This is a genomic window from Pseudomonas putida (genome assembly GCF_025905425.1).
Taxonomy (GTDB): domain Bacteria; phylum Pseudomonadota; class Gammaproteobacteria; order Pseudomonadales; family Pseudomonadaceae; genus Aquipseudomonas; species Aquipseudomonas putida_AF.
Genome location: NZ_CP109603.1, coordinates 755,047 through 985,732, shown reverse-complemented (window position 1 = coordinate 985,732; position 230,686 = coordinate 755,047). Strand labels below are relative to the sequence as shown.

Genomic DNA, 230,686 nt, shown 5'->3' with positions numbered 1-230,686 from the left:
AAGCGTTGTTCGACGAGAACGGCGTGGTTCGCGGCATCGTCACCGGCGACCTGGGTGTCGACCGCGAAGGCAACCCGAAAGACGGCCTGTACACCCCAGGCATGGAACTGCGCGCCAAGTACACCCTGTTCGCCGAGGGTTGCCGTGGCCATATCGGCAAGCAGTTGATCAAGCGCTTCAACCTCGACAGCGAGTCCGATGTCCAGCACTACGGCATCGGCCTCAAGGAAATCTGGGAAATCGACCCAAGCAAGCACCAGCAGGGCCTGGTGGTGCACACCGCCGGTTGGCCGCTGGACGTGGTGAGTACCGAGAACACCGGTGGTTCGTTCCTGTACCACCTGGAAAATAACCAGGTGGTGGTGGGTCTGATCGTCGATCTTTCCTACAGCAATGCCTACCTGTCGCCGTTCGATGAGTTCCAGCGCCTGAAGCACCACCCCGTGATCAGCCAGTACCTTGAAGGCGGCAAGCGCATCAGCTACGGCGCCCGCGCCTTGGCCAAAGGCGGTATCAACTCACTGCCGAAGATGGTCTTCAACGGCGGTGCGCTGATCGGGTGCGATTTGGGCACCATGAACGTGGCCAAGATCAAAGGCAGCCACACGGCGATGAAATCCGGCATGCTTGCCGCTGAAGCCGTAGCAGACGCCTTGATCGCCGGTAGCGAGGGCGGCGACCAGCTCAATGGCTACGTCACCGCGTTCAAGGCCAGCTGGCTTCACGAAGAATTGTTCGCCAGCCGTAACTTTGGCCCGGCCATGCACAAGTTCGGCCCATTGCTCGGTGCGGCATTCAACTATGTCGACCAAAACTGGTTCGCCGGCAAGCTGCCGTTCACCCTGCACGATACCAAGCCGGACTACGCCTGCCTCAAGCTCGCGGCGGAGTCGAAAAAGATCGACTACCCGAAACCAGACGGCAAGCTCAGCTTCGACAAGCTCAGCTCGGTATTCCTCTCCAGCACCAACCATGAAGAGGAGCAACCTTGCCACCTGAAGCTGACCGACCCGAACATCCCGATCGCCAGCAACCTGCCGCTGTACGACGAGCCGGCCCAGCGTTACTGCCCAGCAGGTGTGTATGAAGTAGTCAGCAACGAAGACGGCAGCAAACGCTTCCAGATCAACGCGCAGAACTGCGTGCACTGCAAGACCTGCGACATCAAGGACCCCGCCCAGAACATCACCTGGGTCACCCCTGAAGGCGCCGGCGGGCCGAACTACCCGAACATGTAAGGCCCCCTGCCCTTGCGGCAACAAAAAGCCCCCGCCTCGTGAGAGCCGGGGGCTTTTTATTGCCTACCCGCATCAGGCAGTGCGTACCTCTTCGAACAGTTCAGGGTGGCGGTCCAGCAGTTTGAACAGCTTGACCAGCGCCACCGGCGGTCTCGTTTTACCGTTTTCGTAGCGGGAGAACGCATTGACGCCACCCCCGAAGATCTCCCCTGCCTCGCGCTGGTCGAGATCGAATTTCTTGCGCACTGAGACGATGAAACCAGGGTCGACCGCCGCAGCGTTGACCTGGCGATTGAACGCCGACATCAGGTCACTGATGCGCATGGCTTCATCATGGCTCAGCACCGCCTCTCCACAGGCAGAACAGTAGTCGCCACTGACATTCGGGATGAGGGTCGCCTCACCCTTGTATCGATAGGGCATGTCCTGAGTGTCGGGCGCTAGCTCCGCACCGCCGCAGATTGGGCATCTCATGGTTACATCTCCTTGAAAGACACGATGAGAACGTCGTCCACCACAGACAGTTTAAGGTACACGTATCCCTTGACCGTAAGCGGACGATAAACATCCTGCCAAACGCGATGATCAACATAGCTGGTCATGCTTTTGTAAAAGTCTCTGCGCTCCAAGCCATTGATGACATCGAGCATGTCCGGGTATTCCATCCCTAATGCCTGGGCGCCTCGCAATGAGGCTGTTGTCGGGCTGATACGTCCAGCACCGACCAGTGCCCTTATCAACTCCAGTGGGCAATGAGGCGTTCTCTTTTCCATGAGAAATTAACCTTCCAGGTTAAATTTTGCTAATAGGTTATTCCAATAGCCCCCACCCGGAAGTCTGCCTCACCACCTGCCAGCCGCTACTGGCTCATTTGTCACCGCACATGATCGGCATCGGCTCCGCCGCAAACGCCAAGGGCTCGCGACGCCCGAAGTACAGGGCAGTGAGCAGCCCCACCACGCCCATGATCAGACAAAAACCGACACACACCCACGGGCTCCAGGGCATCAAGGCGATCAGCGCCAGCGGCGTGGTGCTGGCCCACAGGGCATAGGCGACGTTATAGGTGAAGGAAATGCCCGACACCCGGATCTGCGCAGGGAACAGCCCGACCATCACCGACGGCACCACGCCCACCACGCCACAGCTCAACCCTGCCACTGCATAAGCCAGCCAGGTTGCGCCCCACTGCCCCACCAGGCTTGCATACAACACGCCGATGCCCACCGGCAGCAGTAGGCTATAGATCATCAGCGCACGCCAGGCGCCCAAGCGATCAACCAGCAGGCCAGCCAGCACGCAGCCGATATTCAAGAAAACGATGCCTGCACTGCTCAAGGCGAAGGTGTGCCCGGCCGTCATGCCAAAGCGCTGCTGCATCACCGTCGGGGTAATCACCACCAGTACCACCACGGCCGACGTCAACACACAGGTCAACAGCGCAGCCGGGATCAGCGCCCGGCGATGTTCGCCCAGCACACGCCGCAGCGGAAACGCCACCGGCGGCTCCCGGCGCTCGCGCAGGGCCAGAAACACCGGCGTCTCGCTAAGCCAACGGCGCAGCCACACACCAATCACACCAAACACCCCACCGAGCAGGAAAGGGTAACGCCAGGCATGGTCGAGAATTTCCTCGGGTGTGAACACCTGCGCCAGCAGCGTGGCCGTCAGCGCGCCCAGCAGGTAGCCGAAGGTTAGCCCGGCCTGCAGGAAGCCCAGGGCATAGCCACGCCGACCCGGTGGCGCGTGCTCGGCAACGAACGTCCAGGCGCTCGGCACTTCGCCCCCTACCGCTGCCCCCTGCAGAATGCGCAGCGCCAGCAGGATCAGTGGCGCGGCATAGCCGATGTCGGCATACGTCGGCATCACGCCGATCAGCAGGCACGGCAGGGCCATCATCAGGATGCTCAGGCTGAATACCCGTTTGCGCCCCAGATGATCGGCAAAATGCGCCATCAGGATGCCGCCCAGCGGCCGCGCCAGGTAGCCCGTGACGAAGATCCCGAAGCTTTGCAGCAGACGCAGCCATTCGGGCATCTCTGGCGGGAAGAACAACTTGCTCAGGGTCAGGGCGAAGAACACGAAGATGATGAAATCGTAGATTTCCAGCGCGCCACCCAGTGCCGCCAGCCCCAGGGTCCGGTGGTCGCCACGGCTGAAACGGGGCGGGCGAACGGTATCGATGGCAGTCATGGCAGGGTCCGCAGATCGGCAAAGGGCAAGAGGATAGCAAATCCCTGCCTTGCCCTGCCTGTATCGGCGCTAGCGGCTGAAGACCGTGTGGGCGAAGTTCGCCCGTGGGCGTGGGCGCGGCGAGCTGGCTGGTGCCGCCACAGGCAGGGGCAGTTTGCTCACCAGCAGCGGCGCGTCGATGATCGCCATGAACGACTCAAGCGCCTCGTTATCCGGTGCCTGCGGCAGGCTCACGCTGACGGCCTGGCGCTCGGTCTGCGGCACCGCGGGCACTTTCAACTGCTGGGAGTGATAAAGCAAGGCATGCTGGATCTGCGTACTGACCCGGCAGAAGCGTGCCAGGTCGACGCCGACGTGGCTGGCCAGTTCAATGTTGCCCAGCAGCAGATGAAAGGGCTGCAAGGCACAGTGCACCAGGCGCTGCAGTTCCTCGAAGCTGTCCACGGGCGCAATCCGGTAATAGCCCAGGCCATTGAGCAGTTTTTCCAGCTGCAAGCGCTGGCACGGATGCTCGTCGGCGATGAGGATGCGCAGGGTCTTGTTTGCCATTATCGGACCTGGGCAGTTAGGTAATAAGGGACACTCCCTGACCATACTGCGCCAGTAACGGCAATCGCCAAAGCTATGCCTGGCTGGGGTCTCTCTTGATAGTTGTCGGGAAAGCCGCATAAATCAAGTCGCGGGCTGACGGAATTTTCATCTGTCTTTTAGTCGGGCTTTCAAGATTCCCACTCGCGCATGCGCACACGGCAGTGCTTCATGGCATTGACGATGTGTTTTTCCACCACGCTGCGGGACACCCCCAGGCGCTCGGCGATCTGCTGATGCGACAGGCCATCGAGCTTGCGCAGCAGGAAGCAATCTCGACAGACCTTGCCCAGTTCATCCAGGGCGCGCTGCATCAGCGCCAGACGCTGGTCAAGCTGGATGTCGAGGCTGGGCGCAGGGCTATGCCAGCGCTCGTCGCTGTCCAGCACTTCCAATGGCTCGGCCTGGCGCACCTGATGGCGCCGGTGACGATCGACCACCAGATTAAGCGCGGTGCGGTAAAGGAAGGCACGCGGATGCTCGATCCGCTGCGCATCGGTACGCTCCAGCACCCGCAGATAAGCATCGTGCGCAACGTCTTCGGCTGCCTGACGACTGCCCAGGCGCGCGGAAAGAAAGCCCACCAGTTCGCGATAGTAATGTTCCACGACGTTACCTGAGAGGGCCCTGCAGCTTTTGTCTGGAAGCCTTTCGCAAAGCTGCGCAGGACCGAAGTGATGTCAACGTGCGATCTTACAAATTATAATTATTCTCAGCAACACGACATCCTCCAGCCCTGTACGCTAAATCCGTCTCGCTAGCCTTCGTCTATCTGGGACCTCAGTACGCGCCGCTTTTCGGCGCGTGGCCTTCACTCCTGGCTGGAAGTCTGCATGCGACGTTTACCCCACAACCGCCGTCGGATACTGCTCGGTGGCCTTGCCCTGAGCCTGGGCAGTTTGCTGGCCTGGAAGACCTTGCCCTTCGGCGCGCAGCCGATCAGCACGGTCGCCGTCACCCGAGCCGATATCGAAAGCAGCGTCACCGCCCTGGGCACGCTGCAACCGCGGCGTTACGTCGACGTGGGCGCCCAAGCCTCTGGACAGATCCACAAGCTGCACGTTGAAACCGGCGACCAGGTGCGCAAGGGCCAGTTGCTGGTCGAGATCGACCCGTCCACCCAGCAAGCCAGGCTCGATGCCGGGCGCTATTCGATTGACAACCTCAAGGCCCAGTTGGCCGAGCAGCGCGCACAGTTTCAATTGGCCCAACAGCAGCTCAAGCGCCAGCGCGACCTGGCCGCCGCCGGCGCGACCCGTGACGAAGACGTGCAGACGGCCGATGCCCAGCTCAAGGTGACCCAGGCCCGTATCGACATGTTCCAGGCGCAGATCCGTCAGGCCCAGGCCAACCTGCGCAGCGACGAGGCAGAACTGGGCTACACGCGCATCTATGCGCCCATGGACGGCACCGTGGTGGCGGTCGATGCCCGAGAAGGCCAGACCCTTAACGCCCAACAGCAGACCCCCTTGATCCTGCGCATCGCCAGGCTCTCGCCCATGACCGTCTGGGCCCAGGTGTCGGAAGCTGACATCGGCAAGGTCAAACCCGGCATGACCGCCTACTTCACCACCTTGGCCGGCGGCAAGCGCCGCTGGACCAGTACGGTCCGGCAGATTTTGCCGATCCCGCCCAAGCCGCTGGACCAGAGCAGCCAAGGGGGCGGAAGCCCGACCAGCGCCACCAATGGCACCACCGGCAGCCAAGTGGTGCAGTACACCGTGCTGCTGGATGTCGACAACCCGGATGGCGCCCTGATGGCCGAGATGACCACACAGGTGTTCTTTGTCGCAGGCCAGGCCAGCCAGGTGCTGACCGTGCCGCTTGCCGCGCTGGACGACAGCGATGGCTTGCGCCTCGCCCGGGTACTCAACAGCAAAGGCGAAGTGGAACAGCGCCAAGTCCAGACCGGCCTGAGCGACCGGCTGCGGGTGCAGGTACTTGACGGCCTCAGCGAAGGCGAGCGCCTGGTGATCGGCGCCCCCAGCGTCAGCGGAGGTTGAATGACTACGCCCCTGATCGAACTGATCGACATCCGTAAATCCTACGGCGGCGTCGATACCCCCAAGGTCGACATCCTCCAGGGCATCAGCCTGAGCATCCACCCCGGCGAGTTCGTCGCCATTGTCGGCGCATCCGGTTCAGGCAAATCGACGCTGATGAACATCCTCGGCTGCCTCGACCGGCCCACCGCCGGGCACTACCGTTTTGCAGGCAAGGACGTCGCCGAACTGGGCAGCGACGAGCTGGCCTGGTTACGCCGCGAAGCCTTTGGCTTCGTATTCCAGGGCTACCACCTGATTCCCTCGGGCTCGGCCCAGGAGAACGTCGAGATGCCGGCCATTTATGCCGGCATCGACGCCAGCGAGCGCCACGCGCGCGCTACCGCCCTGCTCACCCGCCTGGGCCTGGCGAGCCGCACGGGCAACCGCCCGCATCAGCTGTCCGGCGGCCAGCAACAGCGCGTATCGATTGCGCGGGCGTTGATGAACGGTGGCCACATCATCCTCGCCGACGAACCTACCGGCGCGCTCGACAGCCACAGCGGCACCGAAGTCATGGCGCTGCTCGACGAACTGGCCAGCCAAGGCCATGTGATCATCCTGATCACCCACGACCGCGAAGTGGCGGCGCGGGCGCAGCGGGTCATTGAAATCCGCGATGGCCTGATCATCAGCGATTCGGCCGCCGAGCAGCCTCCGCCCCATACAAACCAAGGGCTACAGGCCGACGACCTGCGCCAGCGCCTGGACCGTGGCGCAACCCTGCGCGGGGCCTGGAAAGGTGAACTGTTCGAGGCCCTGCAGGCCGCCTGGCGGGTGATGTGGGTCAACCGCTTTCGCACCGCCCTGACCTTGCTCGGCATCGTCATCGGGGTGGCCTCAGTGGTAGTCATGCTCGCCGTCGGCGAAGGCAGCAAGCGCCAGGTCATGGCGCAAATGGCGGCGTTTGGCTCGAACGTCCTCTACCTCAATGGCAAACCGGCAACCCTGGGTGAACAGGCCGGCACCATCACCCTCGACGACGTCGCGGCCATCGGTGAACTGCCCCAGGTCAAGCACGTCATGCCAGTAATCGGCGACAAGCTGATGGTGCGCCACGGCAACAACAGCCAACAGTTCTATGTCGGCGGCAACAACATCTGGTTCCCGGAGATCTTCAACTGGCCGGCGGTCGAGGGCGCCTTCTACAGCGAGGCCGACGAAGCCAGTGCCGCACCCGTGGCGGTGATCGGCCAGAAGGTGCGGGAGAAGATGCTCGACCCCGGGCGTGACCCGCTGGGGCAATACATCCTGATCGGCAATGTACCCTTCCAGGTCGTTGGCATTCTCGCGGGCAAAGGCGCCAGTTCCGGCGACCAGGACAGCGACGGACGCATCGCGGTGCCCTACTCCGCCGCGGCTATCCGCCTGTTCGGCCAGCGCGACCCAGACTACATCGCCGTCGCCGCCCACGACTCGACCCGGGTCAACGAAGCCGAAGTGGCCATCGATCACTTGTTGCGCCAGCGCCACCAGGGCCGCCAGGATTTCGAGCTGACCAACGACGCCGCACTGATCCAGGCCGAAGCCCGCACGCAGAACAGCCTGTCACTGATGCTGGGCGCGATCGCTGCGATTTCGTTGTTGGTGGGCGGCATCGGGGTGATGAACATCATGCTCATGACCGTGCGCGAGCGCACCCGTGAAATTGGCATCCGCATGGCCACCGGCGCACGCCAGCGCGACATCCTGCGGCAGTTTCTCAGCGAGGCCGTGATGCTATCGATGGTCGGCGGCGTGGCCGGCATCGTCCTGGCCCTGGCCATCGGCGGCGCCCTGATGCTGGCCGAGGTTGCCGTGGCCTTCGCCCTGCCTGCCATATTCGGCGCGTTCGCCTGCGCTGTCGTTACCGGCATCGTGTTCGGCTTCATGCCGGCCCGCAAAGCCGCCCAACTCGACCCGGTCAAAGCCCTTACCAGCGAATAATCCATGACCTTGCCCAGCCGTATCAGCCTGTTGACCTTGTGCCTGAGCCTTGCCGCTTGCAGCACGCCGCCCACGCCCGAAAGCGGGATTGGCGCACCGCACGCCTGGCAAGGCGAGGTCGAACCGTCATCGACCCCGCTGCCTTCAACCCAGTGGTGGCGTGCCTTCGCCAGCAACGAACTGGACCGCCTGGTCGAGCGCGCCCGGCTCAACGCCTATGACCTGGCGGCCGCCACGGCGCGGGTGCGCCAAGCCCAAGCCCAGGCGGTCATTGCAGGTGCGCCGTTGCTCCCCGAACTGAACCTGGGCCTGGATGGCAGTCGCCAGCGCCTGTTGCATGGCCAAGGCAACGACCAGCTGGACGTCAGCAGCAGCGAGCGCACCAGCACCTCGTTCGACCTGAAGCTCAGCGCCGCCTACGAGATCGATTTCTGGGGCGGCCTGCGTGCAACCCGGGCCAGCGCGTTGAGCAGCCTCGACGCCAGCCGCTTCGATCGGCAGACGGTCGAACTGACCTTGGTCAGCGCCGTGGCCGACAGCTACCTGCAAGGCCTGGCCCTTGCAGAACAGGTACACATCGCCAAGCTCAACCTGCGCAATGCACGGGATGTGCTGGGCCTGGTCGAAGCCCGCCAGCGCACCGGCTCGGCCACTCGCCTGGAACTGGCCCAGCAACGCAGCCTGGTGGCCGCCCAGGAGCGGCAGGTGCCATTGCTCGAACAGAAGTGGCAGGACAGCCGGGTGACCCTGGCCACCCTGCTTGGCGACCCGGTCCAGGCCCTGCCACCCAGCCGTGAAGCGTTCGATGCGCTGCAGTGGCCGTCGATTGGCAGCGGCGTCCCTAGCGAACTGCTGGCCCGTCGCCCGGACATCGCCGCTGCCGAAGCGCGACTGGCTGCGGCCAGCGCCAACGTGCAGGTGGCCAGGGCCGCGATGCTGCCAAAGCTGACCCTGGGGGCCAACCTGGGCAGTGGCGCCAATACCTTTGCCCATGTGCTCGACAGCTCTTTTTACACCCTCAGCGCCGGGCTGGTCGCGCCGATCTTCAACAACGGCCGGTTGCGGGCGTCACGCGACCTGGCAGAAGCCGAGCAAACCGAGTTGCTGGAAACTTACCGGGGCAGCATCCTGGCCGGTTTCGCCGATGTCGAGAAAGCGCTCAACGCCATTCACGGCGTGGACCGCCAGCGCCAATGGCAGGACGAGGAGGTGCAACAGGCGCGCCTGGCCTTCGACCTGGCCCAGCAGCGCTATGGTGCAGGCGCCGAGACCCTGCTCAGCGCCCTGGAGACCCAGCGCACCCTGTACCTGGCCCAGGACCAGCAGGCGCAACTGCGCCTGGCACGGCTGCAAGGGAGTGTGGCGCTGTACAAAGCGTTGGGGGGTGGGTGGAAGGTTGAGCAGTGAACACAGGCCGCCAGCAAGTTGCGCTCCCACAGGGGGCCGCAACTCGCTTGCGATCTTTGTGCGTGCGGCTAGGCAACGCGCTTACCAACTTCGTTAACTACGCGACCGCTGCGCCACCTTGAGATTACGCGCATACCACGGCCGCTGCGGCACCTTCGGCCGCAACTTGCCGAACAGCTCTTCATCACTGTAGATGATGCGCAAGGCCAGCTTCATCGTCTCTGGGTCCATCTCGACGCTGCGCCCAGGCCGCAAGCCCGGCACCGTCGAGCAACCATGCGTGTCAGGCCCCAGCCAAGGGTCCGCCACCTCGACCCAGCGCCCAGGCGCAAACCAGGGCACGCCATTGATTTCAAGGCGCCGCACCTGGCCGGGGTGAACCCGCTCATGGGCCCGAAACCAGTCCTCGATGCGGTCGTCGATCCAGCCATGGAACTGCCAGAACACCGGGTTCACATGGGATGAAAACGGGTCGCCAAGAAAGTCATTCTGGGCGGCAAACCAGCGCAAGGCGAAATCATCGGGCGTGCGCGCCGTCGGCACCGGCATGCCGTTGACCGGGTCACGCGGCACCGAGGCCCAGCGCATGTGCAGCCAGTCATGCAGGCCCAGTTCCACCTCCGAACCGAACTGGCCCAGGGTCAGCGTGCTCAGGTAGTCCGGGTCGCTGTAACGCGACTCCCAGACCTGGAAGTTGCCATGGTAGGTATTCGGGTTCTTGATGTCGCGCACCCACTGGGTGTATTCCTCGTCGCCGCTCGCCAGCCAGGTGGGCGGCAAGGCATTGCCGTCATGGTTGTCGAAATAGCGGGCGAAACCCGCACGGTCGCGCTCAAGCTCCGGCTGTGGCTGCGGAAACCGCGTCCATGAAGGCAGGTCCTGCAATGCCCGGGCGCTGCCAAGCATGTGCCGGTGCATGAAAAAGAAGTCCTCGCCCGAACCGTTGCGGTCCTTGTGCCGACCACGCGCATCACGCTCCCGATCACGCGGCCCCGGCTGCCAGCCCAGGCCGCGCAGGGCGCCCTGCTTGTCCTTGTCCAGCTTGTGCCATTTGTCACGCGAGGCATGCCACAGCTGGTGAAACAGCCGGTGCTCCGGGGTAATCAGCCAGGCCAGCAGTTGCGGGCTCAACGGCGTGCGCTCGCGCGCCTCGGGGAAAGTGTGCTTGAGCGCCAGAAAGTGATTGTCTTGCACCGGCAACGACAACGCTCGGTCCAGTTGCGCAATACGCCCATTGAGGGTCGCCGGCCCAGCATTGCCGAAGCGGCCCCAGACCTCGTCGATGACGATATGGCATTCGTAGCGGGCCTGCGTTTCACCCAGCCGGGTCGAGAACAAGCGCCAGCGCAAGGTGCCCGGCTTGTCCGCCAGCAGGTCGCCCACCACACGGTAGCGCGGCGGCTCATCGCTGCGCAGGCGCTCGGGGGTATCCAGGTAGCCGCGTAACGCTCGCCCACTGGGTGCAACATCCAGGAACAACTCCAGCTCACCTGCAGGCAACCCTGCAAGGCCCGCGTCCTTGCCGTGCAGGGTCCAGCGCCAGATACCGCGCAAGGTGTCGCCCAACTGCTGCACGTGCGTATCGGCCAGTTCGACGACAGCCTCGCCGGAGGTTTCCGGGAACTCCTCGGCGGCCCGCTGGCGCTGTACATACAACGCACCGGGCACCACCACGCCCGTCAATGCCACACCGGCGATGAACCCACGTCGAGAAATCGTCATTGCAACTACCTGTGCATTCATTGCGGCCATGGAGCACGGCCCGTTCAAGGCTAGAACGTTGCACACAGCGCGAAATTTACCGCTGCTGGCGCAAGCAAGCCGCCACGGCTGGCTAAATTTCGCCAATGCGCGCTCGTTCACTCCAGGTAGCGGCGGCCTCTGTGCCCATCCCTCGACGGTGAACCTACTGAGACCAAGATGACGACTCCACGCTGGAAAAAAGCCCTGTTTATCAGCCTGGCCGCGGCCGTAACCGCAGGTGCCGGGCTTGCTGTCTGGCACTACTTCACTACGCCGGCCGGCTACTCCAGAGAGGTGGTGCGCCAGGCCAACGACCTGCAGGAACGCATCATCTCGTTCGACAGCCATGTCACCCTGCCGCTGACCTTCGGCACAGAAGGCAGCGAAGCCGACCAGGATGGCAATGGCCGTTTCGACCTGGCCAAGGCCGCCCGTGGGCGGCTGTCCGGCGCCGCACTGACGATCTTCGCCTGGCCCGAATCCTGGACCGGCGACGATGGCCCGCACCGGCCGACCGCAGGCTTCGTCGAAGCCGCACGCCACACCCAGGAAGTGCGCTACAACGCCATCGATGCCATGGTCCGCGACTTCCCCGAGCAGGTCGGTATCGCCTACACCCCACAAGACATGCGGCGCCTGCAGGGCGAAGGCAAGTTCGCGGTGTTTCTCAGCATGCTCAATGCCTATGCCCTGGGCGACGATATCGATCAGCTGGACCGCTGGGCCGCACGTGGCGTGCGGATGTTCGGTTTCAGTTACGTGGGCAACAACAGCTGGGCGGACTCTTCGCGCCCACTGCCGTTCTTCAATGACACCGTCGATGCCCTGGATGGCCTTTCGCCGGTCGGCAAACGCGCCGTACAGCGGCTCAATGACCTGGGCGTGATCATTGATGTGTCGCAGATGTCGAGCAAGGCACTGACCCAGGCGGTCAGCCTTAGCCGCGCCCCCGTGGTGGCTTCGCACTCCGCGCCACGGGCCATGGTCGACATCGCCCGCAACCTTTCCGACAAGGAAATGCAACTGATCAAGGACAGCGGCGGCGTGATTCAGTTGGTGGCCTTCTCCACCTACCTCAAGCCACTGAGCCCGCAAACCCAGGACAAACTCAACGCCCTGCGCGCCCGCTACGACCTGCCGCCGTTGGCCAACCTCAACTACGCGCTGATGCCCGGTGACCCGGTCATCGCAGGCTGGCCCGAGCAGAAGGTAGGCCAGTATGCCAACGCGCTGTACGGGATCCTCGACGAAGAGCCGCCGGCCACGCTCAAGGATTTCGGCGACGCCATCGACTATACGGTGCGCAAGGTCGGCATCGACCATGTGGGGCTGAGTTCGGACTTCAATGAAGGTGGCGGCATCGACGGTTGGCACGACGCCAGCGAGGCGCGCAACGTGACCGCCGAACTGATCACCCGTGGCTATTCCGAGGCCGATATCGCCAAGCTCTGGGGCGGCAACTTCCTGCGGGTGTGGGAGCAGGTGCAGAACGCCGCGCAGCCCGCCAGCACCTCGTCCCGATAACCCTGCGAGCGCCTTCATGAACGATCGCCGTACCTTCCTCAAGCAGGCTGGCCTTCTGGCCGCTGCCCTGCCCCTGGCCAGCCAGCTGTTACCGGCCGCACAGGCCGCACCCTCGCCCCCCACAGGCGGCGATGCCTGGGCCGCCTTTCGCGGCCTGTTCGACCTGGACCCGGCCTATGCACACTTCGCCAACTTCCTGATCACGTCACACCCAAAACCGGTGCGCGAGGCCATCGAGGCCCTGCGCGCGCGTTTCGACCGCCACCCGGCACGCATGGTCGACTGGGACAGCCAATCGGAGTGGAAGCACGAAGCCGCAGTGCGCGAGTGGGCCGGCCGCTACCTTGACGTGAACCCTCGACAGATCGCCCTGACCGGCAGCACCACGGAAGGCCTGGGCCTGATTTATGGCGGCCTGAAACTTGCGCCGGGGCAGGAAATACTTACCACCGTGCACGAGCATTCGGCGGCGCGCCATACCCTGAGTTTCCGCACAGCACGCGAGGGGACGCCGGTGCGCCGATTGCGCCTGTTCGAAGAACCCTCACAGGTCAGCACCGACCAGGTACTCGGCACCCTGGCCGCCGCCATCAGCGCCAAGACGCGGGTGCTGGGCATGACCTGGGTCCATTCCGGCAGCGGCGTGAAGTTGCCGGTGGGCGAGATCGGCGCACTGGTGCGCGAGGTCAACCGCCAGCGCGACGAGAACGACCACATCATCTACGTGATCGACGGCGTACATGGTTTCGGCGTCGAGGACATGCGCTTTGCCGACCTGAACTGCGACTACTTCATCGCCGGCACCCACAAGTGGATGTTCGGGCCACGCGGCACCGGGATCATCTGCGCGGCGTCCACCGAGCTCAAGCACCTGAACCCGACCATCGCCACGTTTTCCGAGAATGAAGACTTCGCCACCGTCATGACCCCAGGTGGCTACCATGCCTTCGAGCACCGCTGGGCGCTGGGCAAGGCATTCGAACTGCACCTGCAGCAGGGCAAGGCGAATATCCAGGCGCGTATTCATGGGCTCAACGACTACCTCAAGCAGCGCCTTGAGGCGCTTGAAGCTGTCGAGCTGGTGACGCCGCGTAGTGCCCAGTATTCGGCTGGCTTTACCTTCTTCAGGGTCAAGGGCCAGGATGCGGATGAAGTGGCCGGGTATCTCAACAGCCAGCGGATTGTCGTCGATGCCGTGTCGCGTGATGTTGGGCCGGTGGTGCGTACCGCGCCTGGGCTGTTGAACACCGAGGCCGAAATTGACCGGTTGGTCGATGTGCTGGGGCGGCGGGTAAATTGAACTTGAAGAATGCTGGGGGCGCTTTGCGGCCCCAGCGATCCCAAAGTCAGCTCACCCTCCAACCTTCTTCAGCCAGCCCCCCACATCCTGATATATCTCCCCCACCTGCCCCACGATCCCGGACATGCGCAAGAAGTCATGGGTCAGCCCCTCGACCCGCGCAAACGTCACCTCGGTCCCACCGGCCACCAGCCAGTCACGGTAGGCAAGCCCTTCGTCATGCAACGGGTCGTACTCAGCCACGAACAGGTAAGCCGGCGCCAACGGCTCGCGCACCGTCGACAGCAAGGGCGATACACGCCAGTCCAGCCGCTGCTCCGGCTGCGGTGCATAGTGCTGGTAGAACCACTCCAGCGTAGGCGTCTCCAGCAGGTACCCTTCGGCATGTTCGCGGTGGGAATCGCGCTGGCAGGAGATATCGGTCACTGGGTAGAACAGCAACTGCGCCAGCGGCTTGAACGCCAACGCCTCGGGCTGTTCGACGGCAGTGATGGCCAATACCGCAGCCAGGCTGGCACCGACGCTGTCCCCAGCCACCACCACCCGGCGGTTATCCAGGCCCAGCGCCACAGCCTGCTCGGCCAGCCAGTTGGCGGCATCCAGCACATCGTGCAGTGCTACCGGGAACTGCTGCTCCGGTGCCAGCCGGTAGTCCGGCGCCAGTACCGCAAACTCACCCATGGCCGCCAGGCGGCGGCACACCGAATCATGCGAGTCGAGGCTGCCCACCACATAACCACCACCGTGCAGGTAGAAGATCACCGGCGCCAAGGCATCGCCCACGTCGCCGGTGCGGTATAGCCGAGCCGGCAGGCTGGCGCCGTCGCGCGCCGGTATCTGCAGCTCGCTCACCGTCACGCTGCCGGGCGGGCTTGGGTCGAGCACTTGCGAGCTGCCCTCGAACTCCGCCCGGGCTTGGGCCACATCCATCGCGTGCATGGGCAGGCTTCTGCCCGTCAACCGGCCAAATTCGACCAACTCCAGAAATCCCGCCAGATCAGGGTGCAATGCCATGTTGGATCCTTGCTTAAACAATGTGTCTGCTGTCCCTACGGGACGTAGAAGACCCACCAAAAATTAGCCACAGGCACGGCTAAATCGATGGCGGACACACTCGTTAACCCTGCACAACGAAATCCCGCCAGAGGCTAACCGTGGACCTTCAGAGCATCCTCAGCAAACTGTTCGCCAACGCCCATGCCGTGGGCATCGAAGGCGTATTCCAGTTCATCTTCGGCCAGGACCGGGCCTTTTGGTCGGAAGTGCGCGACACCAGCCGCACGGGTGTGGGCCGGCACAGCAGCCCGGATGTCACCATCGAAGTGGCCGAGCGCGATTTTCTCGGCATCATGGGCGGCACGGCCAACGTCGAGGAGCTGTTCGCCAGCGCCCGCCTGAAAATCACCGGCAACATGGGCCTGGCTACCTTGCTGCCGCAGATCATCAACAACGCCCGCAAAGGCGCCGCGGCGACCAAGGTAGCGATGAACCAGCGCTACCCAACGCCGGCACGCCTCAGCGAGCGGGTCTCGGCCGCGCTGCCAGTGCAGCGTGAGGTGCTGCGTATTGCCCGGGCAGACATGCCCCTGCATCGGTTTCAAAGCGACTACCTGGCCCACGGCATACCGGTGGTGCTCAGCGATGCCCTGCAGGACTGGCCTCTGTTCACCATGGGCCGCGAAGCGTCGCTTGAGCATTTCGCCGAACTGCAGGGCATTACCCGGCACGGTGACTACGTCAAGAAAACCTTCTCCACCGACCGCGACTTCCGCTCGACCTCCATGGCCGATTTCATTGCCTCGCTGGACACACCGGCCAAGCCTGGCGAAACGCCGGCCTACATGGGCAACAACATCGTCCCGGAAAAACTCCTGACGCTGATCCGTTTTCCCGATTACTTCGAGCGCCAGCGCTTCATCTCGCCACGCATCTGGATCGGGCCCAAGGGCACCCTGACGCCACTGCACCGCGATGACACCGACAACCTGTTCGCCCAGGTCTGGGGGCAAAAATCGTTCACCCTGGCCGCACCCCACCACCGGGCGGCACTGGGCACTTGGTCGACCAGCCCCAAAGGCGGCCTGGACGGCTGCGACTTCAACCCCGATGCCCCGGACTACCAGCGTTTCCCTGCCGCGCGCGAGGTGCCCTTGCTGCGCGTGGTGTTGCAGGCCGGTGACCTGCTGTTTTTGCCCGAAGGCTGGTTCCACCAGGTAGAGTCGGTGTCCACTTCGTTGTCGGTGAACTTCTGGGTGAACTCTGGGCGCGGCTGGTAACCGCCCTTACGGGCTAATTTGCGGTGGGGTTGGCTCGTTTTTAGAGAAACCCGCTTGCAAGAGGACTCCCGCATGTCCCACCCCGCCAGCCTGGCCCAGGCGCTGCAGCAAGGCTTGCGCCGGCTGATCAAGGGCCGCTCGCCGAGCACCAGCGCCTATCGCGTGTTCGACCTGGTGCTTGCCCGGCGCATCAGCCTCAGCCCGTCGCTGACGCGCCTGGTTTTCACCGGCCCCGAGGTCGCCGAGATGGCCACCCTGGCCCCCGATCAGCGCGTGAAGCTGTTCTTCCCTGCCCCCGATGGCTCGCTGCCCAGCCTGCCGAACGCCCGGCACTGGAAGGCCGCGCACAGCGCCCTGCCACCGGCCCAACGCCCACCTATGCGTACCTACACCATTCGTGACTTGCGCCGGGAAGCCCTGGAGGTCGATGTCGATTTCGTGCTGCATGGCGTCAACGGGCCGGCTTCGGCCTGGGCCACCCACGCCCAGGTGGGCGACGGCCTGCAGATGGTCGCCCCCAACCTGGCCTATGCCGGCGACCCGGGCGGCTATGAATGGAAGCCACCGCAGGGGGTACGCGAGGTGTTGCTGATCGGGGATGAAACGGCCCTGCCGGCCATTGCCGGCATCCTCGAACAATTGGCCGACGTACAGCCCGAGCTCGCCGTGCAGGCCTTTATCGAAGTGCCCCTGGAGGCCGACTGCCTGGCGTTGCGCCATAGCGCCGCCACCCACGTGCACTGGCTGCCCCGCGAGCTGCTGCACTGCGAGCATGGCCAGGCCATGCAGCATGCCGTACGCGAACTGGCCAGCCTGCCGAACGGCAGCGCCGCACCCCGCCTGAAGCTGGAAGAGGTAGACATCGACACACGCATCTTGTGGGAACAGGCCAGCACCTCCAACAGTGCATTTCATGCCTGGGTGGCGGGGGAGTCGGCGACGGTGATGGATATCCGCCGGTACCTGATCAAGGAGCGTGGCTTGCCGCGAGACTGCCTGACGTTGATGGGGTATTGGCGGGCCGGACGCACGTTTGACTGATTCGGCAAAAGCTCTGCGGGAGCAACTGTCTGGTTCGAAATTTTAAGGACGGCACGATCCCTGTTGTGGGAGCGGGCTTGCCCCGCGAACACCGGCGAAGCCGGTGCCAAGCACCGCGTGGCCCCATTCGCGGGAAAAGTCGGACCGCCGCAGATTGGGCCGCAGAGCGGCCCGGCAATGATCAGACAGCTGCTCTCAGCGCCTCGGCAAAACGCTGTGCCACGTCATCGATCTGCTCGCCACTGATGATCAACGGTGGCAGGAAGCGCACCACCGCACCATGGCGCCCACCCAGTTCCAGAATCAGGCCGCGCTTGAGGCATTCACGCTGCACCTTTGGCGCCAACTCACGGTTGGCCGCCGGGTGCCCCAGGGCATCGCGCTGGCCCTGCGGGTCGACCAACTCCACCCCAAGCATCAGCCCACGGCCACGGATATCACCCAGTTGCGGATAATCGCGCTGCAGGTGCAGCAAATGCTGACGCAGGCGCTGACCCATGGCCTCGGCATGCTCGGCCAGGCGATGTTCGACCAGGTAATTAATCACTGCGGAACCTGCGGCCATGGCCATCTGGTTGCCACGGAAGGTGCCGGCATGGGCGCCCGGCTTCCAGGTGTCCAGCCAGTCGCGGTACACCACCACCGCCAGCGGCAGGCTGCCGCCAATCGCCTTGGACAAGGTCACCACGTCCGGCACGATACCGGCATGCTCGAAAGCGAACATCCGCCCCGTGCGGGCAAAGCCGCTCTGGATTTCGTCGACGATCAGCGCCACGCCGGCTTGCTCGGTGATCCGCCGCACGCCCTTGAGCCACTCGATATCGGCCGGGATTACCCCGCCCTCGCCCTGCACCACTTCAAGAATCACTGCAGCCGGCAGCGGCACACCGCTTTCAGGGTCGAGCAGCAGGTTCTCCAGGTAATGCAGGTTGGCCTTGACCCCGGCTTCGCCACCCAGGCCGAACGGGCAACGGTAGTCGTACGGGTACGGCATGAACTGCACACCGTTACCCAGCAAGGCCCCCAGCGGCTGCTTCGGCCCGTGGCTGCCCATCAGGCTCAGCGCACCTTGGCTCATGCCATGGTAGGCGCCCTGGAAGGCCAGCACGGTGCTGCGCCCAGTGGCACCGCGCACCAGCTTCAGCGCCGCCTCAACGGCATCAGTCCCGGTCGGACCGCAGAATTGCACCTTGGCTTCACGGCGCAGCGCCTCGGGCAGCACGCCGAACAGGTCCTGCACAAAGCGGTCTTTGACCGGCGTGGTCAGATCCAGGGTGTGCAACGGCAGCTCGTCGGCCAGTACACGCTGGATCGCCTCGATCACCACCGGGTGGTTATGGCCCAGGGCCAAGGTGCCGGCACCGGCCAGGCAGTCGATGAACTGACGGCCTTCGACATCTTCAACATGAATGCCGCGGGCGCGCTTGAGCGCCAGCGGGATGCGCCGCGGGTAGCTGCGGGCGTTGGATTCTTGCTGCTGCTGGCGTTGCAGCAACGGCGAATCGGTGAACTCGTACAGGGGTTGCGGCGCACTGGCCGGCAAGACCTGGGCAAGGCTGGAAGCGGTCGACATGGGTAGATCCTCGCAAGCAAGCGAAAGTGCCCCGCCACGCCCCTGTAAGCAGATGTGTGCGGGTAGTTGTCGCTTGGAGAACGCTTCAGCGGTAGGAGGATTTAGCGGTTGTTGTGGGATTTTTGCAGCCTGGGCAGGCCCATAGACCGGCCCAGGCCAAGAAGATCAACGCCCCGAGCGCGCTGGCACCTGCAACAGCACCCGCAACCCATCGCTGCGGCTGTCGAAGCGCAGGCTGCCGGCACAGCGCTGGACAATCGCCTGGACGATCGCCAGCCCCAGCCCACACCCGCCACTCTGGCCATTGCGCCAGAAGCGCTCGGTCAGGTGCTGCAAGTCGTCTTCGGCAATGCCCGGCCCGTGGTCGCGCACCATGAACCCCACCTGGCCGTCAGCCATCTGCACCTCAAGCTCCACCGCGCTTTCGCCACCGTGGCGCAGGGCGTTGTCCAGCAGGTTGCGCAAGGCCGCAACTGCCAGCGGCGCCGGCATGCCCAGGTAGATTTGCGTGGCCTCCTCGGGCAATCGCAGGACGATGCGCCGATTGTCGCCACCGCCTGCATCCTGCACCGCCTGGCGGGCGACCTGCTCGGCGCTGCACTGCACGCCATCCTCGAACGACAGGCTGCCCTCGACACGTGCCAGCATCAGCAGTTGCTCAAGCGTGCGGTGCATGCGGTCAGTACCCTGCTCGGCATGCTCCAGCGCCTGTTCACGCACCGCGCCATCGGTCATGCGCGCGACCTGCAAGTGGGTCTTGATCGCCGTCAGCGGGCTGCGCAGCTCATGGGCAGCGTCATCGGTCAGGCGCCGCTCGCGCTCAAGGGTCTGGGCGATGCGCAGGAACAACTGGTTCTGGGTTTCCAGCAGCGGTTGCAGTTCGCTGGGCATGCCCGCCACTTGCAAGGGTTCGACGCTGTCGGCGCGCCTTCGCCGCAAGGCATCGCGCATCCGGTTGAGCGGCTCCAGGCCCTTGCCCAGGCCGATCCACAACAGGCCGAGGCTGCCGAGCAACGCCATCAGCACCGGCGCCGAGGCCGCCAGTAGAATCGACTGGTTGAGTGCCTCGCGCTCCATGTGGCGGTCAGCGGTGGTGATGCGCACATCGCCGTGGTTGTAGGTAAACGTGCGCCACAGCGCGCCGTCGATGGTCTGGTCACGGAAGCCGCTGCGCTGATCGTCCATGGCGCCATCATGCTTGTGGTTGCTGGCCAGGATTTCACCGCGCAACGAGCTCACCTGGCAGGCCATGCCATCCGGCACGCTGAACTGGTCGGCGGAAAAATGCGCATCTTCGCCCTTGGCCGCCAGCGGCTGCGGCAACTGGTCGATCAGCCCGGCCACCATGCGCGCCGAGGCCACCAGGCGCTGGTCGAGGGAAAACATCATCTGCTGGCGCAGGTCGCGCAGCATCCATGCAGCTGCCAGCACCCAGATGATCACGAAGGCGCTGCCCAGGATCAGGCTCAGGCGTACCCGCAGGCTCATGGTGCGACCTCTTCCGGTGCCTGCGCAGGGCCAAGCCGGTAACCCAGGCCGCGCACGGTCTCGACAATGCTGTTACCCAGCTTGCGGCGCAGGTGGTGGATATGCACGTTAAGGGCGTTGCTCTCGACCTCGTCGCTGAAACCGTACACGCAATCCTTCAACTGCTCGCTGGACAGCACCCGCCCTGGATTCTGCAGCAAGGCCTGGAGCAGTGCCTGCTCACGCCGGGAAAGGTCGACCGACCGGCCGGCCAGGGTTGCTTCGCAGCTGCTGGGGTCATAACGCAAAGGGCCATGCTCGATGGCATTTACCGCCCGCCCGGCCACCCGGCGCAGCAAGGTGTGCAGGCGCGCGGCCAGCTCGCGCAGGTCGAACGGCTTGAGCAGGTAATCGTCGGCACCGGCTTGCAGGCCATCGACCCGGTCGGTGACCGCATCGCGGGCGGTGAGCACCAGCACGGGCAGGGCCTCGCCCTGCTGGCGCAGGCGCCGCAGCAGCTTGAGGCCGTCCTCGTCGGGCAGGCCGAGGTCCAGAATCATCACATCGAACTGCGCAGCCTGGAGCATCGCCCGCGCACCCGCGGCTTTGGCTACCCGGTCCACGGTCAGGCCCTGGGCGGTGAGGCCGGCGCAGATGCCGCTGGCGATCAGGTCATCGTCCTCGCAGAGCAGAACATGCATGGTGGGGGCTCCGGGTTGGGTGAGGCAGATACTGCACCACGGGTGGATTAAGTGGAGATTATGAACCCGGCGCGGGCGTTTTGGGGGAAGTAAGACCGGGTTAACCTTGGGTTAATCGACCCAGGCCAGCATGGCCAACTTCAACGTACTGCCAAGGCGAAGACATGCGCGCCCTCTTACTCTTCCTGACATTCCTGCTGGCCGGCCCCCTGCAAGCCAACCCATTCGAGGTCAAATCCGACTTCCTGCCGGTCGACCAGGCCTTTGTGCTGAGTCACGACCGCCAGCCCGACGGCCAGATGCGCCTGTTCTTCCAGATCAAGCAAGGCTACTACCTGTACCAGAAGCGCCTGAAGTTCGACGGCCTGAGCGCCGAGCAGCAGCCACAACTGCCGCCTGCGCTCAATCACCATGACGAATTCTTCGGCGACAGCGCGGTGTACCGCGACCAGCTCGAACTGCTGATCCCCGCCAGCGCGCAAGGCCAGCTGCGCCTTGGGTGGCAAGGCTGTGCCGACGCTGGCCTGTGCTACCCGCCGCAGACCACTGCCATCGACCTGGGCGGCAGCGTGGCGCCCGCCGCCGATCAGGCCAGCGACCAAGCCCTGGCCAGCGACCTGCAACAGGGCAACCTGGCATGGGGCCTGCTGGCCTTCTTCGGCCTTGGCCTGCTGCTGGCCTTTACCCCCTGCTCGCTGCCGATGCTGCCGATCCTCGCCGGGCTGGTGCTGGGCAATGGCGCCAGCGCCCGGCGCGGCTGGCTGCTGGCCGGTGTCTACGTGCTGAGCATGGCGTTGGTGTATGCCGCCCTGGGGGTGGTCGCCGCGCTGCTCGGCGCCAGCCTGCAGGCCTGGTTGCAGCAACCCTGGCTGCTGGGCAGCCTGGCGGCACTGTTCGTGTTGCTGGCCCTGCCAATGTTCGGCGCCTTCGAGCTGCAATTGCCAGCCGCCCTGCGCGACCGCCTCGACCGCGCGGGGCAAGGCACCCGTGGCGGTAATCTGTACGGTGCGGCGTTGCTCGGCGCACTCTCCGGCTTGCTGCTCGGCCCGTGCATGACCGCACCGCTGGCCGGCGCGCTGCTGTACATCGCCCAGAGCGGCGACGTGCTGCAAGGCGCGCTGGTGTTGTTCAGCCTGGGCCTGGGCATGGGCGTGCCACTGCTGTTGCTGGTGACCTTGGGCAATCGCTACCTGCCACGCCCAGGCGCGTGGATGAACTTGGTCAAAGGTGTATTCGGCTTCGTGTTCCTGGCCATGGCTCTGTACACCGTGCGCAGCTTGCTGCCAGAGGCCCTGCTACTGGCCCTGAGCGGCGCCTGGCTGATCGCCCTGGCCTGGGCCGCGTGGCCGGCCCTGCACCGTATGCCTGCGCTTCGCGCGGTGCCGTTGCTGGGCGCACTCTGGGGCGGGCTGCTGCTGGTCGGTGCGGCGGCTGGGGGCGATGACCTTTGGCAACCCCTGCGACCGTTCGCCGGGGGCACTGCCCCTGCGGCCGCGCAACACGCAGAGGATGCATTCGTCACCGTCAGCCGCCCCGAAGACCTGCAACGCGAGCTGGACGCGGCCAAGGCCCGTGGCCAGTGGGTGATGGTCGACTACTATGCCGACTGGTGCGTGTCGTGCAAGGTCATGGAAAAAACCGTCTTCACCCGCGCCGACGTGCAAGCCAGCCTGGCCGGCGTGCACCTGCTGCGCCTGGACGTCACCGCCGACACTCCGGCGAGCAAGGCATTGTTGCAACGCTACCAGGTACCCGGCCCGCCCAGCATCCTCTGGGTCGGCCCGGAAGGCGACGAACGCCGCGCGCGGCGCATCACCGGTGAAGTGGATGCCGCCGCGTTCCTGCAACACTGGACCCAGACCAGGAGCCAAGGCTGATGCTGACCGTAACCCTCGGGCCATTGACCATGGCCCTCAACCACCTGCTGATGCTCACCGCCCTGGTGATCGCAAGCGTGGTCGGCTGGTGGGTCGCCCGACGCGGCGGCGAAAGCCCGGAGTCGGCACTGTTCAACCTGTTTCTGATCGGTGTTCTGTGCGCGCGCCTGGGCTTCGTCGTGGCTTACTGGCCGATGTACCGGGACGACTGGGGGCAGGTCATCGACATCCGCGACGGGGGCTTCCTGTTCTGGTCTGGCCTTGCCGGTATCGTGCTTGCGGCGCTCTGGCAAGGCTGGCGTCAACCTGGCCTGCGCCGCCCGCTGGGCTGGGCATTGTTCAGCGGCGCGCTGTTCTGGGGCCTGAGTAGCCTGGGCAGCCATTTGTACAGCAAAGGCACCGAACTGCCTGAACTGAGCCTGCGCAACGCCGGCGGGCAACCCGTGGCGCTGCACAGCTACCGTGGCAAGCCACTGGTCATCAACATCTGGGCCACCTGGTGCCCGCCTTGCCGGCGCGAAATGCCGGTGCTGCAACAGGCCCAGGGCGACTATCCCCACGTGACCTTCATCTTCGTCAACCAGGGTGAGACGCCCGAGAATGTCAGCACCTTCCTCGCCACCACCGGCTTGAGCCTGACCCACGTGCTGTTCGACGGCGCCGGCCAACTGGCCCAGCGCGTCGGCTCGATGGCGCTGCCCACCACGCTGTTCTACGACAGTGACGGGCGGCTGATCGGCAGCCACCTTGGCGAGCTGTCCCGGGCAAGCCTGCGCCATGCCTTGGAACCTTTCGACCGGGCCATCGCGCCCACCCCTGCCGCACAAGGAAACTGACATGCGATTGACTGCACTACTGCCCCTGTCCCTAGCCCTGCTGGCCACCTCGCACCTGCACGCCGAAGAAGCCCTGCCCAAGGCGATCCAGCAACTGCAAGCCAAGGGCGCCGTGATCAAGGGCAGCTTCGACGCCCCCGATGGCCTGCGCGGCTACGCCGCCGAATACCAGAACAACGGCATCGCCCTGTACCTGACGCCTGATGGCAAGCATGTGCTGGTCGGTAGCCTGTTCGATGAACAAGGCCAAGACCTCAGCGCCGCACCGCTGGAAAAACTGGTGTACGGGCCGATGAGCAAAGAAATCTGGGCGAAGATGGAGAAAACGTCCTGGATCGCCGATGGCAAGGCTGATGCGCCGCGCAAGGTGTACCTGTTCAGCGACCCCAACTGCCCGTACTGCAATATGTTCTGGGAGCAGGCACGGCCATGGGTGGCGTCGGGCAAGGTGCAGTTGCGCCACATCATGGTTGGCATCATTCGCGAGGACAGCCCCGCCAAGTCGGCGGCATTGCTGGCCGCAAAAGACCCGGCCAAGGCATTGGCAGAGCACGAGAAGGCCGGCAAGGCCAGTACGCTCAAGCCGCTGGAGAAGGTGCCAGAAGCCGTGCAGCAGAAGCTGGCGGCGAACATGGCGTTGATGGAAGAAATGGGGCTGCAGGCGACCCCGGCGATTTTCTACCAGGATGAGCAGGGTAACTTGCAGAGCCAGCAAGGGGCGCCGCGGCCGGAGCTGCTTGGGAAGATTCTCGGCAAACGCTAGCGCATGTCTTGAGTTTTGCAGTGAGGCGGAAATCGAGCGCCGCCCACGCGGCGCTTCGCGGGGCAAGCCCGCTCCCACATTTGTTTCGGGCCAGTTTCGCCTGTGCCTTCCGCGCGCGCACCCTTGGCGCATGGCTGGAAATAGAAGAAGAGCAAATGCTTACCCTTCGATATCCAATGGGACAAACAGGGGGCGCGCGCCAATGACTCAGGAGTGATTGGCCCGAAACAAATGTGGGAGCGGGCTTGCCCCGCGAAGCGCCGCGTGGGCGGCGCTCGATTTCCGCCGCCCTGCAAAACTCAAGGCGAAACCCTAACCCTACAGCCCCTCGAGCTCCGCCATCAGGTCACTAAGCCGGTCGACCTTGTCGTCATCCAGCACACTCCCCTGCAACCCCTCCACATACACCGCCAGCTCCTCCACCGTGCTGCACTCGAACATCGCCCGCAGCGGTACATTCAACTGCAACTGCTTCTGCACCCGCGAAGCGATCTGCGTGGCCAGCAGCGAATGCCCGCCCAGCTCGAAGAAGTTGTCGTGTACCCCTACCCGTTCGGCCTTGAGCACATCGGCCCAGATACCGGCCAACACCGTTTCCAGCTCGTTGCGCGGCGCCTGGTAGGCTTGGCTGTGCTGCCCGCCGATATCGATGGCCGGCAGTGCCTTGCGGTCGAGCTTGCCGTTGGCGTTGTGCGGCAGACTGTCGAACCAGCCCCAGCGCAGGGGCACCATGTACTCGGGCAATGCCGCGCGCAGACGCTGCTTGATCTGTTCTAGCAACGCCGCATCAGGGGTGACGCCCTGGTGGGCCACCAGGTAGCCGACCAGATGTTTGCCGTTGACGCCTTCCTGCACGCCAACTGCAGCATCACGGATCTCGGCTTGTTCGTGCAGACGCGCTTCGATCTCGCCCAATTCGATGCGATAACCGCGGATCTTCACCTGGTGATCGATCCGGCCCACATACTCCAACACACCGTCCGGACGCTGGCGCGCCAGGTCGCCGGTGCGGTACAGGCGCTCGCCCGGCGCGCCATGGGGATGCGGGATGAAGGCCATGGCGGTACGCACCGGGTCGCCGACATAGCCACGGCCCACGCCGGTACCGGCAACACACAGCTCGCCAACCGCGCCCAAGGGCACCAACGCCTGGTCCTCGCCGAACAGATACAGGCGGTTGTTGTCGGTCGGGGTACCAATCGGCAGGTAACTGCCGCGAGTGGACTCGACATCGACACGGAAGAACGCCACGTCGTCCGAGCACTCCGCCGGGCCGTAGGCATTGACCAGGCCGATATCGGGGTAACGCTGCAGCCATTGCGAGGCCAGCTCCGGTGGCATGGCCTCACCGGTCGGCAGCATCCAGCGCAGGCCGTCGAGGGCCTGGTGATCGTTGGCCAGCATGCCCTGGATCAGCGACGGTACGCTTTCCAGCACGGTGATGCCGGTGGCCTGGACATGTGCCAGCAGGCCCTGCGGATCATGGGCGATGGCATTGGGCACGATCTCCAGCCTGGCGCCGAACAACGGTGCGGCCAGGAACTGCCAGACCGAAATGTCAAAGCTCTGCGAAGCGGTCTGGGCGATCACGTCCTGTTCGCTCAGGGCCAGGTAAGGCACCTTGCTGAGCTGGTTGTTGAGCATGCCGCGCTGCTCGACCATCACCCCTTTGGGCAACCCGGTGGAGCCTGAGGTGTAGATGACGTAGGCGAGGTTATCCGGCCCGCTGTGGATACCGGGGTTGTGGCTGGCGACGTTGCTTGCCTGGATGTCTTCCCACACCAGCAACTTTGGCCGCGCCACACCACCCAGTTCGTCGAACAACTGCCGGCCCTGCTCGGCACAGGCCGCGCTGCACACCAGCACCGGTGTGCGGCTGAGCGCGACGATGCGCTGCAGGCGCGCGGTCGGCAGGCCAGGGTCCAGCGGCAGGTAACCGGCACCTGCCTTGAAGCTGCCGACGATCATGCCCAGCAGCGGCAAGCCGCGTTCGGCCAACAGCGCAACCGGCTGATCGACTGTCACGCCAGCGCCGATCAAGGCATGGCCCAGGCGGTTGGCCGCAAGGTTCAGGCCCGCGTAGTCAAAAGACGCCTCAAGGCAACGTGCCACGGTGCGCTGCGGGTGCGCAGTGACCTGCGCCTCGAACTGCTCGACATAGCTCTGCTCCAGCGCGTAGGCGTGCTCGGTGCGGTTGCAGTCTTCAAGCAGGAAGCGTTGTTCTTCGGCACCCAGCAGCGGCAGGTTGCTCACCTCCCCTTCGAAGCCCTGCACCAACGCCAACAGCAGGCGCTTGAACTCGGCCAGCAGACGTTCGACGGTCGAAAAGTCGAAGTAGCGCTGGTCGAACGACAGGTGCAGGCCCAGGTCATCACCGGGGTAGCACACCGCCGTCAACGGGAAGTTGGTGTGGGTACGGCCCGAGTCGGAGCTGGCGTTGAGGTGCTGCGCATGGTCGAGCACCGCAGTTTCCACCGGCGCGTTCTCGAACACGAACAGGCTGTTGAACAGCGGCTGGCCCTTGGGCAGTTCGCTGCATTCCTGAATCGCCACCAGCGGCAGGTACTCGTACTCGCGCACTTCCATGTTGTGCTCAAGCAGGCCTTGCAGCCACTGGCGCACGCTGCAGCGCTCGCCTGCCGTTGGCAACTGCACACGCAAGGCGATGCTGTTGATGAACAGGCCGACGGTGCGCTGCATCTGCGGCATGCTCACCGGGCGCCCGGCCACGGTGACGCCGAAGGCCACGTCGCGCTCGCCGCTGTAGCGCGCCAGCACCAGGGCCCAGGCCGCCTGGGCGAAGGTGTTGATGGTCAGCTGATGGGCCTGGGCCAGTTCACGCAAACGCACACCGTCACTGATGTCCAGGCGGGTATAGCAGTCGCCGACGATCATGCCGTCACCGGCGTGGTCGTGGCGCAACGGGCGGTCACTGGGGACCGCCGTGGCCCGTTCGAAGCCGGCCAGGTTGGCCTGCCACCACTGGCGCGCTTCGTTCAGGTCCTGGCGTTGCAGCCAGCCGATGTAGTCACGGTAGCGCGGCGGTACCGGTAACTGGGTCGGGCGGCCTTCACCCAGGGCCTGGTAGACCTCGAAGAAGTCGTTCATCAGCAACGAGCGGCACCAGGCATCGATGAGGATGTGGTGGTTGCTCATCATGAACCAGTAGCGCTCATCGGCGACCCGCACCAGGCGCAGGTGGAACGGCGCTTCTCGCAGCAGTTCGAAACCGGCCTCACGCTCTTGCTTGTGCAAGGCTTGCAGGCGCGCTTCCTGGGCGCTGTCGTCGAGGCCGCGCCAGTCTTGGTAATCCACTGCCGTCTTGCCCGGCTTGTGGATAATCTGCAGCATCGCCTCGCCGGCGTTCCAGCTGAACGACGCCCGCAGTGCCTCATGACGCGCCACCACCGCCTGCCAGGCCTGGGCGAAGCGTTCGGGGTCGAGCGCGCTGTTGATGCGGTAGCGGTCCTGCATGTAGTAGATGCCGGTGCCGGGCTCCAGCAGGGTGTGCAGCAGCATGCCTTCCTGCATCGGTGTCAGCGGGTAGACATCGTCGATCTCGGCGGCGGCGACCGGCAAGCTGTCGATCTGCTCCTGGGTCAGGTGCGCCAACGGGAAGTCCGATGGCGTGAAGCTGCCGTTGCCGTCGGCCAGGCAATGGCCGACCAGTGCCAACAGCTCCTGGCGGTAGCCTTCGGCCAGGGTGGCGATGGTCTGCTCGTCGTAGCGTTCGGCGCTGTAGGTCCAGCGCAACTGCAGGGCGCCGGCATAGACCTGGCCATCGACACTCAACCAGTTGGGCAGCGGCGCCTCCAGGTCATGGGCCAGGCCCACCGGTGCGTCCAGCGGCTGGAACAGCGCATCGGCGTCAAACTGCTGGTCGAACTGCCCCAGGTAGTTGAAGGTGATCCGTGCCTGCGGCAGTGCGGCCATGCGCTCACGCCCGGCCTCGTCGGCCAGGTAGCGCAGCACGCCATAGCCCTGGCCTTTGTGCGGCACTTGGCGCAGTTGCTCCTTGACCCGTTTGATCGAGCTGGCGCGAGCGGCATCGTCATCACCCAGCACCGGGCAAAGGCTCAGCGGGTAGGCGTTGGTGAACCAGCCGACGCTGCGGGTCAGGTCCATGTCCTCGAACAGCCCGTCGCGGCCATGGCCTTCGAGCTGTACCAGCACCTCGCCGTCACCACTCCACCGGCACAAGGTTCGGGCCAGGGCCGTCAACAGCAGGTCGTTGACCTGAGTGTGGTAGGCCGCCGGCGCCTGTTGCAGCAACTGTCGGGTCTGCTCGGCATCCAGGCCGATGGCCAGGGTACGGGCGTGGCGGTGCAGGTTGCCGCCCTGCGGGTGATCACACGGCAGTTCGTGGCGCACCGTGCCGAGCTGGCCGTGCCACCAGTCCAGCTCATCGCGCAGCGAATCGCTACCAGCATAGCTGGCCAGGCGTGCGGCCCAATCGCCCAAGGTGTGGGTCTTGGCCGCCAGCGACTGGCCACGGTACAGCGCCTGCAAGTCTTCAAGCAGCACGCGCCAGGACACACCATCGACCACCAGGTGATGGATCGCCAGCAGCAAGCGTTGGCGGCCCTGCCCGTCCGTCACCAGCAAGGCGCGCAACAGTGGGCCTTGTGCCAGGTCGAGGCTGCGCTGCAAGTCGGTGTACAACGCCTGGCACTCGCCGAAATCGGCGACCGTGGCCGCCCACAGCAACGACGGAGCGACAGGCTGGGCGTACTCGGCCTGCCAGCGGCCATTGGCCTGGCTGAAGCGCAGGCGCAGGGTGTCGTGATGCTGCACCAGCGCGGCCAGGGCCTGCTCCAGGGCGGCGCCATCCAGAGGCTGACGCGCCTCCAGCAACACCGCCTGGTTCCAGTGCTGGGGCTGGGCCACTTCGCTGTCGAAGAACCAGTGCTGGATCGGCGTCAGCCCGGTTTGCCCCTGGCGCAGGCCCTGCTCGATGCTGCTTGGCGCGGCGCTCAGGCTGACCACGCTGGCCAGGGTCTGGATGGTCTGGTGCTGGAACAGGTCACGCGGGGTGAACTGCAGGCCCAGCTGACGGGCACGGCTGACCACCTGGATCGACAGAATCGAGTCGCCACCCAGCTCGAAGAAGTTGTCCTGCACGCCGACACGGGCAACGTTGAGCACATCGCGCCAGATGTTCGCCAGCTGCGCCTCCACTTCGCTGCCTGGGGCCTGGTAACGCTGCTGCGCCTGTTCCAGGTCCGGCAGCGGCAGCGCCTTGCGGTCGAGCTTGCCGTTACCCATCAGCGGCAGGCTGTCGAGCAACACCAGGTGCGCAGGCACCATGTAGTCCGGCAACTGCTGACGGGCATCGGCCTTGACCGCTTCGCGCAGCGCGGCCTGGGCCTCGCTGCCAGCGCCGGCCTGCTTGCACACCAGGTAACCCACCAGTTGCTTGCCGCCCGGCAAGTCGAGGGCCAGGACCACCGCCTCATCGACATCGGCATGCGCCTGCAGGCGGCTTTCAATTTCGCCCAACTCGATGCGGAAACCGCGAATTTTCACCTGCTGGTCGGCACGGCCGACATACTCCACCAACCCATCGACGCCCAGACGCACCAGATCGCCGGTGCGGTACAGGCGCCCACCCTCGGTGCTGAACGGGTCGGCCACGAAGCGCTCGGCGCTCAGCCCCGGGCGGTCGTGATAACCCTGGGCCAGGCCGGCACCACCGATGTACAGCTCGCCGATACCACCTTGTGGCAGCAAGGCCAGGTCCTCATCGAGGATGTAGGCACTGCGCGTGCCGATCACACGGCCAATCGGCACGCTGCCCATGTCAGCCGACAGCGTTTGTGGGGCCAGGCAAGCCAGCGGCATGACCACGGTTTCGGTCGGGCCGTAGGCGTTGAAGAACTGCTGCGGCGCGAACGCCTGGCGAATGCGCTGCAGGTGCTCGCCGGTCAGCGCCTCGCCGCCGGTGATCACCAGGCGCACCGGCAACTGCTCGCCCTGCCCGGCCAGGTACTGGGCCAACTGGCTGCCGTAGCTTGGGGTAAAGCCAAGGATGCTCACCTGCTGCTCACGCACCAGCTGGCAAATCTCTTCAGCGCCCCACTGGCCCTGAGCCCGTATCACCACACGGGCACCACACAGCAGTGGGGTCAGCAGGCGTTCGCTGGCAGCGTCGAAGTTGATCGAGTAGAAGTGCAGTTCGCAGTCATCGCTGCGCATGCCGAAGGCCTCGATCACGGCCTGGCAGTGCATGGCGATTTCACCGTGGCTGACCACCACGCCCTTGGGCTTGCCGGTAGAGCCTGAGGTGTAGATCAGGTAGGCCTGATGCTGCGGCAGGTTGAGGTTGTCCAGCGCGGCATCGCTGAAGGCCGACAAGCTTGCAGCATCGTCTTCCAGGCTCCAGCACGCCACCCCGTCGGGCAGCTCGCCCAGGCTTTCGAGCAGTGCGCGTTGGCTGAGCAGCAGGCCGATACGGCTGTCTTCGATCATGTAGCGCAAACGGTCGAGGGGGTACTCGGGGTCGAGCGGCACATAGGCACCGCCCGCCTTGAGGATGGCCAGCAGGCCGATGACCATTTCCAGCGAGCGCTCCAGGGCCAGGCCGACGCGCACCTGCGGGCCGACCCCGCGCTCGCGCAGGGCGCGGGCCAGGCGGTTGGCCCGCAGGTCCAGCTCGGCGTAGCTCAGGTGCTGGCCAGCGAAGGTCAGCGCAGGGGCGTGCGGTGTGCGCGCAGCCTGGGCGGCGAACAGGCCGTGCAAGGTCTGGTCGAGGGCGAAACCCTGCTCGCCCTGCAACTGGCCCACCAGCACCTGCTGCTCGCCCGCGCTCAGCATCGGCAGCTCGCACAGGCGCTGTTGCGGGTCGTCCAACAGGCCGACCAGCAACTGTTGCCAGTGTTCGGCCATGCGCGCAATGCGCGGCGCGTCGAACAGGTCGAGGCTGTAGGTCAGGCAGCAGCCCAGGCGGCCATCAAGGTCGGTGACTTCAAGGTACAGGTCGAACTTGGTGGCACTGGCGTCGTTGACCAGGTAATCGACCTGCATACCGGCCAGCTCGCGGCTTTGCTGGAACGCCCAGCGCTGCACGTTGCACATCACCTGGAACAACGGGTTGTAGGCACTGCTGCGCGGTGGTTGCAGGGCTTCGACCAACTGGTCGAAAGGCAGGTCCTGGTGCGACTGGCCTTCGATGGCGGCCTGGCGCATCTGCTCCAGCAGCGTGGCGGCGGTCATCTGGCCATCCAGTTCGCAACGCAGCACCTGGGTGTTGAGGAAGGCGCCGATCAGCCCCTCGCTCTCCGGGCGGATACGGTTGGCCACCGGCGCGCCGATGCGCAGATCACGCTGGCCGCTGTAGCGGTGCAACAAAGCCGCCAGGGTGGCCGTCATGGTCATGAACAGGGTCAGCCCGCGCTGGCTGTTGAAGGCGTGCACGCGGGCCACCAGCGCTGGGTCGAGCTCGAAGCGGTACAACTCGCCACAATGGCTCTGCACCGCTGGGCGCGGGCGATCGGACGGCAATGCCAATACCGGGTGCTCATCGCCCAAGCGGGCTTTCCAGTAGGCCAACTGCCGAGCGCCTTCGCCGCTTTCCAGCCATTGCCGCTGCCACACGCTGTAGTCCAGGTATTGCACCGGCAGCGGCGTCAGTGGCGACTCGCGATCATCGACAAAGGCTTCGTACAGCTCGCCCAGCTCGCGGGCGAAGATGTCCATGGCCCAGCCTTCGGTGACGATGTGATGCAAGGTCAGGACGAAGTAATGCTCACGCTCCTCGGCCTTGACCAGGCAGGCGCGCAGCAGCGGGCCGCGCTCCAGGTCGAACGGCTGGTGTGCCTGGTCGTCGGCCAGCTGTTGCAGGCGTTGCTGGCGGGCCTCGGCGGGCAAGGCGCTGAAGTCCTGCCAGTCGAGCTGCAGGCCACTGTCTTCGGCCACGCACTGGTACGCCACGCCGTCGATGCTGGGGAAGGTGGTGCGCAGGGTTTCGTGACGCACGATCAGTGCCTGCAACGCGCGTTCGAACGCGTCCACGTGCAGCGCGCCACGCAGGCGGGCCATGCCGCCGACGTTGTAGGCGGGGCTGTCTGGCTCCATCTGCCAAAGGAACCACATGCGCTGTTGCGAGTACGACAACGGCACCGCCTGGCGGCGGTCGACGCGGGCGATCTCGCCTTGCAGGTTATGCTCGCCGGCAGCCCGGATGCGCGCGATCTCGATGCAGAAAGCACCCAGCTCACTGGCCTCGAACAGCACTTTGAGCGGCAGCTCGACATCGCACGCCTGACGGGTTCGCGAGACGATCTGGGTGGCGAGCAGCGAGTGGCCGCCCAGGGCGAAGAAGTCGTCCTGCAGGCCTACACGCGGCAGGTTCAGCACTTCGCGCCAGATAGCGGCGACCTGTTGCTGCAACGCACTTTGCGGCTCGACATGCTCGCGCTGTTGCCACACCGGGGCGGGCAGCGCCTTGCGATCGACCTTGCCGCTTGGGCCCAATGGCAAGTGTGCCAGCGGGATCAGTTGCGCCGGCACCATGTACGCCGGCAGTTGCTCGGCCAAGGCGGCCAGCAGTACAGCCGGTTCAGCCGCACCGCTGTAGTAGCCGACCAGTTGCGCACCCACGGCGTCCTTATGGATCAGCACCAGTGCCTGCTCGACACCTGGCAGCGCCAACAGGCAGGCCTGGACTTCCTCGGGCTCGACGCGGAAACCGCGCACCTTCACTTGCTGATCGAGACGCCCAAGGTATTCCAATGCCTGCAGTTGGACTTGCCAGCGGGCCCGGTCACCACTGCGGTACAGACGCTGGCCGTCGCCATCGGCCTGGGGCACGAAGCGCTCGGCGGTCAGGCCGGGGCGGCCCAGGTAACCGCGGGCCAGGCCTGCGCCGCCCAGGTACAGCTCACCCGGCACGCCGGGGGCGGTCAGTTCCAGTTCAGCGTCCAGCACACGGCACAGCACGTTGCCCAATGGGCGGCCGATAGGCGAACGCTCGCCGTCCTCGGCCTGGCAGTGCCAGTGGGTGACGTTGATCGCGGTTTCGGTCGGGCCATAACGGTTATGCAGTTGCACCTGCGGCAGCAATTGCAGCACCCGGTCTCGCAGGCTGGCCGACAACGCCTCGCCCCCGGAGAACAGCCAACGCAGGCTGGTGCATGCCGCTGCCTGCGGCTCCTGCACGAACACCTGCAACAGCGGCGGCACGAAGTGCAACGTGGTCACGCCATGCTGCTGCACCAGTGCAGCTATGCGCTGTGGGTCGCGGTGTTCGCCAGGGCCTGCCAGCACCAGTTTGCAGCCGGTGATCAGTGGCCAGAAGCATTCCCACACCGAGACGTCGAAGCTGATCGGCGCTTTTTGCATCAGCACGTCGCTGTCGTTCAGCGCGTAGGTGGCCTGCATCCATTGCAGGCGTTCGGCCAGGGCCGCATGGGTATTGCCCACGCCCTTGGGCTGGCCGGTGGAGCCCGAGGTGTAGATCACGTAGGCCACGTTGTCGCCGTGCAGGTGCAGGCCGGGGGCATGGCTGGGCCAGCTGTCCAGGTGCAACTGGTCCAGGGCGATGGCGCTGACGCCTTCGACCTGCGGTAGCTTGCCCAGCAGGCCGCTGTGGCTCAACAGCAGGCTGGCGTTACAGTCGCCGAGCATGTAGGCCAGGCGCTCGGCCGGGTAGTCCACGTCCAGCGGCACGTAAGCGCCGCCGGCCTTGAGGATGGCCAGCAGGCCGACCAGCAGCTGCGGCGAACGCTCGACGGCGATGGCCACGCAGGTGTCGGGGCCGACGCCTTTGTCACGCAGGTAATGGGCCAGGCGGTTGGCCTGCTGGTGCAACTCGGCATAGTCGAGGCTGCCGCCCTGCCAGGCCAGCGCCGTGCGCTGCGGGGTCAGCCGGGCCTGTTCGTTGAGCTGCTCGACCAACAGACGCTGAGGCGCCGCAGCCGCTGCCTGGCCCCAGCCGAGCAGCTGTGCGCGGTGGTGTTCATCGAGCAACTGCACCTCGCCCAGCGCTAGCTGCGGCTGGGCGCACACCTGCTCCAGCAACGCCAACAGGTGGGCGGCGAGGCGTTTTACGGTGCTGGCCTCGAACAGTTCGGCGGCATAGTCGAAGGCCAAAGTCAGGCGGCCTTGATGGTCCTCTTCGCTGTGCAGTTGCAGGTCGAACTTGGCTTCGCGGCTGTGCCAGGGCAATTCTTCGGCAAGCAGGCCAGGCAAGCGCCGCAGCGCCGAAAGGTCGCGCTGCTGGTGGTTGAACATGACCTGGAACAGGCCCTGCTCGCGGGCTTCGGGCAAGGCTTCGAGCAGTTGTTCGAACGGCAGGTCCTGATTGGCCTGGGCCTCCAGGGTGGCCTGACGGGCCTGGGCCAGCAGTTGCTCGAAGGGCAAGCGGCCATGCAATTGCGCACGCAGCACCTGGCTGTTGATGAAGAAACCGACCAGGCCTTGGGTTTCGAGGCGCGGGCGGTTGGCATTGGGCACGCCGACGCGGATGTCTGCCTGGCCAGTGTAGCGGTGCAGCACGCTTTGCCAGCCAGCCAACAGCACCATGAACAGGCTCGCCTGCTGCTCGCGGGCAAGGCCCTTGAGCGCTTCGGTCAGTTTGGCCGGCACCTTCAGGTGGTAGCGCGCCGCGCGTTTGTCACGCTGGCTGGCGCGGGGCTGGTCGGTGCACAGGTCAAGCACTGGCAGTTCATCACCCAGCTTGGCTTTCCAGTAGTGCAACTGGCGCTCGGCCTCGCCGTCGGCCAGCCATTGCCGTTGCCAGGTGCCGTAGTCGGCATAACCCAGTGGCAGCGGCGCCAGGTTGGCCGTTTGGCCCTGGCAGTGCGCGGCGTACAGTTTGGCGAACTCGTCGAGCAAGATGTTCAGCGACCAGCCATCGGCGACGATGTGGTGCAGCGTCACCCACAGTTGGTGGTCTTCATCGTCCAGGCGCGCCAGGGTCACGCGCAGCAGTGGGCCTTGGCTGAGGTCGAACGGCTGCTGGGCCTCTTCCTCGCGGCACGCTGCAATCCGTTCGGCGGGCTGGCCGTCGAGGTCCAGGCGACGCAGGCTGAACGGCTGTTGCGGGTGAATCCGCTGCAGGGCTTGGCCATCCGTTTCGCTGAACACCGTGCGCAGCGATTCATGGCGTGCCACCAGGGCCTGGAAGGCAGCCTCCAGCGCGGCAACGTCCAGTTCACCGCGCAGGTGCAGGCCGGCCGGAATGTTGTAGGCCGCCGATTGCGGTTCCAGTTGCCAGAGCAGCCACAGGCGGTTCTGTGCCAGCGATTGCGGCACCGATTGATCGCGGCCCAGGGTGGCGATGGCATGGGCTTGGGCCCCGCCTTCAGCGAGGATCGCAGCGACCGCAGCGCTGTACTCGCCCAGCAGCGGGGCTTCGAACAAGCTACGCAGGCTCAGGTTGATACCCAGCTCATCCGCCAGGCGCGCCGTGGCCTGGGTGGCTGCGATGGAGTTGCCGCCCAGTAGCAGGAAGTGGTCGTCCGCCGCCACGGCTTCAACCTTGAGCACGTCCCGCCACACCGCAGCGATACGGGCCTGCAGATCATCGACCACAGCGCCGCCTGCGTGTTGCTCGCGGGCCTCGGGGAAGCGCGCGTAACAGTCGAGGCTGCCATCGTCCATGCGCTGGCGGCAGGCCGAGCGTTGCAGCTTGCCGCTGGAGGTCTTGGGCAGTGCGCCCGGGTTAAGCAGCAGGACCACGGCCGGCGCCTGGCGGCAGGCATCGGCAATGACCTGACGCAGGGTCTTGATCAGTGCCTGAGGGTCGACAGCTTTTTGCACGTTGCGGCTGATCTCCACCGCCACGCCGATGCCCTCCTCGCCCTGGTGGTCCACGGCAAATACCGCCACGCGGCCTTTGCGCAGCACATCGACTTCACGCTCCAGGGTCTTCTCAAGGTCTTGCGGGTAGAGGTTCTGGCCACGGACGATGAGCATGTCTTTCAAACGCCCAGTGACGAACACTTCACCCTCGCGCATGAAACCCAGGTCGCCGGTACGCAACCAGGTCTGGCCATCCCGCTCGACGAAGGTGCGGGCGCTGGCCTCGGGGTTGCGCCAGTAGCCCAGGGCGATGCTCGGGCCACCCGCCCAAATCTCACCGACCTGGTTGTCGCCCAGTTGTTCAAGGCGCTGGGGCTCGACAATGCGAACCGCATGCCCTGGCTGCGGGTAGCCACAGCTCATCAGCACGCTGCCGCTGCCGTTTTCGGCGCGGTTGGCAGCGAAGGCTTCGGCGTCCAGCGACAGGGCGCCGATGCCCTGGCCACGGCGGCTGCCGCTGACGAACAGGGTCGCCTCGGCCAGGCCATAGCTGGCGAAGAAGCTCTGCGGGTCGAAGCCACAGGCCTGGAACTTGTCGGCGAAGGTTGCCAGGCTGTCCTGGCGGATCGGTTCGGAGCCGGAATAGGCCACGCGCCAGCGGCTCAGGTCGAGCCCGGCGAGGGACGCCTCGCTGACCCGCTCGCTGCACAGACGGTAGGCGAAGTCGGGGCCACCGCTGATGGTGCCGCCGTACTCGCTGATGGCCTGCAACCAGCGCAGGGGCCGGGCGAGGAAGTAACCTGGCGACATCAGCACGCACGGCACGCCGCTGAAGATCGGCTGCAGCAAGCCGCCGATCAGGCCCATGTCGTGGTACAGCGGCAGCCAGCTGACGATGACATCGTCGGGGTTCACAGCAATGCCGAAGCCGTGACGGATCAACTGCTCGTTGGCCACCAGGTTGCCGTGGCTGACCTGCACGCCCTTGGGCAATGCGGTGGAGCCAGAGGTGTACTGGAGGAAGGCAATGTCGTCGCCGGCCAGGGTAGGTTCGCGCCAGGCATCGGCCAGGGCCGACTCAAGGCCATCCACGGCCAGCAGCTCGGGGGCGTTAGCTGCCGTCAGCGCGTCCAGGCCCTGCAGGCTGTCGTGCAGCGCCGCTACCGTCAGCAGCAGGCGCGGTTCGGCGTCGTCGATGATCGACAGCAGGCGCTCCTGGTGATGGTGACGGGTGGATTCCGGTGGGTACGCCGGCACGGCGATAACGCCGGCGTAGAGGCAACCAAAGAACGCCGCGACATAGTCCGGCCCGCTGGGGAACAGCAGCACCGCACGGTCGCCGAACTCGGCGCGGGCCTGCAAGGCGGCGGCGATGGTGCGCGCGCGCCTGTCCAGGTCCCGATAGCTGAGCACGGCCTGCTCACCGGGAGCGTCGGCCAGAAAGCGCAGGGCTATCTTGTCCGGGGTCTGCGCGGCGCGTTGCGCCAGGGCCTGGACCAGCGAGAGCGGGAGTTCGAAGGCGTCCGTCATGGGGTGTTCCTGCCAGTGTCTGGTGAAGTCGGGCCGGCTGCGCCGCGCACGTCGGCGGGCAGCACTCGGCGGCCGGATGTACACAGGGGAACGGATGGGCGGGGCAAGAAATTAAACGGATAACGCGGTAGCAGGCAGGGCAAAAGGTGAACTGTTTCACGCGAGCTGCTTAGAACCGAAACTTACAGATACTAATTACGTTTCGTATTTGACAATCATTATCATTCTGAATAGCTTGTCGCACGTCTCAGGAAGCTTCCCAACCTTGGGTGCCTCCCTTCCTCTCTGTGACAAGGTGATTTCCATGGCGGAACAACTATCCACAAGTAAGTGCGATTCACCATTACTCCAGGCCTTCGTCGACAATCGCAGCATTCTGGTCAAGATTGCTGCGCGCATCACCGGTTGCCGCTCACGCGCGGAAGACGTGGTGCAGGATGCATTCTTCCGGCTCAGTGCCGCCCCGCAGATCACCTCGTCATTCAAGGCGCAGCTGAGCTACCTGTTCCAGATCGTGCGCAACCTGGCCATCGACCACTACCGCAAGCAGGCGATGGAGCTGAAGTACTCCGGCAGCGAGGAGGAAGGCCTGAATGTGGTCATCCAGAACGCCTCGCCCGAAGCCACGCACATCAACCTGGCCGCCCTCGATGACATCGCCGAAGCATTGAACGAGCTGCCACAGCGCACCCGTTATGCGTTCGAGATGTACCGTTTGCATGGCGTGCCGCAAAAGGACATCGCCAAAGAACTGGGCGTATCGCCGACCTTGGTCAACTTCATGATCCGCGATGCCCTGGTGCACTGCCGCAAGACGGCCAATCGCCAGGCTTGAATGTTTGAATTAGCTGGGGGCGCGATGCGCCCCCAACACCCTCAGGCCAACGTGCACCGATCGAAAAACCGCTCCCGCCCCAGAATCATCAGCGCCGCGCGCTTGTGCGGGAAATCGAACTCTTTTTCGCAATGGAAGCACTGGTCGTGCATGTAGCCGATCATCTTGCCGTTGTCCGCACGCGGCTCGGCCACCACCCGCTGGGTGCGCGGGTCATCGAGGAACAGGTAGTGCACCAGCGCCGATAGCCAGCTGGCCACCTTGTGCGGCCCACGGTGCGCCTCCTCCCCCACCAGCATGTGAATGCCCCGGTCGTAATCATCGGCCGCATAAAACGGCGCAATACGGTCCTCTTTCGCCCAGTACGCCTCGAAGTAGGCAAACGGCTCGTCGTCGAAACAGCCAATCAGCGTGAGGGTATGCGGGTCGGCTTCGAGCTTTGCCAGGTATTCGCGGTGCTGCTGCAACGCGCCGCTCTCCTGCCAGAACGCATCGACTCGCGGGTTGTTCTGCCAGCGGTTGAAACGTTCCAGGTCCTGGTCAATCTCCAGAGTGCGCAGCGAAACCCAGCTACCCAGGCGCGCATCGAAGCGCCGATACACTTCGCCACGGGGCTTGGGCGCCCGGCGCGGGTGGCGCTTGCCGTTGCTGATCTGCATCTGTTGCGGGTACACCCCGGTGACCGACTCGCCGAGCCAAGGCTGGGGCAACTGCCAGAACAGCGCACGTTCGCACAGGTACACGCCAGGCTGCTCGCCTTGCAGCAACAGGCCACTGACCAGGGCTTGCGCCGGCACCTCGGGCAGGTGCCAGGCCAGGCGCTGGCAGGCGACATCACGCGAAAGCAGCCAGTAACAGGCGGCCCACAACGCCAGGTAAGGGCGCTCTGGGCAAAGGCTTTGCACCTGCACCTCCAGGGTCGCGCCCTGGGCCAGGCGCAGCTGGATCAGTGGGCGCCCTTCAAGGGTCAGGCTCAGCCAGCTGTCGCCCTCATCGGCGCTGAGGTTGCGCCAGCGTGGCGGTGACAGTGGCTGCGAAGCGGCATCGAACGGCATGGTCTTGGCTCACGAAAATGAAGAGAAGGCTCACCCCTGAAACGTTGCCGCGACCCCGGAATTTAGTCGCGCGGCACCTGCACCGTGATCCGGTAAGGCTGGAAGATACGCGTCAGCTCGCCGTTCTCGCGCAGGGCACGCAACAGGGCCGCGAACGATTGCTCGCCAATGGGCGCACCGGGGCGCAGCAAGGCGTAGTGGTGATAGACCTGGTCGATTCGCTGCGAGGCGACCAACTGCGCCTGGCTGTCCGGGTTGCGGTCCAGAAAGTCGCTCAGGTAGGAGCGCGTGACCAGGGCGATGTCGGCGCGGTCTGCCTGCACCATCAGCAGGTTGCTGTCGTGGGAGTAGGTCAGCGTCGCATTGAAGGCCTTGCGCAGGTAGTCCGGGTCGGAGTTGAAACGGGCGAAGGCGTAGTGGTAGCCGTTGAACAGCGCCAGTCGCTTGCCGCGCAGGTCATCGAAGTAGTGCGGGTCACGGCCATTGGCCTTGCTGGCAACGAACACCTCGGCGTCTTCCAGGCCCATGTCCACCGTCTGATGGGCAATCTGCTGCCAGCCCCACTGCGGGTTCTCGAAGATCGCCATGTCGGTGCGACCCTGCTGAAAATCACCAAAGCGCCGCTGAATCGACGTGGGTACCAGGACAAAGTGGTAGCCCTGCTGGAAGCGGTTCAGGGCTTGGACCAGTTGCGGCAACAGGCCGGTGTCGGCCCCCTGTTCAGGGCGCACGGTGTAGGGTGGGAAATGCGCGGCACCGATCTTCACTTCGATCGCGTCGGCAGCCCAGCCCGGTATCGCCAGCCACAGCGCGGCCAGCATCAGCAAAGTGGGCAAGGCCTTTAAGCCGGGCGCTGGAGTCAAGACAGACACTCATCACGGTTCGTACCTGGTTGCGCCTAAGCTAGGCGTTTTCCTGGCAGGGCACAACTGCTGGTCGCTGGTCTTTACGCCAAAGCAGGCGGCAAAATGCCAGGGGGTGCCGTAAGGCCAGACTTTGGCTACGCTCTAGCAGGATCTGCAAGGGAGCCTGGTATGGGCCATTGGTTGGTGATCGACCTGGAAGCCACCACCGACGATGGTGGATGGCCGGTCACAGAGATGGAAATCATTGAAATCGGCGCAAGCCTGGTGACCCGCGAAGGCCGCGAAGTCGACCACTTCCAGCGCTTCGTACGGCCCCGGCGGCGGCCACAGCTGACGCCGTTCTGCCGTGAACTGACGCACATCAGCCAGGCCAGCGTTGACAGCGCCGCCGCCTTCCCTGAGGTGTGGGCACGGTTCGAACGCTGGCTGGGGCACCACCGCGGGCAGTTGCAGGCGTGGGTCAGCTGGGGGGACTACGACCGTCAGCAACTGGTGCAGGAATGGCAGCAGCACGGGCTCGACAGCCTGCTGCGCAACGTGCCGCACATCAACCTCAAGCAGCGCTTCGCCAAAGCCCGCCACCTGCAGCGGCCGACCGGCCTCAATGGCGCCTTGCAGCTGGCCGGCATGCACTTTTGCGGGCAGCAGCACAGGGCCCTGGAAGATGCGCGCAACACGGCCCGGTTGTTGCCCTTGAGCCTGCCAGCCAACGGCACCTGAAAGCAGATGACGACGGGGATGGCCTTGGGCATACTGGCCAGCCCTTTTTCATCCCCCTCTTTTCAGGAGTCGCCCATGTTCCAGGTCAACGAGTACTTCAACGGCACCGTCAAGTCGATCGCTTTCGCGGGCGAAGAAGGTCCGGCCACCGTGGGTGTGATGGCACCGGGCGAATACGAGTTCGGCACGGCCAAGCGCGAAATCATGCATGTGGTTTCCGGTGCCCTGACCGTCAAGCTGCCAGGTAGCGACAACTGGGAAACCTTCAAGGCCGGCGACAAGTTCAATGTGGCCGCTGACAGCAAGTTCCAGCTGAAGGTAGCGGTGGACACTGCTTATCTGTGCGAGTACCGCGACTAAGCGCTGGGCTGCACCGGCCTCTTCGCGGGCTTGCCCCGCGAAGAGGCCAGCACTATTTCGACAAGAACCCCGCCACTTTCTCAGCCGCCGCCTGCAAATGCTGCGCATGGCTGAACCCCGAAGCCTTCAACGGCTTCAAGTCATGATCCCCCGTCACTAGCCAGCTCACCTCGATCGCCGGTGACAGCGCATACCCCGCCACGGCCTCACGATTACCCAGCGCATCACGCTCGCCTTGCACAATCAGCGTCGGCGTCTTGAGCCCCGCCAGGTGCTCGACCCTGGGCTTTTCCGGCTTGCCCACCGCATAGAACGGATACCCCAGGCACACCAGTGCATCAGCGCCCAGCTCGTCCGCCACCAGGCTGGCCATGCGCCCGCCCATGGACTTGCCGCCAATGGCCAACGTCCCCGTGACCAATGGTCGCACCTGCCGGTACACCTCGCGCCAGCAATCCAGTAGCACCTTCTGCGGATTGGGCGGCCGCTTGCCGCCGTTTACCCTGCGCTCGGCCATGTACGGGAACTCGAAGCGAATCACCCCTACCCCAAGCGCCGCAAGCCTTTGCGCCATCTCGTTCATGAACTCGCTGTCCATCGGCGCACCGGCGCCATGGGCCAGGATCAAGCAGCCGTTGGCGCCGCCATCGCCTTGAATTTGCGCAAGATCGCAGCGCAAGCCTGGGACATTTCCGACCTTCGCCCATTGATCCCCGTCAATACCGGCACTTTGCCCATTAATCATGCTTGCCTCGCTATATAGCCTGCCAATAACCGTGGATGGGAACCCATACATGAACACAACCAGCAGTACCGCCTACAACTACAAGGTGGTCCGCCAATTCGCCATCATGACGGTGGTGTGGGGAATCGTCGGGATGGGGCTCGGCGTCTTCATCGCCGCCCAGCTCGCCTGGCCGTCCCTCAACTTCGACCTCCCCTGGACCAGCTTCGGCCGCCTGCGCCCCCTGCATACCAATGCGGTGATCTTCGCGTTCGGCGGCTGTGCGCTGTTCGCCACCTCGTATTATTCGGTGCAACGTACCTGCCAGACCACCCTGTTCTCACCCAAACTGGCCGCGTTCACCTTCTGGGGCTGGCAACTGGTGATTCTGCTCGCGGCCATCAGCCTGCCGCTGGGCTACACCAGCTCCAAGGAATACGCCGAGCTGGAATGGCCGATCGACATCCTGATCACCATTGTCTGGGTCTGCTACGCCATCGTGTTCTTCGGCACACTGATGAAGCGCAACACCAAGCATATCTACGTGGGTAACTGGTTCTTCGGGGCCTTCATCCTGACCGTGGCCATGCTGCACATCATCAACAACCTGGAGCTGCCGGTCAGCCTGACCAAGTCGTACTCGGTCTATGCGGGCGCCACCGATGCCATGGTCCAGTGGTGGTATGGCCACAACGCGGTGGGCTTCTTCCTGACCGCAGGCTTCCTGGGGATGATGTACTACTACGTGCCCAAGCAGGCCGAGCGGCCGGTGTATTCCTATCGCCTGTCGATCGTTCACTTCTGGGCGCTGATCACCCTGTACATCTGGGCCGGCCCGCACCACCTGCACTACACCGCGCTGCCTGACTGGGCGCAGTCGCTGGGCATGGTGATGTCGCTGATCCTGCTGGCACCGAGCTGGGGCGGCATGATCAACGGCATGATGACCCTCTCCGGCGCCTGGCATAAGTTGCGCAGCGACCCGATCCTGCGCTTCCTCGTGGTGTCGCTGGCGTTCTACGGCATGTCCACCTTCGAAGGCCCGATGATGGCCATCAAGACGGTCAACGCCCTGTCGCACTACACCGACTGGACCATCGGCCACGTCCACGCCGGCGCCCTTGGCTGGGTGGCGATGATCTCGATCGGCGCGCTGTACCACACCATCCCGCAAGTGTTCGGCAAAGCGCGCATGTACAGCATCGGCCTGATCAACGCGCACTTCTGGCTGGCGACCATCGGCACCGTGCTGTACATCGCCTCGATGTGGGTCAACGGCATCGCCCAGGGCCTGATGTGGCGCGCGATCAACAGCGACGGCACGCTCACCTACTCGTTCGTCGAAACCCTGGTGGCCAGCCACCCTGGCTTCGTCGTGCGCTTCGTCGGTGGTGCGATCTTCCTCAGCGGCATGTTCCTGATGGCCTGGAACACCTGGCGGACCGTGCGCTCGCCAGCCCTTGATGCCGCCCCTGTGAACGCCCAGCTGGCGTGAGGAGACCTGCCTGATGAAACATGAAGTCATCGAGAAAAACATCGGCCTGATGGCCCTGCTGATGGTGTTTGCCGTGAGCATCGGCGGCCTGACCCAGATCGTCCCGCTGTTCTTCCAGGACGTCACCAACAAGCCGGTCGAAGGCATGAAGCCCTACACCGCGCTGCAACTGGAAGGCCGTGATATCTACATCCGCGAAGGCTGCGTAGGCTGCCACTCGCAGATGATCCGCCCGTTCCGTGCCGAGACCGAACGCTACGGCCACTACTCGGTGGCCGGCGAGAGCGTGTGGGACCACCCGTTCCTGTGGGGCTCCAAACGCACCGGCCCGGACCTGGCCCGTGTCGGTGGCCGCTACTCCGACGACTGGCACCGCGCGCACCTGTACAACCCGCGCAACGTGGTGCCCGAGTCGAAGATGCCGTCCTACCCGTGGCTGGTCGCCGAACAGGTCGACAACAGCCACACCGAAACCAAGATGCGCACCCTGCGTACCCTCGGCGTGCCGTACACCGACGAGGACATTGCCGGTGCCCGCGACGCCGTCAAGGGCAAGACCGAGATGGACGCGCTGGTCGCCTACCTGCAGGTGCTCGGCACCGCGATCAAAAACAAGAGGTGAGTGCGATGGAAATAGACATCGGCATGATCCGCGGCCTGGGCACCCTGGTGGTGATGATCGCCTTCATCGGCCTCTCGCTCTGGGTATTCAACCGCCGCCGCGACCGTGATTTCGCCGAAGCGCGCCTGCTGCCCTTCGTCGACGACCGCCTGCCCGCTGCCGGGCAGGAACCTGCTGCCAAGAGGAGTTCCGGGCAATGACCACCTTCTGGAGTACGTACATCAGCGTACTGACCATCGGCAGTTTGATCGGCCTTACCTGGCTGCTGCTGTCGACCCGCAAGGGCCAGAGTACCGACACCACCGACCAGACCATGGGCCACAGCTTCGATGGCATCGAGGAATACGACAACCCACTGCCCAAGTGGTGGTTCTGGTTGTTCGTCGGCACCTTGGTGTTCTCGGTGGGCTACTTGATCCTGTATCCGGGCCTGGGCAACTGGAAAGGCATCCTGCCGGGCTACGACAACGGCTGGACCGGGGTCAACGAATGGCAGAAGGAAATGGACAAGGCCGACGCCAAGTTCGGCCCGATCTTCGCCAAGTACGCGGCCATGCCTGTAGAAGAAGTGGCCAAGGACCCGCAAGCACTGAAGATGGGCAGCCGCCTGTTCGCCTCCAACTGCTCGGTGTGCCACGGCTCGGACGCCAAAGGCGCCTATGGCTTCCCCAACCTGACCGACAAGGACTGGCGTTGGGGTGGCGAGCCGGAGACCATCAAGGCCTCGATCATGAACGGTCGTCACGGCGTGATGCCGGCCTGGGCCGAGGTGATCGGTGAGCAAGGCGTGGCCGATGTGGCGGCGTTCGTGCTGACCAACCTGGATGGCCGCAGCCTGCCGGAAGGGGTCAAGGCGGACGCTGCCAAGGGCAAGGAAATCTTCGCCGGCAACTGCGTGGCCTGCCACGGGCCTGAAGCCAAGGGCACCCCGGCCATGGGCGCGCCTGACCTGACCCACCCGCAGGCGTTCATCTACGGTTCGAGCTTTGCCCAGCTGCAGCAGACCATTCGTTATGGTCGCCAGGGCCAGATGCCGGCGCAGGCCGAGATCCAGGGCAATGACAAGGTGCACCTGCTGGCGGCTTATGTGTATAGCCTGTCGCACAGTGAGGCCTCTGACGCAGTGACTGCCAAGTAATACCCCCGGGGCCGCTTTGCGGCCCATTCGCGGGCAAGCCCGCTCCCACAGGCTCTGCGCTGCCTTTGAATTCGGCGCTGCCCTGTGGGAGCGGGCTTGCCCGCGAAAGGGCTGCAAAGCAGCCCCCGCGCCCTCCCCCGCCATACCCCTCCCCTTGCACCCCCCCCTAACCGAACTAAGCTTGTTGCCTCAGTGGGCTTCGCTGCCAATTCAGCGAAGCAGACGCGGCGCATAGCCTGGCGCCGTCCGACAAAAAAAGCCTGACCGATCGATCAGAAAAATATGAAAAATGGTACACATTACAAATATTTATTTGTGTACAATCGTTCAGACCCACCACCGCTGGACACAGGTGAACGGGCTTGGACACGGGTCGGCGTACCAAAGTTGCGTTGCGGTAACCCGAGGGGTTATCGATACTGGCGCCGATTTTTCGACCAACAAGAACATCAAAACCGTGGAACCTTAGAATGAGCACAGCAATCAGTCCGACTGCTTATAACTATAAGGTCGTCCGCCAGTTCGCCATCATGACGGTGGTCTGGGGGATCCTTGGCATGGGCCTCGGCGTTTTCATCGCCTCGCAACTGGTATGGCCGCAACTGAACCTGGACCTGCCCTGGACCAGTTTCGGCCGCCTGCGCCCGTTGCACACCAACCTGGTGATCTTCGCCTTTGGCGGCTGTGCGTTGTTCGGCACCAGCTACTACGTGGTGCAGCGCACCTGCCAGACCCGGCTGATCTCCGACAGCATGGCGGCCTTCACCTTCTGGGGTTGGCAAGCGGTGATCGTCGGCGCCCTGATCACCCTGCCGATGGGCTACACCACCACCAAGGAATACGCCGAGCTGGAATGGCCGCTGGCGATCCTCCTGGCCATCGTCTGGGTGACCTACGGGCTGGTGTTCTTCGGCACCATCGTCAAGCGCAAGACCAAGCACATCTACGTCGGCAACTGGTTCTACGGCGCCTTCATCGTGGTCACCGCGATGCTGCACATCGTCAACCACATCTCGCTGCCGGTCAGCCTGTTCAAGTCGTACTCGGCCTACGCCGGTGCCACTGACGCGATGATCCAGTGGTGGTACGGCCACAACGCGGTGGGCTTCTTCCTCACCACCGGCTTTTTGGGGATGATGTACTACTTCGTGCCCAAGCAGGCCGAGCGGCCGATCTACTCGTATCGCTTGTCGATCGTGCACTTCTGGGCGCTGATCACCCTGTACATCTGGGCCGGCCCGCACCACCTGCACTACACCGCACTGCCCGACTGGGCGCAGTCGCTGGGCATGGTGATGTCGATTATCCTCCTGGCGCCAAGCTGGGGCGGCATGATCAACGGCATGATGACCCTGTCCGGTGCCTGGCATAAATTGCGCACCGACCCGATCCTGCGCTTCCTTGTGGTGTCGCTGGCGTTCTACGGCATGTCCACCTTCGAAGGCCCGATGATGGCCATCAAGACCGTGAACTCGCTGTCGCACTACACCGACTGGACCATCGGCCACGTCCACGCCGGCGCCCTGGGCTGGGTGGCGATGATCTCGATTGGTGCGGTGTACCACATGATTCCCAAGCTGTATGGCCGGGCGCAGATGCACAGTGTCGGCCTGATCAACGCGCACTTCTGGCTGGCGACCATTGGCACCGTGCTGTACATCGCCTCGATGTGGGTCAACGGCATTACCCAGGGCCTGATGTGGCGCGCCATCAACGATGACGGCACCCTCACCTACTCCTTCGTCGAAGCCTTGCAAGCCAGCCACCCGGGCTTCATCGTCCGTGCGCTGGGCGGTGCGTTCTTCGCCTCCGGCATGTTGCTGATGGCCTACAACGTGTTCCGCACCGTGCGTGCCGCCAACCCGGTACAGGCCGAGGAAGCCGCCAAGATCGTCGTCGTGGGAGCGCACTGATGAAGCATGAAGCCGTCGAGAAGAACATAGGCCTGCTGGCCTTCTTCATGGTCATCGCCGTCAGCATCGGTGGCCTGACCCAGATCGTCCCGCTGTTTTTCCAGGACGTCACCAACAAACCCGTTGAAGGCATGAAGCCGCGCACCGCGCTGGAACTTGAAGGCCGCGACATCTACATCCGCGAAGGTTGCGTGGGCTGCCATTCGCAGATGATCCGCCCGTTCCGTGCCGAGACCGAGCGCTACGGCCACTACTCGGTCGCCGGTGAAAGCGTGTGGGACCACCCGTTCCTGTGGGGCTCCAAACGCACCGGGCCGGACCTGGCCCGCGTGGGTGGCCGCTACTCCGATGACTGGCACCGTGCGCACCTGTACAACCCGCGCAACGTGGTACCCGAATCGAAGATGCCGTCCTACCCGTGGCTGGTCGAGAACAAGCTCGACGGCAAGGACACCGCGAAGAAGATGGAAGTCCTGCGGACCCTCGGCACACCGTACACCGATGCCGACATCGCCGGCGCGCGTGACGCGGTCAAGGGCAAGACCGAGATGGACGCCATCGTCGCGTACCTGCAGGGTCTTGGCACCATCATCAAAAGCAAACGGTGACGCTGATGGATATCGGGATGATTCGCGGCCTGGGCACCGTCGTGGTGATGGTGGCCTTCGTGGGCCTGGCGCTGTGGGTGTTCAACCCACGGCGCAAGCAGGAGTTCGACGAGGCGACCCGGTTGCCCTTCGCGGATGATCCCGAAGCCACCCGACACGTCGAGCAAGCGCAAGCAAAAGCTTCTGGGAGCAAAAAACAATGACAACCTTCTGGAGTCTGTACGTCACCGTTCTGACCCTGGGCACCATCTTCGCACTGACCTGGCTGCTGCTGTCGACCCGCAAGGGCCAGCGTGAAGAGGTCACCGACGAGACCGTCGGGCATGCCTTCGATGGCATCGAAGAATATGACAACCCACTGCCGAAATGGTGGTTCTGGCTGTTCGTCGGCACCATCATCTTCGCCCTGGGCTACCTGGTGCTGTACCCCGGCCTGGGTAACTGGAAAGGCATCCTGCCGGGCTATTCGTACCTGGATACCGACAAGCAGGCCGAGTTTGCCGACGGCCAGCCGGGCTGGACCGGCGTGCACGAGTGGGAGAAAGAAATGGCCAAGGCCGATGCCCGCTTCGGGCCGATCTTCGCCAAGTTCGCGGCCATGCCCATCGAGGCAGTCGCCCAAGACCCGCAGGCATTGAAGATGGGCGCACGGCTGTTCGCCTCCAACTGCTCGGTGTGCCACGGCTCCGACGCCAAGGGCGCCTACGGCTTCCCCAACCTGACTGACAGCGACTGGCGTTGGGGCGGCGAGCCGGAAACCATCAAGACCACCATCATGGGCGGGCGCCACGGCGTGATGCCGGCCTGGTCCGAGGTGATCGGTGAACAGGGCGTTGCCGATGTCGCGGCCTTTGTGGTCAGCAAGCTCGATGGCCGCACCCTGCCGGAAGGCGTCAAGGCCGATGCCGAGAACGGGCAGAAGATCTTCGCCGCCAACTGTGTGGCCTGCCACGGGCCGGAGGGTAAAGGGACCCCAGCCATGGGCGCGCCAAACCTGACCCATCCGCAGGCGTTCATCTACGGTTCGAGCTTTGCCCAGTTGCAGCAGACCATCCGTTATGGCCGCCAAGGGCAGATGCCGGCGCAGGAACAACTGCAGGGTAATGACAAGGTGCATTTGCTGGCGGCGTATGTGTATAGCCTGTCGCATCAGCAGGAGCCCGCTAAGGCCGAGTAAGCAAGTTCGGCCTCTTCGCGGGGCAAGCCCGCTCCCACAGATAACCCACCCCTAGGTTACCTGTGGGAGCGGGCTTGCCCCGCGAAGAGGCCCGCCAATTCAGCACAAGATGACCTGGATCAATTGACACCCGCCATATCACGATTCACACCACGAACCCAACGCGACTAAAGGTCGCAGTGCAACCCTTGAGCGCCATCACAGGCGTATCATGGGTCGCAGAGCGCTAGCAGATTGCGCGAGACTGCGGCCGGCACGCACTGGCCGCGGCATTTCTCCACTGCCGTGGGACTTGATGATGAGCAAGCAAATTCCGGTACATGACGTCACCCCGCCTGCCAACAAAGGGAAGGATTCCGTCGACCTCTACGCCTCCCGCGAGAAAATCTACACCCGCGCCTTCACAGGCATCTTCCGCCGCCTGCGCATGGTCGGCGGTGCGGTACTGTTCCTGCTGTACTTCGGCACCGTGTGGCTGAACTGGGGCGGTCACCAGGCCGTGTGGTGGAACCTGCCCGAGCGCAAGTTCTACATCTTCGGCGCCACCATCTGGCCCCAGGACTTCATCCTCCTGTCAGGCATTCTCATCGTCGCCGCCTTCGGCCTGTTCTTCGTCACCGTCTATGCCGGCCGGGTGTGGTGCGGCTACACCTGCCCGCAAAGCGTGTGGACGTGGATTTACATGTGGTGCGAAAAAGTCACCGAGGGTGACCGCAACCAGCGCATGAAGCTGGACAAGGCGCCCATGAGCGGCAACAAGTTTTTGCGCAAGTTCGCCAAGCACAGCCTGTGGCTGCTGATCGGCTTCGTCACCGGCATGACCTTCGTCGGCTACTTCTCGCCGATCCGGGAGCTGGCCATCGAATTCTTCACCGGCCAAGCCGATGGCTGGGCCTACTTCTGGGTCGGCTTCTTCACCCTCGCCACCTACGGCAACGCCGGCTGGCTGCGCGAGCAGGTGTGCGTGTACATGTGCCCCTATGCCCGCTTCCAGAGCGTGATGTTCGACAAGGACACGCTAATCGTCTCCTACGACCCGCGCCGTGGCGAAACCCGTGGGCCGCGTAAAAAAGACATCGACTACAAGGCTCAGGGCCTGGGCGACTGCATCGACTGCACCATGTGCGTGCAGGTCTGCCCCACCGGCATCGACATCCGCGACGGCCTGCAGATCGAATGCATCGGCTGCGCCGCCTGCATCGACGCCTGCGACACCATCATGGACAAGATGAACTACCCCAAGGGGTTGATCAGCTACACCACCGAGCACAACCTGTCCGGGCAGAAAACCCACATGCTGCGGCCCCGGCTGATCGGCTACGCACTGGTGCTGCTGGTAATGATAGGCGCCCTGGCCACCGCCTTCGCTACCCGCTCGCTGGTCGGTTTCGACGTCAGCAAAGACCGCGTGCTGTACCGCGAAAACGCCCAGGGCCGGATCGAGAACGTCTACAGCCTCAAGGTCATGAACAAGGACCAGCGCGACCACGTCTACGTGCTCGACGCGGCCGGCCTGCCAGACCTCAAGCTCGAAGGCCAACGCGAAATCCGCGTGGCAGCCGGCGATATCGTCAGCCTGCCTGTGCAACTGTCGATAGCCCCCGAGAAACTGCCATCGACCACCAACGAAATCACCTTCATCCTCAAGAGCGCCGATGACAGCGACGCCCAGGTTGAAGCCAAGAGCCGCTTCATCGGCCCACAGATCCGCTGAGAGAGACTATCGACAATGCCTGCCGCCACCGCCGCCAGCCCTTGGTACAAACACCTCTGGCCCTGGATCATCATCGGCATCCTCACCACCTCGGTGTGCCTGAGCCTGACCATGGTCAGCATTGCCGTGCGCAACCCAGACAACCTGGTCAACGACAACTACTACGAGGCTGGCAAGGGCATCAACCGCTCGCTGGACCGTGAGCTGCTGGCGCAGACTTTGAACCTCAAGGCCAGCGTGCACCTCGACGAGCTCACCGGCGAAGTCGACCTGCGCCTGACCGGCAACAGCGACCCGCAGACGCTTGAGCTGAACCTGATCTCGCCCACCCAGCCAGACAAGGACCGCAAGGTGCTGCTGAGCCGCGCCGAGGCCGGGCGCTATGTCGGGCAATTGGACGACAAGGTCGAAGGGCGGCGTTTCGTCGAGTTGCTGGGCAGCCAGCAAGGGCAGGTGTGGCGGTTGTTCGAGGAAGAGAAGGTGGAGCATGGTGTGACCCTGCAGCTGGGCGATGAAGCGTTGCTAGGCGCAGAACACAAATAGTCGCGACACCACTACCCCTGTGGGGCGGGCTTGCCCGCGAATGCGCCAGACCTGAAAACCGTAATGCCTGACCTATCGCATTCGCGGGCAAGCCCGCTCCCACAGGGTTCGATGCAAACCAGCTGATTTGTGTAAGGCAACAGCCCAATGACCCAACCCACCCCCTGCTACCACTGCGCCCTGCCCGTCCCCGCCGGCAACCGCTTCACCGCCGTGGTCCTCGGCGAGCCCCGGCAGTTCTGTTGCCCGGGTTGCCAGGCGGTGGCCGAGTCGATCGTCGCCGGGGGCCTGGAGCACTACTACCAGCACCGCAGTGATACCAGCGCCAACCCCGAAGCCCTGCCCAGGCAACTGCAGGATGAGCTGGCGCTCTACGACCGCAGCGACGTGCAAGCCACCTTCGTCCGCCACGAAGGCCAATTGGCCGAAGCCACCCTGCTGGTCGAGGGCATCAGTTGCGCCGCCTGCGGCTGGCTGATCGAAAAGCACCTGCGCAACCTGCCCGGGGTCGCCGAAGCCCGCCTGAACCTGTCCAATCATCGCTTGCTGCTGACCTGGGACGACAACCAGCTAGCGCTCTCGCGCCTGCTCGCCGAACTGCGCCAGATCGGCTACGCCGCCCACCCCTACCAACCCGACCAGGCCGCCGAACAGCTGGCCCGGGAGAACCGCAGTGCCTTGCGGCGCCTGGGTGTCGCCGGGTTGCTGTGGTTCCAGGCGATGATGGCGACCATGGCCACCTGGCCAGAATTCAACATCGACCTCTCGCCCGAGCTGCACACCATCCTGCGCTGGGTGGCGCTGTTTCTCACCATCCCGATCGTGTTCTACAGCTGCGCGCCATTCTTCAAAGGCGCGGCGCGCGACCTGCGCACCCGTCACCTGACCATGGACGTCTCGGTCTCGCTGGCGATCGCCCTGGCGTTCGGTGCCGGGATCTGGACCGCGATCAGCGGCAGCGGCGAGCTGTACTTCGATACTGTGGGCATGTTCGCCCTGTTTCTGCTGACCGGCCGCTACCTCGAACGACGCGCCCGCGAGCGCACCGCGGCGGCCACCGCGCAACTGGTCAACCTGCTGCCCGCTTCGTGCCTGCGCCTGGACGTGATCGGCCGCGCCGAGCGCATCCTGCTCAGCGAACTGCAGCGCGGCGACACGGTGCAAGTGCTGCCCGGCGCGGTAATCCCTGCCGATGGGCGCATCGTCGAAGGCCGCTCCAGCGTCGACGAATCACTGCTGACCGGCGAATACCTGCCGCAACCGCGCCGCGTCGGTGATCGGGTCACCGGTGGCACCCTGAACGTCGAAAGCACCTTGAACGTGCACGTCGAAGCCCTCGGCCATGATTCGAAGCTGTCGGCCATCGTCCGCCTGCTGGAACGTGCGCAGACCGAAAAACCGCGCCTGGCCGAAATCGCCGACCGCGCCTCGCAGTGGTTTTTACTGTTCACCTTGGTAGCCGCCGTCGCCATCGGCCTGTGGTGGTGGCACCTGGCCCCGGACCGCGCCTTCTGGATCGTCCTGGCCATGCTGGTGGCAACCTGCCCCTGCGCACTGTCGCTGGCCACCCCTACCGCCCTCACCGCCGCCACCGGCACCCTGCACAAACTCGGCCTGCTGGTGACCCGCGGCCATGTGCTAGAAGGCCTCAACCAGATCGACACCGTCATCTTCGACAAGACCGGCACGCTCACCGAAGGCCGCCTGACCCTGCGCAGCATCCGCCCGCTGGGTGCCTCGGCCGCCGACCGTTGCCTGGCCCTTGCTGCGGCGCTGGAGAATCGCTCCGAACACCCGATCGCACGCGCGTTCGGCCGCACCGCCGCGCCTGCGGACGATGTGCAGACGGTGCCCGGCCTGGGCCTGGAGGGGCAGGTTGACGGCCAGCGCCTGCGCATCGGCCAGGCCACGTTTGTGTGCGCCTTGAGTGGCGCCGAAATCCCCGCCGTGCCAGAGCCGCGCGGCCAATGGCTGCTGCTGGGTGATCGCCAGGGGCCGCTGGCGTGGTTCGGCCTTGATGACCGCCTACGCGATGACGCCCCGGCCCTGCTTGCCGCCTGCAAGGCGCGGGGCTGGCGGACGCTGCTGCTGTCCGGTGACAGCTCGCCGATGGTTGCCGAGGTGGCGGCGCAACTGGGCATCGACCAGGCCATCGGCGGCTTGCGCCCCGACGACAAACTAGACCGACTCAAAGCACTGCAGGCGGCGGGCCGCAAGGTGCTGATGCTGGGCGACGGGGTCAACGACGTGCCGGTGCTGGCGGCCGCCGACATCAGCATCGCCATGGGCAGCGCCACCGACCTGGCCAAGACCAGCGCCGATGCCGTGCTGCTGTCCAACCGCCTGCAAGCACTGGTGCAGGCCTTCGACCTGGCCCGTCGCACGCGCCGCAACATCCTCGAGAACCTGCTGTGGGCGACCCTGTATAATGGCCTCATGTTGCCGTTTGCCGCGCTCGGCTGGATCACCCCCGTGTGGGCCGCCATCGGCATGTCGGTGAGTTCGCTGATCGTGGTCCTCAACGCCCTGCGCCTGACCCGGCTGCCAGGCGCACCAGCCACCGGCAGCCACCCGCAACCCGCCACCGCCTGATCAGGAGCCGCCCATGCCTGCCCTTTATGTCATGATCCCGGCCGCCCTGCTGCTTGTCGGCGTCGCCGTTTACATCTTCTTCTGGGCGGTGGACAGCGGCCAATACGACGACCTCGAAGGCCCCGCCCACAGCATCCTGTTCGACGACCAGGACCCACGCCACCAAGCCGCGGTCAAACCGGACGACGGCAAGGCCGAAGACGACAAGGAACCCCCACCCCGTGCCTGACCTGCTTCCCCTGCTCGGCTCGGCGCTGATCCTCGGCCTGCTCGGTGGCGGCCACTGCCTGGGTATGTGCGGCGGCCTGATGGGCGCGCTGACCCTGGCCATCCCGCCTGAGCAACGCGGCCGGCGCGTGCGGCTGCTATTGGCCTACAACGTCGGGCGCATTCTCAGCTATGCCTGCGCCGGCCTGCTGGTAGGCCTGGCGGGCTGGGCCGTGGCCAGCAGCCCGGCGGCCTTGGCGCTACGGGTGGTGGCCGCCTTGCTATTGATCGCCATGGGGCTGTACCTGGCGGGATGGTGGAGTGGGTTGACCCGTATCGAGGCCCTGGGTCGAGGGTTGTGGCGGCATATCCAGCCAGTGGCCTCGCGCCTGCTGCCGGTATCCAGCCTGCCGCGCGCCTTGTTGCTGGGCGCCTTGTGGGGCTGGCTGCCGTGCGGGCTGGTGTACAGCACATTGCTGTGGGCTGCGAGCCAGGGGAATGCGGGGTATAGCGCGGCGCTGATGCTGGCATTCGGGCTGGGTACCTGGCCGGTTTTGCTGGCCACGGGCTTGGCAGCGGAGCGCGTCAGCAGCCTGTTGCGCCGGCGCAGCGTGCGCATGGCGGGCGGCTTGCTGGTCATCCTGTTTGGCCTGTGGACGTTGCCCGGGCCGCACCAGCATTGGCTGATGGGCCACTGAAGCGGGCTGCAGTGCAGCCCTAATGGCTCTTGATACAAATCAACACAGATTCCTACAGACCGCCATAGACTCCGGACACTGCTCGCTCTATCCGGGGACCGCCCACATGCTCGACGACCTACGTTGGGATACCGACCTGATCCGCCGCTACGACCTGGCCGGACCACGCTACACCTCCTACCCGACCGCCGTGCAACTGCACAGCGAAGTAGGCTCGTTCGACCTGCTCCACGCCCTGCGTGAGAGCCGCCGGGCGGTGCGCCCGCTGTCGCTGTACGTACACGTGCCGTTCTGCGCCAACATCTGCTACTACTGCGCCTGCAACAAAGTCATCACCAAGGACCGCGGCCGCGCCGCGCCCTACCTGCAACGCCTGGAGCAGGAAATCCAGCTGATCGCCTGCCATCTGGACCCTAAACAACGGGTCGAGCAACTGCACTTTGGCGGTGGCACGCCCACCTTCCTCAGCCCCGTGGAACTGCGCCAGCTGATGGCCACCCTGCGCCAGCACTTCAACCTGCTGGACGACGACTCCGGTGACTACGGCATCGAAATCGACCCACGCGAAGCCGACTGGTCGACCATGGGCCTGCTGCGCGAGCTGGGCTTCAACCGTGTCAGCCTGGGCGTGCAGGACCTCGACCCGGCCGTGCAGCGTGCGGTCAACCGCCTGCAGAGCCTGGAACAGACCCGCACCCTGATCGAAGCCGCGCGCACCCTGCAGTTTCGCTCGATCAACCTGGACTTGATCTACGGCCTGCCCAAGCAGACGCCAGAAGGCTTCGCCCGCACCGTCGATGAGGTCATCCGCCTGCAGCCCGATCGCCTGTCGGTGTTCAACTATGCCCACTTGCCGGAGCGTTTCATGCCCCAGCGCCGCATCGACAGCAACGACCTGCCGTCCCCGGCGGCAAAGCTTGAGATGCTGCATGCCACCATCGACCAACTCACCGCCGCCGGCTACCGCTACATCGGCATGGACCACTTTGCCCTGCCCGACGATGAGCTGGCCATGGCCCAGGAAGAAGGCACCCTGCAGCGCAACTTCCAGGGCTACACCACCCACGGCCACTGCGACCTGATCGGCCTGGGGGTGTCTGCCATCAGCCAGATCGGCGACCTCTACTGCCAGAACAGCAGCGACCTCAACACCTACCAGGACAGCCTCTCCAACGCCCAGCTGGCCACCCAGCGCGGCCTGCTGTGCAACCACGACGACCGCCTGCGCCGGGCTGTGATCCAGCAGTTGATCTGCCATTTCGAACTGGACTTCGAACCGATCGAACAGGCCTTCACCATCGATTTTCGCAGCTACTTCAACGACCTCTGGCCAGAACTGCTGACCTTGCAGCGTGATGGCCTGATCAGCCTGGACGACAAGGGCATCCGCATCCTGCCTGCCGGCCGCCTGTTGGCGCGCTCGGTATGCATGGTGTTCGACGCCTACCTGGCGATGCAAAACCGCCAGCGCTTCTCACGGGTCATCTGAACAGCGAGTCGTTCAACCGCATGGACAAGTAGGCTTGTGCGGCACACTATGGGTACACGAAAGGCCTCGGCGCGCACCCGCCGAGGCTTCGCCAGCACGCACCACAATAGCGCACGCTGGCCTACAACCTACGCCGTGAGTTACCCTTACGTCTTATGTGTGCTTTCCCACAAGGATCGATTGAAAATGTCCGAGCCAGTTAAACTGCGCCCACATACCCAGGCCCATTGCAAGGATTGCAGCCTGGCCCCCCTGTGCCTGCCTCTTTCGCTGAACCTGGAAGACATGGAAGCACTGGATGAAATCGTCAAACGTGGCCGGCCGCTGAAGAAAGGCGAGTTCCTGTTCCGCCAGGGTGACAATTTCGGCTCGGTCTATGCAGTACGTTCCGGCGCCCTCAAAACCTTCAGCCTCAGCGACAGCGGCGAAGAGCAGATCACCGGTTTCCACCTGCCCAGCGAACTGGTCGGCCTGTCCGGTATGGACACCGAAGCCTACCCGGTGTCGGCCCAGGCCCAGGAAACCACCTCGGTGTGTGAAATCCCCTTCGAACGCCTCGACGAGCTCTCGGTACAACTGCCGCAGTTGCGCCGTCAACTGATGCGTGTGATGAGCCGCGAGATCCGCGACGACCAGCAGATGATGCTGCTGCTGTCGAAGAAAACCGCCGACGAACGCATTGCCACCTTCCTGGTCAACCTGTCCGCACGCTTCCGCGCCCGCGGCTATTCGGCCAATCAGTTCCGCCTGAGCATGTCGCGCAACGAAATCGGCAATTACCTGGGCTTGGCGGTGGAAACCGTGTCGCGGGTGTTCACCCGCTTCCAGCAAAACGGCCTGATCCGCGCTGAAGGCAAGGAAGTGCATATCCTCGACCCGATTCAGCTGTGCGCGCTGGCCGGCGGTGCAATAGAGGCCTGAGCCTTTGTTAACGGGTATACTGGCGCATACGTTTTCCCAGGATACCCGCAACAATGCATAGCGCAGCCTTCGACCTCAAAGCCCTGATCCGCCCGGTAGTGGACTTCCCCAAACCGGGCGTGATTTTTCGCGACATCACCCCGCTGTTCCAATCCCCGCGCGGGCTGCGCTATGTCGCCGACCAGTTCATCGAGCGTTACGTGGAGGCTGAGTTCAGTCACATTGGCGCCATGGATGCGCGCGGCTTCCTGATCGGCTCGATCATCGCCCACCAGTTGAACAAGCCGCTGATCCTGTTCCGCAAACAGGGGAAGCTGCCGGCTGACGTGCTGAGTGAGGGTTATCAGACCGAGTACGGCGAGGCCTTCCTCGAAGTGCATGCCGACAGCCTGTGCGAAGGCGATTCTGTGTTGATTTTCGATGACCTGATTGCCACTGGCGGCACCTTGCTGGCGGCAGCCAACCTGGTGCGTCGTACCGGGGCTCAGGTATTTGAAGCGGCAGCGATCATTGACCTGCCGGAGCTGGACGGTTCGCGCCGGCTGCAGGCGGCGGGGGTGCCGACCTTTTGCCTGACCGAGTTTTCGCTTAGCGAAAATTGAGTTACATACCGGGGCTGCTTTGCAGCCCATTCGCGGGGCAAGCCCGCTCCCACAGGTTTTGTGCAGGCCTTACAGGCACCGCAGCACCTGTGGGAGCGGGCTTGCCCCGCGAATGGGTCGCAAAGCGGCCCCAATATCTGAAATCAAAGCGAAATCGGCCGGCGCCCGGCAAAGGCATGGACCAGTGTCCCGCCATCCACCAACTCCAGTTCGCCACCCAGCGGCACACCATGGGCAATGCGCGACGCCACCAAACCTTTCTCGTGCAGCAACTGCGCGATGTAATGCGCCGTCGCCTCCCCTTCCACCGTCGGGTTGGTCGCCAGGATCACCTCGGTAAAGGTCCCCTGCTCTTCGATCCGCGCCATCAACTGCGGTACGCCAATCGCCTCAGGCCCCAGCCCGTCGAGCGGCGACAGATGCCCCTTGAGCACAAAGTAGCGGCCGCGATAACCGGTCTGTTCCACCGCATACACATCCACCGGCCCCTCCACCACACACAACTGCGTGTCGTCACGGCGCGTATCAGCGCATTGCGGGCACAGCTCCTGCTCGGTCAAGGTGCGGCACTGGCGGCAATGACCAACCCCTTCCATCGCCTGGGTCAGCGCCTGAGCCAGACGCAGGCCGCCGCTGCGGTCACGTTCGAGCAGCTGCAGGGCCATGCGCTGGGCGGTTTTCTGGCCGACACCCGGCAGGGTGCGCAAAGCATCGATCAGTTGGCGGATCAGGGGGCTGAAGCTCATGTAGGCAGGCCTGCAAGTCGGGGGATCAGAATGAACAAGGGAGCAACGGCCCCAAGGCCGTTGCTCCCCATTTGACGCGAAAGGTGAATCAGAACGGCATTTTGAAGCCTGGCGGCAGCTGCATGCCGGCGGTCATGCCGCCCATTTTTTCCTGGCTGCTCTGCTCGACTTTACGGACCGCATCGTTCAGTGCTGCAGCGATCAGGTCTTCGAGCACTTCCTTGTCGTCTTCATCGGTCGACATCAGGCTTTGATCGATGCTGACGCGCTTCACGTCGTGACGGCCAGTCATCACCACACTCACCAGGCCACCACCGGATTGGCCGGTCACTTCTGCGTTGGCCAGTTCTTCCTGCATCTTGGCCATCTTTTCCTGCATCTGCTGGGCCTGCTTCATCAGGCCAGCCATGCCACCTTTCATCATGGGGGTATACCTCGATTGGGTCATGTGATGCGGCCCGGCGCCGGGCCGGCCGCATGGTTATCCGTTACTGGCCCTGATTGGCCAGGGCCTCTACAGGCTCGATTGTATCCTGTCGCACCTTGGCACCGAACTGCTTGATCATCTGCTGGATCAACGGATCCTGCTCAATCGAAACAACCGCGTCTTGCTGGCGCTCGGCACGCTTGCGCGAGGCCGCCTGGGCCGGCGTTTCCTGTTCAGGGCGAATCAGCTCGATACTCAGGTTAAGGGTGCGCCCCAGGTGCTGATTGAGCGCGTCGTTCAAACGCCGCTGCTGGGTGGCGTTGAACAGCGCGCCTTGGCCAGGGTCCAGGTGCAGCAGCCAGTCGTCGCCGTCGGCGGCAATCAACGTACAGTTTGCCGCGATGTTGCCTGTCATACCGGAGACAGGCAACTGTGGGAATAATTCCAGCCATTGCAGGGCCAGGCCGGTGGCCGGCTGGGCGGCCGGCAGCGGTTCGACGGCCGGTTTGGGCTGCTCTTCCTGGACGTGCTCAGCCAGTTCATCGAGGTAACTGAAACCGACCGGGTCGCTGTCACCCACGTAGTAATCTTCGTCCGCCGGCGGTTCGTCGTCGCGGTCCATACCCGCTGCCGCATAAGCGGACGGGTCGAATGGCGGCTCGTCGTACGCTGGCTGACTGTGCTGCGGCTCGGCAACGGCTGGCTGGGGCGCAGCCACCGGCTCGGGCGTGGCGGCCACCGGCACGGGCGGCGCTACGGGCTCTTCCCAGGGCAGGTCGATGACTTCTTCAACAGGCTCTGGCGCCGGTGCAGCGGTTTCTGCTGGCGCCTCAGCGACGGGTTCTGGCAGGGAAGCGGCAGGCGCCTGCTCGACAGCAGGCGCAGCCGGGGCCGGGGCCTCTACCGCTGGCGCGACAGCCGGCTCGACACGCTCGACCACTGGCGGTTGGGTAGCCACCACCGCAGCTGCCACCGGGTTTGCAGAATCAGCTGTGGCCTGGCTGATCCCCACCGGCTTTAGCACCGGTTTCGGTGCATCGTCGGTGTCGGCCGGGCGGAACGCCAGCATCCGCAGCAGGACCATCTCGAAGCCGCCACGCGGGTCTGGCGCCAGAGGCAGGTCGCGACGGCCGATCAGGCCCATCTGGTAATAGAACTGCACATCCTCGGCCGGTAACGCCGAGGCCAGCGCCAACACCCGGTCGCGGTCGCCCTGGCCGTTGTCCACCGCCTCCGGCAGTGCCTGGGCAATGGCGACACGGTGCAGCACATTGAGCATTTCGGCCAGCACGCCACTCCAGTCCGGCCCTTGCTCGGCAAGGTTGCGCACGGCCTCCAGCAGTGCCCGGGCATCGCCTTCGAGCAGTGCCTGCAGCACACCGTAGACCTGGCCATGATCAAGGCTGCCGAGCATGGCACGCACATCGGCAGCCAGTACCTTGCCCTCACCGAAAGCGATGGCCTGGTCAGTCAGGCTCATGGCATCGCGCATCGAGCCGTCAGCAGCTCGGCCCAGCAACCACAGGGCATCTGGCTCGAACGGCACGCTTTCGGCGGTCAGCACATGGCTGAGGTGCTCGACCACCCGCTCCGGGGTCATGTTTTTCAGCGAGAACTGCAGGCAGCGCGACAGGATGGTCGCCGGCAGCTTCTGCGGGTCGGTGGTGGCAAGGATGAACTTGACGTAGGGTGGCGGCTCTTCCAGCGTCTTGAGCAAGGCGTTGAACGAGTGCGTCGAGAGCATGTGCACTTCGTCGATCAGGTAGACCTTGAAGCGCCCACGGCTCGGGGCATATTGCACGTTATCGAGCAGCTCGCGGGTGTCTTCGACCTTGGTGCGGCTGGCGGCGTCGATCTCGATCAGGTCGACGAAACGGCCCTCGTCGATCTCCCGGCACACCGAACAGGTGCCGCAAGGCGTCGAGGTGATGCCGGTTTCGCAGTTCAGGCATTTGGCGATGATGCGGGCAATGGTAGTCTTGCCCACGCCGCGGGTACCGGTAAACAGGTAGGCATGGTGCAGACGCTGGTTGTCCAAGGCATTGATCAAGGCCTTGAGCACATGGGCCTGGCCGACCATTTCGCGGAACGAGCGCGGACGCCATTTTCGTGCAAGAACCTGATAACTCATCGAAAAACCATCGTAGCCTGATCGAGCGGAAGATCGCTAATGCTAGCGGAGCGGGGCCGAAATTGCACCCTGCGCGACTGGTCTAAGCTATGAAACTGGCGCGCTATCCAGGGAGGATGTGCCTTGCGAAGACTGTTGCCCTTGCTAATGCTGTGGACCACCCACAGCCTGGCCGACCCACCCGTGCTGCGTTTTTCCGTCGCCGAGAGCTGGAGCATGCCGCTGATGCGCGTCGAAGGCGAGCAACCGGTGGAAGGTTTGCTGTTCGACCTGATGCAGGCCATTGCCCGGGAAGTGGGTATGCGCCCGGAGTATCACGTACTGGCACGCCTGCGCCTGCAGGAAGCCATGGAAAACGGCGATATCGATGTGCGCTGCTATGTCAGCCCCCAGTGGTTTCATGATCGGCCGGGCAATTTTGTCTGGAGCATCCCTTTGATTCACCAGCGCGACGTGTTGGTTGGCGGCGCTGACGCAAGCAACCCTACCCGCCCAGAGCAACTGGCGCCACAAGCCATCGGCACCGTACTGGGTTATGCCTATGGCACCTTGCAACCCCTATTCGAACAGGGCCGACTGCACCGCGAAGACAGCCGCAGCCAACTGCTGGCCCTGCAGAAGCTGCACGCGGGGCGGTATCTGCATGCGGTGAGCAACGAGCTGTCGCTGCAGTGGTTCAACCAAGGCTTGCCGGCGGGGCAGCAGTTGCAAACGCTGGCAGTGCTGGAGGAGCAGGACCTGGGGTGCATGGTGCGCAGTGACCCAGGGGTGCCGACGCAGGGGGTGCTCAGGGCGCTGGTGCGCATGAAACAGTCTGGGGAGATCGAGCGGATTAGCCAGCGGTATGGGGGTGCGGGGTATGCTGGGGATGCCGCAGCGGCAAGGCCGTGATGATGCAATTGCGGCCTTGCGTCGCGAAAAGGCGCGCACAGCCCCCTGCGCGACGACCTTCGATCAGCGCCGGCGCTCAACAGCCAACGTCACGGCATCCGCCTGGCCCCAGGCGATTTGCATGGCGCGCAGGCCATGCTCCAGTAGCTGTCGCGTTTCTTCGTCCTGGATGCGTTCAAGCGCTCGACGGCTGTCGCTGTAGGCGAACATCAGGTAATGGGAGACATTCATCAGCGCGAACTCTATCGGCACGATGCCTTCGCTGATGGCGCGGGAAAGGGATTTGCCGGGGGGCAGGTCGAAGGTATGGGGTGGGTCGGGGACGATTTTTTTCATGCAGGCTCCATGTGACATGAGCTGCACCCTTTTGCTTCCACGCATTAGGGTGACAACTGTACGCGGGGTGGAAGACCAGGCACATGGAAAACCCGGCAGATACAAGTACCTCCCGCGCACAGCTGTCATAACAGACAACTGCTCCAAGTCGTTCCCGGGCTTCCACACCCGATCGCTGAACTGACAGCGACCGTAAAAGCCTATTGGGTGGGGTTTCCAAGGACAATCAGACGGGAGTCGACGGGATGCGTAGGATATTTCTAAGAGCCTTACAGATGCAGCAGGAAATCGGCTATACGAGAGTAGGATCCTTCCTTAGTTGGCAATTGGACTACAAAATCTGGTGTATAGCGCGATTCCGATCTCTCGCCTGATGGCGCACAATTATCGCCACCCCTCAAAAAGACACCTCCCGATGCTCCAAGATGATCGAGACAATCTGGAACTCGACAAACTACAGATCGAGAATCGCAAGCTAGCTGCAGAAGCACTCAAATTCATGGCTGAAGAGCGCAAGCTTAGACAAGAGGCGTTCTGGCACCCCTTCGCAACTGGCTCGGTCATTTTGACTGCCATTGCGGGTATCATGGCGCTGCTGGTTAAACTCTGAGCACTCCCGTTTTCGGCAAGAGGAAAGATCATGCCCCGTTCCACTCAAGATAGGGTTGAGCAATCCCATCGCGAAGTAGAGGCCCTGGCCGAAGACATGCGCAAGGCCAGAGCCTTTTCTCCTTGGTCAGCGCTTTTGCCGTTCAGCCTAGGTGCGGGCTTTGCTTTGGCATTACTTCTCGCCGGCCTCTTGATCTTGCGACTGCTGTAATCCCGAGCGCTGCCTTCACACTGCCGCAATCAAATCGGCACTCAAGAACAACCCAACCCCAAACACCGAGTGCATAACCAGACTCTTCAGGCAATTACGCCCAGGCGTCGGCGTCCTGGAGGCAAAGAACCCCGCCCCCATCATCGGCTGCATGAAGCACAGCGGCGCCACCACCGTAGCCATACCCCAAATCAGCGCAGGCCACAGCGTCGGCGCACTCAGCCAGCCCTCCCCGACCATCCCCACCAGCATCACCGCAAACAGCACGCCAATCCCATAGTGGATAACCCACCCCCAAGCCATCTCGTTCGCGACCGGTTCGGCCTTGGCGATAGCTTCGTGCTGCGCCTGCCCCCTCATCAAGTGACCCGCCCAGCGCCCTACCATGGCGAAATTCAAAGTAGGGATGCCCATGCGCCGCAGCAACATCCCCCACAGGTCCATGACCACGGTGGCTCCGACCCCGATCAGCAAAGCGGCTTTTAGCATGGCAAGCGTCATTGATTCACCCCTCGAAGATTTGACGTTCAGCAACATGCCGCGCAGCATAGAAGTTGAAGTCAACTTCAAGTCAAGGGCCACCATGGACATTGCCGATGTCGCCAAACGCACAGGCGTACCCGCGTCAACACTGCGCTATTACGAAAAGAAAGGCTTGCTCAAGTCCCTCGTAGCGCCCGGCCAGCGGCGACAATTTGCCGCCGACGTGGCGGACCGCCTGGCCCTGATTGCCCTAGGGCAGGCCGCAGGGTTCTCCCTGGATGAAGTGGGCGCGATGCTGGTGGACCTTCAGGTCGATCGGCAAATGCTGATTGCCAAAGCGGACGAAATCGATGCACGGATCAAGCGCTTGCAGGCAATGAGCAAAGGCCTGCGGCATGCGGCGCAGTGCCCAGAGGACGATCATCTGGCCTGTCCGAAATTTCAGCGTATGTTGAAGCTTTCAGCAGCAGGGGTGCTGGGAGAAACGCCCTTACGCCAGAGCAGGCTTGTAAAAACGCGAAGCAAGCCATCGACCCGTACTCAGCCCAACGACCACAAGCGCAACGCCTTCAATGCTGAGCATCATCGCGTTGATACCTAGCTGCGTGATCAATTGGCTGGCGACATAGGGAAACCCGAACACGCCGATGAAATACGACAGGCTGAAAAGCAGCAACGCTTGCGCCGTAAGCCCTGCCGGCGCCTCGTTGGCAGCGAGCCCGTTGATCACCGAGTAATTCAAGCCATACCCCACGCCCAGTAGCATGGCCATGGCCAAATAGCTCTCAGCGCTGTGCACCCACTGATCAAACCCCAGTACGGCGGTGGCCATGATCAAAGTCAAAACCCAGGAGGTCGCTAGCGGCTGTTGCTTCACAACCCAGCCGGCCAGCAAGAGCCTGCAGGCAATCGCAGCGCCCATGAAGCCAATGAAGAAGAGTGAATAATCAAGCCCGAGGCGGTCGGCATAGCTGGTCTGGAAACTGCCCATGGTGCCGAAAATCGCCCCACCCAGCCCTACCATCAGGATCGACAAACCTGAACGCGAACGCATCACTTTGAGCGCGGACGCCAAATCGATCTGCACCTTCTCAGCCGGCCGCTGCCCATGAGCGGTCGAACCGAGCCAAGCGAAGTACAACCCCGCCACCCCGGCAGCACACGCCGCTACCCAAAAAGCGAACTGAGTCGGCAAAGCCACAAGGGCAGCGAACTTACCCAGCAATGGCCCGGTACCTATGCCTGTCAACATGCTGCCGGAGAGCAATGCAAAACAGTGGGTGCGCCGTGATGGCTCGACCATTTGCGCAACCATGATCGGCCCTATCGTGTAGAAGAGCCCCCAGCCGATCCCGAGCATCAGGCCACACGCCAATAAGGCGACGCCCAGACCGGGCACCAAGGCAAAGCCTACTGACGCCACGACCAGGCAGAGCGCCCCAACCGCGATAGCGCGAGCAGCGCCAACGCGCTGCAACAGATGCCCCGAACCCACCACAGACAGCAGCGTACTCAGCATTGCGACTGCAAACACCTGCCCTGCATCGCTCGCCGCCCCACCCAACGCCTTTACCAGCATAGAAAGCAAAAACGTCGAGCCGTAGCTGATCGACAGCAGGAAACAGGCAATGCAGAACACGGCAAATTGCCGAGACCGAGGCGTGGGTACAGACGACATGTAAGCAGTCCTTGCTGAAAGGGTCTGTTTTCTATCACGACAAGGCACTGGCAAAGGCAAGCATTTGCTGACGTTGAGATCGCCACTTCAGTACCTAAACGACCGCCCTCCGTCCACGCCACTCATCACGGCTCAGTTCCCAGGTCTCTTTAGCCACGGCACCACAGACGAAATGCCCCGCTTCAGTGCCAACCAGGCGCATGCCTTCGTGCACGGAAACACTGCGCGATCTGTCGTTGCTCGCCGCCTTGGGCACCTGCATGACACAACGCCCAAGCGTCTCGAACCAGTAGTCGTTGATCACCACACAGGCCTCGCGGATGTAGCCGTTTTTCTGCCATGCGGTGGCAAGCCAGAAGCCTCGGTTGTTACCCGGCTGGTCATAGAGGCTGATGCTGCCGATGATCTGCGCCGGCGCCGTCTTCAGGCGGATCATCCAGTGCCATTCACACCCAGCGTTCATGGCGGGTAATGCGATGTCTCGGACATAGACGAGCGCGCCGTCTTCGGGATAGGGCCATGGCACGCGGCTGTCCAGGTAGCGGACAATGTCCCAGTGCGGGAACAGTTGCTGAATAGCGGGGGCATCGCCCAACTGCAGCGGCGTGAGTATCAGGCGCGAGGTTTCGAGGGTAGGAAGGCTGTCCATTGCGCAGCGTCCGTTCTGGAGGCGATATGGCCTTCTGGCATTCTCACAGAGCAGGGGTTGGAACGTCGAGACGTCATGTGCTTTGACCATAAGACAGCCATTGTCATGCTAACCGTTGCTCGAAAGTGCTACGCACGTATTGTGAGAATGCATCCTGAAGCGCTTTTCGTGCTTCGTGTGTCGGCTGACTTCGCTCATTAAGCAGAGGTAAATATTGCTTTATTGCAGCGTCTTCAGCTGCCGGGAGCAAGGGGCTTGGCAGGCGCTGGAAAAACAGGTCAAGCCGTGCTTGCGGGAAAAACTCAGAAAGGTAGCACTGAAACGCTTGAAGCTTAAAGTCGTTTGGAGAATGTGGCTGAAAAGGATTGGAGTACTCCCTCATACGGCGAGACAGTGCATTAGTCCTCCCAAGGTAAATCTTGAATTTCATCCCATCAAGGCTCATAAGGAAGAAGTAAAGCCCTTCCCCATGCATTGCATACTGCGTGCCGGTGGTACGAGCACCCTGAAGCTGGAGGTGCACATTCTCCTCGACAAGCTCGAATGACGATGTGATTGAACAAAGATCAAGCTCAGTGGCCAGATACCGACTCAGACCAGTCGGGAATGGGATGTCAGACATAAATCCAAATGACCTCACGTGGGGCGGTAACGTTTTCTCAGGCTTGATTTATAACATCTCCGTCCGCCCGCCTAATACAGAGTGTGTGTATGTCCAATACTCAATTGTGCGTGCTTCATGCACCACAAGCGAAGTGGCTGGAAACCCGCTCAAAGCGCCCTTGAAATTGTGTCATTAAATACCTTTACCTACCTTATGTGACACAGCAGTATGTGACACACCCAAACTATCACAGAGCAACCTACTATGTTCATCCGTGCTTATCTTCGGGCATCGACGCGACACGGGCAAAGCAATCGTTGATCGACTTCGCCGCTGCGCAAGGCCATAAGATCGCAGCCTTCTACATCGAGAACGCCAGTGGCGCCAAACTTGAACGCCCCCAGTTGTTCCGTCTTCTGGACGACAGCCACGAGGGTGACGTGCTGTTGATCGAAGGGGTAGATCGGTTATCCAGGCTCAGCCAAGATGATTGGGCACTGTTGAAAGCCAGGATCGCGGCAAAGAAGGTGACTGTAGTATCCCTTGACCTAAGCACCAGCCAGGCAGCCTTGAAATCCGCCGAGGGAATGGACGATTTTACCAAAGGGATGATTGCAGCTGTGAATGGCATGTTGCTCGACATCTTGGCCGTAGTAGCACGCAAAGATTACGAAGACCGTCGCCGTCGTCAGGCCCAGGGCATCGCTACAGCCAAGGCAGACGGTGCATACAAAGGCCGCCCAGCTAACCTCGACCTGCACAAGCGGGTTAGCGAACTGCTAGCAGATGGAAAAAGTATCCGTAAGGTGGCCGAACTGTTGAAGTGCATTACCACGACGCTGCAGAAGGTTAGACAGTTGAACGCGCTTGAGGCGGCTCATGAAGCGTTCCGGAAGGAATACGCAGTCCTAGATGAGAAGATTGAGCAATCCAACATGCCTAACGGCCCTGACCTCACAGAAGCGGATTACCTGCCCTGGATGGACAAGAAGGAGGCCCTGGAGAAGGCCGGACAGCTACCCCAGGAGTAAGGGGCCAGAATCAAAAACCACTGGAGCAAGGCGCTCCAAGCCCCTACGCTGCGGTATCTGCCCTAGAGTGAGGGGACCATGGAAGATCGGGACGCAGCAATAGCAAACACGTTGGAGTTGCTCCATATGAACCAGACCGCCTTGAGGGCAGCGATAGAGGAAGTCAGTACATGGATCAGGCAGCGAGGCTCCGTGAACAGCCACGACAGCACAATAGCCTGCCCCCAGGCCCTCGACACTAACGCGGATGCCATTACGTCTGCGATAGAGCGCCTTCGCAGCTAACCCCGCCACGGCGGGGGTTTTCTTCGCCTCTGATATTTCATTTTTTCAGGTCAGGCCCCGTCCTTGGCATAGGAATGGCTCTTAACCTCGACCGCCTGTTGCAAGGTTTTTACCGATTTCCCGCTCCCGCCTTGATAGTTTGGCCCACCTGTTCGGATGCCACTTTTGCCAGAGCAATGTGTCCAGAAATAAATTTCACGTTTTCCGGCTTTGCAAAATACCACGCTAGGCTTAGTGAATCCCTGGTATCGGAAGCTCCCCCTTATGGCCAGCGGCGCTTTCTGAGTACGGAGCTGCGGTCATCCCAAATCCAATCTACGAACTCTCCCATCAAGGGCACTGGCGGGCTGGAGAAGCCATTATGGTAAAATGCTGTTTGGCTAATGCCGCTAAGCAAATCCCGGATCGGCGCAAGGATTTTGATTAGGCGGAAAATTGCAAAACGAGCGGCTTGCTTGTGTAGCCCAGGGAGAGCCAAAGCTTTCTCCAGGGTTAGCGGCTCCTTACTCAGCCCCATCATATCTATGTGGGTTTTATCAGAGATTGCTGCCGAAACAAAATTAGCCTCGCGTAAAATCTTGTCTGTGCACCGAGTTGTAACATCAGCCTCGACGACTCTTGACAAAATGTCATCCCAGAACTCCAGAGGATCAAGATTGCTTGTCGGAGCACTCAACGAATCAAGGTTATGATATCGACTCATTAGGGCAAAGTCGTTAAGCGAGCGCAGCACATCTTGGTCAATCGCATCAAACTCCGCATATGGCTTTATGTGAATCCCTCGCTTAGCCGAAATACCAACGCAAGTAACGTGCAGATCCAGGATGTTATGACCATAAGACTTAAGAATCTTCGTCATTGGTGCTTTCATGTTGTGCTCAAGCATGTGATCAATTATCACAACTGCTTTCATCAGTCGCTCCAAACCGATTGACAAATTAAAAAGCGCCGTATAAAAAGCCCCCCCTTATGGTGCACGTCGGCTTTTCGGAGTTCAGTTAAACCTGTAGCAAGACAGGAGCTAATTAAATAACCCTCCTGAGCCAACAAGGAATAAGTATTAACTCTATTCATAATCTCCGCCGCTCCTTGCGTGTAAATGAATTATCGACTAGCTTCGTTATCGGGTAGACGACTATACCCCATACAGCTTGATCGGGAGTGTACCTCGGGCGAACAGTCTCAGCACATCACTAACTCCCTTAACCCTGTACAGCCACCGACATAAGGGAATCACCGACATGGACGACAAGGCCGCAGCCACTGCTGATGCCCTTGAGCTGCTGATAAATCAAACCGCTTTGATAGCTGCTATCGAGGAGCTTAGCACCTGGGTCCGTCAGCGCGACTCAGTGAACGTCCACGATAGCGCGATGACCTGTCTACAAGCACTCGATACAAATGCCAGCCGCATTGCCTATGGCATTGAACGTCTTCGGGCTAGCTGCGACGGCGAAAACTGAATATTACGACATAAGTTTTCTTACAAATTTGCCTCCCCTGCCAAGGTGCATCAGGGAAACTTACACATAATCGCCCAACCAAGGAAAGTTAAGATGCCAAGGAAAAAACCCGATCAGGAAAAGAAAACCCCAAGGGATCACTGGATTATTGGACACTCATCAGAACTCGTATCAGAGCTTACTGTAACTTACGACCCCATTACTGGAACACCAAGCATCAAGGAACTTGATCCAGCTTCACTTCGAAGCCAGATATCTCACCCCCGCGACAATGGCAAAGACAAAGTAATTTCGTCAATGCCAGTTGACGGATTTGATTCTTTAGGTGAGGACTTCCTTGCAAGGATGCAGCGCCAGTTTGACTACATCATAGCAGTTGACACAAACACCAACCAGGAGCGCATTAACGGACTTAAGGTAAGCACGTGCCTCATCTGCTGCATAGTTGAACCACTTTCGCAACTCAAAGACCCAATAAGGTATCAGCACTTGGCGGCATATCTCATCCTTGACCAAGAGGACGAAGGTAATGCCGAACGAATTGGCTGGCACTTAGTAGCAACTGTACACTTGAATACGCCATATCTCAAAGGCAAGCGTATTGGCATTGTGACTGACAGCGAATTGGGTGAGCACATTGACATCAACTCAAGAACGAAACCTTATTATCGAGACCATTTCTTACCTGCAAACATGTCACTCGTTTACGCCAGGGACAAGGGCGACAATTTTACAAATAAAATGATCCAGATGAACGACACCAATGGCAGGCATTTCATGAAGTTTGTAAAGGACAAAGGTTTGTCAAATTTGCCGCTTGGCGAAGGGTTACAGATGGGGACTGCGCGATGCCATTACGTACATCAATCTGCGAAGAAGAATGACCGCATACACACCTGACTGCTCCCTCAACAGCACCTGATTTTCGGGGGGGGTGAGCGAGCCAGGCATCGACCCTCCTCCGGGCAGATCCCGTAGGCCGAACCTACGTACAATCCAAAAACGAAAAGCCCCGCAGACCTTGATCTGCGGGGTTTCACGTATAACGGCAGAGATAGGTAGTTTTAACCAATCAGCTCAGCCATTCCAATTATGAGCTACAGGCTGCACATTGAATGCCGCTCTTTGAGGCTTTATGGGGAACTCAGCGTTGCACCCAGTACAGCGGAACTTACCTCGGGCAGTCCGGTTGTCTTGTAGCGGGTGGATTTCCTTTTTGTTGAAGCAGCTTGGGCAGGCGTAATGGGGCGTTTCGTCATTCGAAATAAACACAACTGCACCGCCTGCTGTTTGAGTAAGCTTGTAGGCGGCTGCTCGCTGCTGCCATGAGTCAGCAGCATCAAGCTTCTTCTTCAAGCCATCCCGTTCTAGCTGGAGCCTATGGAGGTCTTCCCGCAGATTGAACATCCCATCTTGCACGTCCCCCAGTTTTTCAAGGACTTCACCTATCTTCGCTTTAGCCTCAGCATCCACCTTGCCATCAAACGCAGCCTTGGCGAGTTGCTTGGTTAGGTTGACCGCCTGTACCACACCGTTGAGTGCTGCAACATCCATGCTACTGCCCTGTAGTGAATTGGAAATCTAACATTAGAGCAACCGAGCGGACGCGACCAGTGCCGAGGCGACACGGGCAGGAGCCTAGATTGGAAAATTAGAGTGGGCTAGAATCCTCAGCACGGTGCACAACTTAGGTGTACTACGGCACTGGTCCACTTCGAGATTTCTGAGCGAGAAAGCCTTGAGAATTCAAGGACTTGCGTAATGGAGGCAGCCCCACCAGCCACACCCCGGCACTCGATGTTCCCGCTATGGCTGCTCCCTTCCGGGCCTGACCAGGTTAACGGGTAATCAATGCGGGGGGACCGATGGGGCCACCACTGACGCAACTCGCTAAGCAGCGAGCCGCGCCATTGTACCGGTCTGAGGCGAAGTTACAACCTCTGATGGGAGAAAAAGTCATCATTTCTCAATGACTTGATCGAAAGGCTGGTCAGACGGCGATGCCCTGCTCGCCCAGGAAGACGATGAACGCATCTTCGTCCAGCACCTTCACACCCAGTTCACTGGCCCTGGCCAGCTTGGAGCCCGCGCCGGGGCCTGCGACCACGCAGTGGGTCTTGCCGGAAACGGAACCTGCCACCTTGGCGCCGAGGCTTTCCAGTTTTTCTTTGGCAATGTCGCGGCTCATGCGCTCCAGGGTGCCGGTCAATACCCAGGTCTGCCCTGCCAACGGCAGGCCTTCGGCGACTTTTTTCTCGCTGTTCCAGTGCATGCCAAACGCCAGCAACTGGGCTTCGATGTCCCGCGCCAGCTTCTGGTTCGCTTCGTCCTTGAAGAACTCGCGCACCGCCTCGGCCTGCTTGGTGGCCAGGGCCTGACGCAAGTCGATACCATCGGCGGCGATGATCTTGTCCAGGCTGTCGAGCTTGGCCACCAGCTTTTCAGCGCCAGTCGGGCCGACCGAGGGGATATCGAGCTTGGCGATCATCCCGGCCAGGGTGGTGCTGGCGGCGAACTCGGCGGCCAGGTCGCCTTCGTCCTGCAATTGCATGCCACAGGCGAGCAACTGCTCGATGACTTTGCGGTTGTGCTCGTCTTCGAAGAAGTTGTGGATTTCGTAAGCCACTTCAAGCCCGATGTCCGGCAAGTAGGTCAGCACCTGCGGCAACGCCTGCTGCACCCGCGCCAGGCTGCCCAGCGAGCGCGCCAGGACCTTGGCGGTCTCTTCACCCACATCCGGGATGCCCAGGGCGTAGATGAAACGTGCCAGGCTCGGGCGCTTGCTGGCTTCGATGGCATCCAGCAGCTTCTTGCTGGACACCTCGGCGAACCCTTCCAGGCCAACGATCTGGTCGAACTCCAGTTTGTACAGGTCTGCTGGCGAGCCGATCAACCCTTCGTCCACCAACTGCTCGACGCTCTTTTCGCCCAGGCCGTCGATATCCATCGCGCGGCGCGAAACGTAGTGGATGATCGCTTGCTTGAGCTGGGCACCACAGGCCAGACGACCGACGCAACGGTACACCGCACCTTCGCTGGTGGTTTCCTTGCCCTTGCTGCGCTTGACCAGCTGGGTGCGCTCGACGTGCGAGCCACACACCGGGCACGCGCTCGGCACTTCAACCGGGCGGGCATCTTCGGGGCGTCGCTCGAGCACCACTTGCATGACCTGCGGGATCACGTCGCCAGCACGGCGGATGATGACCGTGTCGCCAATACGCAGGCCCAGACGGGCGATCTCGTCCATGTTGTGCAGTGTGGCGTTGGACACGGTCACGCCGGCCACCTTGACCGGTTTCAGCCGCGCCACAGGCGTCACCGCCCCGGTACGACCCACCTGGAATTCGACATCCAGTACTTCGGTCAGCTCTTCCATGGCCGGGAACTTGTGGGCAATCGCCCAGCGCGGCTCGCGGGCGCGGAAGCCCAGTTCACGCTGGGACGCCAGGCTGTTGACCTTGAACACCACGCCGTCGATCTCGTACGGCAGGCTGTTACGGCGCTCACCGATGTCGCGGTAGTAAGCCAGGCATTCTTCGATGCCTGCGGCATGCCGGAGCTCACGGCTGATCGGCAGGCCCCAGGCCTTGAGCTGCTCGAGGACGCCAATGTGGCTGTCGCCGATGCTTTCGGACACCTGGCCTACGCCGTAGCAGCAGAATTCCAGCGGGCGACTGGCGGTGATTTTCGAATCCAGTTGGCGCAGGCTGCCGGCTGCGGCGTTGCGCGGGTTGGCAAAAGTCTTGCCCCCGGCTTCTGCCTGGGCGGCATTGAGCCGGTCGAAACCGGCCTTGCTCATGTACACCTCGCCGCGCACTTCCAGCACCGCCGGCCAGCCTTCGCCCTGCAGCTTGAGCGGAATGTTGCGCACAGTGCGCACGTTGGCACTGATGTCTTCGCCGGTGGTGCCATCGCCGCGGGTGGCACCCTGCACCAACTGGCCGTCGCGGTACAGCAGGCTCACCGCCAGGCCATCGAGCTTGGGTTCGCAGCTGTAATCGACCGCACCCGGCTGATCGAGGCCGTCGACCACGCGGCGGCCGAATTCATGCAGGTCGGTTTCTTCGAAAGCATTGCCCAGGCTGAGCATGGGCACTTCGTGACGCACCTGGCTGAACGCGGCCAGGGCCTGGCCGCCGACGCGCTGGGTCGGCGAGTCAGGCGTCACCAAGTGCGGGTGTTCGGCTTCCAACGCCTTGAGCTCGTTGAACAAGCGATCGTATTCGGCATCGGGCACGCTAGGCTCATCGAGCACGTAGTAGCGGTAGTTGTGCTGGTCGAGCTCGGCGCGCAGGGCGTGGATTCGGGATTCGGCGGTCATTCGTTTGTCTTCTCTTGCAAAGCAAAAGAGCAGCCTGGGGGACGTTGTCTGGGGTTCTGGATCTTTAGTTGCTGATCCGGCCCTTTCGCGGGCAAGCCCACCCCCACAGGTACTCCACGGCGCTCAAAGGCAGTGGGGTAACTGTGGGGGCGGGCTTGCCCGCGAAAGGGCCGGGACCAACAACATCAAATCCCGAACCGACCAGCACGCCCCGCAGGCTGCTCTTTCGTCTGGATCTATCAGCGCTTCTGGGTCAGCGCACGGCGCTCGAACTCGACGATGCGCTGGCGATAATGCTCGATGGTCTGGGCGGTCAGCACGCTGCGCTGGTCGTCCTTGAGTTCGCCATTGAGTTCATGGGCCAACTTGCGCGCCGCTGCAACCATCACGTCGAAGGCCTGTTTAGGGTGACGCGGGCCCGGCAGCCCCAGGAAGAAGCTCACCGCACGGGTGCTGAAGTGGTCGATGTCGTCCAGGTCGAAAATACCGGGCTTCACGGCGTTGGCCATGGAGAACAGCACTTCGCCGTGGCCCGCCATGCTCTCGTGGCGGTGGAAGATGTCCATCTCGCCAAAACGCAGGCCGCTCTCGAGAATGTTCTGCAGCAGTGCCGGCCCCTTGAAACCACCCTCGTCGCGGGAGATGACGCTGATCACCAGCACTTCTTCAGCGGGGGGCAATTCCTTGACCGTGTTGTTGCTGGACGCCGTACCGCTGTTGCGGTTGTTGTCGGCAGCAAAATCATCATCGGCATCGGCAAACAGATCGGGCTCGCGCGCCTCGGCCACCAGGTTCAGGTCACCCTGCGGCACTTCTGCGGCACGCTTGCCACGCTTGCTGGCCTTGACCGGCTTTGGCTCGCGCTCGCGATCACGCGACGACGCGCTGAGCGAGGGCAGGTCGCTCTCGTCCAGTTCTGGTTCCTTGTGGTTATCCAGCACCCGCGATGGGCCGAGCACTTCGGCACCGCCCTCTTCCTCGGGGGTATTGGAATAACTGCGATCCAGACGGAATTTCAACTTGCCTTTCCCGCCGCGCATGCGGCGCCAGCCGTCGAAAAGAATACCGGCAATGACAATGATGCCGATGAGGATCAGCCACTCGCGCAGACCGATTTCCATGTAATCCCGTGCCTCTATAAAAATATGCTTGAAAACAAAGGGTTCAAAGCCCTTTAACACGTGGCGCCAACTCTATGTTCTGACAGGCGTTTTACCCACGCAAAAAACGAGTGACATTAAGCTAGCACGACCAAAGACAACTTTACACCGTCTGTCGCACATGGCGGGGCCATTTCGCTACAGAATGTGCCCTATCTTCGCGTATCAGGCGTCGACCATAGCCATCGCCTCCTCCACATCCACTGCAACAAGGCGTGAGCATCCTGGCTCATGCATCGTCACCCCCATCAATTGATCTGCCATCTCCATGGCAATCTTGTTATGGGTGATGTAGATGAACTGCACACTTTCACTCATTTCTTTCACCAGCCGGGCGTATCGCCCGACGTTGGCATCGTCCAGCGGCGCATCGACCTCGTCGAGCATGCAGAACGGTGCGGGGTTCAACTTGAAGATGGCGAACACCAGCGCCAGGGCGGTCAGTGCCTTCTCGCCACCGGACAGCAGATGGATGGTGCTGTTCTTCTTGCCCGGTGGTCGCGCCATGATCGTTACCCCTGTATCGAGTAGATCTTCGCCCGTCAGTTCCAGATAAGCGCTGCCACCACCGAAAACTTTTGGAAAAAGTGCCTGTAATCCGGCATTTATCTGATCAAAGGTATCCCTGAAGCGATTGCGGGTTTCCTTGTCGATCTTGCGGATGACGTTTTCCAGGGTCTCCAGCGCTTCGACCAGGTCGGCGTTCTGGGCGTCCAGGTAGCGTTTGCGCTCAGACTGCTGCTCGTATTCTTCGATAGCAGCCAGGTTGATCGCGCCCAAACGCTGGATACGCGCCTCGGTCTGCTCCAGCGCCTGCTCGGTACTCTGTTCGGTGTCGTCGGCTTCGAGGGTGGCAAGCACGCCTTGCAGGTCGTAGCCATCGGCCAGCAACTGCTCTTGAAGGGTCTTGCGCCGCACATCCAGGCCCTGGCATTCCAAGCGCAGTTGCTCCAGCTGGCCACGCAGCAACTGAGCTTGCTGCTCAGCCTGGGTGCGGCGCTTTTCGGCGTCGCGCAGCGCACGGTCGGCTTCGTCCATGTGCAGGCGCGCCTGGCGCATTTCTTCGTCGACGCTCATGCGCCGCTCCAGCAATTCTTCAAGCTTGAGGCGCAGCTCTTCGAGGGGCGCTGCGCCTTCCTCCAGGTTCAGGCTCAGCTGTTCCTGGCGCTCGGTCAGACGTGCCGCCTGTTGCTCCAGGCGTTCCAGGGCCTGACGGGTGGAATCGTGTTGGGCGCGCAGCGAGCCCAGGCGCACAGCCAACTGGTGGGCATGGTCCTTGTGCTGGCGGGCCTCCTGGCGAATGCGGTCGAGGCCTTCGCGCAGGGTATCGCGACGGGCCATCAACTGCTCACGCTGCTCGGTGTCCTGGGCCATCAGGTCCAGGGCCTCTTGCAGCACCAGGCGCGCCTCACCCAGTTGCTCGTGCTCCAGAGCACGCTGCTCCTGCAACTCGGTCAGCTCTTCCTGCAGACGGCGGCGACGCAATTCGACTTGCTCGGCGCGGGCGCGGCTTGCCGACAGGCTGGCCTTGAGCTCGCCATGTTGGCGCCCCTCTTCCTGGGTACGCCGGCGCAACTGCTCGCGCTGTTCTTCCAGGCCCAGCTGCTGTTCGCGCAAACCTTGAAGCTGTTGCTCAAGGTGCTCCAGGGCGGCTTCCTGCTCCAGCTGTTGCTGGCCCAGGCGCTCGATCTCCTGGCCACGGGCCAACACGCCGCCTTCGGCCTCGCCGCCTCGGCTGACCCGCAAAAAATGCCGGCCAACCCAATAACCGTCCCGGCTGACCAGGCTCTGCCCTTCGCCCAGGCTCGCACGCAGCACCAGCGCCTGGGCCAGGTCATCGACCGGTTTCACCTGCCCCAACCAGGGCGTCAGGTCGGTGCGCCCTTCGACTTTGTCCAGCAGGCTGCCCGCCAGCCGCGCGCCCTCGCCGCTTGCCAGCAGCAAACGCAACTCGCCTTGTTCCAGATCGGCAAAATCGAGGCTGCTGAAATCATCGACCAGTACGGCTTGCAGATCAGCGCCCAGCACCGTCTCCACTGCCAGCTCCCAGCCCGGCTCGACCCAAAGCCCTTCAGCCAGGCGCGGTCGCTGTGCCAGGCCTTGCCCATGCAACCAGTCTGCGGCACCTACGCCCGGCTCCAGCGCGGCCTGCTGCAAGGCCTCAAGCGAGGCCAGCCGCCCGCCCAGACGCTGCAGGTCGCCCTGTGCCTGCTGTTGCGCCTGAGTGGCCTGTTGCAATTGCTCGCGGGTGCCGTCGAGCCGCTCGACCACTTGCTCTTCGGACAGCTGCAACTCTTCCAGCAGCATTTCGCTGCTGGCCAACTGCTCGGCCAGCTCAAGCATGGCGGCGTCCTGCGGCTCGGCAGCCAACAGGTCGCGCTCTTCACCCAGCTTGCGCTGACGCTCCGACAACCGCTCCAGGCTGGCTTCCAGCTGTTGCAGCCGCGCCTGTTGCACTTCAGCCTGACGACGAGGTTCGGCGGACCGGGTGTTGAAGCTGTCCCACTGCTCTTGCCAGCCGTGCATGCCTAGCTCGGCTTCTTCAAGGGTGGCAGCGGCCTCTTCAGCAGCCGCCAGGGTCATTTCCTGTTCAGGCTCCAGCATCACCAGCTCTTCGCCGAGGGTCGCCAGCAAGGTGCGGTCATGGCCCAGGTGCGATTCGGTCTCCAGGCGCGTGCGCTCGGCTTCCTTGAAATCGTCCTGCAATTGGCGCAGGCGCTGCTGGCCGTGCTGGATACTCTGCTCGACCCGGGCGATATCGCCTGCCACCGTATAGAACCGGCCCTGCACCTGGTTGAAGCGTTCGGACAATTCGTGGTGGCCATCGCGCAGGCGCTCGATGCTTGCATCGGCATTACGCTGCTCAGCCACCAAGGCTTCGTGGGACACGTCCTGATCACCGATCACCGCTTCGCGCTGACGTACGCGTTCGTCCAGGTCACGCCAGCGCAAGGCCGACAAGCGGGCTTTCAGCTGACGCTCCTGGGCCTTGTACTCGCGGTACTTCTCGGCTGCCTGGGCCTGACGGTGCAGGCGTTCGAGCTGGCGCTCCAGTTCGTCACGCAGGTCGGTCAGGCGGGCCAGGTTTTCCTGGGTGCGGCGGATACGGTTCTCGGTCTCGCGGCGGCGCTCCTTGTACTTGGAGATGCCCGCTGCCTCTTCGATGAAGTTGCGCAGCTCTTCGGGCTTGGCTTCGATCAGCTTGGAGATCATGCCCTGCTCGATGATCGAGTAGCTGCGCGGCCCGAGGCCGGTACCGAGGAAGATATCGGTGATATCGCGGCGGCGGCACTTGGTGCCATTGAGGTAATAGCTGTTCTGCGCGTCGCGGGTCACCTTGCGGCGAATGGAAATCTCAGCGTAGGCCGCGTACTCACCAACCAGGGTGTTGTCGCTGTTGTCGAACACCAGCTCGATGCTGGCCTGGCTGACCGGTTTGCGACTGGTGGAGCCGTTGAAGATGACGTCGGTCATCGACTCGCCGCGCAGGTTTTTTGCCGAACTCTCGCCCATCACCCAGCGCACCGCGTCGATGATGTTGGACTTGCCGCAACCATTGGGGCCTACCACGGCTGCCATGTTGCTGGGGAAGTTGACCGTGGTTGGGTCGACGAACGACTTGAACCCGGCCAGGCGAATGCATTTGAGGCGCATCGTCAGGCCCGGGCCAACGCCGCCAGCACCAGCTCGCAGCTGCGCTGGCAGTAGGCGGTGAGTACCTCGCGAATGCGCGGCAGGTCGCGCGCGACCACCGCTTCGAGCAGGCGGGCGAACAGCTCCAGGTAGTCGTCGGTACTGGCCTGGCGCTGATCCAGGGCCAGGTAGTAGGCGCGGCTCATGGCCGGCTGCAGGTTTTCGACGGTTTCCTGCAGGTAAGGGTTGTCGGCGAACGGGTAAGCCGCACGCATGACGGCGAAGCTTTCGGCGACGAAGGCCTTGATGTCTTGCTGGTCACGGGCCTGCTGCAAGCGCTGCTGGATCTCCAGGAACGGGCGCAGGTCGGCCTCCAGGCGCCATTTTTGTGCAACGGCGTTGCCCAGCAGGATGTAGAACTCGCCCATCAGGTCGCACAGGCTGCGCACGCTGCGCTCATCCAGCCTGGTCACATGGGCGCCACGACGCGGCAAGATGGCGACCAGATGCCGACGTTCGAGGATCAGCAGCGCTTCACGCACCGAACCGCGGCTGACATTCAGCGCCTGGGTGACCTTTTGCTCCTGGATGCGCTCGCCGGGCTCCAGCTCGCCGCGAATGATGCGTTCGGCCAGGTAGTCGGCAATCTGCTCTGAGAGGCTGTCCGGGGCCTTGAACGTCATGGTTTTCCTTCAAAATCATTGAACTGTGCACAAGGGGCGGATTGTAGCGTACTTGACCTGCACTCGCGCAGAGGGGCCTTGCGCTTTATTTGGCTTGCCAGGCAGCCACCTGCACGGCGCGATCTATGCTTGTGATATGGGCAATGTGTTCTGCCGGGTGTAGACATAGGCATTTTCCTGACCTTTGAGTCAGAAAAATATTGACCAGCTCGTCAGGTCTGCTTATTGTCCGCCCAACAACAATAAAACCATTGCGAGGCCATCCCCGTGATCCAGTTTCTCGTCAACCAGGAGCTGCGTAATGAGCATGCCCTGGACCCGAACATGACGGTGCTGCAATACCTGCGCGAGCACCTGGGCAAACCCGGCACCAAGGAAGGCTGCGCCAGCGGCGACTGCGGTGCGTGCACTGTGGTGGTCGGCGAACTGACCCAGGACGACCAGGGCAACGACACCCTGCGCTACCGTAGCCTCAATTCTTGCCTGACCTTCGTTTCGTCACTGCACGGCAAGCAGTTGATCAGCGTCGAAGGCCTCAAGCACCAAGGTGAACTGCACAGCGTGCAAAAAGCCATGGCCGACTGCCATGGCTCGCAATGCGGCTTCTGCACCCCAGGCTTCGTCATGTCGCTGTTCGCCCTGCAGAAAAACAGCCAAGGCGCCGACGTGCACCAGGCTCAAGAAGCCTTGGCCGGCAACCTGTGCCGCTGCACCGGCTACCGGCCGATCCTCGATGCCGCCGAGCAAAGCTGCCGCCAGCCTTGCCGCGACCAGTTCGACGCCCAGCAAGCGCAGACCATCAGCCGCCTCAAGGCCATTGCACCAACCCAAACCGGCGAGCTCAACAGTGGCGACAAGCGCTGCCTGGTGCCGCTGACCGTGGCCGACCTGGCCGATCTGTACAGTTCGCACCCCGAAGCACGCCTGCTGGCCGGTGGTACCGACCTGGCGCTGGAAGTCACCCAGTTCCACAAGACCCTGCCGGTGATGATCTATGTCGGCCATGTGGCCGAACTCAAGCGCATCGACACGACCGACAGGCATCTGGAAATCGGCGCGGCCACCTCGCTCACCGACTGCTATGAGGCGCTCAACGCCGAGTACCCTGATTTCGGCGACCTGCTGCACCGCTTCGCCTCGCTGCAGATCCGCAACCAGGGCACCCTGGGCGGCAATATCGGCAACGCCTCGCCGATTGGCGACTCGCCGCCCCTGCTGATTGCGCTCGATGCCCAGGTGGTCCTGCGCCAAGGCGAACGCCAGCGCACCCTGGCGCTGGAGGATTACTTCATCGATTACCGCATCACCGCGCGCCAGGACAGTGAGTTCATCGAGAAGATCATCGTGCCGCGCGCCAGCAATGACTGGGCCTTCCGCGCCTACAAAGTGTCCAAACGCCTGGACGACGACATCTCTGCCGTGTGCGCAGCCTTCAACCTGAGCATCGACAACGGCGTGGTCAGCGGCGTGCGTATCGCCTTCGGCGGCATGGCTGCGATTCCGAAACGCGCCCGCGCTTGCGAAGCGGCCCTGCGCGGCAAACCGTGGAACCAGGCCAACATCGAGCGCGCCTGCCAAGCCCTGGCCGAGGACTTCACCCCGCTCAGCGATTTCCGCGCCAGCAAGGAATACCGCCTGCTGACTGCGCAAAATCTGCTGCGCAAGTACTTCATCGAACAGCAAACGCCGTACATCGAAACCCGGGTGACCGCTTATGTCTAACCATCACGTAGCCAAGAGCCAGGCCGAGATGGCCGAACTGTTCAGCCAGGACCTGACCACCGGGGTCGGCCGCAGCGTCAAGCACGACAGCGCCGACAAGCACGTGGCCGGCGAAGCGGTGTACATCGATGACCGCCTCGAATTCCCCAACCAGTTGCACGTCTATGCGCGCACCGCCGACCGTGCCCACGCACGCATCCTGCGCATCGACACCACGCCATGCTATGCCTTCGAAGGCGTACGCATCGCCATCACCCACGAAGACATCCCCGGCCTCAAGGACATCGGCCCGGTGGTGGCCGGCGACCCGCTGCTGGCCATCGACAAGGTCGAGTTCTTCGGCCAGCCGGTGCTCGCCGTCGCTGCCCGCGACCTGGAAACCGCCCGCCGCGCCGCCATGGCGGCCATCGTCGAGTATGAGGACCTGGAGCCGGTACTGGATGTGGTCGAAGCGTTTCGCAAGAAGCACTTCGTGCTGGACAGCCACACCCACCAGCGTGGCGACGCCGCCACGGCCCTGGCCAGCGCCCCGCACCGCCTGCAAGGCACCTTGCACATCGGTGGCCAGGAGCACTTCTACCTGGAAACGCAGATTTCCTCGGTAATGCCCACCGAAGACGGCGGCATGATCGTCTACTGCTCCACGCAAAACCCCACCGAGGTGCAGAAGCTGGTGGCCGAAGTGCTGGACGTGCCGATGAACAAAATCGTCCTCGACATGCGCCGCATGGGCGGCGGTTTCGGCGGCAAGGAAACCCAGGCCGCAAGCCCCGCGTGCCTGTGCGCAGTGATTGCGCGCCTGACCGGCCAGCCGACCAAGATGCGCCTGCCGCGCGTCGAAGACATGACCATGACTGGCAAGCGCCACCCGTTCTATGTCGAGTACGACGTCGGTTTCGATGACAACGGCCGCCTGCACGGCATCAACTTCGACCTGGCTGGCAACTGCGGCTATTCACCCGACCTGTCCGGCTCGATCGTCGACCGGGCCATGTTCCACTCCGACAACGCCTATTACCTGGGCGATGCCACCGTGCATGGCCACCGCTGCAAGACCAACACCGCTTCCAACACGGCTTACCGTGGCTTCGGCGGCCCGCAAGGCATGGTCGCCATCGAGCAGGTAATGGACCATATCGCCCGCCACCTGGGCCGCGACCCGCTGGCCGTGCGCAAAGCCAACTATTACGGCAAGACCGAGCGCAACGTCACCCACTACTACCAGACCGTCGAGCACAACATGCTCGACGAGATGACCGCCGACCTTGAAGCCAGCAGCGACTACGCCGAACGCCGCGAGTCGATTCGCCGCTTCAACGCCAACAGCCCGATCCTCAAGAAGGGCCTTGCGCTGACCCCGGTCAAATTCGGCATTTCGTTCACCGCCACCTTCCTCAACCAGGCCGGTGCGCTGATCCACATCTACACCGACGGCAGTATCCACCTGAACCACGGCGGCACCGAGATGGGCCAGGGCCTGAACACCAAGGTCGCCCAGGTGGTCGCGCAGATCTTCCAGGTCGATTTCGACCGCATCCAGATCACCGCCACCAACACCGACAAGGTGCCCAACACCTCGCCTACCGCTGCTTCCAGCGGCGCCGACCTGAACGGCAAGGCGGCGCAGAACGCCGCCGAGATCCTCAAGAAGCGCCTGACCGAATTCGCCGCGCGGCACTACCAGGTGACCGAGGAAGACGTCGAGTTCCGCAACGGCCATGTGCGCATGCGCGACCAGATCGTCAGCTTCGAGCAACTGGTGCAGCAGGCCTACTTCGCTCAAGTGTCGCTGTCGAGCACCGGCTTCTACCGCACCCCGAAGATTTTCTACGACCGCAGCCAGGCCCGTGGCCGGCCGTTCTACTACTTCGCCTTCGGCGCAGCCTGCGTGGAAGTGATCGTCGATACCCTGACCGGCGAGTACAAGATGCTGCGCGCCGACATCCTGCATGACGTGGGCGACTCGCTGAACCCGGCCATCGACATCGGCCAGGTCGAAGGTGGCTTCATCCAGGGCATGGGCTGGCTGACCACCGAGGAACTGGTGTGGAACGCCAAGGGCAAACTGATGACCAACGGCCCGGCCAGCTACAAGATTCCGGCGGTGGCCGACATGCCGCTGGACATGCGCGTGAAGCTGGTGGAAAACCGCAAGAACCCGGAGGACACGGTGTTCCATTCCAAGGCCGTGGGCGAGCCGCCATTCATGCTCGGCATCGCCGCCTGGTGTGCGATCAAGGACGCCGTGGCGAGCCTGGCCGACTACCGCGTGCAACCGAACATCGATGCACCGGCGACCCCAGAGCGGGTGTTGTGGGGGTGTGAGCAGATGCGCAAGGAAGTGGCTGCAGCGCAGCCTGCCGAACAAGAACTGGAAACCGTGACTCACTGACATCGTGTAACCCTGTGGGAGCGGGCTTGCCCCGCGAATACGATGGTGTGGCCACTGCCGCATTCGCGGGGCAAGCCCGCTCCCACAAGGACAATGTCAGCCTTCAAGAGAGGTTGAATCATGCACCAATGGATCAACGCCCTCGCCGACCACCAGTCCCGTGGCGAACCCTGCGTACTGGTCACCATCATCGAGGAACGCGGCTCCACCCCGCGCAATGCCGGCTCGAAAATGGTCGTCAGCGCCTCGGCACTGTTCGACACCATCGGCGGCGGCCACCTGGAATACAAGGCCTTGCACATCGCCCGGCAGATGCTCGAAGAACAGCGCACCACCCCGCACCTGGAGCGCTTCAGCCTCGGCGCCAGCCTCGGCCAGTGCTGCGGCGGCGTGACCGTGCTGCTGTTCGAACCGATGGCTGCGGTGCAGGCGCAAATCGCGGTGTTCGGTGCAGGCCATGTCGGGCGTGCTCTGGTACCCTTGCTCGCGGCGCTGCCCTGCCGGGTGCGCTGGATCGATTCGCGCGAACAGGAATTCCCCGAGCTCATCCCCCCAGGGGTGACCAAGGTGGTCAACGAGGAGCCGGTCGATGAAGTGGCCGAGCTGCCAGCCGGTTGCTACTGCATCGTCATGACCCACAACCACCAGCTCGACCTGGAACTGACCGCAGCCATTCTCAAGCGCAATGATTTCACCTGGTTCGGCCTGATCGGCTCGAAGACCAAGCGGGCCAAGTTCGAGCACCGCCTGCGCGAGCGCGGCTTTGATGATGCCGTGATGGCGCGCATGCGCTGCCCGATGGGCATTGCCGAGGTCAAGGGCAAGCTGCCGATCGAGATCGCCGTGTCCATCGCCGGGGAAATCATTGCCACCTACAACGCCTGCTTCGGCCAGCACGACGCTGCCGCCAACGCTGGCCCCATTGCCCAGTTGCTGCCGCCCTCCCGGCGCAGCCAAGCCATTTGACGAGCGCTTTATGACCGCAACCCGCAAAGCCTACCGTGCCGCCATCCTGCACAGCATCGCCGACCCGGCCGAGGTCGGCCTGGAGGCCTCCCATGAATACTACGAAGACGGCCTGCTGGTGGTCGACGATGGCCGCATCAGCGCCATCGGCCACGCCAGCGAGCTGCTGCCGACCCTGGAGGTCGGTATCGATGTGGTGCATTACCAGGATGCCCTGATCACCCCAGGCTTCATCGACACCCACATCCACTTCCCGCAGACCGGCATGATCGGCTCCTACGGCGAACAGCTGCTGGACTGGCTCAACACCTACACCTTCCCGTGCGAGAAACAGTTCGCCGACAAGGGCCATGCCGACCAGGTCGCGAAAATCTTCCTCAAGGAACTGCTGCGCAACGGCACCACCACCGCCCTGGTGTTCGGCAGCGTGCACCCGGAATCGGTCAACGCCCTGTTCGAAGAGGCCGAGCGCCTCGACCTGCGGATGATCGCCGGCAAGGTGATGATGGACCGCAATGCCCCTGATTACCTGACGGACACGGCCGAGTCCGGTTACGCCGAAAGCAAGGCACTGATCGAGCGCTGGCACGGCAAGGGCCGCCTGCATTACGCGGTCACCCCACGCTTCGCGCCGACCAGCACCCCGGAGCAACTGACACTGGCCGGCCAGTTGCTCAAGGAGCACCCAGGCGTGTACCTGCACACGCACCTGTCGGAGAACCTCAAGGAAATCGACTGGGTCAAGTCGCTGTTCCCGGAGCAGAAGGGTTACCTGGACGTTTACGACCACTTCGAGCTGCTTGGCGAGCGCTCGGTGTTCGCCCACGGCGTGCACCTGTGCGACGAGGAATGCCAGCGCCTGGCCGAAACCGGCTCGGCCGTGGCCTTCTGCCCGACTTCCAACCTGTTCCTGGGCAGCGGCCTGTTCAACCTGCCCCAGGCCGAGCGCTTCAAGGTCAATGTGGGCCTGGGCACCGACGTGGGCGCCGGTACCAGCTTCTCGCTGCTCAACACCCTCAACGAGGCGTACAAGGTCATGCAGCTGCAGGGCGCACGTCTGCACCCGTACAAGTCGCTGTACCTGGCCACCCTCGGCGGCGCCCGCGCGCTGCGCCTGGACGACCGCATCGGCAGCCTGCGCGCCGGTAACGATGCCGACTTCGTGGTGCTCGACTACAAGGCCACGCCGCTATTGGACTACCGTATCCAGCAGTCCAACAGCATTGAAGAGACCCTGTTCGTGCTCACTACCCTGGGCGATGATCGCACCGTGCGTGCAACCTACGCCGCCGGGCGTTGCGTGCACCAGCGCTAAGGCTCTTTCGCCAGGCCCCGGTACAACGCGCCGCCGATCGCAGCCCCGATCAGCGGCGCCAGCCAGAACAGCCACAGCTGCTGCAGGGCCCAGCCACCGACGAACAGTGCCGGCCCCGTGCTACGCGCGGGGTTGACCGAAGTATTGGTCACCGGGATCGAGATCAGGTGGATCAGGGTCAGGGCCAGGCCGATGGCAATCGGCGCGAAGCCTGCTGGCGCACGGGCATCGGTAGCCCCCATGATCACCACCAGGAACATGGCCGTCATCACCACCTCACTGACAAACCCCGCCCCCAGCGAATAACCGCCGGGCGAGTGGTCGGCGTAGCCGTTAGACGCCAACCCCGACGACAGCTCGAAACCGGCCTTGCCACTGGCGATGAGGTAGATCACCGCAGCCGCGAGGATGGCGCCGATCACCTGGGCGATGACATAGGGCAGCAGCTCTTTGGCCGGAAAGCGCCCACCCACCACCAGCCCGAACGAAACGGCAGGGTTGAGATGACAGCCAGAGATATGACCGATGGCGAACGCCATGGTCAGCACAGTGAGACCGAACGCGAAGGCGACACCGAGAACGCCGATGCCGAGCGGGGAACTGGCTGCGAGTACCGCACTGCCACAGCCGCCGAGGACCAGCCAAAAGGTGCCGATCAGTTCGGCCCCCATGCGTTTACCGAGGGACATGCTCATGAATCCTTTCCTCAAGAAGTTGAACGCAACGAATGCGCAAGCCCAACTGCTTGATGAAGGTTTGCTCACAAGAATTTAGCAGACGTTTAGCCAATGGCCAGTAATAACCAAAGGGCCGCTTCGCACCCCATCGCAAGCAAGCCAGCGCCCACAGGTATGCACTGCCCTTGAGGCTGGCGTCATTCTGTGGGCGCTGGCTTGCCTGCGATGGGGCGCGAAGCGGCCCCTTGTTCATGCAAGCAAACGATCAACCCTTGGCCGAAACCTTGGGCTTTTTCAACAGATGCGAAAACACCGCATGCAGATCGTCCGAGGCACTTTCCTCGTCCAGGTTCAGCTTGCTGTCGATGTGATCCATGTGATGCATCATCAGGCTCACCGCAAGCTCAGCGTCACGCGCTTCGATGGCATCGATCAGTTGCATGTGCTCGTCATACGAACAATGCGAGCGGTTGCCGCTTTCGTACTGGGCGATGATCAGCGAAGTCTGCGACACCAGGCTGCGCTGGAAGCTGACCAGCGGCGCATTACCTGCTGCTTCGGCCAGCTTGAGGTGGAATTCGCCGGAAAGGCGGATGCCCGCACCACGATCGCCACGGGAGAAGCTGTCACGCTCCTCGCGCACCATCTGGCGCAGCTCGTTGAGCTGCTCGAGGGTGGCGTGCTGCACGGCCAGTTCGGTGATGGCGCGTTCGACCATGCGCCGCGAGAAGAACACCTGGCGTGCCTCTTCTACCGTCGGGCTGGCCACCACCGCACCGCGGTTGGGCCGCAGCAGCACCACGCTTTCGTGGGCCAGGCGCGACAGGGCGCGGCGGATGATGGTGCGGCTGACGCCAAAGATCTCGCCCAGCGCTTCCTCGCTCAACTTGGTGCCCGGAGCCAGACGCTGTTCGAGGATCGCCTCGAAAATATGTGCGTAGACGATGTCGTCCTGGGTACCGCTGCGCCCGGCCTTGCCAGTGCGCACAGGTTTTTTCAGAGGTTGCAGCTGTTCGTTCATGGGCACTCGAGCACGTGGATCCACCAGTCGGACCTTGACTGTAACGCGTGTCAGAGGGTGGCTGGCAAGTCCTGAAAAAGGGATGAAGGACCAAAGTATGGCGCCATTGTACACAGGCTGAGCCGTTTCTGCAGGTGGCCTTTTACCTATATAGCCGTTGTACGACGCATTGCGCACACAAAATATAAAACATTATTTGCATTCTTTGTACACAAAAGCATAATCCACCGTGCAACTTCCTGACCCATAAGTCAACAAAACGGTCAGACGTCTGCCTTCCCTCGCGGAGCCGCCAAGTGCATGCGCAGGACAATGGCTCCAAAACAACAAGAAAGACTTGAGGAGTACCCGCTGTGGAAAGCCGCAAATCCGAAGCCCCTACGCTGGATCTCGCCCCACCGCTCGAAACGAGCTGGCTGGAACGGATTTTCAAACTCAAGCAACATGGCAGCACCGTCAAAACCGAAATGATCGCCGGGGTGACCACCTTCATCACCATGGCCTACATCATCTTCGTCAACCCCAACATCATGGCCGACGCCGGCATCGATCACGGCGCGGCATTCGTCGCCACCTGCATCGCCGCCGCGCTGGGCTGCCTGCTGATGGGGCTGTACGCCAACTGGCCGGTGGGCCTGGCGCCGGGCATGGGGCTTAACGCCTTCTTCACCTACACCGTGGTCGGCACCATGGGCTACAACTGGGAAACGGCACTGGGCGCAGTGTTCGTCTCGGGTGTGCTGTTCATGTTCCTGACCTTGTCAAAAGTGCGCGAATGGCTGCTCAACAGCATCCCAGTGAGCCTGCGCCATGCGATGGGGGCCGGCGTCGGATTGTTTCTCGGGCTGATCGGCCTCAAGACTGCTGGCATCATCGTCGACAGCCCGGCCACGCTGATCAAGCTGGGCTCGCTGCATGAACCCGGCCCACTGCTGGCGGCAGTGTGCTTCCTGTCGATTGCCATCCTCAGCTACAAACGGGTATTCGGCGCGATCCTGATCAGCATCATCGGCGTCACCCTGGCCGGTTGGGGCCTGGGCCTGGTGAAATTTGGCGGGGTGATGTCGATGCCGCCAAGCCTGGCGCCCACCTGGATGGCCATGGATGTGGCCGGCGTGTTCAACGTCAGCATGATCAGCGTGGTGCTGGCATTCCTGTTCGTGCACATGTTCGACACTGCTGGCACGCTGATGGGCGTGGCGCAGCGGGCCAACCTGGTGGCAGCGGATGGCCGCATCGAAAACCTGTCGCGGGCATTGAAGGCCGACAGTGCTTCAAGCGTGTTCGGTGCCGTGGTAGGTGTGCCGCCAGTGACCAGCTATGTGGAAAGTGCTGCGGGGGTTGCGGCGGGTGGGCGTACGGGCCTGACTGCAGTCGTGGTCGGCCTGCTATTCGTCGCTGCGATGTTCTTCGCCCCGCTGGCGGGGATGATTCCTGCCTATGCCACCGCCGGTGCGCTGATCTACGTGGCGATGCTGATGATGGGCAGCATGGCGCACATCCACTGGGACGAAGCCACCGACAGCATTCCGGCCATCGTCACAGTCATCATGATGCCGCTGACCTTCTCGGTGGCGGACGGTATTGCGCTGGGCTTCATCACCTATGTAGCGCTGAAGGCGGGTACCGGCAAGTACAAAGAGATCTCGGCCAGCCTGTGGGTGCTGTGCGCGATTTTCATTGCCAAGTTTGTGTTCCTCTGACCTCCACTCGGTCGACAAAGGGCGCTTCGGCGCCCTTCGTTCATCGCTCATTCTCTGCAAATACGCCCCTGTGAGAGCGGCCTTGCCGGGGTGTTCCCACAGCACCGGACTGGTAATTGTACTAGCTGTGAAGTCCTTCGGAACTTGATACAAACGGCACAGGCGTCATTTCCAGAAGATACCCAATGAACATCATCACTCTGCGCATATGCGCTTACACCCCTTATGGCCACTCAGAGGCAGGCAAAAGCCCGATTGGTTTCAATGGCGAGTTCCGGGATCCGGTTTCCGGGTCTTACCCTCTCGGTAAAGGCCACAGGGTATTCCGCCCCATGCTGATGAGGTTCTTGAGCCCTGACAGTTACAGCCCATTTAGAGAAGGTGGCGTGAATGCTTATGCCTATTGCCTGGGAGACCCAATAAACCTCACCGACCCCGAAGGAAGGAGCCCTTTTTTAAAAGGCGTGTCTAAAACGATGAAGAATATATTCATCACAGGCGATATTCCGGTTGAACAGTTCTCCCCTACACGCAAACAGCTACACGAGCAGGTCGACACGTCTTCCCGATGGGGGCAAGCCACAGCGTCCATCAACAAGGCATTGGGTAGCAACGGGGATAGCAGCATTCCTAGCTGGAAAGCGGACAGCTATATCCAGCGATCACAGAATGCCTCAGCCAGTTTGAACGCAAACAAGAAAAGCAGTTTGAGCGAGCCGACGCTGTTCTTCGGTTCGAGTTTCGAGTGGGGCCAAGTGGCAGTAGATGCCTGGCAACGCGGTAACATTGAACAGGTGGGGGCTGCAGTGGTGGGGCTCACCTTCAACTCTGCAGGTGGGATCATGGTAGGTGCTGCAGTTCACTCAGACTACAAAACAGGCCGGATACTGTCCGCGCCAACAAATCAACGAACCGCCATTCGCCAATAAAAAAAGCCCGCCAGTGTGAGAGCGGGCCAAAGGACCTACGAAGATTCTTCTAGCGACCAACTAGCTTCCGCGATAGGTCGAATAGCTATACGGCGAGATCAGCAGGGGCACGTGGTAGTGATCTTGCTGCTCGTCGATGCCAAAGCGCAGCACGACAACATCCAAAAACGCCTGGGCCGGCAGTTGCACACCGCGAGCGCGGTAGTAATCGCCAGCGCTGAACTGCAACTGATAAACGCCAGTACGGTAATCGTCACCCTGCAACAACGGCGCATCGACGCGGCCATCGCTGTTGGTCAGGGCGGTGTTCACCAGCTCCAGCTGCTGGCCTTCGACACGGTACAGCTCGACCTTGATCGAGCTGCCCGGGCAGCCATGCGCGGCATCCAGTACGTGTGTGGTCAAACGTCCCATTGCTTGTCGCCTCTTGTTCAATCTGTGGGCAAAAAATACACGGCCATCATCACGCCAACCGGCCTGCGATGTGCGGGAATGACGTTATTAAGACATTCCATCGCTAAATTGTACACAATTTTTTGAACCCGTCTGTCGCGCCCTTGGCAAAGCCCCTATCCGTCGCAAATACAGGCACCATGCCGACGTCGACGTCATTAGCTGACCAAGCAGGCAGGTTTATTGCAAGGGATTCTCAAGCGACAAAAGGGAAGAAATGCGGAAAAACAGGCTTACAAAAGATTTCAGAAGTTGTATACAATCAGCCCATCCGGTGGTGCGACATACCGACGCGGTCCGCCCACCCCCGCACTAACGCACAAGAAGGAAGACTGCAGTGAGCGCTGACTATCCTCGCGACCTGATCGGTTACGGCAACAACCCACCTCACCCGCAATGGCCGGGCAACGCCCGCATTGCGCTGTCTTTCGTCCTCAATTACGAAGAAGGTGGCGAGCGCAACATCCTGCACGGTGACAAAGAGTCCGAAGCCTTCCTGTCCGAGATGGTCGCCGCCCAGCCGTTGCAGGGCCAGCGCAACATGAGCATGGAGTCGCTGTACGAGTACGGCAGCCGTGCCGGCGTGTGGCGCCTGCTCAAGCTGTTCAAGGACAGCGGCGTACCGCTGACCGTGTTCGCCGTGGCCATGGCCGCCCAGCGCCACCCCGACGTGATCCGCGCCATGGCCGAAGCCGGCCACGAGATCTGCAGCCACGGCTACCGCTGGATCGACTACCAGAACATGGACGAGGCGCAAGAGCGCGAGCACATGCTCGAAGCCATCCGCATCCTCACCGAACTGACCGGCGAGCGCCCGGTGGGCTGGTACACCGGCCGCACCGGCCCGAACACCCGCCGCCTGGTGATGGAGGAAGGTGGCTTCCTCTATGACAGCGACACCTACGACGACGACCTGCCCTACTGGGAGCCGAACAACCCGACCGGCAAGCCGCACCTGGTGATCCCCTACACCCTGGACACCAACGACATGCGCTTCACTCAGGTACAGGGCTTCAACTGCGGCGAGCAGTTCTTCCAGTACCTTAAAGACGCCTTCGATGTGCTGTACGAAGAAGGCGCCGAAGCACCGAAGATGCTTTCCATCGGCCTGCACTGCCGCCTGGTCGGCCGCCCAGCGCGCCTGGCCGCGCTCAAGCGTTTCGTCGACTACGCCAAAAGCCATGACCAGGTCTGGTTCGCCCGTCGCGCGGACATCGCCCGCCACTGGCACACCACCCACCCGTACAAGAAAGAGAACGCCTGATGACCGCCTTCAAGACCCTCAAGCCATCGACCCTGGGCCGTGACGCGTTCGTCGCCACCTTCGCCGACATCTACGAGCACTCGCCGTGGGTCGCTGAAAAAGCTTATGACCTGGGCAACCTGAGCGAACTGGACGAAATCGAGGCACTGCACCAGCGCATGAGCGACATCCTGCTCAGCGCCAACCACGCCGACCAACTGGCCCTGATCAACGCTCACCCGGACCTGGCCGGCAAAGCCGCCATCCAGGGCGAGCTGACCGAATCGAGCACCAACGAGCAGGCCGGCGCCGGTATCCACCAGTGCACCGCCGAAGAGTTCGCCCGTTTCACCGAGCTCAACGACGCCTACAAGGCCAAGTTCCAGTTCCCCTTCATCATGGCCGTGAAGGGCAGCAACCGGCACCAGATCCTCGCCGCTTTCGAAAAACGCATCCACAACGACAGCGATGCCGAATTCAAGGAAGCCTTGGCGCAGATCAACCTGATCGCCCTGTTCCGCCTGCTGCAGCTGTAAAACGCCGCAGCAACGTTAGAGCCTTATCCAGAATAACGAACTTAGAAGAGATAACCGCATGCGCACCCTGATGATCGAGCCCCTGACCAAAGAAGCCTTCGCCCCGTTCGGTGACGTGATCGAAACCGATGGCAGTGACCACTTCATGATCAACAACGGCTCGACCATGCGCTTTCACAAGCTCGCCACGGTCGAAACCGCCGAGCCTGAAGACAAGGCGATCATCAGCATCTTCCGCGCCGACGCGCTGGACATGCCGCTGACCGTACGCATGCTGGAACGCCATCCGCTGGGCAGCCAGGCTTTCATCCCGCTGCTCGGCAACCCCTTTCTGATCGTGGTCGCGCCCGTTGGCGATGCACCTGTATCAGGTTTGGTCCGCGCCTTCCGCAGTAACGGCAGGCAGGGCATCAATTACCATCGCGGCGTCTGGCACCACCCGGTGCTGACGATCGAAAAGCGGGATGATTTCCTGGTGGTTGATCGCAGTGGTTCTGGCAACAACTGCGATGAGCATTACTTCACCGAGGAACAGATGCTGATCCTCAATCCCCACCAATAAGAAAAGGTCGATCATCGTAAGGTGATCGGCAGAGGTACATACTGTGGAAGCACACCTTCACGAATGGCTGAACCTGAGCATTCGCTGGGTTCACATGATCACCGGTGTCGCCTGGATCGGTGCATCGTTTTACTTCGTCTGGCTGGAAAACAACCTGAACCGGAGCAATCCGCGTGACGGGCTGTCGGGTGACCTTTGGGCCATCCACGGCGGTGGTATCTACCACCTTGAAAAGTACAAGCTGGCACCCCCGAAAATGCCCGAGAACCTGCACTGGTTCAAATGGGAAGCCTACTTCACCTGGATGTCCGGTATCGCCCTGCTGTGCGTGGTGTTCTACTGGAACCCGACCCTGTACCTGCTGGCCCCTGGCAGCACCCTGAGCGGTGCCGAGGGCGTGGCCATTGGTATCGGTTCGCTGGTGGCCGGCTGGTTCATCTACGACCTGCTCTGCGACTCGCCGCTGGGCAAGCGCCCGATGCTGCTGGGCGGCGTGCTGTTCGTGCTGATCATCGCTGCCTGCTGGGGCTTCAGCCTGGTATTCAGCGGCCGTGGCGCGTATCTGCACACCGGCGCGATCATCGGCACCATCATGGTCGGTAACGTGTTCCGCATCATCATGCCTGCCCAGCGCCAGCTGGTAGCCGCGATCGAAGCCAACACTACCCCCGACCCGCGCCTGCCGGCCAAGGGCCTGCTGCGTTCGCGTCACAACAACTACTTCACCCTGCCGGTGCTGTTCATCATGATCAGCAACCACTTCCCGAGCACCTACGGCAGCCAGTACAACTGGCTGATCCTGGCCGGCATTGCAGTGGCTGCGGTATTGATCCGTCACTACTTCAACACCCGCCATGACAGCGCCAAGTACGCCTGGACCCTGCCCGTCGGCGCCCTGGCGATGATCTGCCTGGCCTACGTCACCGGCCCGAAGCCGATGGCCGTCAGCCCTGAGCAAGCTGCTGCGAAAGTCGAGTACCAGCCGCTGCCCGCCACCGCCGTCGGCGGCAAGACCGCTGCCGAACTGCGCGCCGAGGAAGCCACCAAGGCCGCCGAAGCCCCCGCCGCGGCACCAGCGCAAGCCACTGCCCAGGCAGGCGGCGACAGCTTCGACAAGATCCACAATGTCATCCAGGAACGCTGCACCGTGTGCCACTCGTCCAAACCGACCAGCCCACTGTTCAGCGCCGCCCCTGCCGGTGTGATGTTCGATACCCCGCAGCAGATCCAGGCCCAGGCCGCGCGCATTCAGGCGCAAGCGGTTGCCAGCCAGATCATGCCGCTGGGCAACATCACCCAGATGACCACCGAAGAGCGCAAGCTCGTCGGTGACTGGATCGCCAAAGGCGCCCCGGTCAACTGATGCACCGGGCACACTCCGCTCCCTGTGGGAGCGGGTTTACCCGCGAAGAGGCCGGCATGTCCGGCCTCTGCTTCAAGGCAATACGCAACTAGCAAGCATCGAGCGCCCAGGCCTGCAGCCTGGCGCTTGGATCCGAGAATAAAAACAAAACTCGAGGTGCTGCATGTCCGAGTCACGCATGGCGTACATCCCTGTTGCGCCGCCGCGAGAGCCTCTGCCCCTGTTCCAACTGATCCTGGTTGGCCTGCAACACGTTCTGCTGATGTACGGAGGCGCGATTGCCGTGCCTTTGATCATTGGCCAAGCCGCCGGATTGTCCCGTGAAGAAGTCGCTTTCCTGATCAACGCCGACCTGCTGGTCGCGGGCGTCGCCACCATCATCCAGTCGTTCGGTATCGGCCCGGTAGGGATTCGCATGCCAGTGATGATGGGCGCCAGTTTCGCGGCCGTCGGCAGCATGGTGGCCATGGCCGGCATGCCCGGCGTCGGCTTGCAGGGGATTTTCGGAGCGACCATCGCCGCCGGGTTCTTCGGCATGCTGATCGCGCCGTTCATGTCCAAGGTCGTCCGCTTCTTCCCACCGCTGGTCACCGGTACCGTCATTACCTCGATCGGCCTGTCGCTGTTCCCGGTGGCAGTCAACTGGGCCGGTGGCGGCCATGAGGCAGAAGCCTTCGGCTCGCCCATCTACCTGATGGTCGCAGGCCTGGTACTGGCCGTGATCCTGCTCATCAACCGCTTCATGCGTGGCTTCTGGGTCAACGTGTCGGTGCTGGTGGGCATGGGCCTGGGTTACATCCTGGCCGGCTCCATCGGCATGGTCGACCTGACGGGCCTGAAAGACGCACCGTGGCTGCAAGTGGTCACCCCACTGCACTTCGGCATGCCGACCTTCAGCCTGGCACCGATCCTGTCGATGTGCCTGGTGGTGGTGATCATCTTCGTCGAGTCCACGGGCATGTTCCTGGCCCTGGGCAAGGTAACCGATCGTGAAGTCACCCCAGGCATGCTCCGCCGTGGCCTGCTGTGCGACGCCGGTGCGTCGTTCATCGCCGGGTTCTTCAACACCTTCACCCACTCCTCGTTCGCGCAGAACATCGGCCTGGTGCAGATGACCGGGGTACGCTGCCGCTTCGTCACCATCGTGGCTGGCGCGCTGTTGATCCTGCTCAGCCTGCTGCCCAAGGCGGCCTTCCTGATCGCCTCGATCCCGCCTGCGGTACTGGGCGGCGCGTCCATTGCCATGTTCGGCATGGTCACCGCCACCGGGATCAAGATCCTTCAGGAAGCGGACATCGGCGACCGTCGCAACCAGTTGCTGGTTGCGGTGAGCGTCGGCTTTGGGTTGATCCCAGTGGTGCGCCCGGAGTTCTTCGCACAGATGCCGCAGTGGATGGAACCGATCACCCACAGTGGCATCGCCATGGCCACGGTCAGCGCCCTGGTGTTGAACGTGCTGTTCAACATCTTAGGTGGTGCCGACCGCGCGGCGCATAACGACGCCTGTCACCAGCACTGAGCCAGACGGGGCGGCGCAATGGCCGCCCCTCACTCACACCCGCAGTAACCGCTATACCGTCGGCCCGCCGGAATGGGCCGCTCGGGGCGCCCCTGCGCGCTAAAAAAACCGCCAACAAAAACAATAAGTCCGGGAATCACGACATGAAGCGCATCACCACGTCCCTGTTGTTGGGCAGCAGCCTGCTGGCCACCCTCCCCTCGCATGCAGGCGAATGGCTGCAATGGCACGGCGAAAGCCTGAGCTACCTGTACGGCAAGGACTTCAAGGTCAACCCTGATATCCAGCAGACCATCACGTTCGAGCACGCCAACAAATGGAAGTACGGCGACACCTTCATGTTCGTCGACAAGATTTTCTACAACGGCAAGGCCGACCGCAGCAAAGGCGTGACCACCTACTACGGTGAGTTCAGCCCACGCCTGTCGCTTGGCAAGATGACCGGCCACAAGTTCGAGTTCGGCCCGATCAAGGACGTGCTCATCGCCATGACCTACGAGCGAGGCGAAGGCGACAACGAGGCCTACCTGATCGGCCCAGGCTTTGACCTGGCCGTCCCCGGCTTCAACTATTTCACCCTGAACTTCTACCTGCGCAACACCGAGGGCAGCCGCCCTGGGGACAATGTCTGGCAGATTACCCCGGCCTGGTCGTACACCATTCCCGTGGGCAGGTCCGACATCCTCATCGATGGCTACATGGACTGGGTAGTGGACAACGACCAGACCCGCCGTGGCACCTACCACGCCAACCTGCAGTTCAACCCACAGGTCAAATACGACCTGGGCAAAGCCCTGAACCTGGGCGCCAAGCAGTTGTACGTGGGGTTTGAATACAGCTACTGGAAGGACAAGTACGGCATCGACAGCCGCGGCAATGTGGACAGCAACCAGAGCGTCGCAAGCGCCCTGGTCAAAGTCCACTTCTAATAACCTGACCAAACGCACAAGTTTGTTTCACCACGCTCCAGGACGGAGCACTTGAGGACCGGCGCGCAAGCCAGTAATCTGCGCGCCCCCTCGATCAGGGCAGAACGGATTCTGCCTGCGTTTACTGACCGCTCAGTCAATGAATACGGGCGGTTGGCCAACGTGTTGCCAGCCTGAAAGACCCTTTTCATCCGTTCAGAACGAAGTCGAGCAGGAAGGTTGTGCCAACCCGGAAAAGTTGGCGCAACTCTTGCCAAACAGCTGTGGCCTATCGAAAAAAGCTGACTCAAAAGACAAAAACAGCGCCACCACCGAGCGCTGACAACAGATCAATCAAGGGAGCGACAATGCGTACCATCAACAGCCTGATCCTCGCGGGCGGCCTGCTGGCCTGCGGCACCACCTTCGGCGGCGACCTGCTGCAGTGGCAGAACAACAGCCTCACCTACCTGTGGGGCAAGAACTTCAAGGTCAACCCCGAAATCCAGCAAACCGTCACCTTCGAGCATGCCGATGGTTGGAAGTACGGCGACAACTTCATTTTCGTCGACAAGATCTTCTACCAGGGCAAGAAAGACTCGGGTAACGGCCCGAACACCTACTACGGTGAAATCAGCCCACGCCTGTCGTTTGGCAAGATCTTCGACCAGAAGCTGGCGTTCGGCCCGGTCAAGGATGTGCTGCTGGCGATGACCTACGAGTTCGGCGAGGGTGATACCGAGTCCTACCTGATCGGCCCTGGCTTCGACCTCGACATCCCAGGCTTCGACTACTTCCAGCTGAACTTCTACCAGCGCACCACCGACGGCAGCCGCGCCGGTGACAACGTCTGGCAGATTACCCCGGTATGGTCCTACACCATTCCGGTGGGCTCGTCCGACATTCTTATCGACGGTTTCATGGACTGGGTGGTGGACAACGACGAGAACCGTCGCGGCACCTATCAGGCCAACCTGCACTTCAACCCGCAGGTCAAATACGACCTGGGCAAGGCGTTGCACCTGGGTGAGAAGCAGTTGTATGTAGGTTTTGAATACGACTACTGGAAGAACAAGTACGGCATCAAAGATTCCGACGCGTTCACCACTGATCAGAACACTGCAAGCTTCCTGGTAAAAGTGCACTTCTAACCCGCTGAAACGTGACAGCGTTACCAAAAGGCGACGCTGTTACGCGCCAAGCTGTAAGAAACTTCTTACATTCTTTTAAGAGAAGGCTTACTTAGCAAAGAACTTGCCTTGAAGGTCAAAACAACCATAACCGGCAATACCATGCCGACTATCACCAATGCCATCTCCACCTGATGGTGCTCAAGCATCCGCATGATATCCACCACCAGCATTACCACACTGATGGTCAACGCCACGCCAAACATGGCACACCCCTTGTAGAGGGCCTGCACGTCTACCCCACGCAGCAGGAAACAAAAGCCCAGGCTTACCCAGGCCATCGCCGTGATCAGGTACAGCGCCAAGTGATAGGCGTCGTAGGTCAGTACATTGCCAAACATGTGCACACCTCCTCATCGAGTTTGTAAGCGACAAGGTCCGACTATAAATCCGGCTTTCAATGAACGCACCGCAAAATTTTGACATTTTTTTTGCAACCGCTGTTCTAGCCTGACTTTCTTCGCACAACTAAAAAAGAAAACAGGCCTGATTGATGCGCACTACCCTCGCCGCCCCTTGGCGCTACCTGGTACTACTTTGTTCACTCTGGTTCGGCATTTTCCTGCTGACGCGGTTTGTATTGCTGGTCACCCACCTGGACGAAGTCAGTGGCAATTACTTCTCATTATTCTTAGACGGCGCAATTTACGACCTGAGTTTCCTCGTCTACGCAGCCCTGCCACTGGGTCTGTACCTCGCGCTTTGCCCAACCTCCTTGTGGCGTACACGCGCCCACCGCGGGCTGCTGGCCGGGCTCTTGGTAGTCAGCTTGTTCGTGATGCTGTTCGTCGCAGTGTCGGAATGGCTGTTCTGGGACGAATTCGGCGTACGCTTCAACTTCATCGCCGTCGACTACCTGGTTTACTCCAAGGAAGTACTGGACAACATCCGCGAATCCTACCCATTGCCCACGCTGCTCAGCGCTATCGCGTTGTTTGCGGTGATACTCGCGGTGCTGCTGCGCAAACCGCTGGCCAAGGCCCTGTCAGGCCCCGGCGTAAACCTGCGTCAACGCCTGTTGGGTATTGCCTTGCTGGCGGCCCTGGGAGGCTTGAACGTGCTGGTGATCGACCAGCAGTTTCCGCGTGGCCAGGGCGGCAACGCCTACCAGCGCGAGCTGGCCAGCAATGGGCCGTACCAGTTCTTCGCGGCCTTCCGTAACAATGAACTGGACTACACGCAGTTCTATGCCAGCCTCGACGCCACTGACGTGGGCGCGCACATGCATCAGGAACTGGCCGAACCCAACGCCCGCTTCCAGGGCCAGGAGCCTCAGGACATTCGCCGCCACATCAGCGCCGATGGCCCGCAGCGCACCCCGAACATCATCCTGGTAACCATTGAAAGCTTCAGCGCGAAATACATGGGCAGCAACGGCGACGCGCGCAACCTCACGCCAAACCTCGACGCTTTGCGCCGTGAGAGCCTGTACTTCAACAATTTCTACGCCACCGGCACCCGCACCGACCGCGGCCTGGAAGCCATCACCCTGTCGATCCCGCCAACCCCAGGGCGCTCGATCGTCAAACGCATCGGCCGCGAAAGCGGCTATGCCAGCCTCGGCCAGCAGTTGACGGCCAGGGGTTACGACGCCGTGTTCGTCTACGGCGGGCGCGGCTACTTCGACAACATGAACGCGTTCTTCAGCGGTAATGGTTACCGCATCGTTGACCAAAGCAGCATCGATGAAAGCGAAATCAGCTTCAAGAACGCCTGGGGCATGGCCGATGAAGACCTGTATCGGCAAACCCTCAAGCTGGCCGATGCCGACCATGCCAAGCAACAGCCGTTCTTCCTGCAGCTGATGACCACGTCCAACCACCGCCCTTACACCTACCCGGAAGGCCGAATCGACATCCCCTCAGGTGAAGGCCGTGAAGGTGCGGTGAAATACACCGACCACGCCATCGCGCAATTTTTGCGCGAGGCAAAGGGCAAGCCGTGGTTCGACAACACCCTCTTCATCTTCGTCGCTGACCACACTGCTGGCAGCGCAGGTGTCGAAGACCTGCCGGTGAGCAACTACCAGATCCCGCTGTGGATCTACGCACCGAAGCTCATCGAACCCCGTGAGGACGCCAAGCTGGCCAGCCAGATCGACCTGGCGCCAACCCTGCTCGGCCTGCTCAACATCGACTACACCTCGACGTTCTTCGGCCGCGACCTGCTCAAGGACGATGCCCTGCCACCGCGTGTACTGATTGGCAACTACCAGCACCTGGGCCTGTTCGACGGCAACAACCTGGCTATCCTCAGCCCACGCGGTGGCATGCGCGTGCATGAAGATGCCCTGGGCAACAGTCGCGAAACCACGGTTGGCAACGACAACCTGCTAATACGTCGGGCCATTGCCTATTACCAGAGCGCCGCCTACGGCTTCAACCAGGGCCTGCTTGCCTGGAAACCAGAGGACAGCGGCGTGGCCGTCAGCCCCTGATCGCCCGCCACAACTTCGAAAAAGCGCTGACCACCGCCAGCACCACGGCCCCGGCCACTACACCGGCCAGGCCGTTGAGCAGGGCCACGGTCAGCCCACCACCGCGCCCCTCGCTGAAGGCCTCGATGGCATGATGCAGGGGCGCGATGCCATGCACCAGAATCCCGCCGCCGACCAAGAACATTGCTGCAGTGCCGATCACCGACAGGCTCTTCATCATGTAAGGCGCGGCGCGCAAAATGCCGTTACCCACCGCCTGAGACAGCTTCGATGCCTTCTGGGTCATCCACAGGCCCAGGTCATCGAGCTTAACGATGCCGCCCACCAGCCCATACACGCCAACCGTCATGACGATGGCGATGCCCGACAGCACGATGATCTGTTGGGGCAGAGGAGAATCCGCCACAATCCCCAGGGTGATGGCAATGATCTCGGCCGACAAGATGAAGTCGGTGCGCACCGCGCCCTTGATCTTGGCCTTCTCGAAGGCCACCAGGTCGACAGTGGCGTCAGCCACGGCTTCCTTGCGGGCCTGGTGTTGCGCGTCGTCCTCTTCCTTGCTGTGCAAAAACTTGTGCGCCAGCTTCTCGAAGCCTTCGAAGCACAGGTAGGCGCCACCGATCATCAGCAGGGGCGTAACCGCCCACGGAATGAACGCACTGATCAGCAGCGCCGCCGGCACCAGGATCGCCTTGTTGACGAACGAGCCCTTGGCCACCGCCCAAACCACCGGGATTTCACGCTCGGCGCGCACGCCGGTCACCTGCTGGGCGTTGAGCGCCAAGTCGTCACCCAGCACACCCGCAGTCTTCTTCGCCGCGACTTTGGTCATGAGCGAGACGTCGTCGAGCAGCGTGGCGATGTCGTCGATCAGTACCAGTAGACTGCTTCCTGCCATGTGCCTGTTTCCCGTGAAATGAATGTGCCGGAGTCTAGCCGAAAGTCGCTGCCTTGAGCGCCCGTCAGACGCGGTGCTAACATGCGCGATCCCTCTTAGAGGCGGCCAGACACGAGGAAGATCCCCGACAATGAGCACCATTCGCGAGCGCAACAAGGAACTGATCCTGCGCGCAGCCAGCGAGGAATTCGCCGACAAGGGCTTCGCCGCCACCAAGACCAGCGATATCGCGGCCAAGGCCGGCCTGCCCAAGCCAAACGTGTACTACTACTTCAAATCCAAGGACAACCTCTACCGCGAGGTCCTGGAGAGCATCATCGCGCCGATCATGCAGGCCTCGACGCCGTTCAATGCCGACGGTGACCCGAAGGAAGTGCTGAGTGCGTACATCCGCTCGAAAATTCGCATTTCCCGCGACCTGCCGCATGCCTCCAAGGTGTTCGCCAGCGAGATCATGCACGGCGCGCCGCATTTGTCGCCCAACCAGGTCGAGCAGCTCAACGAGCAGGCGCGGCACAACATCGAGTGCATCCAGGGCTGGATCGAGCGTGGGCAGATTGCCAATGTGGACGCGCATCACCTGATGTTCAGCATCTGGGCGGCGACCCAGACCTATGCCGATTTCGATTGGCAGATTTCAGCGGTGACGGGCAAGGCCAAGTTGGCCGAGAGTGATTATGATGCGGCGGCCGAGACCATCATTCGGCTGGTGCTCAAGGGTTGTGAGCCTGAGGCGGCCTGACAGGGCCCATTCGCGGGCAAGCCCGCTCCCACAGGTTCACCGCAGTTTCCAGCATTGCGGTGACCTGTGGGAGCGGGCTTGCCCGCGAATAGGCCAGTACAGCCAATAGAGGTTTAGGCAGCCACCCCTGCATCCGCCTTCAACCCCACCTCCTCGATCGCACTGATCGCACACTGCTCGTCGATATCCGACGTATCCCCGCTGATCCCCACCGCACCCAGCACCTTGCCGTCCTGATCACGAATCAGCACGCCCCCCGGCGCCGGCACCACCGGCCGCTCCCCCAGCCCATTCAACGCGGCAAAAAACGCCGGCCGCTGCTGCGCATCCAGCGCCAGCAGGCGCGAGCCCTTGCCCAGGGCAATCGCACCCCAGGCCTTACCCGTGGCCACTTCCGGGCGAATCAGGCTGGCGCCATCCTCGCGCTGCAGCGCCAGCACGTGCCCGCCAGCATCCAGCACCGCCACGGTCAAAGGCGCCGCATTGATCTTGCGGCCTGCGGCCAGCGCGGCATTGACCAGGCTTACCGCGACTTTCAGGTTCAGAACGTTCATGAAAAGGTCCTCTTCTTGTTGTGAGAAGCCCTAAGGGCAGTTGAAAACCGATAGCGCAAATAGAACACAACGAAGGATATTTTTGTATACAATATTTTAAATCGATCGTACTCGATCCGACGGAACGCGGTTTTCATGGGCTCTCCGACGAAAGCCATTCTCCCCGATGAAAATCCATTGACCTAAGCAGGCAGGCGTGAATACACTCTGCCGCACAGCAAGTTGTATACAATTACAAAATCGATGAGGCACAACCCATGAGCAAAATGAGAGCAATCGATGCAGCCGTTCTGGTCATGCGCCGTGAAGGTGTAGATACCGCGTTCGGCATCCCAGGGGCTGCCATCAACCCGCTGTACTCAGCCCTGAAGAAAGTCGGTGGCATCGATCACGTCCTCGCTCGTCACGTCGAAGGTGCCTCGCACATGGCCGAGGGCTACACCCGTGCCAACCCAGGCAATATCGGCGTGTGCATCGGCACTTCCGGCCCTGCCGGCACCGACATGGTCACTGGCCTGTACAGTGCGTCGGCCGACTCCATCCCTATTCTCTGCATCACCGGCCAAGCCCCGCGTGCACGCCTGCACAAGGAAGACTTCCAGGCCGTCGACATCACCAGCATCGTCAAGCCGGTGACCAAGTGGGCGACCACCGTGCTGGAGCCAGGCCAGGTGCCTTACGCGTTCCAGAAAGCCTTCTATGAAATGCGCACCGGCCGCCCAGGCCCTGTACTGATCGACCTGCCGTTCGACGTGCAGATGGCCGAGATCGAATTCGACATCGACGCCTACGAGCCGCTGGCCATCAACAAGCCATCCGCCACCCGCGTACAGGCCGAAAAAGCCCTGGCCCTGCTCAATGACGCCGAGCGCCCACTGCTGGTTGCCGGTGGCGGCATCATCAACGCCGATGCCAGCGACAAGCTGGTCGAATTCGCCGAACTGACCGGCGTACCGGTGATCCCGACCCTGATGGGCTGGGGCACCATCCCGGACGACCACGCACTGATGGTCGGCATGGTCGGCCTGCAGACGTCGCACCGCTACGGTAACGCCACCCTGCTCAAATCCGACCTGGTATTCGGTATCGGCAACCGCTGGGCCAACCGCCACACCGGCTCCGTCGACGTCTACACCGAAGGCCGCAAGTTCGTGCACGTGGACATCGAACCGACCCAGATCGGCCGCGTATTCACCCCGGACCTGGGCATCGTTTCGGACGCCGGCAAGGCGCTGGACGTGTTCCTCGAAGTAGCCCGCGAGTGGAAAGCCGCTGGCAAGCTCAAGGACCGCAGCGCCTGGCTGGAAGACTGCCAGCAGCGCAAAGCCAGCCTGCAGCGCAAGACCCACTTCGACAACGTGCCGGTCAAACCCCAGCGCGTGTACGAAGAGATGAACCAGGTGTTCGGCAAGGACACCACCTACGTCAGCACCATCGGCCTGTCGCAGATCGCCGGCGCGCAGTTCCTGCACGTGTACAAGCCACGCCACTGGATCAACTGCGGCCAGGCCGGCCCGCTGGGCTGGACCATCCCTGCCGCCCTGGGTGTGGTCAAGGCCGACCCATCGCGCAAGGTCGTCGCCCTGTCGGGTGACTACGACTTCCAGTTCATGATCGAAGAGCTGGCAGTCGGTGCGCAGTTCAACCTGCCGTATGTCCACGTGCTGGTGAACAACGCCTACCTCGGCCTGATCCGCCAGGCGCAGCGTGGCTTCGACATGGATTACTGTGTACAACTGGCATTCGAGAACATCAACTCGACCGACGCCGCCAGCTACGGTGTGGATCACGTCGCCGTGGTCGAAGGCCTGGGCTGCAAGGCTATCCGCGTATTCGAGCCAGGCGAGATCGCCCCTGCCCTGCTCAAGGCGCAGAAGATGGCCGAAGAGTTCCGCGTGCCGGTGGTGGTCGAGGTGATCCTCGAGCGCGTCACCAACATTTCCATGGGTACCGAGATCAACGCCGTCAACGAGTTCGAAGACCTGGCGCTGGTCGGCAACGACGCGCCAACCGCGATCTCGATGCTCGACTGATTGCCTGACGCCCCCGTGCACCGAGCCCAAGTGGCGCCGGGGGCTTTAATCTGCAAGGAGACAACCATGCCTCGCTTCGCTGCCAACCTGTCCATGCTGTTCACCGAACAGGACTTCCTGGCCCGCTTCAAGGCCGCCGCCGATGCTGGTTTCAGCGGTGTCGAATACCTCTTCCCGTACGATTTCAGCGCCGCCGAAATCAAGCAGCAGCTCGACGCTCACGGCCTGACCCAGGTGCTGTTCAACCTGCCGGCAGGCGATTGGGCGAAAGGCGAGCGTGGCATCACCTGCCACCCCGACCGCATTGAAGAGTTCCGCGCCGGTGTCGACAAGGCCATCGAATACGCCAAGGTTCTGGGCAACACCCAGGTCAACGCCCTGGCCGGCATTCGTCCACAAGGCCTGCAGTGCGCCGACGTACGCAAGACCTTCGTCGACAACCTGAAGTTTGCCGCCGAAAAATTGAAAGCCGCCGGGATCCGCCTGGTCATGGAAATGATCAACACCCGCGACATCCCAGGCTTCTACCTGAACACCACGCAACAAGCCCTGGAAATCCAGGCCGAAGTCGGCAGCGACAACCTGTTCCTGCAATACGACATCTACCACATGCAGATCATGGAAGGTGACCTGGCTCGCACGATGGAAGCCAACCTGAAGCTGATCAACCACATTCAACTGGCCGACAACCCAGGCCGCAACGAGCCAGGCACCGGCGAGATCAACTACCGCTTCCTGTTCGAGCACCTGGACCGCATCGGCTACCAGGGCTGGGTGGGCGCGGAGTACAAGCCACTGACCACGACCGAAGCCGGCCTGGGCTGGCTGAAGACCCATGTGGGAGCGGGCTTGCCCCGCGAAAGCGCCCGCAAGGACACCACCACGGCCTGATCAACCGCATTCGCGGGGCAAGCCCGCTCCCACGGGGTTCAGGGCTACCCCGAGAATCTGAATATACAAATACAAGAGGCACATTCTCATGGCTAAAATCGGCTTTATCGGCACCGGCATCATGGGCAAGCCCATGGCCCAGAACCTGCAAAAAGCAGGTCACAGCCTGTTCGTTTCCACCCACCACGACGCCGCCCCGGCCGACCTGATCGCCGCTGGCGCGGTGGCCCTGGCCAACCCGAAAGAAGTGGCCCAGGAAGCTGAATTCATCATCGTCATGGTCCCCGACACCCCGCAGGTAGAAGCTGTCCTGTTCGGTGAAAACGGCGTGGCCGAAGGCGTCGGCCCGAACAAGATCGTGATCGACATGAGCTCGATCTCGCCTACCGCCACCAAAGCCTTCGCCGAGAAAATCAAGGCCACCGGCGCCGCCTACCTGGACGCCCCGGTGTCCGGCGGTGAAGTCGGTGCCAAGGCCGCGACCCTGAGCATCATGATCGGCGGCTGCCCAAAAGCCTTCGAGCGCGCCCTGCCGCTGTTCGAAGCCATGGGCAAGAACATCACCCGCGTGGGTGGCAACGGCGACGGCCAGACCGCCAAAGTGGCCAACCAGATCATTGTCGCCCTGAACATCCAGGCCGTTGCCGAAGCGCTGCTGTTCGCCGCCAAGAACGGCGCCGATCCTGCCAAGGTGCGTGAAGCACTGATGGGCGGCTTCGCCTCGTCGAAAATCCTCGAAGTGCACGCCGAGCGCATGATCAAAGGCACCTTCGACCCAGGCTTCCGCATCAACCTGCACCAGAAGGACCTGAACCTGGCCCTGCAAGGCGCCAAGGAACTGGGCATCAACCTGCCCAACACCTCCAACGCCCAGCAAGTGTTCAACACCTGCCAGGCACTGGGCGGCGGCAACTGGGACCACTCGGCGCTGATCAAAGGCCTGGAGCACATGGCCAACTTCTCGATCCGCGACGACAAGTAAGCATCCATTGGCCCCTTCGCGGGCAAGCCCGCTCCCACAGGTTCTCTACAAGGCCTGAGGGCCATGACAACCCTGTGGGAGCGGGCTTGCCCGCGAAGAAGCCAACACCGAGCAACACCCGCCCCTGGTTCGGCCTGCACGGAGGCAGTTCCAGGGGCGTTTTCGATTTTGCAGAACAACAATAATTGGGAGCCTGCCATGTCGGTCGATCCGCAAAAAATTCTTCGCGAGCTGTTCGACACAGCCATCGCCGCCGCCCACCCGCGCCAAGTCCTCGAACCCTACCTGCCCGCCGACCGCAGCGGCCGGGTCATCGTCATCGGCGCCGGCAAGGCCGCAGCCGCCATGGCCGAAGTGGTCGAGAAAAGCTGGCAGGGCGAAGTCTCCGGCCTCGTCGTCACCCGCTATGGCCACGGCGCCAACTGCCAGAAGATCGAAGTGGTCGAAGCCGCCCACCCGGTCCCCGATGCCGCCGGCCTGGCCGTGGCCAAACGCGTGCTGGAGCTGGTCAGTAATCTGAACGAAGACGACCGCGTCATCTTCCTGCTGTCTGGCGGTGGTTCGGCCCTGCTGGCGCTGCCCGCCGAGGGCCTGACCCTGGCTGACAAGCAACACATCAACAAAGCACTGCTCAAGTCCGGCGCCACCATCGGCGAGATGAACTGCGTGCGCAAGCACCTCTCGGCGATCAAGGGCGGCCGCCTGGCCAAAGCCTGCTGGCCGGCCACGGTCTACACCTATGCGATTTCCGATGTACCCGGCGACCTGGCCACGGTCATCGCCTCCGGCCCTACCGTCGCCGACCCGAGCACCAGCGCCGACGCCCTGGCCATCCTCAAGCGCTACAACATCGAGGCACCCAAGGCGGTCATCGACTGGCTCAACAACCCAGCGTCAGAAACCGTCAAGGCCGATGACCCGGCCCTGGCCCGCAGCCATTTCCAACTGATCGCCAAGCCCCAGCAGTCGCTGGAAGCCGCTGCGGTCAAAGCCCGCCAGGCCGGTTTCAGCCCGCTGATTCTCGGCGACCTGGAAGGCGAGTCGCGCGAAGTGGCCAAGGTGCATGCTGGCATTGCCCGGCAGATCGTCCAGCACGGCCAACCGCTGAAGGCGCCCTGTGTGATCCTGTCCGGTGGCGAAACCACCGTCACCGTGCGCGGCAATGGCCGTGGCGGGCGCAACGCCGAGTTCCTCCTCAGCCTCACCGAAAACCTCAAAGGCCTGCCGGGCGTTTACGCGCTGGCCGGTGACACCGACGGCATCGATGGCTCGGAAGAAAACGCCGGCGCCTTCATGACCCCGAGCAGCTATGCCCGCGCCGAAGCCCTGGGCCTGTCGGCCAGCGATGAACTGGACAACAACAACGGCTACGGCTACTTCGCCGCGCTTGATGCGTTGATCGTCACCGAGCCGACACGTACCAACGTCAACGACTTCCGCGCCATTCTGATCCTCGAGACTCCGCAATCATGACGCCTGATAAAAAAGTCAAAATCCTCGCCACCCTCGGCCCTGCAACCAAGGGTATTGACGACATCCGCCAGCTGGTCGAAGCCGGGGTGAACATCTTCCGCCTCAACTTCAGCCACGGCGAGCACGCCGACCACGCCCTGCGCTACCAGTGGATCCGCGAAGTCGAGCAGCAGCTGAACTACCCGCTGGGCATCCTCATGGACCTGCAAGGGCCTAAGCTGCGCGTTGGCCGCCTGGCCGAAGGCAAGGTGCAACTGCAGCGCGGCCAGTCACTGCGCCTGGACCTGGACACGACGCCGGGCAACAGCGAGCGGGTCAACCTGCCCCACCCGGAAATCATCGCCGCGCTGGAACCGGGCATGGACCTGCTGGTGGACGACGGCCGCCTGCGCCTGCGGGTGACCGCCAAGCACGCCGACGCCATCGACACCACCGTGCTGAACGGCGGCGAATTGTCCGACCGCAAGGGGGTGAACGTGCCCCAAGCGGTGCTGGACCTCTCCCCGCTCACCGAGAAAGACCGCCGCGACCTGACTTTTGGCCTTGAGCTTGGTGTGGACTGGGTGGCCCTGTCGTTCGTCCAGCGCCCAGAAGACATTACCGAAGCACGCCAGTTGATCGGTGACCGCGCCTACCTGATGGCCAAGATCGAGAAGCCCTCCGCCGTCGAACAGCTGCAAGCGATCGCCGAGCTCTCCGATGCAATCATGGTGGCCCGTGGCGACCTGGGCGTGGAAGTGCCGGCCGAAAGCGTGCCGCAGATCCAGAAGCGCATCATTGGCACCTGCCGCCAGCTGGGCAAACCGGTGGTGGTGGCCACGCAGATGCTCGAATCGATGCGTTTCTCGCCCGCCCCGACCCGCGCCGAAGTCACCGACGTGGCCAACGCCGTGGCCGAAGGCGCCGATGCGGTGATGCTGTCGGCCGAGACCGCGTCGGGCGACTACCCGCTGGAAGCCGTGCAGATGATGAGCAAGATCATTCGCCAGGTGGAAAACGGCCCGGATTACCAAGCCCAGCTCGACGTGGGCCGGCCAAAAGCCGAAGCCACTGTGTCGGACGCCATCAGCTGCGCGATCCGCCGTATCAGCGGCATCCTGCCGGTGGCGGTGCTGGTCAACTATAGCGAGTCGGGCGCCTCGACCCTGCGCGCCGCCCGCGAGCGACCACGGGCGCCGATCCTCAACCTGACGCCAAACCTGAACACTGCGCGCCGCCTCAGCGTGGCCTGGGGTGTGCACTCGGTGGTCAACGACCGCCTGCGCCAGGTTGACGAAATTTGCTCGACTGCGCTGGAGATTGCCCAGGCACAAGGCATGGCCAGCCGCGGCGACACGCTGTTGATTACTGCCGGTGTGCCTTTCGGCAAGCCGGGTTCGACTAATACGCTGCGGATCGAGACCTTGGTCTAACGCCGGGGCCCTTTCGCGGGGCAAGCCCGCTCCCACAGGTGCATCTGGAAATTGAATGCCATGCAGTACCTGTGGGAGCGGGCTTGCCCCGCGAATGGAGGGCAACGCCCTCCCCGAAAACCGATACAACAACCCTGCGGAAAACCCGAGGCCCAAAGAGGCCCACCGCTCAACCCTCAACCTTACCGACTGCCCCATGTACACCAAAAATTTCGTCAACCCGTGCCCTGACTGGGCCACGGCGCTGCTCAACGGCTTCAGCCAGGTGCTGCTGCTGCGCAACCCCCTGTGCGGCCTGTGCTGCCTGCTGGCCATCCTGCTGACCGCCCCTACACTGGTCGGCGGCGCACTGCTCGGCGCCCTCGCCGGCCTGCTCACCGCGCAACGTCGCGGCTATGACCGCGCTGACCGCCAGGCTGGGCTGTACTGCTACAACGGTGTGCTGATCGGCATCCTGATCAGTGCGGTACTGCCTTGGTCGGCGATCATGCCGCCGCTGATCATCGCTGCGGGCGGGTTGTCGAGCATCATTACCCACCAATGGCGCAAGCGTGGCGGCAAGCTGCTGATCGCCTACACCGCGCCATTCGTACTGCTGGGCTGGGGCGCCCTGCTACTGGCCGAACCCTCGGCCGCACCTCATGTGGATGCCGACCCGCTGTATGCACTGCTGCGTGGCGTGGGCCAGATCTTCCTGCTCGACAAACCAATGGCTGGCCTGCTGATCGTAATCGGGATGTACCTTGCCAACCCCTACGCGGCAACCTGGGCGGTGATCGGTTCTACCATCGGCGGTGGTGTGGCCTTGCTGACCGATCAGGCACAGGCTGCCTGGATGGGTTTGTACGGTTTCAATGCTGCATTGGCGGCACTGGCGTTCAGCAGGCAGGGCGAACGCCCGTGGGTGACACTGCTGGCGATTGCACTGGCCCTGTTACTGCAAACCCTGTTCAAATTGCTGCCCGTTGCCGGGCTAACCGCCCCCTTTGTCACCGCTTGCTGGCTTATGCACCTGGGCAACTACCTGGCTGAGCTCAATCAACGGCGTAACACAACGCGCTTGCACGGCTGAAATGCAGCCCCTAGGCTCACCCCATCGCACTTTCTAGCGCCTTGTGGAACGAGCCAATGAATAACCCTGTGAGCCTGCGTGAGCGGCTCTACGTCATCGTCTTCCAGACCGACACCGTGGCCGGAAGACGCTTTGACAAGACCCTTCTACTGATTATCCTCGCCAGCTTGGTCACGGTGATCCTCGACAGCATCGATGAGGTCCACCAGGGCTACGCCGGCCTGCTGGCTGCCATCGAATGGGGTTTCACCGCAGTTTTCCTTGTCGAGTACCTGACCCGCCTGTATTGCTCGCCCAAACCCCTGCGCTATGCCTTCAGCTTCTACGGCCTGGTCGACCTGCTGGCGATCGTCCCCGGGGTCATCGCCATCTACTACAGCGACGCGCAATACCTGCTGATCATCCGGGTCATCCGCATGCTGCGGATCTTCCGCGTGCTCAAGCTTGGCCAATACCTCAAGCAGGCCAATTACCTGATGGCCGCGCTGCGCGGCAGCAAGCAGAAGATCATCGTGTTTCTGGTCACTGTGTCCACCCTGGTGACCGTGTTCGGCACCTTGATGTACGTGATCGAAGGGCCGGAGCACGGCTTTACCAGCATTCCCAAGGGCATTTACTGGGCGATTGTCACCCTGACGACCGTGGGGTTCGGCGACATCGTGCCGAAGACGCCGCTGGGGCAGGTGCTGTCATCGCTGGTGATGATCACCGGTTATTCGATCATTGCCGTGCCTACCGGCATCTTTACCGCCGAGCTGGCCAATGCCATGCGCGGGGAACAGTTGCAGCATGACTGCCCAACCTGCCGCAAGAGCAGCCACGAACATGATGCGTCATTCTGTTCGCGCTGCGGCAATGGGCTATTTCCCAAGCAGTAATGCTGCCTGTACCGGCCTCTTCGCGGGCAAGCCCGCTCCCACTTGGACGGCATGATGTTCAGGCCTGCGCTGATCTTGCGGGAGCGGGCTTGCCCGCGAAGAGGCCGGTACAGGCAGCGGCATAACCAAAGTGTTTTTTGTTCTTTAACCCCTGCAAAGCCACCCGCTATAGTCGCTGGCTATCTGCCCATAACTTCTCAAGAACAAGGAAGCAACGTGAAAAAACTCTTCACCGCCTCGCTGCTCGCCGCAGGCCTGGCCCTCGGTAACCTCGCCCAGGCCGCCCCGACCCTGCTCAACGTCTCCTACGACGTGATGCGCGACTTCTACAAGGACTACAACCCAGCCTTCCAGAAGCACTGGGAAGCCGAGCACAACGAGAAGGTCAATGTGCAGATGTCCTTCGGTGGTTCGAGCAAGCAAGCGCGCGCGGTGATTGATGGCCTGCCGGCCGATGTCATCACCATGAACATGGCCACCGACATCAACGCCCTGGTCGACCACGGCAAGCTGGTGCCGGACAACTGGGTCACGCGCCTGCCGAACAACAGCGCACCGTTCACTTCGGCCACCGTGTTCATCGTGCGCAAGGGCAACCCCAAGGCACTCAAAGACTGGCCTGACCTGCTCAAGGACGGCGTGCAAGTGATCGTACCCAACCCCAAGACCTCGGGTAACGGCCGCTACACCTACCTGTCGGCGTGGGGCTATGTGCTCAAACAAGGCGGTGACGAGAGCAAGGCCCGAGATTTCGTCGGCAAGCTGTTCAAGCAGGCGCCGGTGCTCGACACCGGTGGCCGCGCCGCCACCACTACCTTCATGACCAACCAGATCGGCGACGTGCTGGTGACCTTCGAAAACGAAGCCGAAATGATCGCCCGCGAGTTCGGCCGCGATCAGTTCGAAGTGGTCTACCCGAGTGTGTCCGCCGAAGCCGAGCCACCGGTGAGTGTGGTCGACAAGGTAGTCGCGAAAAAAGGTACCCAGGCCGCGGCCGAGGAATACTTGAAGTACCTGTGGTCGCCAGCGGCACAGGAAATCGCGGCGAACAACTACCTGCGCCCGCGTGATGCAGCGGTGTTGGCCAAGTACACCGACCGCTTCCCGAAAGTGGACTTCCTGTCGGTGGAAAAAACCTTTGGTGACTGGCGCACCGTGCAGAAAACCCACTTCAACGACGGTGGCGTGTTCGACCAGATCTACACCAACCAGTAATTGATGCAGGCAGTACCGGCCTCTTGAGCGGGCTTGCCCCGCGAAAGGGCCGGTACAGGCAGACTCAGGCCTGCCCGAACACCAAGGCCTTCAAGCCCCCAGCCGGGTCGGCATCAGGAAACTCCGGCGGGTTCTCCAACCGCTCGACAAAGGCCAACGCCGGCGCCTGCTCGGCCATGCCTTCGATCAGAAACTCCGGCCCGATCCCCGGGTCGTTGACACACGCCAACACCGTCCCGCCTTCGCTCAACAACTCAGGCAAACGCCGCAAAATCTTCGCGTAATCCTGAGTCAACACGAAGCTCCCCTTCTGGAAGGTCGGCGGGTCGATGATGATCAGGTCATAGGGCCCGTACTTGCGCACCTTGCCCCAGGACTTGAACAGCTCATGCCCCAGGTACGCCACCCGCGATGCATCGTGGCCATTGAGCCGGTGGTTGTCACGCCCACGGGACAACGCCGACTTGGCCATGTCCAGGTTCACCACCTGCTCGGCGCCACCCGCGATGGCCGCCACCGAAAAACCGCAGGTATAGGCAAACAGGTTGAGCACCCGCTTGCCCGCCGCCTGTTCACGAACCCAACGCCGGCCATAGCGCATGTCCAGGAACAGGCCGGTGTTTTGCCGCACGCCCAGGTCCAGCAAGTAGGTCAGGCCGTCCTCGATCACCTCTCGCTGCTGGCATGGCTCGCCCCATAGCCATTGGCCAGGGCTGTCCGGCAGGTAGCGGTGCTGAATGAGGATGGCCTGTCCGGTCCATTGCGGGCGCTGGGCGAGATTACCCAGCATGGCTTCCAGCTCGGCCAGTTGGCCTTCAGCGGGTTCGCGGAACAGCGCCACCGACAGCACGCCTTGCAGCCAGTCCACCGTCACCTGTTCCAGGCCCGGCCAGCAGCGGCCGCGGCCGTGGAACAGGCGGCGGGTTTCCTGGGGGGCGGGGTCGAGGGCAGTAAGCAGATGCTGTTCGAGGGTCTGGATCGGTGAAGTCATGGCGGGTCGCAAGCACGTAAAAGGGGACATTCTACCCTTTGGCCGCGACGGGTGCCGAACGGAACCACCACCCTTGCTGCATCCCGGCCGCTGCAAGCAGAATCAGCGCCACGCCCAACCATTGCAAGGGGGCCAGCCGGTGCCCGAACGCCACCCAGTCAACCAGGATCGCGGCAATCGGGTAAACAAACGACAGCGCACCGGTCAGTGCCGTGGGCAGGCGTTGGATAGCGCTGTACAGCAAGACATACATCACACCGGTGTGAACGATGCCCAGGGTCAACAGGCTGGCCAGTGCCGACGTTTCGCCAGGCAACCCGCCCAGTGTGGCCCACGGCGCCAGCAACAGAACACCGGTGGTGACCTGGATCAACGCAATCAGGTGCGGCGGTGTGCCTTTCAAGCGTTTGATGATCAGCGCAGCGATTGCATACAAAAATGCCGCGCCCAGCGCCAGGGCAATGCCCAGCAGATAATCCTCGCCGCTGCCCTGCCCCGCACCGTGGGCACTGACAATAGCCAGCATGCCCAGGAAGGCAACACTCAACCAGGTGACTTTGGGCAGTGTGATCTTCTCGCCCAGAAACACTGCCGCCAGCCCCACCAGCATGAACGGCTGCACGTTGTACACCGCAGTGCCAATGGCAATCGAAGCGCGCGAGTAGGAGGCGAACAGCAAGACCCAGTTGCCAACGATGGCCACCCCGCTGGCAATCGCCAGCAGAAACGCCGTACGGCTGATCACCCCAGGCTTGAGAAAGCCCAAGGCCGCGCAGATCACCAGCAACGTGCCGGCACCGAACACGCAGCGCCAGAACACCACTTCGAGTACCGGCTGGCCCGACACCAATACAAACCAGCCGATGGTCCCGGAAATCAGCATGGCGGCAACCATTTCCAGCGAGCCACGGCGCAATGAACTGTCCATCTCACACCTCCCGTTGTCGATGGCAACAGTATGCAAAGGAAGGCAGGGGGCCTTCCAGCGGATATCAAAGGCACATCGGCCAACTTGCCTTTACTATCAAGGCTAATTATTGGAATGGCCTGACGAGGTGAAACATGACCGATGCTATCGACCAACTCCTGATCAACGCGTTGATGGACGATTCACGCCGTTCGCTAAAAGCCCTGGCACAGATCAGCGGGCTGTCCGCGCCAAGCGTCAGCGAGCGTTTGCGCCGCCTTGAAGAGCGCGGCGTATTACGTGGTTATACGGTGGATGTCGACCCACGCAGTTTTGGTTACCAGTTGCAGGCGATCGTGCGTATTCGCCCGCTGCCGGGGCAGTTGCAGGAAGTGGAGCGGCAGATCATTGCGATCCCTGAGTTTACCGAATGCGACAAGGTCACCGGCGAGGACTGTTTCATTGCCCGTCTGCATGTGCGCACGATGGAACAGCTCGACACCCTGCTCGACCGGATCAATGTACTGGCCGAGACCAACACTGCAATCATCAAGAAGAGCCCGGTGAAGCGACGCCTGCCGCCGATGGCGTGAGCGTTGCGCGAAAAGGCCGGTACCGTCAGCGCAACATCCTGGTCAAGCGCTCCCCACTGCCACAGGCCAAGGTAAAGCCTAAAGCCCCATGCCCCAGGTTCAGCCACAGGTTCCGGTAAGCCGTAGCCCCAATAATAGGCACCCCGGTAGGCGTCGCCGGGCGCATCCCCGCCCACTCCACCGCCTGCCCGTAGTCCGCCGCATTGGGCAACGTATCACGGGCCAGCCGACGCATGCTGTCGAGCCGGTGCGCATCCACCGATTCGTCGTAGCCGACGATATCCACCATCGCCGCAACCCGCAGTTGGCGGCCCAGGCGCGCATAGACGATCTTGCGTTCGTAATCGGTAACGCTGACCTCCGGTGCCCGATGCTCCTGGGTGATCGGCGCCGTCAGGCTGTAGCCCTTCAGCGGATAAACCGGCAATTTCAAACCCGGTAGCGCCAACCCCGTACTGCGATGCCCCGCGCACAGCACCAGGCGCTGCACATCGACCTGCTCGCGCCCCAGCTGCAGTGCAACCACCTGATCCTGCTGCGCGAGCAAACGCGTCACCGGCCTGCCGAGCAAAAACCGGCACTGCCCCGATGCGCGCAAGCGCTCGGCCAGGCGTTCACAAAAACGATGACAGTCAGCGACTTCCTCATCAGGAGTTAGCACACCCCCCACGAACGGTGCCTCGGCCAATGCTGGCTCCAGGGCCCGGAGTTCGGCAGCATCGAGCACCCGTTGACTGTGCTCATCAAGCAGGCGCCCGCGCCCCTGGGTGAACGCCCGCTCACTGCGATAGGCCACCAGCTTGCCGTTACGCCGCCAGGCAAAATCCGTCAGCCCATCCTCCTCACGCCAGCGCGTCAACGCGGCTTGGCTTTCCAGCGCCAACGCGAGTAGCTGTGCACCATTGCGAGCATTGACACTGCTGCGGCAGGCCATCATGAACGCCAGCAACCAACGCCACTGCGCCGGGTCCACGCGCAACCGCAAACGCAGCGGCGAGTCCCCCTGCAGCATCCAGCCCAACGCCTGCCAGGGCACACCGGCATCGGCCAGTGGCGCCACATAGCGGTATGACAGCTGCCCACCATTGGCAAAACTGGTGGCAGACGCCAGGCTGTCCCGCGCCTCGATCAGCTCTACCGATAGCCCTTCACGCACCAGCGCATAGGCCGTCGCTAGGCCAATCACACCGCCCCCAATGACCGTCACCTTGTGCTTCATGCATGGCCCCTGTTTCGGCTTCCCTGCCAAGACAGTAGCAGCGGATCAGGTCGGGCAGCTATGGGCACCATCGTTGAGGCCCTGCCGCACATTACGGCTGAGCAGGCTGGCCTTGCCGTCGTGCCAGGTCAGGGTGAGTACGTACAAGGTGTCGAAATCGTCGCCGTTCCAGTCCTCGGTGATCACCCGCTCCTCACCCAGGGCCTTGCCGGCCACGGTATTGATGAGCTCTGGGAGGTAACCATGGGACCAAGCTGTGTACACCGTCGCGTTGCGGTACTTGTCGCTCAACAGCTCTTCGGCCAGCTCATCGGTGTCGTTGGCACCGTAGTCGATGTTCACCGGCAGGCCCAGGCGGATGGCACTGGGGGTGATGGTCATCAACGGGCGGATGTAGCTGTAACTCTCGTCCTTGCTGCCTTCCTCGACATGCCGTGATGGGTTGGCGGCGAACACATAGTCGGCATTGCCAAAGCGCTCCGGCAGCAGCGTGGCCAGGTCCAGCGCACGATTGAGGCCTTGGCAGTTGAGTTGCCCCAGCCCTTCTCCAGGCTTCTCGGCGTGGCGCAGGAAGACCAGGGTCTGGGTGCCATCGACCGGCTGCGCACGGCTTTCGACAGCATCCAGCGCCAGCGGTATGGCGACGGCCGTGACCACCAGGCTTAGCAGCAAGTGGCGACGACGGCGGAGAAAGGTTGGCAACTTCATCAAGGCAGGCTCTTGTGGCAGAGAAAATCGGGTTGACCCGCCACGTTGCCCTGCGCCGCAGCCGCAAGGCGTCCTTGTAGTGAGTGCCATCCTTGGCAACGAGTGAGGGTCAGAGTGCGGTCAACCCGTTTGGTTCCTCCCTGAGCGTGATTGCCGTTCCCTAGGCAAGGCCAACATTAGAGGACGTGTGTTGCTGAATTATTTCCTGACCAAGCAAATACACGCGTAAGCAGCCAGCTAAAGAAGCATCGAGAAACCCCTGAGCAAGCTGACTGGCCTGGTTACGGTAACTCTCAAGCTGTGTGGGACTATTGCTGACATCGTGGAAAGGCGCCAGGTCTTCGTCTTTTGGTTCCCTGTCATGCTTGACCTTGAAGGCCTGAATGAATTCGATCTTCTGCCTCTTGTACAGCGAGTAGGCGATGATACCCAGCGTGTCTTGCTCATTTTCTACAAGGACCGAGTAAATAGGGTTGTAGCAGCCATCGGCCATCGGGCTGTTACTCCTTGCGCAAGCGTGAATACGCCGCTTTGAATGCTGCCTTCAATTCCGAGCGGGGTTTTTGCGTACAGGTAAGGACGCCTGCCAATTCGCGCGGCAGCGAAATCTCCAGTCGGGTTCCGGATGCCACCAACAAGGCATTTGCCTCTCGCACCACTCGCGAGGAAAAATGCGATTTCATAGCCAAGCCCTCTTCACTCAAGTCATTTGGAAGAGTAGCCATCCCTGAGTGACCGCTCAATCAGACGGAGGCCGACAAGGTGTGTAATCCTTTTTTCATTTGGCGTAGGACGGGGACTACTCAATCATCCCGCGTCAGTACTTCCAAGAGCTCGATCTCAAACGTCAGGTCCGAATTCGGCGGTATCGCCCCCACACTGCGCTCGCCATACCCCAGGTGCGCCGGCACCTGCAATTTGCGCTTGCCGCCAACGCGCATGCCCATCAGGCCCTGGTCCCACCCTTTGATCACACGCCCCGTGCCGATCACGCATTGAAAGGGTTTGCCGCGTGACCACGACGAATCGAACTCGCTGCCGTCGGCCAGCCAGCCGGTGTACTGGGTGGTGATCAGGGCGCCTTTGACGGCGGCTTTACCCTCGCCTTCGACGAGGTCGATGATCTGCAGTTCGCTGCTCATGGGCATGCTCCAACGCTGAAAAATCAAAGCCGCCCTTTTCTCAGGTATGCACCGGTTTGGCAAGCGCTCGCGGCGTTCTGTGCTGGCGCATGGACCACAGCACGCCACCCATCACCAGGACGATCGCGGCCGCTTCCAGCACGCTCGGCCCGGTCTGCCGCCAAAGGAAAGCGTAGAGCAGGGCAAACAGGGTTTCGAAAACGATCAGCTGGCCACTCAGGGTCAATGGCGGGATAGCGGCCACCAGGAAAACGAAATAGACCAGGTTGCCTTTGCTCATGTCGGCATCAGCCGAACTGGTCGAAGGCCTCCTGCCCCGTCAGTTCTGTAGTCTGGTTGGCAAAGCAATACCATGCAGGCTTCTGTTCTACGAAGATCTGCAAGTCGAAGTCCCAGTCTTCATCGCCATCGAGCAGGCCCACCGGTATAGCGTAGGAATCATTTACCTTGAGGCGGTAGTAGAGATGCGTTCCGCAGCGGTTGCAAAAGCCGCGCTGAGCCCACTCGGACGAATCATAGACCCCAGGGGCGCGCCCTTCGACGACCGGCGGCTGGCTGCAATGCACGACCAGCAGCGGTCCACCCGTCCACTTGCGGCACATGCTGCAATGGCAGGCGCTGATATGAGTGTTGTCGACGGTCACGTGCAGACGGGTTTCACCACAAAGGCATGTGCCTTGTTTTTTCAGGGCCATGGCAGGCTCCTCGATGTGGGCTTGGGCCGATCAGTATAGAGCGCGAACACCGGCGAAGCCGGTGCCAGCGTGACACTCGCTGATCAGATGTACACCTGCCCCCGCAGATACAACGCTGCCCGCCCACTGATGATCACCCGGCCATTGCCCGGCACCTCGCACAGTAGTTGCCCCTTGCGCACCCCACCCTGCTCGCAGCTCAGGACGTTCTTGCCCAACCGCTCGGCCCACAACGGCGCCAGCGAGGTGTGCGCTGACCCCGTCACCGGGTCCTCGTTAACACCCACCCGTGGCCCGAACCACCGCGTGACAAAATCATATCCGCGCCCCGGCGCAGTCACGGCGATACCGCGCACATCAAAAGCCGACAGCGCAACGAAGTCCGGTTTCAGTGGGTCAAGCAGCGAAGCATCATCGATCACCACCACAAAGTCATCGCTGCGATACACCGCACGCGCGCTGCTCAGGCCCAGCGCCTTCAGCAGGCCAGCAGGGGCATCCACCGCTTCCGGCTGCTTGGCCGGGAAGTCCATCGCCAGCAGCCCGTCGGCACCACGGCTGACGCGCAGCTCGCCGCTGCGCGTATTGAACCGCAGCACGTGCGCCTGCTCGCCCAGTTGTTCGAACAGCACATAGGCCGACGCCAGGGTGGCATGGCCACACAGGTCGACTTCAACCGTAGGGGTGAACCAACGCAGGTCGTAAGCCTCCCCGTTGCGCACGAAGTAAGCGGTTTCGGACAGGTTGTTCTCTTCGGCGATGCGCTGCAGCACATCGTCTGGCAGCCAGCTTTGCAGCGGGATGACTGCCGCCGGGTTGCCACCGAACGGTTCGGCGGAAAACGCATCGACCTGGAAAATCTCAAGTTGCATGCACACACTCCTTGTTGACCGGGCCGCTGCCAGGCATCTGGATGAAAAAGATCAGTTTCGTACCGGGGTCAGCACCGGCTCACCGGCAAAGAACGCCTGCAGGTTGCGCAACACCAGGGTCACCGTGTCCCGCGCGGCCTCCGGCGACTGGCCTGCCACATGAGGGGTCAGCACCGTGTTGCCGAGGGCTTTCAGGGCATCGGGCACTGCGGGTTCGTCGTCGAACACGTCCAGTGCGGCGCCGGCAAGCTGCCCGCTCGACAGCGCCGCCACCAGGGCGCGGGTGTCCACTACGCTGGCACGGGCGATGTTCACCAGGTAACCCTCGGCGCCGAGGGCTTCGAGCACGGGTGCATCGACCAGATGACGGGTATGGGCGCCGCCAGGCGTGGCCACGACCAGGATGTCGACGGCATCGGCCAAGTGCAGCGGGCTGTCGTACCAGGTGTATGGCACATCCTGGCGCGGCGTGCGGCTGTGGTAGCTGATGCTCATATCGAAGCCGAGGTGGGCACGCTTGGCAATCGCCAGCCCCACCGCACCCAGGCCGAGAATGCCCAGGCGCTTGCCGCTCACCGAAGGGCTGATTACCCGGTTCCACTCGCCACGGCGGGTACTGGCGTCAGCACGAGGAATGTCGCGCAACAGCGCGAGCACCATCGCCAGGGTGTGATCGGCGACTGCCGCCGCATTGGCCCCGGCGCCGTTGGTGACGGTAATACCGCGCGCGGCGGCGGCGGCCAGGTCAACCTGCTCGTAGCCGGCACCGATCACGCAGATGATCTGCAACGCGGGCAGCGCAGCGATTTCCACGGCGGTCAGGCCTAACGGACCACGGGTAAGCACTGCATCGATTTCGCCGGCGTGACGCTGAACAGCTTCGGCGCGCAGTTGCGGCGACGGTGCGCGGATCAGCCGATAACCCGCCTGCTCCAGCAAGGGCAAGTAATCGTCGACGGTTTCCACCAACACCAGGACTGTCTTGCTCATGCCACCTCCGCGTCTGTACGAGGGGGCATTATGCGGAGTCAGCGGGCGGTACAGTCAATCGGTAATTGCGCCGAAAACTGTACTGTACCGGGGTCAACCTATTGCGCAAAGGCCCGCCCGAGGCCACCCGGCACACCGCTGCTGTCGGTGTCCTGCCACGGGCCATCCGGGCTCAGCGACCAGCTCCAGCCACCGTCATAGCGGTAGTAGGTGCGCTGGCGGTAGAAGGTGTTGGGTTTTTTCTCCAGCACATAGACGCCCAATTTCGGGTCCCAGTGGCTGGCCCCCCCTGGCGGCGGTGCAAAGCTGGCGGACGTGCGCGGCATCGGCTTGGGCGTCGCCGCAGGCTTGCTCGGCTGGGTCGAAGGCTGACCGCCCGGCAACGGCTTGACCACCGGCCCCTGGTGCGGCGGCACGCGCTCGATGGGCGGCGCGGGTTGCTCGTAAGGCTCATGCACCGTACACGCGGACAAACCCAGGGCCAGGGTGATCAGGGTCAGGCGGACGGTGCTGTGCATGGCAATGCTCTCTTACGGGTCAGGGCTGTCGATGGTCAGGTGCTGCGTGGCCTGGGTGGCAGTAGCCAGTGGCGAACCCTGGCCGATCCACTCGCCGTGGGTAGGTTGGCCGGCACGCGAGACACGGGCAACCAGTTGGACTTCAGTAAAGTCCGACAGTTTCATTTGCGGCATCATCGCATCGGCATCGGACAACTCCACCTCGATCGGCAATTGCGCCACGGTCACCCGCTTCGCCGCCAGCGGCATGGGCGGGCCGTTGCTGGCTCGGGCGAAAATGAACACCGTGTCGTCAGGTTTGACCTTGTCCTTGAGCGCCGCCGCCAGCTCCACGCGCACTTTCAGGCGTGCTGCCACCGGTGCGTCCGCTTGCCCAGGCGCATCACCCAGGCGCTCGGCAGCCCGGTCGATACCACCCTGCAAGGCCGCACGCGAGGTATCGCCTTCAGGCAGTTGCGCCAGCAGGCGCTTCCAGTAGTCGATGGCTTCCTGGTAACGCTCACCCTCGAAAGCAGCGATCCCGCGCAGCCCCAGGCTTGTCACTTCGTTCGGGTCGGCCTTGAGGGCTTCGTCGGTCAAGGCCTGCAACTGCGGGCTCCACTGCTTGTCGGCAGCGAAGTACTGCGCCTGGGCCCATTGCCCGAGCAACTCGGGCTGGCGGCCCGCCAGGGCCACGGCACGTTCAAACGTGCGCGCCGCATCGGCCGGACGCTGTTCGGCCATGTAGGCACGGCCAAGGAAGTAGAGGGCCTCGGCCGAATCCGGCTGGGCCTTGACCACACGCTCAAGGCGGGTGGTCATCTCCTCCATGGTCTTGGGCGCCTGGGCAAACTCCTGGGTCAGTTCGACCTTGTCGGCCGCGCCAAAGTGCAGGTACAGCCCCAACGCCATCAACGGCACCAGCACCGCGGCCAGCAGCGGCAAGGCCTTGCCCAGATGGCCCTGGCGCGCAGCCTCGCTGCCTTCGGTGTCGGCCAGCAGCTCGCGAGCCGCTTCGTCACGGCCCTTGGCCAGCTGCGCGTCATCGAGCACGCCGGCGGCCTGCTGCGCCGCAAGTTCCGCAACGCGCTCCTGGTACAAGGCGACGTTCAGAGCGGTGCGGTCTTCCTCTTGCTGACGGCGACGGCCACGCAGGATCGGGATCAGCAGAAAGCTGAGGGCAGCGAGCAGCAGCAGGCCCGCGCTAAGCCAAAATTCAATCATGGGTCTGTTCTTTTTCCAGCAGTTTGGCGAGACGCTCGCGTTCTTCGACGGACAGCTCATTCGCAGGTTGGGCCGCGGCATTGCGGCGTCGGCGAACGATCACCAGCAGCACCACAAAGCCACCGGCCAGCAAGATCCCCGGCCCGAACCACAGCAGCCAGGTGCGCCCGCTGAGCGCCGGCTTGTAGCGCACGAAATCGCCATAGCGGTCGACCATGAAATCGACAATCTGCTCGTTGTTCTTGCCTTCGCCCAGCATGCGGAAGATCTCACGACGCAGGTCGGCGGCAATCGGGGCGTTGGAGTCGGCGATGTCCTGATTCTGGCACTTCGGGCAGCGCAGCTCCTTGGTCAGTTGCTGATAGCGCTCACGTTCGGCGTCATCGCGGAACTGGTAGGTATCGATGGCCGCCCTGGCCACGCCCGCCACGCCCAGGCCAAGGGCCAACCCCAGTATGGCAGCTGCAAGCCCCCGCTTCATGGCTTGGCCTCATCGACCAAGCCCTGGTACAGCGGCGCCAGCTGTTCGCGCCAGACGCTGGCATCGACGATGCCCACGTGCTTGTAGCGGATGATGCCCTTGGCGTCGATCAGGAAGGTTTCCGGCGCGCCATACACGCCCAGGTCCAGGCCGAGCGTGCCCTGCTCGTCGCGGATGTCCAGCTGGTAAGGGTTGTGGAAATCGGCCAGCCACTTCAATGCTGCGCCATTGTCGTCCTTGTAGTTGACCCCGTGGATCACCACGCCCTGCTCGGCCAGCTGGTTCAGGTAGGGGTGCTCGACCTTGCACGACGGGCACCAGGTCCCCCACACATTGACCAGCGCCGGGCGGCCCAGCAGGTCGGCCTGGGTCAGCTTGCGATCGCCCTGCACCGAGGCCAGGGAAAACGCCGGGAATGGCTTGCCGATCATTGCCGAAGGCAGCTCGTCGGGCTTGAGGAACAGCCCTTTGTAGAGGAAAACCGCCACCAGCAGAAACACCGCCAGTGGCACCACCATGATCCAACGCTTCATGCAGCTGCTCCAGACACGCCCAGGACATCACGCACCCGGGTCTTGACCTTGACGCGGTAACGCCGGTCGAGGGCCGCCAGCAACCCGCCCAGGCCGGTCAGCAGACCGCCCAGCCAGATCCAGCGGACGTAAGGCTTGATATGCACGCGCACGGCCCAGGCGCCGTTTTCCAGCGGCTCGCCGAGGGCGACGTACAGGTCGCGGGTGAAGCCTGCGTCGATGCCGGCTTCGGTCATCATCGACTGCTGCACGGTGTACAGGCGCTTCTCGGGGTGCAGCGTGCTCACTTCGCGACCGTCACGGGACACCACCACGGTGCCCTTGTCGGAAATGAAGTTCGGCCCCTCGAAGTGCTTGGCACCCTGGAACAGGAAGTGATACCCACCCAGCTCGACGCTTTCACCTGGCGCCATGCGCAGGTCGCGTTCGGCGCTGTTGTTGCTCGACAGCACCACGCCCAGCGCGCACAGCGCCAGGCCCAGGTGCGCCAGCTGCATGCCCCAGTAGCTACGGGTGAGGCCGCGCATGCCTTTGGCCAGGCCCTTGTGGCGGGTCTTCTCGAGCACATCGCGCAGCCCGCTGAGCACCACCCAGGCCGCCAGGGCAAAGGCCGTCAGCGTGGGCCAGTCGAAGTCGTCGACGATAAAGCCGGCGAGCGGAGCAAGCACTGCGCTGCCGATCAGTACCGGCGTCATCATGCTCGCCAGCCACTTGCCGGGGGTGTCTTTCCAGCGCACCACCACGCCCACCCCGAGCACCACCATCAACAGTGCCATCAACGGCAGGAACAACGCATCGAAGTACGGCGGGCCGACCGACAGCTTGGCCCCGGTCAAGGCATCGAGCACCAGGGGGTACAGCGTACCCAGCAGGATCATCGACGCTGCCACCACCAGCACCAGGTTGTTGGCCAGCAGCAGCGTCTCGCGCGACCACAAGGCAAAACCGACCTGGCTCTTGACCACCGGCGCGCGCAGGGCGAACAGGGTCAGCGAACCACCCACCACGAACAGCAGGAAGATCAGGATGAACACGCCGCGCGAAGGGTCGGCGGCGAACGCATGCACCGACGTCAGCACCCCGGAACGTACCAGGAAGGTGCCCAGCAGGCTCAGCGAAAAGGCCGCGATCGCCAGCAGCACGGTCCAGCTCTTGAATACCCCGCGCTTCTCGGTCACCGCCAGTGAGTGGATCAATGCCGTGCCCACCAGCCAAGGCATGAACGAGGCGTTTTCCACCGGGTCCCAGAACCACCAGCCGCCCCAGCCCAGCTCGTAGTAAGCCCACCACGAGCCTAAGGTGATACCCACTCCCAGGAAAGCCCAGGCAACGATGGTCCACGGCCGCGACCAGCGTGCCCAGGCCGCGTCCAGGCGCCCGCCCAGCAGCGCGGCGATGGCGAAGGCAAAGGCCACCGAGAAGCCCACGTAGCCCATGTACAGCATCGGCGGGTGGACGATCAGGCCGATGTCCTGCAGCAACGGGTTGAGGTCACGACCGTCGGTCGGCACTTGCGGCAGCAAGCGCTGGAACGGGTTGGAGGTGATGATCAAAAAGCTTAAGAAGCCCACGCTGATCATGCCCATCACCGCCAGCACACGGGCCAGCATCACTTGCGGCAGCTGGCGCGAGAACACCGACACGGCGAAGGTCCAGCCCCCCAGGATCCACGCCCAGAGCAGCAACGAGCCCTCGTGCGCGCCCCACACGGCACTGAACTTGAAGTACCAGGGCAAGGCGCTGTTGGAGTTGCTGGCCACGTAAGCGACTGAGAAGTTGTCGGTCATGAAGGCATGGGTGAGGCAGGCGAAGGCAAAGCTGAGGAAGGCAAATTGCCCCCAGGCCGCCGGCCGCGCCAGGCTCATCCACAGGCTATCGCCGCGCCAGGCACCGAGCAGCGGCACGCTGGCCTGCACGGCGGCAAAACAGATGGCCAGGATCATCGCCAGCTGGCCAAGTTCGGGTATCACCAGTGCCGCGTTCATGGTTTGGCCTCCGCGCCTGCGGCGGCTTGGCCGCTTTCCTTCAGGGCCTTGGTGACCTCGGGCGGCATGTATTTTTCGTCGTGCTTGGCCAGCACTTCATCGGCCACCACCACACCCTCGGCATTGAGCTTGCCCAGGGCAACAATGCCCTGCCCTTCGCGGAACAGGTCGGGGAGGATGCCGCGGTAGGTGATCGGCACCGACTTGTTGAAGTCCGTGACCACGAAGCGCACGTCGAGCGAGTCGGCCGAACGCTGCACCGAGCCTTTTTCGACCATGCCACCGGCACGGATACGGGTATCCTGTGGCGCCTCGCCATTGGCGATCTGGGTCGGCGTGTAGAACAGGTTGATGTTCTGCTGCAAGGCGCTCAGGGCAAAGCCGACGGCAATCCCGACACCGACCAGCAGGCCGACGATGAGCAACAGGCGTTTCTTGCGCTGCGGATTCACTGGTTGTTCTCCCGGCGCAATCGGCGCGCCTCTTCTTGCAGGTAGCGACGGCGGGCCAGCAGCGGCGCGGCGACGTTGAGCGCCAGCACCGCCAGGCAGATGCCATAGGCCGTCCACACGTACAGGCCATGGTGGCCCATGGCGAGAAAATCGCCGAACGAGGCAAAACTCATTGTGCGGCCCTCCGCCCCAGGCTGTTCAACACTTCCTCCTTGACCCAACTGGCGCGTGCCTCGCGCTTGAGCACCTCAAGGCGCATGCGCAGCAATAGCACGGCGCCGAAGAAGCAGTAGAAGCCCAGTGCCGTGCACAGCAATGGCAGCCACATCTCGGCGGGCATGGCCGGCTTTTCGGTAAGGGTGAAGGTGGCGCCCTGGTGCAGGGTGTTCCACCACTCCACCGAGTACTTGATGATCGGGATGTTGATCACACCGACAATCGCCAGCACCGCACAGGCCTTGGCCGCGCTGTCACGATTACTGATTGCCTGGCCCAAAGCAATAATGCCGAAGTACAGGAACAACAGGATCAACATCGACGTAAGGCGCGCATCCCACACCCACCAGCTGCCCCAGGTCGGCTTGCCCCAGATGGCGCCAGTGACCAGCGCCACGGCGGTCATCCAGGCGCCGATCGGCGCTGCGCACTGCAGGGCGACGTCGGCCAGTTTCATTTTCCACACCAGCCCCACCACCCCGGCCACCGCCAGCAGTACATAGCAGGACTGCGCCAGCATCGCCGCCGGCACATGAATGTAAATGATGCGGAAACTGTTGCCCTGCTGGTAATCCTGGGGCGCAAAGGCCAGGCCCCAGGTGACGCCCACCAGCAGCAGCACGATGGCAGAAACGGCCAGCCACGGCAGCATGCGGCCGCTGATGGCATAGAACCATTTGGGAGAACCGAGTTTGTGGAACCACGTCCAACTCATTTTCATCAGGGTACATCCAGGGTATTTGCCAGGCTTGAGAGCCCAGGACTCGTTATTCGCCGACGCTGATCTTCAGGCCGGCCGCTATCGCAAAGGGTGCCAGTGTCACCGCCAGGGCCGTGAGGCTGGCGAGCCAGAGCAGATGGCCGGTGGCTGGCATATTCTGCAACGCCGCCTGCAACGCACCACTGCCCAGGATCAATACAGGGATATACAACGGCAGAATCAGCAACGCCAGCAGCAGACCACCGCGTTTGAGACCGACCGTCAGCGCCGCCCCCACCGCGCCCAACAGGCTCAGTACCGGCGTGCCCAGCAGCAGCGAGGCGAGCAGCACCGGCAGGCAATGGCTAGGCAGCCCCAGCATCAACGCCAGCAGTGGGGCCAACAATACCAGCGCCAGCCCGGAAAAGATCCAGTGTGCCAGCACCTTGGCCAGCACCAGTAGCGCCAGCGGATGGGGCGACAGTACCCACTGCTCAAGCGAGCCGTCCTCGAAATCGCTGCGGAACAGGCCATCGAGCGACAGCAGTACGGCAAGCAAGGCCGCCACCCACACCAGCCCCGGCGACAAGGTTTGCAACAATTGGCTTTCAGGGCCTACCGCCAAGGGGAACAGGGCAACGACGATGGCGAAGAACACCAGCGGGTTAGCCAGCTCGGCCGGGCGGCGGAACAACAGCCGCGCTTCGCGGCGCAGCAACAGGATGAATACGCTCATGCCGCCCATTGCCCCAGGTTCAGTTCTCGGTAGCCCGAAGGTTTGCGTTCGAGGCTGTGGTGGGTGGTCAGCACCACCGTGCCACCCTGCTCGCAATGCGCCGCCAGGTGCGCTTCGAGCTGCGCCACGCCTTGCTTGTCGAGGGCGGTGAACGGCTCGTCGAGAATCCACAAGGGCGGGCTGGCAAGGTACAACCGGGCCAGGGCCACACGGCGCTGCTGGCCGGCGGACAAGGTATGGCAAGGCACGTCTTCGAAACCGCGCAGGCCGACCGCCGCAAGCGCCGCCCAGATCGCCTCGGCGCTGGTTGGTTGGTGCAAGGCACAGAGCCAGGTGAGGTTTTCTTCGGCGGTGAGCAGGTCCTTGATCCCCGCCGCATGGCCAATCCACAGCAGGATGCTGGCCAGGGCATGGCGCTGTTCGGCCAACGGCTTGCCACCGAGCAGAACCTGCCCGGCAGTCGGCTGCATCAGCCCGGCCAGCAGGCGCAGCAGGCTGGTCTTGCCGCTGCCGTTGGGGCCGCTGATTTGCAGCATGTCGCCGGGCCGCAGCTCGAAATCGAGGTGTTCGAACAGCAGGCGCCAGTCGCGCTCGCAGGCCAGGCCCGCGGCTTGGAGGTGAAGGGTCACGGTTTCGCCTTATCTCAATAGGGTTCAAGGCCTGCGCGCACCTGTGGGAGCGGGCTTGCCCGCGAAGCAGGCGACGCCGAACTTCAACCCAGTGTCTCAAGTCGCCCCCCTCGCTGCCGTTACAGTGGCAGTGGCGGACGGGCGGCATTATTACATGCACGGCCTCGCTGCCAAGAGGGCGGGTTCGACAGGTTGTATACAATCATGACTGAAATCAATAGTCTCGGCGCACAAACCGCGATCAGCGCCCAGGCCATCAAGGCGGGCATGACCGGCGAACTGCTGCGCCTCACGCAAGCGCAACCCGGCTTGCTGGCACCGGGCGAAACGGCGCAGGCTGAGGTGTTGTCGATGCGTCAGCTGGGCCGGGAATTCCAGTTCGTGCTGCGTCTGATCCTGGCCAACGGCGCCCAGACTCAATTGCAAGCCAGCGCCAGTCAGCCCTTGCCCCAGGGCAGCCAGGTCACCGTCAGCCAGACCGAAGGCAATCGCCTGGCGATCATGTTGCAGCAGGCCAGCGCCAGTAACCTCGCCACCCTCACCCGCCTGGACACGGCCAAGGTCCCGGTCGGCACCCTGCTGCAAGGCAAGGTCCTGACCAACCAGCCCATCCCTCAAGCGCCCGGCCAACCCGCCGGTTACCGTTCGCTGGTGAGCCTGCTCAACAGTGCCCAGGCCGGCGCCACCCTGACCATCGACAGCCCACGCCCACTGCCGGTGGGCAGCCTGCTCAGCGCGCGGGTGCAAGGCGACCAATCGCTGCAGTTCGTGCCGCTCAGCGGCCGGCAAGACCAGCTCAGCATCGCCCAGCAACTGCTCACCCAGCAAAACCGTCAGGCCTCGTTGCCTGGCCTGCTCAGCGCCCTGCAACAGGTAGCCCGCGACCCCGGCGCCGACAGCGACCTGCGCGCTACCGCCGAGCGATTGCTCGCCGGCCTGCCGGACGCGCGTCAGCTCGGCGATGCCAAGGCCGTCGCCCAGGCCCTGAACAACAGCGGCACCTTCCTTGAGGCGAAGTTGCTGGGCGGCCTCCCCGCAAGCGTGGCTACGGACCTCAAGGCCCATCTACTCAGGTTGATCACCCAGGCCTCGGTCACCATGCCCGGCGCACCAGGGTTGGCGCCAAGCACCTTGGCCCTGACCCTTCCAGCCCTGGCTCGCGGCGCCCTGGGCATGCTCGACCGGGTCAGCCCGAAACCTCAGCCAGGGGCGTTTCCGCTGCCTTCACGGCTGCTCAAGGCCATGGAAGACGAAGGCGACCTGCAACACCTGCTGCGCCTGGCCGCTGCGGCCATTTCGCGCCTGCAAAGCCATGCCATGAGCAGCCTGCAGCAGACCGGCAACCTTGAAAACGGCAACCTGCAGACCACCTGGCAAACTGAAGTACCCATCCGCCATGGCCAGGAGTTCATCCCACTGCAGGTCAAGCTGCAGCGGGAAGAGACGCCGCAACAGCAGGCCGATCGCCAGCACGAAGCGCAAGACCCGCTGCAAGCCCTGTGGCGTATCGAGCTGGCCTTCGACCTCGCGCCGCTTGGCCCACTGCAAGTCCAGGCACAATTGAGCCAAGGCCGCTTGAGTGGCCAGCTATGGGCAGAACGCGAACAAACCGCACGGCTGATCGACAGCCAGCTCGGCACCCTACGCGAGCGCCTGCTGGCTCGCGGCCTGGACGTCGGCGACCTGCAATGCCACCCCGGCATACCTCCCCAAGGGCCACGCACGCGGGTCGAACAACGCTGGGTGGACGAAAACGCATGAGTGCCAAGACACCCCGCCAGGCCATTGCCCTAAGCTACGACGGCCAACAGGCCCCCACCCTCAGCGCCAAGGGCGACGATGCCTTGGCCGAAGCGATTCTCGCCCTGGCCCGCCAACACGAAGTGCCGATCTACGAAAACGCCGAGCTGGTGCGCCTGCTGACACGCCTGGAACTGGGCGAACAGATCCCCGAAGCGCTGTACCTGACCATTGCCGAGATCATTGCCTTCGCCTGGCAACTGCGCGGCAAGGTGCCGCCAGGCTTCGACGACACGCCCAAAGGCGAGCGAGACGTGACCGAGCGCTTACCGCACCTGCCCGGCCAGGCGGGCTGAAGCGCCCGGCAAGCATTATGTACCGTCGCACGCCGGGCCCGTCGGTCGATCCTGTGGTTTTCCCCGCACCACGGAGACCCACATGCCCACCCCCCACATCAACGCAGAGGGCGTGCAGTACGTACGCGACCATCTCGCCACCCTCCCCCGGCCCGATCGCGACGCCAAGCGCGCCATCAAGGGCTGGCTTGCGACACAAGGCGTAAACCTGGACCCCGACCAGATCGATGTCGTCACACTGCACCTGCATCCGCACGACATCGACGGTTACCAGGCTGTCGTAATGCAGCGCGTCAGCCTGACACAAGCAGTACTGATGAACTGGCAAGGTGAGTCCAACAACGACTTTTTCGGTGCGCTGTTCAAGGCCCCCTGGGCCGGCACCCTACCCGAGGATGGCCCGATCACCCTGGTCGCCCAACTCCCCCCGCAGCCGATATACGACAACGGCGCGTGGTATGAGGTCTTCAATGGCCTGTTCCGGCGCACCGACCCGGCCCTTTACGACCAATCGACTCTGCTCAACATCCGTGCTGATGAACTGCAGCGCCATATCGAGGCATTGGATTTCCACACCGCTTACAAGACCTCGCTCGACACTTACTGGCACCAGCACCTGGCAAGCTATCGCCTTTGCTGCAAGCTGAACTTCATTGCTACCTGCAACCAACAGGTCAGCGCAGGCAGGCTCAGCGACGCCGCACGCAAACTCGCCTGGCGCGCCGCCGAGCTGATCCCCCGGGGCAAGGGCTTGCGCCTGAGTACCTTGAGCATCTATGGCTACGCCGCCACCGACTTGCTCTACATCCACGACGTCAACTCACAACTCACGCTGCTCTATGCGCCCGGCAATAGCTCACCACTGCTGGAGTTCGCCAATGAAAACCTGCTGAAGGACTGGGTTGGCCAGCAATGCAAGGACGCCGCCAAACGCCAGGCACTCAAACAGCACTTCAGGATGGCCGATGGCCCCAGGGTATCGATTTCAGCGGCCTGGACACTGCTCTGGAAGGGTTGGGCGTTTATCCACGCAACCACAGGCTGCCGCCAGAGCATGGTTTCTTCAATGACGATGGCGCTTGGCCGCCCCGCACCTACGTCAATTACCGGCCAGCCAAGTACAACCCGAGAATCACCGGCGACCTGTTTCAGGCCATGGCCGAGCGCCAGCGCCAACGTTGCTATGACGATGCCGACTTCCTCATCACCAGCAACAGCGAAGTAACCAAGCGCAAGTGGCGCAGCTACCTCAACACCACGCTCAACCTGGTCGCGCCCCTCACCTTTGTGGTACCTGGGCTTGCCCCCTTGCTGGCCCTCGGCGGCATTGTGCAACTGGGCCTGGGCCTGGATCAGGCAATCAACGGCAAGACCTTGCAAGACAAGCGCGAGGGCATCGGCAACATCGCCTATGGGCTGTTGAATGCCACACCACTGGCTATTGAAGCCGTGGTCAAGGGTGATGCCCTGTTCCACTTCCAGCAAGACGGCTTCGTTGTGCCGCGCCGCATCAACGATCAGTGGGGGTACCCGCTAAGCCCTGTCAGCCCACCGCACTTGCCAGAAATGGATATCGCGCCCTTCTTTAACCGCCCTGCCCGCATCGCCCCGCTGGAGGAGGCCAACCCCGCAGTCGCTTATTCAGTCAGGCGCTACCCCCGGTACGATGGCGATGTCGATCGGCTGACCGGCTACTACGAACCCGTACCTGGCTATGCAGAACATCTTGATCTGGTCTATGACATGCAGTCCGACCTGTTCATGACCGAACACGGCACGAACGAGGTCAACCCGACGTTCTACGAAGCCGAGCCTGAAACGGGCAACATGCGCATCGTCGACCCCGCAGGCAGGCCGGTCACTAATCAGATGCGCATGGCATCCCTGCGTGCCCTGGGCATTGATCTACCGCTTCCCGTGCACATGCCCAGCCCGGTTGCAATCGGCGCACACCCCATTCCCAAGCTCATCTCCTCGCTATGGGTCGGGGACAAAGCGCTGGCCCCAGAACTGATAGACACGCTAGCGGCCAATGCAGGAAGGTTGCGCAACAGCCCGTACCAGTACCGGCTGTACCTGTCCAAGGCAAACCCTAAGGCCTTTGCGCACAACCTCGGCGATCTGAGTGCAAAAGCGCCCGGCTTGCAGGTTCTGACGCTGGAAGAGCAGCCTTTCTTCACAGCCTTCGCCCAGAGCGAGTACTTCGCCCAGTACCAGGCGGCCATCGATGGCAATGGCGGCGTGGCTACCAACTTCTCCTCCGCATCAGACGTCTTGCGTTACCCGATGCTGCACAGTGAAGGTGGGCTCTACATGGACGTCGACGACCACTTGCTGGCACAACCGGCGGCCGATGGCACACCGCACACGGGCGCTGCGATCGATACCGTCGAACTGGCAACCAGCGATGACGGGCTGTTGCTGCACCCACCCATGCAGAACGAGAAACTCGGCATGAACTCCCTGTACAACACCAGCATGATCGGCAGCCACGCTGGCAACCCGACACTGATCGCTATTTCAGAAGAAATGCGTGCCCGTTACCTGGTCGATTCGGGCTTCTACCAGTACCGCCCCACGCTGGCCAACGATCCGCAAGGCTTCTACAACTACGCCAACCGTTTGAGTCAACTGAGCGGCCCGGCGATGCTGGACGCCGTGATAAAGCGACTACAGCCGGATCTGTATCGCCTGCGCCAGATTTACAACCTGTACATGATGCCGCGCATCAACAGCTTCATGTATGTCCAGATGGAGACCTTCACTGCCGTGCAGCGTGAGCGCATGCCTCTCAGCCGCCTGGCCAAGGTGGGTGGGATGCATTCATGGGCCAATACCTGAAGCTCGCAGCAGGCACAAAAAAGGCGACCTCAGGGTCGCCTTCTTCTTACTCCGTGCGGTGCAGCTTACTCATCAACTCCGCCTCGGCCTGGGTCAGGCCACAGGTTTCGGTCAGCTCGGACACACTCGCGCCCATGCCGACCAGCTTGGCCGCCTGGCTGAAGGTGACGCTGCTGGGGTCGCGCTGCTCCAGCCGCTCCAGCCGGTCAGGCAAGGTGGCCAAGGTTTCGCCCAGCTCATGAATGGCTTCACCCATGCGCACGGTACCGTTCTGGTAGTCGTCCAGGCGCTTGGCCAGGTCCTTGATGCGCTGATCACGCAGGGCGTCGCCCTCGGCCTGTTGCGCGGCCAGCTCGCGCTGGCGCTTGGCATGGTTGAGGAACATCCACAAGCCCAGCGCCCAGAGCAACGCCAGGAAGATGACAGCAACCTCAAGGATCAACTCAGATGTTCTCAAGCTCGGACCACTCTTCCTCGGTCATCATCTTGTCCAGCTCGACCAGGATCAGCAGTTCGCCGTTCTTGTTGCAAACGCCCTGGATGAACTTGGCCGACTCTTCGTTACCCACATTCGGCGCCGTCTCGATCTCGGACTGACGCAGGTAGACCACCTCGGCCACGCTGTCGACCAGGATGCCGACCACTTGCTTGTCCGCCTCGATGATGACGATACGGGTGTTGTCGGTCACCTCGGTCGACATCAGGCCAAAACGCTGGCGAGTGTCGATGACCGTCACCACGTTGCCGCGCAGGTTGATGATGCCCAGCACGTAGCTCGGCGCGCCCGGCACCGGGGCGATCTCGGTGTAGCGCAGCACTTCCTGCACCTGCATGACATTGATCCCGTAGGACTCGTTGTCCAGACGGAAGGTTACCCACTGCAGGATCGGATCTTCGGAACCTTGTGCAGACGACTTTTTCATTCCCCTACCCCTCAAAATCCGCCATAGGCGGTGTGTTCGGTGTCATTTGTGTTTGGCGTGCATCTGCTTGACCGCGCCACTGGCGATCAGCTCGGCCAGTTCGGCGACGTCGAGCAGGGCACACATGTGTTCGATCACCGTGCCGGCCAGCCACGGACGCTGCCCACGCTGGCTGCGCCACTTGATCTCGGACGGGTCCAGGCGCAAGGAGCGGCTGACCTGGTGCACGGCCAACCCCCATTCATAGCCTTGGACGGAAATCACATACTGCAGGCCCTGACGAAAATCCTCACGGTAGCGGTCAGGCATGACCCAGCGCGCGGTGTCGAGGACCTTCAGGTTGCCGGCCTGGCACGTCAGGATGCCGAGAAACCAGTCCGGTTGGCCAAACAGCGGCGTCAGCTCCTGGCCGGCCAGGTTGTAGATCGAGCCCAGGCATACCAGGGGCACGGCCAGGGTCAAGCCGGCGACGTCGAACAGCAGGCACTCGAAGGGTTCCGCCGCCCAGGCCGGGCGGCCATCGACGCTCGCCGGGGGTACCGGCAGGTTCGGCGCGGGCAGGTGCACATCCACCAGCGGCACCGCCGGTTCCACTGCGTGCTCTTCGATCAGGACCGGGATGCTGGCCTCGACCAGCACTTGGCTCTCGGCCACCGCAACCACCGGTTCTTCCACCGGCAACACGCTGGGCAATACCTGCAGGCGTGGCTCGGCGAAGGGTCGCGGCGCGGCGCTGGCGGCCTGGGCAGGCTGGCGCGCATCAGGCGCTTGTTCCTCACGCACCGCGTCGGCGAATGCTTGCGGCGCTGCCAGCTGCTCGATCAGGTCGTCGGCCTCGGTGGCCTCCTGCAACAACCCATCGAGGTAAGACTGCAGCGCCATCTGCGGCCGCGTGCTGGTTTGCCGGGTCTGGGTCATCAGGCTACCTGCACTGCGGTTTTGTAAGTGAGCAAGTGCTTGAGCAACGCCCGGTAGGCAATCAACCCACGGCTTTTGCCATCGAACTGCGAAGGCGTGACGCCCTTGCGGCTAGCGTCGCGCAAGCGAGTGTCTACCGGGATGTAGCCCTGCCAGACATGCTGCTCGTAGGTGTCGCGCAACAATTTGAGCGTGCCCAGTGAAGCCTGGGTACGGCGGTCGAAAAGGGTCGGCACAATCTGGTAAGGCAACGCCTGTTTACGCGAACGGTTGACCATGGCCAGGGTACCGACCATGCGCTCCAGGCCCTTGACCGCCAGGAACTCGGTCTGCACCGGTATCACCAGTTGCTGGCTCGCGGCCAGGGCATTGACCATCAGCACGCCGAGCAAGGGCGGGCTGTCGATCAAGGCAAAGTCGAAATCCTGCCACAGCTGCGCCAAGCTCTTGGCGATCACCAAGCCCAGGCCGTTTTTCCCCGGTGACTGGCGCTCCAACACCGCCAGCGCAGTGCTCGAAGGCAACAGCGAGATACGCTCATCGCTGGTGGGCAGCAGCAGTTGCCCAGGTAAACCTTCGGGCACGCTGCCCTGGTGCAGAAACAGGTCATAACAGCTGTGTTCCAGCGCATCGGGGTTATGCCCGAAATAACTGGTCATCGAACCGTGCGGGTCGAGGTCGACGACGACCACGCGCTTGCCCGCCTCAGCCAGCAGGCCAGCCAGGGCGATGGTCGTGGTGGTCTTGCCGACGCCACCTTTTTGATTGGCTACTGCCCAGACTCTCATAGGACAACTCTTGACTCATAAATTTAGCGCCCACCCTTGTGGGAGCGGGCTTGTCCCGCGAACACGGGCGTAGCCCGTGCCATCCACCACGTCGCCGGCTTCGCAGGGCAAGCCCGCTCCCACAGGGACCGCGCTCAGCAAGCACGACAACACGCAGTGACGGAGAATTGACGAGTTAGTGACTCGCTGTTGCCGGTGCACTTTGTGTGCCAGCCCGGCGCAATGCCGCATCCGGCGTGGCATTGGCGCTGCCGGAGCCGGTCAGGCTGCGGCGCACTTCGAGGTTGCGCGAAATCACCAGTACCACGCGACGATTGCGGGCACGCCCCTCGGCGCTGTCATTGCTGGCGACTGGCTGATACTCGCCATAGCCCACCGACGCCATGCGCGCAGGGTTCACCCCTTCCATGGCCAGCAGGCGGACGATGCTCGCCGCCCGTGCCGACGACAGCTCCCAGTTGGTCGGGTACTGCGCGGTACGAATCGGCAGGTTGTCGGTAAAGCCTTCGACATGCACCGGGTTGGCGAACGGCTTGAGGATGTTCGCCACCTTTTCGATGATGTCGAAGGCCTTGTCACTGGGCATGGCATCACCGCTGCCGAACAGCAGCGAGGAGTTAAGCTCGATCTCTATCCACAGCTCATTGCCGCGCACGGTCATCTGGTCGGTCTTGATCAGGTCGCCAAAGGCGTCGCGCACGTCATCACTGATGGTCTTCAGCGGGTCGACGTTGGTCTGCGCCAGGCCCGCTTCGGTCTGCTCGCTGTCCCTGACCAGCGGCTCGGCCGGGCGCACGCTCAGCGGTTGCTCATCACCGATGGGGATCGGCTTCATGCTCCGCTCGGGGTCATTGAACACCCCGAGCAAAGCCTGCGAGATGACCTTGTACTTGCCCTCGTTGATCGAGGAAATCGAGTACATGACCACGAAAAACGCGAACAGCAAGGTGATGAAGTCGGCGTACGACACCAGCCAGCGCTCGTGATTCTCGTGTTCCTCGGTATGACGACGGCGACGCATGGTTACTCCATGAAGCCTTGCAGCTTCAGTTCGATCGAGCGCGGGTTTTCACCCTCGGCAATCGACAACAGGCCTTCGAGCAGCATCTCGCGGTAGCGCGACTGGCGCATGACGATTGCCTTGAGCTTGTTGGCGATCGGCAACAGGATCAGGTTGGCGCTGGCCACGCCGTAGATGGTGGCGACGAACGCCACGGCGATGCCGTTACCCAGTTGCGAGGGGTCGGCCAGGTTGCCCATCACATGGATCAGGCCCATGACCGCACCGATGATGCCGATGGTCGGCGCGTAGCCGCCCATGCTCTCGAACACCTTGGCGGCCTGGATATCACGGCCCTCCTGGGTCAGGAAGTCGACTTCAAGAATGCTGCGAATGGCTTCTGGCTCGGCACCGTCGACCAGTAGCTGCAGGCCCTTGCGCGCATACGGGTCGGGTTCGGCTTCAGCGACCCCTTCCAGGCCAAGCAGGCCTTCCTTGCGCGCCGTCAGGCTCCAGTTGACCACCCGGTCGATACCGCCCGCCAGGTCGACGCGGGGCGGAAAGAGGATCCAGCGCAGAATCTGCAAGGCACGCTTGAAGGCCGGCAGCGGCGACTGCAACAGCGCCGCCGCCAGGGTGCCGCCGAGCACGATCAAGCCCGCCGGGCCATTGAGCAGCGCACCGACATGCCCGCCTTCGAGGAAGTTGCCGCCGACAATCGCGACGAACGCCAGGATCAGGCCGATCAGGCTTAGCACGTCCATCAGACGCAGGCCTCAACCAGGTGCTTGCCGATCTCGTCCAGGCTGTACACCGCATCGGCCAGGTTGGCTTTGACGATGGCCATGGGCATGCCATAGATCACGCAGCTGGCTTCATCCTGGGCCCACACGGTACTGCCGCCCTGTTTGAGCAGGCGCGCACCTTCACGGCCGTCGGCGCCCATGCCGGTGAGTACCACCGAGAGCACCTTGTCGCCGTACGACTTGGCTGCCGAGCCGAAGGTGATGTCCACGCACGGTTTGTAGTTCAGGCGCTCGTCACCCGGCAGGATCTTCACCGTGCCACGGCCGTCGATCATCATCTGCTTGCCACCCGGGGCCAGCAGCGCCAGGCCTGGGCGCAACAGGTCACCGTCCTCGGCTTCCTTCACGCTGATCTTGCACAGTTTGTCCAGGCGTTCGGCAAACGCCTTGGTGAAGGCCGCAGGCATGTGCTGGATCAACACGATCGGCGCCGGGAAGTTGGCAGGCAGTTGCGTCAGTACCCGCTGCAGTGCCACCGGGCCGCCAGTGGAGGTACCGATGGCCACCAGCTTGTAAGGCTTGCGTTTGGGCGCCGGGGCATGTGCCGCGGGTGCTGGCGCCGCACGTACCGGCGCCACCGTGCGCGCCGGTGCGGGGCTTGCAAAGCTGCTGGTCGGTGCAGGGCTGCTGGCAGCGACCGGCACGGCGGCGGGCGCTGGGTTGTAGCTGCCGAAACGACGGTTACTGCGCGACAGGGTATGCACCTTCTCACACAGCATCTGCTTGACCTTCTCGGGGTTGCGCGAGATGTCCTCGAAGTTCTTCGGCAGGTAATCCACCGCACCGGCATCCAGCGCGTCCAGGGTTACCCGGGCGCCTTCATGGGTCAGCGAAGAGAACATCAACACCGGGGTCGGGCAGCGCTGCATGATGTGCCGCACCGCCGTGATGCCGTCCATCATGGGCATCTCGTAGTCCATGGTGATGACATCGGGCTTGAGCGCCAGCGCCTGGTCGATTGCTTCCTTGCCATTGGTCGCGGTACCCACTACCTGGATCGTCGGGTCCGCCGAGAGGATTTCCGAGACACGGCGGCGGAAGAAACCGGAATCATCCACCACCAGGACCTTGACTGCCATAAACACTCCATTAGGCGGCGCAACCCGCCAGGGTGCGCCACCGAAATCAAATACGCCGCGCGGCGTAACGCTTGAGCATGCTCGGGACGTCGAGGATCAACGCGATGCGACCGTCGCCGGTGATCGTGGCCCCGGACATGCCCGGCGTGCCCTGCAGCATCTTGCCCAGCGGCTTGATTACCACTTCTTCCTGGCCGACCAGTTGATCGACGACAAAACCGATGCGTTGGGTGCCCACCGACAGGATCACCACGTGGCCTTCATGCTGCTCTTCATGCACCTGGCCCTGCACCAGCCAGCGCTTGAGGTAGAACAGCGGCAGCGCCTTGTCGCGCACGATCACCACTTCCTGGCCATCGACCACGTTGGTGCGCGACAGGTCGAGGTGGAAAATCTCGTTGACGTTGACCAGCGGGAAGGCGAAGGCCTGGTTGCCCAGCATCACCATCAGGGTCGGCATGATCGCCAGGGTCAGCGGCACCTTGATGACGATCTTCGAGCCCTGGCCCTTGGCCGAGTAGATGTTGATCGAGCCATTGAGCTGAGAAATCTTGGTCTTCACCACGTCCATGCCGACACCACGGCCGGACACGTCGGAGATCTCGGTCTTGGTCGAGAAGCCCGGGGCGAAGATCAGGTTGTAGCAGTCCGACTCGCTCAGACGCTCGGCGGCGTCCTTGTCCATCAGGCCCTTTTCCACCGCCTTGGCACGCAGGATATTGGGGTCCATGCCCTTGCCGTCATCGGAGATCGACAGCAGGATGTGGTCGCCTTCCTGCTCGGCCGACAGCACCACCCGGCCGGTACGTGCCTTGCCGGCGGCTTCACGCTCGTCAGGCATCTCGACGCCATGGTCGACCGCGTTGCGCACCAAGTGCACCAACGGGTCGGCCAGGGCCTCTACCAGGTTCTTGTCCAGGTCGGTCTCTTCACCGACCAGCTCCAGGTTGATTTCTTTCTTGAGCTGGCGGGCCAGGTCGCGAACCAGGCGCGGGAAGCGGCCGAAGACTTTCTTGATTGGCTGCATGCGGGTCTTCATGACCGCCGTCTGCAAGTCGGCGGTGACCACGTCGAGGTTCGACACGGCCTTGGACATGGCCTCGTCACCGCTGTTCAGGCCCAGGCGCACCAGGCGGTTACGCACCAGCACCAGTTCGCCGACCATGTTCATGATCTCGTCCAGGCGCGCGGTGTCGACGCGCACGGTGGTTTCCGCCTCGCTGACCGCATGCTTTTCTGCCGCTGGGGCCGGCGCGCGGGGTGCAGGCGCAGGCTTGCTGGCGGCTGTCGGGGCCGGGGCCGGCTTGGCCACCGGCTTGCTCTCGACCTTGGCGGCGACTGGCGCATCGACCGCAACGGCATCGCCCGAGAACTTGCCCTTGCCGTGCAACTGATCGAGCAAGGCTTCGAACTCGTGCTCGCTGATTTCGTCGCTGGTCGTGCTGGCCGGTGCAACGCTTTCGGGCGCTGTCGCCGCCGGCGCATTGGCCGCGGGCAAAGCGTCGGCCTGGAACGTGCCTTTGCCATGCAATTGGTCGAGTAGCGACTCGAATTCTTCATCGGTGATTTCGTCGCTGACGGGCGTCGCGGCGCTTGCCACCGGTTCGGCAGCGACTTCGGCGCTGAACTGGCCTTTGCCATGCAACTGGTCGAGCAGCGATTCGAATTCGGCGTCGGTGATTTCATCACCGGCGCCGCTGACGGTTTCGCCTTGCATCTGCTCATCGGCGGCGGCCTGGGCCTTGACCGCGTCGAGCGAGTCGAGCAGCTGTTCAAATTCGCTGTCGGTGATGTCCGGCTCTTCAGCAGGTGCCGCAGCGACCGGTTCAGCGGCGGCCTCAGGCACTGCGGCGGCGACTTCGTCGGCAGCCGCAGGCTCGGCCAGACGCGACAACGCCGCCAGCAGCTCTGGGGTGGCCGGGATGACCTCGCTGCGCTCGCGAACCTGGCCAAACATGCTGTTGACCGTGTCCAGCGCTTCGAGCACCACGTCCATCAATTCTGCGTCGACCCGGCGCTCACCTTTGCGCAGGATGTCGAACACGTTCTCGGCGATATGGCAGCACTCCACCAGCTCGTTGAGCTGGAGGAAGCCGGCGCCCCCTTTTACAGTGTGGAAACCGCGAAAAATGGCATTGAGCAGGTCGGCATCATCGGGTCGGCTTTCCAGCTCGACCAATTGCTCGGACAGTTGCTCAAGAATTTCGCCGGCTTCTACCAGGAAATCCTGAAGGATTTCTTCATCGGCGCCGAAGCTCATTAAACGTGCTCCTTAAAAACCCAGACTGGACAGCAGATCATCGACATCGTCCTGACCGGACACGACGTCTTCACGCTTATCGGCATGAATCTGCGGACCTTCACCCCGAGTCGGATGTTTTTCTTGATCTTTTTCAGCACGCAGCTGCTGGTGGTCATATTCGATACCGGCAAAACGGTCGACTTGACTGGCCATCAGCACGAGCTTGAGCAAGTTGCTTTCCACCTCGGTGACCAACGCGGTGACGCGCTTGATCACCTGGCCGGTCAGGTCCTGATAGTCCTGAGCCAGCAGAATGTCGTTGAGGTGGCCGGAAACCTTGCGATTGCCTTCGGCGCTGTGCGTCAGAAAACTGTCGACACGTTTGACCAGGTCACGGAATTCCGGCGCGGCAACTTCGCGGCGCATGAAGCGCTGCCAGTCCACGCTCAGGGCCTTGGCCTCGCCCGCCAAGTCGTTGAGCACCGGGGTGCTTTCTTCGACCAGGTCCATGGTGCGGTTGGCCGCACTCTCGGTCAGCTTGACCACATAGGACAGGCGCTCGGTGGCGTCGGTGATCTGCGAAACCTCCTCGGCCTGCGGCATGTGCGGGTCGATCTGAAAGCTGACAATTGCACTGTGCAGCTCACGGGTCAGCTTGCCGACTTCCTGGTACAGGCCGCGGTCGCGGGTCTGGTTCAGCTGATGGATCAGCTGCACCGCCTCGCCGAAGCGCCCTCGTTCCAGGCTTTCGACCAGCTCCTGGGCATGCTTCTTCAGGGTCGATTCGAACTCCCCCAAAGACGTTTCTGATGAATCCATGGCGCGCCCCCTGACGTGACTCAGCCGTTGACGCGTTCGAAGATCTTCTCGATCTTTTCTTTGAGCACCTGAGCGGTGAACGGCTTGACCACGTAACCATTGACGCCGGCCTGGGCCGCTTCGATGATCTGGTCACGCTTGGCTTCGGCGGTCACCATCAGTACCGGCATGGTTTTCAGCTTTTCGCTGGCGCGGACTTTGCGCAGCAGGTCGATACCGGACATGCCCGGCATGTTCCAGTCGGTCACCAGGAAGTCGTAGTGGCCGTTTTCCAGCATCGGCAACGCCGTGGTGCCGTCGTCGGCTTCGTCGGTGTTGGTGAAGCCCAGATCACGTAGCAGGTTCTTGATGATCCGCCGCATCGTCGAAAAGTCGTCAACGATGAGGATTTTCATGTTCTTGTCCAATTAGACCTCCAAGCAGTCTCAGACGCGCTCGGTCCCCGAGCACGCATTCATTCAATTCGGCACAACGTGAAACGACTGCAGCGTCTTCAACGGCGAACGGCGGCGACTAGCGCGCCCGCCATTCACCCAGACGGCTGCGCAAACGTGCGGCGCACTGGCTGTGCAACTGGCTCACGCGCGATTCGCTGACCCCCAGCACCTCACCGATTTCCTTGAGGTTCAGCTCTTCGTCGTAGTACAGCGCCAGCACCAGCCGCTCGCGCTCTGGCAGGTTGGCGATCGCATCGGTCAGGGCAGCCTGGAAGCGCTCGTCTTCAAGGTCCCGCGACGGTTCGACCTGGCCACTGGCGCCGTCCTCGTGCAGCCCTTCGTGCTCGCCGTCCTGCAACAGGTCGTCGAAGCTGAACAGTCGGCTGCCCAGGGTATCGTTCAAAATCCCGTAGTAATCGTCGAGACTCAATTGGAGTTCGGCAGCAACCTCATGATCTTTAGCGTCGCGACCGGTTCTTGCTTCCACGGCGCGCATTGCATCACTGACCATGCGTGTATTGCGGTGCACCGAACGCGGCGCCCAATCGCCCTTGCGCACCTCGTCGAGCATCGCGCCGCGGATGCGGATGCCGGCGTAGGTCTCGAAGCTGGCGCCCTTGCTGGCGTCATATTTGTTGGCCACTTCCAGCAAGCCGATCATGCCGGCCTGAATCAGGTCTTCGACCTGGACGTTGGCCGGCAGCCGCGCCAGCAAGTGATAGGCGATGCGCTTGACCAGCGGGGCGTAGCGTTCGATCAGCTCGTACTGGGCGTCTTTCGACGCCCTGCTGTACATCTTGAAGCCGCTCGCACTCATAGCACCGGTCCTGCGCTGGTGGGCTGCACCAGACGCTCGACGAAGAACTCCAGGTGCCCGCGCGGGTTGGCCGGCAACGGCCAGCTGTCGACCTTCTGCGCAATGGCCTTGAAGGCCAGCGCGCACTTGGAGCGAGGGAAGGCTTCGTACACCGCGCGCTGCTTCTGCACCGCCTTGCGCACGCACTCGTCGTACGGCACCGCGCCCACGTACTGCAGGGCGACGTCTAGGAAGCGGTCGGTGACCTTGGTCAATTTGGCGAACAGGTTGCGCCCTTCCTGCGGGCTCTGGGCCATGTTGGCCAGCACGCGGAAGCGGTTCATGCCGTAGTCACGGTTGAGCAGCTTGATCAGGGCATAGGCATCAGTGATCGAGGTGGGTTCGTCGCAGACCACCAGCAACACTTCCTGGGCCGCGCGAACGAAACTGACCACTGAGTCACCAATACCCGCAGCGGTATCGATCACCAGTACGTCGAGATTGTCGCCGATGTCACTGAAGGCCTGGATCAGGCCGGCATGCTGGGCCGGCGCCAGGTGCACCATGCTCTGGGTGCCGGAGGCCGCCGGCACGATGCGCACACCGCCCGGCCCCTGCAGCATCACATCGCGCAGCTCACAGCGCCCTTCGATGACATCGGCCAGGGTGCGTTTTGGGGTCAAGCCAAGCAATACGTCGACATTGGCCAGGCCCAGGTCGGCGTCCAGCAACATGACCCTGCGGCCAAGCTCGGCCAGCGCCAGAGACAGGTTCACTGAAACGTTAGTCTTGCCGACGCCACCTTTGCCACCGGTGACGGCGATCACCTGTACGGGATGCATGCTACCCATGTCTGTTCTTTACCTTGTCTCGCTGGGACTCAGGCCACACGTGAGGCAATTCTGCGTGCCCCTTGGCATAGCTACTTTGCACACGCTTCATCATCAGCCCGCTCGCCGCGGGTTGTGGTAGAGATCAGCGAACATGTCGGCCATGGCCTCTTCGCTGGGCTCGTCCTGCTGCTGCACATTGACCGCACGGGTGACCAGCTGGTGCGCCCGTGGCAAGTGCAAGTCGTCAGGAATGCGTGGCCCATCGGTCAGGTAGGCCACCGGCAATTCATGACTGATGGCAAGGCTCAGCACGTCGCCGAGGCTTGCCGTTTCATCGAGTTTGGTCAGGATACAACCGGCCAGGCCACAGCGCTTGTAGCTGTGGTAGGCGGCGGTCAGCACCTGCTTCTGGCTGGTGGTTGCCAGCACCAGGTAGTTCTTCGCGGCGATGCCGCGGCTGGCCAGGGTTTCCAGCTGCATGCGCAGGGCCGGGTCGCTGGCCTGCAGGCCGGCGGTATCGATCAGCACCACGCGCTTGCGCAGCAGCGGCTCCAGCGCCTGGGCCAGGGACTGGCCCGGGTCGACGTAGGTCACCGGCACGTTGAGGATCCGCCCCAAGGTCTTGAGCTGCTCCTGGGCACCGATGCGGAAGCTGTCCATGCTCACCAACGCCAACTGCGGCGCGCCGTACTTGAGCACATAGCGCGCGGCCAGCTTGGCCAGGGTAGTGGTCTTGCCCATGCCGGCGGGGCCGACCATGGCGATCACGCCGCCCTCTTCGATCGGCTCGACCTCAGGGACTTCGATCATCCGCGCCAGGTGCGCCAGCAGCATGCGCCATGCCTGGCGCGGCTCTTCGATTTCGGTAGTGAGTTCGAGCAGTTCACGGGCAATCGGCCCAGACAGGCCGATGCGCTGCAGACGGCGCCAGAGGTTGGCTTGCTGCGGTTTGCTGCCTTGCAGCTGGCTCCAGGCCAGCGAGCCGAGCTGCACTTCCAGCAGCTCGCGCAAACCCGACAGCTCCGAGCGCATGGCATCGAACAGCCGAGGATCGACCGGTGCCGGGGTAGGCGCAGCGGCAGGCGCCGGGGCATCCACGTGCGGCTCGACCAGCGGCTCCGAGGCGGTCAGCGACTGACCGGCGAACAATTGGCGGTTGTTGTCGCTGTTGTCGCTGCGCTGGTCCAGTTCGGCCTGGGCCGTGGCGATACGCGTGTGGGTCTTGCGCAGCTCTTCTTCAAGCTCGGCGTTGGGCACGCGCGGGGCCAGGGCGGACAACTTGTAGTCCAGCGCGGCTGTCAATTCAACACCACCGGCGATGCGGCGGTTACCGATGATGGCGGCATCGGAGCCAAGCTCATCCCGGACCAGCTTCATGGCCTGACGCATATCGGCGGCGAAAAATCGCTTAACTTGCATTATCCACTACCTCAGCCGTTAGGGCCCACGGTGGCAACGATGGTGACTTGCTTGTTGTCAGGTATTTCCTGATACGCCAGAACATGCAAATTCGGTACAGCCAGGCGACCAAAGCGCGACAACATGGCGCGGATCGGGCCGGCGACCAGAAGAATGGCCGGCTGGCCCTGCATCTCTTGGCGCTGGGCCGCCTCAATCAGCGAACGCTGCAGCTTTTCGGCCATGCTCGGTTCCAGAAGAACACCGTCTTCCTGACCCTGCCCGGCCCTTTGCAGACTATTGAGCAAAATCTGTTCCAACCTTGGTTCAAGGGTGATCACTGGCAGCTCCGACTCAACGCCGACAATGCTTTGCACGATGGCGCGACACAATCCGACGCGCACCACTGCCACCAGCGCGGCGGTATCTTGACTCTTGCCGGCGTTGTTGGCGATAGCCTCGGCGATGCTGCGGATGTCGCGCACCGGCACTTGCTCGGACAACAACGCCTGCAGCACCTTGAGCAGGCCCGACAAGGAAATGACACCCGGCACCAACTCTTCTGCAAGTTTAGGCGATGCCTTGGACAACACCTGCAGCAGTTGCTGGACCTCTTCGTGGCCGATCAGCTCGTGACAGTGCTTCTGCAAAATCTGGTTGAGGTGGGTGGCCACCACGGTACTGGCATCGACCACGGTATACCCCAGCGACTGCGCCTGGGACCGCTGACCCACGTCAATCCACACCGCCTCCAGGCCAAAGGCCGGGTCGCGCGCGGCAATGCCGTTGAGGGTGCCAAATACCTGACCTGGGTTGATCGCCAGCTCCCGGTCGGGGTAAATCTCCGCTTCAGCCAGGATCACCCCCATCAAGGTCAGGCGGTAGGCACTGGGCTGCAGGTCGAGGTTGTCGCGAATGTGCACGGTGGGCATGAGGAAGCCCAGGTCTTGGGACAGCTTCTTGCGCACGCCCTTGATCCGCGCCAGCAACTGGCCGCCCTGATTGCGGTCGACCAGCGGAATCAAGCGGTAGCCGACCTCAAGGCCGATCATGTCGATCGGGGTGACGTCGTCCCAGCCCAGCTCCTTGGTCTCCAGCGCACGCTGTGGCGAGGGCAGCAGGTCTTGCTGACGCTGCGCCTCCTGCTGGGCCTTGACCTTGACCTGCTGCTGTTTCTTCCACACAAGGTATGCGCCGCCACAGGCCAACAGGCCGAGGCCAAGGAACGCCACATGCGGCATGCCCGGCACCAGGCCCATGACGATCATCAGCCCACCGGAGACCGCCAGGGCCTTGGGCGAGTCGAACATCTGCCGGTTGATCAGCTTGCCCATGTCTTCCGAGCCCGAAGCCCGGGTAACCATGATGGCCGCCGCCGTGGACAACAGCAGGGATGGCAATTGCGCCACCAAACCGTCACCGATGGTCAGCAAAGCGTACACCTTACCGGCTTCGCTGAATGGCATGCCGTGCTGGAGCATGCCGATGAGCATGCCGCCGATGAGGTTGATGAACAGGATCAGCAGGCCGGCAATGGCGTCGCCGCGCACGAACTTGCTGGCACCGTCCATCGAACCGTAGAACTCAGCCTCCTGCGCCACCTCGGACCGGCGGGCCTTGGCCTGGGCCTGGTCGATCAGGCCGGCGTTGAGGTCGGCGTCGATGGCCATCTGCTTGCCAGGCATCGCATCGAGGGTAAAGCGTGCGCTCACCTCGGAAATACGCCCAGCACCTTTGGTGACGACCACGAAGTTGATGATCATGAGGATGGCGAACACCACCGCACCGACCACGTAGTTACCGCCGATGACCACTTCACCGAAGGCCTGGATCACCTTGCCCGCGGCGCCGTGACCCTCCTGGCCGTGGAGCATGACCACACGCGTGGACGCCACGTTCAGCGCCAGGCGCAGCAGGGTCGCCACCAGCAGGATGGTCGGGAACGCGGCGAAGTCGAGCGGGCGCAGGGCGTAGACGCAGACCAGCAGCACCACGATCGACAGGGCGATGTTGAAGGTGAAGAACACGTCGAGCAGGAACGGCGGTATTGGCAGCATCATCATTGCCAACATCACCAGCAGCAACAGCGGCACACCCAGGTTGCCCCGGCCGAGGCCGGCCAGGTTGTGGCGTGCGTTGTTGATTAACTGAGTGCGATCCACCGCGAGTCCTCTTGATGCAAAACTTTGACGCCCAGGGGGCGCCTGGGCGTGGCTCTGCAAGAAGCCTTCCAACTTTTACATTTGCGCGGTCAGGGCGGGCCCTTTCGCGGGCAAGCCCGCTCCCACAGGCATCATCCATGCCCTGAAGTCATGTAGAAAACCTGTGGGAGCGGGCTTGCCCGCGAAAGGGCCAGCAGCCCTGGCACAAAGCTAACTGTCGCGGCGCAAATCCGGCGGGATCGGCAAATCGTCCTTCAACGGCTCCGGCCGCTTGCCCTTGCCCGACCGGTACTGACGAATCTGGAACACATACGCCAACACCTGCGCCACCGCCAGGTACAACCCCGCCGGGATCTCCTGCTCAAGCTCGGTGGAGTAATAGATCGCCCGCGCCAGGGCCGGCGATTCGAGGATCTGGATCTTGTGCTCGACACCAATCTCACGAATCTTCAACGCTATGAAATCGGTACCCTTGGCCAGCAGCAATGGCGCCACCCCGCCCTTCTCCGGGTCGTACTGCAGGGCCACGGCATAGTGCGTCGGGTTGGTGATAATTACGTCTGCCTGCGGTACGGCCGCCATCATGCGCCGCTGCGATGCCTCACGCTGCAACTGGCGAATACGCTGCTTGACCTCAGGCTTGCCCTCCGAGTCCTTGTACTCGTCACGCACTTCCTGCTTGGTCATCTTCATTTTCTTGTGCGTCTGCCACAGCTGGAACGGCACGTCCGCAGCCGCAATCAGCAGCAGCCCCGCCGACATCCACAACGCACTCCACCCCACCACCTGGACACTGTGAATGATTGCCTGCTCCAAGGGCTCATTGGCAATCGACAGCAATGCCTGGCGGTCACCGACCAACACCACCACCGCGACGATCAGGATCACGAAAAACTTGGCCAACGCCTTAAGCAACTCGGTCAAGGCATGCATCGAGAACATGCGCTTGATCCCCGACAGCGGGTTCATGCGGCTGAATTTCGGCTGCAGCAGGCTGCCAGAAAACAGGAAACCACCCAGCATGATCGGGGCTACGAAAGAGATCACGAACAGCAGGATGAGCACAGGCTGCACTGCCCAGATCGCCATCTTGCCCGAGGCCAGCAAAAACGCACCCATGGCGCGCTCGTCGACGATCATGTCACGGGTCAGGCTGAAGTTCATGCGCATCACGCTCAGGAGCGTCTCGGCCAAGTACCCGCCAAACATCAGCAGGCCGCCGGCGCCGGCCAGGGTCACCGCCACCGTGTTCAACTCCTTGGAGCGGGCGATCTCGCCTTTTTCGCGCGCGCTGCGCTTGCGTTTTTCGGTGGGGTCTTCTGTCTTGTCCTGACCGCTCTCGCTTTCAGCCATGCTCAGCGCGCCCTTGCCAGTTCACGCAACCATTGCAGCGCGTCGCTAGCCAATGCCTGGTAATGGGGAAGAATATCGGCCAGGCCGACCCAGAAAATCCCCATACCCATGACCAGGGTCAGCGGGAAACCAATGGAGAAGATGTTCAACTGTGGCGCCGCGCGCGTCATCACGCCAAAGGCGATGTTCACCACCAACAACGCCGCTATCACTGGCAAGACCAGCAACAGCCCAGCACCGAACACCCAACTCAGGCGCCCGACCATTTCCCAGAACTGGTTGACCATCAGCGCATTGCCCACCGGCAAGGTGGTGAAGCTCTCGGTCAGCACCTCGAACACTACCAAATGCCCGTTCATCAGCAAAAACAGCACACTGACCAACATGGTCATGAACTGGCTGACCACCGCGACGTTGACGCCGTTGGCCGGGTCGACCATCGAAGCGAAGGCCATGCCCATCTGAACCGCGACAATCTGGCCGGCGATGACGAAGGCCTGGAACAGCAACTGCAACGAGAAACCGAACAACGCGCCGACGATGACCTGCTCGCCACACAACAACAGGCCCTGCAGGCTCAACGGTTCGAACTCGGGCAAGGGCGGCAGCGCCGGGACGATCACGACGGTGATGGCCACCGCCACGTACAGGCGCACCCGTGCCGGCAGCATGCGCGTGCCGAAGATCGGCATGGTCATCAGCACCGCCGTCACCCGGAACAACGGCAGAATGAAGGTGGCGACCCAGGTGCCAATCTGTGCGTTGGTCAGCTCCAGCATGGCCGTGTCAACCGATCAGCTGCGGGATGCTGGTGTAGAGGGTGGTGATGTACTCCATGAACTTTTGCACCAACCAAGGCCCGGCGACGATCAGCGTGACCAGCATCACCAACAGACGCGGCAGAAAGCTCAGGGTCTGTTCGTTGATCTGCGTGGCGGCCTGGAACATCGCCACCATCAAGCCCACCAGCAGGCTCGGCACCACCAGGATGGCGACCATCAGCGTGGTCAGCCAGAGGGCATCGCGGAACAGGTCGACAGCAACTTCAGGGGTCATGCATGGCTCTCCTTGACGGCGTCAGACGCCGCCGAAACTACTGGCCAGTGTGCCCATGATCAGCGCCCAGCCATCAACCAGAACGAACAGCATGATCTTGAACGGCAGCGAGATGATCAGCGGTGACAGCATCATCATACCCATGGCCATCAGCACGCTGGCGACCACCATGTCGATGATCAGAAAGGGGATGAAGATCATGAAACCAATCTGGAACGCGGTCTTGAGCTCGGAGGTGACAAAGGCCGGCACCAGGATGGTCAGCGGTACCTGGTCGGGGCCTGCGATGTCGGTGCGCTTGGACAAACGCATGAACAGGTCCAGGTCGCTCTGCCGGGTCTGCGCCAGCATGAAGTCCTTGAGCGGCACCTGGGCCTTGTCGATGGCCTGCTGGGCGGTCATCTGCTCCTTCAGGTACGGCTGCAGCGCATCCCGGTTCACCCGGTCGAACACCGGGGCCATGATGAACATCGTCAAAAACAGCGCCATGCCGGTCAGAATCTGGTTCGAAGGCGTCTGTTGCAGGCCCAGGGCCTGACGCAAAATCGAGAACACGATGATGATGCGGGTGAAGCTGGTCATCAGGACCACGAACGCCGGGATGAAGCTCAGCGCCGTCATGATCAGCAGGATCTGCAGGCTGACCGAATACTCCTGTTGCCCGTCCGCCCCATTGGACAGGGTAATGGCCGGGATCGACAGCGGGTCGGCGGCCAGGGCCAACGGCGCGGCCAGCAGCAGCGCCAAGGTCAACATCATGCGCAGCACGCCGGTCATCACTTCTTGTCCTTCTGATCCTTGCCCATCAGCTCCATCAGCCGCTGGGCAAACTCCGGCGCCGCCTGACGGGCAGCAGCGGGCACTTCGACGGGTTCGGCCAGCACATGCAGGGCCTCGATGCTGCCTGGGGTGTGGCCGATCAGGATCTGCTCCTTGCCGACCTGCACCAGCAACAGCCGGTCACGCGGGCCGATGGCCCGGCTGCCGACGATCTCGATCACCTGCCCGCCCTTGACCGCCGCGCCCTGCATACGGCGCAACAACCAGGCCAGGAAGAAGATCAGGCCAACCACCAACAGCAGGCCAAAGACCATCTGCGCCAGCTGCCCACCCAGGCTGCCGGGTGCGGCGGCAGTGCTCGCCGTGGGGCTTGCCGCCGCGAAAGCCAACTGGCTGGCGAACAGCCCGGCAACGGCGGCGCCGGCGCGCATCGAGCCCTTCACTCAGCGCAGCTTCTTGATACGTTCGCTGGGGCTGATCACGTCGGTTAGGCGGATGCCGAACTTCTCGTTGACCACCACCACTTCGCCATGGGCGATCAGCGTGCCGTTGACCAGCACGTCGAGCGGCTCGCCAGCCAGGCGATCAAGCTCGATCACCGAACCCTGGTTCAGCTGCAGCAAGTTGCGGATATTGATCTCGGTGCTGCCCACTTCCATGGAAATGTTCACCGGAATATCCAGGATCACGTCCAGGTTTGGGCCTTCGAGGCTGACGTTCTCGTTCGGCCGCGGCGAGCTGGCGAACTCTTCCATCGGCAGGCGGCCCGCACCGCTGTTGCCGGCGTCGCCACCCAGCAGCGCATCGATATCGGCCTGGCCGGCATCACCGGTTTCTTCCAGCGCCGCGGCCCATTCGTCGGCCAGGGCCTGGTCCTCTGGGGAGGTGATCTCGTTTTCGTTAGCCATGATTTCCTCGACAGGCATTCAATTCGTAGTGAGCGACCGGCACGCCGTCAGCGGCGTTCGATCGGGTCGATGATCTGCAGCGCCAGGTTGCCCTTGTGCGAACCCAGGCGCGCCTTGAACGACGGCACGCCGTTAGCGCGCAGCACCAGGTGCTCGGGCAGCTCCACCGGGATCACATCGCCAGGCTGCATGTGCAGGATGTCGCGCAGCTTCAGCTGGCGGCGGGCGACGGTGGCGGTCAGTGGCACGGCGACGTCCAGCACGTCCTCGCGCAGGGCCTTGACCCAGCGCTCGTCCTGGTCGTCCAGGTCGGACTGGAAGCCCGCGTCGAGCATTTCGCGCACTGGCTCGATCATCGAGTACGGCATGGTCACGTGCAGGTCGCCGCCACCGCCGTCCAGCTCGATGTGGAAGGTCGACACCACCACCGCCTCGCTGGGGCCGACGATGTTGGCCATGGCCGGGTTGACCTCAGAGTTCATGTACTCGAAGTTGACCGGCATGATGGCCTGCCAGGCCTCCTTGAGGTCGACGAAGCACTGGTCGAGGACCATGCGCACCACGCGCAACTCGGTCGGGGTGAACTCGCGGCCCTCGATCTTGGCGTGACGGCCATCACCGCCGAAGAAGTTGTCCACCAGCTTGAACACCAGCTTGGCGTCGAGGATGAACAGCGACGTGCCGCGCAGCGGCTTGATCTTGACCAGGTTGAGGCTGGTCGGCACATACAGCGAATGCACGTATTCGCCAAACTTCATCACCTGCACGCCGCCCACCGCCACGTCGGCGGAGCGGCGCAACAGGTTGAACATGCTGATGCGGGTATAGCGGGCAAAGCGTTCGTTGATCATTTCCAGGGTCGGCATGCGACCGCGGACGATTCGATCCTGGCTGGTCAGGTCGTAGCTTTTGATACTGCCTGGCTCGGAAGCGCTTTCGGTCTGCACCAGACCATCGTCGACACCGTGCAACAGCGCATCGATTTCATCCTGGGACAGCAGGTCCTGTACGGCCATTGCGGACTCCTACTGCAATACGAAATTGGTGAACAGCAACTGGTCGATGACCGGCTTGCCGACTTCCTTCTGGGCGACTTCCTGGACCACGGCGGTGGCTTTCTGACGCAGCATCTCCTGCCCGACCGGGCTGGCGGCCAGGGTGTCGAAGCCTTGCCCAGAGAACATCATCACCAGGTTGTTGCGAATCACCGGCATGTGCACCTTGAGGGCATCCAGATCAGCCTGGCTGCGACCTTGCAGGGTGACGCTCAACTGCATGTAGCGCTGGCGGCCGTTCTGGTTGAAGTTGACCACGAAGGCCGGGGTGAGCACCTCGTAGATGGCTGCAGGCTTGACGTTGGCAGCTGCCGGGTCGGTGGCCGGCGCAGGCTCGCTCTTGTGCATGATGAACCAGGTAGCGCCCACCGACAGGCCGATTGCCAGCACCAGGCCCAGCACCAACAGCAGGATCAGCTTGAGTTTGCCATTTGTGGCGGGGTCTTTTACTGCTTCGGTATTCGCCATGCCAATAATCCGTCGTCCATCGGGGGTTCAAAGGAGGATGACGTGGCTTGAGCAAGTGTTATGCCAGATTTGGCGACCCCAGGGTTTATCCAGGTTTACCGGTGCTGGCCTCTTCGCGGGCAAGCCCGTTCCCGCAGGTACCTCACTGCCCTAGAAGCCAGTACAACACCTGTGGGAGCGGGCTTGCCCGCGAAGAGGCCAGCACAGACAACAGAACATCACGCGTAGTAATCGACCACACTGTCGCCAATCACCACCTGCTGCTCAACCGGTCTTGCACTGTCGACCTGCTCGGCGCCGCCCTGCCCGGCCTGCTGCCGCGCTGCAACGCCCGAGAGATTGCTGCCCTGCTCCTGCGCGTGCTGGTGCTGCTGCCCACGCGACTGGTCAGCAACGTTGACGTCAGGCTGCGCTAGCCCCTGCTGGGCAAACAACTCGCGCAGGCGGTGCACCTGGCTGTCGAGGGCGTCACGCACACCGGCGTGGCCGCTGATGAACGTCACCTGGGTCGACTGGTCCGTCGCAACATTGACGCGGATGTCCAACCGCCCCAGCTCTGCTGGCTCCAGCTGGATATCCGCCGACTTGAGATTCTGGCTGGACAGGTACATGACCCGATTGACCAAGCCCTCGGTCCAGGCGCTCTGGTTCATCGGCAATGGCTGGTGCAAGGGGCTGGTACTCGCTGGCACGGCATTGGCGGTCTTGGCCGTGGCGGCCTGGGTCAGGCTAGCCAGTCGATCGGCGAAATCGTCGATGCGCGTGTCGCTGCTGGCGCTCTTGGTGTCTTTCAAGCCATCTTCGAGCAGCGCGCCGAACGCCTTGTCGCCGGGCTCACCCGCGTCACCCTCGGCATTGTCGATCAGATTCGCCAAGGTATTGACGGCTGCCCGCCCCTCGTCGCCCTGGACCTGCGAAGGGTCCACGGCGTGTGCCGAGGTGGTGCCCTTGGCCTGAGCGCTCTGCTCCAGGGCCAGGCGCAAGGTCGGCAGGTTAGCCAAGGGGTCGGCGTCGGGGTCGAAGGCCTCTGCAGCGAGTGGCTCCTCAGGCAGCTCGGCAAGCGCCTGCGATTGTGCCGTGGCAGCCTGCAGCACCGGCGCCACCGCCTCGGCCTGGGCTTGAATCAATTGCGCCCCAGGTTGCGCATCAGTGACCTGGCCGGCCACCAGGCTGGCATCACGCAACCCCGTGTCGTTTGCGGCTGGCGCCTGATCTTCGGCTGGCAATTTGTTGCCGTCATCGGCAACCGACGGCTTGTCGGCAGCGTGTTTCTTGCCGCCGTGTGCCACCTCAGGTTTATCCTTGGGCTTGGCCTGGGCGACCTTGTCGTCGTGCCCGAACGCTTGCTGCTTGGCCATGACCTGGCCGAAGCCGCCGCCCGCGTCGCCCTGCGCCTGCAACGGCTTGTCGGCAATCGAGCCGGTTGCTCGCGACGATTTGCCTACGGCGCTTGGTTGCAACAAAGGATTGGGTGCGACAGGCATTGAGCGGTCTCCGCGCCAGAAACTGAAAAGTCATCCGGGCAAAGACAGGCAAAACTCGCGCCAACTCGCGCATCAGCCAGCCGAGATACCTTGCCCCTCGCCGCGGTAGAAGCGCCGAACCTCCACATACTCCTTGTCGATGCGGTTGATCAGGTCCTCGATGCCATACAAGGGTGGCTGCCGTACGCGGTCTTCGAGTTGCTGGCACAGGGCGGCCAAGGCGACAGCCCCCATGTTGCTGCTACTGCCCTTGAAACTGTGGGCCGCCGAGCCCAGTTCATCAGCACTCTTGGCGGCGTGCAACTCGCTCAGGCGCCGCTCGGAGTCGTCCAGGAACGTCTGCACCAGGTGCAGGTAGCCATCCTCCATGACCTCACGCAGATCACTGAGCACCTTGTGGTCGATATGAATCTCTGTCACTTGTTCACTCCTTGATCAAGCCAGGGCGTGGCTCTTTATTAAAGCGCTCACCATAAGCGCTCACCACACGAACTCGACCCGCGCACAGCGACCACCCTCGCACCACTGGGCGTCGCTGCAGAGCCGCTGTACCAGGTTCAAACCACGGCCACTCAAGCCGTGCTCCCGGGATGGCCGCGACAGTACGCGCTGTACATCGAACCCTGCACCGCTGTCCCGCACCTCGATCATCAGACGCCCGCCTTCGGCAAGGGGTTCCACCTTGAGGTCGATACGCACGAAGCCGTCGGCCAATTCGCCCAAGCGCCGGGCACGCTCCCGGTAGTAGTCGGCAAAGCCCTGGACATCACGCTTGAGCCGCGAATTCAGGCCCAGCACGCCATGCTCCAGGGCATTGGAATACAGCTCGCTGAGCACGCTGTGCAGATTGCCGGTACGCGACTGCAGTGGGTGAATCTCCTGCAACAACTGCACCAGGTACGGCACCGGATTGAACCGCTTCAGGCTTTCGCTGCGCAGCTCGAAACCGAGCGACCAATCCAGCGGGCTGGGGCGGCCGCTTTCAGCGTAGATCATTGGCGCCGGCACCCGCTCATCAGCCGTGAACATGCGGATGTCACACAGGCTGATGTCATCCCGAGGGCGCCCGCCGAAACGCTCCAAGGCCAGCATCACCTCGTCGAACAGGCACGCCGGGTCACGGTTGTCGGCCAACACCTCATGCAGGCGCTCGACTCCGAACAAGCGCTCCTGATCATCGGCGGTGTCGAGCACCCCGTCCGACAACAGCAACAAGCGCTCGCCCGCCGCCAGCGGCAGCACTTCGGTGCTGTCATCGAAGCGCTCGGGGGCAAGAATGCCCAGCGGCAGATGGCGCGAGGCAAGCGTCGACAGCACCCCGCCGCCCGCCGACAAGCGATAGCCGTCGGGCATGCCGCCGTTCCATACCTCCACCGAACCCCGCTGCACGCTCAGGTTGAGCATCAAGGCACAACAGAACATATCCACCGGGAGGATGCGCTTGAGCTTGGCGTTCATCTCGCGCAGGGTCTGCGCCAGGCCATAGCCTTTGGCCGTCATGCCGTAGAACACTTCGGCCAGGGGCATGGCGCCGACGGCGGCAGGCAGGCCGTGGCCGGTGAAATCCCCCAGCAGCACCTGCATGTCCCCGGAGGGCGTGAACGCTGCCAGCAGCAGGTCACCGTTGAACAATGCGTAGGGCGATTGCAGATAGCGGATATTGGGCGCGGCCAGGCAACCGGCATGGGCCACCTTGTCGAATACCGCCTTGGCCACCCGTTGCTCGTTAAGCAGGTGGTGATGGTGGCGGGTGATCTCGTCGCGCTGGGCGAGCACGGTGGCCTGCAACCGGCGCAGGCGGCCCATGGCGCGTATCTTGGCGGCGAGGATCACCGCACTGTACGGCTTGGCCATGAAGTCATCGCCGCCCGCTTCCAGGCAGCGCACCAGCGCATCTTCTTCGTTCAGCGAGGTCAGGAAAATGATTGGCACCAGCGCCTCGCCGGCCAGGGCCTTGATCTGCCGGGCCGCTTCGAAACCGTCCATGACCGGCATCAACGCATCGAGCAGCACCAGTTGCGGGCGGCGCTCGACAAAGAGCGCCACCGCTTGCTCGCCATTTTCCGCCGTGAACACCTGATGGCCCTGGCGCCGGACGATCTGCGCCAGCAGCAAGCGGTCTGCCGCCCCGTCTTCAGCGACCAGCACGGTCAATGCCTGTTCGGCAGCCATCACCAGGCTCAACTGATATCGAACAGTTTTTCGAAATTGGAGATGGCGAGGATCTTGCGCACATCGGAGCTGGCATGCACCACGCGCACATCCGAGTCGTCGCCGCCCGCGTGATCGCGCAGCAACAGCAGCATGCCGAGCGCGGAGCTATCGAGGTAGGTGGTGTCTTTCAGATCGACCACCACCGAGTCCGGCCGATCAGGCTGGCGCTCGTAGGCGTCGCGAAACTCCTGATGCTTGCCGAAATCGAAGCGCCCCTTGATCTTGATCGTGAGCTTTTTCCCGTCCTGCGAAAAAACAGTCTCGACTGCCATGCTAGCGATTCCTTCGATGATGGCGGATGCAACTCTAAGGTTTAGCAGGCAGGAACGAGGCTGGCAAGACGCGGCATAGATTGCATGCCCACCGCAACGGCAAGCCTACTCAGCCTACCCGCCGTTTTAGCTCATCGCGAATCAACGTTGATGAAATATCCTTGGTCCTCGGCAAATACACCACGTCGCACGCCGTGGCGAGGTAATCAAACTGACCGGCCCAATCATCTCCCATAACAAATACATCAGCGCCGTAACGCCGGACATCTTCAATTTTTTGTTCCCACGTGCTCTCTGGAAAAACCTCATCGACGTACTGCACTGCCTCCAGCACGATCCGCCGATTGCGGTAGTCCAACAGCGAACTTTTATGCTTCAGCGCATTAAACTCGTCAGTGGACAGCCCCACAACCAAACGATCGCCCAACGCTCTGGCCCGCGCCAATAGATGAATATGACCGGCGTGCAGGACGTCAAACGTTCCATATGTGATGATCGTTTTTATGGCGAGATCTCCTGCAGCAGATGGGCCACCAACCGATTGGCATTGCCGTCATCGGTATATTCGAAGAACATCCTTCGCTTTTGAGAATACCGTTCAGATGGTTCAATCACTTCGCCTGCCAAGACAGCCTCCAAAGCAGCCAGTAGCGCGGAGAAATCCGAGCACACGGGGCCTGGGAAAACGTCCTCAAGGTTGTAGAACATTCCACGCTCCTGGGCTTCGTAGCGTGACCTATCATACGCAAAACTGATCTGCGGCCGCCCCGTCAACATAAAGTCGATGAAGCAACTTGAGTAGTCAGTCACTAGCACGTGCGCTTCCCTGTAGAGAACCTCTATTTCAGAAAAACGCTGCCGGTCCAGACTAACAAATGGCCCACCCTGGGACATCAGTGCAGCCGAATAGCTATGCGAGCTGTCCGCCATGTGCTCCCGAATACCCAGGACAGCGTTGTGGCGCTCAAGACACGCTACCCATTCGTCACGTTGCTGCGCACTGAAATTATAATAGGCAGCCGCCTGGCCATTGCGAAACGTCGGCGCAAACAGGACCAGCCTGCGCCCACTCAAGACATCACGAAGGTCAGCCAACTGCTCGATGAAATCTGCAGGAAGGCGATGTTCATCGCACACCACAATGTCGTTTCGCGGTAACCCTGTGATCCATATCTTATCCAGCGGGACAGGATTGAACGCCACCGCCATTGCCAACTGGTCCATTTTTGAGGAAGCGATGACAGCGTGATGCCTTGCATGTTCGCCCTTCAAGCCTTCCACATGGGCAGCGTTATCTAAAGACGCGACGCCAATTCGCTTGAGCGGAATTCCGTGCCACAGGTTGATAAAACGATGAAGCTTTCCGTCCAGCGGATACGGCGCATTAACCGCAGCAGAGTGCTTGACGAAAATATAACCGGCTGCGATCAACGCCTCCTGCCCCTCGCGACTGGCCAAGGGAAGAACAGCAACATTGTCACCGTCGAAAGCACACGGCTTGCTTCGCGTCAGTACAACTTTACGTATATCGTTGCGATAACGTACGGCCTCGAATACAGCACGATCATTACCGGTCAACAAATGATCAAACGCACAAACTGGAAACACCCAAAGCCTTGAATCTTTTTTGACGCGACGGTCCTCAAGCACGAACTGCTCATTCGTCAGCAAGGGGCGCGCGCGCTCGCCACCCGCCTTGGCTTTACGAACCGCACGAATGATGTAATGGCTTGGCGTCGCGTCGGCAATGGCCAGATCAACATCCACCGCTGCTGCCTTTGCAATTTGCCCAATCAACGGCAAAAACGTATCGCTTAATGAGTGGGCCGAACTGAACGGCTGCCCATATTCCATTTCGAAGCCCGTATCGCTCAATAACTGCAGCAATGTTTCACGGGTAAACCAGCGCAGGTAAGAGCGATGCAGCAGCCCCTCTTCCTGGTAACCGAAGGCGCCTGCCGCGAGCTTTACCTGCAACGACCAATGCTGCGCATTGGGCATGCACACCACCACGCTTCCACCCTCTGGCAAATGCGCTTCAAGGGTGCGCAGCAACGCCCACGGGTCGGCAACCTGTGCCAACATTTCACCCAGCAGCCAACAGTGATGCTGTTCGTACCCTGCAAAAAAAGCGTCATTCAGATTATCGACCGCCGCCAGCTCAGCATGATCACAAACCGCTTTGGCCTTGGCATGCACCACCGGGTCGGATGTAATGCACGTATAGGTAATACGCGGAAACGCCTCTCTGACTTTCTGCGCAAGCGATAGCCCACCACTGCCGATCTCAACAATTGAAGACACCCCCTCAGGAATGGCGTCTAGACAACAGGTGTTGAGTTCATCCGAAAGCGGTTGGCCGTGCATAGATAATCCTGAGCGATTTCAATTAAGAGCAAGCAGTATTTTGACACTCCATGTCAGCGAATACATGAAACGTGCCAAGCTCTGCGCCTCACCTCCTCGCTCCGCATACACACACCTGCATGAGCGACACACCACTCGCGTAGTTGGCGAGGCAAACGACTAGATGCGATCCCGCCTCAAGCACAGCTGCGAAAGCTCATCCAACAACCGCTGCTCGCGCTTGTCTTCGGCCCGCCGCGCTTCCTCCAGGTAACGCTGTACCAGCTTGCGCAACCCCTCCACCCGGGCATAGGCCTGCTGCCAGGTGCCGCGGGCGTTGTTCAGGTTGTTCTGGTGCCAGCTCAGGCTCTGGCGCTGCTGGGTCATGGCTGTTTCCAGTTGCCCGAGAAAACGCTGGTAGTTGACCAGCCAGTTGCCATTGACGCCCTGCCCGCCGCGGTTGATCCACTGCAGCTGGTAGTCTTCGCGAAACCGCTCCAGCTCGGCCAACTTGACTTGGGACTGGGCCACCTGCTGCTGGAAATGCCCCAGACGCTGGGCGGCCTTGCGCTCGGCTTCTTCGGCCATAGCCACCACCGGCGCCAGGCGCGCGGCACGTCCGGGCAGCGCCATGGCCTGTTAACCGCCCGCCGGAGGCGTGAAAATCGCCCCCAGCTGCTCGCGGCTCTGCGCCATGCCGACGTTCTCGTCCAGGCCTTGGCGCAGAAAGTCCACCAGCCGTGATTGCAGGGCGATGGCCAGGTCGGTCTCCGGGTCGCCCCCGGGCACATAGGCACCCACGCTGATCAGGTCACGGCTCTGCGACAGGCGCGACCACAGCTGCTTGAACTTTTGCGCCTGACGCAGATGATCGGCATCGACCACCTGGGGCATGACCCGGCTGATCGAGGCTTCGATGTCGATTGCCGGGTAGTGGCCTTCTTCGGCCAAGCGGCGCGACAGCACGAAATGCCCGTCGAGCACACCCCGCGCCGAGTCGGCGATCGGGTCCTGCTGGTCATCGCCTTCCGACAATACCGTGTAGAAGGCGGTGATCGAACCGCCGCCGGGCTCGCCATTACCCGCCCGCTCCACAAGCTTGGGCAGTTTGGCGAACACCGACGGTGGGTAACCGCGTGTCGCGGGCGGCTCACCGATGGCCAGGGCGATCTCGCGCTGGGCCTGGGCAAAACGGGTCAGCGAGTCCATCAACAACAGGACATTCTTGCCCTTGTCCCGGAAGTACTCGGCAATGCGCGTGCAATACATGGCAGCGCGCAACCGCATCAGCGGTGCATCATCGGCAGGCGATGCGACCACCACCGAGCGCTTTAAGCCTTCCTCACCGAGGATATGCTCGATGAATTCTTTCACCTCACGGCCCCGTTCGCCGATCAGCCCGACGACGATGATCTCGGCTTCGGTAAAACGCGTCATCATGCCCAGCAACACCGATTTACCCACGCCGGTACCGGCAAACAGGCCCAGGCGCTGGCCGCGACCTACGGTCAGCAGGCCATTGATGCTGCGAATGCCCACATCCAGCGGCACGCTGATGGGGTCGCGGTTGAGCGGGTTGATGACCGGGCCGTCCATCGGCACCCAGTCTTCGGCCTTCATGCCACCTTTGCCATCGAGGGCGCGCCCGGCACCATCGAGCACCCGCCCGAGCATGCTCATGCCCATGGGCAAGCGGCCACCGTCATCCAGCGGTACCACCCGCGCCCCAGGGGCAATGCCGACGATGCTGCCGACAGGCATGAGGAACACCTTGGAGCCAGCAAAGCCCATGACCTCAGCTTCGACCTGCACCGGGTGGTAGCTGTCATCGTTGATCACCAGGCAGCGGCTACCCACCGCGGCGCGCAGGCCTTCGGCTTCCAGGGTAAGGCCGACCATGCGCAGCAGGCGACCCTCGACAACCGGCTGGGTCGGCAGCTCTATGGTCTCGGCGTAACTGCCCAGGCGCTTTCCGAAACTGGTGCGATCAAGGCGCATCGGGGTGATCCAGGTCGATGGAAACATCCGCCGGTGCCGGGTGCAGCGAATGGTCGTGAAGCTGATCGAACAGCTGCGCCACGGCCTTCTCGATACGCGTTTCCATGCTGGCGTCGATACGGCTATGGGCGGTTTCGATGCGGCAGCCACCTGGCAGCAGGGCTTCGTCTTCGAGCAGCCGCCAGTTTTCCTCGTGGCGCTCGCGCAGGGCCTTGGCCAGCTCGAAGTCCTGGGGATTGAGGTGAATGCGGATGTTGTCCGCGCCCATCGGCAGCAACTTCAGGGCTTCGCGCAGTACATGGGCGATCTGACTGGAATCGCTGCGCAGCTCGCGACCGATCACCTGGCGGGTCATGTGCGCGACCAGGTGCACCACGGTTTTTTCGATCTGCGTGTCCTGCTCGGCGATGGGTTCCATCAGGTTCACCATCAGCCGTTCGAGGCTTTCCAGCTTGGCTGCCAGGGCCTGCTCGGCTTCCTGGCGCACCTTCAGCTGGGTGCTGTGAAAGCCCTCGCGCTCACCGGTGGCGAAACCTTCGTTGTAGGCGTCCTGGCGAATGGCTTCGAGCTCTTCGAGGGTCAGCGGCTGGACTTCTTCCAGCGGCACTTCCTCGATTTCCTCCTCGATGACTTCGGGCTCAGGCTCAGGTTCAGGCTCGGGCTGCGGGTCGAAGCTGGGCAACGCCCAGACATCGACGCCCTCGAGGTCGCGGGCGCGGATCAGGTCGCTGGGGTGATGCTCTTTGCTGGACATGTTCTCAGGTACTCAAAACCCTGTTCGACAGGTAGACGGGCTTGGCCCCTGTGGGAGCGGGCCAGTAGCACTCTGCGGAGCTGCGGCTTAAATCATTTCCTCGGCGCCCTTGCCACCGAGCACGATCTCGCCGGCCTCGGCCATGCGTCGGGCGATGGTGAGGATTTCTTTCTGCGCCGTTTCCACGTCGCTGACCCGCACCGGCCCCTTGGCTTCCAAGTCGTCGCGCAGCAGCTCGGAGGCACGCTTGGACATGTTCTTGAAGATCTTGTCCTTGACCCGCTCGTCGGCGCCCTTGAGCGACACCACCAGCACGTCCGAAGACACTTCGCGCAGCAGCGCCTGGATACCGCGGTCGTCGACATCGGCCAGGTTGTTGAAGACGAACATCAAGTCTTCGATCTGCTCCGACAGGTCGTTGTCAACTTCGCGGATCGAGTCCATCAACGCACCTTCCACGGAGCTGTCGAGGAAGTTCATGATGTCGGCGGCACGCTTGATGCCACCCAAGGTGGTACGCGCGGCATTGGAGTTGCCCGAGAACTGCTTCTCGAGAATCTGGTTCAGCTCTTTGAGCGCCGCCGGCTGCACGGTGTTGAGCGACGACACGCGCAGGATGATGTCCAGGCGCACTTTGTGGTCGAAGTTGCTCAGCACTTCACCGGCCTGGTCAGGGTCCAGGTAGGCCACCACGATGGCCTGGATCTGCGGGTGCTCGTAGCGGATCACATCAGCCACGGCACGCGGCTCCATCCACTTGAGGCTGTCCAGGCCGCTGGTGTTGCCACCCAGCAGGATGCGGTCGATCAGGCCGTTGGCCTTGTCCTCGCCCAGGGCCTGGTTGAGCATCTTGCGGATATAACCGTCGGACCCCACACCCAGGCTGGTCTGATCGCCGACGATGTCGACAAACTCGCTCATCACCTGCTCGACCTGGTCGCGGTGCACGTTGCCCATCTGCGCCATGGCCACGCCCACCCGCTGCACTTCCTTGGGCCCCATGTGCCGCAGTACCTGGGCAGCATCGGTCTCGCCCAGCGAGAGCAACAGGATCGCCGCTTTGTCGACGCGGCTCAGCTTGGCGGTAACGGCTCGGTTATCACTCATCGGCGTTGATCCAGTCTTTCACAACCTGGGCCACGCGGCCCGGGTCTTCGGCCACCAGGCCTTTGATTGCGTTGAGCTGCGCCTCGTAACCCTCGCTCGGGCTTGGCAACAGAATGCTTGTCGGGCCACCCAGACTGACGCGGTCGTTGGCCAGTTCGCCATCCAGACCGATCATGCCGCCCAGCTCCATGTCGCTGTCCGAGGCAGCCTGCTTGCCACCCCCGGTAATGTTGTTGAGCACCGGGCGCAGCACGCCGAACACCAGCACCAGGATGAACACCACGCCCAACACTTGCTTGACGATGTCCCAGAACCACGGCTGCTGATAGAAGGCGATGTCGGCGATCTCTTCGCCACGGTCGGCGGCAAACGGCACGTTGATCACCGTCACGCTGTCGCCACGGCTGGCATCGAAGCCGACCGCGTCCTGCACCAGGCGGGTAAAGCGCGCCAGGTCCTCGGCAGCCCATGGGGCCCGCGTGCTCTCGCCGCTGGTGGGGTCGATCTTAAGCTGGTCGTCGACCACCACCGCCACCGACAGGCGGGTCATGCGGCCCTGTTGCTGACGGGTGTGGCTGATGGAACGGTCCAGTTCGAAGTTCTTGGTGCTCTGCTGACGTTTGTCTGACGGGTACGGCGCGAGCATCGGCTGGCCGCTGGCCGGGTCCATGATCTGTTGGCCGTTGGCATCCACCAGGGGCTGGCCGGGCTGGATGGCGGCGGCCGGGGTAGCAGCAGCGCCGGTGGTTTGCGGCGCGGACGCAGCACCGGGTGGCTGGTTGCTCAACGCGCCCGGCACGCCTTGCGGGCCCTGGCTGCTGGCGCGCTGCTCATCGACCGACTGCTCGCTGCGCAGCGCCGGCTGGTCTGGGTTGAACTGCTCGGAGGTCGATTCGACCGCACTGAAGTCCAGGTCGGCGGACACTTCAGCCTTGTAGCGATCATTACCCAACACCGGTTGCAGGATGTTATGCACGCGCTGGGTGAGCATGCTTTCCATGCGCCGGCTGTAGTCGAACTGCTTGCCCGCCATGGTCAGGGCAGTGTCCTGCAACTGCTCGGACAGCAGGTTGCCCTTCTGGTCGACCACGGTAACCTGCGACTTGTCCAACTCCGGCACGCTGGCGGCGACCAGGTTGACGATCGCCATCACCTGCCCGGCTTCCAATGCGCGGCCAGGGTACAGCTCGACCAGTACCGAGGCACTGGGCTTGCGTTCGTCACGCACGAACACCGAACTTTTCGGGATCGCCAGGTGCACCCGTGCGCCCTTGACGTTGTTTACGCTGGACACCGTACGTGCCAGTTCGCCCTCCAGGCTGCGGCGGTAACGGGTCGCCTCCATGAACTGGCTGGTGCCCAGGCCCTGCTCCTTGTCGAGCAGCTCGAAACCGACATTGCCATCGCTCGGTGCCACGCCTGCGGCCGCGAGCTTCAGGCGCGCACGGGAGAGGTCGTCAGCCTTGACCAGCAGAGCGCCGGAATTGGGCTCGACGTTGTAGGGGATGTCTGCGGCGGCCAGGGTTTCCATGACCTGCTTGGTGTCCATGCCCGACAGGCTGCCGTACAGCGGCCGGTAGTCCGGCTGCTGCGACCACAGCACCACGGCGAAGCCGATCGCCACGCTTGCCGCCAACCCGACCATGAGGCCGACCTGACGCAGCATGGGCATCTGCGAGATGTTTTCCAGAAACGCCATGCCGAACAGCGGCGGCTTGGCCGCTGGCTGGCCGCTCTTAGCGGGGGCGTTATCGACGACTGCTTCAGCCATGGGTTACGTCCGTCCTCAAACCGGCATCTGCATGATGTCTTGGTACGCCTGGACCAGCTTGTTGCGTACCTGGGTGAGTGCCTGCATGGAGACGCTGGCCTTTTGCGAAGCGATCATCACGTCGGTCAGATCGACGCCGCTCTTGCCGATCTCGAAGGCATTGGCCAACTGAGTCGAGGCTTGTTGCGTATCACTCACTTTACCGATGGCCTGGCCGAGCATGTCGGCAAAGCTGCTCTGGCCCGGCGCCAGCTCAGGGGCGGCGGACACTTTGGGCAGCGACATGGCATCGGCCTGCATGGCCCGCATGTCCAGCATCAGACGATTGAATTCAACACCTTGGCTCATGACCTTCTCTCTCCGGCGGCCGCATTTTTTTGACACTCATGCGGCGGATAGCTCGTGTAAAGCAACAAAGGTGCCAGCCTTGCCACCCCTTCTGATTTGACGCGCCTTTATGGGAGCGGCGTTGTGCCGCGAATGGGCCGCACCGACATAACACGCACCTGCGGCTTATCAGCCGAAGAGACTGGCCTCGACATCGAACCCGGCGTCGCGCATCTGCGCCAGCTTGTAACGCAGGGTGCGCGGGCTGATGCCCAGGCGCTCGGCAGCTTCCTTGCGGCGGCCGCGCTCGGCGCGCAAGGTGTCGATGATCATCTGGTACTCATGGCGGCGCATGTCATCACCCAGGGCACTGGCCTCAGCGGCCACCTCGGCCGTAGAAGGCGCCGCACCAGCTGACAATGGAATGGCGCCTGCCAGACAGAAATCCGCCGCCTCGATCACCCCGCCCTGCTGCAGGATCAGCGCCCGCTGCAAGGCGTTGTCCAGTTCGCGCACGTTACCCGGCCAGGCATGCGACTGCAGGCAGGCCTGCGCCTGGGCAGACAAACGCACCGGCGCGTGTTTCATCTTGGCAACGTGACGGGCCAGCAAGCGTTCGGCCAACTGCAGGATGTCGCCGGTCCGCTCGCGCAGCGGGCGCCAGGCCAGGGGGAACACCGACAGTCGGTAATACAGGTCTTCACGAAAGCGCCCAGCCGCTACTTCGCCAGCCAGATCGCGGTTGGTGGTGGCCACCACACGAATGTCCAAGCTGATCGGCTTACGCCCACCCACCCGCTCCACCTCACGCTCCTGCAGCACCCGCAACAGCTTGGCCTGCAGGCCCAGAGGCATCTCGGAAATCTCGTCGAGCAACAAGGTGCCACCCTCGGCCTGCTCGAACTTGCCGACCTGGGCCGCGATAGCGCCGGTGAAGGCGCCTTTCTCGTGACCGAACAGGGTGGCTTCGAGCATGTTGTCGGGGATGGCGGCGCAGTTGATCGCCACAAAGGGCTGGGCTGCCCGCAGCGATTGCTGATGAATGTAGCGTGCCAGCACTTCCTTGCCGGTACCCGACTCGCCAGAGATCAACACGGTCGAGTCACTGCGCGCCACCCGCGCCGCCAGCTCCAGCAACTGTCGGCTGGCTGGCTCGCAGGCCACCGGCCCCTCTTCTTCCGCCGCACTCACAAGCCCGGCGGCGTGGCGCTCCACCAGGCTCAGCAATGCCTTGGGCTCGAAGGGCTTGACCAGGTAATCGGCAGCGCCCTGGCGCATCGCCTCCACAGCACGCTCGACTGCGGCATGCGCCGTCATCAGCAGCACCGGCAGTTGCGGCTGCTGGCGGCGCAATTGCGCCAGCAGCTGATGCCCATCCATGCCGGGCATGTTCACGTCACTGACCACCAGGCTGAACGCCTCGGCCAGCACCGCCTCCAGCGCCTCTTCGGCACTGCCCACGGCGCGGTAGGCAAAACCGCCGATTTCCAGAGTGTCGCCAAGCGCCTGGCGCAATACGCGGTCATCTTCGACCAGCAGCACCTTGATCGCCATCAGCCCGCCTCCGCCAGTTGCCCATCGATCAGCGGCAGCTCCACCCGCACGCAGGTCCCGCGCCCAACCTTCGAGCGCACACTGAGGGTGCCCTGGTGCGCGCGCACCACGGCCTTGACCACGGCCAGGCCCAGCCCAGTGCCGGTGGCCTTGGTGGTCAAGAATGGCTCGCCCAGGCGACTCAGTAAATCGGCGTCGATACCGCTGCCGGCATCACTCACGCACAGGTGCAACACCTGCTCGCGACGGAACACGTGCACCTTGAGCCGGGCCGGTTCTTCGCAGGCTTGCAGGGCATTCTCGATCAGGTTGAGCAAGGCGCCGACCAGGGTGTCGCGGTTGCACAGCAGCTCGCCCAGGTGGCTGTCGCACTGCCAACGCACGGCATGCCCTTGCACGTGCGACTGTGCCGCCTGCTGCAGGGCCTGGAACAATGCTTTTGGGGTCACACGATCGCCCAGCGGCAGCTCGCCGCGGGCGAACACCAACATGTCGCGCACCTGGTGCTCCAGCTCGTGCAGGCGCTCTTTCAAGGTGCCGGCGAAGCGCTGTCGGGTTTCAGCGCTCAAGTCTTGCTCGCTATCGGCCAGGTGGCTGGCGTAGAGCATGGCTGCCGACAGTGGCGTGCGGATCTGATGGGCCAGCGAGGCGACCATGCGCCCCAAGGACGACAAGCGCTCGTGACGCGCCAGCTGGTCTTGCAGGCGACGGGTTTCGGTCAGGTCGTTGAGCAACACCAACTGGCCGGGCTCGGCATCCAGCGAACGGGTAGCGATGGACAGGCGGCGACCGTCACGCAGCGACACCTCGTGGCCGTCATCCTTGCGTGGGGCGAAGCTGCGGGCAATTACCTGGCGCCACAGCTCACCGATCAGCGGCTCGCCGAGCAGTTCGCAGGCGGCCGGGTTGGCTTCACGCACCCTGCCCTGGCCATCAATCACGATCACCCCGCCGGGCAACAGGTCCAGCAGGTTCTGCAGGCGGTTGGCCAGGCGTTCCTTTTCGTTCAGTTCATCCATGCGCTGGGCGCTGACCACAGCCAGCTCGCCCTTGAGCTCGCTGACGCGAGCTTCGAGCAGGCTGTACGACTGGCTTAGCTGGCTGGAAACCTGATTGAACAAGGCGAAAGCCTGCTCGACACCCTGTCGGCTTTCCTGCTCGACCGGGGTATGCCCCTGCAGATCGGGGGCTCGGGAAACGTGGGCGGCCTGGGGCATCGTGCTCTCTCGCGTGGCTGACCGTCATAAAAACGGTGTGGTGCCAGCGATGTAGCAATAGCCGTGCCGAAGATGGGGTTTTATTGCTGGCCTTGAGGTATTGAGTGCCTGGGAGATCGAGCGCGACACAAAACTAAAGCCCTACACCCCCGCAGGCAACACCTCAATCCTCCGCCTGCTCCTCGCCACCCTGACGGCTCATGCCGTACTTGCGCATCTTCTCGACCAGGGTGGTGCGACGGATACGCAAACGTTCAGCCGCGCGCGCAACGATACCATTGGCATCATCCAGCGCCTGCTGGATCAGGCCCTGCTCCAGGCTGCCCAGGTAGTCCTTGAGATCAAGGCCTTCAGGCGGCAGCATAGCCGGGCTGGCGAAGTTCGGCGCATGGCCGTTGATGGCGACGCGCTCTTCGAGATCACTGCGCAGGTGGTCGACCATCTGCTCGTCTTCATCATCGACGTAGCGGAATTTCTTCGGCAGTTCGGACACACCGATCACCCCGTACGGGTGCATGATCGCCATACGCTCGACCAGGTTGGCCAGCTCGCGCACGTTGCCCGGCCAGCCATGCCGACACAGCGACATGATCGAGGCAGAGTTGAAACGGATGGAACCACGCTTCTCGTGCTCCATGCGCGAGATCAGCTCGTTCATCAGCAACGGGATGTCTTCCACCCGCTCACGCAGGGGCGCCATTTCAATGGGGAAGACGTTCAGGCGATAGTACAGGTCTTCGCGGAAGCTCCCATCCTCGATCATGCTTTCGAGGTTTTTGTGGGTCGCGGCGATGATGCGCACATCGATACTCTGAGTCTTGTTGCTACCAACCCGCTCGAAAGTGCGCTCCTGCAACACGCGCAACAGCTTGACCTGCATCGGCAGCGGCATGTCGCCGATCTCGTCGAGGAACAGAGTGCCGCCGTTGGCCAACTCGAAACGCCCGGCACGGCTGGTGATGGCACCGGTAAAGGCCCCCTTCTCATGACCGAACAGTTCGCTTTCCAGCAGCTCAGCCGGAATCGCGCCGCAGTTGACCGGCACGAAGGGCGCATCACGGCGCTTGGAGTGGTAGTGCAGGTTGCGCGCCACCACCTCTTTGCCGGTGCCCGACTCGCCGAGGATCAACACGCTGGCATCGGTGTCCGCCACCTGCTGCATCATCTGCCGCACATGCTGAATGGCGCGGCTGGTGCCGACCAGGCTGCGGAACAGGTTTGGCTCGCGCTGGCGCCCGCGCTCGCGTGCCTGGTCGTACATCTCGCGATAGACCTGGGCACGGTGCAGCGAATCGAGCAACTGGCTGTAGCTCGGCGGCATTTCGAGGTTGGAAAGGACCCGACGGCGAAGCTCTTCCGGGAACTCCGCAGAAGAATTTTCACCCAAAAGCAGCACTGGAAGGAACTCATCCCACCCAGCCACTGTCTTAACGAGCCCAAGGAGATTACCCGGAGCATCCACAGCACCGACAAGCACGCACAGCACTTCCCGGCTCGAAGACAACGATTCCACCGCCTGCCGCCAGTCCTGGCTCGAGCACGCGAGGTTTTCTTCGCCTAGAAAATTCAGGACCACCGCCAGATCGCGGCGGCGAGCGCTGTCGTCATCGATCAGAAGAATCTTGGTTTCACGCCACATGCAATAGCAACTTCCCTAGTCATATCGGCGCCCTTTGGGGCGTGCTCGACATCATTCCGACTGAACGGTCAGCGTTCGGACGTACGAAATTCGAAAACAGCCACTAGTAAAGTCAAAAAACACCATCCAGTCAAATTAATGACGCATGGTTTTTTGCAAGATCTGTGGTCACGAGAACAGATGGTATACCTTTGCGGCGCTTTTCGCCTGACGGATTTTCGTCATTTCATCGACCATTGATTGACGCTCGTCACTTGCGACCTCAATTAATTGCCGATAAACGCCCAGCAACTGCTCCAGACTGCCACGCACCTCGGCCTCATTTTCACGGGCTTCGGCCAGTACATCATCGACGCACAAGCGGCATTCGAGGTCGAGCTCGCCGACTGCATTCCAGTCGCGCGAGGCCAGTGCAGACACCAGCGCCTCACGGGTCTGCTCGATACGCTCGATCACCTCGCTCATACCACTCTCCTAGACTGCTTCGGGTTGCTGATCGGCAATCGCATCCCAACCTTCCTTGACAGTGATCAGCAAACGCGCCACTTCATCAATAATAGCCGGGTCGCCCTTGGCATTTGCCTCGATCAGGCGACGACTCATATAGGTATAGAGGCTGTCGAGGTCGCTCAGGGTGTCGGCATGATTATCCAGGTCCAACCCTTCACGCAGCCCGCCGATGATATCGATGGCCTTACCGATCAGGATGCCCCTCTGCGCCACATCCTTGCGGGCGATAGCACCCTTGGCCTGCGCCAGACGATCCAGGCCGCCTTGCATGAGCATCTGTACCAGGCGGTGCGGGCTGGCCTCGGAAGTCTGCGCCACGCTGTTTACTTTCTGGTACTGACGAAGGGCCAACATCGGATTCATGGTCTACCTCGTTGCTGCGGTAAAGGTTGCGTATACCCGGTTTATCGGTGGCCCGTCAAAAAACTTTAGCGCCAACCCCCAGCAAAAAGCCCGGCACACCTAGGGTGTGGCCGGGCTTTTCGACTGGCATGTGCCAATCAGGACTTCTTGGCTTGAGCGTTGATCGCTTCGAAGATCGAGGTAATCTGGTCCGACTGCGCCTTCATCTTGCCCAGCGCGGTATCCAGGGCTACGTATTTTCGGGTCAACGACTCGGTCAAGGAGCTGGTACGGCGATCAAGCGCGGCCTGCTGATCACTCAGGTTTTTGGCCGCACTGTCCAGGTTAGCCTTCCGATTGGCCAAGCTGCCATCCGCCCCATTGTAAGGATCAATAGCCTTGTTCATACGCTCGAAGACACCATTGGTGCCCGTGAACAGCTCTTGCACCTCAGCCCCCAGCTTCTTGTCGTTCAGCGCAGCCGTGAACTTGGTGCTATTGAACTCCAGCGTGCCGTCTTTCTGGGTATTGATCCCGAGCTGGCCCAAGGTGGTCAGCTGATTCCCAGACCCCACCTCGGCAAGCACTTTGCGAATATCACCTAGCAACGAACGGGTGGTCGGGTCATTGGTCAAGGAACCCAACACCAGGTTGTCATCTTTATCACGCTCGGTCGCCGTGAGGGACGTAATTGCCTTTTGCAGGGTGTTATAAGCGTCGACAAAGGACTGAACCGACGTTTTCAGGCCATCATTGTTAGGTGCCACGGTGACCTTGGCGGCCACTGCAGTCTCGCTCAACAACTCCAGCGTCATACCACTCACTGCATCAGTGAGCTTATTGGTAGCACTGGTGACCTTCAGGCCGTCGATGGTCAGCTCCGCATCATGGGCCACACCCGCAATATGGCCAGCACCGTTATCGCTTTCCGCCATAGACTGGGTGCCGTCGATGATCAACTCAGGAACCCCTGACAAACTCAGGTCCGACCCCTTCCCCGTGACCGTGGACGACAACACCAGGCGCGCACCACCCTCGCCATTGACGATGTTGGCGCTGATGCCGTTAACCCCCAGCTCTTTATTGATCTGGTCACGCACGCTTTGCAGCGTGGAATCCGGGCCTATATCGAGCGTATAGGCCTTACCACCCTTCGCGGGGTCGCCCTGCCCGATAGTCAGCACGCCTTTGCTGATCGCCGAGCTGGGCCCCCCGACAAATTGCTGGCTGGCCACCTTCGAACCCGCTGCCAACTTGGTCACCTGAACATCATAACTGCCAGCGACCGCAGTGTTGCTGGAGGTTACCTTCACGGCCTTGTCATTGGATGAAGTCGCCGCATACGCATTGAACGCCGGCGCATTCTGATCATTGAGCTTCTTCATGGCGCTCTGGAACGCCGTAAGCGCGCTGCGCAGCGCACCCACGCCCGAGATCATCGCACTGTTGTTGCTGGTCTGCCGGGTGATCTGCGCCTGCTTCGCAGCGGTGTCGGACTGGACCAACGCCGTGACGATTTCAGTAATTTTAAGACCAGAACCCAGGCCAGTAGAGGGAAGAATCGGGCTTGCCATGAAGTTTTCCTCTCGTTACAGCGTCAGCCCCACTACCTGCAAGTGCTGACGTGATTACATCCTTGGTGTTCGCCGCCGCTCAGGCCTTGGCGTCGAACAAAATACTGTTGACATCGCTCAGGCTGTGGGCGATCCGCAGGGCCTCTTCGGAGGGTATCTGGCGAATCAGCTCTCCACTGTCACTGGCGATGACCTTGACTACAATCTTGCCGGACTCCTCGTCGGTGGAGAACTGCAGATTTCGTCGAGTTTCGCTCAAAAACTTTTCGATCTCGGCAACGGCGCTTTTAACATCGTCAACGCCTTGAACCTTCACCGGGTCGTCTTTCTTGCTATCAGCAGAAACCCCTATCGACTTGGCAATCGGCTTGTCGGCAAGCTGCTCCGCCGTTCGCGCTGACTGATAAGACAGGTTCAACTTGAGGTTCATGTCCATCTCTGCCACCTCGCAATGAAAAAGCGGGGAAGTGCCACATGTGCACTCCCCCGCTAATGACTGTCAGGCAGATTAGCCCAGCAGCTTCAGAACTGCCGATGGCAGCTGGTTGGCCTGGGCCAGAACCGAGGTCGACGCTTGCTGCAGAGTCTGCTGCTTGGTCAGCTGGGCAGTTTCAGCAGCGAAGTCGGTGTCCTGTACGCGGCCACGGGCCGCTTCGGCGTTTTCGTTGATGTTTTGCAGGTTGTTGATGGTGCTGGTCAGACGGTTCTGCGCCGCACCCAGCTGAGCACGGGTGCTGTTGATGGCCTGCAGCGCGTCATCGATACCGGTGATGACCTTCTGGAACAGGGCGTCGTAGGCAGAAGGAGCCATGCCAGTGCCGGTCATGGCGATACTCGAGTTCGTACCCAGCGCTTTCAGAACACCGCTGGACGAGCTGTTTACGGCTGCACTCAGGGTAATCTGGATCTGGTTACCAGTACCGCCATTGGAACCCACCTGGAAGGTCATGGTACCGGCAGCGCCGCTCAGCAGCTTTTTACCGTTCAACTCGGTGCTGTCAGCAACACGGTTGATTTCTTCCAGCATCGATTGGAACTCGCCATTCAGCGCGTCACGGTCCTTGAAGCTGTTGGAGTCGTTTCGTGCTTGCAGTGCCAGTTCACGCATACGCTGCAGCATGTTGGTCTGCTCTTGCATCGCGCCTTCAGCAGTCTGGGCGATGGAGATACCGTCGTTGGCGTTTTTGATCGCCATGGTCTGACCACGAATCTGCGAAGTCATGCGGGTTGCGATCTGCAGGCCGGCGGCGTCGTCTTTGGCGCTGTTGATTTTCAGGCCGGAGGACAGACGGGTCATCGAGGTGGCCAGTGCGTCGGAAGCACGGTTCAGGTTCTTCTGAACGCCCAGAGAGGTGGTGTTGGTGGTAACAGTCAAAGCCATGACGAATTCCTCGTTGGATTGTGTACTACGGCTTCCGGCCTTGGCAATTCGCCGGGTGCGGCACAGAGAACCTTCGTAGTAGTTATCGTCGTCAGGGCTGTTTGCTTTAGCCGTTTTTGGAAAAAAATTACTGGCACCCTGCCAGCCCAATGAAATCAGTAACTTGACGCCAGAATACAGGCACCCTTTTTTGCATGTATCTGCCTACGACACAGGAGATTTACTGGGCTCAGGGAAGCGCTAATGCCAGGCAGATGCGAGAAACCAAAACGCCGCCAGATGGCGGCGTTCTGTATAGCGGCGGGCGATCAGTCGCAGCGCTCGATAATAGCGGAGCCCCACGACAACCCAACACCGAAGCCACTGAGCGCAACGCGTTTATGGCGCGAACCGAGCACGTGCTTTTCCAGCAGCAAAGGGATGCTGGACGACACGGTATTACCGGTCTCGACCATATCCTTGACGAACTTCTGCTTGTGCTCACCCTCATCGAACCGTGCAGATACAGCATCGACAATCGCAGCACTGCCCTGATGCAAGCAGTACAGGTCGATATCATCGGCACTCAGCTCGCTGACCTCAAGCAACTGCTGCAGGTGCGCGGGCACCTTAACCAGGGCGAAGTTATAGACCTGCCGGCCGTTCATGAAGAACTTGCCATCAGTGGTTCGCAGGTGCTCAGCGCCCGCACCATCACTGCCGAACAGCGACTTGCCCAACTGCCAGTCAGCACCCTCTCCCATCCAAGTAGCCGTCGCGGCATCACCGAACAGCATCGTGGTGTTACGATCCTCGGGGTCGACGATCTTAGAATAGGGGTCGGCGGTAAGCAGCAAACCGTTCTTCAGGCCAGCAGCTTCCATGAAGCCCTTCATTGCGTACAGACCATACACATAGCCCGAGCAACCCAGGGAAATATCAAAGGCAGCAACGGCGGTCGACAGGCCGAGCTTGTGCTGCACAATCGCCGCAGTGTGTGGCAGCCCTTCGGCATCACCGTTCTGGGTAACCACGATCACAGCGTCGATGGATGAAGGGTCCAGCGATGGACTGGCATCGAACAAGTTCCTGGCAGCCTCTACACAGAGGTCGGAAGTTTCCTGGTTGCCGTCCTTGCGCGGCAAGAAGGTCGACCCAATTTTGCCAAAGATGAAGTCCTGATCCTTGCCGAATTTCGCACCTTGGGCGTAGTTGTCTACCCCTTCAGCTGGCACGTAACTGGCGATATTTTTAATGCCAATCATATGGCTTCCCAATTCAGAAAAAGCGAAATGCCTGCTGAGCACCGCGAGTGCCTGTCAGCCAAGACAATACGCCTGGCTACGCGGTCGCTAGCTCAGCCGTTCCGGGTTGAGGCAATCATAACAGTGAAGATGCTTGCCGTGACTCTCGAGTCACGTGCTTTTTGTCGAATCATGGATGAAAGGACCCGCCAGCCAGGCGCCCCTGCGCGGCGCCCGAGGGTGGTGGATTGCTACGCAGACCCGCTAGATGACGACAATGCATCGACATCCAGCAGTAATGCCCGCCCCCTGGTCAGGGTCAGTAGCTTTCCAGCACCTCACGCATCAATGCTTGCTACAAGACGTCAACCGACAACGGCTCTAATTACATACTGCAATGGCAACGCATCCTGAACAGCGAGTTCCGGGTCTTTTCCAGCTGCCGCCGCCATGGCCCGAATAGCCGGGAGAAAATGCTCGCGCTGAGGCTCTTCAAATACCCGCGGCACTCCCGACTCGACCGCAAGCCCTGCCTGAGTAAACATTTCCAGCATGGTGGCAAGCGTGAACCAGCGAATGCGCCCCCTGTCGAAGACACCTGAGTCTTCATAGCGGAAATCCCCGATGCTGAGGCGAGCCTGTACGCTCCAATGCTGGGCATTCGAGATGCACGCCACGACACAGGTGCCCGGCTTACTCGCCTCACGGATTGTGTTCAAAAGCTGCCAAGGGTCATACAGGTGTTCCAGCACATCGCCAAAGACCCAACAATCCGCTGAAAGGTCAGTCGCCAGAAGATCAGCACTGGCTGTTTCAATGTTCATGTCCAGTACGCGATCACAGTGTTCCCGCGCCTGTTGCGCACAACGGGGATCAATTTCGATACCGGTGTAATGCACCTGCGGATTCAGCTTCCTGTACTCATGTGCAAGCGCACCGGAGCTGCAACCCACCTCGATGACACGCTTAGCATTTACAGGCATGAGTTTGAGGAGATCGGGGTTGTAAGAATGCTGGACTGGCATTTGGCTCTGCACGCTTTGCTCCTGGGCGCTTTGATCGAGCTGCTCATCGTACTTGCACAGATAGCGGCGATAACTCTCTCGCCAAACAGGCGTCCCGAATGCACCTGCGCTCTCGTGAACTACGCTTAGCGGCCACGTCCCCATGCGCAGCCCCTTGGCCTCAGCCTGGCGACAGAAATCCATGTCATAGAAATGGAACTCGAACTGTTCATCGAAGCGTACATCAGCCTGGACAAGCCGCTCACTATCAGCAGCAAGCAACAGACCATCCAGCAGTTTGCAAGGCTGTGGGGCAGGCCCGAAGTTCGAGACTACACAAGGGTAGCTGCTACCGTGCCCGACAGCGCCACTCAGGTAACACGGCTGATCCCAAGTGAACTTATCATCGATAAATGCCCACGCCGGCTGCCCTGTAACACGCCGTGTATTCCCCGCAAGGCCGACGACGTCAAAAGCGTCTACCCCTTCTCTCAGCCGCTCCCCCCACCAATAGTCGCAAAGATGGACATCGTCATGGACGAAAACCAGGATCGCAGGGTGTTCCTTGGCCTGTTCGATGGCACGGTTATAAAGGGTCGAAAGCCCTTCTTTGTTCTCGGCAAACAGCACCAACTCCACAGGGTTGGAGTCTTGGTGAATCTGCAAGGATCGCCCCAATGCCGTCTTTGTCGGGAAATCCTCTCGTGACTGGCGGGTTCCACAAACAATGCGAATAGGTTTCATGTGGCAACTTGTTATTGAGTGGTAAAGAGTGCAGCAGACGGCGTGTTACAGCATCTACTGCACGCCGCCTGAACCTGGGCAGGGTGAGAGCAGCCTCGCACTCACCGACACCCGTCATTCATGATGCGAGGCTTACACGGCAGCCAGCCAAGCCAAGCCCGTATCGGGCTTCATATCCTCATCATAGGCGCGCCCATTGAAAGCCTGTGGCCAATGCTCGCTCAGCGCCAGGGCTGCCCCGGTATCACGAGCCGATTCTAGATTGACGAGCACTTGAGCTTGTGGCGTCCAGACAACCAGCAAACCCCTCTCCTGCACACGTAGGGAAAGATCGATATCGCTCCCCGGCCCGCCCTGCAAGCCACCCACTTGCTCGAAGAGTTCCTTTTGCACCATCAGGCAATCACCAGAAACCGCAGAGCAACCGCGAACCGATTGCTGCCACTGGCTATCGGTGCTCACCCATGGCTCATGGATCCGCGGGCCGTCGACCAGTTGATAGCCCGCATGGGCCAGCGCTTCATCCGAGTTGTACAAAGCCCCACCGACGACGCCAACTTCTGGGCGCTGGACTTCATTAAGAAGGCTCTCGAGCCACGCCGGGCTCATTACCTCACTCTCTGCCGAGAACAGGACCAGATACTCGCCTTGTGCTTGGCTGGCGGCCAGGTTCAACAAGTCGTCATGCGAAGCACCAGGCTGGCCAGTCAGCAACCGCACCCGGCTGCCCAACCCGTGCCGCCCCTCTTCTTGAACGCCATCAGTATTACCGCCGCAAGCCACCAACACCTCATAACGAGGGTAGCGGGTACGTTGCTCAATACTGGCCAAGCATCCCTGGAGCGCGGCAATCCCATCCGTGCTAGCAATCAAGATACTGACCAAGGGGGTAGTGCCATGACGAAAATCGATACCCAGGCCTGCGGCGCCTCGCTCACTGACATGGCCGCGATAACCCAGTAGCCGGAGGTGTTTCTCAAGGACCGTAACTGCCTCAACAGTCAAGGTGTCTGACGACTGCTCACCCAGTACCAGATAGTCATCCAGATGGGCCAGGCTTGCCATGCCATGCGCTTGCACCAGACGCAGCAACAGGTCGAACTCCAGCGCGTGGTGTTGGCCCTCGCTGTACCCGCCCAGGTCGAGCACAGCCTGGCGCCTCACCAGCCAGTGGCGCGACATCTGTGCAGGCTGGCTACGCAGCAAGTCCAGATCAGCACCTGGGCGCACCACATTGTGCAGCCGCCCTTGCTCATCACGCTGCACCTCATGGGCACAGATGGCTTGGCAGGCTGGCGCTTCGCCCAACTCGACCAGCAGGTGCAACAGCCCGCTGGCAATCACTTGCTCACCAGCCCGCAACAGCAGCAGCCACTCGCTTGGCAACTGACGGACAACCTGGTTCAAGTGAGCAACCCAGTTGCTGCTCGTCACCTGAACGAAATGCAGGGTGTCACGCGGCGTGGTGATTACCGGTGGTTTGCCGGCCTTGAGCACCAACAACTTGATGTTGCGCGCACCGCTTGCCAACAGGCTGTCGAAAGTGGCTTGCAAAGCAACGTCATCATCGTCCAGGTCCAGCACCACGAACCCGATCTGTGGCGTTGCCGCACTGGCCAAGTGTGCCAGCACCTGCTGACGAGCGACCTCGTCCGGGGAAATGCCATCAAGCAACTCAAGCAAACGGCCCGATGGGGTTGCAGCCAATCCTTGCTCCGCAATAGGCACCTTAGCCAATCGCAGTAGCCAGCCCTCTAGATCGCGCAAATGCTGCGCATCGCTGTCGTCGACCAATGTTTGCGCCAGGCGCTGGCAAACTTCACGGTTGAACAGCCCCACCTCAAGTGCTTGCCAGTAACGCTGCTGCAGGCTTTCAGAGGTATCGTTGGCGTGCACTTGCAACAACTCGCGCTGACGCACCCAGGCGCCTTCCAGGGCTCGGTACTGCGCCGCTCCGGCCGGCCAGGCATGGCAAAGGAATTCGAGCTCGACCAAGCAATCGAACAAGGCAACATTGTAATACGGCAACGCGACGAACTGCTGGGGCTCGAACACGCGCTCAGGCGCTTTGGTGATACTTTTCCAGGGGGAGGTGAACAGCAACTGCTGCCCAGATGCGGCGTACGTGTTGCGCACAAAGCGATTGAGCAACGCGAAGTCATCAAGGCAAAGGCCTGGCCCAGCTGAATCCCAATCACGCAGCGCCCGCACAGCCAGGGTCAAGCGCTCCTCAAGGCGCACTGCAGGCAGTGCACTGTCCACATGCTCGCATACCACATCCGTCTGCTCGAGACGCTCGATCTCGCCATGAGCCAGCAATGCATAAGACAGCGCCACGCGCCACCCAGCAAAGTCCACGGTATCGGGTAGAAGCGGCAGAACGGCCTGCAGGGCCGACACTCGCAATACGGCGCGCCAAGCCGGTTGAGCAGCCTCAGCATAGCGTTGCAGACGGCCGTGGGCGCCCGGCTCGCCCGAAGGCTTCAATGCCGAGCCGACTTTGTGATAAGTCAACTTTCCATCACCAGCGGTGTAGCCTAGCGCATACCCCTGCACACCAATCACTTGCGACGTCACCCGCTGCAAGTGGGCTGCCGCATTGTCCAGGGCCGCTGGAAGCACAAAATCAGCATCCAGGCTTAGTACCACCAAGGGCGTGCTCACTTGATCCAGTGCCTGCTGCAACCGTTCCCGGCAAAGCGCGCCAGAACTGTCCTCTCGCAAAGGCTCCAGCGCCAGACAAGGCAGCACTGCCTGCTCGCAGTAAAACTGCGCACGTGCCCGGGTATCGGCTTGCTCGTGCCCAAGCAGAAAGACCGTTACATCACTGCGAGTTCCGGTAGTGATTACGCTCATAAAGCACCTGTTTCAAATGATAATTCAGCGCCCGGCCCTGCCAGGCGCCAGGATTCAGTCTGCAAGCCAGGCATTGGCCCAATGCTGCAAATGACGCGGCGCAAATACGAAGTCGCGCAATACCGCTTCACGAAGCTCATCCCCCTGGCGGTAACTGGCCTCAGGGTCAGCCAGGTGCATACGAATCGCATCCAGCCACAGCTCAGTCGTGTTGGCTCGAACCCGCGTGCATGGCAGGTATCCACCGTAGGCCTTGGTGTCGGTACAGATCACTGGATAGCCACAAACGCCGTACTCTAGAAGCCGCAGATTACTCTTGCAGTCGTTGAACAAGTTCTGCTCAAGCGGAGCCAGCGCCAGGTCAAGATTGAGGCTGGCCAACTTACGCGGATACTGAGCCAGCGGTACGCCTTTATGGAACTCCTTGACATAGGGACGCAGCACCTCCGGGCACATGCCGAAGAACACCCAGTCGACCTCATCCGCCAAGGCCCGGACAACGCCCAGCATCAACTCCAGATCCCCTCTGTGGCTGGTACCACCTGCCCAGCCCACACGAGGTTTCATGCTGGTCTGGCGCTGGCTGGAAAGACCTGTCCACAGCGAAGCGGCCAACATGTTGGGCACCACACGGATGTCGTGGTGCATGTGCGACAAAGCGTCAGCCAAGGGCTCGGTGGAAACCACCAGCCGATCACAAAGACCAACAGCCTGGCTGAGCAACTCGCCAATGTCTTTCGGCCAATTCCGGGTATGGTCGTTTTTCTCAGGCGGCTGGATTACATAATCGTCAATTTCGAAGATGCGCCGAGCATTGGAGAACTGCCTGATTTCAGTCAACTCCTTCAAATGTTCAGCGGAATACCGAAGCTGCAGGATCATCGCATCAGGCTTCTCACGCTCCGACACAATGGGTTCCGGCATCTGGTACCCGATCCGCCCCTGAATCCAGCCTGCGCCTTCCAGCTCCGTGAACGGCTGAATGACTCGATAATGCCCGACTGCAGACGTATTGAATGGCAACGCCAACACTGACGGCATCGCTCGCCCAACGAAAGGATCCCAACCGCTACGCAACCCCGGTTCAAGCCTGAAGCCCCCCTGTTTGAGGCTCAGGTTCTTGTTGTAGGCCGGATCATTGGCAACAAGACCCAGCCAGCGCTGGTAAAACGCCTGTTGGTCAGCACGCTCCTTGGAGGGCATGCTCGAAGGCAACCGGATAACCCTCGAAAACGGCGTCCAGACCACGAGATAACCCGCCTCACGCACCCTCAGGCAGAGATCTGCATCAAACCAATCTTGTTGAAATGCCTGCGTATCCAAGCCCTGCAGTTCATGGAACAACTCGCGCCGAACCAACAGACAATCCAGGTTGAGCGCACTCCAGTTTTGCACTAGGCGCAACCGATCCAGGTAGCTATCAGCATCTGCCGCATTGCCCGCAAATGGGTTACCAGCAGCCCCCCCCAACCCTAGAACCATTGCACTGCAAGCCGCAGTACCGTCACGTGCGTACAGCTTTGGCCCGACGGCCCCAACCTCCGGGCGCTGGGCCTGGCTCATCAGCGCTTGCAACCAGTGCGCGTCAAACAGGACACACCCGACATCGAGCAACAGCAGGTATTCGCCGCGGGCATATTCACTGCCCATGTTCAGGCATGCAGCCTTCCCTTGAGCCTGCACCTCAAGTATGCGCAACTGGTCGCCGCCCAACCCGCCCATGGCCGCCAACCAGTCACGCACCTCGACCGACTCCTCACCACTGGCGATCAACAACACTTCGTAAATGCCGTAGCGGGTGTACTCGAACAAGGACTCAACACAGCGACGCAGCGCGAGCAGATCACTCCCAACCACGATCAGAATGGACACACTCGCCTGCTGTTCATGCTGATAACACACCTGAGTGGCCATGCTACCCGTAACAGCCTCTACTTCGGCCGCCACACCCACTCGCTTCAAATGCGCCCGCAACACCGCTGCGGCATGCGCTTGCACTGCCGGGTCATGCATCCAGTCGGCATAGGTGTATTGGCTCTGTACCAGCAATTCGGGGATGTGCTCAACCACCTGCAAGCCATGCGCCTCGACCAGCCGCCAGAGCAAATCGTGCGGCGCCAGGCTGGCGAACTGCGAATCAAAACCGCCAACGGCACGCACAGCGTCACATTTGAACGCTAATTGACGGCCTACATAAGGCAGGCTGCGCATCAAATCCAGATTGAAGTCGGGCTTGAAGATCGGCTGGTTCGACTCCCGCCCGTTGTACGCACCTTCATCGCTGTACAGGCACAAACTACCCGTGTTCAAGGCCATGCGTTCGGCCATGATCACCAGTGCATGGGGGTGCAGACGATCCCCTGCGCGCAGCAGGACGATCCAATCGGCCTGGCCGTCCAGCAGCAGTGCATTGACATCACCGAAGCCGTCATCGTGGCGAATCTGATGCTGTACCCCTGCAATGGCCAGCGGCGGCAGATCAGCGGGGCCGAGTAACTGAATACGGCTGGCACCATAGGACTGCGCAGCCAAGCTATCCAGCGTAGCGCGCAGGGCAAGCTCTTCGTCCTCGTTGTAGAACACCACCGGCACGATACGGGGTTGGCATGGCCACTGCTCGATACGCTTGGGCAGCAGGCGCTGCTGGCCTTGCGACAATGAGCGAGACTCCAGCCATTCAGCGTACAACTCCGTGAAGCTAAGGCTGTAAGTACCGACCTGCATCTGGAAGGAAGCGATCTGCCGGGTGGTGAAATTTCGGAAGTCCAGCTCTTGCCACTGCTCATCGATATCGCCGCTGCACGATGCCAGAGGCAAGTAGCGTACCCACCCCTCGGCAGGCTCTTGTTCTCCCGTTCGTGCAGCCAACATCTGATGCAGCCAATCCGTCTCGACCTTGGTCGCCTCTGTCATCGACACGTGATGGCTGAGCCTGCCCGCATGAATACGCTCAATACTCAGCACGTACTCCAGGCTGGCCAGATGCCCACGACGCAGCAAGCAGATATACAGGGCCATATCGAGGCGCGCGGAGAACCCCAGGCCATCCTGAACCAGTGTCGCCAGGTACTCCTCGACCTGAGCACGACGGAACAGGGCATGGCTGATGCCACCAAAAAAGTTGGCAGTACTGTCCGCTATAGAGGCAAGCAGGTCAGTGCCATGAAGCAAGGCGCTGGTGGGAGCGATCACTGCATTAAGCCCGCGAGAGGGCAGAAGAATGTCGTCAGCATCGCAAAGCAGACGCTGGCTATTCACCATGCTCACTTGCTCATGCTCACACATGACCTTCGCCTGACGGCTGATGCACTGCTCCAACAACAGGTCATCATCACAGAGAAACTTGATCAGCTCGCCTGAAGCGTGGCTCAAGCAAGCCAGCAAGTTGCGGGCAAAGCCCAAGCGCTGGGGATTGCGCACGTAACGCACGACCAGCGGGGAAGCCCTGCCTAACTCCTCACAAATCGCCTCGATCTCTTGGCCAGGGCTGTCGTCGCAGATGACCACCTCCAGCCTGGGGTAGTCCTGATTGAGCGCGCTACTCAGCGTGCTGCGAAAGAACTCTGGATTGAACGCTGGAATGGCGATAGTGACGAGGGGCTGTGCGCTCACAGGTTACTCACTTAAGCGGTAAAGCATTTTATGCGGCGAGGGAAGGCAAGATGACCCTTTACATACAGATCACCTCACCCCAAAAAGCCTCGATCAGATGTAATTGACCAACGACAGCCCGGCGATTTTTGCATAGGCCTGCAAGGAAGCCTGCAGCATGTTGGACTGCATGTTCAGGCGCAGCATCACCTCGGCCGGATCGCTTTCGCGAATCGAGCTCTGGGTCTTGGTGTTTTCAGTACTCAACGCCTCGTTGGTTTCTGCTTGCACATCCAGCGCCTGGCCGCGACCGCCGATAGCACTGACCGACGAAGAGACCTGGTTGATGGCGCTAGCGACGTTGCCCATCGCCGAATCCAGCGAGGCCAGGAAGTTCTGCTTTGCTGTCGGATCACCGTCCATCGGCGTGCTCAGCGCGGTGCGCAGTTTGCTGATGGTATCGAGCACGTTCTGGGTCTGGTGAGTGTCCACCTTCACCTTGAATGAATCGTCGGCACTCGGCGCACCCGACAGCTCGAAGCTAACACCCGCAGCCGACGCGGTAGTACCGTTCGGCCCACCCAGCGCACCTTTGGCGACCGGGCGGCTGTCGGCAGTGACAGGCGATGCATACAGCTCGAAGGTATCGCTGCCGGTAAACTTGAGCACGGCGCCGCCTGACGGGAAGGCTGCCTTGTAGAGGTCCGGGTCGGTGATGGTTGCACCGGTGACCTGCTCAGAAGAACTATTACCCGGGCTTCGCGTTCCGGACACCGCATCGGCCTTGGAACTCAAGCTGAACGTATGCCCCGCGATGGCGGCATCTTCGTTACCCTTGTCGCCATCCTTGTAGGTGATGGCCAGGCGCAGATCGACACCGCGGAAGTTGACTGAAGTGTTTTCGCCCTTGGGATCGAATTTACCGCCCTGGCTGGCCTCGAGCGTAACGTCATTACCCTTGGCATCCGTGATCTTGTACTCGGTGCTGCTGACAAACTCGAGCGTGTAAGGCTCGCCACCGCGGAAACGGTCGTTAAACGTCGCGCTACCGGATACCTGGCCGTTGGACAGGCTGACGCGGCCATCGTCCGTAGCAGGCGCGGTCAGCTTGGTCTCGCTGCGGCTGGTGTTGAGTGCCTGCTCGAAGGCATCGTAGCCAGTCTCGTTGGCGGCCAGGCTGAGCATGTCCCCCACCTGCAGGTTCAGTTTGCCTTGGTCGCCTTGGTAGCTGTAGGTGCCATCGGCGTTGCGCTGGTAGGGTGGCGTCTCGCCCTTGGAGCCCGAGAAAATGTACTTTCCGCTCTCATCTTTGCTGTTCATCAGGTTGAACAGTTGGTCTTCCAGCGAAGCCAGTTCATCGGCATTGGCCTTACGGTCAGAGTCGGTGAACGCGCCGTTGCCGGAGCTCACTGCCAACTCGTTGACCCGCTGCAGGACGTTACCAATCGACTTCAACGTGCTTTCCGCAGTGCCCAGGGCATTACGAACATTGACAGTATTGGTGGCGTATTGCTTGAGCATGCTTTGTTGCTGCTCCAACTGCAGCAAGCGTGCGGCACCCACCGGGTCATCCTTTGCAGAACGTACACGGATGCCATCGCTGGCCTCCTGCTGGGTCTTCAGCGAATTGGCGAAATTACGCTGATAGTTTGCACTGGTGGTGTTGTAGTACTGCGAAGTAGAAATGCGTACGCTCACGGTCTACGACTCCTTAAAGGCTGTTGATCAGGGTGGCGAAGGTTTCCTGGGCCGCCTTTATGATCTGCGACGACGCGGTGTAGTACTGCTGAAACTTGACCAAGTTACCGACCTCTTCGTCGACCGATACACCCGACAGGCCGTTGCGGCTGTCCAGTGCCGAGGCGTGCAATGCACTGGTGGCGTCGCCGTCCATCTGGGCCTGGCCAGCCTTGCCGCCAACACCGGATACCAGCTTGGCATAGGCATCGGTGAAGCTGATGCCCTTGCCATTGGCGCCCACATCAATGGTGGATTTGGACTGCAGGTCGATCACCGACAGGGCGTTGCGGTTGTCCGCTGAGCCGGCACCGGTCAAGGCCACGGTATAGCTATCGCCATTCTTCGGTGCGCCGGAAACGCTCATCTCGAAGGTGAAGTTGCTGCCCAACGAGTTGCCATTGCCATCGACCATCGGCACCGACAACTGCAGCTTGTTATCCTGGCCCGGCACAATGGTACCGCTACCGATCTCGGTACCCTTGGCGTCGTAAAGCTTGTAAGCCTGCGGCGAGGCGGTGTCGTCAGCGAACACCAATTTCACCGGGGTCGAGTACTTCAACCCGGCCTGCAGTTGCGAACGCTGGGCAGCGTCATAGATGTCCAGCTCGGAGGTCAGCTTCGGCTGGGTAATCACCCCAGTGCCCTTGTTGCCAGAGCCGCTGGTGGCGGTCAGCGACGACGACAGCGCCAGCCGTTTGGGGTCGGTCAGCACGGTTTCGATGCTGGCCGCGGCATTGCGGGTGGGGGTGATCTTGAAGCTGTCGCCGGCACTCAAACCACCGCCATTAAGCGACAAGGTGAAGCCATCGATCACCGGTGGCGGGCTGTCACTCAAGTCGAAGCTACCCATGTCAGTGCCTTCAGGCAGTTTGCGCACGCTGTAGCCGGTGGCACTGGTGAAGGTCACCTGATAATCGCTGATCGACAGCTTGCCGGTGTCCTTGATGGTGACATCGAGGTTGCCGGAGCCGGCGCTGTTGCCCGACTTGGCAACACTGCGCTCACTGATGGCTTTGGCGCTGTTTATGTCACCGAACAGGGTGGCGCCGAAGTCGCCGTTCCTGTCGATGCCTTGGGCCAACTGGCTGTTGATCGCATCGGCCACCACCAGGGCCACACGCCCCAGTTCATTGAGCGCCGGATCGAGGGTTTCCCTGCGGTAACGCAGCAGGCCGCCCAGCTCGCCACCGGTGGCGCTGCTGGTGATGTCCATCTTGGTCGAGCCGCGGTTGAGGATCAGGCTCGTGCGGGTCGGGTCGGTGGCGCTCGGCTCGACACCCAGGGTCTGGGTGGTTTTGCCCAGCACCAGTGCCTGGCCGTTCTTCAGGTAGATGTCGTAGTTGCCATCACGCTCCACCACATCGGTGCCAATCAATGCGTTCAGTTCGCGTACCGCGCCATCACGCTGGTCAAGCAGGTCGTTGGGCTGGCCGGTGACCGCGCTCACCTTGGCAATCTGATCGTTCAGATCTGCGACGGTCTTGGTCAGGTTGTTAACCTGATCGGCTATTGCTGCCATGTTGCTGCTGATATTGCTGTTCTGCTGGTTCAGCTGCGAAGACAAGGTGTTGAAGCGCTTGGCCAGGGACTGAGCACTGGTCAGCAACAGTTGTCGCGAGGCATCCTCGGTAGGCTTGGCAGCAGCGTCCTGCATGCTACTGAAGAAACTCTGCAGCGCGGCAGTAATGCCGGTGTCGCTGCTGGACAGGGCAGTATCCAGCGGCGTGATCTGCTTCAGATACGAGCCAGCTTCGCTGCTCAGCGAGGTGGTGGTACGCAGCTGGTTCTCGAGGAACGCGTTGTACACCCGGCGCACATCGGCCAAGGTGGTACCGCTGCCGATGAAGACCTGGCCAACCTGTTGGCCGCCTTTGGTCTTCTGCACGTTCTGCTGGCGCGAATAGCTTTCGACATCGGCGTTGGCGATGTTGTTACCGAGGGTGTACATCCCCGACTGCGCGGCGCCAAGCCCCGACATACCAATGTTGATCAGACTCGCCATGGTTGCATGCCCTTAAAGTTTCGTTGTGGTACCGAGCATTGCGTAGCGCTCGTACGACTTCATCTGTCTTGCGATCTGCGAGATCTTGCTGGCGTAGTTCGGGTCGGTGGCGTAACCGGCCTTCTGCAGCTCTCGCACAAACTGTTCGGGTTTATCGGCCACACTCACCGCATCTTGATAGCGCGAATTGTTCTGCAGCAAGCTGACCAGGTCGTGGAAGCTGTCCTGGTAGGAATCGTACGAGCGGAACGCCGCCGTTTCCTTGACGAACTGGCCATCACGGAATTCGCTGGTGATCGCCCTCGCCTGCTCGCCCTGCCAGTTACCACTGGCCTTGATGCCAAACAGGTTGTGGCTGCTGCTGCCATCGGTGTTGCGCATGACCGACTTGCCCCAGCCGGTTTCCAGGGCCGCCTGGGCCACCAGGTAGCGCGGGTCGATACCGATGCGCTTGGCGGCCTGCTCGGCCATCGGCAGCATGGTGGCAACGAACGTGTCGCTGTCAGAGAACGCCTTGTTCGGCGCCAGCGGTGGCTGGGCCACGGCACGCCCGACAATGCGCAGGCCGTTGTCCGGCACGGCAAAGGCCTTGGCCGCCTGCTGGCCATCACGGGGCGGCACGGCAGCGCTGTTGCTGGTTGCGGCCGACGGCACGATGCCGGCCAGCAAGCGGTCGGTCAGCTTGCTCGGCAGCGCCAGGCGCCGCGAATTGAGGGCAGCGACGTCGTTACGGGGCGCGCCCGACTCGGCGGCACGCACAGGCTCCGCCACCTTGTTGCCCCACAGCGCCGGGCCACTGCCCTCGCCGCGCGCAAACGGGCTGCTGGTGCCGGCCGTGCTCTTGCTCTTGGTCAACTGGCGCACCAGTACGTCCTGCAGGCCGATACCGCCGCCCTCGCGGGACATGCTCACGGCCAACTGCTGGTCATACATGTCGCGGTACTGCTTGACCGTCTCGGTGTTCATCGGGTTGTCGTCGGCCAGCACATCGCTGGCCTTGCGCGAGGCCTTGAGCATTTCGCTGATAAACAGCGACTCGAACTCCTGCGCCACCTTGCGCACGTTGCCTTCGCTGTCGCGGTCGCCGTGTTTGAGCGAGCTCAGGCGATTGAGGTCGGTGTAGGCGCCGCTGTCGACGCTGCCGGAAACCAGGCTTTTGCTGTTCATCCGCTGCGTCCTCAGATCACGATCAGGTCGGCTTGCAAGGCGCCGGCCTGTTTCAGGGCTTCGAGGATCGCCATCAGGTCGCTGGGCGCCGCACCGACCTGGTTCACCGCGCGGACGATTTCATCCAGCGTGGTACCCGGGCCAAACTTGAACATCGGCTTGGCTTCCTGCTCGGCGTTGACCCGCGAGCGTGGCACCACGGCGGTCTCGCCATTGGAGAACGCGCCCGGCTGGCTGACGATCGGGTCTTCGGTAATGGTCACGGTCAGGCTGCCGTGGGTCACCGCAGCAGGCGAAACCTTGACGTTCTGGCCAATCACGATGGTGCCGGTACGCGAGTTGATGATGACCTTCGCCACCGCCTGGCCCGGGTCGATCTCGAGGTTTTCAAGGATCGACAGGTAGTCCACCCGCTGGCTCGGGTCCATCGGCGCGCTGACACGCACCGAACCACCATCCACAGCCTGGGCGACACCAGGGCCGAGCAGTTCGTTGACCTTGTCGACGATCCGCTTGGCGGTGGTGAAGTCTGGGCGATTGAGGTTCAGGGTCAGGCTGTTGCCCTGGTTGAACCCACTCGGCACCGCCCGCTCGACGCTGGCGCCACCGGGAATACGCCCGGCCGACGGAACGTTGACGGTGATCTTCGAGCCATCGCGGCCTTCGGCATCGAAGCCGCCCACCACCAGGTTGCCCTGGGCGATGGCGTAGACGTTGCCGTCGATACCCTTGAGCGGGGTCAGCAGCAGGCTGCCACCGCGCAAGCTCTTGGAGTTACCGATCGACGACACCGTAATGTCCACCACCTGGCCGGGCTTGGCGAACGCCGGCAGGTCGGCATGCACCGACACCGCCGCGACGTTTTTCAGCTGCACGTTGCCAGAACCCGCCGGCACCTTGATGCCGAACTGCGACAGCATGTTGTTGAAGGTCTGCAGGGTGAACGGCGTCTGGGTGGTCTGGTCACCCGTGCCGTTGAGCCCCACCACCAGGCCGTAACCGATCAACTGGTTGGAACGCACGCCAGAGATGCTGGCGATGTCCTTCAGGCGCTCGGCCTGGGCCGCGAAGGCGCAGGACAGTAGCAGGGTTGCGGCAATCAGCTGCCTCACGTTGAACATGGTCATCCGTACTCAGAAAGGCCAAAGCGGGCTGATGAAGAAGCGGTCCAGCCACCCGGGCTGGCTGGCATCGGCAAACGAGCCGGTCCCGGAATAGGTGATGCGCGCATCGGCCACACGAGTGGACGGCACGGTGTTATCGGTGGCGATGTCGTCAGCGCGGATCATGCCGGCAATGCGCACCAGCTCTTCGCCGGTATTCAAGGTCAGCCACTTCTCGCCGCGCACGGCGATGATGCCGTTGGGCAGCACTTCGGCCACGGTCACGGTGATCGAACCGGTCAGGGTGTTGCCCTGGGTGGCCTTGCTGTCGCCCTTGGTGGCGCGCTCGCCGCTGTAACCGGCTTCCAGCGACAGGTCACCGCCGCCGAATGGGTTGTTGGTGTTGGGCGTGCTGCCGAACAGCGAGCTCAGGCCGATGTCGGCCTTGCTGTTCTTCTGGATCTGCGAGCCTGCGTTCTTGCTGGCAGAAGTGCGTTCGTTGAGCGTGATGGTGATGATGTCACCCACCCGGAACGCCTTGCGGTCGCTGTACAGGTTCTGCTCGAACCCGGCCTGGTAGATCGAACCGTTGTTGGCCGCCGCCGGCAACGGGGTGCGCGGCAACACCGGCGCATAGTACGGGTCGTTGGGCTTGGGCGTCGGGCCGACGCAACCTGCCAACAACACCGCCCCCCCCAGGGCGAAGACGGACAACAGACGATTCATGACGCTTACCTCACGGTGTAACTGGGCTACGGGGCCAGGTTCAGGGGCTTACAGCTGCTGGGTGACGAACGACAGCATCTGGTCGGCGGTGGAGATGACTTTGGAGTTCATCTCGTAGGCACGCTGAGTGGTGATCATGTTCACCAGCTCTTCCACGGTGCTGACGTTGGAGTTTTCCAAGGTCTGCTGCAGGGTGGTGCCAAAGCCGTTCAGGCCTGGGGTGCCGACTTGCGGCGCGCCGCTGGCGGCGGTTTCCAGGAACAGGTTGTTGCCCATTGCCTGCAGGCCAGCGGGGTTGATGAAGTCGGCGGTCTGAATGTTGCCGATTACCTGCGCCGCCGGGTTGCCCGCGACGGTGATCGACACCGTGCCATCCTGGCCGACGGTGAAGGTCTGTGCGTCATTTGGCACGACGATGGCAGGTTCCAGCGCCATGCCGTCGGCATTGACGATCTGGCCATCGGAGTTCAGGTGGAAGGTGCCGTCGCGGGTGTAGGAAACGGTGCCATCGGGCTGCAGGATCTGGAAGAAGCCACGGCCATTGACCGCCATGTCCAGCGGGTTCTCGGTGGTCTGCAGGCTGCCGGTAGTGAAGTTTTTCTGGGTGCCGACAATGCGCACACCGGTACCTACCTGCAGGCCCGAAGGCAGCTCGCTGTCCTGGGTCGACTGGGCGCCGGGCTGACGCTTGATCTGGTAGAGCAGGTCCTGGAATTCGGCGCGATCACGCTTGAAACCGGTGGTCGAGACGTTGGCCAGGTTGTTGGAAATGACCGTCAGGTTGGTGTCCTGGGCGGACAGGCCGGTTTTAGCGACCCAAAGAGCCGGAAGCATGCTGTTCTCCTCGTGCGCCTGTTTTACGGCACCCGTTCAAATGTGATTAGCCGATTTGCAAAACACGCGCCATGGCTTCGTCGCCTTCCTTGGCCGCGTTCATCATCTTGACGTGCAGTTCGAACTGACGGGACAACGCCAGCACCGAGGTCATTTCCTCGACGGCGTTGACGTTGCTGCCTTCCAGAAAGCCCGACACCACGCGAACGTTGACGTCGGCATCTGCCGGTTGGCCATTGGTGGTGTGAATCATGCCGTCCAGGCCCTTGGTCAGGCCTTTGATGTCGGGGTTGACCAGTTTGATGCGGTCGACCTCGGCCATCACGCGTGGGTCTTCACCCATGGCGCGAATGCTGATAGTGCCGTCAGCACCCACTTCAACTTTCTGCTCCGGCGGAATGGCAATCGGGCCGCCGTTGCCGATCACCGGCATACCGTTGCCGGCACGCAGCACGCCCAAGGCGTCGATGTTCAGGCTGCCGGTGCGCACATAGGCTTCGCTGCCATCCGGGGCCTGCACGGCGATAAAACCCTTGCCGGCCACGGTCACGTCCAGCTCGCGGCCGGTCTCGACCATCGGGCCTTCACTGAAGTCGGTGGCCGGGCGTTCGGTCATGGCGAAGGCGCGCGCCGGAAAGCTGTCGCCAAACACCGGCATCGAGCGCGCCTGCTCCAGGTCGCGCTGAAAGCCGTTGGTGGAAATGTTCGCCAGGTTGTTGGCATGGGCCTTCTGCGCCAGCGCGTTCTGGCTGGCGCCGGTCATGGCCACGTAAAGCATCTTGTCCACAGTTATCCTCCGCTGCAGTGGCGGTCGTTTGCCGCTCGCCGTCGCTATGGAGGCAGTAAGGCAAGTTCCGAACCAACTTCATGAAATCATGAAAAAGCCCGTGGATACGGGCTCTTGCGGGAACCACCCACACGCTGAACGTCGGTTATCCGGCGCCGGATTGCCGATAACGGCAAAGCGACCGCTAGCGTTCACGACACCCACCATTGTTGTAAGGCCCCGCGAACCGCTTCCACCCTTCCCCTGGCGACCACTGGGAACACACCAAGCGCCCATCCACTTGGCTCTCCCAGCGCCACCACGGCGCGGTACCTGCCTGCGCGTGATAGAGGCAGAACGCTGCCAGCCAAGCGACAAGCTGCTTTTTCATGAGCCCTCCTACAAAACGACAAACCCCTTCACAAGAAAGGGGTTTATCTACACACCATCAAAAAGCGTCCATCAGGCCATCTGGATGATGGTCTGCATGATGGTGCTTTCAGTCGAAATGGTCTTGGCGTTCGCCTGGTAGTTGCTTTGTGCCTTGATCAGCTCCACCAGCTCCTGAGTCAGGTTGACGTTCGACCCTTCCAGCGCATTGGACTCGATAGCACCCAGGGTACCTGTCTTCGGCGCATCGATACCGGGAATGCCGGAGTTGTAGGTTTCAGTCCAACGAGTACCACCGATCTGCTGAAGGCCCTGCTCGTTAGCGAAACTGGCCAACGCCACCTGGCCAATGGCACGGGACTGCCCATTGCTGAAGCTGGCGAACAGCACGCCTGTCGCATCGATGCTCAAGTTCGACAAAATACCGGTGGCATAGCCATCCTGAGATTGCGACATACGTGCAGTCTCAGTGTTGTAGGAGGTCGTGCTGGCCATCGACAGCTTCATGCCAGTGGCATTGCCCACCGCGCCATTGGCACCCCAGTTACCCGAAGCCCCCTGGGACGCCGGCACCCAACCCACCATGCTGAAGGTATTGTTGGCAACAGTGAACGACGTACCGACAGGCAGGCCGGTGTTGTCCGCCGTCATTGAGTTGACCGAGCCATCGCTATTGAAATTGATGGTGCCCACCAGCGGCTGGGTGCTGCTTGGATCGAACGGGTTACGCCCATCGACCAGGGTGTACATGGTCCACTCGTTGGTGCCAGTTTTGCGATAGAACTGCTCCAGGGTGTGCTCGTTGCCTTGGCTGTCATACACCTTGGTTGGGAATGAACGGTTATAAGTGGCTTCGTCGGCCGGATCGAACGGTTTGTTCGCAACCAAGGCTGGCGAAGTGACGCCCAGCGTTTGAGCAGCACCGGTAGCACCGCTGGCGGCCCAGTCACCATTGGCATCCTGCATGGCAGGCACCCAGCCGGTCATGTTGAAGTTACCGTTGCTTACGGTGAACGACGCCCCGCTCGGCACGCCATTGCTGTCAGCAAGCATGCCACTGATGGACCCATCGCTGTTGTAGTCGATGACACCCGCCACCGGGGTTGTGCTGGTCGGATCGAACGGATTGCGCCCATCGACCAAGGTGTACATGGTCCACTCATTGGTACCGGTCTTTCGGTAGTACTGCTCCACGGTGTGGTCGACACCGTCACTGTCTTGCACAGTGCTGGACGTCGAACGCTGATAGGTACTTGCATCCGCCGGGTTGAACGCACCCATGGTCGGCGGCGTGGTGTTGTCATAGACCTGGAATGGAATCGATTTTGCCGACGAGTTCAGGTTGATGCCCTGATCAATCAGCGAAGTCGCCTTGGGCTGCAATGCCGAGGTATCAATCTTCAGGTCAGTCAGCCCACTCTTCTGGATCTTGCCGCTCGCGTCGGCCGCATAACCCTGCAGCCGCAGGCCATCCGAGGTAATCACAAAGTTGTCTTTACTGGGCTGGAAGGCGCCCGCTCGGGTGTAGACATGCGAGCCATTGTCAGACAGCACAAAGAACCCCTGCCCTTGAATGCCCATGTCCAGCGCATTCCCGGTGGTGTTGACATCGCCCTGGGCAAACCGCTGGGAAACAGCAGCCAAGCGCACGCCGTTACCGATCTGGTTCTTGCCTACGCCCAGGCGGTTGGAACCTGCATAGACGTCTGCAAATTCGGCACGAGACGATTTGAACCCGGTGGTATTGACGTTTGCAATATTGTTGCCGGTGACATCAAGCTGCTTGTTCGCTGCGTACAGACCACTAAGGCCGATATTGAAAGACATAAGGACACTCCATTTGCCGTATTGACCGGCCTTAGATACCGATGGTTTGTACGTCAGACAGGGAAACCTTGCCCACACCAGCAAGGTTCAACACCATCTCGCCAGCGGCGCTGAAGCTGACGCTGGTGACCTTTGCCGGGAGCAACGTGCTCATCTGCACCGACTTGCCATCCACGGTGGTACTGGCGGTAAAGGTGTAGGTACCTGGGTCGACTTTTTCGCCGCTGGCATTGGTGCCATCCCAGATGAAGTCCGCATAACCGGCTTTCTGCTCACCCAATTCAATGGTCTTGACGGTGTTACCGTCCTTGTCCTTGATGGTGATCTTCGCTTCGCTGATCGCCTGCGGCACAACGAACTGCGCGTTGAAGCTTTCAGTGGTGTCGACCACCGCCTTGTTGTTCTGTACCACCACCGAGCGCCCGACAAGCGAAGAGGCCTGCAGGGCCTGGGACGAGCCCAGGGAACTGGTGATCGCGCTGACCGAGTCATTCAGCGATGTAATCCCTTCCAGGCTGCTGAACTGCGCCAACTGAGCAACGAACTCGCCGTTGTCCTGCGGGTCTAGCGGGTTCTGGTGCTGCATCTGGGTGACCAGCAATTGCAGGAACGCGTCCTTGCCAAGCGAGTCGTTGCCAGTTTTGGATGCCGTGTCCGCAGCCTTCTTGGCAGCAGTACCGACACCCGACGCTGCGAGTACGTCTTTGAGATTAACGCCAGTAGTATCGATTGCCATGGTCTGAATTCCTTATCACTGACCCAGGGTCAGGACCTTCTGCATCATGGCCTTGGCCGTATTCATCAGCTCGGCGTTGGTCTGGAACGCACGGCTGGCAGAGATCATGTCAGCCATCTCCTCGACCACGTTGACGTTTGGGTAGTAGACGTAGCCGTCCTTGTTCGCCGCCGGGTGGTTTGGCTCGTAGCGCGCCTCCAGGTTGCTCTGGTCCTCGACGATGCCTTTGACCTGCACACCCTGCCCGGCTTCGCCCTGATCCTCGAACAGCGACTGGCTGGTACCGCCCTGCGCATTCTGGAAGGTGGTGGCGAACACCGGGTGACGGGCGCGGTAGGTCTGGTCGATGCTCGACGACACGGTCTCGGCGTTGGCGATGTTCGAGGCCACAGTGTTGAGGCGGGTGTTCTGCGCGCTCATGCCGCTACCGGCAATGTTGAAGACACTGGAAAGGGACATGATTACTCTCCGCGCAGGGCCGAAACCAGCCCTTTGAATTTACTGTTGAGCAAGGTGAAGCTTGCCTGGAATCCGATGGCGTTTTCGGTGTAGTTCGATTGCTCTAGATGAGCGTCGACGGTGTTCTGGTCGATCGATGGCTGCATCGGGGTGCGGTATTTGAGCGTGTCGTCGGCGATGGCCAGGCCGTCGGCCTCGATGTGCCGGCTGTTGGTACGGTCCAGGGCGAAGCGGCCGCTTTGCTGTTTTTCACTCTCGGCAGCGAGCACCGAGGAGAAGTCCATGTCACGCGCCTTGTAGTTGGGCGTATCGGCGTTGGCGATGTTGTTGGCCAGCACTTCAGCGCGCTGGGCGCGGAAGCCCAGAGCCTTTTCGTGAATGCCAAGCGCCTTGTCGAAGCTGATGCTCATGTCGGGGAAACCTTCAAAGGTTGACCGGAGTGTCGTTGAGCAAGGTATAGCAAGGGCTGTGCCAACCACCGGAAAGGCCGGAAACACGGGGTTGCGAGGGATGAACTGGCAGGCTTGATGCCAGAAAAGCGGCAAAGTGCTTCCGCCTGGGGAGGGAAAAGCGGCAATTGCCGGGCGGCAAAAGCGGCAAAACAAAATATTGACGTCAGGGTTTGACGATAGCGATTTGGCGCTTGTGAGATCGAGCGCCGCCCGCGCGGCGCATCGCGACGCAAGGCCGCTCCCACATTTGTTTCGGGCCAATTAGTCCTGGGACATGGGCGCGCGGCCCCTTGGAGCATGGCGAAATATCAAGTCGGACAAACAAAGCGGTCGCGCGCAAATCTCACAGGCCTCACTGGCCCGAGACAAATGTGGGAGCGGCCTTGCGTCGCGATGCGCCGCGCGGGCGGCGCTCGATCTCACAGGCACCACAACCCTCAAGGCATACCCACCTGGCCTTACTTGGCCTGGTAGATAATCCCCGGGCTGCACTGCACCATCTGGTAATGGTCCGGCAACCCATTCAACGCCTCCGAAGCCCCAAGGAACAGGTAACCCCCAGGCTTGAGCGTGCTGTGGATGCGCAGCAGGATGTCCTTCTTCACCTGGGCCGAAAAATAGATCAGCACGTTGCGGCAGAACACGATGTCGAACTTGCCCAGGCTGGCGTAGCTGTCGAGCAGGTTGAACGAGCGGAACTCGACGCGGCTGCGAATGGCCGGCTTGACCGCCCAACGCCCCGGCCCCTTGGGGTCGAAGTAACGCTGCAGGCGTTCTTGGGACAAGCCGCGGGCAATCGCCAGGCTGTCGTATTCGCCGGTCTTGCAGTTGGTCAGCATGGTCCCGGACAGGTCGGTGGCGACGATCTGCGCCCCCATCTTCAACTGGCCCAGGTTGCTGCGCTCGAACTCGTCGATGGCCATCGAGATGGAGTAAGGCTCCTGCCCCGATGAGCAGGCCGCCGACCACATGCGCAGGCGCTGGCCCGGGTTATTCTTGATGAACTCGGGGATGACCTTGTTCTTCAGCACCTCGAAGGGGTAGGTATCGCGGAACCACAGAGTCTCGTTGGTCGTCATCGCGTCGACCACCTGTTCGCGCAAGCCGCTGCGCGGCTGGGTCTGGATGCGCTGCACCAGCTCACCCAGACTCTTGATGCCCTGTTGCTCCATCAGCTTGTTGAGACGGCTGGAGACCAGGTACTGCTTATTCTCGCCCAGCAGGATGCCACAGGCTTTCTCCAGGAAGACCCGGAACTGTTCGAAATCCAAATTACCCGTAGACACTCTTGCCGCCTCTTTTCAATCGCTGGTGCCGGGAGCGGGCTCCCGGCTGCTTCAATGCGTTGCTTTGATCCGATCAACCACGCGCTGGGCCAGGTCGTCCGGTTTGAACTTGGCCAAAAAATCATCGGCGCCGACTTTCTTGACCATCGCCTGGTTAAATACCCCAGAGAGCGAAGTATGCAGGACGATGTGCAATTTTTGCATGCGCGGATCGCTGCGGATCTCCGCCGTGAGCGTGTAACCGTCCATTTCTGGCATTTCAATGTCCGAGATCATCATCAGGAACTCTTCTTCCGGACGCTTGCCCTCCTCCACCAGCTGGCGCAGGTAGTTGAGCGCCTGGCGGCCGTCGTTCAGCGCCACCACCTCGACACCGACGGTTTGCAGGCAGCGGCTGACCTGCTTGCGCGCCACCGACGAATCGTCGACGGTCAACACCCGCAGCAGCACGGCCTTGTCCTGCACTTCGGCATCGACCACCCCGGCAGACACCTGCTCGGACGACGGCGCCACTTCGGCCAGCACCTTCTCTACGTCGATGATCTCGACCATGCGATTGTCCACCCGGGTGACGGCAGTCAGGTAGTGGTCGCGGCCGGTGCCCTTGGGTGGCGGATGGATTTCTTCCCAGTTCATGTTGACGATGCGCTCGACCGAGTGCACCAGGAAGCCCTGGGTCTTGGTGTTGTACTCAGTGATGATCACGAAACTGTTGCGCGTGTCTTCCTGCAGCGGCGCCAGCCCGGTGGCCATCGACAGGTCGAGGATCGGGATGGTCGCCCCACGAATGTTGGCCACGCCGCGCACCACCGGGTGGGACTTGGGCAGCAAGGTCAGCGCAGGGCACTGCAGTACTTCTCTGACCTTGAACACGTTGATGCCGTAGAGCTGCCCGCCATTGAGGCGAAACAGCAACAATTCCAAGCGATTCTGCCCCACCAGCTGTGTACGCTGGTTGACCGAATCCATAACACCCGCCATGCCAGACTCCTTTACGTTTCAGCCTTTCGTTGCAAATCAGGTACCGAGTCGGCACGGGCTTTGCTTTTTTGAGCGCCATGTACACGAAAACGACATTTTTCCGACGATTGACGCACCTGCTGACTGGCTCGCTGGCCACGCTGTGCCTGCTGGTGCCCGGCGTTCGCACGCTGGCGGACGCGTTTACCTTGCCTGAACAGCTTATCGGTGTCACCCAAGGGTTTCTTGAATTCACCGTAGAAGATTATCTGGCCACCACCCAGACCGTCGGCCGTTACGAGATCCAGGTCAGCACGCTCGACCCTCGTTTGCGCATGCCACTGTGCAGCCAGCCGCTGGACGCGTCACTGGAAAGCCCCTCGCAGCCACTAGGCCGGGTCACCGTGCGGGTACGCTGCGACAGTGCCGCGCCATGGACCGTGTTCGTGCCGGCAACGGTGCGGTTGTTCCGCGATGTGGTGGTGGTTACCCGCCCGCTCAAGCGCGACAACGTGGTAGGCGAAGGCGACGTGGCCCTGCGCGAGCGCGATGTCGGCACCCTCGGCCAGGGTTTTCTCAGCGAACTCGACCAGGCGGTGGGCATGAAGATGCTACGGCCCACCGTCATCGACCAGGTGCTCACCCCGCAGCACCTTGAGCAGGCCGAGGTGGTGCGCAAGGGCGACCAGGTGGTAATCATCGCCCGCAGCGGCAGCCTGAGCGTGCGCATGCCGGGCGAAGCGTTGAGCAAGGGTGGCCTGAGCGAACAGATCCGGGTGCGCAACCTGAATTCCAAACGCGTGATCAAGGCCAGAGTGACCGGCCCCGGCCAGGTCGAGGTGACGATGTAGCAGGATTGCGCTGGCAGTGTGGAACGGCTTTTCCTAAACTGTGTCAGAAAACGGGTTCGCGAGCTTGCTGACAGGCGGCTAAGCATTTGTGCCTAAAGTTTCTATCGGGTTGGCCGAAAACAAGGCAAGCGTCCAAATACCCAGGGGTTTCTGATCATGGTCATCGACTTCAGTCGTTTGAATAACTCTCCGTCCGTCACGGGCGGCGTTCGTGGCTCTGCCGCGTCCGGCACCGCCGAAAAGCCCGGCGCGAGCCAGGAAGCGCCAAAAAGCACCGTCGCCAGCGGAGAAGCAGTACACCTCAGCCAAGAGGCACAGCAGTTGCAAAAAGTCAGCGACACGCTGCGCGAGCAGCCCGTCGTCAACAGTGCCCGCGTGGCCCAGTTGAAACAGGCGATCGCCGATGGCAGCTACCAGGTCGATGCCGGCCGGGTCGCCAGCAAACTGCTCGATTTCGAAGCCCAGCGCTGACCGTTCGGCGCGCTGACTTCATGGACGCTTACTGAAGCCAAGAGTTAGCCATGCACGACATCACTTTGCTGCAACTGATCGAAGATGACATTGCCCCGATGCAGGAGCTGCTTGACCTTCTTCAACAGGAAGCAGTCGCCTTGCATGGGCGCGACATGGCGCCACTGGAGGGCATCCTGGCCCGCAAGCAGTCGCTGATCGTGTTGCTCGAACAGCAAGGCCAGCGGCGCAACAACTTGCTTGCCGGCCTCGGCCTGAGTGCCAACCGCGCCGGAATACAGGCCGTGGCCGCACAGTCAGCGAATGGTGAAGTGCTCATGCAGCAACTCGACGTGCTGACCCAGCTAATGGACACCTGCCGGCAGGTCAACGAGACTAACGGCCGGATCATCCAGGTTCAGCAACACGTCACCAACAACCAGATCAGAATCCTCATGGGTGGCGATTCTCCGTCGCTCTACGACAGCCGGGGCAGCACCTCGCTGCTGGCCAAGCCGCGCGCACTCAGCCAAGTGTGATACTTCTATCAAGGCACAGAACATACTGGCAAAATGCCGTTACTTGCGTGTGTCGTTTTTGCCTGGAGATTGATTAGCCGTGTTCAATGAAGCCGATGCCCCGCAGCCGCCAAAGGTGCTCAGTACGCCTTTGGAGATCGCGGCCAACCTGCGACAGCTGCAGGAAAGTCATGACCCCCTGATCATCACCTTCCATGATCGCAGCCAGCGCTTTCAGAGCTACGTGGTACATGTCGACCGCGACAGCAAAACCCTGGCACTGGACGAGATGATCCCCCGCGACGGCGAAAAATTCATCGAGAACGGCGAATCGTTTCGCGTCGAAGGCTTCCACGATGGTGTGCGCATCGCCTGGGAATGCAATGCCCCGCTGACCATCAGTGAAGTCAACGGCCACCGCTGCTACCGCGGCGCGATGCCGGAAGAAATGACCTACCACCAGCGCCGCAACGCATTCCGCGCCGCACTCAAGCTGTCACAGCTGGTCGACATCACCCTCGACGGCACTCACCTCAAGGGCAACGGCGCCCTGCGCGGCAAGCTGCTGGACATCTCGGCCACCGGTTGCAAGCTGCGCTTCGAAGGCAATGTCGAGGACCGCCTGCAACTGGGCCAGGTGTACGAGCGCTTCAAGGCTGGCAACCCACTGGGCCTGGGCGATACCATGGTCGAACTGCGCCACCTGCACTTCGAAGAGCGTATCAACACCACCTTCGCTGGCGTACGCTTCCATAACCTCAGCGGCCAGGCGCAGCGCAAGATCGAGAGCTTTGTCTACCAACTGCAGCGTGAGGCGCGGCGGTTCGATAAAGACGACTATTGATAGCGCCGCTTCAGGCCTGAACGCCACCCAATCGGGTGGCGTTTTCGTTTGGCGCCTGCCCACCTCGGGCGCTTCGCGGAGCATGCCCTTTATGATTCATTGCACATTCACCGCCGAGCTGCATTGCCAATTCGGCCAGATTGGCGTGGTTGATACGCCGCTGGGCGACCATCCTTTTTTTTCGGCTCTGGCTGAGTACCGATGACAAGCGAGGAGTGACTCACTCAGCTCTGTTCATCGGGGGGAGCGGGTCAAACCGACCGCTGCATCTCAGCTTCAGGCTTGACGCCCTCGGCGCTCGACGCCTGATCCTGCTCGGTATCTTCCGCCGCCACCGGTGCCTGCATCACGTCCTGCACGGTTTGTTCATCGACCCGTGGGTCCAGCGCCGCCGACAACGGCGAACCGGCTGCAGGCATCGCCACGTGGCCCAACGGTGCGTCCTGCACCTGGTGCAGCCCGGTGACCGCTTTCGGCCGAATCCGCCACACCAGCACCAGCGCGAAGAACACGAAGAAGGCATAGAGCATCTGCGAGCCCAGCACCTTCATCAATACCCCGGCTGCCAGCGGGCCGATACAGGCGCCCACGCCATAAGTGACCAGCAACATGGCCGTCAGCGATACGCGGCGCTCGCTCTCCACATGGTCATTAGAGAACGCCACCGCCAACGGATACAGGCAGAACTGCAGCAACGAGATGACAAAGCCGATGCCGAACAGCAACTCCAGCGGCACGCTGGGTAAAATCGCCAACGGCGCCGAGGCCAGCGCCAGGCCGACTGCGGCACTGCGAATCAGCACCGCGCGGTCGTAGCGGTCGGACAGCCAGCCCAACGGCCACTGCACCAATAACCCGGCAAAGATGCAGCTGCCCATGAACAGACCGATCTGCTCGGTGGACAGCCCTTGGCTAGAAGCATACAGCGGCGCCAGGCCGTAGAACGAACCGACGATCAGCCCCGAACCGAGTACCGTGCTCAGCGACTGGGGCACCCGCTTGATGAAGAACTTGGGCTCCATCGGTGCCGGGCGCAAAGGCGCCGGGTGAATGCGCCGGGTCATCGCCACGGGCACCAGGCACAGGGCGAAGCACATGGCGACCAACATCAGCAGTTCAGGGCCGAGCTCGGGGTGCACCACCAGGATCAGCTGGCCGAGCACCAGGCCCAGGTAAGAGGCGATCATGTAGCCGCTGAACACCGCGCCACGGTGCTTGGCGTCGGCTTGTTCATTGAGCCAGCTCTCGATGACCATGTACTGGCACATCATCCCCAAGCCGACCACCATCCGCAGCCCGACCCAAGCCGGCAGCCAGTTGGTCATGCCATGGCCGAGCACCGCCGCGCAGACGATGCCCGCGCAGGTCGCATAGGCGCGGATGTGCCCTACCCGGCCGATCAGCCGGTGGCCGACCTTGCCGCCCACGGCCAGGCCGAAGTAGTTGGCCGCCATCAACGCACCGACCCACAAACTGTCGACATGATCGGCCGCCAGGCGCAGTGCCAGGTAAGTACTGAGCAGGCCTGAGCCGATAAGCATCATCAAGGCAGCGAAATACAGCGACTGAAACGGCTTCCAGATGTTTCGCATACGTCCCGTCGGGCTCCCTGGTCAGGTGGCGTTGGCTTGTTGGCTAGCATAAAAGCAAATGTGCCGCAGCGCAGTCCCCTGCCGGCGAAATAGCAGAACAGGGGACGCGTCCAGTAGCGGTCGTGTCGCGATCAGGCTTGTGCCGCCAGGACCCGACGCTCCCAGGGCGTGATCTCGTCGAAGAAGTCGGTCAGTTCCAGGGTCTTGGTGGCGACGTAGCCTTCGATGAACTCAGTGCCGAACAGTTCCCGCGCCAGCGCGCTGCGCTTCAGGCGTTCAAGCGCCGCGTGTAGGGTACAGGGCAGACTCAGGTGCTCCGGCACCTCGAATTCGCCCTGAATGGCCGGAGTCGGCTGCAAGCGTTGCTCGATGCCGTGCAACCCTGCGGCCAGGCTCGCGGCGATCGCCAGATACGGGTTGGCGTCGGCACCGGGCAGACGGTTTTCCACGCGCCGGGCCACCGGCGCACTGGCCGGTATGCGCAGGCCTGCCGCGCGGTTGTCCTCCGACCAGCAGGCATTGTTGGGCGAGGCGTAGGGATGACACAGGCGCTGGTAGGAATTGACGTTGGGCGCGAACAGCGCGGTGAAGTCCGCCATGCACGCCTGCAAACCGCCAATAAAGTGCAGGAAGGTCTCGGTCGGCTGCCCCTGGTCATCGCTGAACACGTTACGCCCGCTGCCGATCTCCACCAGGCTCTGGTGGATGTGCATGGAACTGCCGGGGGTTTTCGCCAACGGCTTGGCCATGCACACCACGGTCAGCCCATGCTTGAGCGCCACTTCCTTGAGCAGGTGCTTGAACAGGAACGTCTGGTCGGCCAGCAGCAGTGGGTCACCGTGCAACAGGTTGATCTCGAACTGGCTGATGCCCATCTCGTGCATGAAGGTGTCACGCGGCAGGCCGAGCGCCGCCATGCACGCGTAGACCTCGTTGAAGAACGGTCGCAAGCCGTTGTTGGAGCTGACACTGAACGCCGAATGACCAAGCTCCCGGCGGCCATCCTTGCCCAGCGGCGGCACAAACGGCTGCAGCGGGTCGGTATTGGGTGCGAAGACAAAGAATTCGAGCTCCGTCGCCACCACGGGCGCCAGGCCCAAGGCTGCGTAGCGGGCGATCACCGCCTTGAGCTGACCACGGGTGGACAACGCAGAAGACCTGCCATCCAGTTCGTTGGCATCGCAAATGGCCAAGGCGCGCCCGTCGTCACTCCAGGGCAGGCGATGGATTTGGCTGGGCTCAGCCACCAGCGCCAGATCACCGTCATCGCTGCCGTAAAACCTTGCCGGGGGGTAGCCTCCCATGATGCATTGCAGCAGTACGCCGCGGGCCATCTGCAGGCGCCGGCCTTCGAGGAACCCCTCGGCGGTCATCACCTTGCCGCGCGGTACACCGTTGAGGTCGGGGGTGACGCATTCGATTTCATCGATGCCCTGGAGGTGCTCGGCGAGGGTATTCGGGCCGGGGGTGGTCATGACGCTTGTCCTTGTTGTTATAGGCTGACAACAACATAGGCTGGGGGTGTTTAAAATATCAAGCACCTGACTTGATTGCTGTGCTGGCCTCTTCGCGGGGCAAGCCCGCTCCCACAGATATACCGCCGAAACTGAGCGAAAGCATGTACCCGTGGGCGCGGGCTTGCCCCGCAAAGAGGCCGGAATGGGCAACCCTCATTCCCGCAACGTCATCCCATTGGAAGGCAACGGCAACGCCGTTTTATACCGCACCTGTTTCAAGGCAAAACTCGACCGGATATTCGCCACCCCCGGCAACCGCGTCAGGTAATCGAGAAACCGCTCCAGCGCCTGAATGCTCGGCAACAGCACCCGCAGCAGGTAATCCGGATCCCCGGTCATCAGGTAGCACTCCATCACCTCGGGGCGCTCGGCGATTTCTTCCTCGAAGCGGTGCAGCGATTGCTCCACCTGTTTTTCCAGGCTCACATGAATGAATACATTTACATCCAGCCCCAGCGCCTCAGGCGACAACAACGTCACCTGCTGGCGGATCACCCCCAGCTCTTCCAAGGCCTTGACCCGGTTGAAACAGGGGGTGGGCGACAGGTTCACCGAGCGCGCCAGCTCCGCATTGGTGATGCGCGCGTTTTCCTGAAGACTGTTGAGAATGCCGATATCCGTACGATCGAGTTTGCGCATGAGACAAATTCACCGGTTTTTTGTGTTTATGCGGAATGTTTATCTGCGCCCGTAGGCAAAGGCAACCAACTTGAGAGAAAAATTCTTCTGCTGTGCCACTAAGATGTACAGGACGCTGACTTACCAGTCACAAGCCGGTACTCAGCGGCGGCCGCTTCAGAGCTCACAAAAACAACATTCGAGCGAGCGTAAAAAGCATGAACGAGTACGCCCCCCTGCGTTTGCATGTGCCCGAGCCCACCGGCCGGCCAGGCTGCCAGACCGATTTTTCCTACCTGCGTCTGAACGATGCAGGTGTTGTCCGTAAACCTTCTATCGACGTCGATGCTGCCGACACCGCAGAGCTGTCCAACAGCCTGATCCGCGTGCTGGACGAGCACGGTGACGCCCTGGGCCCATGGGCCGAAGACATCGACCCACAGGTACTGCGTCAAGGCATGCGCGCCATGCTCAAGACGCGCATCTTCGACAGCCGCATGGTGGTTGCCCAGCGCCAGAAAAAGATGTCCTTCTACATGCAGAGCCTGGGCGAAGAAGCCATCGGCAGCGCCCAGGCCCTGGCCCTGAACCGCACCGACATGTGCTTCCCCACCTACCGCCAGCAAAGCATCCTGATGGCCCGCGACGTGTCGCTGGTGGAGATGATCTGCCAGCTGCTGTCCAACGAGCGCGACCCGCTCAAGGGCCGCCAGCTGCCGATCATGTATTCGGTGCGCGAGGCAGGCTTCTTCACCATCAGCGGCAACCTGGCGACCCAGTTCGTGCAGGCGGTCGGCTGGGCCATGGCCTCGGCGATCAAGGGCGATACCAAGATCGCCTCGGCCTGGATCGGCGATGGCGCCACTGCCGAGTCGGACTTCCACACCGCCCTGACCTTCGCCCACGTGTACCGCGCGCCGGTCATCCTCAACGTGGTCAACAACCAGTGGGCAATCTCCACCTTCCAGGCCATTGCCGGGGGTGAATCGACCACCTTTGCCGGCCGTGGCGTGGGGTGTGGCATCGCCTCCCTGCGCGTCGACGGCAACGACTTCGTCGCCGTGTACGCAGCCTCGCGCTGGGCCGCCGAACGCGCCCGCCGTGGCCTGGGCCCGTGCCTGATCGAATGGGTCACCTACCGTGCCGGCCCGCACTCGACCTCCGACGACCCGTCCAAATACCGGCCTGCCGATGACTGGAGCCACTTCCCGCTGGGTGACCCGATCACCCGCCTGAAGCAGCACCTGATCAAGATCGGCCACTGGTCCGAGGAAGAACACCAGGCGGTCACCGCCGAGTTCGAGGCCGCCGTCATCGCTGCACAGAAAGAAGCCGAACAGTACGGCACCCTGGCCAACGGCCATATCCCAAGCGCGGCCTCGATGTTCGAGGACGTGTACAAGGAAATGCCCGAACACCTGCGCCGTCAACGCCAGGAACTGGGGGTTTGAGATGAACGACCACAACAACAGCATCAACCCGGAAACCGCCATGGCCACCACTACCATGACCATGATCCAGGCCCTGCGCTCGGCCATGGACATCATGCTTGAGCGTGACGACAATGTCGTGGTCTACGGCCAGGACGTCGGTTACTTCGGCGGCGTGTTCCGCTGCACCGAAGGCCTGCAGACCAAGTACGGCAAGTCGCGCGTGTTCGACGCGCCGATCTCCGAAAGCGGTATCGTCGGTACTGCCGTGGGCATGGGTGCCTACGGCCTGCGCCCGGTGGTGGAAATCCAGTTTGCCGACTACTTCTACCCGGCCTCCGACCAGATCGTGTCGGAAATGGCCCGCCTGCGTTATCGCTCGGCCGGTGAGTTCATCTCCCCGCTGACCCTGCGCATGCCGTGCGGTGGTGGCATCTACGGCGGCCAGACCCACAGCCAGAGCCCAGAAGCAATGTTCACCCAGGTGTGCGGGCTGCGCACGGTCATGCCGTCCAACCCCTATGACGCCAAGGGCCTGTTGATCGCTTCGATCGAATGCGACGACCCGGTCATTTTCCTTGAGCCCAAACGCCTCTACAACGGCCCGTTCGACGGCCACCACGACCGCCCCGTGACGCCGTGGTCGAAGCACCCACACAGCGCCGTGCCGGATGGCTACTACACCGTGCCGCTGGACAAGGCCGCCATCACCCGCCCCGGCAACGACGTTACCGTGCTGACCTACGGCACCACGGTTTACGTGGCACAAGTGGCCGCTGAAGAAACCGGTGTCGACGCCGAGGTCATCGACCTGCGCAGCCTGTGGCCGCTGGACCTGGAAACCATCGTCGCGTCGGTGAAAAAGACCGGCCGCTGCGTGGTGGTGCACGAGGCTACCCGCACCTGCGGTTTCGGTGCCGAGCTGGTGTCGCTGGTCCAGGAGCACTGCTTCCATCACCTCGAAGCGCCGATCGAGCGCGTCACCGGTTGGGACACCCCCTACCCCCACGCACAGGAATGGGCTTACTTCCCAGGGCCTTCGCGGGTAGGTGCGGCATTGAAACGGGTCATGGAGGTCTGAATGGGCACGCACGTCATCAAGATGCCGGACATCGGCGAAGGCATCGCGCAAGTCGAGTTGGTCGAGTGGTTCGTCAAGGTCGGCGATGTGATCGCCGAAGACCAGGTGGTGGCCGATGTCATGACCGACAAGGCAACCGTGGAAATCCCTTCGCCAGTCAGTGGCAAGGTGCTGGCCCTGGGCGGCCAGCCAGGTGAAGTGATGGCGGTCGGCAGCGAGCTGATCCGCATCGAAGTGGAAGGCAGCGGCAACCATGTCGACACGCCGCAGCCCCAGCAAGCCGAAGCCAAGCCGGCCGAGGCAGTAGCCGCGCCAGTGGCCAGCGCGCCGCAAGCGCGTGCCGCAGCGCCAGCACCCGCCTGCCAGGCCGCCGCTACCCACGCGGCTGCGCCCATCGTGCCGCGCCAGGCCGGCGACAAGCCACTGGCCTCCCCGGCCGTGCGCAAGCGCGCCCTGGATGCCGGTATCGAACTGCGCTACGTACATGGCAGCGGCCCAGCCGGACGCATCCTGCACGAAGACCTCGACGCCTTCATGAGCAAGCCGCAAACCACCGCCGGGCAAGCCCCTGGCGGCTACGCCAAGCGTACCGACAGCGAGCAGGTGCAAGTCATCGGCCTGCGCCGCAAGATCGCCCAGCGCATGCAGGACGCCAAGCGCCGGGTCGCGCACTTCAGCTACGTTGAAGAAATCGACGTCACCGCCCTGGAAGCCCTGCGCCAGCAGCTCAACCAGAAGCACGGTGACAGCCGCGGCAAGCTGACCTTGCTGCCGTTCCTGGTCCGCGCCCTGGTCGTGGCCCTGCGCGATTTCCCGCAGATCAATGCCACCTATGACGACGAAGCGCAAATCATCACCCGCCATGGTGCGGTGCATGTGGGCATCGCTACCCAGGGCGACAACGGCCTGATGGTGCCGGTACTGCGCCATGCCGAGGCCGGCAGCCTGTGGAGCAATGCCAGCGAGATCGCGCGCCTGGCAACCGCCGCACGCAGCAACAAGGCCAGCCGCGACGAGCTGTCCGGCTCGACCATCACCTTGACCAGCCTCGGCGCGCTGGGCGGCATCGTCAGCACGCCGGTAGTCAACACCCCGGAAGTGGCGATCGTCGGCGTCAACCGCATGGTCGAACGGCCGATGGTGATCGACGGCCAGATCGTCATACGCAAGATGATGAACCTGTCCAGCTCGTTCGACCACCGCGTGGTCGACGGCATGGATGCCGCGCTGTTCATCCAGGCCGTGCGTGGCCTGCTTGAGCAACCCGCCTGCCTGTTCGTGGAGTGAGCATGCAACAGACTATCGAAACCACCCTGCTGATCATCGGCGGTGGCCCTGGCGGCTATGTGGCCGCCATCCGCGCCGGGCAACTGGGTATCCCCACCGTGCTGGTGGAAGGCCAGGCGCTGGGCGGCACCTGCCTGAACGTCGGCTGCATTCCGTCCAAGGCGTTGATCCATGTCGCCGAGCAGTTCCACCAGACCTCGTGCTATACCGAGCCGTCGGCACTGGGCATCAGTGTCAGCTCGCCACGCCTGGACATCACCCGCAGCGTGGCCTGGAAGGACGGCATCGTCGACCGCCTGACCACTGGCGTGGCTGCCTTGCTGAAAAAGCACGGGGTCAAGGTGATCCATGGCTGGGCGAAGATCCTCGACGGCAAGCATGTCGACGTCGACGGCCAGCGTATTCAGTGCGAGCACCTGTTGCTGGCCACAGGCTCGAACAGCGTCGAACTGCCCATGCTGCCCATCGGCGGGCCGATCATTTCCTCGACCGAGGCACTGGCCCCTGAGGCCTTGCCGCAGCACCTGGTGGTGGTGGGCGGTGGCTATATCGGCCTGGAGCTGGGCATTGCCTACCGCAAGCTGGGCGCCCAGGTGAGCGTGGTGGAAGCGCGCGAGCGCATCCTGCCCACCTACGACAGCGAATTGACCGCCCCCGTGGCCGAGGCGATGAAGAAGCTAGGTATCGCCGTGTACCTGGGCCATAGCGTCGAAGGTTACGACAACGGTTGCCTGCTGGCCCGTGACGGCCAGGGCGAGCAACTGCGCCTGGAAGCCGACAGGGTGCTGGTGGCTGTAGGTCGCCGCCCGCGTACGCAAGGTTTCAACCTGGAATCGCTCGAGCTGAAGATGAACGGCGCCGCCATCGCTATCGACGAGCGCTGCCAGACCAGCATGCGCAATGTCTGGGCCATCGGCGACGTGGCCGGTGAGCCGATGCTCGCGCACCGGGCCATGGCCCAGGGCGAGATGGTCGCCGAGATCATCGCCGGCAAGGCACGACGCTTCGAACCCAGTGCAATCGCTGCGGTGTGCTTCACCGACCCGGAGATCGTGGTGGTTGGCAAAACCCCTGAGCAAGCCAGCCAACAAGGCCTGGATTGCATCGTCGCGCAGTTCCCGTTCGCCGCCAACGGCCGGGCCATGAGCCTTGAGTCCAAGGCCGGCTTCGTACGCGTGGTGGCGCGCCGCGACAATCACCTGATCCTGGGTTGGCAGGCGGTGGGCGTGGCGGTCTCGGAGCTGTCCACGGCCTTTGCCCAGTCGCTGGAAATGGGTGCATGCCTGGAGGACATCGCCGGCACCATCCACGCCCACCCGACGCTGGGTGAAGCGGTACAGGAAGCCGCATTGCGCGCACTGGGCCACGCCCTGCATATCTGACACTGAAGCGGCTGAGGCCGATTTGGCCCGCTGCGCCCAAGGCGCAGCGGGTCTTTTTTCATTCTGACTGTGGAGCAGCCTTGTGCTGCGAAGAGGCCGTCAGGTCATTCGGCTACGGCGTTTTTGCCCGCCCCCTTGGCGCGATACAGGGCCTTGTCCGCACGGGCCAGCACGTCATGCTGGTCCTCACCTTCCTGCCATTGCACCACCCCATAGCTCATGGTCAGGCGACAGTCGCCGACCGGCTCAACCTGCTCCATCACCTGGCGTAACTGGGCCGCCACCTCAAGCGCCTCGGCCAGTGAGGTCTGCGGCAACACGATGACGAACTCGTCACCGCCCCAACGGGCCAGCAGGTCATGCTCGCGCAGGCAGGTGCGCAGATTGTCGACAACCTGGATCAACGCCGCATCGCCACGGGCATGGCCGTAGTGGTCGTTGATCGGTTTGAAGTCGTCCACGTCCATGGCTATCAGCGACAACGGCTGGCGGAAGCGATGGGCGCGCTCGCATTCCAGCTGCAACACCTTTTCCAGCCGATAGCGATTGGCGATGCGGGTCAGCGCATCGCGCTCGGCCAGTTCGCGGTTTTCATCCAGTTGGCGCTGCAATTGCTGGTTGACCCAAGACAGCTCACGGGTGCGTTCGGCCACCAGGCTCTCCAGCGACAGGTTCTGCTGTTCAAGCTGCGCCACCCGCCGTTTGCCGGCATCGATATTGCGGTGGGCGCCGAGCATGCGGGCCACCGAGCCGTCGTCGTTGCGGGCAATGATGTAGCCGCTGTCTTCGATCCACAGGTAGCTGCCATCCTGGCAGCGGCACCGGTACTCGATCAGGTAGCGCTCATTGCGCTGGTTGATATAGGCCTCAAAATGCGCCATGACCCGCGGATAGTCCTCCGGGTGAATGACGCTTTCCCACGTCAGCACCGAGTTGGCCATGGAATGGCTGGCGTAGCCGAGCAGGGCGTACCAGCCCGGGTTGCGATAAACGTAGCCGGTGTTGGCATTCCAGTCCCAGATGCCGTCGCTGATCAATTCGAACAAGGTCAGCAGCTGCTGCTCACTGAAGCCGGCGGGTGCCGGCGTGATTTCCTGAATCATGAATGCTCTCCCGCACAGCGTATGAAAGACGACATGGCGCACAAGACCCAGGCGAAGATCGAGGAGCAGGTAGCCGAGCAGGAAGGCGCCTCAGTTGAACAGGGCCTGACAGCACGCCAGGCGTGAGGCAACAGGGGACTGGTTTGGCTGCCCCCGGCCTGAGGCAAGGGGGCACCACCCCCCACCGATCACGCCAACTGCACCAGCGCCTCCTCCACTGCCGCCACCCGCTGGTTAGCCTTGGCCCCAGGCAGCTTCCACGCGACGATGGCCATGCCCAGTGGCACGCAGCGATTTAGGCCTAATATTTCAGAAATCTGTCGTTGTGGCCAACGCTCACGCGCATTACCTTGGCATAGCCCATCGCCCCTCCCGACTACCGTCAAGGAATTATCATGCCGTACCCCAGTGCGAGCCAAGCGTTCAGGCAAGGCGCACACAGCGTTCTGCCATTGACCTCCGGCGTCGTGCCGTTCGGCTTGATCACCGGGGTTACGGCCATTGGCATGGGCCTGTCGCCAGCCGATGCCCTCGGCATGACGTTGCTGTTCTACTCCGGCTCGGCGCAGATGGTGGTGATGCAGTTGATGCAAAACGGCGCCCTCCCGGTGACCATGGTGGTCACCGCGCTGGTGATCAACCTTCGCTTCCTGATGTACAGCGCAAGCCTCGCCCCGCACCTTGGCCACCTGCCACGACGCCACAAATGGCCGATGGCCTATCTGCTTTCGGACCAGTCCTTTGCCTTGTGTTCGTTGAAAATGTCTTCGGGCGAGCTCGGGCGTTTCGCCTTTCACTACTACGCCGGCACGGCGATCACCATGTGGTTCGGCTGGAACCTTTCGGTGCTGGCGGGCATGTACCTCGGTGCAGGGATTCCCGAAGACTGGTCGCTGGGCTTTGCCATCCCCTTGTCGTTCCTCGCGCTGCTGGTCCCCAGCATTCGCAACCGGGCGACGCTCGGCGCGGCGCTGGTCGGCGGGGTGCTCGCGGTGCTGGCGATCGACCTGCCCTATAACCTGGGCCTGTTGGCGGGCGCACTGGGCGGGATCATCACCGGCTTGACCCTTGAGGGCCTGCAGAAAACAAAAACCGTACAGCCCGTGGCGGATGAAAAAGTCGAGCAGGATGCATGATGAGCGAAATGAGCCAGTGGATAACCTTCCTGTTGATCGGCCTGGGCACCTTCGCTGTCCGGTTGTCTTTCATCGAGTTCTACACCGTGCTGCGCATCCCGCCGCTGTTTCGTCGCGCGCTGGCCTATGTGCCGGCCAGCGTACTGGCCGCGCTGGTGCTGCCCGCCGTGGTGTTCCCTGACCGACACGCCGACTTCGACTGGATGAACCCGCAGATTCCCGCAGCGATACTGGCGGGACTGGTTGCCTGGCGTACGCGTAGCACGCTGCTGACGCTGGGCATGGGTATGGGCGCGCTGTGGGCATTGAAGCACTGGGGGCTTTAGGCTCGTTGACTTTGCAGGCACTGTTGGGACACGGACAGGGGATCAACAATTAGCCGCGCAGGCAAACAGGAGCACTGCCGTAACACCCTCTCAAGACATTGATTTAACTGAAGTTAATCTTTGGCATGACAGATGCTATCGATAGACAACCGACCTCACACGAGCAGTCCATGTCTACCGAATTCATCTCTGCCTTTTACGAAATCCGCGACCCAGCGGCCCATGTCATCCGCGACGATGCCGAAGCGCTTTCAGTCGCCCACCAGATAGCAGCCCTGCTTCGCGAAGGGGCTGCGCAACGTGATCGAACCCGCGAAGTACCCGCCGACATCGTCGATGCGTTCTCCAACAGTGGGCTCTGGGGCATTACCGTGCCACGCGTGCATGGCGGTGCCGAAGTGTCCTTTGCCACGCTGGCGCAGGTCATTGCCATTGTTTCGGCGGCGGACCCGTCGCTGGGGCAGATCCCGCAAAACCACTATTGCCTGCTCGAAGACATCCGCCTGCAAGGCACCGAGCAGCAGAAGCACTACTTCTTCAATCTAGCCCTGCAAGGGCATCGCTTTGCCAATGCGCTGTCGGAAACCGGCGGCAAGACCGTCCAGGACATCCGTACACGCCTGGTCGCCGAGGGTGACGGCTACCGCATCGACGGCAAAAAAGGCTACTGCACAGGGTCGTTGTACGCCCACTGGATAGGCGTGCTGGCGCTGGATGAACAGGGCCGCGCCCAGCTTGCATTCGTGCCGCGTGGCACCCCGGGCCTGGTGGTGATCGATGACTGGAGCAGCATGGGCCAGCGCACCACTTCAAGCGGCACCGTGCTGCTGGACGGCTTGCGGGTACCGGCGCTCAACCTCTTCCCCACCTACCGCTCCTACGACAACCCGACGCTGGCAGGCCCCTTCGCCCAACTCACCACGGCCGCCATCGACGCAGGCATCGCCCGGGCGGCCCTGGACGACACCATTGCCTTCGTCCGCGAGCACGCCCGGCCATGGGTCGATGCCAAGGTCGAGAAGGCCAGCGAAGACCCTTTGACGATCATTCAGGTCGGCGCCCTGGAAATCCGCCAGGAGGCGGCCGAAGCCTTGCTCGAACGCGCCGGCTGGGTGCTGGATGCGGCCAAACCGGCGCCGGACGAAAACAATGTTGCCGCAGCCTCTATCGCCGTTGCCAAGGCCAAGGTGCTGACCACCGAAGTGGCCATCGAGGCCAGTAACCGCCTGTTCGAACTCGGTGGCACGCGCTCGTCGCTGACCCGCTACAACCACGATCGCCACTGGCGCAACGCGCGTGTGCATACCCTTCACGACCCGGTGCGGTGGAAGTATCACCTGGTGGGCAATTGGGCGTTGAACGGCATCAAACCCACCCGGCACGACTGGAACTGAGGGCGCGCCCATGAACGAACTGCTCGCCAATGTCGATTGGATGGAGATCGCCCAGGCCGGTGTCGAAACGCTCAGCATGCTCGGTGCGGCCCTGGGGCTCACCGTACTACTCGGCTTGCCACTGGGGGTGCTGCTGTACCTGACCGGGCAACGCCAGCTGTTGGCCCACGGCCCCTTGTACCGTGGGTTGTCCGTGGTGGTGAACGTGCTGCGTTCGCTGCCGTTCATCATCCTGCTGATCGTTCTGATCCCGATCACTACCCTGGTAACCGGCACTTCACTGGGCGTCAGGGGCACGATCCCACCACTGGTGGTCGGGTGCACACCCTTTTTTGCGCGCCTGGTGGAAACCGCGCTGCGGGAAGTGGACCGGGGGCTGGTGGAAGCCAGCCAGGCCATGGGCGGCAGCATCCGGCAAATCATCTGGTACACGCTGCTACCCGAAGCTCGCACGGGCCTCATTGCGGCAATCACGGTGACCGCGATCGTACTGGTCGACTACACCGCCATGGCTGGGGTAATCGGCGGCGGCGGCCTGGGCGACCTGGCCATCCGCTTCGGTTACCAGCGCTTTCAGACCGATGTCATGGTCGTGACGGTCATTCTCCTGATTCTACTGGTGCAAGCGCTGCAGATGAGCGGCGACCGCCTGGTCAGGCACTTCACTCGACGTTGAACCCTCCCCTCTACACGCTTCAGGTACCTGCCATGAAAAAAATCCTTTCCGCCCTGGCCGTCTGCGTTACCTTCAGCGCTCTCGGTGCTCACGCAGCAGAACATCTGGTCGTCGGCGCCACCCCGGTGCCTCATGCTGAAATCCTTGAGTTCGTCAAACCGGAGCTGGCCAAGCAAGGTGTCGAACTCGACATCAAGGTGTTCAACGATTTCATCCAGCCCAACCTGCAGTTGGCGCAAAAGAACCTGGATGCCAACTACTACCAGTACCGGCCGTTTCTCAACGACTTCAACAAGGCGCGGCACACCGACCTGGTGCCGGTGGTGGGCGTGCACATCGAGCCGTTCGGGGCGTACTCCGCCAAGTACAAGCACCTGGCCGACCTGCCTGACGGCGCCAGCGTGGCCATCCCCAATGACCCGGTGAACACCGGGCGGGCCCTGGTGTTGCTGGCCGAGGCCGGGCTGGTCACGTTGAAGGATGCGAGCAACCCACAATCAACCCAACGCGACATCACCGCGAACCCTCGCCACCTGAAGATCCGCGAATTGGAAGGGGCCATGCTGGCCCGCTCAGTAAACCAGGTCGACCTCGCGTTCGTTTTCGCCAACTACGCACTGGAGGCCGGGATCGATACCAACAGCGCCCTCATCGTCGAAAAAGGCAAAGACCTCTACGTCGAATACCTTGTGGCGCGCCCGGACAACCTGCAGGACCCAAGCATCCAGAAACTGGCGAAAGCGTTGAATTCCCCTGAGGTGCGCAACTTCATCCTGACCCGTTACAAAGGCCAGATCGCACCGGGTTTCTAACCTTTGTGGCCAAGGCGCCATGGGATACCAAAAATGAGTCGTTTCGGGCGGGCAGAAACAACGTGTCGGGATCGCCCGGGCGTTGGTGCTGCAACCCGAAATCCTGCTGTGCAGTGAAGCGACCTCGGCCCTCGACCCGCAAAGCACCCAGTCGGTCCTTGGCCTGCTGCGCGACATCAATAAACGCCTGGGGCTGACCATCGTGCTGATCACCCATCGGGTGCTTTCGGCTGACGATTACAAGCGATGATGCGCCCGAGACGATCATGCGCCGAGCGCAAGGGCTGGCAGACCGGGCTGAATGGGTAACGGCGTCGCTGGGTAGCGAAAGCGTGGAACACGCTTGAAGAAATGGCGTCCCAGGCAGGAATTGAACCTGCAACCTTCCCCTTAGGAGGGGGATGCTCTATCCAATTGAGCTACTGAGACGCAAGAACCGGCAGTGAACACTGCACGGTTGGACGGCCAGCATGTTAACCAGCATGCTGGCGTTTGTCATGCTGCAACAGGCCTTTTTCACGTAATCCTTTTCTGAGGGCCCGCGTTTGGCTGCGCTGCGCTTGGGATCACGCCTTCATCATGCAGCAGCTTGAACAAGCCGATCACCGCTGCGTCAAGCGTGCTGGAATTGTCCAGCACGTGCACGGCGGGGTCATCAAAGGCCTGCAGCCTGGCGTTACGCGCCAGGCGCTGTTCGATCTCTTCCGGGGTTTCTCTGCCTCTGGCCAGCAGGCGCTCGCGCAGTACGTGGGGCTTTACGTCGATAAGCACTGCCAGAAGATCCGGGTAGCGCTGCCGCGCTTCGCCCAGGTAGGCCCGGGAACCATTCACCAGCACTGGCCTGCCCGCCGCCAGCCATTGATCAACCTGCTGCGGGATCCCGTAATCCAGGCCATTGGCCCGCCAGTGCATGGCGAACGCACCTTGCGCGCGCATCGCTTCGAACTGCTCGGCAGTAACGCCATGGGCTGCCTCGCCCTTGGCTTCGGCCGAGCGGGTGATCACGCGACGGGCAATTTCCACCCCGGCCGCAACCAGTTGCTCGCGCGCAGCATCGATCAGGGAATCTTTGCCGGAACCCGAGGGTCCTATCAGAAATATCAGTCGGCCTGTCGCTGATCGCCGAGCGCTTGCGTCATGTTGCATAGCCACTATGCTCTATGGAAGGAAACCCGCGCATTCTAGGAGTTTTCTTGGCCTTTTGCTGCGTTTTACCAGTTTTTGACGGCAGAAGACTGACGGCGGGACAAATGGGAGCATGTAAAACTTTTCAAACCAGTGCTCATTTCTGATAATTGGTACTGGCAGAAAGCCTTTATCAAGCTCACTATTTGTCACAGAATTGACGCCAAGGAAACGGCGACCATGAGACAAGATGAGCATCCAATTTTCCATGACGGTTGAACATTTTGTCGTCGCCACGGTCGTACTACCATCCCGTGCGGCCAATTTGAGAACCGCGTCCCCTGAACCAGAAAATCCGGTCAATTTATATGCGCCCAATGAAACAGGCTATTTATTCGAGCCGCACTGCTGACAAGTTCGTCGTCCGCCTGCCTGACGGGATGCGTGAGCGCATTGCCGAGGTAGCGCGCAACCATCACCGCAGCATGAACTCCGAAATCATCGCGCGCCTGGAACAGAGCCTTATCCAGGAAGGCGCGTTGGGTGAAGAGCTGAGCATGCGCCTGGACAGCCCTGAACTGTCCCTGCATGAGCGCGAGCTGCTGCAACGCTTCCGCCAACTCTCCCACCGCCAGCAGAACGCCTTGGTCGCCCTCATCGCTCACGATGTGGAAATGGCCGCAGACGCTTCCTGAAGGTTGCAAGCGAGCACAAAAAAGCCAGCGTAAGCTGGCTTTTTTCGTTGTTAAGGCCAATGGGGCTGCTTTGCAGCCCACATTTTTCAGAGCAGGAACAGCGTTGCCAGCCCCAGGAAGATGAAGAACCCGCCGCTGTCGGTCACGGCGGTAATCATCACACTGGACCCCATTGCCGGATCGCGCCCCAGACGCGTCAGGGTCATCGGGATCAATACCCCCATCAGCGCGGCCAACAGCAGGTTCAAGGTCATCGCCGCGGTCATCACCAGGCCCAACGACCAGCTGTCATACAGCCAGAACGCCACCGCACCAATCACACCCCCCCAGATCAGGCCGTTTAGCAGCGACACGGCCAGCTCCTTGCGCATCAGCCGGCTTGTGTTGCCCGGCGACACCTGGTCCAGCGCCATGGCGCGCACGATCATGGTGATGGTCTGGTTGCCGGAGTTACCGCCAATACCTGCCACAATCGGCATCAACGCAGCCAACGCCACCAACTTCTCGATCGAGCCCTCGAACAGGCCGATCACCCGCGAAGCCAGGAACGCCGTGATCAGGTTGATGGCCAGCCACGCCCAGCGGTTGCGCAGCGAACGCCAGACCGAGGCGAAGATGTCTTCTTCTTCGCGCAGACCAGCCATGTTCAGCACTTCGCTCTCGCTCTCCTCACGGATGAGGTCGACCATTTCGTCGATGGTCAAACGACCGATCAGGCGATCGCTCTTGTCCACCACCGGGGCGGAGACCAGGTCGTAACGTTCGAAGGCTTGAGCGGCGTCGTAGGCATCTTCCTCAGGGTGGAAGGACACCGGGTCAGTCGCCATGACCTCTGCTACCTTCTTCTCCGGGTCGTTGACCAACAGACGCTTGATGGGCAATACGCCCTTGAGGATGCCGTCATAGTCGACCACGAACAGTTTGTCGGTATGGTTCGGCAGTTCTTTCAGGCGACGCAGGTAACGCAGTACGACTTCGAGGCTGACGTCTTCGCGGATGGTCACCATCTCGAAGTCCATCAACGCACCGACCTGCTCCTCGTCGTAGCTCAGCGCCGAACGTACACGCTCGCGTTGCTGGGCATCGAGGGTTTCCATCAACTCGTGAACGACGTCGCGCGGCAGCTCTGGCGCCAGGTCGGCCAGTTCGTCGGCGTCCATTTCCTTGGCAGCGGCGAGCAGTTCGTGATCGTCCATGTCGGCGATCAGCGATTGGCGAACCGAATCGGATACTTCAAGCAGGATGTCGCCGTCGCGATCCGAGCGCACCAGCTGCCAGACCGTCAGGCGGTCTTCCAGGGGCAATGCTTCGAGGATGTAGGCGACGTCGGCGGGGTGCAGGTCATCGAGCTTGCGCTGCAGCTCGACAAGGTTCTGGCGGTGGACGAGGTTCTCGACCAGGTCGTGGTGAGCACCCTCCTGGCGGTGGGTGAGGTCTTCGACCACGCGCTGGCGCTGCAGCAGTTCGACCACCTGGGCCAGGCGATCCTGCAGGCTCTCTTGCGCTTTCTTTACTTCTACTTCAGTCATAGGCGAACTCCACTCCCAGCAGCGGAGCACGCCGGGGGAATCAATCGGTCAGATCTTTCTGTATGAAACGTGTTAAGGAGTAACTACTGGGTAAGTCCATGGTGGTATTCCACAAGCCCCGGCGGGGCTGACGGGCGCAATCATACACTGCCTAAGCGGCCAGATCGTTTAAATTTTTGGCCAGAACAATCGTTTGCGAACTAAAGCTAGGACAACGCTCGAAGCTATCTGTGCGACGGCCGGGGCGAAAGAAAAAACACATGTGCCGCGCAAAAGAATGTCGGGCCAGTTGATGTGAAGTCTAGCGGGCGTCACTGATAAATCAGTGAGCGAGGGAAAACAAAAAGCCCGCTCAATTGAGCGGGCTTCTTGATGTATGGCGGACTCAGCAGGATTCGAACCTGCGACCGCTCGGTTCGTAGCCGAGTACTCTATCCAGCTGAGCTATGAGTCCGTGGTTGGTAGTTTTAGGCCAGATTACCACTGGCTTGTTGAAGCGTCTTTGCAAGCAGAGCCACTTCAAAAAGTGGCGGACTCAGCAGGATTCGAACCTGCGACCGCTCGGTTCGTAGCCGAGTACTCTATCCAGCTGAGCTATGAGTCCGTGGTTGGTAGTTTTAGACCAGATTACCACTGGTTCTTTAAAGTAGCTTTAGTAAGCAAAGCCACTTTAAAAGTGGCGGACTCAGCAGGATTCGAACCTGCGACCGCTCGGTTCGTAGCCGAGTACTCTATCCAGCTGAGCTATGAGTCCGTGTCTTGCCGCGCATTATAGGTCGCTGAAACATTTTTGCAAGAACTTTTTTCGTTTAATTTCAACGACTTAGCGTTCTTACAGTTTACAGCGCCCTAAGCGAATAATGGCGGTGAAGGGGGGATTCGAACCCCCGATACCCTTATGAGGTATACTCCCTTAGCAGGGGAGCGCCTTCGGCCACTCGGCCACCTCACCGCAACACGAGGCGAATATTAAAGAACCTCTTTCACCTTTGCAACCCTTTTTTTGAAAAAAACTTCAAAAGAATTAAAGGCTTGGCTCCTCGTCCTTCTCTTTCTTGATCCGCAGGTAGATTTCCTCGCGGTGCACAGCCACTTCTTTCGGGGCACTGACGCCAATACGCACCTGGTTGCCTTTGACGCCGAGCACCGTCACGGTGATCTCGCCGTCTCCAATGATCAGGCTCTCGGCGCACCGACGAGTCAGAATCAACATAGCTTTCTCCTTACGCAATACATTCAGGGATAACAGTCTTTGGTATCGGGGGCCTGGTCGCGGACGACGACCCAGCCCTGGTTGCCCACCCCACAGCAGCGCGTGCGTGGCGAGCAGAAACGCGAAGGGCGCGGCAAGCCGCGCCCTTCCAGGCAGCGCCTTACTCGCCCTGTCGGGCAACAGGAGCATCCAGCTCGAACGCGGTGTGCAACGCGCGTACGGCCAGCTCCAGGTACTTCTCTTCGATCACGACCGAAACCTTGATTTCGGAGGTGGAGATCATCTGGATGTTGATGCTCTCCTTGGCCAGGGCTTCGAACATACGGCTGGCAACGCCCGCGTGGGAGCGCATGCCAACGCCAACGATCGAGACCTTGGCGATCTTGGTGTCGCCGATCACTTCACGGGCACCGATTTCACGGGCGGTGTTTTCCAGCACGCTTTGCGCCTTCTCGTACTCGTTGCGGTGTACGGTGAAGGTGAAGTCGGTGGTGTTATCGTGCGCCACGTTCTGCACGATCATGTCGACCTCGATGTTCGAAGCGCTGATCGGGCCGAGGATCTTGAAGGCCACGCCCGGGGTGTCCGGCACGCCGCGAATGGTCAGCTTGGCTTCATCACGGTTGAAGGCGATACCGGAAATGATCGGCTGTTCCATGGATTCCTCTTCATCAATGGTAATGAGGGTACCTGGACCCTCCTTGAAGCTGTGCAGCACGCGCAGCGGGACGTTGTACTTGCCGGCGAACTCCACCGAACGGATCTGCAGCACCTTGGAGCCGAGGCTGGCCATTTCCAGCATCTCTTCGAAGGTGATCTTCTCCAGGCGCTGCGCCTGTGGCACGACGCGCGGGTCAGTGGTGTAGACGCCATCGACGTCGGTGTAGATCTGGCACTCGTCGGCCTTGAGCGCCGCCGCCAGGGCCACGCCGGTGGTGTCGGAACCACCACGGCCAAGGGTGGTGATGCTGCCGTGCTCATCGACACCCTGGAAACCTGCGACTACGACCACACGCCCTTCCTTGAGGTCGGCGCGAATCTTCTGGTCGTCGATCTGCAGGATGCGGGCTTTGTTGTGCGAGCTGTCAGTCAGAATGCGCACTTGGTTACCGGTGTAAGACACCGCTGGCACACCACGCTTGATCAAGGCCATGGTCAGCAGGGCAATGGTGACCTGCTCCCCGGTCGAGACGATCACGTCCAGCTCACGCGGAACCGGCTGATCGGTGATCTGCCTGGCCAGCTCGATCAGGCGATTGGTTTCACCGCTCATGGCCGACAGCACGACCACCAGGTCATCGCCTGCCTCACGGTGTTTCTTGACCTTTTCGGCTACCTGCTCGATCCGCTCGATGGAACCGACAGAGGTGCCGCCAAATTTCTGTACGATCAACGCCATTTCAATGGTGCCTCAGCCCATACAGGGCCCCAAAAAACAATCCAACATGAAGGGGACGACGACTAGACCGCCGCCCCCTTCATCTCAAAGTCCCTGCTCTGCGAACGGCACGGCCAGCGCCAAGGCCTGGTCCAGCGCAGCGACATCGACGCCGCCACCCTGGGCCATGTCCGGACGGCCACCGCCCTTGCCACCCACTGTCGCAGCGGCTTGTTTCATCAGATCGCCAGCCTTGAGTTGGCTGGAGAGGTCCTTGGTCACGCCGGCCACCAGCACGACCTTGCCCTCATGCTCGCTGCCCAGCAGGATCACTGCGTGGCCGAGCTTGTTCTTCAGCTGATCGACCAGGGCCAGCAAGGCCTTGCCATCCTGCCCATCCAGGCGAGCGGCAAGCACCTTGGCACCCTTGACCTCAACGGCCGCATTGGAGAGATCATCCCCGGCGGCGCTGGCGGCCTTGGCCTGCAGCTGTTCCAGCTGCTTCTCCAGCTGACGGTTGCGCTCAAGCACAGCCGACAGCTTGTCGATCAGGTTGTCACGATTACCCTTGACCAGTTGCGCGGCTTCCTTGACCTGCTCTTCGGCAGCGTTCAGGTAGGCCAGCGCAGCAGCGCCGGTAACTGCTTCGATACGGCGTACGCCAGAGGCCACGCCGCCTTCGCTGATGATCTTGAACAGGCTGATGTCGCCGGTGCGCTTGGCATGGATACCCCCGCACAGCTCTACCGAGAAATCGCCACCCATGCTCAGCACGCGCACGGTATCGCCGTACTTCTCGCCGAACAGGGCCATGGCGCCTTTGCGCTTGGCGGTCTCGATGTCGGTCACCTCGGTCAGCACCTCGGTGTTGCGGCGCACTTCACGGTTGACGATGTCTTCCAGCGCCTTGATCTGCTCTGGCTTGACGGCCTCGAAGTGGCTGAAGTCGAAACGCAGGCGCTGGCTGTCGACCAGCGAGCCTTTCTGTTGAACGTGATCGCCCAGCACCTGGCGCAGGGCTTCATGCAGCAGGTGGGTGGCCGAGTGGTTCAGCGAGGTGGCGTGCTGCACATCAGCATCGACCTTGGCTTCGACCTCGGCACCGACGCTCAGCGCGCCGCTGGCCACTACACCGTGGTGCAGGAAAGCGCCGCCGGTCTTGGTGGTGTCGCGCACGTCGAAGCGCACGACGCCAGCCTGCAGGTAGCCGCTGTCACCCACCTGGCCGCCGGACTCGGCGTAGAACGGCGTGCGATCGAGGATCACCACGCCCTGCTCGCCCTCACCCAGCTGCTCGACGGCCTGGCCGTCCTTGTACAGGGCAATGACCTTGGCCTGGCCTTCGGTGGTGGTGTAACCCAGGAAGTCCGTGGCGGTATCGACCTTGACCAGGCTGTTGTAGTCCATGCCGAAGGCGCTGGCAGAGCGAGCGCGCTCACGCTGGGCGTCCATTTCACGTTCGAAACCGGCTTCGTCGATGGTCAGCTCGCGCTCACGGGCGATGTCGGCGGTCAGGTCCATGGGGAAGCCATAGGTGTCGTACAGCTTGAACACCACGTCACCTGGGACCACGTCACCCTGCAGCTGCGCCAGGTCCTGTTCGAGGATGCGCAGGCCTTGCTCCAAGGTCTTGGCGAATTGCTCTTCTTCAGCTTTGAGCACGCGCTCGATATGCGCCTGCTGGCTCTTGAGCTCTGGGAAGGCTTCACCCATTTCGGCCACCAGTGCAGCAACGATCTGGTAGAAGAAGCTGCCCTTGGCACCCAGCTTGTTGCCGTGGCGGCAAGCGCGGCGAATGATGCGGCGCAGCACATAGCCACGGCCTTCGTTGGACGGCAGCACGCCGTCGGCAATCAGGAAGCCGCAAGAACGGATATGGTCGGCAACCACTTTGAGCGACGCCTGGTTGTCATTGCTGCAGCCAATGGCCTTGGCCGCGGCGCTGAGCAGGTTCTGGAACAGGTCGATCTCGTAGTTCGAGTGAACATGCTGCAGGACCGCGCTGACACGCTCCAGGCCCATGCCGGTGTCTACCGAAGGGGCTGGCAGCGGGTGCAGGACGCCATCGGCGGTGCGGTTGAACTGCATGAAGACGTTGTTCCAGATCTCGATGTAGCGGTCGCCGTCTTCTTCCGGGGAACCGGGTGGGCCGCCCCAGATGTCGGCGCCGTGGTCGTAGAAGATCTCGGTGCAGGGGCCGCACGGGCCGGTATCGCCCATGGTCCAGAAGTTGTCGGAGGCGTACGGGGCGCCTTTGTTGTCACCGATGCGCACCATGCGCTCGGCCGGCACGCCGATTTCCTTGGTCCAGATGTCGTACGCCTCGTCATCGGTGGCGTAGACGGTGACCCAGAGCTTTTCCTTGGGCAGGTTCAGCCACTTGTCCGAGGTCAGGAAGGTCCAGGCGTAGGTGATCGCGTCGCGCTTGAAGTAATCGCCGAAGCTGAAGTTGCCCAACATTTCGAAGAACGTATGGTGGCGCGCGGTGTAGCCGACGTTTTCCAGGTCGTTGTGCTTGCCACCGGCGCGCACGCATTTCTGGCTGCTGACGGCGCGGGTGTAGGCGCGCTTTTCCTGGCCGAGGAAGCAGTCCTTGAACTGGTTCATGCCGGCGTTGGTAAACAGCAGGGTCGGGTCATTGCCCGGAATCAGGGAGCTGGAGGCGACTCGGGTGTGTCCCTGCTCTTCGAAGAAGCGAAGGAAGGCTTCACGGATTTCTGCGCTTTTCATAGGTTCTTCCACGGAAACGGCGGCCCTGGTGGGCAAACGCGTCGACGAAACGACGGCAAAGGGCCGCATTATATCGGTCCTGCAAACTCGGTGCAGTGTGTTTATGCGATGTAAAACGTCGATTCGACGGTTTTCAGGCGGTTGCAAACGAAAATGACATGATCGGATGCTAATTGCAGCCTTTCGCCACTGGCAAGCCCATTACGGCCGAAGGGAAGGGAAAATGGAATAGGCGGTGAATTAAAAGGTTTTCATCGTGTGATGGGATCCAGAAATGGCGCTGCCTGCTTCAAAGGCGACGTTATACCCGCGAAGCAGGCAGCGCCGATCTCAACCCAGGCGCTGGCCCGAGTCCGGCACCACCAGAATCCCGGCCCGCAGCCCGTTCTTGACCTTGGGGTTGGGGAAGATGATACGCGCGCCCTCCTCCTCGACCACCCAGCGCATTTCGGCCAGGTCTTCAGCCAGCAGGTAACCCTTGCTCAGCTCGGAGAAGTTTTCGATATCCGCCGGCAAGTGCAGGTGGAAGCTGTCACTGTGCTTGATGATCTCGCGGGCAACGCTGAACAGCTTCAAACCATCGAGCGAGTCTTGCGTTTCGGGCTCGGTGCCTTCGATGATCTGGATCAGCCGCTCTTCCAGCTTGTCGAGGTTGACCTGCTCGTTTTGCCCGAACGGTCGCGCCTTGCCAAGCTCCAGGGTGAACGCCTCGGCGTCGAGCTGCTCATAGGTGAAGGCGCTGAAGGTAATGGACGACTTGCTCTGCAGCAGCACCGCCTCCATGCCCGCCGCCGCCAGGCGTGCCAGCTCCCGACGGGAATGCTTGCGCCCCTCTTTGTAGGGGTACAGGGCGAACTGCTCGATCTTGGAGCCACGGATGGCGGTATGCAGGTCGTAATGCAGGCGATTACGGCCCGCTTTGCTGAAGAACACCCGGGCAAACTGCTCAAGCTCGGCCGCACGCAACGCCTCGAAACCACTGGAAAGCTCGTGACGACCATTGAACAGACGGTTGATGTCCTGCTCGATGAAGCGCTCGCCCTTGCGGATGGCCACGGGGTTGCCGAACAGGAACAGCACTCGCGCACGCGGTTTGATCTTGCCGTTGGCCACACCGTGCAGCAGACGCTCGAGCAACTCGATCGGCGCCGTTTCGTTGCCATGAATGCCGGCCGACAACAGCAGATCAAGCCCGCAATCTTCACTCTCGGCCGGGCGCACTTCAAGTGCGCCCTCCCCCAGCCAGCGCAAACGCACGCCCTTGGGTGTAACTTGGGTCTTCTCGGCCGGTTCGTGATCGGTCAAGGTCAGCTCAAGCAGTTTTCCGAGGGCGAGCATAGGCACTTCCTTAGTGGTGGTGGCCGCAATCAGGGCCATGGACGTGATCGTCGCCTTCAGCGACTTCAGCCGGTTCCATCTCCAGCTGCAGGCTGACCAGGTTGGTAGCCATCGGGCGCAGCAGCAGGTTGGCGTACTCGGTATCGTCCTCCTCGACGTCCACGCCAATCAGCAACTGGCCACGGCCGTCCTGCTGAATCCACACTTCCTTGCCTTGCCAGACCACGGCAAAGCGGGTGCAGGAGGTTTCCAGCTGGGTGCCGTCTTCGTCTTCGAGGATCAGGCGCAGGGCATCGGTCATTACTTAGTCTCTCTTCAAGGTTGGCGTTGGAACGGATAGACCGAACCCAATTTCAGAATCTGGGTCAACTCATCCAGTGCCGTACGGCATTCGACCAGCAAGTGCGGATCGGCAAGTTCCGCTTCGCCAAGGCGATCGCGGTAATGCTTGTCGACCCACTGCAGCAGTGTGTCGTACAGCGGCGCGGTCATGATAACGCCTGGATTGACCGCCGCCAGTTCCGATTCCTTCAAAGCCACGCGCAGGCGCAGGCAAGCGGGGCCTCCGCCGTTCTGCATGCTTTGCTTGAGGTCGAATACCTTGACCTCCCTGACCGGGCCGCCCTGCTGGGTCAACTGGCCAAGGTAAGCCCAGACCCGTTCGTTGCTGCGGCACTCTTCCGGCACCACCAGCAGCATGGAGCCGTCGTCGCGGCTAAGCAGCTGGCTGTTGAACAGGTAGGAACGCACTGCGTCCTCCACCGCCACCGCCGCACGCGGCACACAAATGGCCTGGAAGTTGCCACCCTTGTTGGCCAGTTTAGCTCGCAGCTGAGCAAGCACCGCATCGGTGTCGAGGAAGGCGTCTTCGTGGTAGAACAGCACCTCGCCGTTGCCCACTGAAATCACGTCATTGTGGAACACGCCCTGGTCGATCACCGCCGGGTTCTGTTGAGCGTAGACCACGCCCTCGTCGCTCAGGCCATGCAGCCGTGCCACGGCCTGGGATGCCTCCAGGGTTTGCCGAGCCGGGTACTTTTGCGGCGCTGGGTAACGGCTGTCGAAGGCACTGCGACCGTAGACGAAGAATTCGACGCCCGCCTCGCCGTAGTTACGGCAGAAGCGCGTGTGGTTGGCCGCGCCCTCATCGCCGAACTGCGCCACTGCCGGCAACGCTTCGTGGTGCGCAAAATGCCGGGCATCGGCGAACATCGCCCCCAGCACGCGGCTGGTGGTCGGGTGCTCGATGCTGCGGTGGTACTTGCAGTTGAGGTTGGCGGCAGTGAAATGCACACGACCATCGGCAGTGTCTGCACTGGGGCTGACCGTGGCCGCGTTGGCCACCCACATGCTCGACGCCGAGCAACTGGCAACCAGCAACGGCATGGCCTCCTTGGCTGCGCGCTGGATCACCTCGGCATCGCTACCAGAAAAACCCAGGCGACGCAGCGCGGCCACGTCCGGGCGCTCTTGCGGGGCCAGCACGCCTTGCTTGAAGCCCATGTCGGCCAAGGCCTTCATCTTTGCCAGGCCCTGGCGCGCGGCTTCACGCGGGTTGGACGACTGCTGGCTGTTGCTCTGCGAAGCCACATTGCCGTAGGACAAGCCGCCATAGTTGTGGGTAGGCCCCACCAGGCCATCAAAATTCACTTCGTAGGATTTCATCGGCTAGGCTCCGAGACCGTTTGTTATAGGGTGACGCCCGGCGTCAGGGTTGCCGGCAAGGCGAGGCTGGCGGTCTCCAGCGAAGCCACGGGGTAAGCGCAGTAATCGGCTGCGTAATAGGCACTGGCGCGGTGGTTGCCGCTGTTGCCAACCCCCCCGAACGGCGCGCTGCTGGCGGCGCCGGTCAGTTGCTTGTTCCAGTTGACGATGCCCGCACGGCTGCGCAGCCAGAAGTACTGGTAGCGGGCGCGGGAGTCGGACAGCAACCCGGCGGCCAGGCCGTATTGGGTGTTGTTGGCCTCATCGATGGCGGCATCGAAGTCGGCGTAGCGAATCACCTGCAGCAACGGGCCGAAGAACTCTTCATCCGGGCGCCCGGCAACGGCGCTGACATCGAGGATGCCAGGCGTGAGCAGCGCGGCGTCGGCCTGCGGCTGGGTCATTTCGAGCAATTTCACCGCGCCCTTGCCCACCAGGTCGGCCTGGGCTGCGATCAGCGCCTGCGCCGCCTGCAGCGAAATCACCGAGCCCATGAACGGCGCTGGCTGCTGGTCGAAGGCGCCCACGGTGATGCTTTTGCACACCTCGACCAGCCGCGCGATCAGCGTATCGCCCCAGGCCCCTTGCGGCACCAGCAGACGACGGGCGCAGGTGCAGCGCTGGCCGGCGGAAATGAATGCCGACTGAATGATGGTGTAGACCGCAGCGTCCAGGTCCTTGACCTCGTCCACCAGCAGCGGGTTGTTACCGCCCATCTCTAACGCGAGGATCTTGTCCGGGCGCCCGGCGAACTGTTGGTGCAACAGGTTGCCGGTGCGGCTGGAGCCTGTGAAGAACAGCCCGTCGATACCTGGGTTGGCCGCCAGCGCCACGCCGGTTTCGCGAGCGCCCTGGACCAGGTTGAGCACGCCTGCAGGCAGGCCAGCGGCGATCCAGCAATTGACGGTCAACTCGGCAACCTTGGGCGTCAGCTCGCTGGGCTTGAAGACCACGCAGTTGCCCGCCAACAGCGCCGGCACGATATGGCCATTGGGCAAGTGGCCTGGGAAGTTGTAGGGCCCGAACACCGCCACCACACCATGGGGCTTGTGCCGCAGCACTGCGGTGGCATCGGCCAGCGGGCCGCTTTTCTCACCGGTTCGCTCACGGTAGCTTTGTACCGAAATCGCCACCTTGTTGATCATGCTGGTGACTTCGGTCGCCGATTCCCACAGCGGCTTGCCGGTTTCTTCGCCGATGCAATGCGCCAGCGCGTCGGCATGCTTTTTCAACTGTTCGGCGAACTTTTCCAGCACGTCGATGCGCGCGTCCAGGCTCAACTGTGCCCAGGCCGGAAAGGTCTGGCGAGCGGCCTGCACGGCGGCATCAACCTGGCTGGCGTCGGCGCCCTGCCCTTCCCAGACAACGGCCTGGGTCACCGGGTTGAGCGATTGCAGGGGTTCTCCCTGGCCAGCCTGCCAGTTGCCGGCGATGTAATGCGTGGTCATTTACTGGGCCTCCCGGCTTGCCGACAGCGGCACCGCACGCACGTTGTCGCCAGCCCCCATGCGCAGGCGCTTGGCGGTCAGCGGGTCGACCACCAGGGTGCCTGCCGCCAGGCGTGCGGGCGCGGCCGTGATGCGGCAGTCGTCGCGTTTGCGGTTGTGGATGATATAAGGGGTCGCGTCATCGCCCGGAGTACCAACGGCCAGCACCAGGGTCTGGCTTTCGCGCACAGCCCGAATCTTCGCGGTATCGCACTCGATGGCGGGGCCGGCGTCGAAGATGTCGACATAGCCCTGGTAGTTGAACCCTTCCTGCTTGAGCATGGCCAGCGCAGGCTCGGTGTCGGTGTGCACACGCCCAATCACATTGCGCGCCGCCTCGGACAGGAAGCAGGTGTACAGCGGGAACTTGGGCATCAGTTCGGCGATGAACGACTTGTTACCCACCCCAGTCAGGTAGTCGGCCTGGCTGAATTCCATCTTGAAAAAGTGCCGGCCCAGGCTTTCCCAGAACGGTGAGCGCCCCTGTTCGTCGGACATGCCGCGCATCTCGGCGATGATCTTTTTGCCGAACAGCTCCGGGAACTCGGCGATGAACAGCATGCGCGCGCGCGACAGCAAGCGGCCATTGAGGCCGGAACGGTGGTCGCTGCGCAGGAACAGCGAGCACAGTTCGGAGTTGCCGGTCAGGTCGTTGGCCAGGAACAGGGTGGGGATTTCACGGTAGATGTTCAGCTCTTGCGAAGCGCTGACGGTGAGGCCGACCCGGTAGTTGTACCAGGGCTCGCGCAGGCCGACGGCGCCGGCGATGGCGCTGATGCCCACCACCAGGCCTTCGTCATTCTCCAGCACAAACAGGTAGTCGGTATCGCCACGCTCGGCTTCGCCACGGAAACTCTTCTCGGCCCAACCCACGCGATGCCCGAGGCGTTCTTCGTTGGCCGGCAGCGTGGTCAGCCCGGTGGTACCGGTGCTGCGAGCCAGTTCGATCAGCGCGGGTAAATCGCTGCTGCGTACGGGACGAACGATCATGCTATCTCCTTGAGCGGCGACCCTTGCCACCGCGAAACGCTTCGTTTCGAGCTTGCTGTTTCGAGCTATCTGCGCAGGCTCGCGCCTTAGACGGCAACCAGACGCACACTTGCACCGTCACCGACACCCAGGGCGTCGGCCGCGCCGCGCCCCAGGCTGACCGGCTTGCCTGGCACCCAGTCAAGCTCCAGCAACACCGCGCGGTAGTCCTGCAACTGGCCGTTGCACACCAGGTACGGGCGCCCGCCCTTGACCGGAGCATCCTCCAGCTTGACCGGTACCACACGGCTCTGGGCAATCGAACGAATGCCCGAAGCCCGCGCGTGCAATGTCGGCCCACCGTCGAAGATGTCGATGTAGTGCTCGGTCTCGAAGCCTTCACGCATCAGGATGTCGAAGGTGATCTGCGCCCGTGGGTGGACCTGGCCCATGGCCTCCTGCGCCTCGTCGGGCAGCAGCGGCACATAGATCGGGTAGTGCGGCATCAGTTCGGCCAGGAACGTGCGGCTCTTCAACCCGCACAGGCGTTCGGCATCGGCGTAGTTGAGGTCGAAGAAGTTGCGGCCTATGGCATCCCAGAACGGCGATTCGCCCTGATCATCGCTGTAGCCCACTATTTCGGTCACCACCGAGTCGGCGAAGCGCTCCGGGTGCGAGGCCATGAACAGCAGGCGGCCGCGTGAGTTGAGCTCGGCCCAGCCGCTGCCGACCAATTCGGGCAGTACATAGAAGCTGGTCAGCAGGCTGTTGCCGGTCAGGTCATGGCACAGCGACAGGACGTGGATCTTGTTGTGGATCTTCAGCTCGCGCGAGGCGTGCACGAAGGTCTCGTTACGAAAACTGTAAAACGGCTCGGAGTAGCCGGCCGAAGCGACGATGGCCGAGCAGCCGGCAAGCTTGCCGGTGTCGCTGTCTTCGAGCACGAAGAAGTAGCTTTCCTCGCCGTTGAAGCTGACCTCGGCGGCGAAGGAGGTTTCGGACGCGGCGATCTTGTCGCCCAGACGGGCTGTATCGTCCGGCAGCGAGGTGACACCAATGGGGCTGTCGGCAGCCATGCGCTGCACTTCGTTCAGGTCAGCCATTTGCGCGGGGCGCATCACCAGCATGGTGTCACTCCTTTGGTAAAGCGGGCCGTTCACGACGGCGCGAAAAAACGGCGGGCGCGCAATTGACACTGCAAGTACGCGCCCGCGCTGGAATTCAAGTATCGCCGGCCCGTTCAGGGCCGGCGAAAGGACCGCAGGCGAATCAGCCTTGGGTCAGTTTGGCCACAGCGCGCTCGAAGCGGACCAGGCCTTCATCGATGTCGGCGTCTTCAACCACCAGGCTAGGCGCAAAACGCACCACGTCCGGGCCGGCCTGCAGCACCATCACACCTTCTTTTTCGGCGGCATTGAGCACGTCCTTGGCCTTGCCCTGCCAGGCTTCGGTTAACACGCAACCGATCAGCAGGCCGACGCCACGTACCTGGGTGAACAGGCCGTATTGCTGGCCGATCTGCTCCAGACGGGTTTTGAAGCGCGTGTGCTTGGCCTTGATGCCGGCCAGGGTTTCTGGGGTGTTGATCACGTCCAGCACGGCGCAGGCAACGGCGCAGCCCAGCGGGTTACCGCCATAGGTGGTGCCGTGGGTACCGACGGCCAGGTGCTTGGCCAGTTCGGTGGTGGTCAGCATGGCGCCGATGGGGAAGCCGCCGCCCAGGCTCTTGGCGCTGGTCAGGATGTCGGGCGTAACACCGTAGTGCTGGTAGGCGTACAACGAACCGGTACGGCCAACGCCGGTCTGCACTTCGTCGAAGATCAGCAGGGCATTGTGCTCATCGCACAGCTTGCGCGCGCCTTCCAGGTACGCCTGGTCGGCCGGGACTACGCCGCTCTCGCCCTGGATCGGCTCGATCACCACGGCGCAGGTCTTGTCGGAAATCTGTGCCTTGAGCGCGTCCAGGTCGTTGTACGGAACATGGCTGATGCCGGTGATCTTCGGCCCGAAGCCGTCGGAGTACTTCGGCTGGCCACCGACGCTGACGGTGAACAGGGTACGCCCGTGGAAGCTGTTCACAGTGGCGATGATTTCGTGCTTTTCAGGGCCGAAGCGGTCATGGGCAACCCGACGGGCCAGCTTGAAGGCGGCCTCGTTGGCTTCAGCACCGGAGTTACAGAAGAAGGCACGGTCGGCAAAGGTGGCGTCTACCAGTTTGTGGGCCAGGCGCAGGGCCGGCTCGTTGGTGAAGACGTTGGACACGTGCCAGAGCGTGTTGGCTTGCTCGGTCAGCGCCTTGACCAGTGCCGGGTGGCAGTGACCCAGGGCGTTGACGGCAATACCG

205 protein-coding genes, 5 tRNA genes, 1 other RNA gene and 4 pseudogenes (2 of these 215 running past the window's edge) are annotated in these 230,686 nt (G+C 62.2%); 79 read left to right on the top strand and 136 right to left on the bottom strand.

Going from position 1 to position 230,686, the window contains the following annotated elements; genetic code table 11:
• A protein-coding gene (locus tag OGV19_RS04470) for an electron transfer flavoprotein-ubiquinone oxidoreductase (RefSeq protein WP_264312312.1) crosses the window boundary here: on the top strand, window positions 1–1,238 show its 3' portion. It extends 445 nt beyond the left edge of the window; the window shows 1,238 of its 1,683 coding nt (coding positions 446–1,683); its start codon lies off the left edge, out of view; the stop codon is at window positions 1,236–1,238.
• A gap of 72 nt (window positions 1,239–1,310) precedes the next feature.
• On the opposite strand, the gene OGV19_RS04465 is transcribed toward OGV19_RS04470, so the two are convergent.
• The 5 genes from OGV19_RS04465 to OGV19_RS04445 form a co-directional block, all read right to left on the bottom strand.
• Window positions 1,311–1,712 carry a type II toxin-antitoxin system MqsA family antitoxin gene (locus OGV19_RS04465; RefSeq protein ID WP_264312311.1) on the bottom strand — a complete coding sequence of 134 codons (402 nt, stop codon included), beginning with the start codon at window positions 1,710–1,712 and terminating at the stop codon, window positions 1,311–1,313.
• A 2-nt stretch (window positions 1,713–1,714) separates the two neighbouring features.
• Window positions 1,715–2,011 carry a type II toxin-antitoxin system MqsR family toxin gene (locus OGV19_RS04460; RefSeq protein ID WP_264312310.1) on the bottom strand — a complete coding sequence of 99 codons (297 nt, stop codon included), beginning with the start codon at window positions 2,009–2,011 and terminating at the stop codon, window positions 1,715–1,717.
• 94 nt (window positions 2,012–2,105) lie between these two features.
• Window positions 2,106–3,431 (bottom strand): MFS transporter, encoded by a 1,326-nt coding sequence (locus OGV19_RS04455; RefSeq protein WP_264312309.1) that lies wholly within the window; start codon window positions 3,429–3,431, stop codon window positions 2,106–2,108.
• A gap of 69 nt (window positions 3,432–3,500) precedes the next feature.
• On the bottom strand, window positions 3,501–3,980 hold the full coding sequence (locus tag OGV19_RS04450) for a histidine kinase (protein ID WP_264312308.1): 480 nt from the start codon (window positions 3,978–3,980) through the stop codon (window positions 3,501–3,503).
• A 170-nt stretch (window positions 3,981–4,150) separates the two neighbouring features.
• Window positions 4,151–4,627: a sigma-70 family RNA polymerase sigma factor gene (locus OGV19_RS04445; RefSeq protein ID WP_264312307.1), complete on the bottom strand. Its 477-nt coding sequence runs from the start codon at window positions 4,625–4,627 to the stop codon at window positions 4,151–4,153.
• A 225-nt stretch (window positions 4,628–4,852) separates the two neighbouring features.
• Here OGV19_RS04445 and OGV19_RS04440 point away from each other — a divergent pair, with 225 nt between their 5' ends.
• Genes OGV19_RS04440 through OGV19_RS04430 form a run of 3 tightly spaced genes read left to right on the top strand, consistent with a single transcriptional unit; the run spans window position 4,853 to window position 9,394 of the window.
• Window positions 4,853–6,022 carry an efflux RND transporter periplasmic adaptor subunit gene (locus tag OGV19_RS04440; RefSeq protein WP_264312306.1) on the top strand — a complete coding sequence of 390 codons (1,170 nt, stop codon included), beginning with the start codon at window positions 4,853–4,855 and terminating at the stop codon, window positions 6,020–6,022.
• Entirely contained in the window at window positions 6,023–7,987 is a 1,965-nt protein-coding gene (locus OGV19_RS04435) for a MacB family efflux pump subunit (RefSeq protein WP_264312305.1), read from the top strand.
• Between the two features lie 3 nt (window positions 7,988–7,990).
• Window positions 7,991–9,394 (top strand): efflux transporter outer membrane subunit, encoded by a 1,404-nt coding sequence (locus tag OGV19_RS04430; protein WP_264312304.1) that lies wholly within the window; start codon window positions 7,991–7,993, stop codon window positions 9,392–9,394.
• A gap of 93 nt (window positions 9,395–9,487) precedes the next feature.
• On the opposite strand, the gene OGV19_RS04425 is transcribed toward OGV19_RS04430, so the two are convergent.
• Window positions 9,488–11,116, bottom strand: a complete 1,629-nt coding sequence (locus OGV19_RS04425; RefSeq protein ID WP_264312303.1) for a pyoverdine maturation tyrosinase PvdP — start codon at window positions 11,114–11,116, stop codon at window positions 9,488–9,490.
• Between the two features lie 198 nt (window positions 11,117–11,314).
• Between OGV19_RS04425 and OGV19_RS04420 the strand changes: the two genes are divergently transcribed.
• Both OGV19_RS04420 and OGV19_RS04415 read left to right on the top strand, forming a co-directional pair.
• Window positions 11,315–12,661, top strand: coding sequence for a dipeptidase (locus tag OGV19_RS04420; protein WP_264312302.1), 1,347 nt, complete (start codon window positions 11,315–11,317; stop codon window positions 12,659–12,661).
• Window positions 12,662–12,677: 16 nt separating this feature from the next.
• Window positions 12,678–13,961, top strand: coding sequence for a pyoverdine-tailoring periplasmic protein PvdN (locus OGV19_RS04415; protein ID WP_264312301.1), 1,284 nt, complete (start codon window positions 12,678–12,680; stop codon window positions 13,959–13,961).
• Between the two features lie 51 nt (window positions 13,962–14,012).
• On the opposite strand, the gene OGV19_RS04410 is transcribed toward OGV19_RS04415, so the two are convergent.
• Entirely contained in the window at window positions 14,013–14,975 is a 963-nt protein-coding gene (locus tag OGV19_RS04410; RefSeq protein WP_264312300.1) for an alpha/beta hydrolase, read from the bottom strand.
• A 140-nt stretch (window positions 14,976–15,115) separates the two neighbouring features.
• On the opposite strand from OGV19_RS04410, the gene OGV19_RS04405 reads away from it, so the two are divergent.
• Window positions 15,116–16,237, top strand: a complete 1,122-nt coding sequence (locus OGV19_RS04405) for a cupin-like domain-containing protein (RefSeq protein WP_264312299.1) — start codon at window positions 15,116–15,118, stop codon at window positions 16,235–16,237.
• Between the two features lie 72 nt (window positions 16,238–16,309).
• A complete protein-coding gene (locus tag OGV19_RS04400) occupies window positions 16,310–17,278 on the top strand; it encodes a siderophore-interacting protein (protein ID WP_264312298.1) in 969 nt (322 codons plus the stop codon).
• 181 nt (window positions 17,279–17,459) lie between these two features.
• Here the strand turns inward: OGV19_RS04400 and OGV19_RS04395 are convergent, their stop codons facing one another.
• The 3 genes from OGV19_RS04395 to OGV19_RS04385 all read right to left on the bottom strand — a co-directional run bounded on the left by OGV19_RS04395 (window position 17,460) and on the right by OGV19_RS04385 (window position 21,019).
• Window positions 17,460–18,851 carry an aspartate aminotransferase family protein gene (locus OGV19_RS04395; protein ID WP_264312297.1) on the bottom strand — a complete coding sequence of 464 codons (1,392 nt, stop codon included), beginning with the start codon at window positions 18,849–18,851 and terminating at the stop codon, window positions 17,460–17,462.
• A gap of 165 nt (window positions 18,852–19,016) precedes the next feature.
• A complete protein-coding gene (locus tag OGV19_RS04390) occupies window positions 19,017–20,339 on the bottom strand; it encodes an ATP-binding protein (RefSeq protein ID WP_264312296.1) in 1,323 nt (440 codons plus the stop codon).
• Window positions 20,336–21,019, bottom strand: coding sequence for a response regulator (locus OGV19_RS04385; RefSeq protein ID WP_264312295.1), 684 nt, complete (start codon window positions 21,017–21,019; stop codon window positions 20,336–20,338). The genes OGV19_RS04390 and OGV19_RS04385 overlap by 4 nt, the downstream gene beginning before the upstream one ends.
• Before the next feature lie 164 nt (window positions 21,020–21,183).
• Between OGV19_RS04385 and dsbD the strand changes: the two genes are divergently transcribed.
• From dsbD to dsbG, 3 genes are read left to right on the top strand one after another with little or no spacing between them, the layout of a single operon-like run.
• Window positions 21,184–22,896 (top strand): protein-disulfide reductase DsbD, encoded by a 1,713-nt coding sequence (gene dsbD, locus OGV19_RS04380; protein ID WP_264312294.1) that lies wholly within the window; start codon window positions 21,184–21,186, stop codon window positions 22,894–22,896.
• A complete protein-coding gene (locus OGV19_RS04375) occupies window positions 22,896–23,732 on the top strand; it encodes a TlpA family protein disulfide reductase (RefSeq protein WP_264312293.1) in 837 nt (278 codons plus the stop codon). The genes dsbD and OGV19_RS04375 overlap by 1 nt, the downstream gene beginning before the upstream one ends.
• Before the next feature lies 1 nt (window position 23,733).
• Complete coding sequence (dsbG, locus tag OGV19_RS04370; RefSeq protein ID WP_264312292.1) at window positions 23,734–24,495, top strand: thiol:disulfide interchange protein DsbG; 762 nt, start codon at window positions 23,734–23,736, stop codon at window positions 24,493–24,495.
• A gap of 318 nt (window positions 24,496–24,813) precedes the next feature.
• Here the strand turns inward: dsbG and OGV19_RS04365 are convergent, their stop codons facing one another.
• Window positions 24,814–37,767: a non-ribosomal peptide synthetase gene (locus OGV19_RS04365; RefSeq protein ID WP_264312291.1), complete on the bottom strand. Its 12,954-nt coding sequence runs from the start codon at window positions 37,765–37,767 to the stop codon at window positions 24,814–24,816.
• Between the two features lie 304 nt (window positions 37,768–38,071).
• On the opposite strand from OGV19_RS04365, the gene OGV19_RS04360 reads away from it, so the two are divergent.
• The gene (locus OGV19_RS04360) at window positions 38,072–38,602 is read left to right on the top strand and encodes an RNA polymerase factor sigma-70 (RefSeq protein WP_201207791.1); all 531 of its coding nucleotides are present in this window, start codon (window positions 38,072–38,074) and stop codon (window positions 38,600–38,602) included.
• Between the two features lie 41 nt (window positions 38,603–38,643).
• Here the strand turns inward: OGV19_RS04360 and OGV19_RS04355 are convergent, their stop codons facing one another.
• Both OGV19_RS04355 and OGV19_RS04350 read right to left on the bottom strand, forming a co-directional pair.
• On the bottom strand, window positions 38,644–39,657 hold the full coding sequence (locus tag OGV19_RS04355; protein ID WP_264312290.1) for a GNAT family N-acetyltransferase: 1,014 nt from the start codon (window positions 39,655–39,657) through the stop codon (window positions 38,644–38,646).
• Between the two features lie 62 nt (window positions 39,658–39,719).
• A complete protein-coding gene (locus OGV19_RS04350) occupies window positions 39,720–40,520 on the bottom strand; it encodes a substrate-binding periplasmic protein (RefSeq protein ID WP_264312289.1) in 801 nt (266 codons plus the stop codon).
• A gap of 171 nt (window positions 40,521–40,691) precedes the next feature.
• Between OGV19_RS04350 and OGV19_RS04345 the strand changes: the two genes are divergently transcribed.
• Both OGV19_RS04345 and OGV19_RS04340 read left to right on the top strand, forming a co-directional pair.
• On the top strand, window positions 40,692–41,243 hold the full coding sequence (locus tag OGV19_RS04345) for a 3'-5' exonuclease (protein ID WP_264312288.1): 552 nt from the start codon (window positions 40,692–40,694) through the stop codon (window positions 41,241–41,243).
• Between the two features lie 75 nt (window positions 41,244–41,318).
• On the top strand, window positions 41,319–41,603 hold the full coding sequence (locus tag OGV19_RS04340; RefSeq protein ID WP_043203870.1) for a pyrimidine/purine nucleoside phosphorylase: 285 nt from the start codon (window positions 41,319–41,321) through the stop codon (window positions 41,601–41,603).
• 52 nt (window positions 41,604–41,655) lie between these two features.
• Here OGV19_RS04340 and OGV19_RS04335 read toward each other — a convergent pair whose 3' ends face one another.
• Complete coding sequence (locus OGV19_RS04335; RefSeq protein WP_264312287.1) at window positions 41,656–42,348, bottom strand: alpha/beta family hydrolase; 693 nt, start codon at window positions 42,346–42,348, stop codon at window positions 41,656–41,658.
• A 49-nt stretch (window positions 42,349–42,397) separates the two neighbouring features.
• Between OGV19_RS04335 and ccoN (OGV19_RS04330) the strand changes: the two genes are divergently transcribed.
• The 16 genes from ccoN (OGV19_RS04330) to OGV19_RS04255 all read left to right on the top strand — a co-directional run bounded on the left by ccoN (OGV19_RS04330) (window position 42,398) and on the right by OGV19_RS04255 (window position 58,046).
• Entirely contained in the window at window positions 42,398–43,822 is a 1,425-nt protein-coding gene (ccoN, locus tag OGV19_RS04330) for a cytochrome-c oxidase, cbb3-type subunit I (RefSeq protein ID WP_264312286.1), read from the top strand.
• A 13-nt stretch (window positions 43,823–43,835) separates the two neighbouring features.
• Complete coding sequence (gene ccoO / locus OGV19_RS04325; protein WP_033699340.1) at window positions 43,836–44,444, top strand: cytochrome-c oxidase, cbb3-type subunit II; 609 nt, start codon at window positions 43,836–43,838, stop codon at window positions 44,442–44,444.
• Between the two features lie 5 nt (window positions 44,445–44,449).
• Entirely contained in the window at window positions 44,450–44,644 is a 195-nt protein-coding gene (locus tag OGV19_RS04320) for a cbb3-type cytochrome oxidase subunit 3 (RefSeq protein ID WP_264312285.1), read from the top strand.
• The gene (ccoP, locus tag OGV19_RS04315) at window positions 44,641–45,582 is read left to right on the top strand and encodes a cytochrome-c oxidase, cbb3-type subunit III (RefSeq protein WP_264312284.1); all 942 of its coding nucleotides are present in this window, start codon (window positions 44,641–44,643) and stop codon (window positions 45,580–45,582) included. The genes OGV19_RS04320 and ccoP (OGV19_RS04315) overlap by 4 nt, the downstream gene beginning before the upstream one ends.
• A gap of 470 nt (window positions 45,583–46,052) precedes the next feature.
• Window positions 46,053–47,495, top strand: coding sequence for a cytochrome-c oxidase, cbb3-type subunit I (gene ccoN, locus OGV19_RS04310; RefSeq protein WP_264312283.1), 1,443 nt, complete (start codon window positions 46,053–46,055; stop codon window positions 47,493–47,495).
• On the top strand, window positions 47,495–48,103 hold the full coding sequence (ccoO, locus tag OGV19_RS04305; protein WP_264312282.1) for a cytochrome-c oxidase, cbb3-type subunit II: 609 nt from the start codon (window positions 47,495–47,497) through the stop codon (window positions 48,101–48,103). The genes ccoN (OGV19_RS04310) and ccoO (OGV19_RS04305) overlap by 1 nt, the downstream gene beginning before the upstream one ends.
• Before the next feature lie 5 nt (window positions 48,104–48,108).
• Window positions 48,109–48,306: a CcoQ/FixQ family Cbb3-type cytochrome c oxidase assembly chaperone gene (locus OGV19_RS04300; RefSeq protein ID WP_033699345.1), complete on the top strand. Its 198-nt coding sequence runs from the start codon at window positions 48,109–48,111 to the stop codon at window positions 48,304–48,306.
• Window positions 48,303–49,280 (top strand): cytochrome-c oxidase, cbb3-type subunit III, encoded by a 978-nt coding sequence (gene ccoP, locus OGV19_RS04295; protein WP_264312281.1) that lies wholly within the window; start codon window positions 48,303–48,305, stop codon window positions 49,278–49,280. Before OGV19_RS04300 ends, ccoP (OGV19_RS04295) begins: the two co-directional genes overlap by 4 nt.
• 298 nt (window positions 49,281–49,578) lie before the next feature.
• Window positions 49,579–50,994, top strand: coding sequence for a cytochrome c oxidase accessory protein CcoG (gene ccoG / locus OGV19_RS04290; protein ID WP_264312280.1), 1,416 nt, complete (start codon window positions 49,579–49,581; stop codon window positions 50,992–50,994).
• 15 nt (window positions 50,995–51,009) lie between these two features.
• The gene (locus tag OGV19_RS04285; RefSeq protein WP_264312279.1) at window positions 51,010–51,537 is read left to right on the top strand and encodes a FixH family protein; all 528 of its coding nucleotides are present in this window, start codon (window positions 51,010–51,012) and stop codon (window positions 51,535–51,537) included.
• 147 nt (window positions 51,538–51,684) lie between these two features.
• Window positions 51,685–54,129 carry a heavy metal translocating P-type ATPase gene (locus tag OGV19_RS04280; RefSeq protein WP_264312278.1) on the top strand — a complete coding sequence of 815 codons (2,445 nt, stop codon included), beginning with the start codon at window positions 51,685–51,687 and terminating at the stop codon, window positions 54,127–54,129.
• A gap of 13 nt (window positions 54,130–54,142) precedes the next feature.
• Complete coding sequence (gene ccoS, locus OGV19_RS04275) at window positions 54,143–54,358, top strand: cbb3-type cytochrome oxidase assembly protein CcoS (protein ID WP_264312277.1); 216 nt, start codon at window positions 54,143–54,145, stop codon at window positions 54,356–54,358.
• A complete protein-coding gene (locus OGV19_RS04270; RefSeq protein WP_264312276.1) occupies window positions 54,351–55,034 on the top strand; it encodes a sulfite exporter TauE/SafE family protein in 684 nt (227 codons plus the stop codon). The genes ccoS and OGV19_RS04270 overlap by 8 nt, the downstream gene beginning before the upstream one ends.
• A gap of 106 nt (window positions 55,035–55,140) precedes the next feature.
• A complete protein-coding gene (hemN, locus tag OGV19_RS04265) occupies window positions 55,141–56,523 on the top strand; it encodes an oxygen-independent coproporphyrinogen III oxidase (RefSeq protein WP_264312275.1) in 1,383 nt (460 codons plus the stop codon).
• Window positions 56,524–56,709: 186 nt separating this feature from the next.
• Window positions 56,710–57,444 carry a Crp/Fnr family transcriptional regulator FnrA gene (gene fnrA, locus OGV19_RS04260; RefSeq protein ID WP_027592933.1) on the top strand — a complete coding sequence of 245 codons (735 nt, stop codon included), beginning with the start codon at window positions 56,710–56,712 and terminating at the stop codon, window positions 57,442–57,444.
• A gap of 53 nt (window positions 57,445–57,497) precedes the next feature.
• Window positions 57,498–58,046, top strand: coding sequence for an adenine phosphoribosyltransferase (locus OGV19_RS04255; RefSeq protein ID WP_264312274.1), 549 nt, complete (start codon window positions 57,498–57,500; stop codon window positions 58,044–58,046).
• Window positions 58,047–58,189: 143 nt separating this feature from the next.
• Here OGV19_RS04255 and recR read toward each other — a convergent pair whose 3' ends face one another.
• From recR to dnaX, 3 genes are all read right to left on the bottom strand, one after another.
• Window positions 58,190–58,792, bottom strand: coding sequence for a recombination mediator RecR (gene recR / locus OGV19_RS04250; RefSeq protein ID WP_264312273.1), 603 nt, complete (start codon window positions 58,790–58,792; stop codon window positions 58,190–58,192).
• 88 nt (window positions 58,793–58,880) lie between these two features.
• On the bottom strand, window positions 58,881–59,216 hold the full coding sequence (locus OGV19_RS04245; protein ID WP_008093501.1) for a YbaB/EbfC family nucleoid-associated protein: 336 nt from the start codon (window positions 59,214–59,216) through the stop codon (window positions 58,881–58,883).
• 64 nt (window positions 59,217–59,280) lie between these two features.
• On the bottom strand, window positions 59,281–61,350 hold the full coding sequence (gene dnaX / locus OGV19_RS04240) for a DNA polymerase III subunit gamma/tau (RefSeq protein WP_264312272.1): 2,070 nt from the start codon (window positions 61,348–61,350) through the stop codon (window positions 59,281–59,283).
• 123 nt (window positions 61,351–61,473) lie between these two features.
• Here dnaX and OGV19_RS04235 point away from each other — a divergent pair, with 123 nt between their 5' ends.
• Window positions 61,474–62,241, top strand: coding sequence for a substrate-binding periplasmic protein (locus tag OGV19_RS04235; protein ID WP_264312271.1), 768 nt, complete (start codon window positions 61,474–61,476; stop codon window positions 62,239–62,241).
• A gap of 63 nt (window positions 62,242–62,304) precedes the next feature.
• On the opposite strand, the gene OGV19_RS04230 is transcribed toward OGV19_RS04235, so the two are convergent.
• Complete coding sequence (locus OGV19_RS04230) at window positions 62,305–62,577, bottom strand: hypothetical protein (protein WP_264312270.1); 273 nt, start codon at window positions 62,575–62,577, stop codon at window positions 62,305–62,307.
• A 415-nt stretch (window positions 62,578–62,992) separates the two neighbouring features.
• Here OGV19_RS04230 and OGV19_RS04225 point away from each other — a divergent pair, with 415 nt between their 5' ends.
• Both OGV19_RS04225 and OGV19_RS04220 read left to right on the top strand, forming a co-directional pair.
• Window positions 62,993–63,187, top strand: a complete 195-nt coding sequence (locus OGV19_RS04225) for a hypothetical protein (RefSeq protein ID WP_264312269.1) — start codon at window positions 62,993–62,995, stop codon at window positions 63,185–63,187.
• A gap of 30 nt (window positions 63,188–63,217) precedes the next feature.
• Window positions 63,218–63,397 carry a hypothetical protein gene (locus tag OGV19_RS04220; protein WP_264312268.1) on the top strand — a complete coding sequence of 60 codons (180 nt, stop codon included), beginning with the start codon at window positions 63,218–63,220 and terminating at the stop codon, window positions 63,395–63,397.
• A gap of 15 nt (window positions 63,398–63,412) precedes the next feature.
• Here the strand turns inward: OGV19_RS04220 and OGV19_RS04215 are convergent, their stop codons facing one another.
• A complete protein-coding gene (locus OGV19_RS04215) occupies window positions 63,413–63,898 on the bottom strand; it encodes a DUF2938 domain-containing protein (RefSeq protein WP_264312267.1) in 486 nt (161 codons plus the stop codon).
• An 82-nt stretch (window positions 63,899–63,980) separates the two neighbouring features.
• Here OGV19_RS04215 and OGV19_RS04210 point away from each other — a divergent pair.
• Window positions 63,981–64,391: pseudogene (locus tag OGV19_RS04210) on the top strand (helix-turn-helix domain-containing protein); the annotation flags it as partial.
• Here OGV19_RS04210 and OGV19_RS04205 read toward each other — a convergent pair.
• From OGV19_RS04205 to OGV19_RS04195, 3 genes are all read right to left on the bottom strand, one after another.
• Window positions 64,371–65,558 carry an MFS transporter gene (locus OGV19_RS04205; RefSeq protein ID WP_264312266.1) on the bottom strand — a complete coding sequence of 396 codons (1,188 nt, stop codon included), beginning with the start codon at window positions 65,556–65,558 and terminating at the stop codon, window positions 64,371–64,373. The pseudogene OGV19_RS04210 and the gene OGV19_RS04205 sit on opposite strands and share 21 nt — an antisense overlap.
• 94 nt (window positions 65,559–65,652) lie before the next feature.
• A complete protein-coding gene (locus OGV19_RS04200; RefSeq protein ID WP_264312265.1) occupies window positions 65,653–66,207 on the bottom strand; it encodes a GNAT family N-acetyltransferase in 555 nt (184 codons plus the stop codon).
• Window positions 66,208–66,310: 103 nt separating this feature from the next.
• Window positions 66,311–66,829 (bottom strand): hypothetical protein, encoded by a 519-nt coding sequence (locus OGV19_RS04195; protein ID WP_264312264.1) that lies wholly within the window; start codon window positions 66,827–66,829, stop codon window positions 66,311–66,313.
• Window positions 66,830–67,075: 246 nt separating this feature from the next.
• Here OGV19_RS04195 and OGV19_RS04190 point away from each other — a divergent pair.
• Window positions 67,076–67,665 (top strand): annotated as a pseudogene (locus OGV19_RS04190) (recombinase family protein); the annotation flags it as partial.
• A 724-nt stretch (window positions 67,666–68,389) separates the two neighbouring features.
• Here the strand turns inward: OGV19_RS04190 and OGV19_RS04180 are convergent.
• Window positions 68,390–69,040, bottom strand: a complete 651-nt coding sequence (locus tag OGV19_RS04180) for a hypothetical protein (RefSeq protein ID WP_264312262.1) — start codon at window positions 69,038–69,040, stop codon at window positions 68,390–68,392.
• 328 nt (window positions 69,041–69,368) lie between these two features.
• On the opposite strand from OGV19_RS04180, the gene OGV19_RS04175 reads away from it, so the two are divergent.
• Window positions 69,369–69,590 (top strand): hypothetical protein, encoded by a 222-nt coding sequence (locus tag OGV19_RS04175; RefSeq protein ID WP_264312261.1) that lies wholly within the window; start codon window positions 69,369–69,371, stop codon window positions 69,588–69,590.
• 93 nt (window positions 69,591–69,683) lie between these two features.
• Window positions 69,684–70,490 (top strand): hypothetical protein, encoded by an 807-nt coding sequence (locus OGV19_RS04170; protein ID WP_264312260.1) that lies wholly within the window; start codon window positions 69,684–69,686, stop codon window positions 70,488–70,490.
• Between the two features lie 177 nt (window positions 70,491–70,667).
• Here OGV19_RS04170 and OGV19_RS04165 read toward each other — a convergent pair whose 3' ends face one another.
• From OGV19_RS04165 to OGV19_RS04140, 6 genes are all read right to left on the bottom strand, one after another.
• Window positions 70,668–71,144, bottom strand: a complete 477-nt coding sequence (locus tag OGV19_RS04165; protein ID WP_264312259.1) for a single stranded DNA-binding domain-containing protein — start codon at window positions 71,142–71,144, stop codon at window positions 70,668–70,670.
• Between the two features lie 217 nt (window positions 71,145–71,361).
• Window positions 71,362–71,458, bottom strand: an RNA gene (gene ffs / locus OGV19_RS04160) — signal recognition particle sRNA small type.
• Between the two features lie 122 nt (window positions 71,459–71,580).
• A complete protein-coding gene (ligA, locus tag OGV19_RS04155; protein WP_264312258.1) occupies window positions 71,581–73,911 on the bottom strand; it encodes an NAD-dependent DNA ligase LigA in 2,331 nt (776 codons plus the stop codon).
• Window positions 73,912–74,150: 239 nt separating this feature from the next.
• The gene (zipA, locus tag OGV19_RS04150; protein WP_264312257.1) at window positions 74,151–75,032 is read right to left on the bottom strand and encodes a cell division protein ZipA; all 882 of its coding nucleotides are present in this window, start codon (window positions 75,030–75,032) and stop codon (window positions 74,151–74,153) included.
• Window positions 75,033–75,236: 204 nt separating this feature from the next.
• Window positions 75,237–78,725: a chromosome segregation protein SMC gene (gene smc, locus OGV19_RS04145; RefSeq protein ID WP_264312256.1), complete on the bottom strand. Its 3,489-nt coding sequence runs from the start codon at window positions 78,723–78,725 to the stop codon at window positions 75,237–75,239.
• Window positions 78,726–78,727: 2 nt separating this feature from the next.
• Entirely contained in the window at window positions 78,728–79,387 is a 660-nt protein-coding gene (locus tag OGV19_RS04140) for a GntR family transcriptional regulator (protein WP_264312255.1), read from the bottom strand.
• Window positions 79,388–79,654: 267 nt separating this feature from the next.
• On the opposite strand from OGV19_RS04140, the gene xdhA reads away from it, so the two are divergent.
• The 4 genes from xdhA (at window position 79,655) to guaD (ending at window position 85,782) form a co-directional block, all read left to right on the top strand.
• Window positions 79,655–81,109, top strand: a complete 1,455-nt coding sequence (xdhA, locus tag OGV19_RS04135) for a xanthine dehydrogenase small subunit (protein ID WP_264312254.1) — start codon at window positions 79,655–79,657, stop codon at window positions 81,107–81,109.
• Window positions 81,102–83,501 carry a xanthine dehydrogenase molybdopterin binding subunit gene (xdhB, locus tag OGV19_RS04130; RefSeq protein WP_264312253.1) on the top strand — a complete coding sequence of 800 codons (2,400 nt, stop codon included), beginning with the start codon at window positions 81,102–81,104 and terminating at the stop codon, window positions 83,499–83,501. Before xdhA ends, xdhB begins: the two co-directional genes overlap by 8 nt.
• A gap of 120 nt (window positions 83,502–83,621) precedes the next feature.
• Window positions 83,622–84,467, top strand: a complete 846-nt coding sequence (xdhC, locus tag OGV19_RS04125; RefSeq protein WP_264312252.1) for a xanthine dehydrogenase accessory protein XdhC — start codon at window positions 83,622–83,624, stop codon at window positions 84,465–84,467.
• A gap of 10 nt (window positions 84,468–84,477) precedes the next feature.
• Window positions 84,478–85,782: a guanine deaminase gene (gene guaD / locus OGV19_RS04120; RefSeq protein ID WP_264312251.1), complete on the top strand. Its 1,305-nt coding sequence runs from the start codon at window positions 84,478–84,480 to the stop codon at window positions 85,780–85,782.
• Here guaD and aqpZ read toward each other — a convergent pair.
• Together aqpZ and OGV19_RS04110 are read right to left on the bottom strand one after the other, a co-directional pair.
• Entirely contained in the window at window positions 85,779–86,477 is a 699-nt protein-coding gene (gene aqpZ, locus OGV19_RS04115) for an aquaporin Z (RefSeq protein WP_264312250.1), read from the bottom strand. The genes guaD and aqpZ overlap by 4 nt on opposite strands.
• A gap of 247 nt (window positions 86,478–86,724) precedes the next feature.
• Window positions 86,725–87,480, bottom strand: coding sequence for a GntR family transcriptional regulator (locus OGV19_RS04110; RefSeq protein WP_264312249.1), 756 nt, complete (start codon window positions 87,478–87,480; stop codon window positions 86,725–86,727).
• Window positions 87,481–87,833: 353 nt separating this feature from the next.
• On the opposite strand from OGV19_RS04110, the gene OGV19_RS04105 reads away from it, so the two are divergent.
• Together OGV19_RS04105 and OGV19_RS04100 are read left to right on the top strand one after the other, a co-directional pair.
• Complete coding sequence (locus OGV19_RS04105) at window positions 87,834–89,183, top strand: NCS2 family permease (protein WP_186704050.1); 1,350 nt, start codon at window positions 87,834–87,836, stop codon at window positions 89,181–89,183.
• Between the two features lie 185 nt (window positions 89,184–89,368).
• Window positions 89,369–90,112 (top strand): RHS repeat-associated core domain-containing protein, encoded by a 744-nt coding sequence (locus tag OGV19_RS04100; RefSeq protein ID WP_264312248.1) that lies wholly within the window; start codon window positions 89,369–89,371, stop codon window positions 90,110–90,112.
• 60 nt (window positions 90,113–90,172) lie between these two features.
• Here the strand turns inward: OGV19_RS04100 and uraH are convergent, their stop codons facing one another.
• Window positions 90,173–90,526, bottom strand: coding sequence for a hydroxyisourate hydrolase (gene uraH, locus OGV19_RS04095; RefSeq protein WP_264312247.1), 354 nt, complete (start codon window positions 90,524–90,526; stop codon window positions 90,173–90,175).
• Between the two features lie 376 nt (window positions 90,527–90,902).
• Between uraH and puuE the strand changes: the two genes are divergently transcribed.
• From puuE to OGV19_RS04060, 7 genes are all read left to right on the top strand, one after another.
• Window positions 90,903–91,829 carry an allantoinase PuuE gene (gene puuE, locus OGV19_RS04090; RefSeq protein WP_264312246.1) on the top strand — a complete coding sequence of 309 codons (927 nt, stop codon included), beginning with the start codon at window positions 90,903–90,905 and terminating at the stop codon, window positions 91,827–91,829.
• Window positions 91,829–92,344 (top strand): 2-oxo-4-hydroxy-4-carboxy-5-ureidoimidazoline decarboxylase, encoded by a 516-nt coding sequence (uraD, locus tag OGV19_RS04085; protein ID WP_264312245.1) that lies wholly within the window; start codon window positions 91,829–91,831, stop codon window positions 92,342–92,344. Before puuE ends, uraD begins: the two co-directional genes overlap by 1 nt.
• Window positions 92,345–92,402: 58 nt before the next feature.
• Window positions 92,403–92,906 carry an ureidoglycolate lyase gene (locus OGV19_RS04080; protein WP_027592958.1) on the top strand — a complete coding sequence of 168 codons (504 nt, stop codon included), beginning with the start codon at window positions 92,403–92,405 and terminating at the stop codon, window positions 92,904–92,906.
• A 43-nt stretch (window positions 92,907–92,949) separates the two neighbouring features.
• Window positions 92,950–94,269 (top strand): urate hydroxylase PuuD, encoded by a 1,320-nt coding sequence (locus OGV19_RS04075; protein WP_264312244.1) that lies wholly within the window; start codon window positions 92,950–92,952, stop codon window positions 94,267–94,269.
• Between the two features lie 163 nt (window positions 94,270–94,432).
• Window positions 94,433–95,788, top strand: coding sequence for a nucleobase:cation symporter-2 family protein (locus OGV19_RS04070; protein ID WP_264312243.1), 1,356 nt, complete (start codon window positions 94,433–94,435; stop codon window positions 95,786–95,788).
• A 143-nt stretch (window positions 95,789–95,931) separates the two neighbouring features.
• On the top strand, window positions 95,932–96,717 hold the full coding sequence (locus OGV19_RS04065) for an outer membrane protein OmpK (RefSeq protein WP_264312242.1): 786 nt from the start codon (window positions 95,932–95,934) through the stop codon (window positions 96,715–96,717).
• Window positions 96,718–97,064: 347 nt separating this feature from the next.
• Window positions 97,065–97,847 (top strand): outer membrane protein OmpK, encoded by a 783-nt coding sequence (locus OGV19_RS04060; protein WP_264312241.1) that lies wholly within the window; start codon window positions 97,065–97,067, stop codon window positions 97,845–97,847.
• 65 nt (window positions 97,848–97,912) lie between these two features.
• Here the strand turns inward: OGV19_RS04060 and OGV19_RS04055 are convergent, their stop codons facing one another.
• Entirely contained in the window at window positions 97,913–98,227 is a 315-nt protein-coding gene (locus OGV19_RS04055; RefSeq protein WP_264312240.1) for a hypothetical protein, read from the bottom strand.
• 152 nt (window positions 98,228–98,379) lie between these two features.
• Between OGV19_RS04055 and OGV19_RS04050 the strand changes: the two genes are divergently transcribed.
• A complete protein-coding gene (locus OGV19_RS04050; RefSeq protein ID WP_264312239.1) occupies window positions 98,380–100,323 on the top strand; it encodes an LTA synthase family protein in 1,944 nt (647 codons plus the stop codon).
• Here the strand turns inward: OGV19_RS04050 and OGV19_RS04045 are convergent.
• Window positions 100,313–101,221 (bottom strand): DUF808 domain-containing protein, encoded by a 909-nt coding sequence (locus OGV19_RS04045; RefSeq protein ID WP_264312238.1) that lies wholly within the window; start codon window positions 101,219–101,221, stop codon window positions 100,313–100,315. The two genes, OGV19_RS04050 and OGV19_RS04045, sit on opposite strands and share 11 nt — an antisense overlap.
• Window positions 101,222–101,351: 130 nt before the next feature.
• Here OGV19_RS04045 and OGV19_RS04040 point away from each other — a divergent pair, with 130 nt between their 5' ends.
• Window positions 101,352–101,963: a TetR/AcrR family transcriptional regulator gene (locus OGV19_RS04040; protein ID WP_099428678.1), complete on the top strand. Its 612-nt coding sequence runs from the start codon at window positions 101,352–101,354 to the stop codon at window positions 101,961–101,963.
• A gap of 113 nt (window positions 101,964–102,076) precedes the next feature.
• On the opposite strand, the gene OGV19_RS04035 is transcribed toward OGV19_RS04040, so the two are convergent.
• Entirely contained in the window at window positions 102,077–102,517 is a 441-nt protein-coding gene (locus OGV19_RS04035) for a GlcG/HbpS family heme-binding protein (protein WP_099454902.1), read from the bottom strand.
• 257 nt (window positions 102,518–102,774) lie between these two features.
• Between OGV19_RS04035 and gcl the strand changes: the two genes are divergently transcribed.
• The 8 genes from gcl (at window position 102,775) to OGV19_RS03995 (ending at window position 112,473) form a co-directional block, all read left to right on the top strand.
• Window positions 102,775–104,550 carry a glyoxylate carboligase gene (gene gcl / locus OGV19_RS04030; protein WP_264312237.1) on the top strand — a complete coding sequence of 592 codons (1,776 nt, stop codon included), beginning with the start codon at window positions 102,775–102,777 and terminating at the stop codon, window positions 104,548–104,550.
• 66 nt (window positions 104,551–104,616) lie between these two features.
• Complete coding sequence (gene hyi, locus OGV19_RS04025) at window positions 104,617–105,441, top strand: hydroxypyruvate isomerase (protein ID WP_264312236.1); 825 nt, start codon at window positions 104,617–104,619, stop codon at window positions 105,439–105,441.
• Between the two features lie 88 nt (window positions 105,442–105,529).
• Entirely contained in the window at window positions 105,530–106,423 is an 894-nt protein-coding gene (locus tag OGV19_RS04020) for a 2-hydroxy-3-oxopropionate reductase (protein ID WP_264312235.1), read from the top strand.
• Between the two features lie 198 nt (window positions 106,424–106,621).
• Entirely contained in the window at window positions 106,622–107,896 is a 1,275-nt protein-coding gene (locus OGV19_RS04015; RefSeq protein WP_264312234.1) for a glycerate kinase type-2 family protein, read from the top strand.
• Window positions 107,893–109,308, top strand: coding sequence for a pyruvate kinase (pyk, locus tag OGV19_RS04010; RefSeq protein WP_264312233.1), 1,416 nt, complete (start codon window positions 107,893–107,895; stop codon window positions 109,306–109,308). The genes OGV19_RS04015 and pyk overlap by 4 nt, the downstream gene beginning before the upstream one ends.
• A gap of 196 nt (window positions 109,309–109,504) precedes the next feature.
• The gene (locus OGV19_RS04005) at window positions 109,505–110,380 is read left to right on the top strand and encodes an urea transporter (protein WP_264312232.1); all 876 of its coding nucleotides are present in this window, start codon (window positions 109,505–109,507) and stop codon (window positions 110,378–110,380) included.
• Between the two features lie 56 nt (window positions 110,381–110,436).
• On the top strand, window positions 110,437–111,258 hold the full coding sequence (locus tag OGV19_RS04000) for an ion transporter (protein ID WP_264312231.1): 822 nt from the start codon (window positions 110,437–110,439) through the stop codon (window positions 111,256–111,258).
• Window positions 111,259–111,474: 216 nt separating this feature from the next.
• A complete protein-coding gene (locus OGV19_RS03995) occupies window positions 111,475–112,473 on the top strand; it encodes a sulfate ABC transporter substrate-binding protein (RefSeq protein ID WP_264312230.1) in 999 nt (332 codons plus the stop codon).
• A 64-nt stretch (window positions 112,474–112,537) separates the two neighbouring features.
• Here OGV19_RS03995 and OGV19_RS03990 read toward each other — a convergent pair whose 3' ends face one another.
• Together OGV19_RS03990 and OGV19_RS03985 are read right to left on the bottom strand one after the other, a co-directional pair.
• Window positions 112,538–113,464 (bottom strand): class I SAM-dependent methyltransferase, encoded by a 927-nt coding sequence (locus tag OGV19_RS03990; RefSeq protein WP_264312229.1) that lies wholly within the window; start codon window positions 113,462–113,464, stop codon window positions 112,538–112,540.
• A gap of 31 nt (window positions 113,465–113,495) precedes the next feature.
• Window positions 113,496–114,392 (bottom strand): DMT family transporter, encoded by an 897-nt coding sequence (locus tag OGV19_RS03985; protein ID WP_264312228.1) that lies wholly within the window; start codon window positions 114,390–114,392, stop codon window positions 113,496–113,498.
• A gap of 134 nt (window positions 114,393–114,526) precedes the next feature.
• Here OGV19_RS03985 and OGV19_RS03980 point away from each other — a divergent pair, with 134 nt between their 5' ends.
• Window positions 114,527–114,964, top strand: coding sequence for an Lrp/AsnC family transcriptional regulator (locus tag OGV19_RS03980; RefSeq protein ID WP_264312227.1), 438 nt, complete (start codon window positions 114,527–114,529; stop codon window positions 114,962–114,964).
• A 25-nt stretch (window positions 114,965–114,989) separates the two neighbouring features.
• On the opposite strand, the gene OGV19_RS03975 is transcribed toward OGV19_RS03980, so the two are convergent.
• The 18 genes from OGV19_RS03975 to ccmA form a co-directional block, all read right to left on the bottom strand.
• On the bottom strand, window positions 114,990–116,183 hold the full coding sequence (locus tag OGV19_RS03975; protein ID WP_264312226.1) for a D-amino acid dehydrogenase: 1,194 nt from the start codon (window positions 116,181–116,183) through the stop codon (window positions 114,990–114,992).
• A gap of 45 nt (window positions 116,184–116,228) precedes the next feature.
• On the bottom strand, window positions 116,229–116,891 hold the full coding sequence (locus tag OGV19_RS03970; protein WP_264312225.1) for a histidine phosphatase family protein: 663 nt from the start codon (window positions 116,889–116,891) through the stop codon (window positions 116,229–116,231).
• A gap of 160 nt (window positions 116,892–117,051) precedes the next feature.
• Window positions 117,052–117,384: a hypothetical protein gene (locus OGV19_RS03965; protein WP_264312224.1), complete on the bottom strand. Its 333-nt coding sequence runs from the start codon at window positions 117,382–117,384 to the stop codon at window positions 117,052–117,054.
• A 310-nt stretch (window positions 117,385–117,694) separates the two neighbouring features.
• The gene (locus OGV19_RS03960; protein ID WP_264312223.1) at window positions 117,695–118,033 is read right to left on the bottom strand and encodes an FKBP-type peptidyl-prolyl cis-trans isomerase; all 339 of its coding nucleotides are present in this window, start codon (window positions 118,031–118,033) and stop codon (window positions 117,695–117,697) included.
• A gap of 40 nt (window positions 118,034–118,073) precedes the next feature.
• Entirely contained in the window at window positions 118,074–118,313 is a 240-nt protein-coding gene (locus tag OGV19_RS03955) for a hypothetical protein (RefSeq protein WP_264312222.1), read from the bottom strand.
• Between the two features lie 7 nt (window positions 118,314–118,320).
• Entirely contained in the window at window positions 118,321–118,728 is a 408-nt protein-coding gene (locus tag OGV19_RS03950) for a GFA family protein (protein ID WP_264312221.1), read from the bottom strand.
• 83 nt (window positions 118,729–118,811) lie between these two features.
• Window positions 118,812–119,600 (bottom strand): PhzF family protein, encoded by a 789-nt coding sequence (locus OGV19_RS03945; RefSeq protein ID WP_264312220.1) that lies wholly within the window; start codon window positions 119,598–119,600, stop codon window positions 118,812–118,814.
• Window positions 119,601–119,651: 51 nt separating this feature from the next.
• Window positions 119,652–120,590 (bottom strand): 2-hydroxyacid dehydrogenase, encoded by a 939-nt coding sequence (locus OGV19_RS03940; protein WP_264312219.1) that lies wholly within the window; start codon window positions 120,588–120,590, stop codon window positions 119,652–119,654.
• Window positions 120,591–120,688: 98 nt separating this feature from the next.
• Window positions 120,689–121,108, bottom strand: a complete 420-nt coding sequence (locus OGV19_RS03935) for a hypothetical protein (RefSeq protein WP_264312218.1) — start codon at window positions 121,106–121,108, stop codon at window positions 120,689–120,691.
• A gap of 12 nt (window positions 121,109–121,120) precedes the next feature.
• A complete protein-coding gene (gene ccmI, locus OGV19_RS03930) occupies window positions 121,121–122,311 on the bottom strand; it encodes a c-type cytochrome biogenesis protein CcmI (RefSeq protein WP_264312217.1) in 1,191 nt (396 codons plus the stop codon).
• Entirely contained in the window at window positions 122,304–122,792 is a 489-nt protein-coding gene (locus OGV19_RS03925) for a cytochrome c-type biogenesis protein (RefSeq protein ID WP_264312216.1), read from the bottom strand. The genes ccmI and OGV19_RS03925 overlap by 8 nt, the downstream gene beginning before the upstream one ends.
• Window positions 122,789–123,325, bottom strand: a complete 537-nt coding sequence (locus OGV19_RS03920; RefSeq protein WP_264312215.1) for a DsbE family thiol:disulfide interchange protein — start codon at window positions 123,323–123,325, stop codon at window positions 122,789–122,791. The genes OGV19_RS03925 and OGV19_RS03920 overlap by 4 nt, the downstream gene beginning before the upstream one ends.
• Window positions 123,322–125,295, bottom strand: coding sequence for a heme lyase CcmF/NrfE family subunit (locus OGV19_RS03915; RefSeq protein ID WP_264313884.1), 1,974 nt, complete (start codon window positions 125,293–125,295; stop codon window positions 123,322–123,324). Before OGV19_RS03915 ends, OGV19_RS03920 begins: the two co-directional genes overlap by 4 nt.
• An 11-nt stretch (window positions 125,296–125,306) precedes the next feature.
• Window positions 125,307–125,762, bottom strand: a complete 456-nt coding sequence (ccmE, locus tag OGV19_RS03910) for a cytochrome c maturation protein CcmE (protein WP_099428657.1) — start codon at window positions 125,760–125,762, stop codon at window positions 125,307–125,309.
• Entirely contained in the window at window positions 125,759–125,935 is a 177-nt protein-coding gene (gene ccmD, locus OGV19_RS03905) for a heme exporter protein CcmD (protein ID WP_099428656.1), read from the bottom strand. The genes ccmE and ccmD overlap by 4 nt, the downstream gene beginning before the upstream one ends.
• Window positions 125,932–126,699 (bottom strand): heme ABC transporter permease, encoded by a 768-nt coding sequence (locus tag OGV19_RS03900; RefSeq protein ID WP_264312214.1) that lies wholly within the window; start codon window positions 126,697–126,699, stop codon window positions 125,932–125,934. The genes ccmD and OGV19_RS03900 overlap by 4 nt, the downstream gene beginning before the upstream one ends.
• 46 nt (window positions 126,700–126,745) lie before the next feature.
• On the bottom strand, window positions 126,746–127,423 hold the full coding sequence (gene ccmB / locus OGV19_RS03895; RefSeq protein WP_371097214.1) for a heme exporter protein CcmB: 678 nt from the start codon (window positions 127,421–127,423) through the stop codon (window positions 126,746–126,748).
• Complete coding sequence (gene ccmA, locus OGV19_RS03890; protein WP_264312213.1) at window positions 127,411–128,043, bottom strand: cytochrome c biogenesis heme-transporting ATPase CcmA; 633 nt, start codon at window positions 128,041–128,043, stop codon at window positions 127,411–127,413. Before ccmA ends, ccmB begins: the two co-directional genes overlap by 13 nt.
• A gap of 204 nt (window positions 128,044–128,247) precedes the next feature.
• Here ccmA and OGV19_RS03885 point away from each other — a divergent pair, with 204 nt between their 5' ends.
• From OGV19_RS03885 to OGV19_RS03875, 3 genes and pseudogenes are all read left to right on the top strand, one after another.
• On the top strand, window positions 128,248–129,804 hold the full coding sequence (locus tag OGV19_RS03885; RefSeq protein WP_264312212.1) for a flagellar hook-length control protein FliK: 1,557 nt from the start codon (window positions 128,248–128,250) through the stop codon (window positions 129,802–129,804).
• On the top strand, window positions 129,801–130,139 hold the full coding sequence (locus tag OGV19_RS03880) for an EscU/YscU/HrcU family type III secretion system export apparatus switch protein (protein WP_264312211.1): 339 nt from the start codon (window positions 129,801–129,803) through the stop codon (window positions 130,137–130,139). The genes OGV19_RS03885 and OGV19_RS03880 overlap by 4 nt, the downstream gene beginning before the upstream one ends.
• A gap of 82 nt (window positions 130,140–130,221) precedes the next feature.
• Window positions 130,222–132,980 (top strand): annotated as a pseudogene (locus tag OGV19_RS03875) (dermonecrotic toxin domain-containing protein).
• A 46-nt stretch (window positions 132,981–133,026) separates the two neighbouring features.
• Here the strand turns inward: OGV19_RS03875 and OGV19_RS03870 are convergent.
• The 60 genes from OGV19_RS03870 to OGV19_RS03575 all read right to left on the bottom strand — a co-directional run bounded on the left by OGV19_RS03870 (window position 133,027) and on the right by OGV19_RS03575 (window position 197,178).
• Window positions 133,027–133,422, bottom strand: a complete 396-nt coding sequence (locus OGV19_RS03870) for a DUF2802 domain-containing protein (protein ID WP_264313883.1) — start codon at window positions 133,420–133,422, stop codon at window positions 133,027–133,029.
• Window position 133,423: 1 nt separating this feature from the next.
• Window positions 133,424–133,903: a chemotaxis protein CheW gene (locus tag OGV19_RS03865; protein ID WP_213657703.1), complete on the bottom strand. Its 480-nt coding sequence runs from the start codon at window positions 133,901–133,903 to the stop codon at window positions 133,424–133,426.
• A 42-nt stretch (window positions 133,904–133,945) separates the two neighbouring features.
• Window positions 133,946–134,821 carry a CheW domain-containing protein gene (locus tag OGV19_RS03860; protein ID WP_264312210.1) on the bottom strand — a complete coding sequence of 292 codons (876 nt, stop codon included), beginning with the start codon at window positions 134,819–134,821 and terminating at the stop codon, window positions 133,946–133,948.
• Window positions 134,821–135,609, bottom strand: coding sequence for a ParA family protein (locus OGV19_RS03855; protein WP_264312209.1), 789 nt, complete (start codon window positions 135,607–135,609; stop codon window positions 134,821–134,823). The genes OGV19_RS03860 and OGV19_RS03855 overlap by 1 nt, the downstream gene beginning before the upstream one ends.
• A gap of 175 nt (window positions 135,610–135,784) precedes the next feature.
• A complete protein-coding gene (gene motD / locus OGV19_RS03850) occupies window positions 135,785–136,630 on the bottom strand; it encodes a flagellar motor protein MotD (RefSeq protein ID WP_264312208.1) in 846 nt (281 codons plus the stop codon).
• Window positions 136,631–136,632: 2 nt separating this feature from the next.
• Window positions 136,633–137,373, bottom strand: a complete 741-nt coding sequence (locus tag OGV19_RS03845; protein WP_264312207.1) for a flagellar motor protein — start codon at window positions 137,371–137,373, stop codon at window positions 136,633–136,635.
• On the bottom strand, window positions 137,373–138,494 hold the full coding sequence (locus OGV19_RS03840; RefSeq protein WP_264312206.1) for a protein-glutamate methylesterase/protein-glutamine glutaminase: 1,122 nt from the start codon (window positions 138,492–138,494) through the stop codon (window positions 137,373–137,375). Before OGV19_RS03840 ends, OGV19_RS03845 begins: the two co-directional genes overlap by 1 nt.
• Window positions 138,495–138,540: 46 nt before the next feature.
• Window positions 138,541–140,754, bottom strand: coding sequence for a chemotaxis protein CheA (locus OGV19_RS03835; RefSeq protein WP_264312205.1), 2,214 nt, complete (start codon window positions 140,752–140,754; stop codon window positions 138,541–138,543).
• Between the two features lie 12 nt (window positions 140,755–140,766).
• Entirely contained in the window at window positions 140,767–141,555 is a 789-nt protein-coding gene (locus OGV19_RS03830) for a protein phosphatase CheZ (RefSeq protein WP_264312204.1), read from the bottom strand.
• A 20-nt stretch (window positions 141,556–141,575) separates the two neighbouring features.
• The gene (locus tag OGV19_RS03825) at window positions 141,576–141,950 is read right to left on the bottom strand and encodes a chemotaxis response regulator CheY (RefSeq protein ID WP_077068541.1); all 375 of its coding nucleotides are present in this window, start codon (window positions 141,948–141,950) and stop codon (window positions 141,576–141,578) included.
• A gap of 118 nt (window positions 141,951–142,068) precedes the next feature.
• A complete protein-coding gene (gene fliA, locus OGV19_RS03820) occupies window positions 142,069–142,809 on the bottom strand; it encodes an RNA polymerase sigma factor FliA (protein WP_033699449.1) in 741 nt (246 codons plus the stop codon).
• Window positions 142,806–143,639 (bottom strand): flagellar synthesis regulator FleN, encoded by an 834-nt coding sequence (gene fleN, locus OGV19_RS03815; RefSeq protein WP_264312203.1) that lies wholly within the window; start codon window positions 143,637–143,639, stop codon window positions 142,806–142,808. The genes fliA and fleN overlap by 4 nt, the downstream gene beginning before the upstream one ends.
• 93 nt (window positions 143,640–143,732) lie before the next feature.
• The gene (gene flhF / locus OGV19_RS03810) at window positions 143,733–145,040 is read right to left on the bottom strand and encodes a flagellar biosynthesis GTPase FlhF (protein ID WP_264312202.1); all 1,308 of its coding nucleotides are present in this window, start codon (window positions 145,038–145,040) and stop codon (window positions 143,733–143,735) included.
• Between the two features lie 11 nt (window positions 145,041–145,051).
• Window positions 145,052–147,181, bottom strand: coding sequence for a flagellar biosynthesis protein FlhA (flhA, locus tag OGV19_RS03805; protein WP_264312201.1), 2,130 nt, complete (start codon window positions 147,179–147,181; stop codon window positions 145,052–145,054).
• A gap of 210 nt (window positions 147,182–147,391) precedes the next feature.
• Window positions 147,392–148,534, bottom strand: a complete 1,143-nt coding sequence (gene flhB / locus OGV19_RS03800; protein WP_264312200.1) for a flagellar biosynthesis protein FlhB — start codon at window positions 148,532–148,534, stop codon at window positions 147,392–147,394.
• Window positions 148,535–148,536: 2 nt separating this feature from the next.
• Window positions 148,537–149,313, bottom strand: a complete 777-nt coding sequence (fliR, locus tag OGV19_RS03795; protein WP_264312199.1) for a flagellar biosynthetic protein FliR — start codon at window positions 149,311–149,313, stop codon at window positions 148,537–148,539.
• Between the two features lie 7 nt (window positions 149,314–149,320).
• Window positions 149,321–149,590, bottom strand: coding sequence for a flagellar biosynthesis protein FliQ (fliQ, locus tag OGV19_RS03790; RefSeq protein WP_186679660.1), 270 nt, complete (start codon window positions 149,588–149,590; stop codon window positions 149,321–149,323).
• Window positions 149,591–149,611: 21 nt separating this feature from the next.
• Entirely contained in the window at window positions 149,612–150,367 is a 756-nt protein-coding gene (gene fliP, locus OGV19_RS03785; protein WP_264312198.1) for a flagellar type III secretion system pore protein FliP, read from the bottom strand.
• Window positions 150,367–150,801 carry a flagellar biosynthetic protein FliO gene (gene fliO, locus OGV19_RS03780; protein WP_413470125.1) on the bottom strand — a complete coding sequence of 145 codons (435 nt, stop codon included), beginning with the start codon at window positions 150,799–150,801 and terminating at the stop codon, window positions 150,367–150,369. The genes fliP and fliO overlap by 1 nt, the downstream gene beginning before the upstream one ends.
• Before the next feature lie 12 nt (window positions 150,802–150,813).
• A complete protein-coding gene (gene fliN / locus OGV19_RS03775) occupies window positions 150,814–151,278 on the bottom strand; it encodes a flagellar motor switch protein FliN (RefSeq protein WP_264312196.1) in 465 nt (154 codons plus the stop codon).
• 47 nt (window positions 151,279–151,325) lie between these two features.
• Entirely contained in the window at window positions 151,326–152,294 is a 969-nt protein-coding gene (gene fliM / locus OGV19_RS03770; protein ID WP_027593022.1) for a flagellar motor switch protein FliM, read from the bottom strand.
• Between the two features lie 9 nt (window positions 152,295–152,303).
• Window positions 152,304–152,801: a flagellar basal body-associated protein FliL gene (fliL, locus tag OGV19_RS03765; RefSeq protein WP_264312195.1), complete on the bottom strand. Its 498-nt coding sequence runs from the start codon at window positions 152,799–152,801 to the stop codon at window positions 152,304–152,306.
• Between the two features lie 218 nt (window positions 152,802–153,019).
• Window positions 153,020–154,285 (bottom strand): flagellar hook-length control protein FliK, encoded by a 1,266-nt coding sequence (locus OGV19_RS03760; RefSeq protein ID WP_264312194.1) that lies wholly within the window; start codon window positions 154,283–154,285, stop codon window positions 153,020–153,022.
• A gap of 72 nt (window positions 154,286–154,357) precedes the next feature.
• Window positions 154,358–154,705 carry an Hpt domain-containing protein gene (locus OGV19_RS03755; protein WP_264312193.1) on the bottom strand — a complete coding sequence of 116 codons (348 nt, stop codon included), beginning with the start codon at window positions 154,703–154,705 and terminating at the stop codon, window positions 154,358–154,360.
• Between the two features lie 60 nt (window positions 154,706–154,765).
• Window positions 154,766–156,457, bottom strand: a complete 1,692-nt coding sequence (locus OGV19_RS03750; protein ID WP_264312192.1) for an ATP-binding SpoIIE family protein phosphatase — start codon at window positions 156,455–156,457, stop codon at window positions 154,766–154,768.
• An 8-nt stretch (window positions 156,458–156,465) separates the two neighbouring features.
• Window positions 156,466–156,771, bottom strand: a complete 306-nt coding sequence (locus OGV19_RS03745; protein WP_264312191.1) for an STAS domain-containing protein — start codon at window positions 156,769–156,771, stop codon at window positions 156,466–156,468.
• A gap of 109 nt (window positions 156,772–156,880) precedes the next feature.
• On the bottom strand, window positions 156,881–157,264 hold the full coding sequence (gene tagD / locus OGV19_RS03740; protein WP_319026077.1) for a glycerol-3-phosphate cytidylyltransferase: 384 nt from the start codon (window positions 157,262–157,264) through the stop codon (window positions 156,881–156,883).
• 8 nt (window positions 157,265–157,272) lie between these two features.
• Window positions 157,273–159,138, bottom strand: a complete 1,866-nt coding sequence (locus OGV19_RS03735) for a CDP-glycerol glycerophosphotransferase family protein (protein WP_264312190.1) — start codon at window positions 159,136–159,138, stop codon at window positions 157,273–157,275.
• 159 nt (window positions 159,139–159,297) lie between these two features.
• Window positions 159,298–159,750, bottom strand: a complete 453-nt coding sequence (fliJ, locus tag OGV19_RS03730) for a flagellar export protein FliJ (RefSeq protein ID WP_264312189.1) — start codon at window positions 159,748–159,750, stop codon at window positions 159,298–159,300.
• 6 nt (window positions 159,751–159,756) lie between these two features.
• Window positions 159,757–161,115, bottom strand: a complete 1,359-nt coding sequence (gene fliI / locus OGV19_RS03725) for a flagellar protein export ATPase FliI (RefSeq protein WP_264312188.1) — start codon at window positions 161,113–161,115, stop codon at window positions 159,757–159,759.
• Window positions 161,105–161,869, bottom strand: coding sequence for a flagellar assembly protein FliH (gene fliH, locus OGV19_RS03720; protein WP_264312187.1), 765 nt, complete (start codon window positions 161,867–161,869; stop codon window positions 161,105–161,107). The genes fliI and fliH overlap by 11 nt, the downstream gene beginning before the upstream one ends.
• 87 nt (window positions 161,870–161,956) lie before the next feature.
• Window positions 161,957–162,976: a flagellar motor switch protein FliG gene (gene fliG / locus OGV19_RS03715; protein WP_027593031.1), complete on the bottom strand. Its 1,020-nt coding sequence runs from the start codon at window positions 162,974–162,976 to the stop codon at window positions 161,957–161,959.
• Window positions 162,969–164,747 (bottom strand): flagellar basal-body MS-ring/collar protein FliF, encoded by a 1,779-nt coding sequence (fliF, locus tag OGV19_RS03710; protein WP_264312186.1) that lies wholly within the window; start codon window positions 164,745–164,747, stop codon window positions 162,969–162,971. The genes fliG and fliF overlap by 8 nt, the downstream gene beginning before the upstream one ends.
• A gap of 15 nt (window positions 164,748–164,762) precedes the next feature.
• On the bottom strand, window positions 164,763–165,095 hold the full coding sequence (gene fliE, locus OGV19_RS03705) for a flagellar hook-basal body complex protein FliE (RefSeq protein WP_264312185.1): 333 nt from the start codon (window positions 165,093–165,095) through the stop codon (window positions 164,763–164,765).
• Between the two features lie 168 nt (window positions 165,096–165,263).
• Window positions 165,264–166,628 (bottom strand): sigma-54-dependent transcriptional regulator, encoded by a 1,365-nt coding sequence (locus OGV19_RS03700; protein WP_264312184.1) that lies wholly within the window; start codon window positions 166,626–166,628, stop codon window positions 165,264–165,266.
• A complete protein-coding gene (locus OGV19_RS03695) occupies window positions 166,628–167,845 on the bottom strand; it encodes a sensor histidine kinase (protein ID WP_264312183.1) in 1,218 nt (405 codons plus the stop codon). The genes OGV19_RS03700 and OGV19_RS03695 overlap by 1 nt, the downstream gene beginning before the upstream one ends.
• A gap of 163 nt (window positions 167,846–168,008) precedes the next feature.
• The gene (fleQ, locus tag OGV19_RS03690) at window positions 168,009–169,484 is read right to left on the bottom strand and encodes a transcriptional regulator FleQ (RefSeq protein WP_264312182.1); all 1,476 of its coding nucleotides are present in this window, start codon (window positions 169,482–169,484) and stop codon (window positions 168,009–168,011) included.
• Window positions 169,485–169,652: 168 nt separating this feature from the next.
• The gene (fliT, locus tag OGV19_RS03685; RefSeq protein ID WP_264312181.1) at window positions 169,653–169,949 is read right to left on the bottom strand and encodes a flagellar protein FliT; all 297 of its coding nucleotides are present in this window, start codon (window positions 169,947–169,949) and stop codon (window positions 169,653–169,655) included.
• Window positions 169,950–169,958: 9 nt separating this feature from the next.
• Window positions 169,959–170,357: a flagellar export chaperone FliS gene (gene fliS, locus OGV19_RS03680; protein WP_264312180.1), complete on the bottom strand. Its 399-nt coding sequence runs from the start codon at window positions 170,355–170,357 to the stop codon at window positions 169,959–169,961.
• 137 nt (window positions 170,358–170,494) lie between these two features.
• Window positions 170,495–171,910, bottom strand: coding sequence for a flagellar filament capping protein FliD (fliD, locus tag OGV19_RS03675; protein WP_264312179.1), 1,416 nt, complete (start codon window positions 171,908–171,910; stop codon window positions 170,495–170,497).
• Between the two features lie 79 nt (window positions 171,911–171,989).
• The gene (locus tag OGV19_RS03670) at window positions 171,990–172,346 is read right to left on the bottom strand and encodes a flagellar protein FlaG (RefSeq protein ID WP_264312178.1); all 357 of its coding nucleotides are present in this window, start codon (window positions 172,344–172,346) and stop codon (window positions 171,990–171,992) included.
• Window positions 172,347–172,418: 72 nt separating this feature from the next.
• The gene (locus OGV19_RS03665; protein WP_264312177.1) at window positions 172,419–173,291 is read right to left on the bottom strand and encodes a flagellin domain-containing protein; all 873 of its coding nucleotides are present in this window, start codon (window positions 173,289–173,291) and stop codon (window positions 172,419–172,421) included.
• 308 nt (window positions 173,292–173,599) lie between these two features.
• On the bottom strand, window positions 173,600–174,535 hold the full coding sequence (locus tag OGV19_RS03660; protein ID WP_264313881.1) for a ketoacyl-ACP synthase III: 936 nt from the start codon (window positions 174,533–174,535) through the stop codon (window positions 173,600–173,602).
• Between the two features lie 344 nt (window positions 174,536–174,879).
• A complete protein-coding gene (locus tag OGV19_RS03655; RefSeq protein WP_264312176.1) occupies window positions 174,880–176,262 on the bottom strand; it encodes a class I SAM-dependent methyltransferase in 1,383 nt (460 codons plus the stop codon).
• A 132-nt stretch (window positions 176,263–176,394) separates the two neighbouring features.
• The gene (locus tag OGV19_RS03650; protein WP_264312175.1) at window positions 176,395–179,118 is read right to left on the bottom strand and encodes a glycosyltransferase; all 2,724 of its coding nucleotides are present in this window, start codon (window positions 179,116–179,118) and stop codon (window positions 176,395–176,397) included.
• A 54-nt stretch (window positions 179,119–179,172) separates the two neighbouring features.
• The gene (locus tag OGV19_RS03645; protein WP_264312174.1) at window positions 179,173–182,730 is read right to left on the bottom strand and encodes a glycosyltransferase; all 3,558 of its coding nucleotides are present in this window, start codon (window positions 182,728–182,730) and stop codon (window positions 179,173–179,175) included.
• A gap of 93 nt (window positions 182,731–182,823) precedes the next feature.
• Window positions 182,824–184,407, bottom strand: a complete 1,584-nt coding sequence (locus OGV19_RS03640; RefSeq protein ID WP_264312173.1) for a flagellar hook-associated protein 3 — start codon at window positions 184,405–184,407, stop codon at window positions 182,824–182,826.
• A gap of 13 nt (window positions 184,408–184,420) precedes the next feature.
• The gene (gene flgK, locus OGV19_RS03635; RefSeq protein ID WP_264312172.1) at window positions 184,421–186,451 is read right to left on the bottom strand and encodes a flagellar hook-associated protein FlgK; all 2,031 of its coding nucleotides are present in this window, start codon (window positions 186,449–186,451) and stop codon (window positions 184,421–184,423) included.
• A 12-nt stretch (window positions 186,452–186,463) separates the two neighbouring features.
• Entirely contained in the window at window positions 186,464–187,618 is a 1,155-nt protein-coding gene (gene flgJ, locus OGV19_RS03630; protein WP_264312171.1) for a flagellar assembly peptidoglycan hydrolase FlgJ, read from the bottom strand.
• Between the two features lie 11 nt (window positions 187,619–187,629).
• Window positions 187,630–188,739 (bottom strand): flagellar basal body P-ring protein FlgI, encoded by a 1,110-nt coding sequence (locus OGV19_RS03625; protein ID WP_413470110.1) that lies wholly within the window; start codon window positions 188,737–188,739, stop codon window positions 187,630–187,632.
• Window positions 188,740–188,751: 12 nt separating this feature from the next.
• A complete protein-coding gene (gene flgH, locus OGV19_RS03620; protein ID WP_264312169.1) occupies window positions 188,752–189,447 on the bottom strand; it encodes a flagellar basal body L-ring protein FlgH in 696 nt (231 codons plus the stop codon).
• Window positions 189,448–189,495: 48 nt separating this feature from the next.
• Window positions 189,496–190,281 carry a flagellar basal-body rod protein FlgG gene (gene flgG, locus OGV19_RS03615; protein ID WP_264312168.1) on the bottom strand — a complete coding sequence of 262 codons (786 nt, stop codon included), beginning with the start codon at window positions 190,279–190,281 and terminating at the stop codon, window positions 189,496–189,498.
• A 46-nt stretch (window positions 190,282–190,327) separates the two neighbouring features.
• Window positions 190,328–191,068, bottom strand: coding sequence for a flagellar basal-body rod protein FlgF (locus OGV19_RS03610; RefSeq protein ID WP_264312167.1), 741 nt, complete (start codon window positions 191,066–191,068; stop codon window positions 190,328–190,330).
• A gap of 184 nt (window positions 191,069–191,252) precedes the next feature.
• Complete coding sequence (locus tag OGV19_RS03605) at window positions 191,253–191,438, bottom strand: hypothetical protein (RefSeq protein WP_264312166.1); 186 nt, start codon at window positions 191,436–191,438, stop codon at window positions 191,253–191,255.
• A gap of 71 nt (window positions 191,439–191,509) precedes the next feature.
• Window positions 191,510–193,264 (bottom strand): flagellar hook-basal body complex protein, encoded by a 1,755-nt coding sequence (locus tag OGV19_RS03600; RefSeq protein WP_264312165.1) that lies wholly within the window; start codon window positions 193,262–193,264, stop codon window positions 191,510–191,512.
• Window positions 193,265–193,295: 31 nt separating this feature from the next.
• On the bottom strand, window positions 193,296–194,000 hold the full coding sequence (gene flgD / locus OGV19_RS03595) for a flagellar hook assembly protein FlgD (RefSeq protein ID WP_264312164.1): 705 nt from the start codon (window positions 193,998–194,000) through the stop codon (window positions 193,296–193,298).
• A 15-nt stretch (window positions 194,001–194,015) separates the two neighbouring features.
• Window positions 194,016–194,459, bottom strand: coding sequence for a flagellar basal body rod protein FlgC (gene flgC / locus OGV19_RS03590; RefSeq protein WP_264312163.1), 444 nt, complete (start codon window positions 194,457–194,459; stop codon window positions 194,016–194,018).
• A gap of 2 nt (window positions 194,460–194,461) precedes the next feature.
• Window positions 194,462–194,869 (bottom strand): flagellar basal body rod protein FlgB, encoded by a 408-nt coding sequence (gene flgB, locus OGV19_RS03585; RefSeq protein ID WP_264312162.1) that lies wholly within the window; start codon window positions 194,867–194,869, stop codon window positions 194,462–194,464.
• 500 nt (window positions 194,870–195,369) lie between these two features.
• On the bottom strand, window positions 195,370–196,197 hold the full coding sequence (cheR, locus tag OGV19_RS03580) for a protein-glutamate O-methyltransferase CheR (RefSeq protein WP_264312161.1): 828 nt from the start codon (window positions 196,195–196,197) through the stop codon (window positions 195,370–195,372).
• 51 nt (window positions 196,198–196,248) lie between these two features.
• Entirely contained in the window at window positions 196,249–197,178 is a 930-nt protein-coding gene (locus OGV19_RS03575; RefSeq protein ID WP_099428629.1) for a chemotaxis protein CheV, read from the bottom strand.
• Window positions 197,179–197,255: 77 nt separating this feature from the next.
• Here OGV19_RS03575 and flgA point away from each other — a divergent pair, with 77 nt between their 5' ends.
• The 4 genes from flgA (at window position 197,256) to OGV19_RS03555 (ending at window position 199,820) form a co-directional block, all read left to right on the top strand.
• Window positions 197,256–198,008, top strand: a complete 753-nt coding sequence (flgA, locus tag OGV19_RS03570) for a flagellar basal body P-ring formation chaperone FlgA (RefSeq protein WP_264312160.1) — start codon at window positions 197,256–197,258, stop codon at window positions 198,006–198,008.
• 156 nt (window positions 198,009–198,164) lie between these two features.
• A complete protein-coding gene (gene flgM / locus OGV19_RS03565) occupies window positions 198,165–198,479 on the top strand; it encodes a flagellar biosynthesis anti-sigma factor FlgM (RefSeq protein ID WP_264312159.1) in 315 nt (104 codons plus the stop codon).
• Window positions 198,480–198,529: 50 nt separating this feature from the next.
• Window positions 198,530–198,997, top strand: a complete 468-nt coding sequence (locus OGV19_RS03560; protein WP_264312158.1) for a flagellar protein FlgN — start codon at window positions 198,530–198,532, stop codon at window positions 198,995–198,997.
• Window positions 198,998–199,076: 79 nt separating this feature from the next.
• Window positions 199,077–199,820 carry a flagellar brake protein gene (locus tag OGV19_RS03555; protein WP_264312157.1) on the top strand — a complete coding sequence of 248 codons (744 nt, stop codon included), beginning with the start codon at window positions 199,077–199,079 and terminating at the stop codon, window positions 199,818–199,820.
• A gap of 251 nt (window positions 199,821–200,071) precedes the next feature.
• On the opposite strand, the gene OGV19_RS03550 is transcribed toward OGV19_RS03555, so the two are convergent.
• The 3 genes from OGV19_RS03550 to bkdR all read right to left on the bottom strand — a co-directional run bounded on the left by OGV19_RS03550 (window position 200,072) and on the right by bkdR (window position 203,568).
• Window positions 200,072–201,412 (bottom strand): MFS transporter, encoded by a 1,341-nt coding sequence (locus tag OGV19_RS03550; protein ID WP_264312156.1) that lies wholly within the window; start codon window positions 201,410–201,412, stop codon window positions 200,072–200,074.
• Between the two features lie 131 nt (window positions 201,413–201,543).
• The gene (locus OGV19_RS03545) at window positions 201,544–202,785 is read right to left on the bottom strand and encodes a glutamine synthetase family protein (RefSeq protein WP_264313880.1); all 1,242 of its coding nucleotides are present in this window, start codon (window positions 202,783–202,785) and stop codon (window positions 201,544–201,546) included.
• A 297-nt stretch (window positions 202,786–203,082) separates the two neighbouring features.
• The gene (gene bkdR / locus OGV19_RS03540; RefSeq protein WP_264312155.1) at window positions 203,083–203,568 is read right to left on the bottom strand and encodes a Bkd operon transcriptional regulator BkdR; all 486 of its coding nucleotides are present in this window, start codon (window positions 203,566–203,568) and stop codon (window positions 203,083–203,085) included.
• A 197-nt stretch (window positions 203,569–203,765) separates the two neighbouring features.
• On the opposite strand from bkdR, the gene OGV19_RS03535 reads away from it, so the two are divergent.
• The 4 genes from OGV19_RS03535 to lpdA are packed head-to-tail and all read left to right on the top strand — an operon-like array spanning window position 203,766 to window position 208,727.
• The gene (locus OGV19_RS03535; RefSeq protein ID WP_264312154.1) at window positions 203,766–204,998 is read left to right on the top strand and encodes a 3-methyl-2-oxobutanoate dehydrogenase (2-methylpropanoyl-transferring) subunit alpha; all 1,233 of its coding nucleotides are present in this window, start codon (window positions 203,766–203,768) and stop codon (window positions 204,996–204,998) included.
• Between the two features lies 1 nt (window position 204,999).
• Window positions 205,000–206,058 (top strand): alpha-ketoacid dehydrogenase subunit beta, encoded by a 1,059-nt coding sequence (locus OGV19_RS03530; RefSeq protein ID WP_264312153.1) that lies wholly within the window; start codon window positions 205,000–205,002, stop codon window positions 206,056–206,058.
• Entirely contained in the window at window positions 206,059–207,345 is a 1,287-nt protein-coding gene (locus OGV19_RS03525; protein WP_264312152.1) for a dihydrolipoamide acetyltransferase family protein, read from the top strand.
• Between the two features lie 2 nt (window positions 207,346–207,347).
• Window positions 207,348–208,727 carry a dihydrolipoyl dehydrogenase gene (lpdA, locus tag OGV19_RS03520; protein WP_264312151.1) on the top strand — a complete coding sequence of 460 codons (1,380 nt, stop codon included), beginning with the start codon at window positions 207,348–207,350 and terminating at the stop codon, window positions 208,725–208,727.
• Between the two features lie 104 nt (window positions 208,728–208,831).
• Here lpdA and OGV19_RS03515 read toward each other — a convergent pair whose 3' ends face one another.
• Window positions 208,832–209,830, bottom strand: a complete 999-nt coding sequence (locus OGV19_RS03515) for a sensor domain-containing diguanylate cyclase (RefSeq protein ID WP_264312150.1) — start codon at window positions 209,828–209,830, stop codon at window positions 208,832–208,834.
• A 395-nt stretch (window positions 209,831–210,225) separates the two neighbouring features.
• Between OGV19_RS03515 and OGV19_RS03510 the strand changes: the two genes are divergently transcribed.
• The 6 genes and pseudogenes from OGV19_RS03510 to OGV19_RS03485 form a co-directional block, all read left to right on the top strand.
• Window positions 210,226–210,966: an AzlC family ABC transporter permease gene (locus OGV19_RS03510; RefSeq protein WP_264312149.1), complete on the top strand. Its 741-nt coding sequence runs from the start codon at window positions 210,226–210,228 to the stop codon at window positions 210,964–210,966.
• Window positions 210,966–211,292, top strand: coding sequence for a branched-chain amino acid transport AzlD family protein (locus OGV19_RS03505; protein ID WP_264312148.1), 327 nt, complete (start codon window positions 210,966–210,968; stop codon window positions 211,290–211,292). The genes OGV19_RS03510 and OGV19_RS03505 overlap by 1 nt, the downstream gene beginning before the upstream one ends.
• Before the next feature lie 170 nt (window positions 211,293–211,462).
• Entirely contained in the window at window positions 211,463–212,686 is a 1,224-nt protein-coding gene (locus OGV19_RS03500; RefSeq protein WP_264312147.1) for an SfnB family sulfur acquisition oxidoreductase, read from the top strand.
• Between the two features lie 10 nt (window positions 212,687–212,696).
• A complete protein-coding gene (locus tag OGV19_RS03495) occupies window positions 212,697–213,362 on the top strand; it encodes a methionine ABC transporter permease (protein WP_264312146.1) in 666 nt (221 codons plus the stop codon).
• Window positions 213,363–213,394: 32 nt separating this feature from the next.
• On the top strand, window positions 213,395–214,174 hold the full coding sequence (locus OGV19_RS03490) for a MetQ/NlpA family ABC transporter substrate-binding protein (protein WP_264312145.1): 780 nt from the start codon (window positions 213,395–213,397) through the stop codon (window positions 214,172–214,174).
• A 40-nt stretch (window positions 214,175–214,214) separates the two neighbouring features.
• Window positions 214,215–214,397 (top strand): annotated as a pseudogene (locus tag OGV19_RS03485) (ATP-binding cassette domain-containing protein); the annotation flags it as partial.
• 129 nt (window positions 214,398–214,526) lie between these two features.
• On the opposite strand, the gene OGV19_RS03480 reads toward OGV19_RS03485, so the two are convergent.
• Window positions 214,527–214,603, bottom strand: a tRNA-Arg gene (locus tag OGV19_RS03480).
• Window positions 214,604–214,690: 87 nt separating this feature from the next.
• A complete protein-coding gene (gene phnN, locus OGV19_RS03475; RefSeq protein ID WP_264312144.1) occupies window positions 214,691–215,320 on the bottom strand; it encodes a phosphonate metabolism protein/1,5-bisphosphokinase (PRPP-forming) PhnN in 630 nt (209 codons plus the stop codon).
• Window positions 215,321–215,667: 347 nt separating this feature from the next.
• Here phnN and OGV19_RS03470 point away from each other — a divergent pair, with 347 nt between their 5' ends.
• Window positions 215,668–215,994: an Arc family DNA-binding protein gene (locus OGV19_RS03470; RefSeq protein ID WP_027915923.1), complete on the top strand. Its 327-nt coding sequence runs from the start codon at window positions 215,668–215,670 to the stop codon at window positions 215,992–215,994.
• Window positions 215,995–216,080: 86 nt separating this feature from the next.
• Here OGV19_RS03470 and mgtE read toward each other — a convergent pair whose 3' ends face one another.
• The 15 genes from mgtE to OGV19_RS03395 form a co-directional block, all read right to left on the bottom strand.
• A complete protein-coding gene (gene mgtE, locus OGV19_RS03465) occupies window positions 216,081–217,523 on the bottom strand; it encodes a magnesium transporter (protein WP_264312143.1) in 1,443 nt (480 codons plus the stop codon).
• 377 nt (window positions 217,524–217,900) lie between these two features.
• Window positions 217,901–217,977 (bottom strand) — tRNA-Arg (locus tag OGV19_RS03460).
• Between the two features lie 73 nt (window positions 217,978–218,050).
• Window positions 218,051–218,127 (bottom strand) — tRNA-Arg (locus tag OGV19_RS03455).
• 73 nt (window positions 218,128–218,200) lie between these two features.
• Window positions 218,201–218,277: transfer RNA gene (locus tag OGV19_RS03450), tRNA-Arg, on the bottom strand.
• Between the two features lie 107 nt (window positions 218,278–218,384).
• Window positions 218,385–218,475 (bottom strand) — tRNA-Ser (locus OGV19_RS03445).
• Between the two features lie 72 nt (window positions 218,476–218,547).
• Window positions 218,548–218,736, bottom strand: a complete 189-nt coding sequence (csrA, locus tag OGV19_RS03440; RefSeq protein ID WP_003254503.1) for a carbon storage regulator CsrA — start codon at window positions 218,734–218,736, stop codon at window positions 218,548–218,550.
• Between the two features lie 160 nt (window positions 218,737–218,896).
• Entirely contained in the window at window positions 218,897–220,135 is a 1,239-nt protein-coding gene (locus tag OGV19_RS03435; protein WP_264312142.1) for an aspartate kinase, read from the bottom strand.
• An 84-nt stretch (window positions 220,136–220,219) separates the two neighbouring features.
• Window positions 220,220–222,844: an alanine--tRNA ligase gene (gene alaS / locus OGV19_RS03430; protein WP_264312141.1), complete on the bottom strand. Its 2,625-nt coding sequence runs from the start codon at window positions 222,842–222,844 to the stop codon at window positions 220,220–220,222.
• 330 nt (window positions 222,845–223,174) lie between these two features.
• Window positions 223,175–224,182, bottom strand: a complete 1,008-nt coding sequence (gene astE, locus OGV19_RS03425; RefSeq protein ID WP_264312140.1) for a succinylglutamate desuccinylase — start codon at window positions 224,180–224,182, stop codon at window positions 223,175–223,177.
• 10 nt (window positions 224,183–224,192) lie between these two features.
• On the bottom strand, window positions 224,193–224,483 hold the full coding sequence (locus tag OGV19_RS03420) for a topoisomerase II (RefSeq protein ID WP_264312139.1): 291 nt from the start codon (window positions 224,481–224,483) through the stop codon (window positions 224,193–224,195).
• Between the two features lie 14 nt (window positions 224,484–224,497).
• On the bottom strand, window positions 224,498–225,847 hold the full coding sequence (astB, locus tag OGV19_RS03415) for an N-succinylarginine dihydrolase (RefSeq protein ID WP_264312138.1): 1,350 nt from the start codon (window positions 225,845–225,847) through the stop codon (window positions 224,498–224,500).
• A gap of 23 nt (window positions 225,848–225,870) precedes the next feature.
• Window positions 225,871–227,334, bottom strand: a complete 1,464-nt coding sequence (astD, locus tag OGV19_RS03410; RefSeq protein WP_264312137.1) for a succinylglutamate-semialdehyde dehydrogenase — start codon at window positions 227,332–227,334, stop codon at window positions 225,871–225,873.
• A complete protein-coding gene (astA, locus tag OGV19_RS03405) occupies window positions 227,335–228,363 on the bottom strand; it encodes an arginine N-succinyltransferase subunit beta (protein ID WP_264312136.1) in 1,029 nt (342 codons plus the stop codon).
• An 86-nt stretch (window positions 228,364–228,449) separates the two neighbouring features.
• Window positions 228,450–229,469: an arginine/ornithine succinyltransferase subunit alpha gene (aruF, locus tag OGV19_RS03400; protein WP_264312135.1), complete on the bottom strand. Its 1,020-nt coding sequence runs from the start codon at window positions 229,467–229,469 to the stop codon at window positions 228,450–228,452.
• Window positions 229,470–229,611: 142 nt separating this feature from the next.
• Window positions 229,612–230,686, bottom strand: the 3' portion of a protein-coding gene (locus tag OGV19_RS03395) for an aspartate aminotransferase family protein (protein WP_264312134.1). Its footprint extends 146 nt past the window's final position; the window shows 1,075 of its 1,221 coding nt (coding positions 147–1,221); its start codon lies off the right edge, out of view; its stop codon occupies window positions 229,612–229,614.

Bases quoted from the DNA above. Each gene is read 5' to 3' on its own strand.
- OGV19_RS04460 (WP_264312310.1), bottom strand. From the start codon at position 2,011: ATGGAAAAGAGAACGCCTCATTGCCCACTGGAGTTGATAAGGGCACTG.
- OGV19_RS04375 (WP_264312293.1), top strand. From the start codon at position 22,896: ATGCTGACCGTAACCCTCGGGCCATTGACCATGGCCCTCAACCACCTG.
- OGV19_RS03605 (WP_264312166.1), bottom strand. From the start codon at position 191,438: ATGAAAAAGCAGCTTGTCGCTTGGCTGGCAGCGTTCTGCCTCTATCAC.
- OGV19_RS03650 (WP_264312175.1), bottom strand. From the start codon at position 179,118: ATGAGCGTAATCACTACCGGAACTCGCAGTGATGTAACGGTCTTTCTG.
- OGV19_RS03860 (WP_264312210.1), bottom strand. From the start codon at position 134,821: ATGACCCAGACCCGGCAAACCAGCACGCGGCCGCAGATGGCGCTGCAG.
- fleQ (WP_264312182.1), bottom strand. From the start codon at position 169,484: ATGTGGCGTGAAACCAAGATTCTTCTGATCGATGACGACAGCGCTCGC.
- OGV19_RS03670 (WP_264312178.1), bottom strand. From the start codon at position 172,346: ATGGACATGAACCTCAAGTTGAACCTGTCTTATCAGTCAGCGCGAACG.
- OGV19_RS03420 (WP_264312139.1), bottom strand. From the start codon at position 224,483: ATGACCGATGCCCTGCGCCTGATCCTCGAAGACGAAGACGGCACCCAG.
- OGV19_RS04320 (WP_264312285.1), top strand. From the start codon at position 44,450: ATGGAAATAGACATCGGCATGATCCGCGGCCTGGGCACCCTGGTGGTG.
- fnrA (WP_027592933.1), top strand. From the start codon at position 56,710: ATGTCCGAGCCAGTTAAACTGCGCCCACATACCCAGGCCCATTGCAAG.
- fliA (WP_033699449.1), bottom strand. From the start codon at position 142,809: ATGAGTGCGAGCGGCTTCAAGATGTACAGCAGGGCGTCGAAAGACGCC.
- OGV19_RS04060 (WP_264312241.1), top strand. From the start codon at position 97,065: ATGCGTACCATCAACAGCCTGATCCTCGCGGGCGGCCTGCTGGCCTGC.
- mgtE (WP_264312143.1), bottom strand. From the start codon at position 217,523: ATGACTGAAGTAGAAGTAAAGAAAGCGCAAGAGAGCCTGCAGGATCGC.
- hyi (WP_264312236.1), top strand. From the start codon at position 104,617: ATGCCTCGCTTCGCTGCCAACCTGTCCATGCTGTTCACCGAACAGGAC.
- OGV19_RS04345 (WP_264312288.1), top strand. From the start codon at position 40,692: ATGGGCCATTGGTTGGTGATCGACCTGGAAGCCACCACCGACGATGGT.
- OGV19_RS03560 (WP_264312158.1), top strand. From the start codon at position 198,530: ATGCACGACATCACTTTGCTGCAACTGATCGAAGATGACATTGCCCCG.
- OGV19_RS03830 (WP_264312204.1), bottom strand. From the start codon at position 141,555: ATGGATTCATCAGAAACGTCTTTGGGGGAGTTCGAATCGACCCTGAAG.
- flgG (WP_264312168.1), bottom strand. From the start codon at position 190,281: ATGCTTCCGGCTCTTTGGGTCGCTAAAACCGGCCTGTCCGCCCAGGAC.
- flgK (WP_264312172.1), bottom strand. From the start codon at position 186,451: ATGGCGAGTCTGATCAACATTGGTATGTCGGGGCTTGGCGCCGCGCAG.
- OGV19_RS04455 (WP_264312309.1), bottom strand. From the start codon at position 3,431: ATGACTGCCATCGATACCGTTCGCCCGCCCCGTTTCAGCCGTGGCGAC.
- OGV19_RS04245 (WP_008093501.1), bottom strand. From the start codon at position 59,216: ATGATGAAAGGTGGCATGGCTGGCCTGATGAAGCAGGCCCAGCAGATG.
- ccmB (WP_371097214.1), bottom strand. From the start codon at position 127,423: ATGGGCGGCATGAGCGTATTCATCCTGTTGCTGCGCCGCGAAGCGCGG.
- OGV19_RS03665 (WP_264312177.1), bottom strand. From the start codon at position 173,291: ATGGCTTTGACTGTTACCACCAACACCACCTCTCTGGGCGTTCAGAAG.
- OGV19_RS04045 (WP_264312238.1), bottom strand. From the start codon at position 101,221: ATGGCAGGAAGCAGTCTACTGGTACTGATCGACGACATCGCCACGCTG.
- ccmD (WP_099428656.1), bottom strand. From the start codon at position 125,935: ATGAGTTTTGCCTCGTTCGGCGATTTTCTCGCCATGGGCCACCATGGC.
- OGV19_RS04080 (WP_027592958.1), top strand. From the start codon at position 92,403: ATGCGCACCCTGATGATCGAGCCCCTGACCAAAGAAGCCTTCGCCCCG.
- OGV19_RS04415 (WP_264312301.1), top strand. From the start codon at position 12,678: ATGAACGATCGCCGTACCTTCCTCAAGCAGGCTGGCCTTCTGGCCGCT.
- ccoN (WP_264312286.1), top strand. From the start codon at position 42,398: ATGAACACAACCAGCAGTACCGCCTACAACTACAAGGTGGTCCGCCAA.
- fliO (WP_413470125.1), bottom strand. From the start codon at position 150,801: ATGCGCGCCGGCGCCGCCGTTGCCGGGCTGTTCGCCAGCCAGTTGGCT.
- hemN (WP_264312275.1), top strand. From the start codon at position 55,141: ATGCTCGACGACCTACGTTGGGATACCGACCTGATCCGCCGCTACGAC.
- fliT (WP_264312181.1), bottom strand. From the start codon at position 169,949: ATGAGCGAGGTGATCGAGCGTATCGAGCAGACCCGTGAGGCGCTGGTG.
- OGV19_RS04065 (WP_264312242.1), top strand. From the start codon at position 95,932: ATGAAGCGCATCACCACGTCCCTGTTGTTGGGCAGCAGCCTGCTGGCC.
- OGV19_RS04100 (WP_264312248.1), top strand. From the start codon at position 89,369: ATGAACATCATCACTCTGCGCATATGCGCTTACACCCCTTATGGCCAC.
- OGV19_RS04450 (WP_264312308.1), bottom strand. From the start codon at position 3,980: ATGGCAAACAAGACCCTGCGCATCCTCATCGCCGACGAGCATCCGTGC.
- OGV19_RS03960 (WP_264312223.1), bottom strand. From the start codon at position 118,033: ATGAGCAGCGAACTGCAGATCATCGACCTCGTCGAAGGCGAGGGTAAA.
- OGV19_RS04355 (WP_264312290.1), bottom strand. From the start codon at position 39,657: ATGCCGTTCGATGCCGCTTCGCAGCCACTGTCACCGCCACGCTGGCGC.
- bkdR (WP_264312155.1), bottom strand. From the start codon at position 203,568: ATGCGCAAACTCGATCGTACGGATATCGGCATTCTCAACAGTCTTCAG.
- OGV19_RS04050 (WP_264312239.1), top strand. From the start codon at position 98,380: ATGCGCACTACCCTCGCCGCCCCTTGGCGCTACCTGGTACTACTTTGT.
- OGV19_RS03535 (WP_264312154.1), top strand. From the start codon at position 203,766: ATGAACGAGTACGCCCCCCTGCGTTTGCATGTGCCCGAGCCCACCGGC.
- ligA (WP_264312258.1), bottom strand. From the start codon at position 73,911: ATGACCGCCGAATCCCGAATCCACGCCCTGCGCGCCGAGCTCGACCAG.
- aruF (WP_264312135.1), bottom strand. From the start codon at position 229,469: ATGCTGGTGATGCGCCCCGCGCAAATGGCTGACCTGAACGAAGTGCAG.
- dnaX (WP_264312272.1), bottom strand. From the start codon at position 61,350: ATGAGTTATCAGGTTCTTGCACGAAAATGGCGTCCGCGCTCGTTCCGC.
- OGV19_RS04020 (WP_264312235.1), top strand. From the start codon at position 105,530: ATGGCTAAAATCGGCTTTATCGGCACCGGCATCATGGGCAAGCCCATG.
- OGV19_RS03735 (WP_264312190.1), bottom strand. From the start codon at position 159,138: ATGCACGGCCAACCGCTTTCGGATGAACTCAACACCTGTTGTCTAGAC.
- fliS (WP_264312180.1), bottom strand. From the start codon at position 170,357: ATGAATCCGATGTTGGCCCTTCGTCAGTACCAGAAAGTAAACAGCGTG.
- OGV19_RS04015 (WP_264312234.1), top strand. From the start codon at position 106,622: ATGTCGGTCGATCCGCAAAAAATTCTTCGCGAGCTGTTCGACACAGCC.
- OGV19_RS03935 (WP_264312218.1), bottom strand. From the start codon at position 121,108: ATGCACAGCACCGTCCGCCTGACCCTGATCACCCTGGCCCTGGGTTTG.
- phnN (WP_264312144.1), bottom strand. From the start codon at position 215,320: ATGCAACATGACGCAAGCGCTCGGCGATCAGCGACAGGCCGACTGATA.
- flgC (WP_264312163.1), bottom strand. From the start codon at position 194,459: ATGTCCCTTTCCAGTGTCTTCAACATTGCCGGTAGCGGCATGAGCGCG.
- OGV19_RS04385 (WP_264312295.1), bottom strand. From the start codon at position 21,019: ATGCATGTTCTGCTCTGCGAGGACGATGACCTGATCGCCAGCGGCATC.
- OGV19_RS03490 (WP_264312145.1), top strand. From the start codon at position 213,395: ATGAAAAAAATCCTTTCCGCCCTGGCCGTCTGCGTTACCTTCAGCGCT.
- OGV19_RS04220 (WP_264312268.1), top strand. From the start codon at position 63,218: ATGCCCCGTTCCACTCAAGATAGGGTTGAGCAATCCCATCGCGAAGTA.
- OGV19_RS03500 (WP_264312147.1), top strand. From the start codon at position 211,463: ATGTCTACCGAATTCATCTCTGCCTTTTACGAAATCCGCGACCCAGCG.
- OGV19_RS04035 (WP_099454902.1), bottom strand. From the start codon at position 102,517: ATGAACGTTCTGAACCTGAAAGTCGCGGTAAGCCTGGTCAATGCCGCG.
- csrA (WP_003254503.1), bottom strand. From the start codon at position 218,736: ATGTTGATTCTGACTCGTCGGTGCGCCGAGAGCCTGATCATTGGAGAC.
- OGV19_RS03845 (WP_264312207.1), bottom strand. From the start codon at position 137,373: ATGGACGTGCTAAGCCTGATCGGCCTGATCCTGGCGTTCGTCGCGATT.
- OGV19_RS04420 (WP_264312302.1), top strand. From the start codon at position 11,315: ATGACGACTCCACGCTGGAAAAAAGCCCTGTTTATCAGCCTGGCCGCG.
- OGV19_RS04215 (WP_264312267.1), bottom strand. From the start codon at position 63,898: ATGACGCTTGCCATGCTAAAAGCCGCTTTGCTGATCGGGGTCGGAGCC.
- OGV19_RS03625 (WP_413470110.1), bottom strand. From the start codon at position 188,739: ATGTTCAACGTGAGGCAGCTGATTGCCGCAACCCTGCTACTGTCCTGC.
- OGV19_RS04365 (WP_264312291.1), bottom strand. From the start codon at position 37,767: ATGACGGACGCCTTCGAACTCCCGCTCTCGCTGGTCCAGGCCCTGGCG.
- OGV19_RS04000 (WP_264312231.1), top strand. From the start codon at position 110,437: ATGAATAACCCTGTGAGCCTGCGTGAGCGGCTCTACGTCATCGTCTTC.
- fliJ (WP_264312189.1), bottom strand. From the start codon at position 159,750: ATGGCGCTGCCCGGACGTGCCGCGCGCCTGGCGCCGGTGGTGGCTATG.
- OGV19_RS03660 (WP_264313881.1), bottom strand. From the start codon at position 174,535: ATGATTGGCATTAAAAATATCGCCAGTTACGTGCCAGCTGAAGGGGTA.
- dsbD (WP_264312294.1), top strand. From the start codon at position 21,184: ATGCGCGCCCTCTTACTCTTCCTGACATTCCTGCTGGCCGGCCCCCTG.
- flgB (WP_264312162.1), bottom strand. From the start codon at position 194,869: ATGAGCATCAGCTTCGACAAGGCGCTTGGCATTCACGAAAAGGCTCTG.
- OGV19_RS03435 (WP_264312142.1), bottom strand. From the start codon at position 220,135: ATGGCGTTGATCGTACAGAAATTTGGCGGCACCTCTGTCGGTTCCATC.
- OGV19_RS03980 (WP_264312227.1), top strand. From the start codon at position 114,527: ATGACCGATGCTATCGACCAACTCCTGATCAACGCGTTGATGGACGAT.
- OGV19_RS03575 (WP_099428629.1), bottom strand. From the start codon at position 197,178: ATGGCGGGTGTTATGGATTCGGTCAACCAGCGTACACAGCTGGTGGGG.
- recR (WP_264312273.1), bottom strand. From the start codon at position 58,792: ATGAGCTTCAGCCCCCTGATCCGCCAACTGATCGATGCTTTGCGCACC.
- fliE (WP_264312185.1), bottom strand. From the start codon at position 165,095: ATGAGCCAAGGTGTTGAATTCAATCGTCTGATGCTGGACATGCGGGCC.
- gcl (WP_264312237.1), top strand. From the start codon at position 102,775: ATGAGCAAAATGAGAGCAATCGATGCAGCCGTTCTGGTCATGCGCCGT.
- fliM (WP_027593022.1), bottom strand. From the start codon at position 152,294: ATGGCCGTACAGGACCTGCTGTCCCAGGATGAAATCGATGCGCTGTTG.
- OGV19_RS03955 (WP_264312222.1), bottom strand. From the start codon at position 118,313: ATGAGCAAAGGCAACCTGGTCTATTTCGTTTTCCTGGTGGCCGCTATC.
- OGV19_RS03840 (WP_264312206.1), bottom strand. From the start codon at position 138,494: ATGGCAGTCAAGGTCCTGGTGGTGGATGATTCCGGTTTCTTCCGCCGC.
- OGV19_RS03550 (WP_264312156.1), bottom strand. From the start codon at position 201,412: ATGCGAAACATCTGGAAGCCGTTTCAGTCGCTGTATTTCGCTGCCTTG.
- OGV19_RS04255 (WP_264312274.1), top strand. From the start codon at position 57,498: ATGCATAGCGCAGCCTTCGACCTCAAAGCCCTGATCCGCCCGGTAGTG.
- ccoN (WP_264312283.1), top strand. From the start codon at position 46,053: ATGAGCACAGCAATCAGTCCGACTGCTTATAACTATAAGGTCGTCCGC.
- aqpZ (WP_264312250.1), bottom strand. From the start codon at position 86,477: ATGAGCATGTCCCTCGGTAAACGCATGGGGGCCGAACTGATCGGCACC.
- OGV19_RS04285 (WP_264312279.1), top strand. From the start codon at position 51,010: ATGCCTGCCGCCACCGCCGCCAGCCCTTGGTACAAACACCTCTGGCCC.
- fliD (WP_264312179.1), bottom strand. From the start codon at position 171,910: ATGGCAAGCCCGATTCTTCCCTCTACTGGCCTGGGTTCTGGTCTTAAA.
- zipA (WP_264312257.1), bottom strand. From the start codon at position 75,032: ATGGAAATCGGTCTGCGCGAGTGGCTGATCCTCATCGGCATCATTGTC.
- OGV19_RS04140 (WP_264312255.1), bottom strand. From the start codon at position 79,387: ATGACGTTCAAGGCCCCGGACAGCCTCTCAGAGCAGATTGCCGACTAC.
- OGV19_RS04175 (WP_264312261.1), top strand. From the start codon at position 69,369: ATGGACGACAAGGCCGCAGCCACTGCTGATGCCCTTGAGCTGCTGATA.
- dsbG (WP_264312292.1), top strand. From the start codon at position 23,734: ATGCGATTGACTGCACTACTGCCCCTGTCCCTAGCCCTGCTGGCCACC.
- fliF (WP_264312186.1), bottom strand. From the start codon at position 164,747: ATGGCTGAAGCAGTCGTCGATAACGCCCCCGCTAAGAGCGGCCAGCCA.
- OGV19_RS04110 (WP_264312249.1), bottom strand. From the start codon at position 87,480: ATGAACGAACAGCTGCAACCTCTGAAAAAACCTGTGCGCACTGGCAAG.
- uraH (WP_264312247.1), bottom strand. From the start codon at position 90,526: ATGGGACGTTTGACCACACACGTACTGGATGCCGCGCATGGCTGCCCG.
- OGV19_RS04005 (WP_264312232.1), top strand. From the start codon at position 109,505: ATGTACACCAAAAATTTCGTCAACCCGTGCCCTGACTGGGCCACGGCG.
- OGV19_RS04230 (WP_264312270.1), bottom strand. From the start codon at position 62,577: ATGAAAAAAATCGTCCCCGACCCACCCCATACCTTCGACCTGCCCCCC.
- OGV19_RS04300 (WP_033699345.1), top strand. From the start codon at position 48,109: ATGGATATCGGGATGATTCGCGGCCTGGGCACCGTCGTGGTGATGGTG.
- OGV19_RS04225 (WP_264312269.1), top strand. From the start codon at position 62,993: ATGCTCCAAGATGATCGAGACAATCTGGAACTCGACAAACTACAGATC.
- OGV19_RS04360 (WP_201207791.1), top strand. From the start codon at position 38,072: ATGGCGGAACAACTATCCACAAGTAAGTGCGATTCACCATTACTCCAG.
- OGV19_RS04280 (WP_264312278.1), top strand. From the start codon at position 51,685: ATGACCCAACCCACCCCCTGCTACCACTGCGCCCTGCCCGTCCCCGCC.
- OGV19_RS04205 (WP_264312266.1), bottom strand. From the start codon at position 65,558: ATGTCGTCTGTACCCACGCCTCGGTCTCGGCAATTTGCCGTGTTCTGC.
- OGV19_RS03525 (WP_264312152.1), top strand. From the start codon at position 206,059: ATGGGCACGCACGTCATCAAGATGCCGGACATCGGCGAAGGCATCGCG.
- OGV19_RS03655 (WP_264312176.1), bottom strand. From the start codon at position 176,262: ATGAAACCTATTCGCATTGTTTGTGGAACCCGCCAGTCACGAGAGGAT.
- OGV19_RS03985 (WP_264312228.1), bottom strand. From the start codon at position 114,392: ATGGACAGTTCATTGCGCCGTGGCTCGCTGGAAATGGTTGCCGCCATG.
- OGV19_RS03700 (WP_264312184.1), bottom strand. From the start codon at position 166,628: ATGGCGATCAAGGTGCTGCTGGTCGAAGATGACCGCGTATTGCGCCAG.
- fliG (WP_027593031.1), bottom strand. From the start codon at position 162,976: ATGAGTGATAACCGAGCCGTTACCGCCAAGCTGAGCCGCGTCGACAAA.
- OGV19_RS04340 (WP_043203870.1), top strand. From the start codon at position 41,319: ATGTTCCAGGTCAACGAGTACTTCAACGGCACCGTCAAGTCGATCGCT.
- OGV19_RS03945 (WP_264312220.1), bottom strand. From the start codon at position 119,600: ATGCAACTTGAGATTTTCCAGGTCGATGCGTTTTCCGCCGAACCGTTC.
- OGV19_RS03990 (WP_264312229.1), bottom strand. From the start codon at position 113,464: ATGACTTCACCGATCCAGACCCTCGAACAGCATCTGCTTACTGCCCTC.
- OGV19_RS04400 (WP_264312298.1), top strand. From the start codon at position 16,310: ATGTCCCACCCCGCCAGCCTGGCCCAGGCGCTGCAGCAAGGCTTGCGC.
- OGV19_RS04070 (WP_264312243.1), top strand. From the start codon at position 94,433: ATGTCCGAGTCACGCATGGCGTACATCCCTGTTGCGCCGCCGCGAGAG.
- uraD (WP_264312245.1), top strand. From the start codon at position 91,829: ATGACCGCCTTCAAGACCCTCAAGCCATCGACCCTGGGCCGTGACGCG.
- OGV19_RS04335 (WP_264312287.1), bottom strand. From the start codon at position 42,348: ATGATTAATGGGCAAAGTGCCGGTATTGACGGGGATCAATGGGCGAAG.
- OGV19_RS04410 (WP_264312300.1), bottom strand. From the start codon at position 14,975: ATGGCATTGCACCCTGATCTGGCGGGATTTCTGGAGTTGGTCGAATTT.
- flgH (WP_264312169.1), bottom strand. From the start codon at position 189,447: ATGAATCGTCTGTTGTCCGTCTTCGCCCTGGGGGGGGCGGTGTTGTTG.
- OGV19_RS03975 (WP_264312226.1), bottom strand. From the start codon at position 116,183: ATGAAGCACAAGGTGACGGTCATTGGGGGCGGTGTGATTGGCCTAGCG.
- ccoP (WP_264312281.1), top strand. From the start codon at position 48,303: ATGACAACCTTCTGGAGTCTGTACGTCACCGTTCTGACCCTGGGCACC.
- OGV19_RS03530 (WP_264312153.1), top strand. From the start codon at position 205,000: ATGAACGACCACAACAACAGCATCAACCCGGAAACCGCCATGGCCACC.
- motD (WP_264312208.1), bottom strand. From the start codon at position 136,630: ATGCGTCGCCGTCGTCATACCGAGGAACACGAGAATCACGAGCGCTGG.
- xdhB (WP_264312253.1), top strand. From the start codon at position 81,102: ATGTCTAACCATCACGTAGCCAAGAGCCAGGCCGAGATGGCCGAACTG.
- OGV19_RS03900 (WP_264312214.1), bottom strand. From the start codon at position 126,699: ATGAAAATGAGTTGGACGTGGTTCCACAAACTCGGTTCTCCCAAATGG.
- OGV19_RS04180 (WP_264312262.1), bottom strand. From the start codon at position 69,040: ATGAAAGCAGTTGTGATAATTGATCACATGCTTGAGCACAACATGAAA.
- OGV19_RS03600 (WP_264312165.1), bottom strand. From the start codon at position 193,264: ATGTCTTTCAATATCGGCCTTAGTGGTCTGTACGCAGCGAACAAGCAG.
- astD (WP_264312137.1), bottom strand. From the start codon at position 227,334: ATGACCACGCATTACATCGCCGGCAACTGGCAGGCTGGCCAGGGAGAA.
- astE (WP_264312140.1), bottom strand. From the start codon at position 224,182: ATGCTCGCCCTCGGAAAACTGCTTGAGCTGACCTTGACCGATCACGAA.
- OGV19_RS04425 (WP_264312303.1), bottom strand. From the start codon at position 11,116: ATGACGATTTCTCGACGTGGGTTCATCGCCGGTGTGGCATTGACGGGC.
- ccoS (WP_264312277.1), top strand. From the start codon at position 54,143: ATGCCTGCCCTTTATGTCATGATCCCGGCCGCCCTGCTGCTTGTCGGC.
- OGV19_RS04170 (WP_264312260.1), top strand. From the start codon at position 69,684: ATGCCAAGGAAAAAACCCGATCAGGAAAAGAAAACCCCAAGGGATCAC.
- OGV19_RS04040 (WP_099428678.1), top strand. From the start codon at position 101,352: ATGAGCACCATTCGCGAGCGCAACAAGGAACTGATCCTGCGCGCAGCC.
- fliN (WP_264312196.1), bottom strand. From the start codon at position 151,278: ATGGCTAACGAAAACGAGATCACCTCCCCAGAGGACCAGGCCCTGGCC.
- flhB (WP_264312200.1), bottom strand. From the start codon at position 148,534: ATGGCTGAAAGCGAGAGCGGTCAGGACAAGACAGAAGACCCCACCGAA.
- OGV19_RS04200 (WP_264312265.1), bottom strand. From the start codon at position 66,207: ATGGACAGCCTTCCTACCCTCGAAACCTCGCGCCTGATACTCACGCCG.
- OGV19_RS03920 (WP_264312215.1), bottom strand. From the start codon at position 123,325: ATGAAGCGTTGGATCATGGTGGTGCCACTGGCGGTGTTTCTGCTGGTG.
- OGV19_RS03970 (WP_264312225.1), bottom strand. From the start codon at position 116,891: ATGAAGTTGCCAACCTTTCTCCGCCGTCGTCGCCACTTGCTGCTAAGC.
- fliQ (WP_186679660.1), bottom strand. From the start codon at position 149,590: ATGACCCCTGAAGTTGCTGTCGACCTGTTCCGCGATGCCCTCTGGCTG.
- OGV19_RS03940 (WP_264312219.1), bottom strand. From the start codon at position 120,590: ATGAGCAAGACAGTCCTGGTGTTGGTGGAAACCGTCGACGATTACTTG.
- fliR (WP_264312199.1), bottom strand. From the start codon at position 149,313: ATGCTGGAGCTGACCAACGCACAGATTGGCACCTGGGTCGCCACCTTC.
- fliH (WP_264312187.1), bottom strand. From the start codon at position 161,869: ATGTCCAGCAAAGAGCATCACCCCAGCGACCTGATCCGCGCCCGCGAC.
- OGV19_RS04390 (WP_264312296.1), bottom strand. From the start codon at position 20,339: ATGAGCCTGCGGGTACGCCTGAGCCTGATCCTGGGCAGCGCCTTCGTG.
- fliL (WP_264312195.1), bottom strand. From the start codon at position 152,801: ATGGCGAATACCGAAGCAGTAAAAGACCCCGCCACAAATGGCAAACTC.
- OGV19_RS03545 (WP_264313880.1), bottom strand. From the start codon at position 202,785: ATGACCGCCGAGGGGTTCCTCGAAGGCCGGCGCCTGCAGATGGCCCGC.
- OGV19_RS04465 (WP_264312311.1), bottom strand. From the start codon at position 1,712: ATGAGATGCCCAATCTGCGGCGGTGCGGAGCTAGCGCCCGACACTCAG.
- ccmI (WP_264312217.1), bottom strand. From the start codon at position 122,311: ATGATTGAATTTTGGCTTAGCGCGGGCCTGCTGCTGCTCGCTGCCCTC.
- pyk (WP_264312233.1), top strand. From the start codon at position 107,893: ATGACGCCTGATAAAAAAGTCAAAATCCTCGCCACCCTCGGCCCTGCA.
- ccoP (WP_264312284.1), top strand. From the start codon at position 44,641: ATGACCACCTTCTGGAGTACGTACATCAGCGTACTGACCATCGGCAGT.
- fliP (WP_264312198.1), bottom strand. From the start codon at position 150,367: ATGACCGGCGTGCTGCGCATGATGTTGACCTTGGCGCTGCTGCTGGCC.
- OGV19_RS04165 (WP_264312259.1), bottom strand. From the start codon at position 71,144: ATGGATGTTGCAGCACTCAACGGTGTGGTACAGGCGGTCAACCTAACC.
- OGV19_RS04440 (WP_264312306.1), top strand. From the start codon at position 4,853: ATGCGACGTTTACCCCACAACCGCCGTCGGATACTGCTCGGTGGCCTT.
- OGV19_RS03885 (WP_264312212.1), top strand. From the start codon at position 128,248: ATGACTGAAATCAATAGTCTCGGCGCACAAACCGCGATCAGCGCCCAG.
- ccoO (WP_264312282.1), top strand. From the start codon at position 47,495: ATGAAGCATGAAGCCGTCGAGAAGAACATAGGCCTGCTGGCCTTCTTC.
- OGV19_RS03515 (WP_264312150.1), bottom strand. From the start codon at position 209,830: ATGATTCAGGAAATCACGCCGGCACCCGCCGGCTTCAGTGAGCAGCAG.
- OGV19_RS03855 (WP_264312209.1), bottom strand. From the start codon at position 135,609: ATGAGAGTCTGGGCAGTAGCCAATCAAAAAGGTGGCGTCGGCAAGACC.
- lpdA (WP_264312151.1), top strand. From the start codon at position 207,348: ATGCAACAGACTATCGAAACCACCCTGCTGATCATCGGCGGTGGCCCT.
- OGV19_RS03925 (WP_264312216.1), bottom strand. From the start codon at position 122,792: ATGAAGCGGGGGCTTGCAGCTGCCATACTGGGGTTGGCCCTTGGCCTG.
- flgA (WP_264312160.1), top strand. From the start codon at position 197,256: ATGTACACGAAAACGACATTTTTCCGACGATTGACGCACCTGCTGACT.
- OGV19_RS04195 (WP_264312264.1), bottom strand. From the start codon at position 66,829: ATGTCTGACATCCCATTCCCGACTGGTCTGAGTCGGTATCTGGCCACT.
- astB (WP_264312138.1), bottom strand. From the start codon at position 225,847: ATGAAATCCTACGAAGTGAATTTTGATGGCCTGGTGGGGCCTACCCAC.
- OGV19_RS03505 (WP_264312148.1), top strand. From the start codon at position 210,966: ATGAGCGAAATGAGCCAGTGGATAACCTTCCTGTTGATCGGCCTGGGC.
- OGV19_RS03695 (WP_264312183.1), bottom strand. From the start codon at position 167,845: ATGCCCCAGGCCGCCCACGTTTCCCGAGCCCCCGATCTGCAGGGGCAT.
- OGV19_RS03495 (WP_264312146.1), top strand. From the start codon at position 212,697: ATGAACGAACTGCTCGCCAATGTCGATTGGATGGAGATCGCCCAGGCC.
- xdhC (WP_264312252.1), top strand. From the start codon at position 83,622: ATGCACCAATGGATCAACGCCCTCGCCGACCACCAGTCCCGTGGCGAA.
- flgD (WP_264312164.1), bottom strand. From the start codon at position 194,000: ATGGCAATCGATACTACTGGCGTTAATCTCAAAGACGTACTCGCAGCG.
- fliI (WP_264312188.1), bottom strand. From the start codon at position 161,115: ATGCGCCTTGATCGCACCAGTTTCGGAAAGCGCCTGGGCAGTTACGCC.
- astA (WP_264312136.1), bottom strand. From the start codon at position 228,363: ATGATCGTTCGTCCCGTACGCAGCAGCGATTTACCCGCGCTGATCGAA.
- OGV19_RS04435 (WP_264312305.1), top strand. From the start codon at position 6,023: ATGACTACGCCCCTGATCGAACTGATCGACATCCGTAAATCCTACGGC.
- OGV19_RS03745 (WP_264312191.1), bottom strand. From the start codon at position 156,771: ATGGCAGTCGAGACTGTTTTTTCGCAGGACGGGAAAAAGCTCACGATC.
- OGV19_RS03470 (WP_027915923.1), top strand. From the start codon at position 215,668: ATGCGCCCAATGAAACAGGCTATTTATTCGAGCCGCACTGCTGACAAG.
- guaD (WP_264312251.1), top strand. From the start codon at position 84,478: ATGACCGCAACCCGCAAAGCCTACCGTGCCGCCATCCTGCACAGCATC.
- OGV19_RS03835 (WP_264312205.1), bottom strand. From the start codon at position 140,754: ATGAGCTTCGGCGCCGATGAAGAAATCCTTCAGGATTTCCTGGTAGAA.
- OGV19_RS04395 (WP_264312297.1), bottom strand. From the start codon at position 18,851: ATGTCGACCGCTTCCAGCCTTGCCCAGGTCTTGCCGGCCAGTGCGCCG.
- flgM (WP_264312159.1), top strand. From the start codon at position 198,165: ATGGTCATCGACTTCAGTCGTTTGAATAACTCTCCGTCCGTCACGGGC.
- OGV19_RS04430 (WP_264312304.1), top strand. From the start codon at position 7,991: ATGACCTTGCCCAGCCGTATCAGCCTGTTGACCTTGTGCCTGAGCCTT.
- OGV19_RS03750 (WP_264312192.1), bottom strand. From the start codon at position 156,457: ATGGCTGCCGAACAGGCATTGACCGTGCTGGTCGCTGAAGACGGGGCG.
- flgJ (WP_264312171.1), bottom strand. From the start codon at position 187,618: ATGAACAGCAAAAGCCTGGTTTCCGGCAGCGTCGACAGCGGCGCCTAC.
- flhF (WP_264312202.1), bottom strand. From the start codon at position 145,040: ATGCAAGTTAAGCGATTTTTCGCCGCCGATATGCGTCAGGCCATGAAG.
- OGV19_RS03825 (WP_077068541.1), bottom strand. From the start codon at position 141,950: ATGAAAATCCTCATCGTTGACGACTTTTCGACGATGCGGCGGATCATC.
- OGV19_RS03950 (WP_264312221.1), bottom strand. From the start codon at position 118,728: ATGGCCCTGAAAAAACAAGGCACATGCCTTTGTGGTGAAACCCGTCTG.
- OGV19_RS03760 (WP_264312194.1), bottom strand. From the start codon at position 154,285: ATGCCTGTCGCACCCAATCCTTTGTTGCAACCAAGCGCCGTAGGCAAA.
- ccoO (WP_033699340.1), top strand. From the start codon at position 43,836: ATGAAACATGAAGTCATCGAGAAAAACATCGGCCTGATGGCCCTGCTG.
- fleN (WP_264312203.1), bottom strand. From the start codon at position 143,639: ATGGGTAGCATGCATCCCGTACAGGTGATCGCCGTCACCGGTGGCAAA.
- ccoG (WP_264312280.1), top strand. From the start codon at position 49,579: ATGAGCAAGCAAATTCCGGTACATGACGTCACCCCGCCTGCCAACAAA.
- OGV19_RS03865 (WP_213657703.1), bottom strand. From the start codon at position 133,903: ATGAAAAAGTCGTCTGCACAAGGTTCCGAAGATCCGATCCTGCAGTGG.
- OGV19_RS03880 (WP_264312211.1), top strand. From the start codon at position 129,801: ATGAGTGCCAAGACACCCCGCCAGGCCATTGCCCTAAGCTACGACGGC.
- OGV19_RS03510 (WP_264312149.1), top strand. From the start codon at position 210,226: ATGCCGTACCCCAGTGCGAGCCAAGCGTTCAGGCAAGGCGCACACAGC.
- smc (WP_264312256.1), bottom strand. From the start codon at position 78,725: ATGCGCCTCAAATGCATTCGCCTGGCCGGGTTCAAGTCGTTCGTCGAC.
- OGV19_RS03965 (WP_264312224.1), bottom strand. From the start codon at position 117,384: ATGGCCGATGGCTGCTACAACCCTATTTACTCGGTCCTTGTAGAAAAT.
- alaS (WP_264312141.1), bottom strand. From the start codon at position 222,844: ATGAAAAGCGCAGAAATCCGTGAAGCCTTCCTTCGCTTCTTCGAAGAG.
- OGV19_RS04055 (WP_264312240.1), bottom strand. From the start codon at position 98,227: ATGTTTGGCAATGTACTGACCTACGACGCCTATCACTTGGCGCTGTAC.